General features: G+C 68.4%; 224 protein-coding genes, 1 other RNA gene and 1 pseudogene (2 of these 226 only partly in view). 80 read left to right on the top strand and 146 right to left on the bottom strand.

Annotated features, from left to right (window positions below; genetic code table 11):
- Positions 1–1267, top strand: partial view of an acyl-CoA synthetase gene (locus ACO06I_RS02435; RefSeq protein ID WP_421931038.1) — the 3' portion only. The gene continues 272 nt to the left of window position 1, outside the view; only the last 1267 of its 1539 coding nucleotides appear in the window; its start codon lies off the left edge, out of view; its stop codon occupies positions 1265–1267.
- Positions 1268–1279: 12 nt separating this feature from the next.
- On the opposite strand, the gene ACO06I_RS02430 is transcribed toward ACO06I_RS02435, so the two are convergent.
- A complete protein-coding gene (locus ACO06I_RS02430) occupies positions 1280–1846 on the bottom strand; it encodes a hypothetical protein (RefSeq protein ID WP_421931037.1) in 567 nt (188 codons plus the stop codon).
- A 32-nt stretch (positions 1847–1878) separates the two neighbouring features.
- Positions 1879–2103 carry a hypothetical protein gene (locus ACO06I_RS02425; RefSeq protein WP_421931036.1) on the bottom strand — a complete coding sequence of 75 codons (225 nt, stop codon included), beginning with the start codon at positions 2101–2103 and terminating at the stop codon, positions 1879–1881.
- Positions 2104–2275: 172 nt separating this feature from the next.
- Here ACO06I_RS02425 and ACO06I_RS02420 point away from each other — a divergent pair, with 172 nt between their 5' ends.
- The 6 genes from ACO06I_RS02420 to ACO06I_RS02395 all read left to right on the top strand — a co-directional run bounded on the left by ACO06I_RS02420 (position 2276) and on the right by ACO06I_RS02395 (position 8339).
- Complete coding sequence (locus ACO06I_RS02420) at positions 2276–2920, top strand: S24 family peptidase (RefSeq protein WP_421931035.1); 645 nt, start codon at positions 2276–2278, stop codon at positions 2918–2920.
- An 81-nt stretch (positions 2921–3001) separates the two neighbouring features.
- Positions 3002–3439 (top strand): hypothetical protein, encoded by a 438-nt coding sequence (locus tag ACO06I_RS02415; RefSeq protein WP_421931034.1) that lies wholly within the window; start codon positions 3002–3004, stop codon positions 3437–3439.
- A gap of 54 nt (positions 3440–3493) precedes the next feature.
- Positions 3494–3934, top strand: a complete 441-nt coding sequence (locus ACO06I_RS02410; RefSeq protein ID WP_421931033.1) for a MarR family winged helix-turn-helix transcriptional regulator — start codon at positions 3494–3496, stop codon at positions 3932–3934.
- Entirely contained in the window at positions 3931–5367 is a 1437-nt protein-coding gene (locus ACO06I_RS02405; protein ID WP_421931032.1) for an MFS transporter, read from the top strand. Before ACO06I_RS02410 ends, ACO06I_RS02405 begins: the two co-directional genes overlap by 4 nt.
- Positions 5368–5430: 63 nt before the next feature.
- A complete protein-coding gene (locus ACO06I_RS02400) occupies positions 5431–6447 on the top strand; it encodes an NADP-dependent oxidoreductase (protein WP_421931031.1) in 1017 nt (338 codons plus the stop codon).
- Positions 6448–6530: 83 nt separating this feature from the next.
- Positions 6531–8339 (top strand): flavin-containing monooxygenase, encoded by a 1809-nt coding sequence (locus ACO06I_RS02395; protein WP_421931030.1) that lies wholly within the window; start codon positions 6531–6533, stop codon positions 8337–8339.
- On the opposite strand, the gene ACO06I_RS02390 is transcribed toward ACO06I_RS02395, so the two are convergent.
- The 3 genes from ACO06I_RS02390 to ACO06I_RS02380 form a co-directional block, all read right to left on the bottom strand.
- Positions 8336–8548 (bottom strand): alkylphosphonate utilization protein, encoded by a 213-nt coding sequence (locus ACO06I_RS02390; RefSeq protein WP_421931029.1) that lies wholly within the window; start codon positions 8546–8548, stop codon positions 8336–8338. The two genes, ACO06I_RS02395 and ACO06I_RS02390, sit on opposite strands and share 4 nt — an antisense overlap.
- Before the next feature lie 65 nt (positions 8549–8613).
- Positions 8614–9525: an oxygenase MpaB family protein gene (locus ACO06I_RS02385; protein ID WP_421931028.1), complete on the bottom strand. Its 912-nt coding sequence runs from the start codon at positions 9523–9525 to the stop codon at positions 8614–8616.
- Between the two features lie 5 nt (positions 9526–9530).
- Positions 9531–10040, bottom strand: coding sequence for a DUF1993 domain-containing protein (locus tag ACO06I_RS02380; protein ID WP_421931027.1), 510 nt, complete (start codon positions 10038–10040; stop codon positions 9531–9533).
- A 96-nt stretch (positions 10041–10136) separates the two neighbouring features.
- Between ACO06I_RS02380 and ACO06I_RS02375 the strand changes: the two genes are divergently transcribed.
- The 3 genes from ACO06I_RS02375 (at position 10137) to ACO06I_RS02365 (ending at position 12066) form a co-directional block, all read left to right on the top strand.
- Positions 10137–10490 (top strand): DUF4180 domain-containing protein, encoded by a 354-nt coding sequence (locus ACO06I_RS02375; RefSeq protein ID WP_421931026.1) that lies wholly within the window; start codon positions 10137–10139, stop codon positions 10488–10490.
- 79 nt (positions 10491–10569) lie between these two features.
- Positions 10570–11805 (top strand): acyl-CoA dehydrogenase family protein, encoded by a 1236-nt coding sequence (locus ACO06I_RS02370; RefSeq protein WP_421931025.1) that lies wholly within the window; start codon positions 10570–10572, stop codon positions 11803–11805.
- Positions 11806–11883: 78 nt separating this feature from the next.
- Complete coding sequence (locus ACO06I_RS02365) at positions 11884–12066, top strand: hypothetical protein (protein WP_421931024.1); 183 nt, start codon at positions 11884–11886, stop codon at positions 12064–12066.
- Positions 12067–12175: 109 nt separating this feature from the next.
- On the opposite strand, the gene ACO06I_RS02360 is transcribed toward ACO06I_RS02365, so the two are convergent.
- The gene (locus ACO06I_RS02360) at positions 12176–12385 is read right to left on the bottom strand and encodes a cold-shock protein (RefSeq protein WP_304698645.1); all 210 of its coding nucleotides are present in this window, start codon (positions 12383–12385) and stop codon (positions 12176–12178) included.
- Positions 12386–12487: 102 nt separating this feature from the next.
- Positions 12488–12775: a hypothetical protein gene (locus tag ACO06I_RS02355; protein ID WP_421931023.1), complete on the bottom strand. Its 288-nt coding sequence runs from the start codon at positions 12773–12775 to the stop codon at positions 12488–12490.
- A 126-nt stretch (positions 12776–12901) separates the two neighbouring features.
- Here ACO06I_RS02355 and ACO06I_RS02350 point away from each other — a divergent pair, with 126 nt between their 5' ends.
- The 5 genes from ACO06I_RS02350 to mazF all read left to right on the top strand — a co-directional run bounded on the left by ACO06I_RS02350 (position 12902) and on the right by mazF (position 16190).
- Positions 12902–13894 (top strand): ABC transporter ATP-binding protein, encoded by a 993-nt coding sequence (locus ACO06I_RS02350; RefSeq protein WP_421931022.1) that lies wholly within the window; start codon positions 12902–12904, stop codon positions 13892–13894.
- Between the two features lie 3 nt (positions 13895–13897).
- Positions 13898–14731, top strand: a complete 834-nt coding sequence (locus tag ACO06I_RS02345) for an ABC transporter permease (protein ID WP_421931021.1) — start codon at positions 13898–13900, stop codon at positions 14729–14731.
- Positions 14732–14735: 4 nt separating this feature from the next.
- Positions 14736–15539 carry an ABC transporter permease gene (locus ACO06I_RS02340; RefSeq protein WP_421931020.1) on the top strand — a complete coding sequence of 268 codons (804 nt, stop codon included), beginning with the start codon at positions 14736–14738 and terminating at the stop codon, positions 15537–15539.
- A gap of 76 nt (positions 15540–15615) precedes the next feature.
- Positions 15616–15858, top strand: coding sequence for an AbrB/MazE/SpoVT family DNA-binding domain-containing protein (locus ACO06I_RS02335; protein ID WP_421931019.1), 243 nt, complete (start codon positions 15616–15618; stop codon positions 15856–15858).
- A complete protein-coding gene (gene mazF / locus ACO06I_RS02330) occupies positions 15858–16190 on the top strand; it encodes an endoribonuclease MazF (RefSeq protein ID WP_421931018.1) in 333 nt (110 codons plus the stop codon). Before ACO06I_RS02335 ends, mazF begins: the two co-directional genes overlap by 1 nt.
- Positions 16191–16192: 2 nt before the next feature.
- Here the strand turns inward: mazF and ACO06I_RS02325 are convergent, their stop codons facing one another.
- Positions 16193–17197, bottom strand: a complete 1005-nt coding sequence (locus ACO06I_RS02325; RefSeq protein WP_421931017.1) for an NAD(P)H-dependent flavin oxidoreductase — start codon at positions 17195–17197, stop codon at positions 16193–16195.
- A gap of 131 nt (positions 17198–17328) precedes the next feature.
- Between ACO06I_RS02325 and ACO06I_RS02320 the strand changes: the two genes are divergently transcribed.
- The 3 genes from ACO06I_RS02320 to ACO06I_RS02310 all read left to right on the top strand — a co-directional run bounded on the left by ACO06I_RS02320 (position 17329) and on the right by ACO06I_RS02310 (position 21733).
- Entirely contained in the window at positions 17329–18759 is a 1431-nt protein-coding gene (locus tag ACO06I_RS02320; RefSeq protein WP_421931016.1) for a methylmalonyl-CoA mutase family protein, read from the top strand.
- Entirely contained in the window at positions 18756–20912 is a 2157-nt protein-coding gene (scpA, locus tag ACO06I_RS02315) for a methylmalonyl-CoA mutase (protein WP_421931015.1), read from the top strand. The genes ACO06I_RS02320 and scpA overlap by 4 nt, the downstream gene beginning before the upstream one ends.
- A gap of 89 nt (positions 20913–21001) precedes the next feature.
- Positions 21002–21733, top strand: a complete 732-nt coding sequence (locus tag ACO06I_RS02310; RefSeq protein ID WP_421931014.1) for a M23 family metallopeptidase — start codon at positions 21002–21004, stop codon at positions 21731–21733.
- On the opposite strand, the gene ACO06I_RS02305 is transcribed toward ACO06I_RS02310, so the two are convergent.
- Positions 21714–23000 (bottom strand): SulP family inorganic anion transporter, encoded by a 1287-nt coding sequence (locus ACO06I_RS02305; RefSeq protein ID WP_421931013.1) that lies wholly within the window; start codon positions 22998–23000, stop codon positions 21714–21716. The genes ACO06I_RS02310 and ACO06I_RS02305 overlap by 20 nt on opposite strands.
- A gap of 133 nt (positions 23001–23133) precedes the next feature.
- Between ACO06I_RS02305 and ACO06I_RS02300 the strand changes: the two genes are divergently transcribed.
- Genes ACO06I_RS02300 through ACO06I_RS02290 form a run of 3 tightly spaced genes read left to right on the top strand, consistent with a single transcriptional unit; the run spans position 23134 to position 24603 of the window.
- Entirely contained in the window at positions 23134–23460 is a 327-nt protein-coding gene (locus ACO06I_RS02300; protein WP_421931012.1) for an ArsR/SmtB family transcription factor, read from the top strand.
- A complete protein-coding gene (locus ACO06I_RS02295) occupies positions 23457–23927 on the top strand; it encodes an SRPBCC family protein (protein WP_421931011.1) in 471 nt (156 codons plus the stop codon). The genes ACO06I_RS02300 and ACO06I_RS02295 overlap by 4 nt, the downstream gene beginning before the upstream one ends.
- Positions 23928–23952: 25 nt before the next feature.
- Positions 23953–24603 carry a glutathione S-transferase family protein gene (locus tag ACO06I_RS02290; RefSeq protein WP_421931010.1) on the top strand — a complete coding sequence of 217 codons (651 nt, stop codon included), beginning with the start codon at positions 23953–23955 and terminating at the stop codon, positions 24601–24603.
- 18 nt (positions 24604–24621) lie between these two features.
- On the opposite strand, the gene ACO06I_RS02285 is transcribed toward ACO06I_RS02290, so the two are convergent.
- Entirely contained in the window at positions 24622–25044 is a 423-nt protein-coding gene (locus ACO06I_RS02285; RefSeq protein WP_421931009.1) for a DUF4112 domain-containing protein, read from the bottom strand.
- A gap of 58 nt (positions 25045–25102) precedes the next feature.
- Complete coding sequence (locus ACO06I_RS02280) at positions 25103–25564, bottom strand: DUF4112 domain-containing protein (RefSeq protein ID WP_421931008.1); 462 nt, start codon at positions 25562–25564, stop codon at positions 25103–25105.
- A 184-nt stretch (positions 25565–25748) separates the two neighbouring features.
- Here ACO06I_RS02280 and ACO06I_RS02275 point away from each other — a divergent pair, with 184 nt between their 5' ends.
- Positions 25749–26066: a heavy metal-binding domain-containing protein gene (locus ACO06I_RS02275; RefSeq protein ID WP_421933591.1), complete on the top strand. Its 318-nt coding sequence runs from the start codon at positions 25749–25751 to the stop codon at positions 26064–26066.
- On the opposite strand, the gene ACO06I_RS02270 is transcribed toward ACO06I_RS02275, so the two are convergent.
- From ACO06I_RS02270 to ACO06I_RS02250, 5 genes are all read right to left on the bottom strand, one after another.
- A complete protein-coding gene (locus ACO06I_RS02270) occupies positions 26067–28697 on the bottom strand; it encodes a polar localization protein TipN (RefSeq protein WP_421931007.1) in 2631 nt (876 codons plus the stop codon).
- Between the two features lie 177 nt (positions 28698–28874).
- Positions 28875–29102: a hypothetical protein gene (locus ACO06I_RS02265; RefSeq protein WP_421931006.1), complete on the bottom strand. Its 228-nt coding sequence runs from the start codon at positions 29100–29102 to the stop codon at positions 28875–28877.
- Positions 29103–29232: 130 nt separating this feature from the next.
- A complete protein-coding gene (locus ACO06I_RS02260) occupies positions 29233–29865 on the bottom strand; it encodes a beta/gamma crystallin-related protein (protein ID WP_421931005.1) in 633 nt (210 codons plus the stop codon).
- Between the two features lie 63 nt (positions 29866–29928).
- Positions 29929–30468, bottom strand: coding sequence for a methylated-DNA--[protein]-cysteine S-methyltransferase (locus tag ACO06I_RS02255; RefSeq protein ID WP_421931004.1), 540 nt, complete (start codon positions 30466–30468; stop codon positions 29929–29931).
- Positions 30449–31960: an AlkA N-terminal domain-containing protein gene (locus tag ACO06I_RS02250; protein WP_421931003.1), complete on the bottom strand. Its 1512-nt coding sequence runs from the start codon at positions 31958–31960 to the stop codon at positions 30449–30451. Before ACO06I_RS02250 ends, ACO06I_RS02255 begins: the two co-directional genes overlap by 20 nt.
- 202 nt (positions 31961–32162) lie before the next feature.
- Between ACO06I_RS02250 and cysD the strand changes: the two genes are divergently transcribed.
- Together cysD and cysN are read left to right on the top strand one after the other, a co-directional pair.
- A complete protein-coding gene (cysD, locus tag ACO06I_RS02245; protein ID WP_421933590.1) occupies positions 32163–33101 on the top strand; it encodes a sulfate adenylyltransferase subunit CysD in 939 nt (312 codons plus the stop codon).
- Positions 33101–35032, top strand: coding sequence for a sulfate adenylyltransferase subunit CysN (gene cysN / locus ACO06I_RS02240; protein WP_421931002.1), 1932 nt, complete (start codon positions 33101–33103; stop codon positions 35030–35032). The genes cysD and cysN overlap by 1 nt, the downstream gene beginning before the upstream one ends.
- A 6-nt stretch (positions 35033–35038) precedes the next feature.
- Here the strand turns inward: cysN and ACO06I_RS02235 are convergent, their stop codons facing one another.
- The 4 genes from ACO06I_RS02235 to ACO06I_RS02220 all read right to left on the bottom strand — a co-directional run bounded on the left by ACO06I_RS02235 (position 35039) and on the right by ACO06I_RS02220 (position 38365).
- A complete protein-coding gene (locus ACO06I_RS02235; RefSeq protein WP_421931001.1) occupies positions 35039–36040 on the bottom strand; it encodes a PhoH family protein in 1002 nt (333 codons plus the stop codon).
- A 129-nt stretch (positions 36041–36169) separates the two neighbouring features.
- Positions 36170–36814, bottom strand: coding sequence for a carboxymuconolactone decarboxylase family protein (locus ACO06I_RS02230; RefSeq protein WP_421931000.1), 645 nt, complete (start codon positions 36812–36814; stop codon positions 36170–36172).
- Complete coding sequence (locus tag ACO06I_RS02225) at positions 36814–37338, bottom strand: VOC family protein (RefSeq protein ID WP_421930999.1); 525 nt, start codon at positions 37336–37338, stop codon at positions 36814–36816. The genes ACO06I_RS02230 and ACO06I_RS02225 overlap by 1 nt, the downstream gene beginning before the upstream one ends.
- A gap of 10 nt (positions 37339–37348) precedes the next feature.
- Positions 37349–38365 (bottom strand): zinc-dependent alcohol dehydrogenase family protein, encoded by a 1017-nt coding sequence (locus ACO06I_RS02220; RefSeq protein WP_421930998.1) that lies wholly within the window; start codon positions 38363–38365, stop codon positions 37349–37351.
- Positions 38366–38481: 116 nt separating this feature from the next.
- Between ACO06I_RS02220 and ACO06I_RS02215 the strand changes: the two genes are divergently transcribed.
- Positions 38482–39114 (top strand): hypothetical protein, encoded by a 633-nt coding sequence (locus ACO06I_RS02215; RefSeq protein ID WP_421930997.1) that lies wholly within the window; start codon positions 38482–38484, stop codon positions 39112–39114.
- Here ACO06I_RS02215 and ACO06I_RS02210 read toward each other — a convergent pair.
- Entirely contained in the window at positions 39080–40240 is a 1161-nt protein-coding gene (locus ACO06I_RS02210; protein WP_421930996.1) for an MFS transporter, read from the bottom strand. The genes ACO06I_RS02215 and ACO06I_RS02210 overlap by 35 nt on opposite strands.
- 117 nt (positions 40241–40357) lie before the next feature.
- Between ACO06I_RS02210 and ACO06I_RS02205 the strand changes: the two genes are divergently transcribed.
- The gene (locus ACO06I_RS02205; protein WP_421930995.1) at positions 40358–40981 is read left to right on the top strand and encodes an exopolysaccharide biosynthesis protein; all 624 of its coding nucleotides are present in this window, start codon (positions 40358–40360) and stop codon (positions 40979–40981) included.
- A 4-nt stretch (positions 40982–40985) separates the two neighbouring features.
- Here the strand turns inward: ACO06I_RS02205 and ACO06I_RS02200 are convergent, their stop codons facing one another.
- On the bottom strand, positions 40986–41987 hold the full coding sequence (locus tag ACO06I_RS02200) for a DUF1176 domain-containing protein (protein ID WP_421930994.1): 1002 nt from the start codon (positions 41985–41987) through the stop codon (positions 40986–40988).
- Between the two features lie 80 nt (positions 41988–42067).
- Here ACO06I_RS02200 and ACO06I_RS02195 point away from each other — a divergent pair, with 80 nt between their 5' ends.
- Genes ACO06I_RS02195 through ACO06I_RS02185 form a run of 3 tightly spaced genes read left to right on the top strand, consistent with a single transcriptional unit; the run spans position 42068 to position 45136 of the window.
- The gene (locus ACO06I_RS02195; protein WP_421930993.1) at positions 42068–43348 is read left to right on the top strand and encodes an aminotransferase class III-fold pyridoxal phosphate-dependent enzyme; all 1281 of its coding nucleotides are present in this window, start codon (positions 42068–42070) and stop codon (positions 43346–43348) included.
- Between the two features lie 4 nt (positions 43349–43352).
- On the top strand, positions 43353–44783 hold the full coding sequence (locus tag ACO06I_RS02190) for an amidase (RefSeq protein WP_421930992.1): 1431 nt from the start codon (positions 43353–43355) through the stop codon (positions 44781–44783).
- Positions 44784–44788: 5 nt separating this feature from the next.
- Positions 44789–45136: a DUF423 domain-containing protein gene (locus ACO06I_RS02185; RefSeq protein ID WP_421930991.1), complete on the top strand. Its 348-nt coding sequence runs from the start codon at positions 44789–44791 to the stop codon at positions 45134–45136.
- On the opposite strand, the gene ACO06I_RS02180 is transcribed toward ACO06I_RS02185, so the two are convergent.
- A complete protein-coding gene (locus tag ACO06I_RS02180) occupies positions 45123–46334 on the bottom strand; it encodes a multidrug effflux MFS transporter (protein WP_421930990.1) in 1212 nt (403 codons plus the stop codon). The two genes, ACO06I_RS02185 and ACO06I_RS02180, sit on opposite strands and share 14 nt — an antisense overlap.
- A 101-nt stretch (positions 46335–46435) precedes the next feature.
- Between ACO06I_RS02180 and ACO06I_RS02175 the strand changes: the two genes are divergently transcribed.
- The gene (locus ACO06I_RS02175; RefSeq protein WP_421930989.1) at positions 46436–47446 is read left to right on the top strand and encodes an alpha/beta fold hydrolase; all 1011 of its coding nucleotides are present in this window, start codon (positions 46436–46438) and stop codon (positions 47444–47446) included.
- A gap of 10 nt (positions 47447–47456) precedes the next feature.
- Positions 47457–48449, top strand: a complete 993-nt coding sequence (pip, locus tag ACO06I_RS02170; RefSeq protein WP_421930988.1) for a prolyl aminopeptidase — start codon at positions 47457–47459, stop codon at positions 48447–48449.
- Between the two features lie 8 nt (positions 48450–48457).
- On the opposite strand, the gene ACO06I_RS02165 is transcribed toward pip, so the two are convergent.
- From ACO06I_RS02165 to ACO06I_RS02135, 7 genes are all read right to left on the bottom strand, one after another.
- Positions 48458–49648 carry a redoxin domain-containing protein gene (locus tag ACO06I_RS02165; RefSeq protein ID WP_421930987.1) on the bottom strand — a complete coding sequence of 397 codons (1191 nt, stop codon included), beginning with the start codon at positions 49646–49648 and terminating at the stop codon, positions 48458–48460.
- A gap of 49 nt (positions 49649–49697) precedes the next feature.
- Entirely contained in the window at positions 49698–50855 is a 1158-nt protein-coding gene (gene rodA, locus ACO06I_RS02160; RefSeq protein WP_421930986.1) for a rod shape-determining protein RodA, read from the bottom strand.
- Entirely contained in the window at positions 50852–52840 is a 1989-nt protein-coding gene (mrdA, locus tag ACO06I_RS02155; protein WP_421930985.1) for a penicillin-binding protein 2, read from the bottom strand. The genes rodA and mrdA overlap by 4 nt, the downstream gene beginning before the upstream one ends.
- Before the next feature lie 12 nt (positions 52841–52852).
- Complete coding sequence (locus ACO06I_RS02150) at positions 52853–53368, bottom strand: hypothetical protein (protein WP_421930984.1); 516 nt, start codon at positions 53366–53368, stop codon at positions 52853–52855.
- On the bottom strand, positions 53365–54495 hold the full coding sequence (gene mreC, locus ACO06I_RS02145; RefSeq protein ID WP_421930983.1) for a rod shape-determining protein MreC: 1131 nt from the start codon (positions 54493–54495) through the stop codon (positions 53365–53367). Before mreC ends, ACO06I_RS02150 begins: the two co-directional genes overlap by 4 nt.
- A gap of 59 nt (positions 54496–54554) precedes the next feature.
- Positions 54555–55598, bottom strand: coding sequence for a rod shape-determining protein (locus ACO06I_RS02140; protein ID WP_215341221.1), 1044 nt, complete (start codon positions 55596–55598; stop codon positions 54555–54557).
- Positions 55599–55811: 213 nt separating this feature from the next.
- A complete protein-coding gene (locus tag ACO06I_RS02135) occupies positions 55812–57230 on the bottom strand; it encodes a sensor histidine kinase (RefSeq protein ID WP_421930982.1) in 1419 nt (472 codons plus the stop codon).
- A gap of 211 nt (positions 57231–57441) precedes the next feature.
- On the opposite strand from ACO06I_RS02135, the gene ACO06I_RS02130 reads away from it, so the two are divergent.
- A complete protein-coding gene (locus ACO06I_RS02130) occupies positions 57442–58965 on the top strand; it encodes an ABC-F family ATP-binding cassette domain-containing protein (protein ID WP_421930981.1) in 1524 nt (507 codons plus the stop codon).
- 162 nt (positions 58966–59127) lie between these two features.
- Here ACO06I_RS02130 and modA read toward each other — a convergent pair whose 3' ends face one another.
- The 9 genes from modA to ACO06I_RS02085 form a co-directional block, all read right to left on the bottom strand.
- On the bottom strand, positions 59128–59892 hold the full coding sequence (gene modA, locus ACO06I_RS02125) for a molybdate ABC transporter substrate-binding protein (RefSeq protein ID WP_421930980.1): 765 nt from the start codon (positions 59890–59892) through the stop codon (positions 59128–59130).
- A gap of 5 nt (positions 59893–59897) precedes the next feature.
- Positions 59898–60698 (bottom strand): TOBE domain-containing protein, encoded by an 801-nt coding sequence (locus ACO06I_RS02120; protein WP_421930979.1) that lies wholly within the window; start codon positions 60696–60698, stop codon positions 59898–59900.
- Positions 60699–60742: 44 nt separating this feature from the next.
- Positions 60743–61588 carry a protein phosphatase 2C domain-containing protein gene (locus ACO06I_RS02115; RefSeq protein ID WP_421930978.1) on the bottom strand — a complete coding sequence of 282 codons (846 nt, stop codon included), beginning with the start codon at positions 61586–61588 and terminating at the stop codon, positions 60743–60745.
- Between the two features lie 35 nt (positions 61589–61623).
- A complete protein-coding gene (locus ACO06I_RS02110) occupies positions 61624–62442 on the bottom strand; it encodes a phytanoyl-CoA dioxygenase family protein (protein ID WP_421930977.1) in 819 nt (272 codons plus the stop codon).
- Positions 62443–62491: 49 nt separating this feature from the next.
- Positions 62492–63376, bottom strand: a complete 885-nt coding sequence (locus ACO06I_RS02105; RefSeq protein WP_421930976.1) for a DMT family transporter — start codon at positions 63374–63376, stop codon at positions 62492–62494.
- A 156-nt stretch (positions 63377–63532) separates the two neighbouring features.
- The gene (locus tag ACO06I_RS02100) at positions 63533–65128 is read right to left on the bottom strand and encodes a 2-isopropylmalate synthase (RefSeq protein WP_421930975.1); all 1596 of its coding nucleotides are present in this window, start codon (positions 65126–65128) and stop codon (positions 63533–63535) included.
- Positions 65129–65343: 215 nt separating this feature from the next.
- Entirely contained in the window at positions 65344–65964 is a 621-nt protein-coding gene (locus tag ACO06I_RS02095) for a glutathione S-transferase family protein (RefSeq protein WP_421930974.1), read from the bottom strand.
- Positions 65961–66686: a TVP38/TMEM64 family protein gene (locus ACO06I_RS02090; RefSeq protein WP_421930973.1), complete on the bottom strand. Its 726-nt coding sequence runs from the start codon at positions 66684–66686 to the stop codon at positions 65961–65963. The genes ACO06I_RS02095 and ACO06I_RS02090 overlap by 4 nt, the downstream gene beginning before the upstream one ends.
- Positions 66687–66727: 41 nt before the next feature.
- Complete coding sequence (locus ACO06I_RS02085; protein ID WP_421930972.1) at positions 66728–67141, bottom strand: hypothetical protein; 414 nt, start codon at positions 67139–67141, stop codon at positions 66728–66730.
- 135 nt (positions 67142–67276) lie between these two features.
- On the opposite strand from ACO06I_RS02085, the gene ACO06I_RS02080 reads away from it, so the two are divergent.
- Both ACO06I_RS02080 and pyrE read left to right on the top strand, forming a co-directional pair.
- Positions 67277–68479, top strand: coding sequence for a pyridoxal phosphate-dependent aminotransferase (locus tag ACO06I_RS02080; RefSeq protein ID WP_421930971.1), 1203 nt, complete (start codon positions 67277–67279; stop codon positions 68477–68479).
- A gap of 2 nt (positions 68480–68481) precedes the next feature.
- Complete coding sequence (gene pyrE, locus ACO06I_RS02075) at positions 68482–69006, top strand: orotate phosphoribosyltransferase (RefSeq protein ID WP_421930970.1); 525 nt, start codon at positions 68482–68484, stop codon at positions 69004–69006.
- Here pyrE and ACO06I_RS02070 read toward each other — a convergent pair.
- The gene (locus ACO06I_RS02070) at positions 69003–69239 is read right to left on the bottom strand and encodes a DUF2171 domain-containing protein (protein WP_421930969.1); all 237 of its coding nucleotides are present in this window, start codon (positions 69237–69239) and stop codon (positions 69003–69005) included. The genes pyrE and ACO06I_RS02070 overlap by 4 nt on opposite strands.
- 127 nt (positions 69240–69366) lie before the next feature.
- Here ACO06I_RS02070 and ACO06I_RS02065 point away from each other — a divergent pair, with 127 nt between their 5' ends.
- Positions 69367–70254, top strand: coding sequence for a DUF6807 family protein (locus ACO06I_RS02065; RefSeq protein WP_421930968.1), 888 nt, complete (start codon positions 69367–69369; stop codon positions 70252–70254).
- Positions 70251–70430, top strand: coding sequence for a DUF4169 family protein (locus ACO06I_RS02060; RefSeq protein ID WP_421930967.1), 180 nt, complete (start codon positions 70251–70253; stop codon positions 70428–70430). The genes ACO06I_RS02065 and ACO06I_RS02060 overlap by 4 nt, the downstream gene beginning before the upstream one ends.
- Here the strand turns inward: ACO06I_RS02060 and ACO06I_RS02055 are convergent.
- The gene (locus ACO06I_RS02055) at positions 70427–71188 is read right to left on the bottom strand and encodes a Coq4 family protein (RefSeq protein WP_421930966.1); all 762 of its coding nucleotides are present in this window, start codon (positions 71186–71188) and stop codon (positions 70427–70429) included. The genes ACO06I_RS02060 and ACO06I_RS02055 overlap by 4 nt on opposite strands.
- Before the next feature lie 135 nt (positions 71189–71323).
- Here ACO06I_RS02055 and ACO06I_RS02050 point away from each other — a divergent pair, with 135 nt between their 5' ends.
- Entirely contained in the window at positions 71324–71533 is a 210-nt protein-coding gene (locus tag ACO06I_RS02050) for a ribbon-helix-helix domain-containing protein (protein ID WP_421930965.1), read from the top strand.
- Between the two features lie 186 nt (positions 71534–71719).
- Here the strand turns inward: ACO06I_RS02050 and ACO06I_RS02045 are convergent, their stop codons facing one another.
- Both ACO06I_RS02045 and ACO06I_RS02040 read right to left on the bottom strand, forming a co-directional pair.
- Positions 71720–71935: a hypothetical protein gene (locus ACO06I_RS02045; RefSeq protein ID WP_421930964.1), complete on the bottom strand. Its 216-nt coding sequence runs from the start codon at positions 71933–71935 to the stop codon at positions 71720–71722.
- Positions 71936–71937: 2 nt separating this feature from the next.
- Positions 71938–72120 carry a hypothetical protein gene (locus tag ACO06I_RS02040; RefSeq protein ID WP_421930963.1) on the bottom strand — a complete coding sequence of 61 codons (183 nt, stop codon included), beginning with the start codon at positions 72118–72120 and terminating at the stop codon, positions 71938–71940.
- Positions 72121–72240: 120 nt separating this feature from the next.
- Here ACO06I_RS02040 and ACO06I_RS02035 point away from each other — a divergent pair, with 120 nt between their 5' ends.
- A complete protein-coding gene (locus ACO06I_RS02035) occupies positions 72241–74577 on the top strand; it encodes a DUF3553 domain-containing protein (RefSeq protein WP_421930962.1) in 2337 nt (778 codons plus the stop codon).
- Between the two features lie 12 nt (positions 74578–74589).
- Here the strand turns inward: ACO06I_RS02035 and ACO06I_RS02030 are convergent, their stop codons facing one another.
- Entirely contained in the window at positions 74590–76449 is a 1860-nt protein-coding gene (locus ACO06I_RS02030) for a hypothetical protein (protein ID WP_421930961.1), read from the bottom strand.
- Between the two features lie 223 nt (positions 76450–76672).
- Here ACO06I_RS02030 and ACO06I_RS02025 point away from each other — a divergent pair, with 223 nt between their 5' ends.
- Entirely contained in the window at positions 76673–77575 is a 903-nt protein-coding gene (locus tag ACO06I_RS02025; RefSeq protein ID WP_421930960.1) for an alpha/beta fold hydrolase, read from the top strand.
- A 5-nt stretch (positions 77576–77580) separates the two neighbouring features.
- Here ACO06I_RS02025 and ACO06I_RS02020 read toward each other — a convergent pair whose 3' ends face one another.
- Positions 77581–77811 carry a hypothetical protein gene (locus tag ACO06I_RS02020; protein ID WP_421930959.1) on the bottom strand — a complete coding sequence of 77 codons (231 nt, stop codon included), beginning with the start codon at positions 77809–77811 and terminating at the stop codon, positions 77581–77583.
- 242 nt (positions 77812–78053) lie between these two features.
- Between ACO06I_RS02020 and ACO06I_RS02015 the strand changes: the two genes are divergently transcribed.
- The 3 genes from ACO06I_RS02015 (at position 78054) to ACO06I_RS02005 (ending at position 79929) form a co-directional block, all read left to right on the top strand.
- On the top strand, positions 78054–78512 hold the full coding sequence (locus tag ACO06I_RS02015) for a hypothetical protein (RefSeq protein WP_421930958.1): 459 nt from the start codon (positions 78054–78056) through the stop codon (positions 78510–78512).
- 40 nt (positions 78513–78552) lie between these two features.
- Complete coding sequence (locus ACO06I_RS02010) at positions 78553–79419, top strand: 50S ribosomal protein L11 methyltransferase (RefSeq protein ID WP_421930957.1); 867 nt, start codon at positions 78553–78555, stop codon at positions 79417–79419.
- A 69-nt stretch (positions 79420–79488) separates the two neighbouring features.
- Positions 79489–79929 (top strand): hypothetical protein, encoded by a 441-nt coding sequence (locus ACO06I_RS02005; RefSeq protein WP_421930956.1) that lies wholly within the window; start codon positions 79489–79491, stop codon positions 79927–79929.
- Positions 79930–79943: 14 nt separating this feature from the next.
- Here the strand turns inward: ACO06I_RS02005 and ACO06I_RS02000 are convergent, their stop codons facing one another.
- From ACO06I_RS02000 to ACO06I_RS01990, 3 genes are all read right to left on the bottom strand, one after another.
- Positions 79944–80429, bottom strand: a complete 486-nt coding sequence (locus ACO06I_RS02000) for a carbonic anhydrase (protein ID WP_421930955.1) — start codon at positions 80427–80429, stop codon at positions 79944–79946.
- 122 nt (positions 80430–80551) lie between these two features.
- A complete protein-coding gene (locus ACO06I_RS01995; RefSeq protein WP_421930954.1) occupies positions 80552–80893 on the bottom strand; it encodes a GIY-YIG nuclease family protein in 342 nt (113 codons plus the stop codon).
- A 68-nt stretch (positions 80894–80961) separates the two neighbouring features.
- The gene (locus ACO06I_RS01990; protein ID WP_421930953.1) at positions 80962–81525 is read right to left on the bottom strand and encodes a GNAT family N-acetyltransferase; all 564 of its coding nucleotides are present in this window, start codon (positions 81523–81525) and stop codon (positions 80962–80964) included.
- 248 nt (positions 81526–81773) lie between these two features.
- On the opposite strand from ACO06I_RS01990, the gene ACO06I_RS01985 reads away from it, so the two are divergent.
- Positions 81774–83588, top strand: a complete 1815-nt coding sequence (locus tag ACO06I_RS01985; RefSeq protein WP_421933589.1) for an aminopeptidase P family protein — start codon at positions 81774–81776, stop codon at positions 83586–83588.
- A 9-nt stretch (positions 83589–83597) separates the two neighbouring features.
- Entirely contained in the window at positions 83598–84449 is an 852-nt protein-coding gene (locus ACO06I_RS01980; protein ID WP_421930952.1) for a class I SAM-dependent methyltransferase, read from the top strand.
- Positions 84450–84493: 44 nt separating this feature from the next.
- On the opposite strand, the gene ACO06I_RS01975 is transcribed toward ACO06I_RS01980, so the two are convergent.
- The 4 genes from ACO06I_RS01975 to ACO06I_RS01960 are packed head-to-tail and all read right to left on the bottom strand — an operon-like array spanning position 84494 to position 90677.
- Positions 84494–85693 carry a class I SAM-dependent methyltransferase gene (locus ACO06I_RS01975; protein ID WP_421930951.1) on the bottom strand — a complete coding sequence of 400 codons (1200 nt, stop codon included), beginning with the start codon at positions 85691–85693 and terminating at the stop codon, positions 84494–84496.
- A complete protein-coding gene (ligA, locus tag ACO06I_RS01970; RefSeq protein WP_421930950.1) occupies positions 85693–88041 on the bottom strand; it encodes an NAD-dependent DNA ligase LigA in 2349 nt (782 codons plus the stop codon). The genes ACO06I_RS01975 and ligA overlap by 1 nt, the downstream gene beginning before the upstream one ends.
- Positions 88034–89731: a DNA repair protein RecN gene (gene recN / locus ACO06I_RS01965; RefSeq protein WP_421930949.1), complete on the bottom strand. Its 1698-nt coding sequence runs from the start codon at positions 89729–89731 to the stop codon at positions 88034–88036. Before recN ends, ligA begins: the two co-directional genes overlap by 8 nt.
- Before the next feature lie 40 nt (positions 89732–89771).
- Complete coding sequence (locus ACO06I_RS01960; RefSeq protein WP_421930948.1) at positions 89772–90677, bottom strand: outer membrane protein assembly factor BamD; 906 nt, start codon at positions 90675–90677, stop codon at positions 89772–89774.
- 235 nt (positions 90678–90912) lie between these two features.
- Between ACO06I_RS01960 and ACO06I_RS01955 the strand changes: the two genes are divergently transcribed.
- Entirely contained in the window at positions 90913–92070 is a 1158-nt protein-coding gene (locus tag ACO06I_RS01955; protein ID WP_421930947.1) for a hypothetical protein, read from the top strand.
- Between the two features lie 9 nt (positions 92071–92079).
- Here the strand turns inward: ACO06I_RS01955 and lpxC are convergent, their stop codons facing one another.
- The 7 genes from lpxC to ACO06I_RS01920 all read right to left on the bottom strand — a co-directional run bounded on the left by lpxC (position 92080) and on the right by ACO06I_RS01920 (position 100980).
- A complete protein-coding gene (gene lpxC, locus ACO06I_RS01950; protein WP_421930946.1) occupies positions 92080–92973 on the bottom strand; it encodes a UDP-3-O-acyl-N-acetylglucosamine deacetylase in 894 nt (297 codons plus the stop codon).
- 248 nt (positions 92974–93221) lie between these two features.
- The gene (gene ftsZ, locus ACO06I_RS01945) at positions 93222–94823 is read right to left on the bottom strand and encodes a cell division protein FtsZ (RefSeq protein ID WP_421930945.1); all 1602 of its coding nucleotides are present in this window, start codon (positions 94821–94823) and stop codon (positions 93222–93224) included.
- Between the two features lie 331 nt (positions 94824–95154).
- A complete protein-coding gene (locus ACO06I_RS01940; RefSeq protein WP_421930944.1) occupies positions 95155–96273 on the bottom strand; it encodes an acyltransferase family protein in 1119 nt (372 codons plus the stop codon).
- A 160-nt stretch (positions 96274–96433) separates the two neighbouring features.
- Positions 96434–97645: a cell division protein FtsA gene (ftsA, locus tag ACO06I_RS01935; RefSeq protein WP_421933588.1), complete on the bottom strand. Its 1212-nt coding sequence runs from the start codon at positions 97643–97645 to the stop codon at positions 96434–96436.
- 134 nt (positions 97646–97779) lie between these two features.
- Positions 97780–98691 (bottom strand): cell division protein FtsQ/DivIB, encoded by a 912-nt coding sequence (locus ACO06I_RS01930; protein WP_421930943.1) that lies wholly within the window; start codon positions 98689–98691, stop codon positions 97780–97782.
- Positions 98639–99604 carry a D-alanine--D-alanine ligase gene (locus tag ACO06I_RS01925; protein WP_421930942.1) on the bottom strand — a complete coding sequence of 322 codons (966 nt, stop codon included), beginning with the start codon at positions 99602–99604 and terminating at the stop codon, positions 98639–98641. Before ACO06I_RS01925 ends, ACO06I_RS01930 begins: the two co-directional genes overlap by 53 nt.
- Positions 99601–100980, bottom strand: a complete 1380-nt coding sequence (locus ACO06I_RS01920; protein WP_421930941.1) for a M20/M25/M40 family metallo-hydrolase — start codon at positions 100978–100980, stop codon at positions 99601–99603. Before ACO06I_RS01920 ends, ACO06I_RS01925 begins: the two co-directional genes overlap by 4 nt.
- Before the next feature lie 166 nt (positions 100981–101146).
- Here ACO06I_RS01920 and ACO06I_RS01915 point away from each other — a divergent pair, with 166 nt between their 5' ends.
- The gene (locus ACO06I_RS01915) at positions 101147–101464 is read left to right on the top strand and encodes a hypothetical protein (protein WP_421930940.1); all 318 of its coding nucleotides are present in this window, start codon (positions 101147–101149) and stop codon (positions 101462–101464) included.
- Between the two features lie 18 nt (positions 101465–101482).
- Here ACO06I_RS01915 and ACO06I_RS01910 read toward each other — a convergent pair whose 3' ends face one another.
- From ACO06I_RS01910 to ACO06I_RS01775, 28 genes are all read right to left on the bottom strand, one after another.
- A complete protein-coding gene (locus ACO06I_RS01910; RefSeq protein WP_421930939.1) occupies positions 101483–101797 on the bottom strand; it encodes a hypothetical protein in 315 nt (104 codons plus the stop codon).
- 44 nt (positions 101798–101841) lie between these two features.
- Entirely contained in the window at positions 101842–102615 is a 774-nt protein-coding gene (locus ACO06I_RS01905; RefSeq protein ID WP_421930938.1) for an SDR family NAD(P)-dependent oxidoreductase, read from the bottom strand.
- A 50-nt stretch (positions 102616–102665) separates the two neighbouring features.
- Positions 102666–103448 carry an SDR family NAD(P)-dependent oxidoreductase gene (locus ACO06I_RS01900; protein ID WP_421930937.1) on the bottom strand — a complete coding sequence of 261 codons (783 nt, stop codon included), beginning with the start codon at positions 103446–103448 and terminating at the stop codon, positions 102666–102668.
- Positions 103449–103635: 187 nt separating this feature from the next.
- Positions 103636–105441: an acyclic terpene utilization AtuA family protein gene (locus ACO06I_RS01895; protein WP_421930936.1), complete on the bottom strand. Its 1806-nt coding sequence runs from the start codon at positions 105439–105441 to the stop codon at positions 103636–103638.
- A gap of 85 nt (positions 105442–105526) precedes the next feature.
- The gene (locus tag ACO06I_RS01890) at positions 105527–106090 is read right to left on the bottom strand and encodes a histidine phosphatase family protein (RefSeq protein ID WP_421930935.1); all 564 of its coding nucleotides are present in this window, start codon (positions 106088–106090) and stop codon (positions 105527–105529) included.
- Complete coding sequence (murB, locus tag ACO06I_RS01885) at positions 106060–106965, bottom strand: UDP-N-acetylmuramate dehydrogenase (RefSeq protein WP_421930934.1); 906 nt, start codon at positions 106963–106965, stop codon at positions 106060–106062. Before murB ends, ACO06I_RS01890 begins: the two co-directional genes overlap by 31 nt.
- Positions 106962–108377 carry a UDP-N-acetylmuramate--L-alanine ligase gene (gene murC / locus ACO06I_RS01880; RefSeq protein WP_421930933.1) on the bottom strand — a complete coding sequence of 472 codons (1416 nt, stop codon included), beginning with the start codon at positions 108375–108377 and terminating at the stop codon, positions 106962–106964. Before murC ends, murB begins: the two co-directional genes overlap by 4 nt.
- 9 nt (positions 108378–108386) lie before the next feature.
- Entirely contained in the window at positions 108387–109484 is a 1098-nt protein-coding gene (murG, locus tag ACO06I_RS01875) for an undecaprenyldiphospho-muramoylpentapeptide beta-N-acetylglucosaminyltransferase (RefSeq protein ID WP_421930932.1), read from the bottom strand.
- A 9-nt stretch (positions 109485–109493) separates the two neighbouring features.
- Positions 109494–110666: a putative lipid II flippase FtsW gene (gene ftsW, locus ACO06I_RS01870; protein ID WP_421930931.1), complete on the bottom strand. Its 1173-nt coding sequence runs from the start codon at positions 110664–110666 to the stop codon at positions 109494–109496.
- Positions 110663–112078, bottom strand: a complete 1416-nt coding sequence (gene murD / locus ACO06I_RS01865) for a UDP-N-acetylmuramoyl-L-alanine--D-glutamate ligase (RefSeq protein WP_421930930.1) — start codon at positions 112076–112078, stop codon at positions 110663–110665. Before murD ends, ftsW begins: the two co-directional genes overlap by 4 nt.
- 18 nt (positions 112079–112096) lie before the next feature.
- Entirely contained in the window at positions 112097–113206 is a 1110-nt protein-coding gene (gene mraY, locus ACO06I_RS01860; protein WP_421930929.1) for a phospho-N-acetylmuramoyl-pentapeptide-transferase, read from the bottom strand.
- Positions 113206–114594 (bottom strand): UDP-N-acetylmuramoyl-tripeptide--D-alanyl-D-alanine ligase, encoded by a 1389-nt coding sequence (locus ACO06I_RS01855; RefSeq protein WP_421930928.1) that lies wholly within the window; start codon positions 114592–114594, stop codon positions 113206–113208. Before ACO06I_RS01855 ends, mraY begins: the two co-directional genes overlap by 1 nt.
- Complete coding sequence (locus ACO06I_RS01850; protein ID WP_421930927.1) at positions 114591–116045, bottom strand: UDP-N-acetylmuramoyl-L-alanyl-D-glutamate--2,6-diaminopimelate ligase; 1455 nt, start codon at positions 116043–116045, stop codon at positions 114591–114593. The genes ACO06I_RS01855 and ACO06I_RS01850 overlap by 4 nt, the downstream gene beginning before the upstream one ends.
- Positions 116045–117787 (bottom strand): peptidoglycan D,D-transpeptidase FtsI family protein, encoded by a 1743-nt coding sequence (locus tag ACO06I_RS01845; RefSeq protein ID WP_421930926.1) that lies wholly within the window; start codon positions 117785–117787, stop codon positions 116045–116047. Before ACO06I_RS01845 ends, ACO06I_RS01850 begins: the two co-directional genes overlap by 1 nt.
- Positions 117784–118107: a cell division protein FtsL gene (gene ftsL, locus ACO06I_RS01840; RefSeq protein ID WP_421930925.1), complete on the bottom strand. Its 324-nt coding sequence runs from the start codon at positions 118105–118107 to the stop codon at positions 117784–117786. The genes ACO06I_RS01845 and ftsL overlap by 4 nt, the downstream gene beginning before the upstream one ends.
- On the bottom strand, positions 118104–119033 hold the full coding sequence (gene rsmH / locus ACO06I_RS01835; RefSeq protein WP_421930924.1) for a 16S rRNA (cytosine(1402)-N(4))-methyltransferase RsmH: 930 nt from the start codon (positions 119031–119033) through the stop codon (positions 118104–118106). Before rsmH ends, ftsL begins: the two co-directional genes overlap by 4 nt.
- Entirely contained in the window at positions 119030–119497 is a 468-nt protein-coding gene (locus tag ACO06I_RS01830; RefSeq protein ID WP_421930923.1) for a division/cell wall cluster transcriptional repressor MraZ, read from the bottom strand. Before ACO06I_RS01830 ends, rsmH begins: the two co-directional genes overlap by 4 nt.
- A 323-nt stretch (positions 119498–119820) precedes the next feature.
- An RNA gene (gene rnpB, locus ACO06I_RS01825) (RNase P RNA component class A) lies at positions 119821–120240 on the bottom strand.
- 34 nt (positions 120241–120274) lie between these two features.
- On the bottom strand, positions 120275–120820 hold the full coding sequence (locus tag ACO06I_RS01820; protein WP_421930922.1) for a GNAT family N-acetyltransferase: 546 nt from the start codon (positions 120818–120820) through the stop codon (positions 120275–120277).
- 25 nt (positions 120821–120845) lie between these two features.
- Positions 120846–121565 carry an N-acetylmuramoyl-L-alanine amidase gene (locus tag ACO06I_RS01815; RefSeq protein WP_421930921.1) on the bottom strand — a complete coding sequence of 240 codons (720 nt, stop codon included), beginning with the start codon at positions 121563–121565 and terminating at the stop codon, positions 120846–120848.
- A gap of 10 nt (positions 121566–121575) precedes the next feature.
- Positions 121576–122469: a DMT family transporter gene (locus ACO06I_RS01810; protein WP_421930920.1), complete on the bottom strand. Its 894-nt coding sequence runs from the start codon at positions 122467–122469 to the stop codon at positions 121576–121578.
- Positions 122470–122517: 48 nt separating this feature from the next.
- Positions 122518–123144, bottom strand: coding sequence for a glutathione S-transferase family protein (locus tag ACO06I_RS01805; RefSeq protein ID WP_421930919.1), 627 nt, complete (start codon positions 123142–123144; stop codon positions 122518–122520).
- A 2-nt stretch (positions 123145–123146) separates the two neighbouring features.
- Positions 123147–123737 (bottom strand): DUF3052 domain-containing protein, encoded by a 591-nt coding sequence (locus ACO06I_RS01800; protein ID WP_421930918.1) that lies wholly within the window; start codon positions 123735–123737, stop codon positions 123147–123149.
- A 55-nt stretch (positions 123738–123792) separates the two neighbouring features.
- Positions 123793–123921, bottom strand: a complete 129-nt coding sequence (locus ACO06I_RS01795; RefSeq protein WP_421930917.1) for a hypothetical protein — start codon at positions 123919–123921, stop codon at positions 123793–123795.
- 377 nt (positions 123922–124298) lie between these two features.
- Complete coding sequence (locus ACO06I_RS01790) at positions 124299–125444, bottom strand: acyl-CoA dehydrogenase family protein (protein WP_421930916.1); 1146 nt, start codon at positions 125442–125444, stop codon at positions 124299–124301.
- A gap of 70 nt (positions 125445–125514) precedes the next feature.
- Complete coding sequence (locus ACO06I_RS01785; protein ID WP_421930915.1) at positions 125515–126717, bottom strand: acyl-CoA dehydrogenase family protein; 1203 nt, start codon at positions 126715–126717, stop codon at positions 125515–125517.
- Between the two features lie 119 nt (positions 126718–126836).
- Positions 126837–127850: an adenosine deaminase gene (locus ACO06I_RS01780; RefSeq protein ID WP_421930914.1), complete on the bottom strand. Its 1014-nt coding sequence runs from the start codon at positions 127848–127850 to the stop codon at positions 126837–126839.
- Between the two features lie 32 nt (positions 127851–127882).
- Complete coding sequence (locus ACO06I_RS01775; RefSeq protein ID WP_421930913.1) at positions 127883–128137, bottom strand: hypothetical protein; 255 nt, start codon at positions 128135–128137, stop codon at positions 127883–127885.
- A gap of 101 nt (positions 128138–128238) precedes the next feature.
- Between ACO06I_RS01775 and ACO06I_RS01770 the strand changes: the two genes are divergently transcribed.
- Positions 128239–128997 (top strand): endonuclease/exonuclease/phosphatase family protein, encoded by a 759-nt coding sequence (locus tag ACO06I_RS01770; protein ID WP_421930912.1) that lies wholly within the window; start codon positions 128239–128241, stop codon positions 128995–128997.
- Here ACO06I_RS01770 and ACO06I_RS01765 read toward each other — a convergent pair.
- Positions 128948–130450, bottom strand: a complete 1503-nt coding sequence (locus tag ACO06I_RS01765; RefSeq protein WP_421930911.1) for a phospholipase D-like domain-containing protein — start codon at positions 130448–130450, stop codon at positions 128948–128950. The genes ACO06I_RS01770 and ACO06I_RS01765 overlap by 50 nt on opposite strands.
- 167 nt (positions 130451–130617) lie before the next feature.
- A complete protein-coding gene (locus ACO06I_RS01760) occupies positions 130618–130932 on the bottom strand; it encodes a hypothetical protein (protein WP_421930910.1) in 315 nt (104 codons plus the stop codon).
- Positions 130933–131107: 175 nt separating this feature from the next.
- Between ACO06I_RS01760 and ACO06I_RS01755 the strand changes: the two genes are divergently transcribed.
- The 3 genes from ACO06I_RS01755 (at position 131108) to ACO06I_RS01745 (ending at position 132390) form a co-directional block, all read left to right on the top strand.
- The gene (locus tag ACO06I_RS01755; RefSeq protein WP_421930909.1) at positions 131108–131536 is read left to right on the top strand and encodes a PaaI family thioesterase; all 429 of its coding nucleotides are present in this window, start codon (positions 131108–131110) and stop codon (positions 131534–131536) included.
- Positions 131533–131754 (top strand): DUF1289 domain-containing protein, encoded by a 222-nt coding sequence (locus ACO06I_RS01750; protein WP_421930908.1) that lies wholly within the window; start codon positions 131533–131535, stop codon positions 131752–131754. The genes ACO06I_RS01755 and ACO06I_RS01750 overlap by 4 nt, the downstream gene beginning before the upstream one ends.
- A gap of 114 nt (positions 131755–131868) precedes the next feature.
- Entirely contained in the window at positions 131869–132390 is a 522-nt protein-coding gene (locus tag ACO06I_RS01745) for a TIGR02281 family clan AA aspartic protease (RefSeq protein WP_421930907.1), read from the top strand.
- Here ACO06I_RS01745 and dusA read toward each other — a convergent pair.
- A complete protein-coding gene (dusA, locus tag ACO06I_RS01740) occupies positions 132334–133362 on the bottom strand; it encodes a tRNA dihydrouridine(20/20a) synthase DusA (protein ID WP_421930906.1) in 1029 nt (342 codons plus the stop codon). The two genes, ACO06I_RS01745 and dusA, sit on opposite strands and share 57 nt — an antisense overlap.
- Positions 133363–133466: 104 nt before the next feature.
- Here dusA and ACO06I_RS01735 point away from each other — a divergent pair, with 104 nt between their 5' ends.
- Positions 133467–134531 carry an integrase gene (locus tag ACO06I_RS01735; RefSeq protein WP_421930905.1) on the top strand — a complete coding sequence of 355 codons (1065 nt, stop codon included), beginning with the start codon at positions 133467–133469 and terminating at the stop codon, positions 134529–134531.
- Between the two features lie 33 nt (positions 134532–134564).
- On the opposite strand, the gene ACO06I_RS01730 is transcribed toward ACO06I_RS01735, so the two are convergent.
- Positions 134565–134906, bottom strand: a complete 342-nt coding sequence (locus ACO06I_RS01730; RefSeq protein WP_421930904.1) for a YnfA family protein — start codon at positions 134904–134906, stop codon at positions 134565–134567.
- A 181-nt stretch (positions 134907–135087) separates the two neighbouring features.
- On the opposite strand from ACO06I_RS01730, the gene ACO06I_RS01725 reads away from it, so the two are divergent.
- Entirely contained in the window at positions 135088–135753 is a 666-nt protein-coding gene (locus ACO06I_RS01725; protein WP_421930903.1) for an AAA family ATPase, read from the top strand.
- Entirely contained in the window at positions 135750–136019 is a 270-nt protein-coding gene (locus ACO06I_RS01720) for a ribbon-helix-helix domain-containing protein (protein ID WP_421930902.1), read from the top strand. Before ACO06I_RS01725 ends, ACO06I_RS01720 begins: the two co-directional genes overlap by 4 nt.
- 4 nt (positions 136020–136023) lie before the next feature.
- Here ACO06I_RS01720 and ACO06I_RS01715 read toward each other — a convergent pair whose 3' ends face one another.
- The 5 genes from ACO06I_RS01715 to ACO06I_RS01695 all read right to left on the bottom strand — a co-directional run bounded on the left by ACO06I_RS01715 (position 136024) and on the right by ACO06I_RS01695 (position 139118).
- Positions 136024–136284: a helix-turn-helix transcriptional regulator gene (locus ACO06I_RS01715; RefSeq protein ID WP_421930901.1), complete on the bottom strand. Its 261-nt coding sequence runs from the start codon at positions 136282–136284 to the stop codon at positions 136024–136026.
- 129 nt (positions 136285–136413) lie between these two features.
- Positions 136414–137007: a mobile mystery protein B gene (locus ACO06I_RS01710; protein WP_421930900.1), complete on the bottom strand. Its 594-nt coding sequence runs from the start codon at positions 137005–137007 to the stop codon at positions 136414–136416.
- Positions 137004–137465, bottom strand: coding sequence for a mobile mystery protein A (locus tag ACO06I_RS01705; protein ID WP_421930899.1), 462 nt, complete (start codon positions 137463–137465; stop codon positions 137004–137006). Before ACO06I_RS01705 ends, ACO06I_RS01710 begins: the two co-directional genes overlap by 4 nt.
- Before the next feature lie 112 nt (positions 137466–137577).
- Positions 137578–138606 (bottom strand): relaxase/mobilization nuclease domain-containing protein, encoded by a 1029-nt coding sequence (locus ACO06I_RS01700; RefSeq protein ID WP_421930898.1) that lies wholly within the window; start codon positions 138604–138606, stop codon positions 137578–137580.
- The gene (locus tag ACO06I_RS01695) at positions 138603–139118 is read right to left on the bottom strand and encodes a MobC family plasmid mobilization relaxosome protein (RefSeq protein ID WP_421930897.1); all 516 of its coding nucleotides are present in this window, start codon (positions 139116–139118) and stop codon (positions 138603–138605) included. The genes ACO06I_RS01700 and ACO06I_RS01695 overlap by 4 nt, the downstream gene beginning before the upstream one ends.
- A 313-nt stretch (positions 139119–139431) precedes the next feature.
- Between ACO06I_RS01695 and ACO06I_RS01690 the strand changes: the two genes are divergently transcribed.
- Both ACO06I_RS01690 and ACO06I_RS01685 read left to right on the top strand, forming a co-directional pair.
- Positions 139432–140289 (top strand): tyrosine-type recombinase/integrase, encoded by an 858-nt coding sequence (locus ACO06I_RS01690; protein WP_421930896.1) that lies wholly within the window; start codon positions 139432–139434, stop codon positions 140287–140289.
- Positions 140290–140299: 10 nt separating this feature from the next.
- On the top strand, positions 140300–141520 hold the full coding sequence (locus tag ACO06I_RS01685) for an IS91 family transposase (RefSeq protein ID WP_421930895.1): 1221 nt from the start codon (positions 140300–140302) through the stop codon (positions 141518–141520).
- A gap of 387 nt (positions 141521–141907) precedes the next feature.
- Here the strand turns inward: ACO06I_RS01685 and ACO06I_RS01680 are convergent, their stop codons facing one another.
- Both ACO06I_RS01680 and copM read right to left on the bottom strand, forming a co-directional pair.
- Positions 141908–143338 (bottom strand): beta-propeller fold lactonase family protein, encoded by a 1431-nt coding sequence (locus tag ACO06I_RS01680; RefSeq protein ID WP_421930894.1) that lies wholly within the window; start codon positions 143336–143338, stop codon positions 141908–141910.
- Positions 143335–143715: a CopM family metallochaperone gene (gene copM / locus ACO06I_RS01675; RefSeq protein WP_062099748.1), complete on the bottom strand. Its 381-nt coding sequence runs from the start codon at positions 143713–143715 to the stop codon at positions 143335–143337. Before copM ends, ACO06I_RS01680 begins: the two co-directional genes overlap by 4 nt.
- Positions 143716–143846: 131 nt before the next feature.
- Between copM and ACO06I_RS01670 the strand changes: the two genes are divergently transcribed.
- The 5 genes from ACO06I_RS01670 (at position 143847) to ACO06I_RS01650 (ending at position 148310) form a co-directional block, all read left to right on the top strand.
- Positions 143847–144725, top strand: a complete 879-nt coding sequence (locus tag ACO06I_RS01670; protein ID WP_062099747.1) for a LysR family transcriptional regulator — start codon at positions 143847–143849, stop codon at positions 144723–144725.
- A 129-nt stretch (positions 144726–144854) separates the two neighbouring features.
- The gene (locus tag ACO06I_RS01665) at positions 144855–145208 is read left to right on the top strand and encodes a hypothetical protein (protein WP_137803521.1); all 354 of its coding nucleotides are present in this window, start codon (positions 144855–144857) and stop codon (positions 145206–145208) included.
- A gap of 188 nt (positions 145209–145396) precedes the next feature.
- The gene (locus tag ACO06I_RS01660; protein WP_062095938.1) at positions 145397–146554 is read left to right on the top strand and encodes a TDT family transporter; all 1158 of its coding nucleotides are present in this window, start codon (positions 145397–145399) and stop codon (positions 146552–146554) included.
- A gap of 35 nt (positions 146555–146589) precedes the next feature.
- Complete coding sequence (locus ACO06I_RS01655) at positions 146590–147822, top strand: molybdopterin-dependent oxidoreductase (protein ID WP_062095969.1); 1233 nt, start codon at positions 146590–146592, stop codon at positions 147820–147822.
- Entirely contained in the window at positions 147819–148310 is a 492-nt protein-coding gene (locus ACO06I_RS01650; RefSeq protein WP_062095940.1) for a hypothetical protein, read from the top strand. The genes ACO06I_RS01655 and ACO06I_RS01650 overlap by 4 nt, the downstream gene beginning before the upstream one ends.
- Before the next feature lie 12 nt (positions 148311–148322).
- Here ACO06I_RS01650 and ACO06I_RS01645 read toward each other — a convergent pair whose 3' ends face one another.
- The 6 genes from ACO06I_RS01645 to ACO06I_RS01620 form a co-directional block, all read right to left on the bottom strand.
- The gene (locus tag ACO06I_RS01645; RefSeq protein WP_421930893.1) at positions 148323–148634 is read right to left on the bottom strand and encodes a hypothetical protein; all 312 of its coding nucleotides are present in this window, start codon (positions 148632–148634) and stop codon (positions 148323–148325) included.
- A 67-nt stretch (positions 148635–148701) separates the two neighbouring features.
- On the bottom strand, positions 148702–149610 hold the full coding sequence (locus ACO06I_RS01640; protein ID WP_421930892.1) for an ArdC family protein: 909 nt from the start codon (positions 149608–149610) through the stop codon (positions 148702–148704).
- Between the two features lie 74 nt (positions 149611–149684).
- Positions 149685–149996 carry a DUF736 domain-containing protein gene (locus ACO06I_RS01635; RefSeq protein WP_374344913.1) on the bottom strand — a complete coding sequence of 104 codons (312 nt, stop codon included), beginning with the start codon at positions 149994–149996 and terminating at the stop codon, positions 149685–149687.
- A gap of 397 nt (positions 149997–150393) precedes the next feature.
- Entirely contained in the window at positions 150394–152379 is a 1986-nt protein-coding gene (locus tag ACO06I_RS01630; RefSeq protein ID WP_421930891.1) for a ParB/RepB/Spo0J family partition protein, read from the bottom strand.
- Between the two features lie 472 nt (positions 152380–152851).
- Positions 152852–153691: a hypothetical protein gene (locus ACO06I_RS01625; protein ID WP_421930890.1), complete on the bottom strand. Its 840-nt coding sequence runs from the start codon at positions 153689–153691 to the stop codon at positions 152852–152854.
- A 12-nt stretch (positions 153692–153703) separates the two neighbouring features.
- Positions 153704–156004 carry a hypothetical protein gene (locus ACO06I_RS01620; protein WP_421930889.1) on the bottom strand — a complete coding sequence of 767 codons (2301 nt, stop codon included), beginning with the start codon at positions 156002–156004 and terminating at the stop codon, positions 153704–153706.
- Positions 156005–156232: 228 nt separating this feature from the next.
- Between ACO06I_RS01620 and ACO06I_RS01615 the strand changes: the two genes are divergently transcribed.
- Both ACO06I_RS01615 and ACO06I_RS01610 read left to right on the top strand, forming a co-directional pair.
- On the top strand, positions 156233–157438 hold the full coding sequence (locus ACO06I_RS01615) for an AAA family ATPase (protein WP_421930888.1): 1206 nt from the start codon (positions 156233–156235) through the stop codon (positions 157436–157438).
- Positions 157431–159938 (top strand): S8 family peptidase, encoded by a 2508-nt coding sequence (locus ACO06I_RS01610; RefSeq protein ID WP_421930887.1) that lies wholly within the window; start codon positions 157431–157433, stop codon positions 159936–159938. The genes ACO06I_RS01615 and ACO06I_RS01610 overlap by 8 nt, the downstream gene beginning before the upstream one ends.
- Positions 159939–160319: 381 nt before the next feature.
- Here ACO06I_RS01610 and ACO06I_RS01605 read toward each other — a convergent pair whose 3' ends face one another.
- The 17 genes from ACO06I_RS01605 to ACO06I_RS01525 form a co-directional block, all read right to left on the bottom strand.
- Positions 160320–160532: a hypothetical protein gene (locus ACO06I_RS01605; RefSeq protein WP_421930886.1), complete on the bottom strand. Its 213-nt coding sequence runs from the start codon at positions 160530–160532 to the stop codon at positions 160320–160322.
- A 21-nt stretch (positions 160533–160553) separates the two neighbouring features.
- A complete protein-coding gene (locus ACO06I_RS01600) occupies positions 160554–160817 on the bottom strand; it encodes a helix-turn-helix domain-containing protein (RefSeq protein ID WP_421930885.1) in 264 nt (87 codons plus the stop codon).
- A gap of 123 nt (positions 160818–160940) precedes the next feature.
- Complete coding sequence (locus ACO06I_RS01595) at positions 160941–161609, bottom strand: LPD7 domain-containing protein (protein ID WP_421930884.1); 669 nt, start codon at positions 161607–161609, stop codon at positions 160941–160943.
- Positions 161599–163464 (bottom strand): type IV secretory system conjugative DNA transfer family protein, encoded by a 1866-nt coding sequence (locus ACO06I_RS01590; RefSeq protein ID WP_421930883.1) that lies wholly within the window; start codon positions 163462–163464, stop codon positions 161599–161601. The genes ACO06I_RS01595 and ACO06I_RS01590 overlap by 11 nt, the downstream gene beginning before the upstream one ends.
- A complete protein-coding gene (gene virB11, locus ACO06I_RS01585) occupies positions 163430–164431 on the bottom strand; it encodes a P-type DNA transfer ATPase VirB11 (protein WP_421930882.1) in 1002 nt (333 codons plus the stop codon). The genes ACO06I_RS01590 and virB11 overlap by 35 nt, the downstream gene beginning before the upstream one ends.
- A 4-nt stretch (positions 164432–164435) precedes the next feature.
- Positions 164436–165563 carry a type IV secretion system protein VirB10 gene (virB10, locus tag ACO06I_RS01580; RefSeq protein ID WP_421930881.1) on the bottom strand — a complete coding sequence of 376 codons (1128 nt, stop codon included), beginning with the start codon at positions 165561–165563 and terminating at the stop codon, positions 164436–164438.
- On the bottom strand, positions 165560–166411 hold the full coding sequence (virB9, locus tag ACO06I_RS01575; RefSeq protein ID WP_421930880.1) for a P-type conjugative transfer protein VirB9: 852 nt from the start codon (positions 166409–166411) through the stop codon (positions 165560–165562). Before virB9 ends, virB10 begins: the two co-directional genes overlap by 4 nt.
- Positions 166408–167082, bottom strand: coding sequence for a virB8 family protein (locus ACO06I_RS01570; protein WP_421930879.1), 675 nt, complete (start codon positions 167080–167082; stop codon positions 166408–166410). Before ACO06I_RS01570 ends, virB9 begins: the two co-directional genes overlap by 4 nt.
- Positions 167079–167321, bottom strand: coding sequence for a hypothetical protein (locus ACO06I_RS01565; RefSeq protein WP_421930878.1), 243 nt, complete (start codon positions 167319–167321; stop codon positions 167079–167081). Before ACO06I_RS01565 ends, ACO06I_RS01570 begins: the two co-directional genes overlap by 4 nt.
- Entirely contained in the window at positions 167321–168256 is a 936-nt protein-coding gene (locus ACO06I_RS01560; protein WP_421930877.1) for a type IV secretion system protein, read from the bottom strand. Before ACO06I_RS01560 ends, ACO06I_RS01565 begins: the two co-directional genes overlap by 1 nt.
- A gap of 8 nt (positions 168257–168264) precedes the next feature.
- A complete protein-coding gene (locus ACO06I_RS01555; RefSeq protein WP_421930876.1) occupies positions 168265–168489 on the bottom strand; it encodes an EexN family lipoprotein in 225 nt (74 codons plus the stop codon).
- Complete coding sequence (locus ACO06I_RS01550; protein ID WP_421930875.1) at positions 168486–169193, bottom strand: type IV secretion system protein; 708 nt, start codon at positions 169191–169193, stop codon at positions 168486–168488. Before ACO06I_RS01550 ends, ACO06I_RS01555 begins: the two co-directional genes overlap by 4 nt.
- Entirely contained in the window at positions 169190–171568 is a 2379-nt protein-coding gene (locus ACO06I_RS01545) for a VirB4 family type IV secretion/conjugal transfer ATPase (protein ID WP_421930874.1), read from the bottom strand. Before ACO06I_RS01545 ends, ACO06I_RS01550 begins: the two co-directional genes overlap by 4 nt.
- Positions 171561–171905, bottom strand: coding sequence for a type IV secretion system protein VirB3 (locus ACO06I_RS01540; RefSeq protein WP_421930873.1), 345 nt, complete (start codon positions 171903–171905; stop codon positions 171561–171563). Before ACO06I_RS01540 ends, ACO06I_RS01545 begins: the two co-directional genes overlap by 8 nt.
- A 4-nt stretch (positions 171906–171909) precedes the next feature.
- The gene (locus ACO06I_RS01535) at positions 171910–172221 is read right to left on the bottom strand and encodes a TrbC/VirB2 family protein (RefSeq protein ID WP_421930872.1); all 312 of its coding nucleotides are present in this window, start codon (positions 172219–172221) and stop codon (positions 171910–171912) included.
- Between the two features lie 2 nt (positions 172222–172223).
- Positions 172224–172856 carry a lytic transglycosylase domain-containing protein gene (locus ACO06I_RS01530; protein WP_421930871.1) on the bottom strand — a complete coding sequence of 211 codons (633 nt, stop codon included), beginning with the start codon at positions 172854–172856 and terminating at the stop codon, positions 172224–172226.
- A gap of 99 nt (positions 172857–172955) precedes the next feature.
- Positions 172956–173270, bottom strand: a complete 315-nt coding sequence (locus ACO06I_RS01525; protein WP_421930870.1) for a response regulator transcription factor — start codon at positions 173268–173270, stop codon at positions 172956–172958.
- 421 nt (positions 173271–173691) lie between these two features.
- On the opposite strand from ACO06I_RS01525, the gene ACO06I_RS01520 reads away from it, so the two are divergent.
- The 5 genes and pseudogenes from ACO06I_RS01520 to ACO06I_RS01500 all read left to right on the top strand — a co-directional run bounded on the left by ACO06I_RS01520 (position 173692) and on the right by ACO06I_RS01500 (position 177248).
- A complete protein-coding gene (locus ACO06I_RS01520; protein ID WP_421930869.1) occupies positions 173692–174156 on the top strand; it encodes a helix-turn-helix domain-containing protein in 465 nt (154 codons plus the stop codon).
- 230 nt (positions 174157–174386) lie between these two features.
- Positions 174387–174692, top strand: a pseudogene (locus ACO06I_RS01515) (integrase core domain-containing protein); the annotation flags it as partial.
- 148 nt (positions 174693–174840) lie between these two features.
- Positions 174841–175155, top strand: a complete 315-nt coding sequence (locus ACO06I_RS01510; RefSeq protein WP_421930868.1) for a PepSY domain-containing protein — start codon at positions 174841–174843, stop codon at positions 175153–175155.
- 65 nt (positions 175156–175220) lie between these two features.
- Entirely contained in the window at positions 175221–175898 is a 678-nt protein-coding gene (locus ACO06I_RS01505; protein WP_421930867.1) for a response regulator, read from the top strand.
- The gene (locus ACO06I_RS01500; protein ID WP_421930866.1) at positions 175899–177248 is read left to right on the top strand and encodes a sensor histidine kinase; all 1350 of its coding nucleotides are present in this window, start codon (positions 175899–175901) and stop codon (positions 177246–177248) included. It begins immediately after the preceding gene.
- A 140-nt stretch (positions 177249–177388) separates the two neighbouring features.
- On the opposite strand, the gene ACO06I_RS01495 is transcribed toward ACO06I_RS01500, so the two are convergent.
- Positions 177389–177979, bottom strand: a complete 591-nt coding sequence (locus tag ACO06I_RS01495) for a hypothetical protein (protein WP_421930865.1) — start codon at positions 177977–177979, stop codon at positions 177389–177391.
- A gap of 477 nt (positions 177980–178456) precedes the next feature.
- On the opposite strand from ACO06I_RS01495, the gene ACO06I_RS01490 reads away from it, so the two are divergent.
- Positions 178457–179458: a hypothetical protein gene (locus ACO06I_RS01490; protein ID WP_421930864.1), complete on the top strand. Its 1002-nt coding sequence runs from the start codon at positions 178457–178459 to the stop codon at positions 179456–179458.
- A 116-nt stretch (positions 179459–179574) separates the two neighbouring features.
- Here the strand turns inward: ACO06I_RS01490 and ACO06I_RS01485 are convergent, their stop codons facing one another.
- The 3 genes from ACO06I_RS01485 to ACO06I_RS01475 are packed head-to-tail and all read right to left on the bottom strand — an operon-like array spanning position 179575 to position 185050.
- Positions 179575–182646, bottom strand: coding sequence for an efflux RND transporter permease subunit (locus tag ACO06I_RS01485; protein ID WP_421930863.1), 3072 nt, complete (start codon positions 182644–182646; stop codon positions 179575–179577).
- Positions 182643–183695, bottom strand: coding sequence for an efflux RND transporter periplasmic adaptor subunit (locus ACO06I_RS01480; RefSeq protein ID WP_421930862.1), 1053 nt, complete (start codon positions 183693–183695; stop codon positions 182643–182645). The genes ACO06I_RS01485 and ACO06I_RS01480 overlap by 4 nt, the downstream gene beginning before the upstream one ends.
- Entirely contained in the window at positions 183692–185050 is a 1359-nt protein-coding gene (locus ACO06I_RS01475) for a TolC family protein (protein WP_421930861.1), read from the bottom strand. The genes ACO06I_RS01480 and ACO06I_RS01475 overlap by 4 nt, the downstream gene beginning before the upstream one ends.
- A 272-nt stretch (positions 185051–185322) precedes the next feature.
- Here ACO06I_RS01475 and ACO06I_RS01470 point away from each other — a divergent pair, with 272 nt between their 5' ends.
- Both ACO06I_RS01470 and ACO06I_RS01465 read left to right on the top strand, forming a co-directional pair.
- The gene (locus ACO06I_RS01470; RefSeq protein WP_421930860.1) at positions 185323–186099 is read left to right on the top strand and encodes a transporter; all 777 of its coding nucleotides are present in this window, start codon (positions 185323–185325) and stop codon (positions 186097–186099) included.
- Positions 186100–186128: 29 nt separating this feature from the next.
- Entirely contained in the window at positions 186129–187667 is a 1539-nt protein-coding gene (locus ACO06I_RS01465) for an ArnT family glycosyltransferase (protein ID WP_421930859.1), read from the top strand.
- A gap of 16 nt (positions 187668–187683) precedes the next feature.
- On the opposite strand, the gene ACO06I_RS01460 is transcribed toward ACO06I_RS01465, so the two are convergent.
- From ACO06I_RS01460 to ACO06I_RS01385, 16 genes are all read right to left on the bottom strand, one after another.
- A complete protein-coding gene (locus tag ACO06I_RS01460; protein WP_421930858.1) occupies positions 187684–188451 on the bottom strand; it encodes an ABC transporter ATP-binding protein in 768 nt (255 codons plus the stop codon).
- Positions 188448–189254: an MlaE family ABC transporter permease gene (locus ACO06I_RS01455; RefSeq protein ID WP_421933587.1), complete on the bottom strand. Its 807-nt coding sequence runs from the start codon at positions 189252–189254 to the stop codon at positions 188448–188450. Before ACO06I_RS01455 ends, ACO06I_RS01460 begins: the two co-directional genes overlap by 4 nt.
- Before the next feature lies 1 nt (position 189255).
- The gene (mlaD, locus tag ACO06I_RS01450) at positions 189256–189729 is read right to left on the bottom strand and encodes an outer membrane lipid asymmetry maintenance protein MlaD (protein WP_421930857.1); all 474 of its coding nucleotides are present in this window, start codon (positions 189727–189729) and stop codon (positions 189256–189258) included.
- Between the two features lie 101 nt (positions 189730–189830).
- Positions 189831–190505: an MlaC/ttg2D family ABC transporter substrate-binding protein gene (locus ACO06I_RS01445; protein WP_421930856.1), complete on the bottom strand. Its 675-nt coding sequence runs from the start codon at positions 190503–190505 to the stop codon at positions 189831–189833.
- Positions 190502–191353 (bottom strand): MlaA family lipoprotein, encoded by an 852-nt coding sequence (locus tag ACO06I_RS01440; protein ID WP_421930855.1) that lies wholly within the window; start codon positions 191351–191353, stop codon positions 190502–190504. Before ACO06I_RS01440 ends, ACO06I_RS01445 begins: the two co-directional genes overlap by 4 nt.
- A gap of 316 nt (positions 191354–191669) precedes the next feature.
- Positions 191670–192359, bottom strand: a complete 690-nt coding sequence (locus ACO06I_RS01435) for an ABC transporter ATP-binding protein (protein WP_421930854.1) — start codon at positions 192357–192359, stop codon at positions 191670–191672.
- A 2-nt stretch (positions 192360–192361) separates the two neighbouring features.
- A complete protein-coding gene (locus ACO06I_RS01430; protein WP_421933586.1) occupies positions 192362–193645 on the bottom strand; it encodes a TolC family protein in 1284 nt (427 codons plus the stop codon).
- A gap of 44 nt (positions 193646–193689) precedes the next feature.
- Positions 193690–194568, bottom strand: coding sequence for an efflux RND transporter periplasmic adaptor subunit (locus ACO06I_RS01425; protein ID WP_421930853.1), 879 nt, complete (start codon positions 194566–194568; stop codon positions 193690–193692).
- An 11-nt stretch (positions 194569–194579) separates the two neighbouring features.
- Positions 194580–195707 (bottom strand): ABC transporter permease, encoded by a 1128-nt coding sequence (locus ACO06I_RS01420; protein WP_421933585.1) that lies wholly within the window; start codon positions 195705–195707, stop codon positions 194580–194582.
- Positions 195707–196111, bottom strand: a complete 405-nt coding sequence (locus ACO06I_RS01415) for a hypothetical protein (protein WP_421930852.1) — start codon at positions 196109–196111, stop codon at positions 195707–195709. Before ACO06I_RS01415 ends, ACO06I_RS01420 begins: the two co-directional genes overlap by 1 nt.
- The gene (locus tag ACO06I_RS01410) at positions 196108–197217 is read right to left on the bottom strand and encodes a GNAT family N-acetyltransferase (protein ID WP_421930851.1); all 1110 of its coding nucleotides are present in this window, start codon (positions 197215–197217) and stop codon (positions 196108–196110) included. Before ACO06I_RS01410 ends, ACO06I_RS01415 begins: the two co-directional genes overlap by 4 nt.
- Entirely contained in the window at positions 197210–198043 is an 834-nt protein-coding gene (locus ACO06I_RS01405; protein ID WP_421930850.1) for an alpha/beta hydrolase, read from the bottom strand. The genes ACO06I_RS01410 and ACO06I_RS01405 overlap by 8 nt, the downstream gene beginning before the upstream one ends.
- A 103-nt stretch (positions 198044–198146) precedes the next feature.
- Positions 198147–198521 (bottom strand): EamA family transporter, encoded by a 375-nt coding sequence (locus ACO06I_RS01400; RefSeq protein ID WP_421930849.1) that lies wholly within the window; start codon positions 198519–198521, stop codon positions 198147–198149.
- Entirely contained in the window at positions 198518–199429 is a 912-nt protein-coding gene (locus ACO06I_RS01395; RefSeq protein ID WP_421930848.1) for an arginase family protein, read from the bottom strand. The genes ACO06I_RS01400 and ACO06I_RS01395 overlap by 4 nt, the downstream gene beginning before the upstream one ends.
- A 15-nt stretch (positions 199430–199444) precedes the next feature.
- Positions 199445–200815, bottom strand: a complete 1371-nt coding sequence (locus ACO06I_RS01390; protein WP_421930847.1) for an aspartate aminotransferase family protein — start codon at positions 200813–200815, stop codon at positions 199445–199447.
- Positions 200816–200853: 38 nt separating this feature from the next.
- Positions 200854–201525, bottom strand: coding sequence for an MtnX-like HAD-IB family phosphatase (locus ACO06I_RS01385; protein WP_421930846.1), 672 nt, complete (start codon positions 201523–201525; stop codon positions 200854–200856).
- Positions 201526–201685: 160 nt separating this feature from the next.
- Between ACO06I_RS01385 and ACO06I_RS01380 the strand changes: the two genes are divergently transcribed.
- From ACO06I_RS01380 to ACO06I_RS01350, 7 genes are all read left to right on the top strand, one after another.
- Complete coding sequence (locus ACO06I_RS01380; protein ID WP_421930845.1) at positions 201686–202210, top strand: RNA polymerase sigma factor; 525 nt, start codon at positions 201686–201688, stop codon at positions 202208–202210.
- A 70-nt stretch (positions 202211–202280) separates the two neighbouring features.
- Complete coding sequence (locus ACO06I_RS01375; protein WP_421930844.1) at positions 202281–203255, top strand: FecR family protein; 975 nt, start codon at positions 202281–202283, stop codon at positions 203253–203255.
- Between the two features lie 43 nt (positions 203256–203298).
- Positions 203299–205692 carry a TonB-dependent receptor gene (locus ACO06I_RS01370; RefSeq protein WP_421930843.1) on the top strand — a complete coding sequence of 798 codons (2394 nt, stop codon included), beginning with the start codon at positions 203299–203301 and terminating at the stop codon, positions 205690–205692.
- Between the two features lie 245 nt (positions 205693–205937).
- Complete coding sequence (locus ACO06I_RS01365) at positions 205938–207104, top strand: class I SAM-dependent methyltransferase (protein WP_421930842.1); 1167 nt, start codon at positions 205938–205940, stop codon at positions 207102–207104.
- A gap of 371 nt (positions 207105–207475) precedes the next feature.
- A complete protein-coding gene (locus ACO06I_RS01360; RefSeq protein ID WP_421930841.1) occupies positions 207476–208132 on the top strand; it encodes a phosphatase PAP2 family protein in 657 nt (218 codons plus the stop codon).
- A gap of 2 nt (positions 208133–208134) precedes the next feature.
- Positions 208135–208731, top strand: coding sequence for an ABC transporter ATP-binding protein (locus ACO06I_RS01355; protein ID WP_421930840.1), 597 nt, complete (start codon positions 208135–208137; stop codon positions 208729–208731).
- Positions 208728–209519, top strand: coding sequence for an ABC transporter permease (locus tag ACO06I_RS01350; protein ID WP_421930839.1), 792 nt, complete (start codon positions 208728–208730; stop codon positions 209517–209519). The genes ACO06I_RS01355 and ACO06I_RS01350 overlap by 4 nt, the downstream gene beginning before the upstream one ends.
- Positions 209520–209680: 161 nt before the next feature.
- On the opposite strand, the gene ACO06I_RS01345 is transcribed toward ACO06I_RS01350, so the two are convergent.
- A complete protein-coding gene (locus tag ACO06I_RS01345; RefSeq protein ID WP_421930838.1) occupies positions 209681–210145 on the bottom strand; it encodes a DUF3617 domain-containing protein in 465 nt (154 codons plus the stop codon).
- A gap of 139 nt (positions 210146–210284) precedes the next feature.
- Between ACO06I_RS01345 and ACO06I_RS01340 the strand changes: the two genes are divergently transcribed.
- From ACO06I_RS01340 to ACO06I_RS01330, 3 genes are read left to right on the top strand one after another with little or no spacing between them, the layout of a single operon-like run.
- A complete protein-coding gene (locus tag ACO06I_RS01340) occupies positions 210285–211436 on the top strand; it encodes a glycosyltransferase family 2 protein (RefSeq protein ID WP_421930837.1) in 1152 nt (383 codons plus the stop codon).
- 23 nt (positions 211437–211459) lie between these two features.
- On the top strand, positions 211460–212950 hold the full coding sequence (locus tag ACO06I_RS01335) for an ArnT family glycosyltransferase (protein ID WP_421930836.1): 1491 nt from the start codon (positions 211460–211462) through the stop codon (positions 212948–212950).
- A 41-nt stretch (positions 212951–212991) separates the two neighbouring features.
- Positions 212992–213369, top strand: a complete 378-nt coding sequence (locus tag ACO06I_RS01330) for an ATP-binding protein (RefSeq protein ID WP_421930835.1) — start codon at positions 212992–212994, stop codon at positions 213367–213369.
- Here ACO06I_RS01330 and ACO06I_RS01325 read toward each other — a convergent pair.
- The 4 genes in view from ACO06I_RS01325 to ACO06I_RS01310 are tightly spaced (each overlapping or abutting the next) and all read right to left on the bottom strand, a layout consistent with a single transcriptional unit that may run on beyond the window.
- Positions 213366–214595, bottom strand: a complete 1230-nt coding sequence (locus ACO06I_RS01325) for an MFS transporter (RefSeq protein WP_421930834.1) — start codon at positions 214593–214595, stop codon at positions 213366–213368. The two genes, ACO06I_RS01330 and ACO06I_RS01325, sit on opposite strands and share 4 nt — an antisense overlap.
- Positions 214585–216033 (bottom strand): sensor histidine kinase, encoded by a 1449-nt coding sequence (locus tag ACO06I_RS01320; protein WP_421930833.1) that lies wholly within the window; start codon positions 216031–216033, stop codon positions 214585–214587. Before ACO06I_RS01320 ends, ACO06I_RS01325 begins: the two co-directional genes overlap by 11 nt.
- Positions 216014–216685 carry a response regulator gene (locus tag ACO06I_RS01315; protein ID WP_421930832.1) on the bottom strand — a complete coding sequence of 224 codons (672 nt, stop codon included), beginning with the start codon at positions 216683–216685 and terminating at the stop codon, positions 216014–216016. Before ACO06I_RS01315 ends, ACO06I_RS01320 begins: the two co-directional genes overlap by 20 nt.
- A protein-coding gene (locus ACO06I_RS01310; protein WP_421930831.1) for an efflux RND transporter permease subunit crosses the window boundary here: on the bottom strand, positions 216660–218572 show its 3' portion. 1201 nt of this gene lie beyond the right edge of the window; the window shows 1913 of its 3114 coding nt (coding positions 1202–3114); the start codon falls outside the window, past its right edge; it ends in the stop codon at positions 216660–216662. Before ACO06I_RS01310 ends, ACO06I_RS01315 begins: the two co-directional genes overlap by 26 nt.

Below are 218572 nucleotides of genomic sequence, written 5' to 3'. Positions count from 1 at the left end.
CCTGATCGAGGGCGTCCGCGCCGCCCTGCCCCCCGGCGTGCCGGTCCTGGTGGTCCCCACCCCGCCGGAGATCGCCCAGGCCTATGGGATCGACCCCGCGCCGACGCCCCTCGGCATGATCGACTGGACCCGCTGGCTGGAAGGCTTCGCCCCCTTCGACCAGCCGGTGGCCGATGGGCCGGGCACGATCATCTACACCTCGGGCACCACCGGCCATCCCAAGGGGGTGCGCCGCAATCCGCCGACCCCGGAACAGGCCGCCGTCTCGGCCGGCATGCTGGCCTACGCCTTCGGCTTCGCCGACTGGATGGACCGGCCCGAGCAGATCGTCACCGTGATCACCGGGCCCATGTACCACTCGGCTCCCAACGCCTACGGCGTCTTCAGCGCCCGCCTGGGCGCCAAGGTGATCCTGGAGGCCCGCTTCGATCCGGAGGAGCTGCTGGCCCTGATCGCCCGCGAGCGGGTCACCCACCTGCACATGGTGCCGATCATGTTCACCCGCCTGCTGCGCCTGCCGCCGGAGGTGCGGGCGAGGTACGACGTCTCCAGCCTGAAATTCGTGGTCCACGCGGCCGCCCCCTGCCCGGCGCCGGTGAAGCGGGCGATGATCGAGTGGTGGGGACCGGTGATCAACGAGTACTACGGCTCCACCGAGACCGGCGCGGTGGTCTTCTGCACCTCCGAGCAGTGGCTCTCCCATCCGGGCACGGTGGGCAAGGCCATGCCCGGCGCCGATGTCCGGGTGATCGACGCCGAGGGAAACAGCCTGCCCGCCGGCGAGATCGGCGAGGTCGTGGCGCGCACCCCGGCCATCGCCGACTTCACCTATCACGGCGACGACGCCAAGCGGGCCGCCTCGGAGAAGGTCGGCCTGATCGCGCCGGGGGACATCGGCTATCTGGACGCTGACGGCTTCCTCTATCTGTGCGACCGCGCCAAGGACATGATCATCTCCGGCGGGGCCAACATCTATCCCGCCGAGATCGAGGCCGAGCTGCACAAGATGCCCGGGGTCGCCGACTGCGCGGTGTTCGGCATCCCCGACGAGGAGTTCGGCGAGGCGGTCTGCGCCGTGGTCCAGCCCCTGCCCGGCGTCGCGCTGACCGAGGCCGAGGTGCGGACCTATCTGCGCGGCCAGATGGCCGGCTACAAGGTGCCCAAGCGCGTCGATTTCCACGCCGACCTGCCCCGCGAGGACTCCGGCAAGATCTTCAAGCGCAAGCTCCGCGAGCCCTTCTGGGAAGGCCTGGACCGGCGGATCTGAACGCCGGCCGCGTCAGCCGCCGTCTGCGGCCAGCAGGTCCAGCGCCACCGCCAGCACCGCCTCCAGCCGCCCGGCCTCCCGGTCGGTGCGGGCCGCCTCGCGGGGCGTCAGCTCCTCGCCGCAGACCAGGTCGCAGGCCGCCAGCAGGGTCGGGTGTTGGTGCAGCCGGCGGCGAAAGGCGGCCAGCTTGGCCGCCGCCGCCACCCGCGCCTCGGCCTGGGCCAGGACCTCGGTGAGGCTGGTCCCCTGCGGATTGTCGCCGTGCTTGATGTCCAGGCTCGACCCGATCCCCGCCCCGCCCCGGGCGCGACGGTAATAGGTCCCGTAGCGTTCGCCGGCCGTCTTCTGCAGGTCGTTCAGCCGCCCCTGCCGCACCAGCCAGTCGAGCCCCGCCTGGCGCCGGTGCGGCCTGCGGGGCGAGGCCGGCGCCTCGATGGACGCGCCCCGGGCCTCCGACAGAGCCACGGTCTCGGCGATGCCGGCGGCGGTGGCCAGGGCCTCGGCGCGGGCCCTGCCGCGCTGTTCCAGGGTCAGCAGACGCGCGCGCTCCAGGCGCGCCAGATGGGCCGTGCGGCTCATGCGCGGAAACTCCCCTAATCTGTTGAAAAGACTCAGGCCTTGGGCGGGGCGATCATCGGCAGGCAGACCGCCGCCCCGTCCTTGCCGACCCGCCGTTCGGAGAAGGCCCAGAAGCCGCCGGCCGCGAGGACCGCGGCCACGTGGGCCTCGTGCCGCGCGAATTTCGGCAACTGCCGGTCGCCGGCCCCGCGCGCGGCGCGCTTGCGGAAGAGCGCCTCGAACCGCCGCGCCGGATCGGTCTCGAGCCCCAGCAGCAACCGCGTTCGCGCAGGCGACGTCCCCGTTTGACGTAGGGCCGCGTAATCCTGGCCGTCGACCGGCCGTGGCTTGGTGTTTTCCCGTTCCATGGGAGAACTGTAGGGAACATACAGGGAACGGACAACAAATTTCTGTATTTTCTCTACACAAATTCCCCTATAGGTTTAGGCCATGGACGACCGCCGCCAACGCCTGCGCCTGGCCCGCACCGAGAAGGGCTTCGACACCGCCGCCGCCGCCGCCGAGGCCTTCGGCTGGAACCGCAACACCTACGCCTCCAATGAGAACGGCAACGCCCCCTTCTCCTACCGCAAGGCCAAGGAGTACGCCGCCGCCTTCGGGGTCCGCCCCGAATGGCTCTACGACGCCTCGGGCCCCGTCCGCCCCGCGGCCCAGGCCGGCCTGGTCAAGGTGATCGGCATGGTGGGCGCCAACCCGGAGGGAGCCATCCTCTACGCCACCGGCCAGGAGGCTGATGACCTGGCCCCGATCCCGCCCGGCGGCACGGAAAACGCCGTCGCCGTCCAGGTCTCCGGACACTCCATGCGCGGCCTCGCCGACGACGGCGCGCTCATCTATTTTGAAGACCAAAGGACGCCGCCGACTCCCGACATGCTGGGCCACGTGGTGGTGGTGGAGACCGACACCGACGAGGTGCTGGTCAAGCGCCTGCTGCGCGGCAGCGAGCCGGGCCGCTACGACCTGGAGAGCCTGGCCGGCCCGACCCGCCACGACGCCAGGCTGCGCTGGGCGGCCCACATCACCGCGATCATCCCGCCCCATCAGGCCCGCCGGATCATCATCCGCGGACTGTGACGCTCACCCCCAGGTGGATCGCCCGATCAGAAATCTAACATAAGATTTGGCCGGATTGTGTATCTTTTATACATTATCCGAATGCCGCCTTTCGCAGACTCCGACCTCGCCGACGCCCTGACCACCGAACGCGCGGTCGACGCCGCCAGGGTCGCCTGGAGCGCCCGCGAAGGCCGGCGGGCCGCCGGCGTCGCCTGGTCGGGCATGTCCGGCCCAGTCTTGGCCCCGGCCGAACCGGCCGACCTGCTGGCCGCCGCCCGCGCCCGCCTCGCCGCCCGCCGGATCTGGGCCGAGAGCCGCCGTGGCCGCTTCGTCACCGCCGTCGTCCAGGCCCAGGTCGCCGCCCGAGCGGCCCACGCGGCTGGCGAACAGGCCCGGGCGGCCGCGTCCCGCGACTTCGAGGCCGAGCGCCAGGGCTGCGCCCAGGCCGCCCGGGAGCTGCGCGCCGCCGCCCTGGCCCTGCTCCGGAGCGCCCGCGCCGCGCGGGGGGCGCTGGACCGCGACGATCCGGCCGCTTGACCCCCGCCATCCTGGAAACTAGGTAGTTCGACAACCTAACTACCTTGAGTCCGAATGCCCGCCCTCAGCAATGATCCCTCCGCCCTGGCCGAGTCCCTGCGCCCGGCCCTGCTGCGCGTCTCCCGCCGGCTGCGCCAGGAGGCTCAGAAGGCCGGGGTCTCGGCCCTGGACGCCCTCCTACTCAACCAGATCAGCCGCAATCCAGGGGTGGGGGTCTGCGACCTGGCCGACGGCGAGCAACTTTCCCGCCCCACCATGAGCGGCCACATCAAGCGCCTGGAGGCCGCCGGCTGGGTGGTCCGCGCCGACCACGCCCAGGACGGCCGCCGGTCCGGCCTGGCGATCACCCCGGCGGGTCAGGCCCGCCTGGAGGCGATCCGCCAGCACCGCAACGACTGGCTCGCCGCCCGCCTCGCCAAGCTGCCCGAGGAGGCCCGCCAGCAACTGCAGGCCGCCTCCGGCCCCCTCCTCCAGCTGCTGAGCCTCGAGGCATGAGCGAGATCGAAGCCCCCATCGACGCCCCGGTCGCCGGAACCTCCACCACCCGAGGCTGGATGATCCCGGCCATCATCGGCTCGGCCCTGCTGATGCAGACCCTCAACGCCACGGTGATCTCCAACGCCCTGCCCACCATGGCCAAGGCCCTGCACGAGGACCCCCTGCGGCTGAACCTGGCCATCACCATGTTCCTGCTGGCCTCGGCGGTCTTCCTGCCGATTTCCGGCTGGGTCGCCGACAAGTTCGGCGCCAAGCGGATCTTCATGGCCTCGATGGTGCTGTTCGCCCTGTCCTCGGCCGCCTGCGGCTTCGCCCAGGACCTCAACCAGCTGGTGGCCGCCCGCATGTTCCAGGGCATGGCCGGCGCCATGATGGGTCCGGTCGGACGCCTGGTCCTGCTGCGCACCACCCCCAAGAGCGAGCTGGTGGGCGCCATGTCGGTCCTCACCATGCCCGCCCTCCTGGGGCCGGTCATCGGCCCTGTCGTCGGGGGCGCCATCGTCACCTTCGCCGACTGGCGCTGGATCTTCTTCATGAACCTGCCGGTGGCCATCGCCGGCGTCGCCCTGGTCCGGGCCTATGTGCCCAACGTCAAGGAACAGGCGGTCTCCCCCATGGACTGGATCGGCATCCTGCTCACGGGCCTCGGCCTGGCGGGCATGATCTTCGGCTTCGAGAACGTCGGCCGCGGGTCCCTGCCCCCCGGCGTGGTGGGCGGCCTGTTCCTGGGCAGCGCCACGGCCCTGACCCTCTACTGGTTCCACGCCCGCAACAATCCGCACGCCATCATCGACCTGTCGATCTTCAGCCTGGTGACCTTCCGCGCCTCGGTGATCGGCGGCGCCTTCATGCGCGTGGCCATGGGGGCGACCCCCTTCCTGCTGGCCATGCTGCTGCAGATCGGCTTTGGCCTCTCGGCCTTCCAGGCGGGGATGATGACCTTCATCAGCGCCGCCGGCGCCCTGGTGATGAAGACCACCGCCCCGCCCATCCTGCGCCGCTACGGCTTCCGCACCGTCCTGCTGGTCAACGCCGTCATCGTCGGGGTCAGCTTCATGGCCTACGGCCTGTTCAAGCCCTCGACCCCGCACTGGATCATGCTGATGGTCCTGGCGATCGGCGGCTTCTTCCGCTCCCTGCAATTCACCAGCCTCAACGGCATGGCCTATGCCGAGATCGAGCAGCACCAGATGAGCCGGGCGTCCACCACCTCCTCCATGGCCCAGCAGCTGGTGCAGTCCATCGGCATCGGCCTGGCCGCCCTGCTGCTGCACAGCCTGATGGTGGCCCAGGGCCAGACGCACATGACGGCGGCCACCATCGCGCCCGCCTTCGTGATCATCGGCGCCATCACCTTCATCTCGATCCTGTTCTTCCTGCCCCTGCCCAAGGACGCCGGCGACGAGATGAACGGCCGCAATCGTCCCTAAACCCTCGACTTCCCCGGCGTGCGGTCGGCATCGTCTCCCAAACGATCAAGGGAGACCCGCCTCATGCCGACCAATCGCCAATGGATCCTGCGCCGCCGTCCGACCGGCGAGATCGGCCCCGAGGATCTGGAACTCGTCACCGTCCAGACGCCCGAGCTGAAGGACGGCGAGGTCCTGGTCCGCACGATCTACCTGTCCCTCGACCCCACCAACCGCATCTGGATGAGCGACCAGGACCAGTACCTGCCTCCCGTCGAGATCGGCGACGTCATGCGCGGCGGCGTCATCGGGGTCGTGGAGGCCTCCAAGAGCCCCGAGCTCCAGGTCGGCCAGATCGTCAATCCCGGCCTTGGCGGCTGGCAGGATTACACCGTGCTCCCGGCCGCCATGGCCCGCCCGAGCCTGCAGATCCCCGGCGTCCCGCTGACGGCCTATATGAGCGTGCTGGGCGCCACCGGCCTGACGGCCTGGTTCGGCCTCATGGACATCGGCAAGCCGCAGCCCGGTGAGACCGTCGTGGTCTCGGCCGCCGCCGGCGCGGTGGGCTCCATCGTCGGCCAGCTGGCCAAGCTCAAGGGCTGCCGGGTCATCGGCATCGCCGGGGGGCCCGAGAAGTGCCGCTGGCTCACCGAGGAGCTCGGCTTCGACGGCGCCATCGACTACCGCAACGAGGAGGTGGGCAAGGCTCTCGACCGCCTGGCCCCCAACGGCATCGACGTGGACTTCGAGAACGTCGGCGGCGAGATCATGGACGCCGTCCTGGCCCGCATGAACAATTTCGGCCGCGTGGCCCTCTGCGGCATGATCTCCACCTACAATATCGATGGCCCCATCCCGGGCCCCAAGGACTTCGCCCGGGTCCTGATGCGCCGCCTGCTGATCAAGGGCTTCATCATCATCGACTACCTGCCCCGCGCCGCCGAGGCGATGGCCGAGCTGATCCCCCTGGTGGCCTCGGGCCAGATCAAGTGGAAGGCCCACGTGGTGGACGGCCTGGAGAACGCCTCCGAGGCCGTGAAGCTGCTGTTCACCGGCGCCCACGACGGCAAGCTGCTGGTCCGCGTGTCGCCCGAGCCCTGACCTGCGGGACGACCGCTTGCCTTACGTAGGGCGAGCGGTCGTCCAATCTCCCCACAAGGCCGCAGAGCCTGGGGAGAAACGTCATGTCGGACACCATGGACCGCGACCTGGGCTTCGATCCCGAAGCCCTGCGCGCCAAGTACCGCGCCGAGCGCGACAAGCGCCTGCGCGAGGACGCCAATGCACAGTATGTCGAGATCAAGGGCGACTACGCCCACTATCTCGACGACCCCTATGTGCCGCCGGGCTTTTCCCGCGAGCCCCTGACCGACGAGGTCGAGGTGGTGGTGATCGGCGGCGGCTTCGGCGGCCTGCTGGCCGGCGCCCGCCTGCGCGAGGCCGGGGTCCAGGACATCCGGCTCATCGAGAAGGGCGGCGACTTCGGCGGCACCTGGTACTGGAACCGCTATCCGGGCGCGGCCTGCGACATCGAGAGCTACATCTACCTCCCCCTGCTGGAGGAGGTCGGCTTCATGCCGCGGGAGAAGTACACCCGCGCGCCCGAGATCCTCGCCCACAGCCGCGCCATCGGCGAGAAGTACGGCCTCTACGACAACGCCTGCTTCCAGACCGAGGTCACCGACATGACCTGGGACGAGGCCGCGTCGCGCTGGATCATCCGCACCAACCGCGGCGACGCCATACGAGCCCGCTTCGTGGCCATGGCCAACGGCCCGCTGCACCGGCCCAAGCTGCCGGGCATTCCGGGCGTCGATAGCTTCAAGGGCCACAGCTTCCACACCAGCCGCTGGGACTACGACTACACCGGCGGCGACTCCTTCGGCGGCCTGAGCGGCCTGAGGGGCAAGCGGGTGGGCATCATCGGCACCGGCGCCACGGCCGTGCAGTGCGTGCCGCACCTGGGCGAAGGCGCGGGCGAGCTGTTCGTCTTCCAGCGCACGCCGTCCTCCATCGATGTCCGCAACAACACCCCCACCGATCCGGCCTGGGCCGCCAGCCTTGAGCCCGGCTGGCAGCAGCAGCGGATGGACAATTTCAACATCCTGCTCTCCGGCGGCTGGCAGGAGCAGGACCTGGTCAACGACGGCTGGACCGACATCATCCGCAATCTCGGCCTCATGGCCCGTCAGCGGGCCGAGACCGCCGGCGGCGCGGTCGATCCCGCCGAGCTGATGCAGCTGGCCGACTTCAAGAAGATGGAGCAGATCCGCGCCCGGGTGGACGCCGTGGTGGCCGACCCGTCAACCGCCGAGGCCCTCAAGCCGTTCTACAACCAATTCTGCAAGCGTCCCTGCTTCCACGACGACTACCTGGCCGCCTTCAACCGGCCCAACGTCCGCCTGATCGACACCAACGGCCTGGGCGTGGAGCGGATCGACGAGACCGGGGTCTGGGCCAATGGCCGGCACTACGAGCTGGACTGCCTGATCTACGCCACCGGCTTCGAGGTCGGCACCGACTATACCCGCCGCGCCGGCTACGAGCTGCACGGCAAGGGCGGCCTGACCCTGACCGAGAAGTGGAAGGACGGGCTGTCCACCCTGCACGGGATGCACGCCCGCGGCTTCCCCAACTGCTTCATCTTCTCCAATGCGCAGTCCGGCTTCACCGCCAACTTCCCGCACATGATGAACGAGCAGTCCAAGCACTTCGCCTACATCGTCAAGCACGCCCTGGACCACCAGGTCCGCACCGTCGAGGCCTCGGAACAGGCCGAGGCCGACTGGGTGGCCACCATCGAGTCCCTGGCCATCATGCGCCAGCGGTTCCTCGAGGAATGCACGCCCGGCTACTACAACAACGAGGGCAAGCCCTCGGCGCTGGCCGCCCGCAACGGCTCCTACGGCGCCGGGCCCATCGCCTTCGTGAAGGTGCTGGAGGACTGGCGGGCGGAGGGTAGGCTCCAGGGGCTGGAGCTAAGCCGGGATTAGGCCTTCTTCACGAACTCGGTCTTCAGCACCAGGTCCTTCACCTTCTCGGCGCGGCACTCGATCTCGTCCTCGTTGTCGGTGAGGCGGATGTTGCGCATCAGGGTGCCGCGCTTGAGGGTCACCGAGGTGCCCTTGACCTTGAGATCCTTGATCAGGGTGACGGAGTCGCCCTCGACCAGGAGGGCGCCATTGGCGTCGCGAACATTCATGGCGGACATCCCGGACCGGTTTCGAGGAGCTGTGCTGTAGAACCCGGACGGGCCCTCGACAAGCCTCAGGGCCGATAGAGGTGGTTGGCCGGCAGGCCCAGCCGGCGGCAGGCCACGGCCGGCGGGCCGTCCTCGATGACGACGCGGTCGGCCAGGCCGCCCAGGGTGCGGACCAGGGCCCGCTCCCAGGGCTTCAGGTCCCAGCGGCGGTCGAGGCCGAGGATGTCGCGCACCTGCGCCGGGACGATCTCCACCGCCGCCCGCACCAGCAGGCCCTGGAGGGGCCGCAGGGGGGCCGGCAGCAGGTCGGCCGTCCGCATGATGTCGAGGAACTCGAAGACGATCGGCGAAGCCTCCATCCGTGGCCGCATGGCGGCGAACAGGGCGCTCATCCCGGCCACGTCCGTCGGCGCTCCCACGGCCCCGTAGAGCCGCGCCGCCGGCGCCCCCTCGGCATAGAGCCGCGACAGCGCCTCGGCGCTCAGCGGCCAGGCATAGGCGCTGTAGGCCTGGGCGAAGCCGAACCCCGCCGTGGCCTGCACCCAGTCCAGCAGCAGCGGGTCGTTGGCGCGATAGGCCGCCCCGCCGGGGGTCTGGCCCTCCACCGTGTCGTGGCGGCGCCGGACGCCCGCGATCATCGCCTCGGCCCGGCTGCGCGCGGCGTAGACGGTGATCATCGCCGCCAGGCCGGTGCGCCGCAGGCGGCCGCCGGGATCGCGGCGGAAGCTGGAATGGTCCCAGACCCCGGAGCGGACCCCGGGCTCGGCGAACTCCAGGATCACGGCGGCCACCCCGCCGATGAACAGGCTCAGCGGGTTCTTGAACACCCGCCAGGACACCGAGTCCGGCCCGGCCAGGGCCGGCTCGCCGAGCGGGCTGGAGAACACCTCCCCGCCCCCCGGCAGCAACTCCGCCGCCGCCGCGCTCAGCCGCCGGCGCAACGGCGCAGGCAGGATGATCTCGGAGGCGGCGGGCATGAAGGCTAGGCGATCGACCCGAGGTAGTCGCGTTTGCCCACCTCGACGCCCTTGTGGCGCAGGATGTCGTGGGCCGTGACCACGTGGAAATAGAAGTTCGGCAGAGCGAAGGCGAACAGGTAGTCCGGGCCGCTGAAGGACGGCTTCACGGGGCCGAAGTTGAGGGTGATGGTACGCCCCTCGCCCGCGTCGACGTCGGCGGCCGGCAGGCCTTCCAGATAGGCGATGGTCTTGGCGATGCGCTCCTGCAGCTGCGGGAAGGTGGTTTCGTCATCCGCCATCTTCGGGGCCTCGATGCCGCTGAGCCGTTCGCCGGACAGCTTGGCGGTGTCGCTGGTGCGCTGCACCTGAGCGGCCAGGGCCAGCATGTCGGGGGCCAGCCGCGCCTCGATCAGTTCGGAGGGATCGATCCCCTTTTCTGCGGCGTGCGCCGCGCCCTTTTCCAACAAGTGCGCGAGGTTCTTGAGGCCGCGCACGAAGAGCGGGATCGAGGCTTGGTGGAGAGAAATCGACATGCAGGCGTCCTTGGAAGAGGTGGCCCACCGTGGGCCGTCGCCGCTCATATGGGGTATGAGGGCACCAAGCGCGACTGTTCACAGGCGGTGACGAAGATGACCCTCCAGATCCTCAACGGCGCCCGCGTCTGGCTGTGCGACGCCGAGGGCCCGCGCCTGTCCACAGGCCGGGACGCCACCGACATCATCGGCGACGCCTATGGCGCCGACGTCGCGGTCATCGCCCTCCCCGCCTCACGCCTGGCGGACGAAGTCTTCGACCTGAGCACCCGCCTGGCCGGGGAGTTCGTCCAGAAGTTCGTCAACTACGGCGTGCCGCTCGCCATCGTCGGCGACGTCTCGGCCCATCTCGCCGCCAGCACCGCCCTGCGCGACTTCGCCCGCGAGTCCAACCGCGGCCGCCACCTGTGGTTCGTCGAGGACCTGGACGCGCTCGCCGCCCGCCTTTGACGCCAAGGCAGGCTTGCGCCCCGCCGATGATGGGCCGACCCTCCCGCCCAATCAGAAAACCACAGGGCGGAGAGCGACCATGTCCATCGACTTCGAGATTCCGGCGGAGGCCAAGGCCATCCGCGCCAGGGTGCGCCAGTGGGTGCACGACGAGTGCATCCCCGCTGAGAAGCGCCTGGTGGACAAGGAGTCCTTCAAGACCGTCCTGGCCGAACTGCGCGCCAAGGCCCGCGCCGCCGGTCTCTGGCTCCCCTTCATCCCCAAGGAATATGGCGGCATGGGCCTTGGCCCGCTGGCCAACGCCCTGGTGCAGATGGAGCTGGGGGAGAGCCACCTCGGCGCGCTCTCGATGAACAGCCAGGGCCCCGACGACGCCACCATGCTGACCCTGCTGGCCCACGGCACCGAGTTCCAGAAGGAGAAGTACCTCAAGCCGCTGCTGAACGGCGACAAGCGGGTCTGCTACTCGATGACCGAGAAGGCCGCCGGCGCCGACGCCACCGGCATGCAGACCCGGGCGGTGAAGGACGGCAACGAGAACTACATCCTCAACGGCGAGAAGTGGTTCTCCTCGGCGGCCAGCGCCGCCGACCTGGCGGTGGTCATGGCCATGACCGACCCCGACGCGCCGCGCCACCAGCGCTATTCCACCTTCATCGTCGAGCTGCCGAACCCCGGCTACGTCATCAAGCGCGACATCGGCACCATGGCCGTCCACGGCCCGCTCAGCGAGATCATGGGCGGCGGCCACGCCGAGATCGAGATCAAGGACCTGAAGATCCCGGCCGAGAACCTGCTCGGGGGCGAGGGCCAGGGCTTCAACATGGGCCAGCACCGCCTGGCCTACGGCCGCCTGCGCCACGGCATGCACAATGTGGCCATGGCCCAGCGGGCCCTGGACATGGCCGCCGCCCACGTCACCCAGCGCGAGACCTTCGGCAAGAAGCTGTCGGAGCGCCAGGGGGTGCAGTGGATGCTCGCCGACTGCGCCAGCGAGCTCTACATGGCCCGGCTGATGCTGCTGCACATCGCCTACAAGGCCGAGCGCGGCATGGACCTGCGGCAGGAAAACTCCATCGCCAAGGTGTTCCTGGCCCACATGGTCCACAAGGTGGTGGACACCGCCATCCAGCTGCACGGGGCCCTGGGCTATTCCACCGACACGCCCCTGGCCGCCTGGTACACCCACATCCGCTCGCAGCGGCTGGTGGACGGGCCCGACGAGGTGCACCGCTGGACGGTGGGCCGCAACGTCATCAAGGCCTATGAGCGCGACGGCACCACCGCGGCCGCGGCCGGCGGCGACCTGCTCTAGGCGCTGGGGAGGGCGGCGCGCCGGAACCCACCCCGCGCGCGCCGGGTTCCTCTGGTCAGAACCAGAGGAGGACAGCCCATGGGCAAGATTCAAGGCGAAGGCGACTATGACGCCGCGCGGCGCTTCCGCGAGGCGGAGGAGAAGGTCGTGAAGACGGGGCCCGTCGAGGAGAAGGCCCAGGAGGCCAAGGACGCGCTCGACGGTCCCGAGGGGCCGGAGCTGGAAAAGGCTCGCCGCGACACCGCCAAGGGCGCGCCGTAGTAGGCGATACGGAGACGCCAAAAAACACCGGCGCCAAGGCCCGGTGGATCAGATCGGAAAAGATCAAGAGGCGGGGCGCGCCGGAAGCCGGCGGCCCCGCCGTCCAGAACTAGAGGATTTGCAGCTGAGCCGCGGAATCCTTGCCGCTCTTGCGGTCACGCTCGACTTCGAAGCTGACCTTGTCACCTTCGTTCAGTCCGCCGAGGCCCGCGCGTTCAACCGCGGAGATGTGGACGAAAACGTCGCCGCCACCGCCCTCAGGAGCGATGAAGCCATAACCCTTGGTCGCGTTGAACCACTTCACAGTACCAGTCGCCATTGTCGTCCCTATCTCAAGTGAGTGAATCCGCAGTGGCAGAGGACGGACGCCGACGCAAGCGTGCAAAATTTCGCGCGGTCTGGGAACCGGCGGTCCGAGGGCTCAAATCGGGCTGTCGGGACGGTACTCGAACCCCACCAGATAGACCTTCTCCCCCGCCCCGTGCTTGGCGGTCTTCAGCAGGTCGACCACGCCCTGGAAGCCTGAGCTTCGGGCCAATTGTGGAGTAATATCCGCAAGTTCGATCTGGCGCAGGGAGGTCACCTCCACCGCGCCGTCCCCCAGCCGGTAACGACCGCCGACCTTCACGCGCGGGCTCCGCCAGATGCGCACGCTGCAGGTGATCTCGCCGCGCATGATCGGCTCCCTTAGCTTCTTGGTGAACACCATATCGGGCCTCCTCGCGGCGACCGGCATCCTGACGCCGGCGCCTGAAAACCGGAAGCGACGCCATTGACGTGGTCAGGACAGGCCCATAGCGTCCCGCCTCTTCTTTGACATCGCAGGCGGCCCCCCATGCCCCAGATCCTGGTTCAGGACCTGGCGAAGACCTATCGCGTGGCCGAACGCGACCCCGGGATGTTCGGGGCCGTGCGCGGACTTGTGCGCCGCCGCTGGCGCACGGTCGAAGCCCTGAAGGACGTCAGCTTTTCCCTGGAGCGCGGCGAGTTGCTGGGCTTCATCGGCCCCAACGGGGCGGGCAAGTCCACCACCATCAAGATCCTCTCGGGCATCCTGCGCCCCGACTCCGGCCGCGTGGAGATCGAAGGCCTGGTCCCCTACGCCGACCGCATCAGGCACGTCGCCCGGATCGGGGTGGTGTTCGGTCAGCGCACCCAGCTCTGGTGGGACCTGCCGGTGATCGACGGCTTCGACCTGCTGCGCGACATCTATCGGGTCGATCCCCGGCGCTACAAGGCGACCCGCGACGAACTGGTGGCCCTGCTGCGGCTGGAGAAGCTGCTGGACCAGCCGGTGCGCCAGTTGTCCCTGGGCCAGCGCATGCGCGCCGAGATCGGCGCGGCCCTGCTGCACGAACCCTCGATCCTGTTCCTGGACGAGCCCACCATCGGCCTGGACGCGCCGTCCAAGCTGGCGGTCCGCGAGTTCGTCAAGAAGCTCAACCAGGAGCGCGGCGTCACCGTCCTGCTCACCACCCACGACATGCACGACATCGAGGCCCTGGCGCAGCGGGTGATCGTCATCGGCCACGGCCGGGTCCTGGCCGACAGCCCTTTCGAGACCCTGCGCGCCAATGTCCTGGCCGAGCGGCGGCTGTTCGTGGACTTCGCCGATGACGCCCCTGCCCTCGACCTGCCGGGCGTCGAGGTCCGCAAGCGCGACGGCCGGTCCCTGGAGCTGGCCTTCAACCCCAGCCTCACCAGCGCGCCGGCCCTGATCGCCGCCATCACCGCCCGCCACGCGGTGGAGGACATCCATGTGGAGCAGCCGGCGATCGAGGAAGTGATCGCCAGGTTCTACGACCTGCACGGCGCCAACGAGGCATGAGCCGTGGACCTGCTTCGTCCCTATATCGCCGCGTTCAATTCGCGCTTCCTGCTGATGATGCAGTACCGGGCCGCCGCCCTGGCCGGGTTCTTCACCCAGTGCTGGTTCGGGGCGGTCCACGTCATGGTCCTGGCCGCCTTCTATCTCGGCGCGCCTGAGGCGGCCGCCGCCAGCCCCATCAGCCTCACCCAGGCCGTCACCTACACCTGGCTGGCCCAGGGGCTGCTGGCCGTCATGCCCTGGGTGGGAGACCCCGAGATCGCCGACGGGGTCCGCAGCGGGGCCATCAGCTATGACCGCCTGCGCCCGGTGGACGCCTACGCCCTCTGGTACGTCCGCGCCGCCGGGTGGATGACCGCCCGGGTCGTGCCCCGTGTCCTGCTGATGATCCTGGCCGCCGGGATCGTCCTGCCCCTCATCGGGCAGGGCCAATGGGCCTGGCAGCCCCCGGCCAGCCTGTCGGCCGCCCTGCTCTTCCTGCTGTCGGAGACCCTGGCGGTGGCGCTCGCCTGCGCCATCATCATGCTGATCAACATTGTCGTGGTGGCCACCATGAACGCCCGGGGCGTCAACATCCTGATGCAGCCGATCGTGATCATCTTCACCGGCAACCTCCTGCCCCTCGCCCTCTATCCCGACGCCGTCCGCACCGTCCTCTTCGTCCAGCCCTTCGCCGGGACCCTGGACATCCCCAACCGCATCTATTTCGGCGCCCTCACCGGTCCGCTGGCCTGGGCCGGCATCGGCCTGCAGCTTTTCTGGACAGGTCTCTTCATCGCCGCAGGGCGCTGGTGGCTGGGGCGGGTGATGGCGCGCCTCGAAGTGCAGGGAGGCTAGATCGATGAACGGCCTTTCCCTGCTCGGTCGCTACTTCAGCGCCTCCATGCGCGGACAGATGCAGTATCCGGCCTCGGCGATCATGCTGACCCTGGGCCAACTCGCCTCGACGGCCATTGAGATCGTCTCGATCTGGGCCCTGTTCGACCGCTTCGGCGCGGTGAAGGGCTGGGCCTTCGGCGAGGTGATGTTCTTCTACGCCCTGATCGGCATCAGCTTCGCCTTCGCCGACTTCCTGACCCGAGGCTTCGACGTGTTCGGCAGCGACTTCGTGCGCACCGGCGCCTTCGACCGCCTGCTGCTGCGGCCCCGGTCGGCGGCCCTGCAGCTGATGGGTCATGACTTCCGCATCAGCCGGTTCGGGCGGTTCTTCCAGGCGGCCATCATCCTGGCCATCGCCACGACCAGCCTGCACTTCGTCTGGACGCCCCAAGCCGTCCTGATGGCGCTCTGGACCATCCTTGGCGGGGTCGCCTTCTTCGCCGCCCTCTTCGTGCTGCAGGCGGTCATGGCCTTCTGGACCGTCGAAAGCCTGGAGGCGGTCAACGCCCTCACCTATGGCGGGGTCTATGCGGGCCAGTTCCCCATGGCCCTCTACGCCCGCTGGTTCCGGACCTTCCTGACCTTCATCGTGCCCCTGGCCTGCGTCGCCTACTATCCCGTCCTGGCGATCCTGGGGCGCAGCGATCCCCTGGGCGCGCCCGACTGGTTCCTGCCGGTCGCGCCCCTGGCGGGCTTCATCTTCCTGGGCCTGTCGCTCCTGGCCTGGCGCTTCGGAGTCTCGAAGTACACCTCGACCGGAAGCTAGGCGGACATTGTCGATACAAAGTTGACACCTCGGCCGATCCGGTGGAGTGTCGACATTGTCTATACGCGAGGATGCCATGCGGGTTCAGATCAAGAAGTGGGGCAACAGCGCCTCCGTGCGAATTCCGGCCTCCGTCATGGCTGCAGCGTCGCTATCCCTGGATCAGGCGGTTGATGTGCGCGAGGAGGACGGGCGGGTGGTGATCGAGCCTGTTCAGGCGTCGAAATACGACCTCGATCAGCTTCTCAACGGCATGGCCGAGGACACCTTCCCAGACGACATCGATTTCGGCCGCCCAGCTGGCGGCGAGGCCTGGTAGTGACGAGCTATGTGCCGGAGGCCGGCGATGTCGTCTCGTTGGAGTTCGATCCGCAGGCGGGCCACGAACAGGCTGGCCACCGCCCGGCCCTTGTCCTTTCGCCGGCGCGCTACAACGGCATGCGCGGCATGATGATCTGCTGCCCCATGACCTCGCGGATCAAGGGCTATCCTTTTGAAGTCGTGGCAACCCAGGACCCGCCCAGCGTCATCCTCGCCGATCAGGTCAAGAGCCTGGATTGGCGAGCCCGCCGCGCCAAGCGGCACGGCGCTGTCGCGCCGGCCGTCCTGGCGGACGTCAGGGCGAAGATCGCCGCCCTGCTCCAGATCTAGCCTTACTCCGCGGCCATCAGCACCCGGCCGGTGGTCAGCGCGGTCTTGGCGGCCAGCTCGGCCTTGGCCTGCTCGTATTCGGCCGCCAGGCGGTCCACCAGTTCGGCGACGGTGGGGATCGACTTCACCGCCCCGATGCCCTGGCCGCAACCCCAGATGTCCTTCCAGGCCTTGGCTTCCTGGTTGCCGCCCGAGCCGAAGTTCATCTTCGACGGATCGGCCTGGGGCAGGTTGTCGGGGTCGAGGCCGGCGCGCTCGATGGAGGGCCGCAGATAGTTGCCGTGCACCCCGGTGAACAGGTTCGAATAGACGATGTCCTCGCCGGTGCTCTCGACGATCATGTCCTTGTAGCCCTGGACGGCGCGGGCCTCCTGGGTCGCGATGAAGGCCGAGCCGATATAGGCGAGGTCCGCGCCCATGGCCTGGGCGCCGAGGATGGCGCGGCCGTTGGCGATGGCGCCCGACAGCGCGATGGGGCCGTCGAACCACTCGCGCAGTTCCTGGATAAGGGCGAAGGGCGACAGGCCGCCGGCATGGCCGCCGGCTCCGGCCGCCACCGGGATCAGGCCGTCGGCGCCCTTCTCCACGGCCTTGCGGGCGAACTTGTCGTTGATGACGTCGTGCAGGACGATGCCGCCATAGGAGTGGATGGCGTCGTTGACCGCCTGCTGGGCCCCCAGCGAGGTGATGGTGATCGGCACGCGGTACTTCACCGCCAGCTCCACGTCCTCCTCCAGCCGGTTGTTGGTCTTGTGGACGATCTGGTTGACGGCGAAGGGCGCCGAGAGGCGGTCGGGGTTCTTGCGGTCCCAGTCGGCCAGTTCCTCGGTGATCTGGGCCAGCCACTCGTCCAGCTGGCTCACCGGGCGTGCGTTCAGCGCCGGGAAGGACCCCACCACGCCGGCCTTGCACTGGGCGATCACCAGCTCCGGGCCTGAAATGATGAACAGCGGCGAGGCGATCACCGGAATACGCAGACGCTCGGCGAGAATGGGCGGCAGGGCCATGGGCAAGGTTTCCTCTGGTAATGCGTTTTGGATCTTATTTTTACAACGTATATACAAGACGCGGGAACGTGCAAGCGGCTGACCCGGCGTGAACTTGACGGGGGCCATGCGGGCGGCACATCTGGGGCCCGATGACTGACCTGACCGCCCTCGCCGCCGCCTTCCCCGCCGTCACCGCCGCCGACTGGCGCGCCCTGGTGGAGAAGACCCTGAAGGACGCTCCCTTCGACAGCCTGATGCGGACCACCGCCGAGGGCCTGCCGATCGCGCCGCTCTATGAGGGGGCCGACCGGTCGCCGGCCTTCCCCCTGCGTCCCTTCGACGCCGAGCGGCCCTGGGACATCCGCGGCCGCATCACCCATCCCGACCCGGTCCGCGCCAACGCCGACCTGATGACCGACCTGGAGGGCGGCGCGGCCTCGGCCCTGATCCGCCTGGACCCCACCGGGGCGAGCGGCGTCGCCGTCGGCTCCGCCGAGGATCTGGCCCGGGTGCTGGACGGCGTCATGCTGGAGCTGGCGCCGGTGGCCCTCGACGCCGGCTTCCTGGGCCCCAAGGCCGCCGACTGGCTGGCCGCCGCGGCCAAGGGCTCGCCGGCCGCGAAGCTGTTCTTCCACCTTGATCCCCTCAGCGCCTTCGCCGAAGCCGGCGAGAGCCCCGGCCCCATCGAGAGCCACCTGGTCTCGGCCGCCACCGTCGCCCGGCGGCTGGCCGAGTCCTATCCGGACGCCGGCCTGTTCCTGGCCTCGGGCCGGGTGGTCCACGAGGCCGGGGGCGGCGAGGCCGGCGAACTGGCCTTCGCCATGGCCGCCGCCGTCGCCTACGCCAAGGCCCTGGTCCGCGCCGGCCTGCCGATGCAGGACGCCTTCGCGCGAACCGTTCTTGGCCTCTCCGCAGACGCCGACTATTTCGCCACCCTGGCCAAGTTGCGCGCCGCCCGGCGCCTCTGGGCCCGGATCACCGCGGCCTGCGGCGTCACCGCCGCCCCGCGCATCGAGGCGCGCTCTTCCCACCGCATGCTGGCCGCCCACGATCCCTGGACCAACATGCTGCGCCTCACCGCCGCCGCCGTCGGCGCCTCCATCGGCGGGGCCGACAGCATCGTCCTGGGGAGCTTCACCGACGCGCTCGGCCTGCCCACCGCCTTCGCGCGCCGCCAGAGCCGCAACGCCCAGCTGGTCCTGATGGAAGAGGCCCACCTGGGCCGCGTCGCCGACCCCGGCGCGGGCTCGGGTTATGTCGAGGCTCTCACCGACGAGATCGCCCGGGCCGCCTGGGCCGCCCTCCAGGCCATCGAGGCCAGGGGCGGCCTGATCGCGGCCCTGGCCGACGGCCACATCGCCGCCGAGACCGCCAGGGTTCGCGAAGCCCGCGTGGCCGGCGGGCCCCTGAAGATCGTCGGGGTCACCGCCTTCCCCCAGCCCGGCCAGGCGCCGGTGGAGGTGGAGCGCGCGACCCCCAGGGCCGCCGAGGCCCCCTCGCCCCGCCTGCCCGGCCCCGACGGCCGTTGCCCGGCGCTCAAACCCATCCGTCTCGCCGAACCCTATGAGGTGGCCGCGTGAGCACCTTCCCCGACTTCGCCACCCTGCCCTTCGACGGCGAGACCGCGCCGGCCGCCTCGCCCAGCGCGCCGGCCTGGGAGACCCCCGAGGGCATCGCCGTGAAGCCCGCCTATGGCGCCGCCGACATCACGGGCCTCGACGACCTGGCCGGCTATCCGGGCCTGGCCCCCTTCGTGCGCGGCCCCTACCCGACCATGTACCTCACCAACCCGTGGACCATCCGCCAGTATGCGGGCTTCTCCACGGCCGAGGATTCCAACGCCTTCTATCGCCGCAACCTGGCGGCCGGTCAGATGGGTCTCTCCATCGCCTTCGACCTGGCCACCCACCGCGGCTATGACTCTGACCACCCGCGGGTGAAGGGCGATGTCGGCATGGCCGGCGTCGCCATCGACTCCATCTACGACATGCGGACCCTGTTTGACGGAATCCCGCTCGACAAGATGAGCGTGTCGATGACCATGAACGGCGCGGTCCTGCCGGTCCTGGCCCTTTATATCGTGGCGGCCGAGGAACAGGGGGTCAGCCACGACAAGCTGTCAGGCACCATCCAGAACGACATCCTCAAGGAGTTCCTGGTCCGGAACACCTACATCTATCCGCCCGGCCCCTCGATGCGGATCATTTCGGACATCTTTTCATACACTTCGCGGGAAATGCCGAAGTTCAACTCGATCTCGATCAGCGGCTATCACATCCAGGAAGCCGGGGCGACGCTGGACCTGGAGCTGGCCTACACCCTGGCCGACGGCATCGAATATGTCCGGGCCGGCGTCGCCGCCGGCATGACCGTCGACCAGTTCGCGCCGCGCCTGTCCTTCTTCTGGAACGCCGGCATGAACGCCTTCATGGAGATCGCCAAGCAGCGGGCCGGACGCCTGCTCTGGGCCAAGCTGATGAAGGACGAGTTCGACCCCAAGGACAGCCGCTCGCTGTCCCTGCGCGCCCACACCCAGACCAGCGGCTGGAGCCTGGCGGCCTCCGACGTCTACAACAACGTGCCCCGCACCCTGGTGGAGGCGATGGCGGCGGTGGGCGGCCAGACCCAGAGCCTGCACACCAACTCCCTCGACGAAGCCCTTGCCCTGCCGACGGATTTCTCGGCCCGCATCGCCCGCAACACCCAGCTCTTCCTTCAGCTCGAGAGCGGCCAGACCCGGGTCGTCGACCCCTGGGGCGGCTCCTTCTATGTCGAGCGCCTGACCGCCGACCTGGCGGCCCGCGCCCTGGAGCACATCGCCGAGGTGGAGGCCCTGGGGGGCATGGCCAAGGCCATCGAGGACGGCCTGCCCAAGCGCCGCATCGAGGAGGCCAGCGCCCGCACCCAGGCGCGCATCGACTCCGGCCGCCAGAGCGTGGTGGGCGTGAACCGCTACCGCTCGGACATCGCCGAAGTGATCCCGATGCTCAAGGTGGACAACTCCGCCGTCCGCGAGCGCCAGCTGGAAAAGCTCACCCGCCTGAAGGCCGAGCGCGACCCCACCGCCGTGGAGGCCGCCCTGACCGCCCTGACCGAGGGCGCGCGCGGGACCGCCAACCTGCTGGAGCTGTCGGTCAACGCCGCCCGCGCCAAGGCCACGGTGGGCGAGATCAGCCTGGCCCTGGAGCACGCCTTCCGCCGCCACTCCGCCGAGGCCTTCGCGGTCACCGGGGTCTATCTGCGCGAGGCCGGCCCCACCCCGGCCAGCGACAAGGCCAAGGCGATGACGGAGGCCTTCACCCAGGCCGACGGCCGCAAACCCCGCATCCTGGTGGCCAAGATGGGCCAGGACGGCCACGACCGCGGCCAGAAGGTGATCGCCTCGGGCTTCGCCGACCTCGGCTTCGACGTCGACATCGGCAACCTGTTCCAGACCCCCGCCGAGGCGGCCGCCAAGGCCGTGGCCGACGGCGCGCACGTCGTCGGCGCCAGCTCGCTCGCCGCCGGCCACCTGACCCTGGTGCCGGAACTGAAGGACGAGCTGGCCAAGCTGGGCCGCGCCGACATCCTGGTGGTGGTGGGCGGGGTCATTCCGCCGGAGGACTTCCAGGCCCTGCGCGACGCCGGGGTGGCGGCGATCTTCACCCCCGGCACGGTGGTCCCCGAGGCGGCCATCGAGGTGTTGGACCGGCTCAACGAACAGCTCGGCTACGCCCAGCTCGACAAGGCCTAGCCAAGGGCTCGGGGCGGCCTTCCGCCGCAGGTGGGTTGCCTCCGATCCCCATTCCGGTGATTGTCGGGGCGATTGTCGGAGGGGACCGCATGATCCGGAAGAGACTTGCCTTCGCCCTGGCGCAGCTTGGCTTGGTGGCCGGCGCGCTCTGCCTGACCCAGGTGGCCAGCGCCACCGCGCCGGTTCGCGAACGCACCCTGGCCGCCCCGATCCCGCTCGCCGCCCCCGTGCCCATGGCGTCGAGCACCGTCGCCCACCGCTACTGGCCGGTGGTCACCAGCCTGGCCCAGGCCACCGTCGCCCCGGCCCACCTGTTCGACGGCAAGGTCCAGGGCGCGCCGCTGCGCAGCTTCGACACCCGCCGTCCCGCCGACCCCTCCAAACCCCAGACCCGCCGCCACGTCGGCGTCGACCTGACCGCCGCCGAGGGCGACACGGTGGTGGCGATGGAGGATGGCCAGATCGTCAACTTCTACCCCTTCCTGGCCCGCGCGGCCTCGGTGGGGGGCGAGAACACCTACGCCATCCTGATCCAGCACAAGGACTATGTGGCCCTCTACGGTGAGGTCCGCGCCAGCAGCCTGTCGGCCAGGGGCCTGAAGGTGGGCGATCGCGTCGCCGCCGGCCAGCCGATCGGCGTGGTCAGCGGCACCGCCCAGCTCCACACCGAGACCTACGCCTCCGGCGTCACGCGCAACATCAAGTGGCCGGTGGGGGCGCCGCCGCCGAAGGAGATGCGCAATCCGACCCAGCTCCTGCTGGACACGGCGCTCACCGGCGAGCGCCTCTATCCGAAGACCCTCAGGCTCGCCGGCGCCTGAACCAGGCCTCGGCGGCGAACAGGGTCGCCAGCAGGCAGCCGGCCGTGATGCCGGTGATCAGGTCCCGCGCCAGGGTCAGGCCGAAGGTCGCCAGCAGCACCGCGGCGGTCCGCCAGGAGACCCGGACGAGCCGGGCGAACTCCGCCTTCTCGGCCATGTTCCAGCCCACCACCACCAGCATGCCGGCCAGGGCCGCCAGGGGCACATAGGCCGCGAGCGGCGCGGCCAGCATCATGAAGCCCAGCAGGAACAGGCTGTGCAGCATGCCGGCCACCGGGCCCCTGGCGCCGGCCCGGACATTGGTGGCGGTGCGGGCGATGGTGCCGGTGACGCAGATGCCGCCGAACAGGGCCGCGCCCATGTTGCCGGCGCCCTGGGCCACCAGTTCGATATTGGAGCGGTGCTGACGGCCGCTCATGCCGTCGGCCACCGTGGCCGAGAGCAGGCTCTCGATGCCTCCCAGCAGGGTGAAGGCCGCCGCCGCCGGCAGGACCGCCAGCAGCTTCTCCATCGTCACCGCCGGGAGATGGGGCATGGGCAGGCCGCTGGGGATGCCGCCGAAGCGGCTGCCGATGGTCTCCACGTCCAGGTGCAGCAGGGCGGCCGCGAGGGTGGCGATCACCACCCCGATCAGCAGGGCCGGCCAGGTGGGCCGCCAGCGGCGGACGGCGAAGGCGATGACGATGCAGGCCGCCCCCACCGCCAGGGCCTGGGCGTTGGTGCTGGGCAGGGCGCGGGTCAGGGCCATGATCTTGGGCCCGAACTCCCCCGGCTCCCCGCCGGCGAGCCGCAGGCCGAACAGATCCTTGAGCTGGCTGGCGGTGATGATGGTGGCGATGGCGGCGGTGAAGCCCACGGTCACGGCGTGGGGCACGTAGCGGATCAGGGCGCCCAGGCGCAGGAGCCCGCCCAGGGTCAGCATGAGGCCCGACAGGAAGGTCGCCAGCACCAGGCCGTCGATCCCCTGCTTGGCCACCGTGGCCGCCACCAGGACGATGAAGGCGCCGGCCGGACCGCCGATCTGGAACCGGCTGCCCCCCAGGGCCGAGACCAGGAAGCCGCCGACGATGGCGCTGTAGAGGCCACGGTCGGGGGACACCCCCGAGGCGATGGCGATGCCCATGGAGAGCGGCAGGGCGACGATGGCCACGGTCAAGCCCGCGATCGCGTCGGCGCGCAAATCCTTCAGGCCATAGCCCTCGGCGAAGATGGTCGCGAGCTTCGGCGTGAAGACGCCCGTGAACCGCGGCGGCAGGGTCTCGGTCATGCAAGGGTTCCAAAACGCAGGCCCTCACGATGCGCCGCGCTGGTTGATGATCCTTCAATCGTCCCATCCTGGCATTGCGCCAGATCAAGGTCATGCGCTTGACTATTCCGTAATCTACGGCTTACGGTTAGTGATGACTTACCACTCTGCCACCTTCGCCGCTCTGGCCGACCCCACCCGACAGAAGGTGTTCGAGCGCCTGTCGCGCGGTCCGGCCGCGGTGGGGGAGATCGCGCGGGGGCTCCCGGTCAGCCGGCCGGCGGTGTCCCAGCACCTGAAAGTCCTGAAGGACGCGGGCCTGGTGACGGACCATCCGGAGGGAACGCGGCGCATCTACCAGATCGACCCGCGGGGACTGGGCGCCATGCGCGCCTGGCTGGATCAGTTCTGGGGCGTGGCCCTGGACGCCTTCGCCGCCGAGGTCGACCAATCCACCGACACCGACGAGACGGCGAGATGAACCAACAGATCCGCCCCGCCCCGGTTCGCAAGACCGTGCTGGTCAAGGCTTCGCCGCAGAAGGCCTTCGAGGTCTTCACCTCCGGCATCCATCGCTGGTGGCCCGCCAGCCACCACATCGGCGCCTCGCCCCTGAAACGGCCGGTGATCGAGCCCATGGTCGGCGGCCGCTGGTACACGGTCTGCGAGGACGACAGCGAGGTCGAGGTGGGCAGGGTGGCGGCCTGGGAGCCGCCGGCCCGCGTGGTCCTGGTGTGGCAGATCAACGCCCAGTGGCGGTACGACCCCAGCATCGAGACGATCCTCGAGGTGACCTTCACCCCCGAAGGCGACGGGACCCGGGTCGATCTCGAACACCGCCAGCTGGAGCAGCTCGGCGCAGGCGCCGTCGAAGGCCGCGCTCGGCTCGACGCGCCCAGCGGCTGGGGCGCCCTGCTCGCCCTCTATGCGCAACAGGCCAACCTCTAACCCCAAGCTCAGAAGGAGTCCGTCCATGCCAGAGTTCATCGTCTACGGCATTCCCGGCAGCCCGTTCATGCGGGCGGTGCTCGCCGCCCTTGAAGAGAAGTCGGCCCCCTATCGGATGCAGCCGGTCGCGCCGGGCGAACATCGGGGCGAGGCCTACCGCGCCATGAATCCCTTCTGCCGAATCCCGGTGGTGAAGCACGGCGACTTCGTCCTCTACGAGACCCAGGCGATCCTTCGCTACATCGACGCCGCCCTCCCCGGCCCGGCCCTGCAGCCCACGGACCCGAAGGTCGCGGCGCGGATGAACCAGATCATGGGGATCAACGACTGGTACTTCTTCCCGCAAGTGGGATCGACGGTGGTCTTCCAGCGGATCGTCGGACCCGTGATCACCGGCTCTGCGGCCAACGAGGAGATCTGCGCCGCGGCGCTGCCTCAGGCGAAGGTCTGCATGGAAGCACTGGAAGGCCTGCTGGACGCCAACACCTACCTGGTGGGCGACGCCGTCACCCTGGCCGACCTGCTGCTGTATCCGCAACTGGCCTACCTCTCCCAGACACCGGAGGGTCGGACGCTGCTGAAAGGCAAGCGCCTGGCCGGCTGGTTGGATCGGATGTCCGTGCGGCCCAGCATGCTCGCGACCCTGCCGCCGGACCCCTTGCGCGCGGCGGTGTAGCCCAAGCAGGTCGGCGTTCTAGCGCGGGGTGATGTCGCGCAGCTTGCCGCGCTTCTTCTTGCCGCCCCAGCCGTGGGGCATCTCGGCGGGGCCGTGGCGGGCCTCGATGTCCTTCTGCAGGGCCTTGGCGGCCATCAGGTGGGCGGGGAAGACGGTGTCGATGGCCCAGCCGACGATGGGGACCTCGGAGGTCGCGGAGTCGGCCGCCAGATAGACCGCCATCCGCAGCAGGGTCCCAGCCGAGGCGCCGGCCGCCAGGCCCTCGACGATCAGCAGTCCGCCGGCCCCCAGGCTGTAGATCAGGTTGGCGCCCGGCACCCAGGCCAGGATGCCGTCGAGCCCCAGGCCGAAGGGCCCGAAGCCCACCAGCCGGTCGGACAGGCGCTTGACCCGCTCGGCCGTGCGCCAGGATTGGTGCGCTCTATCTCTGGATACCGCCATCCGGCCTCAACGCGCCCCTTCCCCGAAAGCTCCACCGGAGCGCCGAAAGCTCCCGCCGCTACCCCAGGAAGACGACCCGGCGCTTTTCCTTGCCCGCCCGGATGCGGGAGAGAACATCCTTGTATTCCGGGCTGTTGACGGCGTCTTTTCGCGTGCCCTCGAAATAGATGGTGTCCTCCATGTGCTTGAGCAGCATGTCGGCCGACCACTTGTGGCCGGTGAACAGCATGTCGGCCAGCTTGCCGGCCACGGGCACTTCACCCACCAGGGTGTCGATGGCGATGATGGCGCCCATCTGCAGCAGGATCATCGGCGCGGCCCGCGCGCGGACCCCGTCGAACAGCAGGATGCAGCCGGCGCCGAGGCTGTAGATCGCGCCCGCCCCGGGGATCCAGGTCAGCAGGCCGTCCAGGCCGATGCCCAGCGGACCGATCCCCACCACGTTGTCGGACAGCTTCTTCGTCCGCTCGATACTGTTGCGGATGTTGTGCAGGTCGATATGCGACTGCGCGACTAGCATTCACCGCTCCCAGGCCCCAGGCGGGGGCACTCTGCCGCAAGCGCGCGCCGGGTCAAAGCCCGCCCCACGCATTTTCGCGCCTCAGGGGAAACCCGGGCGCGGCTTTGCCCATATGACGGGAGGGCGCCTCGCGAAGGGACCGGATTCACCCTATGTTTGCGCCATGGCCAAGAACGACCCGCCCCTGCTGATCGTCACCACCCACTTCATCGAGGGCCGCCCCGTGCGTCAGCACCTGGGCATGGTGTCGTCCCAGGCGATCCTGGGGGCCAATGTGGTGCTGGACCTGATGAACGCCATCCGCGACTTCATCGGCGGCCGGTCCAAGGGCTATGAGCGGGTCCTGGCCCAGGCCCGGGCCGACGCCCTCAAGGGCCTGGAGGCCGAGGCCCGCGCGCTCGGCGCCAACGCCATCGTCGGCGTCGACCTCGACTACAACACCGTGGGCCCCAACGGCTCGATGCTGATGGTCTCGGTCAACGGCTCGGCGGTGATCCTCTAGCTAGACCAAGTCCCCCGCCGCCGCGTCGAACAGCAGATAGGTGCGGCCCGACTCGCTGGCCAGCAGCTGGCCGACCTCGAAACCTTGCGGATCGCGGGCCGCGGCGTCGTCCAGCAGGTCCTGGAAGCCGTTGAGATAGGTCACCACCTGCCGGCGCAGAGTCTGGTCGGTGAACAGCCGCCGCGACAGGCGACGGGTCGCGGCCGGCGCCAGCTTGCGCACCACCTCGCGGGCGCCGTCGACGTCCTCGGTCTGGATGGCCGCGGCGATCTCGTCGATGCGGCCGCGGGGCAGCAGGGCCGCCGGGTCGATGCCCATTGCGGCCACCTCGGCGGCCAGCACCGCCTCCAGGCCGGGCTTGCCGGCCTGGGCCGGGCCGCCCTCGTCGATGGAGGACAGCAGGTCCTTCCAGGTCCATTCGTCCGCCGGTTCGGCGGCGGCGGGCTCCCGCGGCGGCGAGCGGCCGGCGGCCTGCTCGAAGACGTTGGAGAACTCCTCGTCGGTGGCCGTCGGCGTCAGGCGCAGGCGGCGGCGCGTGGGCTCAGGCTCCAGGGGCTCCGGGGCGGCGACGCGCGGCCGGCGAACGGGCGCAGGCGGCGGCGGCGGCTCGACGGGCTGGGTCAGCTCCAGCGCCTCGTCGTCCTCTTCCTCCAGCTCCTGATATTCGGGTTCCGGCTCGGGCTCCGGCTCGCGGCGGCTGCGGGGCCGCGGCGGCGGGGCGACGATCCGCTCGCGCATCTGGGCCGGCTGCGGCGGTTCCAGGCTGGCGGCGCCGCCGGCCACGGTGCCCATCAGGCGCACGGCCTCGCTGAGCATCTCGTAGTTGCGGCGGACACGCTCCTGGAAGGCCGCGTCGATAGCCTGGGTCTCGTCGGAGGTGCGGCGGGCGTGATCCATCAGGTCGTCGATGCTGTCGGCCACGGCCTGGCGCACCTCCTCGGCCTGACCGCGGGCCGCGGCCGGCAAGCGGGTGGCGCGGGCCTCGATGTCGGCCATCATGCCGGCCAGCTCGTCCAGGGTGGCGCGGGCGGCGACGGCCCCCTCCTCCAGCTTGCGGGCGGTGGCGGCGCCGGCCTGCTCCACCATCTGGGCGGAGCGCTCGATCAGGTCGCGGGCCTCGGCCAGGCGCTGCTCGAACACCTGGTTGGCCTTCTGGCCGGCGCTGAAGGCGGCCTCCGACAGCTGGTCCACCTGTTCGCGGGCCGTGATGGCATGAGCCTCGGCGGCCTTGCGGGTCTCCTCGGCGGCCTGGCCCAGGCCCTGGATGGCCGCGCGGGTCTGCTCCTCCAGCTTGCGGCGCTCCTCGGCGGCGGCCTGGGAGACCGCCTCCATGGAATGCAGGGTCGACTGGCCGAACTCGTCGCGCTCGGCCTTGGCCGACTCCGCCAGTTCGCGGAACTGCTCGGCGGCCTCGGCGATCAGCTCGCGCAGGGCCTCGCCGCCCTTGACGGCGCGGTCGCCCATCTCGGCGGTGGAGAGCCGGGCCTGGGTGATGAACTCCGACAGTTGGGCGGCGTGGGTCTCCGACTGGGCGCCGAAGGCCTCCTGGTCGGCGCGCAGGGCGTGGGCCACGGTCACCAGGCCGGCCCGCTGCTCGGTCAGGCCCTGCTCGACGCCGCGGATCTGGTCGGTGACGCCGATGCCGGCGGTCTCCAGGCGGGCGATGTGGCGGGTGAGATCCTCGCCGGCGGTGCGGGCGGCGTCGCTGGCCTCCCCGGCCGCGGCGGCCAGGTCGGCGGCCCGGGCGGCGAGCGCGGCCTCGGCCTCGCGAAGCTGGGTCTCGGCCAGGTCGGAGGCCTCGGCCACCATGCGGGCCTGCTGGGTGATGGCGTCGGCGACGGCGGAGGCCTGGGCGTCCAAGGTGTGGGTCAGGCCGGCCATCTCGGTGCGTTCGCGGCCGAGCACGCCCGTGAGTTCGGCGGCGCTGCGGGCGCTGGTGCTGGCGGCCTCGATCAGGCGCTCGCTCTCCGAGGCCAGGGCCTGGCGCAGGGCCAGCAGGGTCTCGCGGGCCTCGTCGGCGGCGTTTCCGGCCCGCACGATCTCCTCGCGCACCGCCTGGACCACGTCGCTGGCCTGGGCGCCGGCGGCCATGGCCGGGGTGACCATCTCGTCGGCGAGCTGCTTGGCCCGGCGGGCCTCGGCCCCGAGCATCTGCCCCTGGCGGATCATGTAGGCGGCGATCCAGACGAAGGCCGCCGGCCCGATCGCCATGGCGGCCAGGACGGTGATCGCGAAGGGGTCGAAATCGAAGGGCGACACCGCCCGACGATAGCCGAAAGCGAAGGCGATGGGCGCCAGGGCCCAGAGCACCGAGACCACCAGGGCGGCGAGATAGATCGGCCAGGCCGAGGGCAGTTCCGAGGTCTTGGCGGCCTTGGCGGGCGCCGGCGGCTGCGGCCGCGGCGCGGGGGTCTGGACCGGGGCCGGGGTCAGGTCGGCGGCGGGCGGGATGGGCGACAGCGGCGCGGCGGCCTGGGGCTCGGCCAGGGGCGCACTGACGGGGGGCGGTTCGGCGGCGGCGAGGTCGAGATCGGGCTGGGCCTCCGGCGCGGCGGCGCTAAGGCGCGACGTGGCGTCCTCGTCGGTCAGGCTTTGGAAATCCACCGGCGGATGCCGCTTCTTGATCTTCATTCGCGGCCTGTCTCAAGCGCCTTCAACCCTGCGACCGGGATAGGCGCCAATACGCGCGCCGACCCGAATTCGCGCCCCAACTGAAACGATTACCGGCGAACCGACCCGGCGGAAAGCATCATTGGACGGAATCATGCCCGGCGGAGACCGAATGTCGCGGAGTCCCGCAATGGGACGTCAGGTTTTGAAGACCTGGGCCTTCTGGGTCGGGCAGTCGGCGGTCTTCTGCGCGCGATCGATGATCTTGACGGCGGGCTTGGGAACCGCGGTGCGGGCCACGGTGCGCTCGCTGTGGCTGGGGTGCTCGACCGGGCGCGGGGCTTCCAGCGCGACGCCGAAATGCGAGTAGGCGAAGGCGGAGGAATGCACCACCACGGCCGCGACGATCTCGGTCAATGTCTGCATTGGAACACCTCCCCGAGTCCGCAGCGATTCCGTGAACCGCGGTTATATGACAAGCGCGGCCTTACGGCGACGTCATGTAACGTGAAATTTTCGTCATGTAACCTGGGCGCGGGCCAATCGACCCGCGAACTCAGCGCTTACGACAAAATACGTCCCGGATCACCGGACTGTCGGCGACGTAACGCCCCTCGCCGTCCAGGGCCAGGCGCGCCCGTTGGCTGGAGTCGTAATAGGCCGAATAGCCGAGCTGCACCGAGCGGCAGAAGGCGTTGGCCCCGGAGCTGTTGGGCGAGATGTCCAGGCCCATGATGTTGGGATAGGGGAACAGCACCCCGGTCGCGCCCTCGTAGGGCCCGGGCTGTCCGGGCCGGCCCCAGCCGCCGCCGCGCGACCAGGCGCCCTCGAAATAGGCCTGCAGCGAGGAAATCTTCAGGCCCAGTCCCTGGGTGTTCAGGTCGGGGATGTCGCCGCTGATGTCGCGGCACTTGCCGCGATAGCCGGAGTCCTCGCAGACCCGCCAGCGGCCCTGCAGCCGCGCGCTCTGGGCCAGGTCGTTGAAGCCCATGGGCGCCATGTTCTCGGCGGTGGCCGTCACCGTGATCTGGCGGCCCTGGAAGTTGGGCAGTTCATAGAGGGTGGCCCTCGGCGCATTGCCGGGGCCCGGACCGTTGAAACCCGCGCCGCCGCCCCAGGATTGAGCCGCCGCGACGCCCGCCGCCAGGCCGACCGCCCCGAGCGCCGCAGCGCCGATCCAGAGTTTCATGATCGCCTCCCGAGATGGCCGCTCCGCAAGCTTAGCCGGTGGCGGCCGTCCCTGGAACGCGCTTCAGGCGGCGAGCGAGTCCTTGAACGCGGCGCCTTCGTGGGCCAGCAGCCAGCGCTTGCGCGGCAGGCCGCCGCCGTAGCCGGTCAGCCCGCCATTGGCGCCGATCACCCGGTGGCAGGGCACCACCACGGCGACGGGGTTGGAGCCGTTGGCCAGGCCCACGGCGCGCATGGCGCTGGGCTTGCCGATGCGCTCGGCCAGGCCCTTGTAGCTGAGGGTCTCGCCCGCCGGGATCGTGCAGAGCGCGTCCCAGACCTTGCGCTGGAAGGCCGTGCCATTGGTGGCCCAGGCGATCGCGGCCAGGGCGTCGAGGTCGCCGCCGAAATAGCGGCCCACGGCCTCACGCAGCGCGTCCGGCGCCTGGCCCGGCGTCAGCGCCATGCCGGGATAGTGACGCCCCATCAGGGTGCGCATGCGCGGCTCGTAGTCGGCGAAGTCGAAGGCGCGCAGCACGCCGGCTTCGTCCACCACCAGCAGGGCCTCCCCCACCGGGGTGGCGACGCGGTCGAGGATCAGGGTTTCAGGCAGCGACTTGGTCATGGGTCTTGTCCTTGGTGATCTTGGGATCGAGCGCCGCGTCGGACGCCCACAGGTGGGAGGCGGCGTAGGCCCGCCAGGGCCGCCACCGCTCGGCCCGCGCCAGCAGCTCGGCCGGCGTCGGGCGAAGGCCGTTCTCGTCCTCCAGGGCCCGCAGCAGGCCGAGGTCGGCGTGGGGGAAGGCGTCGGGCTCCCGCAGGGCCCGCATGGCGATGTATTGCGCCGTCCACTCCCCGATCCCCGGCAGGGCGCGGAGCTGGGCGACGGCCTCCTCCAGGCTGCGCTTCATCCCGAACAGGTCCGGATCGGCGGCGGCGACCTCTGCGAGGGAGACGAGCGCCCGGCCCCGGGCGCGGGGCATGCCGAGGGTCTCGACATCGGCCTGGGCCAGTTGTTGCGGCGTCGGGAACAGGTGGGTGAGGCCCAGCGCGTTGGCCGCCTCGTCCTGCACGGCCGAGCCAAGGGCCGCGGTGATCTTGCCCGCCAGGTTGCGGGCGGCGACCACGGTGATCTGCTGGCCCAGCACCGCTCGGACCGCCAGCTCGAAGCCGTCCCAGGCGCCGGGCGCCCTCAGGCCCGGCCGCTTGGCCACCAGGGCCGCCAGCTCCGGATCCTCGGAGAGATGCCCACCGATCAGGGCGGGATCGGCGGCCAGGTCGAAGACGCGGCGCAGCTTGGCGATGACCGCCGGCCAGGCCTGGACCTTCGGGAAGCGCAGGGTGACGTCCAGCCAGTCCCCCTCCCCCTGGGCCACGATCACCAGGCCGTGGGCCTCGCCCACCTGCAGCAGGCGGGCGTAGCGGCGGCCGGTCACCGTCTCGACCCCGGGAATGGCCCGCAGGGTCCAGAAGGCCAGCATGGCGTCCCAGTCATAGGGGGCGCGATAGGGCAGCCGGATCGTGGTTCCCGCCCCATCGCTGGCGGCGACATCGGCCCCGCCGGAGCGCCGCAGGGCGCCGGGCGGCCGATCGAACAGTTGCTGGAAGGTCTCGTTGAAACGCCGGACGCTGCCGAAGCCCGAGGCCATGGCCACCTCGGCCATGGGCAGGTGGGTCTGATGGATCAGCTGCTTGGCCAGCAACACCCGCCGGGTCTGGGCCACCGCCACCGGCGAGGCGCCCAGGTGCTGACGGAACAGCCGCCGGAGTTGGCGCTCGCCGACCCCGAGCCGTTCGGCCAGGCCGTCGACGTCGCCCTCGTCCAGCGCCCCCTGCTCGATCAGGGACAGCGCCCTGGAGACGGTGTTGGAGGTGCCCTTCCAGGAGCCCAGGTCCGGCGAGGTCTCCGGCCGGCAGCGCAGGCAGGGCCGGAAGCCGGCCTCCTGCGCCGCGGCGGCCGAGGGGTAGAAGGCGATGTTCTCGCGCTTGGGGGTGCGGGCGGGGCAGACCGGACGGCAGTAGATGCCGGTGGTCTTCACGGCGCCGAAGATGCGACCGTCGAAACGGGCGTCTCGCATCGAGAAGGCGCGGTAGCAGGCGTCGTCGTTCATATCCATGAGCTGATAGTCTGCCGCTCAAGGGATGAAGTCTCGCGGTTTTCGGACATCGCCACCACATAGGTGGCGGCTTTCGGACACCAAAGGCGGTGGCCCTTTCCTCGACACGCTGTCAGGAATTCTCTGTCGTAACCCGGGCGGGCCTCTCGTAAGTCACCCGCCTGGCCGAGGTATGGCTGATGTCGAACTGCAAGGTTTCCTGATGGCGGTCCCCGCTCTCGCATCCAAGCCGGAGATTTCGCCGGCCACGCTCACCCACCTCCAGCGCCTGGAGGCTGAGAGCATCCACATCTTCCGGGAGGTGGTGGCCGAGTGCGAGAACCCGGTCATGCTCTATTCGGTGGGCAAGGACAGCGCGGTGATGCTGCGCCTGGCCCAGAAGGCCTTCTTCCCGAGCAAGCTGCCCTTCCCCCTGCTGCACGTCGACACCACCTGGAAGTTCCAGGCGATGTACGAGATGCGCGCGCGGATGGCCGCCGAGCTGGGGGCCGACCTGCTGGTCTACAAGAACCCCGAGGCTGTGGAGCGGGGCATCAACCCCTTCGACCACGGCAGCCTGCACACCGACATGTGGAAGACCGAGGGCCTGAAGCAGGCGCTCGACAAGTACGGCTTCGACGCGGCCTTCGGCGGCGGCCGGCGCGATGAGGAAAAGAGCCGCGCCAAGGAGCGGGTGCTGTCCTTCCGCTCAGCCCAGCACCGCTGGGACCCCAAGAACCAGCGCCCCGAGCTCTGGCATCTCTACAATACGCGCAAGGCTGCCGGAGAGAACTTCCGCGCCTTCCCGATCTCCAACTGGACCGAGCTGGACATCTGGCAATACATCCACCTGGAGAACATCCCCATCGTGCCGCTCTACTTCTCGGCCGAGCGGCCGGTGGTGGAGCGCGACGGCATGCTGATCATGGTCGACGACGACCGCATGCCGCTCAAGCCCGGCGAAGTTCCGATGATGAAGTCGGTGCGGTTCCGCACGCTCGGCTGCTACCCGCTCACCGGCGCGGTGGAGAGCACCGCCGCCACGCTCCCGGAAATCATCCAGGAGATGCTGCTCACCACCACATCGGAGCGCCAGGGCCGGGCCATCGACCACGACCAGGCCGCCTCCATGGAGAAGAAGAAGCAGGAAGGGTACTTCTGATGACCGCCCAAGCCAGTTCCCAGGCCGGGGCCCACCAGTCGTCCCTGATCGCCGAGGACATCGACGCCTATCTCCACGCCCACGAGCACAAGAGCCTGCTGCGCTTCATCACCTGCGGCTCGGTGGACGACGGCAAGTCGACCTTGATCGGGCGATTGCTCTATGATTCCAAGATGATCCTGGACGACCAGATGGCCGCCCTGGAGGCCGACTCCAAGCGAGTCGGCACCCAGGGGGGCGACATCGACTTCGCCCTGCTGGTGGATGGCCTGGCCGCCGAGCGCGAGCAGGGCATCACCATCGACGTCGCCTACCGCTTCTTCTCCACCGACAAGCGCAAGTTCATCGTCGCCGACACCCCGGGCCACGAGCAGTACACCCGCAACATGGTCACCGGCGCCTCGACCGCCGACGCCGCTGTGATCCTGATCGACGCCCGCCGGGGCGTGCTGACCCAAACCCGCCGGCACTCCTATCTCGTCAGCCTGCTGGGCATCCGCCACGTGATCCTGGCCATCAACAAGATGGACCTGGTGGGCTGGAGCCAGGAGACCTACGACACCATCCTGGCCGAGTACCGCGCCTTCGCCGCCCAGATCGGCATCACCGACTTCACCGCCATCCCGATGTCGGCGCTGAAGGGCGACAACATCACCGAACACAGCGACGCCGCCCCCTGGTACGACGGCCCGCCTCTGATGGCCCTGCTGGAGAGCCTGCCGGTGGAGGACGACCTGCAGAGCCGCCCGTTCCGCATGCCGGTCCAGTGGGTCAACCGCCCGAACCTCGACTTCCGGGGCTTCTCGGGCCTGATCTCCACCGGCGTCATCAAGCCCGGCGACAGGATCAAGGCCCTGCCCTCGGGCCGCGAGAGCACCATCGAGCGCATCGTCACCTTCAACGGCGACCTCGATCAGGCCGTGGCCGGCCAGTCGGTGACCCTGACCCTGACCACCGAGATCGACATCAGCCGCGGCGACGTCATCTCCGTCGCCGCCAGCCCGCCGCCGGTGGCCGACCAGTTCGAGGCCACGATCGTCTGGATGGACGACGAGGCCATGCTGCCGGGCCGCCCCTATCTGCTGAAGATCGGGACCCGCACCGTCGGCGCCTCGATCACCGAGCCCAAGTACAAGGTCAACGTCAACACCATGGAGCACCTGGCCGCCAAGCGGCTGGAGCTCAACGAGATCGGGGTCTGCAATCTCAGCCTCGACGCCCCCATCGCCTTCGACCCCTACAAGGACAACCGCGACCTCGGCGGCTTCATCCTCATCGACCGGATCTCCAACCGCACCGTCGCCGCCGGCATGATCCACTTCGCCCTGCGCCGCAGCCAGAACGTCCACTGGCAGGCCCTCGACGTCGACAAGGCCGCCCGCGCCGCCCTGAAGGGCCAGCGCGGCCGGGTCGTCTGGCTCACCGGCCTGTCGGGCTCGGGCAAGTCCACCATCGCCAACCTGGTGGAGAAGAAGCTGCACGCCAACGGCCGCCACACCTACCTGCTGGACGGCGACAATGTCCGCCACGGCCTCAACAAGGACCTGGGCTTCACCGACGAGGACCGGGTGGAGAACATCCGCCGCGTCGCCGAGGTGGCCAAGCTGATGGTGGACGCCGGCCTCATCGTGCTGGTGAGCTTCATCTCGCCCTTCCGGGCCGAGCGCCGCCTGGCCCGCGACCTGCAGGCCAAGGGCGACTTCGTGGAGGTCTTCATCGACACCCCCCTGGCCGTCGCCGAGGCCCGCGACGTCAAGGGCCTCTACAAGAAGGCCCGCGCCGGGGAGCTGAAGAACTTCACCGGCATCGACAGCCCCTATGAGGAACCCGAGGCCCCCGAGATCCGCATCGACACCACCAAGACCTCCCCCACCGAGGCCGCCGAGCAGATCACCGCCTGGCTCGAGGGCGAGCTGGACTACTCGATCTAGCCGGCCTCAGGCGGCGGCCCGCATCTCCGCGGCGCCGCCGGCCTGGGAATAGAGGGCCTCCAGCCGCGCCACCACCGGGTTTCGGATGATCTGATAGGTCTCGAAGCGGTGCACGGCGGCCAGGTCGGTCCCCGCCACCAGCTTGAGCAGGTGGCTCATGCCCGACACCTCGTCGCCGCCCGCCAGGTCCACCTGGGCGGGATCACCGGTCACCACCAGCCGCCCGTTGCGGCCGATGCGGGTGGCGGCCATCCGCATCTTGCCCACCGTCATGTTCTGGGCCTCATCCACCAGCAGCAGGCTGTCGTTGAAGGTCCGCCCGCGCATTCGGCCAAGCGGCAGGACCTCGATCATCCCGCGTTCGGTGAGTTGGTGGATCTCGTCGTGGCCGATGAGTTGGCGCAGTTCGTCCTCGATGGGGGTGAGCTGTTCGTCATAGGCGGTCTCGGCCCGCAGGGCCGCCGTCATGGTCTCGCCCTCCAGCATCACCCGGGGCCGGGTCATCACCAGGTGCTTGATCCGCCCCTCGGCCAGCAGGCTCAGGCCCGCGGCTATGGCCAGGTGGGTCTTGCCGGTGCCGGTGGGCCCGACCCCGAAGATCAGGGACCGGTCGGAGAACAGCAGGGTGTTCATGAACCCCACCTGGCTCAGCGACATCGGCCGGACGGCCTGGCTGATCCCCTTGAGCCGGTAGGCCAGGTCGAACTTCAGGGCGTGGCCGATGGCGGCGCCGATCGCCTCCTCCACCAGGCCTTCGTGGCTTGCCTCGGTGCGCAGCAGTTCGGCGATCTTCTCGAGGATGGCCGCCGCCAGGGTCACGGCGATCTCGTCGCCGGCCAGGGCCAGGGCGTCCGGACGCGGCGAGGCCTGCACATGATAGGGCCGCAGGGCCTGCTCGATGCGCCGGATCGGGGTCCCCTGCCCGGCGACCAGGCGCTCGATAAGCTGCGGCGCCAGGCTGACGACCTTGGATGCCGTCGCCTGGGTGGGGTCGTGATGCAACTCCAAGTCAATCTCCGGGCGCCGCTACAACGGATCAGCGTCAGCAACCTAGCCTCGAAGACTCAAGATAGACTTAAATCCTCACGACGAATCCGGGCTCGAAGACCTGCGAATACCATCTATAACGTGTAAAGCTCAATCAGAGCGGCGCCCCGTGTCGAGGAAGTCCCGCGCGCTGAAGTCCTTCGGCGGCGCAACCTCCACGATCGGATCGTCCCGGTCGTCGAACTCCAGGCGCAGGGCCCGGCTCATCACCGCGTGCATGTCGTAGAGACAGGTGATGTAGGTCAGCTCCAGGATCCGCTCGTCGTCCAGGAAGGTCCTCAGGGCCGCGAACACCGGCTCGGGCGTGCGGCCGCCCTGCAGCACCAGGCAATCGGCATAGGCCAGGACCGCGCGTTCCTCCGGCGTGTAGCAGTCGGCCACCTGCCAGTGCGGCACCGCGTCGATCCGGTCCTCCGACACCTTCAGGCCGCGCAGCGATTTGCAGTGCTGGGAGAAGACGAACTGGCTGCCCCGCGCCCAGCCCGCCCGGGTCTGGGCCAGCTCCCGCAGCACCGGATCGAGCTTGCGGTCGGGCGTGCGGTAGAGGGCGAAGCCCTGGTTGGCGTGCCTCAGGATGTCGGGGCTGTTGGCGAACACCGTCCACCAGTCGCCGGCCGTGCCCGTCGCCGTCCCCGGCTCGGCCACCGGGTCGCGGTCGCCGAACAGCAGGTCGTAGGTCTTGGTGACCACCTCGGAGGTGGCCTCGGCGCGGGAGATCTGCCTCAGGCGGGGCATCAGACTTCCACCGCCGCGCCGGCCGGTTCGTGGGCCACGTCCTCGGGGCCGAAGCCCTTCGTCCAGGCCGCGAACTCCAGCATGATCCCGTTGGGATCGGTGAAATAGACCGAGCGGACGAAGACCCCCGGATGCAGCTCGGCGGCGACGCCGGCGGGGCTGTCGTCGTGGTTCACCACCATGGGCAGGACCTCGACGCCGGCCGCCTGCAACCGCTTGATGCTGTCCTGCAGGTCGTCGGAGTCCATGTCGAAGGCCACATGGTTCATGGAGCCCACCGCCGACTTCGGGCTCTGCGGGAACTTGGCCACCGAGGCGATCCCCGGCGCCGCGGCCGGGGTCTCCGGCCACCAGAAGAAGGCCACGCTGGCCCCGCCCCCGCAGTCGAAGAAGAAGTGCTGGCCGCCGTCCGGCAGGGCGATGGTCTTGGTGAGCGGCATGCCCAGCACGTCGCGGTAGAACCTGACGGTCTCGCCCATGTCGCGGCAGACGAGCGCCAGGTGATTGATGCCTTTGGTACGCATGCACGCCTCCTCAGAAGGTGAGAACGATTTTTCCGAAATGCTCGCCGGCGGCCATGGCGGCGAAGGCCGCCGCGGCCTCCGTGAAGGGGAACACCTTGTCCACCACCGGCGAGATGCGATGCAGCTCAAGGGCCCGGCACATGGCCTCGAACATCTCCCGTGACCCCACCGACAGGCCCTGAAGGCGCGCGGAGTTGCTGATCAGGGCGCCGGGATTGACCCCCTCGCCCGCCCCGGCCACCACCCCGATGATGGCGATGTGGCCGTTGATGCGGATGGCCCTCAGGCTCTGGTGGATGGTGCCCGCGCCGCCGACCTCCATGATGAAGTCGGCCCCCACCCCGCCGGTGGTCGCGCGCACGGCCTTGGCCCACTCGGGATCGGTCCGGTAGTTGTGAAGGTGGTCGGCCCCGAGCGCCTTGGCCCGGGCCAGCTTCTCGTCGGAGGACGAGGTGATGAAGGTGCGGTAGCCCGCCGCGTGGGCGAACTGCAGGCCGAAGATCGACACCCCGCCGGTGCCCTGCAGGACCACGGTGTCGCCCGGTTCGAGGCGGGCGTCCTCGAACAGGCCGCGCCAGGCGGTCAGCGCCGCGCAGGGCAAGGTCGCCACCTGCTGGTCCGTCAGATAGGCCGGGACCTTCGAGACCCCTTCCTGGCTGAACAGCTGCAGCTCCGCGCCGGCGCCGGGGATCGGGAAGCCCAGGGACGAGGACAGCTTCTCCAGGGTCGGGCGGCCCGATTGCCAATTCTGGAAGAACAGGGTGGCGATGCGGTCGCCCACGGCCACCCGGGTCACACCCGGCCCCACGGCCTCCACCACGCCACAGCCGTCGGAGAAGGGGGTGATGGTCCCGGCCTGGCCGGAGCCGCGGCTGTACATGCCGTTGATCATCAGCAGGTCACGATAGTTCAGCGACACCGCCTTCATGCGCACCAGGACCTGGCCGTGGCCGGGGGTCGGGTCGTCGCGCTCCACCACCGCGATCTGCTCGGCGCCCCAGGGTGCGGTCACTTCCAGCGCGTGCATCGGCGGTCCTCCCGTCCGTGTTTTGAGCCCATAGTCGCCCCATCCGCGCGGGCTGCAAGACTGTCGTGGCGTCACCCGCCATCCCATCGCCACATCGCCGGGCCAGTGTCGTGTTCATGACTCATCCCCGCCTGCTGGTCTGCGGCTTCGGATCCTTTCCGGCCGCTCCTCGCAACCCCGCCGCCGCCGTGGTCGAGGCCCTTGCGCAGGACGCCTGGGCGCCGCAGGGCGTCGTGCTGGACTGCCTATGTCTGCCGGTGGCCTGGACCGGATCGGTGGAGACGGTCCAGGCGGCCCTGGGCGCCCGGCCGGCCGACGCGGTGCTGGTGGTGGGGGTCGCCACCGACGCGGACGCCTTCCGGGTGGAGACCGTGGCCCGCAACCGCGCCGCCCGCGCCAAGCCCGACCATGCGGGGGCGACCTGGGAGGGCTCGGTCATCCGGTCCGACGGGCCTGGGGCCCTGGCCTCGACCGCCCCGACCGAGGACATGCTGGGCGCCCTGATCGGCGCCAATCTCGCCGCGCGCCTGTCCGACGACGCCGGCGACTATCTCTGCAACTTCACCCTCTACCGGCTGCTGGCGGAGGCCGCGGCGCCGTCGGTGGGCTTCCTGCACGTGCCCCAGGCCCGCGAGTTCTCCGACCAGGCCACCACCTCCCTGGCCGAGATCGACCAGGCGGTGCGGGCCAGCATCCGGGCCATGGCCGACGCCCTCAGTCGTCCAGCCGCCGAACGCCGTAGAGCCTGAGCGCCCCGGCCAGGCCCGCCAGGGACATGGCCGCCATGACGAAATAGCCCTTGGCTCCTATGCTGTCGAAGAGCGCGCCGGAGACGATGGTGGCCACCCCGCTCAGCACCCCGCCCGACAGGGCCGAGTTGATGGTCTGGGCCGCCGAGGCGTTGGCGGGCCGCGACAGCCGGTCAACCAGTTGCAGGGATCCCATGAAGGTCGCCGCATAGGTCAGGGTGTGCAGGGCCTGGATCGGGAAGACGAGCCAGAGCGGCGGCGACATCGCCAGGGCGCCCCAGCGGACCACCGCGGCCACCCCGCCCAGGACCAGCAGGTTGCGCGCCCCGAACCGCCGCCGCCAAGGCTCCATGAACCACAGGAAGGCCACCTCGACCCCGACGCCCACGCCCCAGAGCACGCCGGTCATCTGCTCGGGAATTCCCTGGTTGCGCCAGGCCAGGGTGGAGAAGGAATAGTAGAAGGCGTGCGCAGACTGGATCAGGCCCGCGGAGATCACCACCAGCATGAAGTCCTTGTCGCGGAACAGCTCGCCGAGCCCGGCCATGCGCTCCGAAAGGGCCGCGACCCCGCCCCCGGCGCGCACCGGATCGGGGGGCAGCAGGTATCGCGCGCCGATGGCCACGGCGAGGGCCGCCAGGGTGATCCAGACCAGCACCAGCTCCGGCGAGCCGCGGGCCAGGATCAGGCCCATGCCGACATTGGCGATGATGAAGGCCACCGACCCCATGCCCCGCGGCCAGCCATAGTTGAAGCCGTCCCTCTGCGACCGGGCCAGGACCACGACATCGGTCAGGGGCCCCACGGTGGCGTACATGGTCGAGGCGATGAACCAGAGCCCGAACCACCAGGCGAAACCGAAGGGCGCGGCCAGCAGGCCGTAGCCGATCGCCATCGCCACCCCCATCAGGATCAGGGGGGTCCGGCGCAGGGAGAAGCTGTCGGCCCACATGGCCAGCAGGGGCGCGGTGAAGGTCCGCGCCAGCAGCGGCGCCGACAGGATCAGGCCGATCTGCGCCCCGCTCAGGCCGCGGTGGTCGAACCAGACCGGAATGTAGGGCGAGGCCGCGCCGCCCCCGATGAAGATGGCTCCGTAGAACAGACCAAGGCGCACCGTCTGGGACATGGCCCAGCCACGCCTAGCGCGAGTCGGGTCGGCTTTTCCCCATTGCGCAATCGGTAGCGCGAAGTGATCGCATCAGCCCTTCCGCACCGACGCGCAAGCGTGTAGCCGCAGGGGACGATGACCGAGAAACTCCGCGCCGCCAGCGTCTCCGAACTGCTCGAGCTGATCGGCCAGGGCAAGTCGCGCAAGGTGTCGGTGGCCGACATCCTGGAGACCTTCGGCGACCGCGCCTTCGGGGCCCTGATCTTCGTCTTCGCCGCCCCCCTGGTCCTGCCCATGCCCCCCGGGATCTCGGCCATCCTCGGGGCGCCGCTGGCCTTCATCACGGCCCAGTGGATGCTCGGCCGCCGAACCCTGTGGTTGCCCAAGGCCCTGCTGGCCCGAACCATGAGCATGAGCGATTTCCGCAGTCTCTGCGCCAAGCTCACGCCGCACCTGGAGAAGATCGAGCGGCGGCTGAAGCCCCGGCTGACCTTCATGTACAATCGCTTCGGCGACCGGCTGATGGGGGCCATCTGCTTCTCGCTGTCGATCGTGGTCTTCCTGCCGATCCCCTTCGGCAACATGCTGCCCTCCTTCGCCATTGCCGCCTTCGCCATCGGCGCCGCCGAACGGGACGGCTATGCGGCGATCATCGGCTGGGTGATGGCCGCGGTGAGCATCATCGTGCTGGGGGTGTTGTCCAAGGCGATCATCGCCGCCGTCGTGGCCTTCTTCGCCACCCTGCTGGGGATGTTCTGACCGCCTATTTCTGGCGCGAGCGGAACAGAACCGGCCACTCCTCCCCCTGCACACCCCGGCACTCCGGCATTTCGATCTGCTCGGCGATGCGGAAGGCCCGTCCGTCCCAGACCCAGGAATTCATGCCGCCACAGTCGGCGAGCCCGCGCCCCTTCTCGAAATTGCTCAGGGTCTGGCTATCCAGATCGAAATCGACGTTCATCAGCAGGTGGGTGGTCGAACCGTCCAGGTTGGGGATCGCCGCGCGACGCGCATGACCGCCCTTCTCGTCGGCCAGCAGGAAGCCGTAGATCTCGTTATAGGCGCCCCGGTAGCAGAGCTCTCCATACAGGACGACCCCGGGGGAGAGGCGGGCGATGATGGGGGCGTAGTCCTCCGAGAGCAGGCCTTGGTCGCAATCCTCCCCGAGCAGGGCGCGCATGCCGGGCAGAAGCGCGTCGGGCAGCCCGTCCTGTGACACCGCGGGGGCCGGCCGAACCAGGGGCGGCGCAGGCGGTGGCGGCACGGCCGAGGCGGGCCTAGGCCCAGCCGCCACCAGGGCGGTGACGGTGCCCGCCCGCCGCTGCTGCTCGTCCATCCAGCGCAGGGCGGCCGCACTGCCGCTCAGCAGCACCTCACCTCGCCCCGGCGCCAGGCTCAGGCGGGCCCCGTTGCGGATGGCCGCCAGCAGGGCGCGCGCCTGGGGCGCCGTCAGCACGACCTCGGCGTTGCCCTTCGCCCGGGGGGTGAGACCGGGAACGGGCTTGCCGTCGACCCGGACGGCCCAGACCGCGCCAGGTCCGTTCTCTCCGACCATGACCAGCTTGATCCTGGGCGCCGCCGCCCCGGCGGCCGGCCGCTCAAGCCGCAGGAAGGGCGTTTCCTCCGAGTCCTCCTCCGAGAAGCCGAAGGCCGTGCAGTTGCGGGTGTTGTCGCAGACCACCGTCCAGTCCTGGAAGCTCTTGCTCGCCCCCTGGGCTGTCGTCGCCACCAATGCGCCCAACAGGGCCCCGATCACCGCCTTCATCGTCCGCTCCCGGTTGCCGAGTTCCGCGCGGAGCGTAAGGTCTGCCCAAGCCATGGCAATTGGCGAACTGAGGGACACCGATGAGCCGACCCAACATCCGAGACCGCGCCCTGCGCGAGCGCGCCGCCGCGGTGATCCCGGGCGGCATGTATGGCCACCAGGCGGTGGGTCTGCTCCCCGACGACTATCCGCAGTTCTTCGCCCGCGGCGAGGGCGCCCACCTCTGGGACGTGGACGGGAACCGATATCTCGACTTCATGTGCGCCTATGGCCCCAACCTGTTCGGCTACGCCAACCCGGAGATCGACGCGGCCTATGTCCGCCAGCTCGGCCTGGGCGACACCCTGACCGGCCCCACAGAGCTGATGGTCCGCCTGGCCGAGGAGATGGTCGCCCTGGTGAGCCACGCCGACTGGGCGATCTTCTGCAAGAACGGCACGGACGCCACCTCGATGGCGCTCTCCACCGCCCGCCAGCACACCCGGCGCAAGACCATCATCCGGGCCAAGGGCGCCTATCACGGGGCGGCGACCTGGTGCGTCAACCGGCCCGCGGGCACGGTGCCCAGCGACCAGGCCCACCAGATCTTCTGCGACTATAACGACGTGGCCAGCCTTGAGGCGGCCGCGGCCCAGGCCGGCGACGACCTGGCCGCGATCTTCGCCGCCCCCTTCAAGCACGACGCCTTCATCGACCAGGCCGAGCCGGACCTGGCCTATGCGCAGCGGGCCCGCGAGATCTGCGATCGCACCGGCGCCCTGCTGATCGTCGACGAGGTCCGCGCGGGCCTGCGGCTGGCCCGCGACCTGTCCTGGTCGCGGATCGGCGTGCAGCCGGACCTGTCGACCTGGGGCAAGTGCCTGGCCAACGGCCACCCAATCTCGATGATGCTCGGCGCCGAAAAGGCCAGGAAGGCCGCGACCCAGATCTATGTCACCGGCTCCTTCTGGTTCCAGGCCGCCCCCATGGCCGCGGCCCTGGAGACCCTGCGCCTGGTGCGCGACACCGACTATCTGGAGCGCCTGCAAAGCCTGGGCGATCGGCTGGCGGACGGCCTGCGAGAGCGGGCCCAGGCGGCGGGCTTCGGCTTCCGGGTCTCGGGCCCGGTGCAGATGCCGCTCTTCCTGTTCGACGACGACCCCGACCTCAGGAAAGGCTTCTGCTGGTCCAGCGAGATGCTGAACCGCGGGGTCTACGTCCACCCCTGGCACAACATGTTCATGTGCGCGGCGATGACGGAGGCCGACATCGACGCCGCTCTCGACGCCGCCGAGGAAGCCTTCGCGGTGCTGAAGCGCCAGGCCCCCAGCCTCGAACCCGTCGCCAAGATGAGCTTCCTCATGCCCGCAGGCCAAAGGTAGGACCATGGCGTTTCCCGAATATTCCGACTTCGACGGACTGGGCCTGGCCGCCCTGGTGGCCAAGGGCGAGGTGAGCCCCCTGGAGCTGGTGGACGCCGCCATCGAGCGGATCGAGCGCCACAATGGCGCGCTCAACGCGGTGGTCCACACCGCCTATGACGAGGCCCGCGCGCGGGCCAAGGGCCCCCTGCCCGACGGTCCCTTCAAGGGCGTGCCCTTCCTGATCAAGGACCTGGCCATGCCCGTGGCCGGATGGCCCCGGACCTCGGGCAGCCGCTTCGCCGCCGACATCGTCGACGCCGAGGACGGCGGCCTGACCCGGCGCTATCGTGAGACGGGCGTCATCCCGCTCGGCAAGACCAACACCCCGGAGTACGGCATCACCGGGACGACGGAGTCGGCCCTGCTGGGCCCCTGCCGCAATCCCTGGAATCCCCATCACATCTCCGGCGGCTCCTCGGGCGGCTCGGCCTCGGCGGTGGCCGCCGGCATGGTTCCCATGGCCCACGCCAGCGACGGCCTGGGGTCGATCCGCATCCCCGCGGCCTGCTGCGGCCTGGTGGGCCTGAAGGTCACCCGCGACCGCAATCCGAACCTGCCCGACGGCTTCGACTATGCGGCCGGCTTCGTGGTGGACCATGTGGTGACCCGCACCGTGCGCGACTCCGCGGCCATGCTGGACGCCACCGGCCGGCCGGAGCCGGGCGCCCCCTACCCGGCCCCGCCCAAGGCCCGGCCCTATATGGAGGAGGTCGAGACCCACCCCGGCCGGCTGCGGATCGCCTGGTCCTCGGAGACCGCCTCGGGCCGGCCCATCGATCCGGAGATCCAGGCGGCCCTCGAACGCACCGCCGCGCAGCTCAAGGCCCTGGGGCACGACGTCTTCCCGCGCGGGCTCGGCATCGACTACCGCGCCCTCTACGCCGCGCGCGGACCGGTGAGCGGCGCCAACTTCGCCGCCGGCATGGCCCGGCTGATCGACGAGATCGGCCGTGAGCCCGAGCCGCACGAACTGGAGCCCCTGACCTGGGCGTCGCTGAAGGGCGGCCGCAAGGTGACCGGCGCCGACGCCTTCCGCGCCCTGCAGGAGCTGCGGATGCTCAATCGCAGGACCCTGGCGGCCTTCGAGGACATCGACGTCTATCTCTGCCCGGTGATGGGGACCCCGGTTCCGGAGATCGGCTTCATCGACCCGGTGAATCTGGAGCCCAAGGAGGTGAACCGCCGCCAGGGGGCGGCCTTCCCCTTCACCCCGCCGATGAACTTCTCCGGCCAGCCCTCCATCTCCCTGCCGCTGGAGACGTCGGAGAACGGCCTGCCCATCGGCATGATGTTCAGCTCCCGCTACGCCGACGAAGCCACCCTCTTCCGCCTGGCCGCGCAACTTGAGAAGGAAGTCCCCTGGAAGGGCCGCCGTCCGCGGCTCTGGGGATAGATCATATGGGTCGCTGGTTTCGTCTGGCCGCCATCGGCGGCTTCCTCTGCGTGGGCTTCGGCGCCTTCGCCGCCCACGGCGTCACCGATCCCAAGGCCCAGGAGTGGCTGAGGACCGGCGCCGTCTATGGCTTTGTCCACATGCTCGCGCTGTTCGCCGCCGGCCAGCGATCCGGCCGGGGCGCGGCCCTGGCGCCGCCGCTGTTCCTGGCAGGCCTGGCGCTGTTCTCGGGCTCGCTGTGGGCCATGGGCCTGGGCGCGCCGCACTGGCTGGGGGCGATCACCCCCCTCGGCGGCCTGGCCTTCATGGCCGGCTGGGCGGCGCTGGCGTGGAGCCGACCTAGGGCCGCCTAGGCAGGGCCAGCAGACGCAGGGCGAGCGCCGAGCCGATCAGGGCCACGAGCATGGTCAGCGCCATGGGCCGGGGCGTGCCGTCGTGCAGGATGCCGGTGAGGCCCGAGGCCAGGGCGCCGACGCCGAAGGAGGCGCCGCCCATCAGGGCCGAGACCGAGCCCGCGCGGCGGGTGTCGACGTTCAAGGCCCCGGCCATGGTGTTGCCCTGCATGAAGCCATAGGTGCCCAGGAGCAGGAACAGCAGCGGCAGGACCGTCCAGCCGCCGCCGACCCCGGTCACCGCGGCCAGGGACAGCAGGGCCGCGGCCGCCACCGAGGCGAGGCTGGCGGTGGCCAGCACCTCGTCCGGCGTCCAGCGCCGCAGCAGGAAGCGGTTGATCTGGCTGGACCCGATGATCGCCGCGGCGTTCACCCCGAACAGGATCGGGAACACGGTCGGCGAGGCGCCATAGGTCCCCATCAGCAGGTCCGGAGCGCTGGAGATGTAGGTGAACAGGGTCGCGCCGTTCAGGGCGCCGGCCAGGGCGTAACCCACCAGGCGCGGCTGGCGGACCAGGGCGAGATAGGCGCCGAAGGGACTCTCCGAACGGGCCTGGGCCAGGGTCTCGGCCGAGCGGGACTCGGTCATCCGCCACAGGGCGAAGCCGCCTACGGTCAGGCCGAACAGCGCCAGGAACCAGAAGTTCAGCCGCCAGCCTCCCAGCACCAGCAGGGCCGCGCCCAGCATGGGCGCCAGGATCGGCGCCAGGCCCATGATCAGGGTCATCAGGGACAGCATCCGCGCCGTCTCGGTGTGGTTGAAGCGGTCACGGATCACCGCCCGGGCCACCACCCCGCCGGCGCAACCGCCGAGGGCCTGGACGAACCGCGCCCCGATCAGCATCTCCGGCGTGAAGGCCAGGGCGCAGGCGATGGAGGCCAGAACATAGATCGCCACACCGGCCACGATGGGTGGGCGGCGGCCGAAACGGTCGGAGGCCGGGCCATAGATGAACTGCCCCACCGCCATGCCGGCGAAGAAGGCCGCCAGGGTCCCCTGGGTCTGGGCGGGGCTGGCGTGCAGATCGAGGCCGATCGCCGGCAGACTTGAAAGGTACATGTCGATGGACATCGGCGCGAAGCCGGTCAGCGACCCCAGCAGGATCACCAGCCCCCAGGGGGTCTTCTCTGGCGCGCGCCGGGCGGTGGGATCGCTCATGGCCTCTTCTAACCCGGTTCGGCCAACTGAGAACCGGCAAGGCTTGCCTTACGCGGAAGGAAGGCCCGCATGATGGACGAAACGCTCAAGGAAACGCCGCCATGTCCGCCCTCGCCCGCCAGATGCCGCCCGTGCAGCACGCCCAGGTCAACGGAATCGACATGGCCTATTACGAGGTGGGACCGCGGGGCCAGGGGACGCCGATCGTCTTCTGCCACGGCTTCCCGGAACTGGCCTTCTCCTGGCGCCATCAGCTCGCCGCCTGCGAGGCCGCCGGTCGCTGGGCCATCGCCCCGGACCAGCGCGGCTATGGGCTGACCTCCCGGCCCGAGGCGATCACCGACTATGATCTGGAGCACCTCACCGGCGACCTCGTCGGCCTGCTCGACCACCTGGGGGTGAAGAAGGCGGTATTCTGCGGCCACGACTGGGGCGGCATCGTCACCTGGCAGATGCCCCTGATGCATCCCGACCGCTGCGCCGGGATCATCGGCCTCAACACCCCCTTCATGCCGCGCGGGCCCTTCGACCCCATCGCGGCGATGCGCATGGCCTTCGGCGAGGACATGTACATCGTCTGGTTCCAGAAGCCCGGCGAGGCCGACGCGGTGCTGGGCGCCGACGTCGACAAGACCATCCGCTTCTTCATGCGCACGCCCGCGGCGCTCGGCGACGTCGAGGCCGGCGCGGGCCTGGACATGTCGACCCCGGCCGCCGAGGGCCAGTCCACCTTCGCCTTCGGGGACGCCATCGCCGCCTGGGACAAGTCCGACACCGCCAACCAGCTGCTGACCGCCGACGAGCTGGCCGCCTTCGTGGAGAGCTTCGAGGCCACCGGCTTCACCGGCGGCATCAACTGGTACCGCAACTTCACCCGCAACTGGGAGCGCTCGGCCGACCTGCCGACCCGCGTGGACGACATCCCCTGCCTGATGATCATGGCCGAGAAGGACGTGGTGCTCTCGCCCGCCATGGCCGAGGGGATGGAGGCCTATATCGGCGACCTGGAGAAGGCCCTGGTGAAGGATTCCGGGCACTGGACGCAGCAAGAAAAGCCTAAAGAGGTCAATGACCTCATCCTCGGCTGGATGGACCGGCGCTTCCCGCGCTAGATTGGGGGCGATGGAACGCAACACCCCGCCGCCCGCCCTTTCCTCCTCGGCCAACCGCAGAGGTCTCTTCCCGGAGAGCGAGCCGCACGCCTATGGCTGGCTGCCCACCGGCGGGGAGCACGAGATCTTCTACGAGGCCTGCGGCAATCCGCAGGGCAAGCCCTGCGTCATCCTGCACGGCGGACCGGGTGGGGCGATCAACCCCACCATGCGCAGGTTCTTCAACCCCGCGAAGTGGAACATGGTCCTGTTCGACCAGCGGGGCTGCGGCAAGTCGCGGCCCAACGCCAGCCTGGAGGACAACACCACCTGGTCGCTGATCGACGACATCGAGCGGCTGCGCATCCACCTGGGGATCGAGAAGTGGACGGTGTTCGGCGGCTCCTGGGGGTCGACCCTGGCGCTCGCCTACGCCATCACCCATCCGCAGCGGGTCGAGGCGCTGGTGCTGCGCGGGGTCTTCCTGCTGACCCAGAGGGAGCTGCGCTGGTTCTACCAGGACGGCGCCTCCTTCCTGTTCCCCGACGCCTGGCAGAAGTTCCTGGCCCCGATCCCGGAGGCGGAGCGCGGCGACATGGTCAGCGCCTATCACCGCCGCCTGACCCACAAGGACCGCCGCGTCCAGGCCGAGGCCGCCGCGGCCTGGAGCCAATGGGAGGGCGACACCATCTCCATCCGTGGCCCGGAGGCCCGCCCCTCGAAGTTCAACGAGATCGACTTCGCCATCGCCTTCGCCCGCATCGAGTGCCACTTCTTCGCCAATCGCGGCTTCTTCAACGAGGACAACTGGATCCTGAAGAACATCGGCAAGATCCGCGGCATCCCCGGCTGGATCGTCCAGGGCCGCTTCGACGTGGTCACCCCGATGGAAAGCGCCTGGAACCTGAAGACCGCGTGGCCCGAGGCCCGCTTCGAGGTGGTCTGGGACGCCGGCCACGCCTCCACCGAGCCCGGCATCGTCGACGGCCTGGTGCGGGCGACGGACCAGGCCTTCTCGGTCTAGGCACAGGTTCAGCGCAGGGCGAGCGCCTTAAAGGGCACTGTGATCCGAACCCGTTGATCGCCGTGAGCGGCCCCATCAGCGACCGGCGCGGCGGTGATCCAGCCATCCTCCGCCATCCTGAGCGCCGCGACCCCGAAATCGTAGAGTTGAGGCGACTCCGAAATCCGGACGCAATCAGTCAGGCGTCCGTCGCTGGCCGCGGCCATGCATTCGAGCGTCGCCTCCCCGCCGACGCCGGCCCGATCAGCCGCCTCCGGATAGTAGGGTCCCGGCCCGCCCAGACGCCGATAGGCCGGCGGCGTGGGGGAGAACCTGATGTCGCGCGCCAGGGGCACCGGGGTCGGAACGCCGCCCGCCGGAGCGGTGAACCGAAGCGCGACATCGAACGTCCCGCCCACGGCGGACGCGCCGTCCAGCAGGGTGGTCTGCATCCGGAACCGCGAGGCCAGGCCCAGGGCCGCGTCGCCGAAGCCTTCGCCAACCGGTTCCTCCGAGACGACCTTGCAGTCGGCCAGGGCGCCGTCGGCGGTCGCCTTGCAGCGGATTTGCGCCCGACCGCCTTGGCCGGCCGCCATGGCCTTGGTCGGATAGGCTGCCGCCATCTGTTCGGCGTCGGGAACTTCGACCCATACGGGCTTGCGAGGCTTCGGCGCAGCGGCGCTGGCGACCTGCGGCCCCTCGGAGGGCGGCGGCCGGCGCGGCGGCGGCTCGGCTAGCAAGGGGCCTACCACCTTCTCGAAGCTCGCCGCGCTGAAGGAGCCTGCCTGGGCGTAGCGGACCACCCCGGCGCGATCGATGACGTAGCTCGTGGGCACCGCCCCCCGCACGGTTCCATAGCCGCCGCCGGTAAGCCGCGCGATCAGCGGGAAGGTCAGCTGAGCCGCCAGGGGCTTGAGTTTGGTCGGCGACACGGTGTTGTCGACCGTGATCGCGAAGATCTTCAGGTCGCGGCGGGGATGGCGGCGGAAATAGTCATTCAGGACCGGCAGTTCGACCCGGCACGGGCCGCACCAAGTGGCCCAGTAGTTGAGCACCACGACCTGACCCCGCAGATCGTCCAGAGACACCTGATCGCCCCCGAAGGTGACCACCGTGAACGGAGGCGCCGGCTGACCCACCTTGGCCCGAGCGGCCACGGCGGGCGCCGCGCTCAAGATCAGAACCAGCGCCCCTAGCGCCGCGCCAAAGATGCGAAACATTGACCACCCCCATGGCCAAGCTGTTGCGCCCCAGGGTTGTTGTCAACAGCTAGAGGAAGGTCCCCTTCCCGCTCGTCACCTCGGAATAGCGGTGGACGCGGACGGCCTGGACCAGGCCAAAGCCGATCATCACCGTGGCCATGACGGTGCCGCCGTAGGAGAGCATGGGCATGGGCACCCCGACCACCGGCGCCAGGCCCATCACCATGCCGCCATTGATCATCACATAGAGGGAGAAGGTCGCCGTCACCCCGGCCGCCGACAGCCGCCCGAAGTGGGAGTGGGCCAGGGAGGCGGTGCGCAGGGCCATGAAGATCACCGCGGCGTAGAGGAACAGCACCGAGAAGCAGCCCACGAAGCCGAACTCTTCGGCCAGGGTCGCGAAGATGAAGTCGGTCTGCTTCTCGGGCAGGAAGTTGAGCTGACTCTGGGAGCCCAGGCCGTAGCCCTTGCCGAGGAAGCCGCCGGAGCCGAGCGCGATCTTGGACTGCAGGATGTGGTAGCCGGAGCCCGACGGGTCGCTCTCCGGGTCCAGGAAGGTGAAGATGCGTTTGCGCTGGTAGTCGTGCAGCACGAACATGATCACCGGCGGCACGGCCAGGGCGAAGGCGCCGATGCCCGCGGCGATCACCCGCCAGTCGAGACCGGCCAGAACCACGATGGCCACGCCGGTCATGGCGATCAGCATGGCGGTCCCCAGGTCCGGCTGCAGGGCCACCAGGCCCACCGGCGCGCCGATCATCACGATGGGCACCAGCAGCCACCAGGAGAAGCGGGCGTCCTCGGCGGAGATGGAATGGTAGAAGCGGGCCAGGGCCAGCACGATCCCCAGCTTCATCACCTCCGACGGCTGGAAGCTGCCCAGCGGCCCGAGATCGAGCCAGCGCTGGGCGCCCATGCGCACGTCGCCGATCGCCTCCACCAGCACCAGCAGCACCAGGCCCGCGCCATAGAGCGGATAGGCGATGGCGAACCAGACCCGCAGGTCGACCATGGCCAGGATCACCATCACCACGAACAGGATGCCGAAGCGCAGCAGGTGCGGCCCCGCCCAGGGCTCCCAGGAGGAGCCGGCGATGGAGAACATCATCAGGGCCCCAGCCCCGGCGATCAGGCAAAGCGCCAGCGAGAACAGCCAGTCGATCTCGCTGAACTTGACCACCAGGCGGTCGCGTTCGCCGGGCCGGGTGAGCGCGCTGACGGTCATATGTGGCCTCCGGGCGGCGGGAGGTTGGGCGGCGCGCCGGCGACGGGCGCCTCGGGCGCTGCGCCCTCGGCCAGGCCGTCAGGGGTGAGCTCCGGCATGGGCAGGGGCTTCTCGATGCGGGCGCGGATCTCGGGGTCCTTCAGCAGGGCCACGCGCATCACCTCGCGGGCCCGCGGCGCGCCGGCGGTGGCGCCGCCGAGGCCGCCGTGCTCGACGATCACCGACAGGGCGTAGCGCGGCGCGTCATACGGCGCGAAGGCGACGAAGAGGTTGTGGTCCTTGAGCTTCCACTGGACGCTGGCGCTGTTGCGGTTGGCGACATTGTCATAGCTGCGGACCTGGGCGGTGCCGGTCTTGCCGGCCATCATCACGTCCCCCAGGCCAAGCTGGCTCTGCCGATAGGCGGTGCCGGTGACGTCGTTGGCCACGGCGATCATGCCGCCGCGCACATAGTCGATGTTCTCCTGCTTGAACGGCAGGTCGGGCACCGCGGCGCCGCTGGGCAGCTCCTTGCCGCCGATGGAGCGGACCAGGCGCGGGTTGAGCGCCTTGCGCCCATTGGCCAGACGCGCGGTCATCACCGCCAACTGCAGGGCGTTGACGTTGATATAGCCCTGGCCGATCCCGTAGCTGACCGAGTCCCCCGGTTGCCAGACCGGCTCGCGCTTGACGGCCTTCCGCTTCCACTCCCGCGACCCGACGATGCCCTTCTTCTGGCCCGGAATCCCCAGGTCGAAGACCTGGCCGAAGCCCAGCGCGTGGGCCGCCCGGGCGATGGGGTCGGGGCCGACCCGCAGGGCGGTCTGGTAGAAGTAGATGTCGCAGGAGTTCTTGATGGCGTCGTGCATGTTCTGCGAGCCGTGCCCGCCATGCTTCCAGCAGCGCCAGGTGCGGCCACCATAGTACCAGCCGCCGGAACAGTTGACCCTCTGCTCGGGATCGACGCCCGCCTCCAGGGCGGCGAGGGCCACGGTGGGCTTGAAGGTCGAGCCCGGCGGGTAGAGGCCCGACATCGCCTTGTCCAGCAGCGGCTTGCGCTCGTAATTGGCCAGGGCCCGGTACTCGGCGCCGGTCATGCCGCGCACGAAGCGGTTGGCGTCGAAGCTGGGCGCCGAGGCCATGCAGAGCACGTCGCCGGTCCGGCAGTCGAGCATGACCACCGCCCCGCTCTCGTCCCCCATCACCTCCAGGGCGCGGGTCTGGATGTCGGCGTCCAGGGAGAGCTGGATCTCCTTGCCCGGGGTGGCCGGGATGTCGCCGCCGGAATCCTGGCGGACCTCGCGGCCGTTGGCGTCGACCTCGACCTTCTGGGCGCCGGGCCTGCCGCGCAGCGGCAGGTCGAAGGCCTTCTCCACCCCCTGCCGCCCGATCCGGAAGCCCGGGTGCAGCATGATGGCCTCGGAATTGGGGCCCGTGGGCGCCAGGTCCTCCTTGTTGACCTTGGCCACGTAACCGATGACGTGGGCGAAGGCCCCGCCGTGCGGATAGACCCGCACCTCCCCCATGTCGGCGGTGACGCCGGGCAGTTCGGGGGCGCGGACATTGATGGCCGAGAACTGCTCCCAGCTCATGTCCTCCATCACCGAGACCGGCGAGCGCTTGGGGGCGCGGATCAGGTCCTTGGTCAGGCGGGCCTGACGCTCGGCGTCCAGGGGCACGAAATTGGCCAGGGTCTTGAGGGTCTCGGCGGGATCGAGCTTGCCGTCCTTGGAGACCAGCAGCCGGAAGTTGGGGCGGTTGGAGGCCAGGATCACGCCGTTGCGGTCGACGATCAGGCCGCGCGGCGGCGGCACCAGCCGGAAATTGAACTGGTTGGAGGCCGACATCTTCTCATAGCGCTGGGCCTCCACGAGCTGGAGATGAGCCAAGCGGCCAGTCAGGGCCAGTAGGCCCAGGCCCGAGAGCCCGCCCATGAGGAAGGCGCGGCGGTGGAAGACCCCCTGCCGTTCATTGACCTCGGTGAAGAAGATGGACGGTTCGCTCATGCGCCCGACATCCTAACGGAACCGCACATCGGCGTCCTCGAACCTGTCGATCAGCCGGTGGGCGAAGGGGTAGAGCAGGATTGTGGCCAGGAATTGCCAGAACACCGCGATCAGGCTCGGAGATGCGCGCGCGTCCAGGCGGGTGAACAGGAAGCCCGCCAGGCTGGCGATGCCGCAGGCCGCGGCGAACCAGGCCCACATCATCGGCCGGCTCTGACCCACCATCCAATTGCGGCAGAGCAGGACGACGCCATAGGCGGTCAGCAGGGACAGGGCCCACAGCCCAAGCGGCGATCCCCAGAAGATGTCGAGGATCAGCCCCATCAGCAGGACCCCGAAGGGCGCGATGATCGAGGGGCGGATCACCGCCCAGGCGAAGGCCGGGACCATGCAGAACACCGGCTCAGGCAGTTGCAGGGTGAAGACCCGCAGCGGGATGCCGAACAGCAGGGTCCAACCCAGGCACTGGAGCATCGGAAAGCCTAGCCAGCGCCACGGATCCAGAGGACGGGCGGCCGAAAGGCTCAAAACGGCACCTCCGGCGCGGCGGCCTGGGGCGGTGGCGGCGTCGCGGCGGGCGCGGCCGTGGTCGGCTTGGGCGCCGCCGGCTTGGCGGCGGGCTTGGGGGTCGCTGGCTTGGGCGTCGCCGGCTTCGCCGCGGCGGGCTTCGGCGCGGCCGGAGTCGTCACAGTCGCGGTGATGGTGGTGGGGGGCTTGGCGGCGGGTGCGCCGGGCGTCGCGAGACCGGCCACCGGCGAGGCCGGCGGCGGCACCGGCATCTTGTCCAGTTCCTCTTGCTGCGCCTTGGCCAGCTGGGAGAAGTCCTGGAACAGCAGGATGCGGACGAAATCGATGGGGGCGGCGTCGGAGGCCAGGATCACCCGCCAGCGGCCGTCGAGACCCTTGACCGCCACGCCCACCGGCAGGCCGCGGGGCAGCACGCCCCCGTCGCCCGAGGTCAGCACACGATCACCCTGCTTCACCGGGTCCTTGCCCCGCAGGTAGTCGAGCTTGGGATTGGGCCCGCCGTCGCCGGTCAGGATGGCGCGCGCATTGGTGCGGTCGATCATCACCGGGGTGCGCGAGGCGATGTCGGTGAGCAGCAGGATGCGGCTGGCGCCCCGGGTCACCCCGATGACGCGGCCCACCAGGCCGCTCTCGCTCATCACTGGGTTGCCGGGCTGGATGTTCTTCTCAATCCCGGCGTTGGCCAGGCGGGTGTTGGCGAAGGGGCCGCGGCTGTCGCTCACCGTGCGGGCGGCGACCATGGGGATCGGCGGCTCGGTCTTCAGGCCCAGCAGGGACTTGTAGCGGTCATTGGTGTCGCGCAGGGCGATGGCGACATCGCGCCACTGGCGGGTTTCCTTCAGCTCGGCCTTGAGCCGGCGGTTCTCGGAGACCGCGAACAGATAGTCCCGCAGGGTCTCCATCCCCAGTCCCGTCCAGCGGCCGGGGGCGGCCAGCGCCCCGCTCACCGGGGCGGCGATGCTGTCGCCCACCTGGCGGGTGACGCCATAGGCCTCGGACTGGAAGGTCTCGCGCCGGTCGGAGAGCAGCAGGGCGACGGCCACGACGACGGCCACGATCAGGGCCACCGCGGCGGTCCACGCCAACGGCACCTTCAGTTCGCCAAACGGACTTTCTCGAAAAGCCACCTAGCCGCCCGTCTTCAGGAGATCGAGAAGCCTCGCTCCCCCACGCCGATTTGCAAGTATTACGCCAGCGTCGATTCGAGCACGCCCTTCATCCACTTGGGATGTTCGAGCACTTTGCCGCAGCCGAGCGCCACGCAGGACAGCGGGTCGTCGGCCACCGTCACCGGCAGGCCGGTGTGGTCGCGGATCTCGGCGTCCAGGCCGCGCAGCAGGGCCCCGCCGCCGGTCAGCATGATGCCCTTGTCGGCGATGTCCGAAGCCAGCTCCGGCGGCGTGGCCTCCAGGGCCATCTTCACCGCCTCGACGATCTGGCCCACGGGCTCGGCCAGCGAGTCCGAGGCCTGCTTCTCGCTGATGCGCACCTCGCGCGGCACGCCCTGCATCAGGTCGCGGCCCTTGACCTCGATGGAGAGGCCCTCGCCGTCGGCCGGAGCCCGGGCGGTGCCGATCTCCTTCTTGATGCGCTCGGCGGTGGTCTCGCCGATCAGCAGGTTATGATTGCGGCGCATGTAGCTGATGATCGCCTCGTCCATCTTGTCGCCGCCGACGCGGACCGAGCGCGAATAGACGATGCCCGACAGGGACAGCACGGCCACCTCGGTGGTGCCGCCGCCGATGTCGACGACCATGGAGCCGGTGGGCTCGTGGATCGGCAGGCCGGCGCCGATGGCCGCGGCCATGGGTTCGTCGATCAGGCCCACGCGACGGCCGCCGGCGTTCAGGCAGCTGTCATTGATGGCGCGACGCTCCACCGCCGTGGCGCCGGACGGCACGCAGACGATGACCTTGGGGTTCACGAAGCCCTTGCGGTTGTGAACCTTGCGGATGAAGTACTTGATCATCTCCTCGGCGACTTCGAAGTCGGCGATGACCCCATCGCGCATGGGGCGGATGGCCTCCATGTGGCCCGGGGTGCGGCCCAGCATCTGCTTGGCCTCTATGCCCACGGCGTGGACGATCTTGCGGCCGCCCACATTGCGCAGCGCCACCACCGATGGCTCGTTCAGCACGATGCCTTTGCCCTTCATATAGATGAGCGTGTTGGCGGTGCCGAGGTCGATGGCGATGTCGTTGGAGATGGCGCCGAAGAGGGACGAGATCATGCAGAGCCCTGGAGGGTGGGGAACGGTGACTGCGGGTCTGCGAAGCCTGGACCACCACCACTGGCGGCTCGTCGAATCAAGCCGCCCAGCACTCCAGTCTTCGCTTGCAGGACCCCATGCGTGTGCCCTGCCAATGGGTTGATTTCAAGGCTTAATGACAAACGCCGCTCATCCGCGTGGCTATGACGCGAATACTACCTGGCGTAGAGCGGCTCAATCGGACACGGCGCGGCGGAAGGAGATGGTGCAACACAGGCCGTCCGGGGCGAATTCGAACCTCGCCTCGCCGCCCATTTCGCGGGTCAGGGCCCCCTCGATGAAGCGTACGCCGAACCCCCGGCGGGAGGGCGAATTCACGGCCGGCCCGCCCGACTCCCGCCAGACAAGCTTCACCGCGCCCTCGGGACCGGCCTCCCAGCGGACCGAGAGCCGGCCGTCGGGCTGCGAGAGCGCCCCGTACTTCACCGCGTTGGTGGCCAGCTCGTGCAGCACCATGGCCAGGGTGACGGCCGCCGGCGCCGACAGGTGGGTCGAGGGGCCTTGGGGATCCAGGCGACCATCGGCGTCGTGGTAGGGGGCCAGGACCGCCTCGGCGATCTGGGCCAGGTCGGCGGCCTCCCAGTTGCGGGCGGCCAGTTGATTGTGCGCGTGGCTCAGCGCCATCAGCCGGGCCTCGAAGGACCGCCGCATCTCATCGGCGTCGCGGTCCTCGCGGAAGCTGTGGGCGGCCAGGGACTGGACGGTGGCCAGCGTGTTCTTCACCCGGTGGTTCAGCTCGTCCAGCAACGACTTCTGCAGGTCCTCGGCGGCCTTGCGACCGCTGATGTCCACCAGCATGTTCATGGCCCCGGCCACCTTGCCGTCGCTCCCCACCAGGGGGGTCGGATAGGCCAGGAAGGCGCCGCGGCTGCCGTCCGGCCGCTCGAAGATCGCCTCGGCGCCCTCCACCGGCTGGCCGCTGCGGATCGCCTGGGCCATGGGGCATTCGCCCAGGGGCATGGGGGAGCCGTCTGGATGATAGAGGGCGTGGCTGCCGCACCAGCGATCCTCGCCGATCACCGGCTCCCGGCCCCAGAGCTCGGCCGCGGCGGAGTTGAAGCTCATCAGGCGGCCGTCGCCATCGGTGGTGTAGATGGCGATGGGGGAATGCTCGACGATCCGGCGGCCCCAGCCCGCCCGCTCCCGCAGCTGGTCGCGGGCCATGCGCAGCTCGGTGATGTTCTGGACGCAGTTCACCGCCCCCACCAGATCGCCGGTCTCGTCGAAGAGCGGCTCGGCGTTGGACAGCAGGGTCAGGCGCGCGCCGTCCGGCTGCTCGATGATGATCTCGCAATCGCGCACCGGCTCGCCCGTGCGCAGCACGCGGGCGATGGGGGAGTCTTCGAGACGGAGTGGTTCGCCCTTGGCGTCGAAGGCGCGCAGGGCGCCGCAGTAGCGGGTAAGGCCGTCGGCGCTGACGATGCCCCGGCCCCAGAGTTCGCCGGCCCGGCGGTTGTGATTGATCAGCAGGCCCTGGCGATCGCAGACATAGACGCCGATCGGCAGCCGCTCCAGCAACGCCGACCAGGAACGAAACGCACTCTGCAAGCCCGAGGACGACGTGGCGTCCGCCAGCTCGCGCAAATCATGCATGAACATCCCCCGTCGGCGTCCGCATGAAGCTCTGAGTCCCCCGCGGCACATGCCTCAAATCGGCGGGACCGCCGAAAGTTCCGCCGAGTCGGGGAAATTTTCGAGGCTTTCGGACGAAAGCCGCGAACTTGTTTCCTCCCGGGCACAGCATTCCGGACCGTTTCACCCTATGAACCGCCTCAACTGAAGCTTGCGGCCGGAGGGCGCTCACATGTCCGGTCAGGCGGTCCTCGGCGTCGAGAAGGCCCGGTTCTACTACGGGGCCAGCCGCGTGTTCGAGGGCGTGTCCCTGCAGCTCGACGCCGCGCGCACCGCCCTGGTGGGCGAAAACGGGGCCGGAAAGTCCACGCTTCTCAAGTGCCTGCTGGGCGAGCTTGAGCTGGACGAGGGCCAGATCATCAAGTCGCGGGGCTTGAAGATCGGCTACGTCCCCCAGGACGTGCCGCCGGGCCTCTCCGGCAAGACCGTGCGCGAGGTGCTGGAGAGCGCCCTGCCCCTCACCGACGGCAGCGAGGACTGGAAGGTCGACGTCCTGCTGGACGAGATCGGGGTCAGCTACGAGACCGCCCAGCAGACCTTCGGGTCGCTCAGCGGCGGCTGGCAGCGGCTGATGCTGATCGCCGCGGCCGCCAAGCTGGCCGAGCCCGACCTGCTGATCCTCGACGAGCCCACCAACCACCTGGACCTCTCCAACATCAACACCCTGGAGAGCTGGCTGGCCGACGACGACCGCCTGCCCATGCTGATCGTCAGCCACGACCGGGAGTTCCTGGAGCGGACCACGACGCGGACCATCTTCCTGCGCTCCGACGGGGCGCATTCCTTCAGCGTGCCCTTCAGCCGGGCTCGCGAGCAGCTGCTGCACCGCGACGCCGCCGACGCCGTGCGCCGGCAGCTGGAGGGCAAGGAGATCGAGCGGCTGGAGAAGATGGCCACCCGCTATCGGATCTGGGGCGTGAAGAACGACAAGTTCCACAAGCGCGCCAAGGCCACCGAGAAGCGCATCGACCGCATCGAGACCGAACGCACCGAGAGCTATGTCGCCCGCGAACGGCGCCTGGAGCTGCACGACGGCGAGATCGACGCCAAGGTGGCCCTGCGAGTCCACGGCTTCACCGTCACCGTGCCGGACGGCAGCCGCAAGCTGTTCACCATCGACCGCCTGAACGTGGCGGCCGGCGACCGCATCGCCATCCTCGGGGTCAACGGGGCCGGCAAGTCGATGCTGCTGAACGCCATCGCCCGGGCCTACGACCCCGACCAGGAGCACTATGACGGCCAGGCGCCGGTGCGCTTCAATCCCCAGGCCCGCCTGGTCTATTTCGATCAGAAGATGGCCGAACTGCCCCTGAAGACCAGCCTGCTGGACTATTTGACCGCCGTGGACGGGGCCACCAGCAAGGACGCCAACGCCCTGCTGGCCAAGGCGGGCTTCCCCTATCACCGCATCAAGGGCCCGATCGCCGACCTCAGCCACGGGGAGCGGGCGCGCCTGACCTTCCTGAAGATGCGGCTGGCCAAGCCCAACCTCTACCTGCTGGACGAACCCACCAACCACCTGGACATCGAGGGCCAGGAGGACCTGGAGGCCCAGCTGGAGGGCTCCGACGTCGCCTGCCTGTTCGTCTCCCACGACCGCTACTTCACCCGCGCGGCGGCCAATCGCTTCGTCGAGATCCGGCGCGGCAAGCTGATCGAGGTCGAGGGGCCCGACGACTTCTTCGAGGCGCAGTGAGCACTCTAATTCCTCCCCCAGGCCGCAGGCCGTCGCGGGGGAGGTGGATCGGGGCCGCAGGCCGCGAGACGGAGGGGGCTAGGCCCCTGCCATCTGCACCGCCCCATCCCCCTCCACCGCTGCGCGGTCCCCCTCCCCCGGTGGGGGAGGAATTGTGGCGACCTACTTCCGCGGCAGCACCGAGAACCCGTACTTCCGGAACACCGCTCGGGCCTCCGGGCCGCTGAGGAAGCTCAGGAAGGCGCCCGCCTGGGGGTTCTTGGTCCCCGCCACCAGGGCGGCGGGATAGACGATGCGCGGATGGCTGGCGTCGGGGAACAGGCCGACGATCCTCACCTTGGGCTCCACCTTGGCGTCGGTGTCGTAGACGATCCCCAGCGGGCTCTCGCCGCGCGCCACGTACTGCAGGGCCGAGCGGACGTTCTCGGCCTGGGCCAGCTTGCCCGAGACGCCGTCCCAGACGCCGAGGCTGGCGAGGGAGGCCCTGGCGTACCTGCCCGCCGGCACGTCGGGGCCCGCGACCGCCAGCCGGCCCGCGCCGAGCGCCCTGGCCAGGGGCATGCCCCGGGCGATCTTCAGCCTCACCTTGGAATCGGCCGGCGCGACCAGGGCCAGGTGGTTGCTGAGCAGGTCCCGACGGCTGGCGGCCACGATCAGCTTCTTGCCGGCCAGATAGTCCATCCAGGCGCTGTCGGCGGAGATGTAGACATCCGCCGGCGCCCCCTGCTCGATTTGCCGGGCGATGGCCGAGGAGCCGGCATAGGCGAACCGCGCCTCCCCGCCTGTCCTGGCGGCGTAGACGTCGCCCACCTCGTCCAGGGCGTTCTTCAGGGAGGCCGCGGCGAAGACCGTCACCGGCCTGTCAGCGGCGAGCGCCGGCGGGGCGGCCAGCATCCAGGCGGCGAGAAGGAGGGCGAGGAGACGCATGAACCCTACTCCACCGCCAGGATCACGTGCGGCGCCTTGACCAGGGCGGTGACCGCGTCCCCCGGCTTCAGGTCCAGCGCCTGTGCGCTCTCGCGGGTGATGGTGGCCGTCAGGCTCTTGCCGTCGGCCAGGCTCATGGTGACCTCGGTGTTCACCGCCCCGTCCTCCCGCACCAGGACCTGGCCGCGAAGCTGGTTGCGGGCCGAGGTGCGCAGGCCCTCCCCCACCGCCAGGGTGACGAAGCTGGACTTGATCAGGGCGATGGCCGGCTTTCCGACGCTGAGACCCAGCTCGACGACGCTGCGCCGGGTGACCACGGCGACGATCTCCAGGCCCTCGGCGATCCTCAGCGACACCTCGGAGCTGACCGCCCCGTCGCTGACGTGGCTGACCACGCCCCGCAGGGCGTTGCGGGCGCTTGTCTTCATGCCGAGACTCCAGAACAGGGCGCCGAGATCGTCCTCGGGGGCGTCGGCCAGGCCGGCCTCCAGCCGCGCCAGGGCCGCGCCCAGCTCGGCCTCGACCCGGTGGAAGGCGGCGATCACCGCCCGCCCGCGCGGGGTCAGGAAGGCGACCCCGCCCGCCTTGCCCCCAGCCTGGGTGGACACCAGCGGCGCCTCGAACAGGTTGTTCAGGGCCTGCACCGCGTCCCAGGCGCCCTTGTAGGAGAGGCCAAGCTGCTGGGCCGCCTTGCTGATCGAGCCCAGCGCTCCGATCGCCTCCAGCAGGGCGATGCGTTCGCCCCCGACCCGCGCGCCGTCGCGGCGCAGGGACAGGGCGGCGGTCAGGGCGTGCAGGGCGGCCAAGGGTGGGGGCTCACGTTATGTAGTTCGACTACATAACGCCTTGTTCAGGCGAACCGCAACAGCACCGCCGTGGCGTCGTCGCGCGTCTTGTTGCGGGCGAAGGTCCGGCACTCGGGGTCGCTGGCCTCGATGGCGCGGAGTTCTGCATAGAGGGGCGCGAGGCCACGGTTCAGGACGGCGGCGAGCAGCGAGTCATAGTCGTAGCGGCCGAAGACATCCACCAGCCGGGAATAGCCGTCGCTCATCAGCAGGATGTCCATCGGCTCGCCGGCCTGCAGGACCTCCAACTGAAGGTGGGGCACGCCTGCTCCGCTCATATCCAGGATCCAGTAGCCTCCAGGGATGTTGATCAGCTTGCGGTGCTCGCGGGCCAGCGCCTTGGCGGCGGCCCCGACCTCTTCCGGCGTCAGGCCCCGCGCCAGGTTATCCGCGACCAGCCGCTCCATTCGGGCGTCCAGTTCGGTGACCCCCGAGGTCCCGAAGGTCGCCACCGGTCCCTGCCCCATGCGCCAGGCCAGGCGGCAGTCTCCAAGGTTGGCGAACTCCAGCGTGGTCTCGCCGACAGCCCGCGCCAAGGTGAAGCTGGCGCAGGGCAGTTCGAAGTTCGGCAGAGTGTCGAGGTCACAGAGAGACGCCGCCGCGTGCCGGACCGCGTCGACGGCGCGGTTCAGGGCCGCGCCGATATCCCCTGCCCCCGCCAAGGCCTCAACCAGTTCGGTGTTCATCCGACCCGCGAACCAGGCCGCATCCGTCGGGCCTGAGAGATGTGGCCGATCAACGATGCCCGTTGCCCCGTCCAGCACCCAGACGGCCTGACCAGAGCGGCCCCAGGCATCCTCGTTGTGGACCGCAGACGGCTCGCACAGCGCCTCGATAACGCTCAGTCGCATATGCCCCCCCTTCGCGCCGTACGGCGCTCCCGTCCCTAGCTCTCGACCACCCGGTTCACCAGCACCGGCGGCACGTATCCCTCCTCCAGGGTCTTGATCGGGTGCGACGCCGTCACGTGGCCCATGAAGGGCGGCCAGATGTCGTAGCCCAGCAGGCGCTGCAGCCGCGGCGACATGGTCTTCACCAGCTCGCGGGGCACGCCGAGGAAGAAGTTCTCCTGGGTCCGGCCCCAGGGCTCGCAATACTGGTTGGTGAAGGCCTGGCGCGGCGCCTGGCTGCGGTTGGCGCCGCCCCGGTGCAGCAGGGTCGCCTGGAAGACGATGGCCGCCCCGGCCGGCATGACCATGGGCTTGAGCAGGGCCGGCAGGTCGGAAGGCTCCAACGCCGCCACCTCCTCGTCGCTCCACAGGTGGCTGCCGGGGATCACCTCGGTGCAGCCGTTCTCCCGCGTGAACTCATCCACCGCCGCGATCACGCTCATCGAGGCCGGCGGCCGGGGGCGCTTCTGCCGGTAGAAGCCGTCGTCGGTGTGGACCGCCTGCGCCGTCTCGCCCGGATAGATGCAGATCGCCTGGCTGGCCGACAGCAGGTAGCCGGGCTGCAGGAAGCGGTCGAGCAGGGCCAGGACGCGCGGATCCTCCGTCACCTGCTCGAACACCTTGCCCCGCGCCACCAGGGTGTAGACCCGCTCGGTCTCGAACCCCTCGAAGTCGTTGCGGCCCCGATGCGTGCTCATGTGCGGCGCCAGGCCCCGGCGGATGGCGGCCAGCGTGTCGGCGTCGCAAAGGTCCTCGATCACCGTGTAGCCGTCGCGGCGCAGCCGTTCGGTGTGGGCGTCGACGTCAAAGACCATGGCCTGTCTCCTCCCCGCTCTGCCGGCGGAGGTTGCAGCATAACCCGCCCTACCCCAGGGCTGTCATCACCACGCCGATGGCCGTGGCCGTACCGCCGGCGATCTGGGCCAGGCTCAGCCTCTCCTTGAACAGCCGGCGTCCCGCCGCCGCCGCGATCGGCCCCTCGATCACCCCGATGGCCCGGACCTGCCCGGCCGGGGCCAGGGCCAGGGCCGAGAACCAGAAGGCCGAGGCCGCCGTGCCGAAGAAGCCCGCCCCCAGGGACTGCTTCCAGGTTCCCGCCACCGAGCGCAGGGCCTGGGGCCGGGTGACCGCCAGGATGGCGCTCAATACGACGGACTGGAGGGTCTGGGCGACGCACAGCGCCGCCGTCGCCGAATAGATCGGGTGCAGGGGCTCCAGCGCCATGCCGGCCTGCCGATAGCCATTGAGCGCCACGGCGAAGGCCACCCCCGAGGCTAGGCCGAACAGCGAACCGTTCAGGGCCCCGGCCACCGCCGCCTCGCCCTTGGGCCAGGACAGCACCAGCAGGCCGAGCGTGGTGGCCGCCAGCCCCGCCCACTGGACGGCGCTCATGTGATCGCCGAACAGGGCGTAGCCCATGATGGCGGCGATCGGCAGGGAGGCCTGCTGCATGAAGGTGGCCACTGCGAAGCCGGAGTGGCGCATGGCCATCAGCAGGGCGGCCGTGGCGCTGACCTGGGCGATGGCCCCGGCGGTCACGGCGATGACGAACCGGGCCGACAGGTGCGGATCGGCCTGCGGCGTGGAGAGCGCCACCACCGCGAAGATCGCCAGCGAGAACGGCAGGCCGAACAGGAACCGCACCAGGGTCGCGCCCCAGGGGCCCGCGTCCCCCACCAGGCCGCGCTGCAGCGCGTTGCGCGCCACCTGCAGCGGCGCGGCCGCCGCGGTCAGAATGATCCAGAGCATCGGAAGTCCTCAGCCGGACGCACCCCGAGTGTCATCCCGGAAAGCCGCGCACGCGGCTTGTCCGGGACCCAGACGCGCGGGGTCATCAGGCAAGATCAGTGAGTATGGGTCCCGGTCTTCCGCTCCGCGGAAACCGGGATGACAACGGTGGCGGGCCTAGAAACCTGACGCGATGGCGTCCGGCGCGCTCTTTTCCTTGCGGGCAAAGAGGTTGTTGAGCGCGTTGACATAGGCCTTGGCCGAGGCGGTCAGGGTGTCGGTGTCGGCGGCCTGGCCAGTGGCGATGCGGCCATCCTCCTCCAGACGCACCGAGACCTGGGCCTGGGCGTCGGTCCCTTCCGTCACCGCATGCACCTGGAACAGGCGCAGGATGGCGGCGTGCGGCACCACCTCGTGGATGGCGTTGAACACCGCGTCCACGGGGCCGTCGCCGGTGGCCGCGCCCGAGCGTTCCTCGCCGTCCACCGTGACGGTCAGCTCGGCCTGCTGGGGGCCCTCGGTCCCGGCGATCACCCGCAGGGACTTCACCTGGATGCGGTCGGCGCCGCTGGCCAGGGCGTCGTCCACCAGGGCCACGATGTCGTCGTCGAAGACGTGCTTCTTCTTGTCGGCCAGGTCCTTGAAGCGCTGGAAGGCCTCGTTCAGGGCGTTCTGGCCCAGTTCGTAGCCCAGGGTGCGCAGCTTCTCGCGGAAGCCGGCGCGGCCGGCGTGCTTGCCCATCACCAGGTTCGAGGCGCCCTGCCCCACCGTTTCCGGGCTCATGATCTCGTAGGTGCCGCGGTCCTTCAGCATGCCGTCCTGGTGGATGCCGCTCTCGTGGGCGAAGGCGTTCTTGCCGACGATCGCCTTGTTGAACTGCACCGGGAAACCGGTGATGGCCGAGACGTAGCGGCTGGCGCGGGTGATGTGCTGCGGATCGACGCCGGTGAAATAGGGCAGACGGTCGCCACGCACCTTCAGGGCCATGACGACCTCTTCGAGGGCCGCGTTGCCGGCTCGCTCGCCAATGCCGTTGATGGCCACCTCGACCTGGCGCGCCCCGCCCTGCACCCCGGCCAGGCTGTTGGCGACGGCCAGGCCCAGGTCATTGTGGCAGTGGGTCGACAGGATGATGCGGTCGGCGCCGTCGACGTTCTCCAGGATGTCCCGGAAGATGTCGGCGTATTCGCTGGGATAGGAATAGCCCACGGTGTCGGGAAGGTTCACTGTGCCGGCCCCGGCCTTGATGGCGGCGTCGACGCAGCGGCGCAGGAAGTCCTGCTCGGTGCGGGTGGCGTCCTGGGCCGACCACTCCACGTCGTCGCACAGGTTACGGGCGTGACCGACCGACTTGGTGATCATCTCCAGGATCTCTTCCTGGCTGGCGCGCAGGATGTGGTCCCGGTGGCTGGGGCTGGTGGACAGGAAGGTGTGGATGCGGCCGCGCTTGGCCGGGCGGATCGCCTCGGCGCAGCGCTCGATGTCGGCCATGCCGGCCCGGGCCAGGCCGCAGACCGTGCTCTCGGTGACGATCTCGGAAATCTTGCGGACCGCTTCGAAGTCGCCGTTGGAGGCGATGGGGAAGCCGGCCTCGATCACATCGACCCGCATCTCCTCCAGGATCTTGGCGAGCTCCAGCTTCTCGTCCAGCGACATCGAGGCGCCGGGCGACTGCTCGCCGTCGCGCATGGTGGTGTCGAAGACGATGACCCGGTCGCTGTCCTTGCGGGTCGAATCGTTGGCGGTGGCCTGGTCGGCGGGGGATACGGTCATGGGATCACTTCATTCTTCGCGGGGGTGTTTTAGAAGGCTCGGACGTCGGGGTCATCCCCTGAAGCGCCCGGCCGCGAAGAAGCGCAGCCTAAAGAGGCGCCCAGGGGCGGCTAAGCCCCAGCATAAGAAGAAGCTGGCTGTGCAGATGCGATCGCATGGGTAGATGATCTATCGAATTCGCGGCTTCGCCGCAAGAGTCTTGCGCCTGAGGCCCCTCAGACCGCCAGTTGAGCAAGAACCTTCCTCACGGCCGGCCGCTCGCCCATGCGCGCGAAGTGCTCGGCGATCCTCGGGAACCGGGCCATGTCGATCCCGTCGCGCGGCAGCCAGCCGGCCACAGTGAAGAGATAGGGGTCGCAGATCGAATAGGCCTCGCCCATCACCCAGGGGCCGCGCAGGTATTCGGCCTCAATCACCGCCATGCCGTCGGCGAACACCTCGGGGGCCTTGCGGCGCATGTCGGCGATGGCCGCGGGATCGTCGGCCCAGCGATAGCCGCGGTGCCGGTGCGCCGCGGCCGGATGCACCCACGAGCAGAGATAGGTGTTGAAGGCCTGGACCTGCGCCATGGCGAAGGGGTCGTCCAGGGGCGCGAGGTTCGCCTCGGGGAAGGTCTGCGCCACGTAGGTCAGCAGGGCCGGCGCCTCGGTCAGCACCCCGCGCTCGGTGGCCAGGGCCGGCACCCGGCTCTTGGGATTGATGGCGAGGAATTCAGGCGAGCGCTGCGCATTGGTCATGAAGTCGACCTTCACCAGCTCATACGCGGCGCCGGCCTCCTCCAGGGCGATGTGAACCGCCAGGCTGACGGTGCCAGGGAAGGAATAGAGCTTGATCATGGTTCGAGGTTCTCCTTCTCCACGGCGTCTTCCCGCGTTTTCAGCCACAGCCGGGCGAACCAGCCGATGCCGATCCACAGGGCGGCGACGGCCACCAGCCAGGCCACGTGCTTGAGGCTGCCGCCCTTCAGGGCCTGGACGATGGAGTTGCCGGCGAAGGCGGTGAGCCCGATCTTGGGGATGATGCCCAAAGCCGTCCCGGCGGCGAAGGACACCACTCGCATGGGCGTCACCCCGGCGGCCATGTTGACGACGATGAAGGGCGCCGAGGGCACCAGGCGCACGATCAGGCTGGCCAGGAAGCCGTTGCGCCCCACCAGGCCCATGAACCGCTGCGTGCTTTCCCCCGAAAGGGTTTGCAGCGCCTTGGCCCCGGCGAACCGGCCCAGATAGAAGCCCACCAGGGACGACACCATGGTGCCGATCCAGCTGTAGGCGAAGCCGGTCCAGGGCCCGAAGGCCACCACCGCGGCGGCGATCAGCATGAACTGGGGCACGCCGATGAAGGCCAGCAGGGCGAAGGCCGCCACCGCCGTCGGCAGGGCCCAGGGGCCGCTGGCGGCGCCCAGCCACTGCTCCACCGTGGCCTCGCCATTGAAGCCCAGCACCTGGGCGCCGAACAGGAAGACGATCCCCACCCCGCCGAACAGGACGAAGGAGACCCCCACGGTCCGCCAGGCCTGGGCGTCCATCTCGGTCACGAAGCGGAAGAGGCGGCGCATGGCCTGCCCTCGCCTATCGCCGCCGAACGGTCAAGCGGGGTTCAGCCCGCGCAGAGCCTCAGGGTGACCGGCGCGCCCCAGGGCCCGCCGGCGACGGTCATGGCCGGCGGATTGGCGGACGGGAACGTCAGGGTGAATGTCTTGGCCTCCGGCGGCCCCTCGGCCGAGCACATCGCGTCGATGGAATAGCCCGTGGCCGTGGGGCTCACCGACTTGAAGGCGCAGCTCACCTCTCCGGCGGTGGAGACCTTGTCGGCCTCGAACAGCCAGGCGCCCTTGGCGCAGAGGTCGGCGCTGGCGGCCCAGCGGCCGATATAGGAGGCCGGAACCGGGGCGGGCTTCGGCGGCGCGGGCGGTGGCGCCCCGATGGGCGGCGGCGGCGGCGGACCCTCGGCCTTGCGCCCGCAGGCGGCGAGCGACAGCAGGGCGAGCACGGCGAGCAGAGCGGGTTTCATGGCGGCTCCTGTGACCTTTGGGCAAACGGGGGTCAGGAATGGACGTTCCAGGCGGTTCGCGGCTTTGCCTTCGCAGCCCCTTCGGCTACACCCCGCCCCGTTCCTCTTAAACCTTCGACCGGGAGTTGACCCGCCATGTCGCTCGAATCCGCCGCGCTGTCTCGCGTTAAGCCCTCCGCCACCCTGGCGGCGGACGCGAAAGCCCGCGAACTCAAGGCGCAGGGCCGGAACGTGATTTCGCTCGCCGCCGGCGAGCCCGACTTCGACACGCCCGACAACATCAAGGAAGCCGCCATCAAGGCGATCCGCGACGGCAAGACCAAGTACACCAATGTCGACGGCATCGTGGAGCTGAAGGAAGCCATCGTCGGCAAGTTCCAGCGCGAGAACGGCCTGACCTACAAGACCAGCCAGGTGAACGTCTCCCCCGGCGGCAAGCCGGTGATCTGGAACGCCATGATCTCCACCCTGTCGCCCGGCGACGAGGTGATCATCCCCACGCCCTACTGGGTCAGCTACTGGGACATCGTCCTGCTGGCCGGGGGCGAGCCCAAGGCCGTGCCCACCAGCGCGGCCACCGGCTTCAAGCTGCAGCCCGCCGATCTGGAGGCCGCCATCACGCCCAGGACCCGCTGGGTCTTCCTGAACTCGCCCTCCAACCCCTCGGGCGCGGCCTATACCAAGGCCGAGCTCAAGGCGATCGCCGACGTCCTGATGCGCCACCCGCACGTCTGGATCCTCACCGACGACATGTACGAGCACCTGGTGTTCGGCGACTTCCAGTTCTGGACCATCGCCCAGGTGGAGCCCGGCCTCTACGACCGCACCCTGACCATGAACGGGGTCTCCAAGGCCTACGCCATGACCGGCTGGCGGATTGGCTACGCCGCCGGCCCCGAGGAACTGATCAAGCTGATGGCCAAGGTCATGAGCCAGACCACCTCCAACCCGTCCTCCATCTCGCAGTGGGCGGCGGTGGAGGCCCTGAACGGTCCGCAGGACTTCATCAAGCCCAACGCCAAGCTGTTCGAACAGCGCCGCGACCTGGTGGTCTCCATGCTCAACCAGGCCAGCGGCCTGCACTGCCCCACCCCGGAAGGCGCCTTCTACGTCTATCCGTCGGTGGAGAAGCTGATCGGCAAGACCGCCCCCAGCGGCAAGGTGATCACCAGCGACGCCGACTTCGCCGTCGAGCTGCTGGAGCAGGAGGGCGTCTCGGTGGTGTTCGGGGCGGCCTTCGGCCTCTCGCCCTTCTTCCGCATCAGCTACGCCACGGCCAACAGCGTGCTGGAGGACGCCTGCGGGCGCATCCAGCGCTTCTGCGCCTCGCTGAAATAGGTATGGACGCCGCGGCCAAGCAGGCCCTGGCGGCCGACATCGACGCCGTCGCCCGGCTGCAGGGATTCTTCGTCCTGCGGTCGGGAACGGTGGCGACGGAATATTTCGACAAGTACCGCTTCGAAGCCGACCCCGCCCTGCTGCGGCGGGTCGCCGAGGCGATGGTCCCGTTGCTGCCGGCGGACACCGAGGTGTTGGCGGGCGTGGAACTGGGCGGCGTGCCCATCGCCACCGCCATGTCGCTGCTGAGCGGCCTGCCCGCCTGTTTCGTGCGCAAGCAGGCCAAGACCTACGGGACGTGCCTGGCGGTGGAGGGATCGGAGGTTCGAGGCCGCCGCGTGGTGATGATTGAGGACGTGATCTCCACCGGCGGGGCGGTGCGCGACGCCGCCGCGCATCTGGCCCACGCCGGCGCGGTGCTCACCGCCGTGGTCTGCACCCTCTGGCGCGGCGACGGCGAGCCCCGCATCGAGGGCCTCGCGGCGCCGCTATACGCGGCCTTCCGGAAGGAAGACCTCGGGGGTTAGTGCTTCTCGCGCCAGGCCGCCTTGGCGGCGTCCTTGGTCAGGTTGAGCTGCACCTTGTCGTCGGCGATCTGCTCCACCCAGGTCAGGGGGATCATGTGGTGCCTGAGGCCCGAGCCGAGGTCGAACTTGGCCAGCTCGATCTCGTCGCCCATGACGTGGTCGACCTTGCCGACATGGCCGCCGTCGGAGCCCACCACGTCCATGTGCTCGCGGATCTGTGACGCCTGGATCATCTTCGTCTCCTCTGGTTGGGATGAGCATCCAACAAACAGGCCTCCGGCCAAGTTTCATGGCCGGGATTTAATCCCCGACGGCCACAGAGCGGATGCGGAGGCGCGCGCGCGAAGCTAGGCTGAACCCATGATCAAGCTCGCCGCCGCCTTCGCCGCCCTGCTGATGCTGTCGACCGCCGGGACCGCCCAGGCGGCCATCGACGCCAGGCTCGCCCCCGACAGCGTCACCCTCACCGACAATGGCCGCACGGTGCTGGTCTATCGCACCCGGACCAACGACCCGGCCGAGCCCGGTCGCCTGAACTATGTCCATCCGCTCTACGCCCCCGACGGCACGGTGCTCACGCAGGACCGCCCCGCCGACCACCTGCATCAGCGGGGCCTGTTCTGGAGCTGGCACCAGGTCCGCCTCGGGGACGAGGTGGTGGCCGACGGCTGGTTCATGAAGGGCCTGACCTTCTTCGTGCGCGGCACGAAGTTCCAGGGCCAGCCCGACGGGTCCGGCGTGCTGACCCTCGACGTCGACTGGATCGTCAACTCCAGGCCCGAGCTGATCTATGTCGCCCGCGAGCAGACCAAGGTCACCGTCCGCCCCGCCACCACGGCCGGCCAGCGAATCGAGTTCGACACCACCCTCACCGCCCGGGTCGACGGCCTGTCCCTGGGGGGCAGCGACGACGAGAAGGGCTATGGCGGCTTCTCCATGCGCCTGGTCCAACCCGACCGCCTGAGCTTCGCCTCCCGCGGCGAGGCGGTGACCCCGGCGGTGGGCGCGGTGGCGGCGGGCCCCGCCATGGGCTTCGCCTGGCCGGTGGGCGCGGCCTATCCGCCCTGGGCCGTGGGCCTGGCCTGCAAGGCGCAGGGCGAGCCCCTCACCCGCTGGATCCTGCGGCGCGAACTCTCCATGCAGAACTGCGTCTTCCCGGGCCGCGCGCCCTACGCCGTGCCGGTGGGCCGGCCGCTGCACCTGGAATCCACCGTGGTGATCCAGCCGCGGGAGAGCGCGGCGCGATGAACGACATCGTCAATTTCAACAAGGCCCGGAAGGCCAGGGCGCGCGAGGCCGACAAGGCCCAGGCCGCCGCCAACCGCGTGAAGTTCGGTCGCACCAAGGGCCAGAAGGCGCTCGTCAAGGCCGAGACCGACAAGGTCGTCCGCCGGCTGGACGGCGCCAGGCGCGATGACGACTAGGCGGCCATCGCCAGGGACGTGGACCAGTCCCGCGCCGCCACCGGGATAGCGTTGTATAGGGTCGCCGGGGTGATGTTCAGCCGCCGGCGGGCGGCCTCCAGGGGCTCGTTGAGCAGGCGCTCATAGTCCTCCCCCAGCAGCCAAGCCGCAGCCTTGCCACGCTGGTAGCCCTGCCAGATGGCCCGGGCGTACGGCTGGTCGCCCTTGCGGGTGCGGAAGGCCGCGCCGACCCCGATCAGGGCCCAGCCCAGGCCGCCGGTCTGGGCGTAGGAAAAGGCCACCAGGCAGGCCTCTCCCAGGCCGTCGCGGTGATAGCCCGACAGGATGTGCCAGATGTCGTGGACGTCGCGGGTGCGGCGGCCGAACCAGGCATAGGGATGCTGCAGGTCGATCCCCGTCTCCCCCATGCGGCTGACCTCGGCCAGGCCCTCGGCGGAAAGCTGTTCGCTGCGCACGAAGTCGCGGTAGGAGGCGCCGACCGTACCCGGCGCGAAGCTGTCGAGCCAGGCGTCGTCCATCAGCCGGGCGGCCAGCTCCTGACGCTCATAGGCGATACGGCCCCCCTGCACCGTGGTCAGCAGGCGATTGTAGCCGTCCCGGGTGGTGGCGCCGTTCAGGGCCCGCATGATCTCGAACACCTGGCCGGTGTCCTCCTTGTCGTTCAGCAGCCGCCGCAGGGCGCGCAGGGCCGCGCCCCACTGCAGGCGGGGCTTTTCCAGGGGCTGGGCGGGCTTCAGATCGACGACGACGGCGGTCATGGACGAGACCTTTGGAACGGGGTTCGGATTAAAGATGACGCCAGCGTCATTTTTTGGCAAGTCCCCATTTTTGCCGGCGCCGACCTGTCAGAAGACGGTTGCATCGCGGCCGCGAGACCCGAAACTAGGATGCAGATGCCCAGATTGCGTAAACGCTCGATCCTGCTCGCCGGCCACGCCACCTCCATGGCGCTGGAACCCGAGTTCTGGGCGGTGCTGGAGGAGATGGCGCGTGATCAGGCCCTCAGCCTGGCCGGCCTGATCGCCCGCCTGGACGAGACCCGCGGCGACCGCCCGCTGGCCTCGGCCTGCCGGGTCGCGGCCCTGAGCTTCGTGCGGGGCTGAGGCGACGAAAGCCACGAGCCAGACGAACAGGTGTCATCCCGGAAACGCGCAGCGTTGTCCGGGACCCAGACGCCCGGGGCGTGCAGGAGAGATCGGTTTCTATAGGTCCCGCGCTTCCGCGGCTTCGCCGCTACATGCGGGATGACATCCTTGGTCGGTCCCTACGTCCTGCGCGGTCGATGGCCGCTACTTCGGAACCGGAATCGGCACGTCGGGCAGCTTGGGGCCCTCCGGCATCGGCGGCGCCTTGGGCAGGCTCACATGCACGTCGACGCTCCGGGCGAGGTCGGGCGCCGCCTGCCGGCCGGCATAGAAGAAGTAGGCGATGATGGCGACGGCCACGATCAGCCCGCCCACCAGGAAGGCCAGCCACGGGCCGTTGCCGTTGGAGCTTTGGGCCATGCCTAGCCCGCCGGTTTGGCCGGCATGGAGATGTCAGGCGCCTTGATGTTCACATCCACGCTCTTGGATTGTCCGAAGCCGCCGCCAGAATACATCATGAAGGCGATCACCGCGACCACGACCAGCAGGCCGCCCACGATGAAGGCCAGGACGGGGGTCGAACCATTGCCAGAATTCTCAGCCACGAAAGCCTCCCTAGATTTTATGTCGGGAGCACAACGAACCCGGCTCGGGCCGGTTCCGTGGGCGGAGATTGCGGCGCCACGGCCCTTAAGTCGGCGTCGCCCTGTGCTACATATGTTCCAATGTCGTCCTATGACTCGTTCGAAGACCTCCCCGCCCCGCGCGTCAGCGATCTCGCCCGCGTGCGCGGTCCCGACTACCTGGAGGGGCTGAACCCAGAGCAGCGCGCCGCCGTCGAGGCCACCGAGGGCCCGGTCCTGGTCCTGGCCGGCGCCGGCACCGGCAAGACCCGGGTGCTGACCACGCGGCTGGCCCACATCCTGGCCACCGGCCGGGCCAAGCCCTGGGAACTGCTGGTGGTGACCTTCACCAACAAGGCCGCCCGCGAGATGCGCGAGCGGATCACCGCCATCATCGGCCCCCAGGCCGAGGGCCTGCGCTGGCTGGGCACCTTCCACTCGGTCGCCGCCCAGGTGCTGCGCCGCCACGCCGAGTTGGTGGGGCTGAAGTCCAACTTCACCATCCTCGACACCGACGACCAGGAGCGCCTGATCAAGCAGGTGCTGGAGGCCGAGAACGTCGACGCCAAGCGCTGGACGCCCAAGACGCTCGCCGGCCTCATCGACCACTGGAAGAACCGCGGCTGGACCCCGGACCGCCTGCCCGCCAACGAGGGTCGCGAGTTCGCGGTGGGCAAGGGCCCGGCCCTCTACCGCCTTTACCAGGAGCGCCTGCGGGTGCTGAACGCCTGCGACTTCGGCGACCTGCTGCTGCACAACCTGACCATCTTCATGAGCCAGCCGGAGGTGCTCGCCGAGTTCCACCGGCGGTTCCGCTACATCCTGGTGGACGAGTACCAGGACACCAATGTCGCCCAGTACCTGTGGCTGCGCCTGCTGGGCCAGGCCAGCCAGAACGTCTGCTGCGTCGGCGACGACGACCAGTCCATCTATGGCTGGCGCGGCGCCGAGGTGGACAACATCCTGCGCTTCGAGCGCGACTTCCCGGGCGCGACGGTGGTCCGCCTCGAGCGCAACTACCGCTCCACCAGCCACATCCTGGCGGCCGCCTCCGGCCTGATCAGCGCCAACAAGGGCCGGCTCGGTAAGACCCTGTGGACCGAGCAGAACGGCGGCGAGAAGGTCATCGTCCGCGGGGTCTGGGACGGCGAGGCCGAGAGCCGGCTGATCGCCGACGAGATCGAGCGCGCCCACAAGGGGACCACCGACAAGGATCCGCGCAAGTACCGCGACATGGCCATCCTGGTGCGCGCCTCCTTCCAGATGCGCGCCTTCGAGGAGCGCTTCGTCCTGCTCTCCATCCCCTACACGGTGGTGGGCGGGCCCCGGTTCTTCGAGCGGGCCGAGATCCGCGACGCCCACGCCTATCTGCGGCTGATCCAGTCGCCGGACGACGACCTGGCCTTCGAGCGCATCGTCAATGTCCCCAAGCGCGGCATCGGCGACACCACGGTCCAGAAGCTGCTGCAGATCGCCCGCCTGAACGGGGTGCCGGTGATGACGGCGGCCCGCGAGGTGGTGCTGACCGACGAGCTCGCGGCCCGCACCCGCACGGCCCTGGCCAACTTCCTGCGCGACCTCGACCGCTGGCGCGCCCAGGCCCAGACCCTGCACCACGCCCGGCTCACCGAGCAGATCCTGGAGGAGAGCGGCTATACCGACGCCCTGCGCCTGGACAAGACCCCCACGGCCCAGACTCGGCTGGAGAACCTGAAAGAGCTCATCCAGTCGATGGGCAACTTCGACGATCTCCAATCCTATCTGGAACACGTCTCCCTGGTGATGGACATGGACCGCGGCCCCCAAGCCGACGCGGTGCAGATCATGACCCTGCACGCCGCCAAGGGCCTGGAATTCCCCCTGGTCTTCCTGCCGGGCTGGGAGGAAGGCGTCTTCCCCTCCCAGCGCAGCATGGACGAGAGCGGCGAGAAGGGCCTCGAGGAGGAACGACGCCTCGGCTATGTCGGCATCACCCGCGCCCGCGAGGAGGCGCGGATCTCCTTCGTCGCCAACCGCATGGTCTATGGCCGCTGGACCAGCCAGCTCCCCAGCCGCTTCGTCGACGAACTGCCCCTGGCCAATGTCGAGGCCTCCTCGGAGACCGGCTATTACGGCGGCGGCCCCGGCATGCAGCAGCAGCACGGCAGCACCTGGGACGCGACGCCCGCCTTTGGCTCCGGCTACTCCTCCCCCGGCTGGCAACGCGCCCAGGCCCGCGGCTACCAGGGCAGCCATCCGGGCCGCCAGCAGGTCATCGAGGGCGAGGGCCGCTTGGTGGCCGAGAGCTCGGCGGCCAGCGACTACAAGCGCGGCGACCGCGTCTTCCACCAGAAGTTCGGCTACGGCCAGGTGAAGGGGGTCGACGGCAACAAGCTCACCGTCGCCTTCGAAAAGGCCGGCGAGAAGAAGGTGATCGACTCGTTCGTCGAGAAGGGATGAGCGGAGTGGGGCCTAGGCGGGCACCGCCTCCACCGCCGCCTCGGGCTCAACCACCGTCCCCGGGACCGGGTCGATCACCGGCGCGTCGCCGCCGTCCTTGAAGGCCACGTGGATGTGCTTGTCCCCCAGCTCCTTGCCGAGGAACTCCAGGCCGCTCTCCAGGATGCGGGCGTAGGAATCGATGTCCTTCTGCTCGATCACCACGCTCTGGCCATAGAGGGTGTCGGTGAGTTTGATCACCGGCGGCAGGTGCTCCATCTTCAGGAAGGTCGAGAAACCCTTGGCCGTCAGGATGCCGAGCTGGCGCCACTTGCCGGGCTTGGGGTCGACCCCGTTCCAGTTCAGCCCGATCGAGGTCGAGGAGATGTGGTCCACCTCGATGTCGGTGATGCCGATCAGGTTCTCCTTCTTCCACTGCTGGAAGAACCAGGTGTCGACGCTGCCGGCCGAGCAGAAGGCCTCGGAGACGATGTTGGGCCAGGTGTCGCGGATGGCCGTGGCCCGTACGTTGAACAGCTGGAAGTAGCCGTTGGGCTCCAGATTGACCTTGTCCGACTGGCCCTCCACCGGGGCGGAGTCGCGCCGCGCGGTGAAATAGAGGCAGCCCGGGTTCCAGGAGTGGGCGAAGAAGACGTCGCGCAGGTCCTTGTTCACGATGATGTCGGCATCGGTGAAGATCACCCAGTCGGCTTCCTTCAGCACCGCCAGGCCGTCGTTCAGCATCCGGCCCTTGTTGAAGGCATGGTCGTCGTCGAAGCAGCGGTCGGAGATGACCAGGGTCGCCCCGTGTTCCTTGGCGACCTCCTGGCTGCGCAGGTCGTCGCTGGTGGTGACCACCACCAGCTCGTCGAAGTGGTCGATGTTCCTGGGTAGGGTCTCGGCAAGAGCCTCGCCGTAGCCCACCGAGACCAGCACGCCCGAGAGCCTCTTGGGCTTGGTGGAGTTGTGGCCGATGCCGACGCGGCGGCCGGCGCCGGCCTCCCCCACATAGTTGTCGCGGGATTCGACCTCGCGCTTCTGCTTGTGCAGCTCGCGGTCGAAGATCTCGTAGTTGTGCTTCTTGATGGCCGGGCTGCCCAGCTTGCGCAGGATGTCCCGGTGCTGCGGGCTGATGATGTCCCGCTCCAGGATGTCCAGCTGCGACGGGCCGGGCTGGGCCAGCGCGCAGTAGTTGCACAGCTCGATCTGGTCGCCGAAGTCGCCGGGCTGGCGCTGCCACCAGCCGTGCTCCACCGGCCAGGCGTGCTTGCCGTTGAAATAGAGCCGGTCGATGGCGCCGGCCACCTCGCAGAAATAGGCGCCCTTGTCGTTGATGGTCGCCGACCACAGCTTCTGGACCCAGCAGTTGTCGCGGTTCTGCTCCCACTGCAGCTCGGAGATCCCGGTGGCGGCGATGTAGTCGGCGCGGGTGATCAGCAGGGCCTGATGCTGGCCGGCGGACTCGTGGGTGTTGGTGTTGAAGTGGCTGTAGACCGACATGATGGTCTCGTAGTTGCGGTAGAAGCCCGCCCCGAGACTGGTCCACAGGCCCCGCCCGTTGGAGCGGTCGAACAGGCGCTCCGTGGCGAAGTCGTTGAAATCCTTGATGGGGAACTTGCCGTTATTGGTGTTCTCCCCGCCCCACAGCTCCGAGAACCGCAGGGAGATTTGCTCGAAATTGGCGTGCAGGGTCGGCTCGCCGGCGATGATGCCAATCAGCTTGTTGGGGGCGTTCCAGCCCTCCATGCTCTTCACGGCCCGCTCGAAGGTCTCCAGCTCCATGTCGGCGCGCTGGGTCTGGTGCGGGATCAGCCGGGTGCAGTTGGAGCACTTCAGGTGGCACTTGGTGCTGATGTCGATCTGGACGATGTCCATGTCGGCTGGCGATCTCATCGCTCTCGTCTCCCAGTCTCGCGGCCTCCGAAGTCGGGGCGCGACGGCGCGACGTCCCGCGGAACGCCGATCATCGGTTCATTGACCTTCGATTGAGTCGTCGGGAAAGTTAAACCCTTAGGGAGACCGTGCGGCAAAGGGATGCAGCATGTCGCGCCCTTGCCCGGCGGGCGGTTCGCGGCCACGGTGAACGCCCATCACTTGAGACGCTCGGGAGGGCGAAATGCCCCAGATCATCGCCAACGGCATCCCCCTCGAATACGCTGTCTACGGGCCGCAAAAGGGCGAGGTGATCCTGCTGATCATGGGCTTCGGGGCCCAGATGACCCGCTGGTCGCCGCAGTTCATCCGCGAGCTCACCGACCGCGGCTACCGCGTCATCGTGCACGACAACCGCGACGTCGGCCTCTCCCACCGCTTCCACGACCATGGCGAGCCGGACATGACCGCCGTCTACACCGCCCTGATGAGCGGCAAGACCCCAGAAGTCCCCTACCTGCTGAACGACATGGCCGCCGACAGCGCCGGCCTGCTCGACGCCCTGGGGATCGAGCGCGCCCACATCGTCGGCGCCTCCATGGGCGGCATGATCGCCCAGATGGTGGCCGCCAACCACGGCGAGAAGGTGCTGTCCCTGGTCTCGGTGATGTCCACCACCGGCAATCCCGCCCTGCCCCCGGCCAAGCCCGAGGCCATGGCCGCCCTCACCAAGCCCGGCGTCGATCCCGCCGAGAACCTCGATAAGCACATCTGGAACGGCATCGAGAGCCAGAAGGTGATCGGCAGCCCGGACTATCCGACGCCGGACGCGATCCTGGCCGAGCGCATCCGAGCCGACGCCAGGCGCGCCTACTATCCCGTCGGCCGCAGCCGTCAGATGGCGGCCATCGTGGCCAGCGGCGACCGCCGCGCGGCCCTGGCCACCATCAGCGTCCCCACCGTGGTGATCCACGGCGGCGCCGATCCCCTGGTTCCGGTGGAGGGCGGCCACGACACCGCCGCGGTGATCCCCGGCGCGGAGCTGCACGTCATCCCGGGCATGGGCCATGATCTCCCCGTCCAGCTCATTCCGCGCATCGCCGACCTGATCGAGCGGGCCACGACCCGGGCCCGCGAAAGCGCCTGAGGGCCTTAGGCCGCCTGGAGAATGTCGCGCAGATAGGGCGTCGAGGCCGCCGCCAGCCTCGGAAGGTGTTCGGGCGCGACGACGATGGTCACGGGCGCCGGGCGGCGCAGCAGATCGGCCAGGGCCAGGGCCGGCCAGAATACGATCATCAGCACCAGGCCCACGGCGTTGAGCGTCTGGACAGCCAGGCGGGCGACCCAGGAGATCTGGTCGGTCTCGGGAACACGAGGGGTCATGGCGGTCTCCAGTCGGTCGGCGCGCGCAATCGCGCCGGAGGCTCAGCGCAAGAGGCAGGCCAGCCGATCGCCGCCCCACATGCCCAGGGGGTTGAACCCCGCCTGCCGCCGCGCCCCTGTCAGGCGAATTCCGTCCCACCGCGCCGGGCCAACAGGCTTGGCCGCGCCGAATTGAGACAGCCCCTCCAAAGGCTGAACCAGACGCCACTTCGCGCGCTATAGTGAGCAGCGAGGGAGTCGAGATGCGGGACCTGCGGCACGTCTTTCTGGGCATGGCCATCGCCACCGTCACCGGTCTGGCGATCGGCGGCGCCTTCAAGCCGACCCTGCGGGAACTCACCGACCTGGACGGGCCCCAGATGCTGGTGGGCGTGTCCGGGGTCCGCAGCCCACCGGGCCTGCAGCAGAACGCCAGCTGGACCAGCTATGCCGGCCATATCCCGGACTATGTGATCGGCACCGACTGGACCCAGCCCGAATATCCCACCGAGATGGCGCCGGCCGAGCCGGAACCCGCCCCCGCCAAGGTCGTCCACGAAGACGCCCCCGTCCGCCTGGCGGTCGCCCCGGTGAAATACGAGGCCGAGCCGGCCCCGCCGCCCACCTATCCCTCCATGGGCGGCGACATCCTGGCGGGCCTTTCCGACGGCTATCCCCCGACCCCACCGGAGGACGCCCCCGCCGAGCCGCCCCCCGCCTAAGTTCTCGCCTTTCCGCGCCTGCGCCTCTAGACGGATGCGCATGACGACAGACGCTGTTCAGATCATCGCCCGTGGCCCCCGCGCCGTGGCCGAAGCCGCCGCCGAGGCCATCGACGCCGATCCCATGCTGGAGGGCGTCACCTACTCCATCCTGGAGGAGGACGAGGACCGCGACGTCTGGCGCATCGACGCCTTCCCAACCTCGGAAGACGAGTCCCGCGACTTCGCCGCCGCGCTCTCCGGCTATCCCAAGCTCAAGGTGCTGGTGGAGAAGCTGGCCGACGCCGACTGGCTGGCCATGGCGCTGTCGGGTCTGCCCCCCGTGCGGGCCGGCCGCTTCTTCGTCTATGGCGCCCACGACAAGGGCCGCGCCCCGGTCAACGCCGTCAACCTGCGCATCGAAGCCGGCGCCGCCTTCGGGACCGGCCACCACGGCACCACGGTCGGCTGTCTCCAGGCCTATCACGACCTGCTCAAGGCGCACCGCTACGACCGCGTGCTGGACGTCGGCGCCGGCACCGGGGTGCTGGCCATCGCCGCGGCCCGCACCGGCACGCCCATCGCGGTGGGCACCGACATCGACGCCCCCTCGGTCCGCATCGCCAACGAGAACGCGGTGCTGAACAAGGCCAAGGTGCGGTTCCTCCACGCCTCAGGCCTGGGCCACGCCTCCGTCAGGCGGAAGGCGCCCTACGACCTGGTGTTCGCCAACATCCTGGCCCCGCCCCTGGTGGCCCTGTCCCACGACATCAAGCTGGCCCTGAAGCCGGGCGGGATCGCCATCCTGTCGGGCCTGCTGCGCACCCAGGAGCGCCGGGTCCTGGCCGCCTACCGCTCCAAGGGCTTCACTCTGGTCCGCCGTATCCACCGCGACGCCTGGGCCACCCTGGTGCTGCGGCGGAGCTAGGAACCGGGGGATAGCCGCGGCGTTCTCGCCTCGACGGTGGTCTTCACCGCCGAACCTGAGGACACACCCATGAGCAATCCCAACGACCCCTATGTCGAGAAGACCGTGATCGAGCAGCCGGCGACGGTGCGCACGGAATACAGCGCCCCGGCCTCCGGCGGCTCCAGCAACGCCGGTTGGTGGATCGCCGCCATCGTCGCGGTGGTGGCCATCGTCGGCCTGATCTTCGTGTTCAACAACAACTCCACCACCCAGAGCGACCTGCAGGCCGCCACCGACGCCGGTCGCAGCCAGGCGATGATGGAGACCGCCACGACCCAGGCCCAGACGGCCGCCCAGGCCGCCACCGAGGCCTCGGCCAACGCCGCCTCCAGCATGGCCGGCGCCACCCAGGCCGCCGCTGACAGCGCCCGCGCCGCCGCCGACCGCACGGCCGAGGCGACCCGCGACGCCGCCGCCAGCGCCCAGGACGCCGCTCAGGACGCCACCACGGCGCCGCCGCAGCAGTAACCGGATCGGGGCGGTCAGACGATCTGGGTGACCGCCCCGTCCAACCCCATCAGCCCAAGCTCCACCTCCATGTGCGGATGCTTGGTCGTGACCTGCGAGCGCAGGGCGTAGAGCTGCTTCACGTGGCTCTTGAATTCCGTCTCGGCGTCCTTCACGGCCGCCTCCCCCAGCACCAGCTTGTAGGCGCCGCAGTCGCGGTGATCGATGACGATCAGGCGATGGACCTCGTGCAGCTGCACCGCCAGGTCCAGGTGGGTCCAGAACACGTCGTTCCAGACGGCGTACTTGTCGTTCAGCGCCCCCAGGGAGGCGCCGGCCAGGATCATGTGGTCGTACTTGTCGCGCATACCGCGCGCGGTCATGTAGGCCTCGACCTCGTTGACCAGCCGATAGTCCATGCAGGTCAGCAACAGGGCCTCGGCATGACCAGCCGCCCGCGCCACTCCGGGCGCAAGGCCGTTTAGCAGGGCCACGCCGCCGCCCAGGGCGATGGCGCCCATCAGGCTTCGCCGCGAAAGCTGCGGCCAGGTCGAATGTTGTGGGCAGCAGGTCATGGGGCGCTCCGATCCAATGAGCGGTGAAGGCTGTGGCGCTTCGCTTACCAAACACCTACCGGCCGGCGTCAGGCCACCATAGGACGCCCTTCCAGGGCCGCGATCCAGTGCCGCAGCCGTTCCTTGAGCCAGGTTTCCTGGCCGATGGGGCTGAGGTCCTCCGCCAAGGTCTCCACCACCGCATAGGCGAAGGCCGCCTCGCCGTGGGCCTTCCACGCCGCCTGCATGGCGGGATTGCGGTTCGACCCCATCCGCAGGCTGAACAGCGCCGAATTGGCCGCCCCCTCCAGGTTGCGGCTCATGCCCACCCAGGTCTCCCCGGTCGGCTGGCAGCTCAGGCGGAAGATCCCCATCGGGACTTTCCGTTCCTTGTAGGCCTGGGCGATATCCTTGCGGCGCTGTTTGTCCACGGTCTGATCCTTGGCTGGAGGCGGGCCTTGTAGCCCGACGGCCCGCCTCCGTCAATTATACCCGGATATTAATGTCCATTGGCCGCCCGCCACTCCTCGGCCAGCAGGGCGTAGACATGGCTGTCGCGCCAGCCGTCATGGGCCCGGGTGTCCTGCAGCAGATGGCCCTCCCGCCGCATCCCCACCTTCTCCATGATCGCGTAGGAGCCGTGGTTGCGGGCGTCGCAGGTGGCCCAGATGCGGTGGTGACCCAGGCGCGTGAAGGCCACCTCCGCCAGGGCCCGCGCCGCCTCGGTCCCATAGCCTTTCCCCCAATGGTCGCGGTTGTAGCAATAGCCGAAGGCGCTGTTGTCGGTGTTGGCGTCGTGCAGGGAGATGACGCCGATCATCGCGCCGGTCGCCTTGACCTCGACGGCGAGGCTCAGCTCATCGCGCGGCCAAGTCTCCTGTCGTTTCAGGTTGCGGTCCAGGACCTCGCGGGTGACTTCCGGGGTGTTGGGGCCCCAGGTCATGTAGCGCACGACCTCCGGGTCGGTGGCGTAGGTGTGGATGGCGTCGAAGTCCGCCTCGTGGAAGTCGCGCAGCAGCAGCCGCTCGGTCTCGATGGGAAGCCAGGGTGGGGTGGTGGTCATGGGAACGCTCCGATGTGGGAAGATCGGACGGGTTCTTTAGTCTTTCAGACCCCGGCCGATGGTGGCGGGGTCTGGTTCGAAGTCGCTCAGCTCAAGGCATGCGCGTTCGAACGACCCCGATGGGACCGTTGGAATTGCTGCAAGCCAGGGCGTGGGCGCGAACCATGGGTCGTTTCTAGCTTGGCTTTCGCCCAAAGAGCAAGCTTCGGCCCTTTGCGGCCCCACGCCGAACGGCTTACATGCCTGCCATGCGCCAGACCTTCGAAGAAACCACCGACCGCTCCTTCGGGCCCCGCCACGTCCCCCTGATCCGCAAGGCCATGGCCGACCAGGGCCTGGACGGCTTCCTCGTGCCGCACGAGGACGAGCATCAGAACGAGTACCTGCCCGAGGCCAACGACCGCCTGGCCTGGGCCACCGGCTTCACCGGCTCGGCCGGCGCCGCGGTGATCCTCAAGGACAAGGCGGCGGTCTTCGTCGACGGCCGCTACACCCTGCAGGTCCGCGACCAGGTGGACGAAGCCACCTTCGAAATCCGCGATCTCGTCGACGGCGGCGTGCCCGCCTATCTGGAGACCGCCACGGCCGCCGGCCAGGTGGTGGGCTACGACCCCCGCCTGCACAGCCCCGACGCCCTGGACCGCCTGAAGGCCGCCGCCGCCAAGGCCGGCGCCGAGCTAAAGGCCGTGGCCGCCAATCCCCTCGACCAGGCCTGGGGCGCCCAGCGCCCCGCCCAGCCGACCGCCCCCGTCGTGCCCCAACCGCTGGAACACTCCGGCGAGGACTCCGCCGACAAGCGCCTGCGCATCGGCAAGGCGCTGGCCGCCAGGAACGCCGACGCCACCGTGCTCACCGCGCCCTCCTCCATCGCCTGGCTGTTCAACATCCGTGGCGGCGACGTGATCCGCTCCCCCCTGCCGCTCTCCCAGGCCATCCTGAACAAGGACGGCACGGCCCGCCTGTTCCTCGATCCCGCCAAGGTGACTCCCGACCTGCCGGCCTGGCTCGGCAACCAGGTCACCCTGGAAACCCCCGACGACCTGCCCGCCGCCTTGGCCGACCTGAAGGGCCGCCGCGTCCTGGTGGACCCGGGCCTCTCCTCGGCCTGGTATTTCGAGGCCCTGGCCAAGGCCGGGGCCGAGGTGGTGCGCGGCGATGATCCCTGCGCCCTGCCGCGGGCCACCAAGAACAGGACCGAGATCGCCGGGACCACCGAAGCCCACGCCCGTGACGGCGTGGCCTTGGCCCGCTTCCTCCACTGGCTGGCCACCGAGGCCCAGACCAGCCTCCCCGACGAGGTGGAGGTGGTCACCAAGCTGGAGGGCTTCCGTGAGGCCACCGGAGCCCTGAAGGACCTCTCCTTCGACACTATCGCCGGCGCCGCCTCCAACGGCGCCATCGTCCACTACCGGCCCATCACCCGGCTGAACAAGAAGACGGTCTCAGGCTCCCTGCTGCTGGTGGACTCCGGCGCCCAGTACCTGGACGGCACCACCGACGTCACCCGCACCGTGGCCATCGGCGAGCCCAGCCCGGAGATGCGCGAGCGCTTCACCCTGGTGCTCAAGGGCCACCTGGCCCTGGCCGCCGTCCGCTTTCCCGCCGGCACCACCGGCTCGGCCCTGGACGCACTGGCCCGCATGCACCTCTGGGCCCGCGGCCTCGACTACGACCACGGCACCGGCCACGGGGTCGGGTCCTATCTCGGCGTCCACGAAGGCCCGCAGCGGATCGCCAAGCTGCCCAACTTCGTGGCCCTGCAGCCCGGCATGATCGTCTCCAACGAGCCCGGCTACTACAAGGAGGGCGCCTACGGCATCCGCATCGAGAACCTGCAGTACGTCACCGAGCCCGCCCCCATTCCCGGCGGCGAGCGGCCGATGCTGGGCTTCGAGACCCTGACCCTCGCCCCTATCGACCGCCGCTTGATCGAGGTCGCCCTGCTCTCCCCCGATGAGCGCGCCCAGATGGACGCCTATCACGCCCGCGTGCTGGCCGTGGTCGGGCCGCGTCTCCCCGCCGATGTCCGCGCCTGGCTGGAAACCGCCTGCGCGCCACTCTGAGGTCAGACCATGAGCAACCCCACCCCCAACGCCGATCAGGCCACCTACTGGAACGCCGGCGCCGGCGACACCTGGGCCAGCCTGCAGGACCGCCTCGACCACCAGCTTGAACCGCTCGGCCTGCGCGCCATGGCCGCCCTCGCCCCAAAACCCGGCGAGCGGGTGCTGGATATCGGCTGCGGCGCGGGACAGACCAGCCTGGCCCTGGCCGCCGTCGTCGCCCCCGGCGGGTCGGTCCTGGGTGTCGACATCTCCCATCCGCTCCTGGAGGTGGCCCGCCGCCGGGGCGAGGGCCTCGCGGGCCTGGCCTTCCAGGAGGCCGACGCCCAGACCGCCGCCTTCGAGGCCGCAAGCTTCGACGCCGCCTTCTCGCGCTTCGGGGTGATGTTCTTCTCCGATCCGCCCGCCGCGTTCGCCAATATCCGCCGGGCGCTGAAGCCCGGCGGCCGCCTGGCCTTCGTCTGCTGGCGCCGCCCGGACGAGAACCCCTTCATGTCCCTGCCCATGGCCGCCGCCATGGCCCACCTGCCGGCCCCGGCGGTGCCGCCTCCGGCGCCCGATCCCCACGCGCCGGGTCCCTTCGCCTTCGCTGATCCCGAGCGGGTTCGCGGCATCCTGGCGGCGGCCGGCTTCACCGATGTCGATCTGGCTCCCCATGATCAGAAGATCGGCAGCGGCGACCTCGACCAGACCCTCACCGTATCCCTGAAGGTCGGCCCCCTCGGCGCCATGCTTCGCGAACATCCCGATCGCCGCGACGCCGTGGTCGCCGCCGTGCGCGAGGCCCTGGCCGCCCACGACGGCCCGCAGGGCGTCAAGCTGCCCTCGGCCACCTGGATCGTCACGGCGCGCTCGGCCTGACCACGACAGTCCGCAAGGAAGCCCCCGCGCCAGGGGGCGGCCGGTCAGGTCTTGGTGAGCCAGAACGAGGCGCCGTAGAGATCCAGCTCGTTCAGCGGGCCCTTGCACAGCAGGGCCTTGGCCTTGGCCGACAGGGCCGGGTCCTGGCCCACGAACCAGCAGGGAAACAGGATCTCGAAGCCTTCGCCCCCGAACAATAGGGCGGTGGCCAGCAGGTACTGCTCGTTCCACATCCGGTAGACGTGACCGCTGATATAGTCGTCGGGCAGGTAGATGTCGTGGATGTGCACGATCACCCCGGGCTTCAGGCGCGGCAGGATCTCGAGGAAGAAGACCGTGACGTCGGAGTTCTGAAACGCGCGGTGCGAGGAATCCAGGAACAGGATGTCGCCGGCCTCCAGGGTCTGAAACATCGCGGCGTCGCAGGTTTCCAGCGGCCGGCGGATGACCTCGTCGCACAGACGGTCGATGGTGGCGCGCGGTTCAGGATCGATGGACAGCAGGGTCGTCGAAAGCCCGTAGGTCTCCACCGCGCGCCGGGCGAACTTGGTGGACATGCCTGAGCCGATTTCCAGGAACCGCGCGGGCGCGTGGCGGCGCAACATCTGCGTGAGGGCCATGCCGTCCAGGGCGGGGAACCAACTGTTCAGCCAGAACGGCTTGGAGTCCGCATAGGAGCCGCCCAGCGGGATATCGGCCAGTTGGGGCTGGATGTCCCCAAGCTCGTCGATGAACGCCGCATAGCGATCTCGTCCCCGGCCGATCAGGTCGGACAACTCGGGATGAGGCGGGCGGCCCGCGCCATAGCGGATGGCCATCTCGTAGGGATAGTCGACGACGGTCACCTTGCGGATGGTGCGATCATCCGAGTGGGTGAGAGCCGCCAGAGGCGGCAGGACTATCGCCGCCGGATCGCGACCGACCAGGCCGTTGGCGCGGGCCAGGGCCTCGGCCGCCGAGGCCTCTTGGCCCACGTCGCGCAGGACCACGGCCAGGTCCCACCAACTGAACTGAACCTCCGGCGCCAGCTCCGTGGCGGCGCGCAGATGGGTTATCGCCGCATCGCTGCGGCCGAGCTTGTGGAGCGTGACCCCCAGCAGACGCAGCGCCGTGAGGTTCTCCGGCGCCTTGGACAGGACCCGCCGGAAGATCAGTTCGGCGAGGTTGAGCATATGGCCGCGCAGCCGCCCCTGCCCGATCCGCAGTTCCTCCTCAAGGGCCGCCTCAGGCGTCAGGCTCGGCATCAGCCCGCCACCAGGGCCAGCCACTCGTCCTCGGAGATCACCTCGATCCCAAGGTCGGTGGCGGCCTTCAGCTTGGAGCCCGCGCCGGGTCCGGCCACCACCAGGTCGGTCTTCTTCGACACCGAGCCGGAGACCTTGGCGCCCAGGGCCTCGGCCTGGGCCTTGGCCTCGTCGCGGGTCATCTTCTCCAGGGCGCCGGTGAAGACGATGGTCTTGCCGGCCACGGCGGTGTCGGTCTTCGGCTTGGCGACGGCCTGCACCTCGCGCAGTTCGGCCGCCAGCTTGGCCACCATGTCGCGATTGTGCGGCTCGCCGAAGAACTCGGCGATCATCCGGGCGGCCACGACACCGACGGCGTCCACCGTGGCCAGTTCCAGGAAGTCCTCGCCGGGCCCCTGGCGCGCGGCCTGGGTCACGGCGGCCTCGAAGGTCGCCCAGTCGCCGAACAGATCCGTCAGCGCCTGCCGCGCCCGGCTGTTGATCTTCGGGATGGAGAGCCGCAGCCGCTCGTCCATTGAGGCCTGGGCGGGGATCAGAACCTCCGGCCGCGTCAGCGCCCAGGTGATGATCGCCTCCAGGGCCGTGGGGCCGACGCCGTCCAGGGTCGAGAGCGCCAGGTAATCGGGCCCCGGCCGCTGTTCCGCGGCCGCCTGACCCGCGCGGATGAAGGCCTCGACGGTCTCGTAGTGGCGCGCGAGCGCCAGGGACGTCGTCTCGCCGATGTGGCGGATGCCCAGGCCGAAGATGAACCGGTCCAGGGGGATCTGCCGGCGCGCGTCGATCCCGGCCACCAGGTTGGCGATGCTGGTCTCGCCGTAGCCTTCGGTCCCACGCAGCTCGGTCAGACGCTCCTCGTCCCGGGCCAGCCGGAAGATGTCGGCCGGTTCGCGCATCCAGCCGCGCTCGTAGAAGGCGGTGAGCTGTTTCTCCCCCAGGCCCTCGATGTCGAAGGCGCGGCGGGACACGAAGTGGCGCAGGTGCTCGATGCGCTGGAACGGACAGGCGAACTCGCCGGTGCAACGGCGCACCACAGTCTCGGCCCCTGAGGCGGTGGTCTCCCGGGCGAGCGGCGTATGCAGCGGACAGGGGCAGTGGGTCGGGTATTCGAAGGGGACGGCGTCGGCGGGCCGTTCGGCCAGCACCGCCTCCACCACCTGCGGGATGACGTCGCCGGCCCGTTGAATGATGACGGTGTCCCCGACCCTCAGGTCCTTGCGGGCGATTTCGTCGGCGTTGTGCAGGGTGGCGTTCTCCACCACCACGCCCCCCACGGTCACGGGCCTCAGCCGCGCCACCGGCGTCACCGCCCCGGTGCGCCCCACCTGCAGGTCGATGGCCTCAAGCACCGTCCGCGCCCGTTCGGCGGGGAACTTCCGCGCGATGGCCCAGCGCGGCGTACGGGTGATGAAGCCCAGCCTCTGTTGCCAGTCCAGCCGGTCGACCTTGTAGACCACCCCGTCGATGTCGAAGGCGAGCTTGGGCCGCGCCGCCTCCATGTCGCCATAGGCAGCCAACAGGCCCTGCGCGCCCACCACCCGCCGCGACTGGGGCGTGGTCTGGAAGCCCCAGGCCTTCAGCTTGGCGAGCGCCTCCCACTGGGTGTCGGCGAAGGGTCCGCTGATCAGACCCCAGGCATAGGCGAAGAACCGCAGGGGCCGGGTCGCGGTGATCCTCGGATCGATCTGGCGCAGGGAGCCGGCGGCGGCGTTGCGCGGATTGGCATAGGTCTTCTGGCCCGCGGCCTCGGCGGCGGCGTTGAGGGCCGCGAAGCCGTCATGGCCGAGGTAGACCTCGCCCCGCACCTCGATGACGTCCGGCCAGCCCGAGCCTTTCAGACGATGGGGAATGTCGACGACGGTCTTCAGGTTCTGGGTGACGTCCTCTCCCACCCGGCCGTCGCCGCGGGTCGCCCCCTGGACGAGGACACCCTTCTCATAGCGCAGGGAGGCCGACAGCCCGTCGATCTTCGGTTCGGCCGTATAGGCGATGGGCTCGCTTCCGGCCTTCAGGAAGCGCCGCACCCGGGCGTCGAACTCCACGGCCTCCTCGTCGGAGAAGGCGTTGTCGAGGCTGAGCATGGGCACGCCGTGCTCGACCGGCGAGAACTGCTCGGCCCGGGCCGCCCCCACCCGTAGCGAGGGCGAATTCTCCCGCACCAGCTCGGGAAACCGCGCCTCGATCTCCGCGTTGCGGCGCTTCAGGGCGTCATATTCCGCGTCCGAGATCCTCGGCGCATCTTCTTGATAATAGGCGATATCGTAGCGCGCGATCTCGTCGGCGAGGGAGGTCAGCTCCTCGACGGCCTCGCCCGCCTCGAGCTCGGCGACCGGTTTGGCGGACTCAGGCATGCATCAGCGCCCGGGCGGCGGCGCGGGCCGCGTCGGTGATCTGGGCGCCGGCCAGCATGCGGGCGATCTCCTCTTCTCGATCGGCGGGCGACAGGGTCTCCACCGCCGTGCGCAGGCGGTCTCCGTCCCCGGCCTTGGCGATCCGCCAGTGGGCGTCGGCGCGGGCGGCCACCTGGGGCGAGTGTGTCACCACCAGCACCTGGGCGTCGGCGGCCAACCTCCGCAGGCGCAGACCCACGGCGTCGGCCACGGCGCCGCCAACCCCCTGGTCCACCTCGTCGAAGATCATCAGCGGCTGCACGCCCTCGGCGCGGCCGGCGAGCGCCGCCTTGAGGGCCAGGGCGAAGCGCGCCAGTTCCCCGCCCGAGGCGATGGCCCCCAGGTCGCCGAAGGGCGCGCCCGGATTGGTGGCGATCTCAAAGGCCACCCGGTCGGTCCCGGTCGGTCCGGCGCGGTCCTCGGCCAGGGTCTCGACGGCGACCCGGAAACGGGCCTTGTCCAGCTTCAGCGGCGGCAGTTCGGTCATCACCGCGGCGGCCAGGCGGTCGCCGGCGGCGCGGCGGGCGGCCGACAGCTTCTCGGCGTCGGCCAGATAGGCGGCGCGGGCCTGGGCCACGGCGGCGTCGGCGGCCTTCAGGTCGTCCTCGCTGGACTCCATGGCCCGCAACCGCTCGGCGAAGCGGACGCGCAGGGTTGGCAGTTCCTCCACCGAGACCTGCAGCTTGCGGGCCATGCCGCGCAGTTCGAAGAGGCGCTCCTCAGCCTTTTCCAGGCGGTCGGGGCGGAAGTCGAAGGCCTCGGCGGCGGCGTCCACGGCGGCCTCGGCCTCCTGGGCCTCGCCGAACACCCGGTCGATGGCGGCGCTGGCGGCGGTGAGACGGCTGACGGCGGCCCCGTCCTCGGCGGCGCCGGCCTGGACGGCGCGGGCCCGGGCATGCTCCACGGCGCGCACCGCGGCGGCCAGCTTGCCGGTCAGGCCCTCGAAGGCGGTGCGGGCGTCATTGATGTCGGTGATGGCCTTCTCCGCCGCCCCAAGGATGGCGCGCTCCTCGGCCAGGGCGGTCTCCTCCCCCTCATGGGGATCGAGGCGGTCCAGTTCGGAGAGCCGCAGGGTCAGTTCCTCGGCGTCGGCGGCGGCGCGCTCCACGGCCTCCCGCAGCGCATCGGCCCGGGCGCGGGCCTCACGCCAGGCGGTCCAGCGAGACCCCACGGCCTTGGCCAGGGGCGCCAGGGCGCCATAGGCGTCCAGCAGGGGCCGGTGGGTGCGGGCGTCCAGCAGGCCGACGGTCTCGTGCTGGCCGTGCACCTCCAGCAGGTGCTGGCCGAGCTCCTTCAGGACGCCCACGCTGGTGGCCTGATCGTTGACGAAGGCGCGGCTGCGGCCGTCGACGGAGAGGGTCCGGCGCAGCACCAGGTCCTCGTCACGGGCATAGGCCAGGCCTTTCTCCTCCAGCACCTCCCAGACCGGATGGTCCGGCGGCGGGGCGAAGACGGCCGACGCCATGGCCTGGCTGGCGCCCTGGCGCACGAGGCCCGCGTCGGCGCGCGCGCCCGTGGCCAGGCCAAGCGCGTCGAGGATGATCGACTTGCCCGCCCCGGTCTCGCCGGTAAGCGCCGTCAGGCCCGGCCCGATGGACAGGTCCAGGGCCTCGATAAGCACGACGTCGCGGATCCAAAGTCCGATCAGCATGTCGGGGAAGATCGCCCGGAATCAGACGCGCTGGAAGCGATCAGTTCGCCTTAGGTTCCTCAATCGGAGTCGACGGCGGCTTGAGGGTCGCGGTCTTGTCCTTGCGGAACGGCAGATGCGACAGCATCCCCCGCTTCTTGGCCGCCGGCTCGACCGCGGGACGCAGGCCCTTGTCGGTGAGCAGCTTGTAGGCGTCGGCGTACCAGGGATCGCCCGGATAGTTGAAGCCGAGCACCGCGCCGTTGCGCTTGGCCTCCTCGGTGAGGCCCAGGGTCAGGTAGGCCTCCACCAGGCGGTAGAGGGCCTCCGGCGCATGGGTGGTGGTCTGATAGCGGTCGATCACGGTGCGGAAGCGGCCCAGGGCGGCGATGGTGTCGCCCTGGCGCAGGTACCAGCGGCCGATGGTCATTTCCTTGCCGGCCAGCTGGTCATTGACCATGTCGATCTTCAGGCGGGCGTCGGCGGCGTATTCGGTGCGGGGATAGCGCTGCACGACCTCGCGCAGGTTCTCCAGCGCCTGGCCCGTGGCGGCCTGGTCGCGGCCCACGTCCACGATCTGCTCGAAATAACAGATGGCCTTCAGATAGTGGGCGTAGGTGGCGGCCGGATTGCCCGGATAGAGCGAGATGAAGCGGTCGGCGTCGCCGATGGCCTCGGCGTAGTTGTTGGCCTGGTAGTGGGCGTAGGCGGTCATCAGAATCGCCCGGCGCGACCACTCCGAATAGGGGTGCTGGCGCTCCACCTCTTGGAAGTAGTCGACGGCCTGGTTCCAGAGGCCACGGTCCATCCGGTCGGCGCCGGTGGCGTAGAGCAGCTCCACGGGGCGCTCTTCATAGGCCAGCTTGGGCCGCTTGGCTTTGCCGGCGCACCCGGCGAGGGCAAGGGCGACCATGCAGGCGACAAGCGCCGGGCGACCCCAGGAATTGCGAAGCAAGGACACCGTCACCTCAAAAAGACCAAATGCGCGCCCCCGCGCCGCGTGACCTTGCTTCTACACCACGCTTGGCGGGGCGCAAACGGAAGGCGGGGCGCCGGACCATTCATGACAGGGCCGCGAGCCCCGGAGATTCAACCGCCGGGGAAGCCTAGCCCGGCCAGGGCTCCGTAGGCGGCGCCCGATCGCTGTAAACCTTCGGTTTAAAGCTACACCTTATCCTGGCGTCGGAATGTGATCACGCACCATGAGCAATGCTTCGTACGGGTTCCCGACACCCTCCTCCTACGGCGTCAGGAATCTCGGAAATCTTGAGGCGACCGCCTCCACCGCCCGGGTCCTGAACCTGGTGTCGGTCGCGCGCGACTGGTCCGACACGCCCGAGTATTCGGCCCAGCCCTTCTTCCGGTCCCGGATCCTCAACACCGCCCTGTTCGTGAAGCACCGGCTGCGGCGCGACGAGGCCTATGTCCTGACCTGCGAAAACCAGATCACCACCAAGATCATCCTGCCCCTGCACCGGGAACAACTGGAGCTGGGCGGCCAGTCCGTCATGCTGGACCACCCCGGGTGGCGCGAGACCCTGGCCGAGGTCTGTGGCGAGGGCTCGGACCTGAAGCACGACGTCAACACGCTGCGCATCATGAACAAGCTGCCGTCCTTCGATCCCTTCCTGCTGCGGGAGCATCTGAGCCGGCACAAGGTGGAGGTGGCCGCCTGCTATTTCGCGATCTCCCCCGCCGACGTCGAGCGCATGCGCGCCTTCGTGGGCGCCGAGGTCACCGAGCTGATCACCCTGGCCTTCGGGGACGTGGGCGCCAGCGATCCGGAGCAGACCACCAGGCTGGTGAGCGCCCTGCTCTCGACCCGGATCGATTCGAAGCTCGAGCCGCTGCGCCTCACCTTCGGCATGACCCCCTCGGCCTTCAGCGAGGGCGTCTTCAGCTGGAAGGGCTTCCTCTATTACAAGTGGTCGATGGAGGACCTGCGGCCGCGCATTCGCGACACCCTGGTGGAACTGGGGGAGTTGAAGCTGCACAGGCCGTGCGAGCCGGACTCAGTCACCTATGTCAACGAGGCCCGCGTCCGGATCCGCCGCGCCGTCGGGCGCGCCTATTCGGCGGTCAACCGGGCCATGGGGGTCTATGACGACGCCTTCCGCGACCTGACGGTCAACGGCAATCCCAAGGCGTTTCGCGAATTCCTGATCAGCGCCCCGGACATGTTCCTCGCCCTGGGCGAGACCATGGGCGCCCTGTCGCACATCGCCAGCTTCTGGCGGTTCCGGTTCCCGGAGGGCGCGAGGATCGAGGCGTCGGGGGAAGAGGCGCACGAAATCCTGCGCGACTTCGAAATCGGACTGGGCGAGCGGGGCGGACCCGCGGCGGGCAGTTTCGCCGCCTAGCCTAGCGGCTCAGACGGCCTGGGCCAGGTTGTCCACCAGGCTGCGATAGCGCCAAGCGTTGGGGCGGGCCACCAGGGCGCGGACGACGGCGTTGTTGATCCCGTGGCCAGCCAACACACCCTCGAAGCGGCCGAGCACCGGGGCGCCGAGCACGAAGAGATCGCCGATGGCGTCCAGGGCCTTGTGGCGCACGAACTCGTCCGGACGGCGCAGGCCCTCCGGATTGAGGATGCGGTCGCCCTCGATGACGACGGCGTTCTCCATCGAGCCGCCGCGGGCCAGGCCCATGGCGCGCAGGGCCTCGACCTCGTGCAGGAAGCCGAAGGTGCGGCAGTTGGCCAGTTCGCTGCGGAAGGCCCGCTCGTCCATCGGCAGGTCCACCCGCTGACGGCCGATGGCCTTGGAGTCGAAGGCGATCTCGAAGGCCACCTCGAACCGGTCGGCCGGGCTGAGGGTCGCGCGCTTGTCGCCCTCCGCCACCTCGACGGTCTCCAGGATCTCGATATAGCGGCGCGGGGCGTCCTGGCCCCGGCGGCCGGCGCGGTCGAGGATCTCGATGAAGGGCTGCGACGAGCCGTCCATGATCGGCATCTCGGGCCCGTCCAGCTCGACGACGGCGTTGTCGATGTTCAGCATCACCAGGGCGGCCATCAGGTGCTCGATGGTGGCCACGGTGACGTCGGCGGCGTTGGTGATCACGGTGCCCAGCTGGGTCTTGCAGACCGCCTCGGCCGTCACCGGCACCCGGTTGTCGCGATCGGTCACGTCGGTGCGGACGAAGACGACGCCGGTATTGGCGGCCGCCGGACGAACCGCGACCCGGGTGTGGGCGCCGGTGTGCACGCCGACGCCGGCGAAGATCGCCGGGCCCTGCAGGGTGTGTTGAAACGCAGATGCGGCCAAGACCGGAACCCTTCGTGCTTCGCAGGCGGCCAAGACGGCCACGATACGCCAGAGATGCCCGATTAAGGGCTATGCTGCAGCGCCGCAAGACACGTCCTGTTTCCGAATGTTTCGAATCGGGGCGTCGAGAATTGTCAGTCGATTCAAATGGTAAGCGCCCTCGCCTGAGGCGCGAAACCGGGACCTGAAACGCAACATGGCCGGGCGTGAGCCCGGCCATGCGCCAGTTCTGAAGCTTGAGCCTGAGCCTAGTTGGCGAGGCGACGGAGGAAGGACGGGATTTCCAGGTCTTCCTGGCTGTCGGCCTGCTCCTGCGGGGCCGGCGCCTCGGCGGGCTGGGCGCCGCCGCGCGCCGCGGGACGGGCCGCCGGCGCGGGCGCCGGGGCGTCGTAGCGGGGACGGCTGCCGAACAGGCTCAGAAAGCCGCCGCTGCGTTGCGGACGACGGTCCTCGAAGGCCGCGTCGGTGAACAGGGGCTCGTCCTCCTCGTCGGCCACCGACGGATCGACGATCCGGGTCATGGGCGGCGGGGTGGCGGGCTGGGGCGCCGCGGCCTGGATGATCTGGGGCTCGACGCGGGGGGCCGGAGCCGGGGCCGGGGCGGCGTACAGATCGCCCTGGGCCTCGGCCTCCTCGTCCAGATAGGCGGCGGGCGCGGGGGTCGGGGCGGGCGCCGGCGCCGTGGCGGCCGGAGCGCGATAGGCCGGAGCCTCCTGGCGCGGGGCCTCGTAACGCGGCGCGGGCGCCTGGGCGGCCGGGGTGGCGTAGATCGACCGCACCGGTTCGACCGGGGCCGGCTGCGGCGCGTAGGACTGCTCGGTGGCGCGCAGCGGGGGCGCGGTCAGCGGGCGGCGTTCCATCTTCGGCTCGATCGCCGCGATGGAGGCTCCGTCCATACCCGTGGCCACGACGGACACGCGGATCATGCCCTCCAGGCTCGGGTCGAAGGCCGCGCCGAAGATGATGTTGCCCTCGGGGTCGACCTGCTCGGAGATGGCGTTGGCCGCCTCGTCGACTTCCAGCAGGGTCATGTCCAGGCCGCCGGTCACGTTGACCAGCACGGCCTTGGCGCCCTTCAGCGAGACCTCGTCCAGCAGCGGGTTCTGGATCGCGTTCTGGGCGGCCATCAGGGCGCGGTCCTCGCCGGACGCCTCCCCGGTGCCCATCATCGCCTTGCCCATCTCGGTCATGACCGTGCGGACGTCGGCGAAGTCGAGGTTGATCAGGCCGGGCAACACCATCAGGTCGGTGATGGAGCGCACGCCGGAGTGCAGGACCTGGTCGGCCATGCCGAAGGCCTCGGCGAAGGTGGTCCGCTCGTTGGCGACCCGGAACAGGTTCTGGTTCGGAATGACGATCAGGGTGTCGACATAGCGCTGCAGTTCGCTGATGCCGGCGTCGGCCAGCCGCATGCGGTGACGGCCCTCGAAGTGGAAGGGCTTGGTGACCACACCGACGGTCAGGATGCCGCGCTCACGGGCGCACTTGGCGATGATCGGGGCGGCGCCGGTGCCGGTGCCCCCGCCCATGCCGGCGGTAATGAAGACCATGTGGGCGCCGTCGAGGTGCTCACCGATCTCCGGAATGGATTCCTCGGCGGCGCTCATGCCGACTTCCGGGTGCGCCCCGGCCCCGAGGCCCTGGGTCACCTGCACGCCGAGCTGAATGCGACGGTCGGTCTTGGAGAACGAGAGTTGCTGGGCGTCGGTGTTGGCGACCACGAACTCGACGCCCTCGAGGCCCGCCTCGATCATGTTGTTGACGGCGTTGCCGCCTGCCCCACCGATGCCGAACACAACGATGCGCGGCTTCAATTCAGTCGCGCGCGGCGCGGAAAGTGCAATAGCCATTGGGACCTCTACGTCCTCCGTCAGTCATTCGTGGGAGACGAGGCGACCCGCCCGCCAGGCTCCCGCGACGGATGGCGTTAAGGAAACGCCTACCATCGTTAATTGGCGGTTAACTGCATAAGGCGAGTCGGAGGTCCGTCGAGGCGCCAACCGTGCAAAATTTGTTGGCGCATAAGGCTTAGGTGAGATTCACGACCGCCAACTGCGACACCCTGACTCACAGATTTCGTCAAGCCGCTGAACATATTCAAGGAACAGGTTGGCGACTCAACTGAGTCGATTGTGAGTCGACGGGCGCCGACTCAGTCGATCCGCGTCACCTGCCCCCGCGTCATGCCGAGGGCAGGCCGGCCGGCCCAAGTTTCGGCCCCGCGGGCTTGAGCCGATTCTTCAGCACCCGGGCCACGCCGCGCTGCATCGGCTGGTCCACCCAGCGGTCGAAAAGGGTGGCGACCACCAGGGCGGCCGGGAGGGCGCAGGCCCAGAAGGCCCACTGCTCCCAGGCCGGCGGATGCAGTCGGCCCACCAGGGCGCGCTCGGCGTTGAACCACAGGATGCCCACCAGGATGTGGGTGATGTAGAGGGCGAAGGAGATCCGGGCGGCCCGGGCGGCGAGGTCGGCGCCCCAGGTCATCCGCATCTGCCCGCAGGCGGCGATGGTCAGCCCCAGCAGGGCCACGCTCAGCAGGTCGAAGCGACCCAGCGCCTGCAGCAGGGCGGCCGCGGTCCCGGCGGCCAGGGTCAGGCCGGCCGCCCACTCGGCTCGCGGCCAGCCGCACTCGGCGGCGCGGGCCACGCACATCCCGAACACGAACATCGGCAAGGCGCGGATGACGCCCAGGTTGAAGTGCAGGTCGTAGATCGTCTGGCCATAGGCGCGGCGGACGGCCAGATCGGCGAGCCAGATCAGGCCCATGCCCCCCAGGAACAGAAACAGGCCGTCCCCGACCCCGCGCAGGCGGCGCCAGACGGTGGGAAAGGCCGCGTAGCAGATCACTAGGGCCGAGAGGGTCCAGGTTGGCAGGTTCCAGCCGCCGCCGTGGCCCGACCAGGCATGGATCAGGAGGGCCTGAGCGGGAAGCTCGCCCCACTGGAAGGCCTCCGGCTGAGCGGGCGGGCGGCCGGCCAGGCCGGCGGCGAAGATCACCGCGGCGAAGGCGGTCAGCATCGCCAGGTGGGCCGGCCAGATCCGCAGCACCCGGCGCAGCAGGAAGTGCTCGTCGCTGATGGCGCTGGCGGCGACCTGCCGGCCATAGGCCCGACCCAGGACATAGCCCGACAGGATCAGGAACAGGTCGGTGACCAGATAGCCCCGCAGGAAGATCGGGCTGAGCTGAGACAGGGGAAAGGGTCCCTCGCTCTGGTAGTGGTAGAGCACCACCAGGCCGGCGGCCGCGAACCGCAGGAAATCCAGGGCGACGCTGCGGCCTGTCTCATTTTTGACAGGCATCGTGCCAGAAGGAGAGGGTTCTGGGTTGAGTGACAAGGTCGACGCCGCCTCTGTGTTGCAATCGCCGTCAGCGTCGCAAGAAGCGCTCCATCCTGCGGCGCCGCGGGATGGGATCGATCAGGTCAAAGGCGGCGCGCCAGGGCGCCGCCAGGCGTTGCGGTCAGAGGTTCTCGCGCAGCCAGGCGGCGGCCTTGGCCACGGGGTTGGCCCCCGGGTCCAGGGGCTCGCGCCGCAGCTTGGCCGAGGCCAGGGCCTTGGCCGAGACCGCCTCGCGGGGGCCGAAGGCGTGACGGTGCAGAACGCCGGCCGCCGCGCAGAAGGCGGGACCGGAGGCGGCGTCGGCCAGGTGCGGCACGCGACGCGGCCGGCCCAGCCGCACCGGGCGGTCGAACACACGAACGGCCACTTCGCGGACGCCGGCCAGCTGGCTGGCGCCGCCGGTCAGGACCAGGCCCGCGCCGGGCTCGACGGGGGCCCCCGAGGCCTTCAGGCGGTCGCGCAGCAGTTCCAGGGTCTCTTCAACGCGCGGGGCGATGATGCCCTTGAGCAGGGAGCGCGGGGCGATGACGGGGCCTGCGCCGGGATCGTCGCCGCGCGGCGGCGCCTCGATCATCTCGCGGTCCTCGTTGGCCGAAGCGATGGCCGAGCCGTGCAGGGTCTTGATCCGCTCGGCGCCGGCGATGGAGGTCGACAGGCCCCGCGCGATATCGGCGGTCACGTGGCTGCCGCCCACCGGCAGGGTCTCGACGTGGACCAGGCTGCCGCCGGAGAACACCGCCGCCGAGGTCGAGCCGCCGCCCATGTCGATGCAGACCGCCCCCAGGTCCATCTCGTCCTCCTCCAGGGCGGCGAGGGCCGAGACGAAGGGGGCGGCGACCACGCCGTCGAATTGCAGGTGCGCCCGCTCCACGCAGGCGCCCAGGGTCTGGAAGACGGCCTCGGACACCGAGACCACCAGCAGCTCCACGCCGAGCGCGCGGCCGAACATGGCGCGCGGATCGCGGATGCCGGACTGACCGTCCACGCTCCAGGCGACCGGCAGGATGTGGGCCGCGCGGCGGCCGGGCAGCTTGATCTGGGCCAGGGCGGCCTGGATGGCGCGCACCAGGTCGTTGTCGGAGATGGCGCGGGCCCCGAGCGACACGCGACCGGAGATGCGATGGCTGGTGAGCTGGCCGCCGCCGGTGGCGACGGTGACGCCCTGGACCTGGACGCCGGCCACGTTCTCGGCCCGCTCCACGGCCTGGGCGATGGCGTCGGACGCCTCGTCCAGATTGACGATCGCCCCGCCGCGCACGCCGCGCGACTGGACATAGCCGACACCGGCCGCCGTCAGGGTGCGGTCGGACCGGCGCACGCCGTCATGCTTCATGATGAAGCAGCTCACCTTGGACGCGCCAAGGTCCACCGCGGCGATCACCGGCTGGCGGCCAAGCGCGGCCTTCAGCCCCTCGCGGCTCTCCTTGCGGTCCTCAACACGGGTCGCCAACTGGTCTGCCCTCTTCCTCAAACGCCGTTCGCGACGAGTTGCCCGGGAAGGGCCCCGTCGCGCGGCCGCACCGCCACCACGCTCGGATCACGCAGATCGATCCGCTCGAAACCCAGTTCCAGGATGCGCTGGCTCTGATCCAGCTGCTCCAGTTTTATCAGGGCGCCGTCCTCGTCCACCGCCGGCAATTGCACCAGCGATCCGTCCTTCAGCCGCAGGTCCCAGCGGCGGTTGTCCACCCGCACCAGGGCCTCGATCCGCTCCATCAGCCGCGGTCGCGCGGCCACCTCGGGCAGGATCTCGGCGGCGTATTCATTGGCCCCCTCGCCGACGATCAGCGGCAGGCTGGGGAACTTGTCGGACCGGGCCTCGGGGATGATCTTCCCGTGGTCGTCGATCACGTGGCTCTGGCCGTTGTGCTGCCAGACGGCGAGCTGCTTGCGCTCCACCACCGCCAGGACCAGCGTGTCGGGCAGCAGGCGGATGACGCGGGCTTCCTTGACCCAGCCCACGGCCTCGATGCGCTGGCGCAGCTGCTCGAGGTCCAGGCCCAGCATCGGCTGGTCCTTGTAGACCCCGGCGGCGGCCAGGATGTCGGCGGTGGCCATGGGCGAGGCGCCCTGGACGTGCACGGCGTTGAGGCGGAAGCCGAGATGGGCGAACTGGCCGCCCACCGCGCCGTTGATGGCCTGGGACAGCTTGTGGGCGCGGTCGCCGGTGGCCAGGGTCGCGATCAGGGCGATGGCCAGGACGCCGCCGGCGCCGATCAGCGCGTGTTGCGGCGAGAGGCCGACGCCGCGGGCGGCGCCCAGCTTCGCGGGGGCGTACCCCGCAGGCGCCTTGGCCTGGGAGCGAGACTTGGAGCCAGCGGGCTTTCTAGCCCGGGGTTTCGCCGAAACTCGCGATCCCCCCCGCAGCGCCGCGGGCATAAGCGTCCTCCGTGATCCAAAGCACCAGGTTGTCAAAGTCCACGCCCTTCAGCGCCGCTTGCTCGGGGACGAGCGAAGTCGGCGTCATGCCGGGCTGGGTGTTGACCTCTAGAAGGACCAGAATGTCGTTAATGTCGTCATAACGAAGGTCGGATCGGGTAACCCCGCGACAACCAAGCGCAGCATGGGCGCGCTCGGCCAGGGCCATGGCTTTTTCCAAGACAGGCAAGGGAATTTGCGCCGGCAGGATGTGCTCGGAGCCCCCCTCCCCGTACTTGGCCTCGTAGTCATAAAAACCCGATCTGGGGACAATGTCGGTGACGGTCAGGGCCTTGCCGTCCATCACCGCCACGGCGAGCTCCTTGCCGCGGATATAGGGCTCGATCATCACCTCTTCGCCGAAGGTCCATTCCGGCGCGACGATCTCCTGCGGCGGCCGATTGGCGCCGTCCAGGACGATATAGACTCCCACGGAGGACCCCTCAGCGTTGGGTTTCACCACATAGGGTGGCGCCATCACGTGGCCGGCGGCGGCCTCGAAGCGGTTGAACAGCCCCCCGCCCGGCACCGTAACTCCGGCGGCGGCCAGCACCGCCTTGGACTTGGCCTTGTCCATGGCCAGGGCCGAAGCCAAGACGCCCGAGTGGGTGTAGGGCAGGTCCAGGGTCTCCAGCACCCCCTGGACGCAGCCGTCCTCCCCCCACTCACCGTGCAGGGCGTTGAAGCAGACGTCGGGCTTCAGCTTGGCCAGCACCTGGGCCAGGTCGCGGCCGGCGTCGACGCGGGTGACCTTGGCGCCGAGCCGTTCCAAGGCGTCGCCGCACTCGCGACCGGAGACCAGGCTGACATCGCGTTCGGAGGACAGGCCGCCCAGCAGCAGGGCGACATGGTGGCCGGAAAGGGGTTGGCTCACTTGGCCTCCGAGGCGAGCTTGCGGAAATCGATGTCGCTGTCGGCGACGGTGTAGAGGAAGGCGGTCCAGACCGCGACGTTCTGGGCCAGCTCCTGGGGATCGACCTTGTCCAGGGTGTCGTCGGCCGAGTGGTGCAGGTCGAAATAGCGGCTGGCGTCCTGGTGCAGGTCCACCACCGGCGCCCCCAATCGGACCATGGGGCCGACGTCAGAGCCGCCGAAGCGGCTGGGGTCGCCGGTGACGATCACCTTCAGGGGCGCGACCGCCTTGGCGAAGGCCTTCATCTCGGGCGCGGCGGCGCTTCCCTTGGGCAGGTCCGCCTGCCAGACCGGGCCCGCCCCCTCGTCGCTCTCGCCCACCAGCACGATCTTGCCGATCTCGTCCTTGTGGGCCGCGGCATAGGCCGTGCCGCTGCCGCCCTGCTCCTCGGAGCCGAACATCACCACGCGGATGGTGCGGCGCGGGCCCTTGGGCAGGCTGGCGATGACCTTGGCGGCGCCGGTCATGATGGCCACACCGGCGCCGTCGTCGACGGCCCCCGTGCCCGGGTCCCAGCTGTCCAGGTGGCCGCCGATCACCAGCACCTCGTCGGGCTTCTCGCGGCCGAGGATCTCGCCGGAGATGTTCCAGGCCGTGGCCTTGGGATCGAAGCTGGAGGCCATGTCCAGGCGGATGCGGATCGGCCGGCCGCGGGCGGCCATGTGGTCCAGGAGCTCGGCGTCGACGGTGGACAGGGCCGCGGCCGGGATGCCCGCCGGCGACGCCCCGCCGGTGTGCGGCAGGCGGGTGTCGTCGGTGGAGAGCGAGCGGGTCAGGTAGGCCACCGCCCCGCGCTTGGCGGCCTCGACGGGGCCGGAGGTGCGCTGGGCGTTGATGGCGCCGTAGCCCGAGCCGTCCTGGGTGCGGGTCATCTTCTGGGTGACCACGGCGATCTTGCCGTTCAGGGCGCCGGGGGGCTGGGCCAACAGGTCGGCATAGGTGGAGAAGACCACGATCTCGGCCTCCAGCCCGCCCGCCGGGGTGGGCGAGGAGCCCCCGAGACCCAGGATGTGCAGGGGCTGCGGATAGGGCGAGACGACCGAGGCGCTCTCGGCCCCGCGGGACCAGGCGCCAGTCTGGAAGGTCTCCACCTTCACGTTGGAGAAGCCCAGGCGCTGGAAGGTGGCGACGCTCCAGTCCTTGGCCCGGGCCATGGCCGGCGAGCCGACCGGGCGGCCGCCGACCTCGGTGGTCAGGCTCTCCAGGACGTCCCAGGCGGTGGGGTCGGACAGGGCCTTGTCGCGCAGGCTCGCGGCGGTGGCGGCGAGGTCGGCGGCCTGGGCCGGGAGGGCCGTGAGCAGGGCGGCGCAGGCGGCCGCGGTCAGCAGGGTTTTCATGTCTCGGCGGTGCGACAGGTGGGGCGGAGAGTCAAGCCGGGCGCCGCGTTTCACCTGTCGGTCGTCGCGGATGGAGGACAAGGCCCTTCACAGGCCCCGCACGCGCCGCGAGGTGTTGCGGCGCAAGGTGTCGGGGACTTCGCGGGCGGCCGACGGGGGCCGACATGTGACCGTCGAGGTCTCGCGGGGTCAGCAGTCGGAGCCGACCCAGCAGAAGGAATTCTCCGGCCCGCGCAGCCAGCCGCCGGGACCCCTGGCAGGCGCCAGCCGCACCCAATGGACGAAATGGCGGGCGGTCGGTGGGATCGCCCTCCCAGTCGATGACAGGCGCGCCGTCGCCGTCGAGCCGCACCCACAGCTTCTGGCCCCGGCGCCAGAGGGCGACGAGGTTCTGCTCCGGGTCGGCCTCGGCTGCGGCCGGCCGCAGCGGGTCGCCGCCCACATCGGGGCCGTAGAACAGGTAGACGACATCCCCGGGCGATAGGCCCCCGCCCCCCGGCGCTCACCAGGCCGCGGTGGGGACGTAGGTGGTCTGGCGGGCGATGATGTCGGCCGGCTCCCCCGCCCGCACCCGGCCCACCATCGGCGCGGAGTCGTCGGGACGGGCCCGCAGATCGTGAGGCGCCGCCGCGGTGGCGCGCAGGTGGACGGGAAAGACTTCACAGTCGTCCCCATCCTCGCCGCCACACAGGGGGCCGGTCACCACCCGCGGCGGCGGCGGCGCGTCGGGCGACATCTGAGGGCGAACGGGCCCGGCGGCGGCGGCCGAGGTCGCCAGGCAGCCAGTGAGCGCCAGCGCCTTGAGCGGGAATTTCATCCCTCAAGGGTGCGGCGGCGGTCCGCCAGGGTCAAGCTCGCCCCCTACCGCGTCTGGCCGCCGTCCACGGGCACCACGGCGCCGGTGACGAAGCTGGCGAGCGGGCTCATCAGGAAGGCGGCGACGGCGCCGATCTCGGCGGGCGTGCCGAAGCGCTGCAGGGGGACCTCGCGGTCGATCCAGCGCTTCCAGGCCGCGGCGCGGGGGCCGTTGGCGCGGTTCTCCCAGTCGCCGCCCGGGAAGACGATATTGCCCGGCGCGATGGCGTTGACCCGCACGCCGCTGGCGCCGGCGATGCGGGCCAGCTCCTTGGTGAGGTGGTTCATGGCGGCCTTCGACGTGCCGTAGGTGAGCGGGGTTCCCAGCGCGCCGAGGCCGGCGATGGAGCTGATCAGCAGCACCGAGCCCTCCCCGCGCGGCGTCATCCGCCGCAGGGCGGCCCGCGACAGGCGCCAGGCGGAGTCCAGGTTCTGGCTGAATCCTGCGTCCCAGGTCTCGTCGTCCACCTCGAAGCCGGGGGGACAGGGGTGCAGGCCGACATTGGCCACGGCGCCGAAGATGGGACCGAACTCGTCCTCGGCCCGGGCCACGGCGGCCTCGATGACCGCGGTGTCGCGCATGTCGCCGGCGATGGCGATCAGGCGGTCCTGGCCGTGGATCGCCGCCAGGCGGGCGCGGGTGGCCTCCAACTCGTCGGCCCCGCGGGCGGTGATCACCAGCCGGGCGCCGTCGGCCAGGCAGGCCTCGACGATGCCCAGGCCGATGCCGCGGCTGCCGCCGGCGATGAAGATGACCTTGCCGTCCAGTCCGAGATTCATGTCGCGGGGTTCCTTGTTGTTCGCCGGTCCGACGGGGTCTTAGCGCGGTTTCAGCGTGGGGCCATGCGGATGGCGCCGTCGAGGCGGACGTCCTCGCCGTTGAAATAGCCGTTGACGATCATGGTCTCGGCGAGCTGGGCGTATTCCTCGGGCTGTCCCAGGCGCTTGGGGAACGGGACCTGGGCGGCGAGGCCCGCCTTCACCGCCTCGCTGGCCCGCTGCAGCAGCGGGGTGTCGAAGATGCCGGGCAGGATGGTGTTGACCCGAATGGCCTCGCTGGAGAGGTCGCGGGCGATGGTCAGCGTCATGCCGACGATGCCGGCCTTCGACGCGGTATAGGCCGCCTGGCCGATCTGGCCGTCCTCGGCCGCCACCGAGGCGGTGTTGACGATGGCGCCGCGGTCGCCGTCGGGCAGGACGTCGAGGGTCAGCATGCCGGCCGCCGACTTGGTGATGCAGCGGAAGGTTCCGATCAGGTTGATCTGGACGATGCGCTCGAAGTTCTCCAGCGGGTACTCCTTGATCGCCCCGGTCTCGCGGTCGCGGGACACTGTCTTCACCGAGCCGCCGACCCCGGCGCAGTTCACCAGGATGCGCTCCTGGCCGATGGCCGCGCGCGCCTTGGCGAAGGCTAGGTCCACCTCCTCGCTGGAGGTGACATTGACCTTGCAGAAGACGCCGCCGAGTTCCTTGGCCAGGGCCTCGCCCAGTTCCTCATTGAGGTCGAAGAGGGCCACCTTGACCCCGTGGGCGGCCAGGCGCCGCGCGGTGGCCGCGCCGAGACCGGAGGCGCCGCCGGTGATGACGGCCGAGATGCTGGAGTCGAGTTTCATGGGGTGGGCCTTTCGTAAGCGGTGACTTGGGAACGCCAGGGGGTCGGGGCGCGAACCCCCAACACGTCATCCCGGGCGACCCGCAGGGGAGACCCGGGACCCAGGGGGATTGATCACGGCCCCTGGGTCCCGGCTCTCCGCTTCGCTGCGGCCGGGATGACGCGGGAGGATGTCGTGGTCTGCAACATCACCGCGCCAGCAGGCGGGCGGGGATGTCGATGGGCATGTCGAGGAGCTGCTGGGCCTTGCCCTTGGCGAGCGGGTCGAGGCGGAGGCTGGAGAACTGGCCGCCGCCGAGGGCCTGGATGCAGTGCAGGTTCAGGGCCTGGAGGCCCGGCAGGTCGTAGGCGATCACCTCGGGCGCCTTGGCCCCCTCGAACTCGTGGGCGAAGAAGGCCTTCACCGCCTGGGGGGTCAGGGCCTTGCGGATCCAGGGCAGGTAGTCGGGCCGGCGCGCGATGACCCCGATATTGAAGGCGTCGCCCTTGTCCCCGGACCTCGCCCACGCGACCTCGATCAGGGGAACCTGGACGACCGCCTCGTCGGCGGGGGCGGCGGGCGCCTGCGGGCGCACCACCATGGCGGGGTCGAAGGGCCTGGCCGGTGGCGCCGCCTCGACGGTGAAGGTTCGATCGCCCACCGACACCGTGGCCGGCACCTCGGTGCGGGGCAGCAGGACGGAATAGACCCGCGCCACCGGGGTGATGGTCGGCGCGCCGCCGAACCAGCCGGTGGAACCGACGCTCATGGAGGTGGTGGGCGAGGCGAACTCGCGGGCCAGCAGGCCCAGGGCCTGCGCGCTCTCGTGCTCGGCGCCGACCCGGGCGACCACCTCGCGGACGGCCAGGGCCTCGGGGCGGGCCTGGGCGCCGTAGGAGGACTCCGCCCCCAAGAGTTCGATGCGGCTGTCGCGCAGGGGCGGCAGGTTGCGGTCGCGCAGCATGTCGCCGAGCCGTTCCAGCAGGGCCTCGGCCTGGCGTTGAGCCTTGCGGCCGGCGTCGCGGCCCACCACCGGCATGGCGCCGATGAACCGGTAGCCGTCCTCGAAGGTGATGCAGACCTTGTAGGCCCCGCTGGCGGGATAGCCCTTGGCGCCGGTGACGCGGACGCGGTCGGGGCCGAGGGCCTCCACCTGCACCTGGGTGAAGTCGCAGACCACGTCGGGCAGGGCGTAGCCCTGGGGATCGCCCACCTCATAGAGGATCTGCTCGGCCACGGCGGCGGGCGAGACCAGGCCGCCGGTGCCGGGGGGCTTGGTGACCACGAAGCTTCCGTCGGCCTGGCACTCGATCACCGGATAGCCGATGTGGGCCCAGTCGGGGACCTCCTCCCAGTCGGTGAACAGGCCGCCTGTGGCCTGGGCACCGCACTCGATGACGTGGCCGGCCAGGGAGCCGGCCGAGAGCCGGTCGTGGTCGTCGTCGCTCCAGCCGAACTCGTGCATCAGGGGGCCGAGCGCGAGGGCTGAGTCCACCACCCGCCCGGTGATCACCATGTCGGCCCCGGCGGCCAGCGCCTCCGCGATCGGCCGGCCGCCGAAATAGGCGTTGGCGGTGAAGACGTGGCCGGGATCGGGGAAGGCCGCGCCGGTGAACATCTCCGTCAGGCCGCGGGCCGCAAGGTCGCCCAGGCGGTCCATCAGGTCGTCGCCCTCGACCACGGCGATCTTGAAGGACAGGCCGGCGGCGGCGGCCAGCTCCTCCATGCGCGCGCGGCAGGCCTGGGGATTGAGGCCGCCGGCGTTGGTGACGATCCTCACCCCCTGGGCCTTGAGCTCCTGGAGGTTGTCCTTCCAGACCCATTCGGTGAAGTCGCGGGCGAAGCCCTGGTCGGGGCGGGCGGCCTTGAGCTGGCCCAGGGCCGACATGGTGGCCTCGGCCAGGTAGTCGAGGATCATGTAGTCGAGCTTGCCGCCCTTCAGCAGCTGCGGCGCGGCCACCGAGGAATCCCCCAGGAAGCCGCCGGCCCCGCCGATTCTGACCACCTTGCCCATGACCGGCGCCTCCCAACGCGGATGTCGGGCGAGAGCTAGTCCCCTGCCGTAGGGGGCGCCAAGGGGCGATCGGCGGCGGGGCGGGTCAGACGCCGATCCGCGCGATCAGCCGGTTCTCGGCGTCCAGCACCAGGGCCTCGGGCAGGCGCAGGCTCTTCCACAGGTCGGCGTCCCAGCGGCCGCTCTCCAGGGCGAGATAGGCCGCCAGGATCGTCCCGTGGCTACCGACCATCAGGGGCCGGGCGGCGTGGCGCAGCAGGCCCTGCGTGAACCGGGCGGCGGCCTCCCCAGCGGGCTCGGCGCCCTCGATGCTCTCGTGGGGCGTCGACAGCACCTGGGCCACCCGGGCCTCGAAGGTCGCGGTGTCGCTGAAGGGCCATTTGGGACGGTGTAGTTCGGCGAAGCAGGGGTCGGTCTCGACCTCCAGGCCCAGGCCCTCGGTGAGGATGGCGACCGTCTCCAGGGCCTTGATCTCGGGACTGGAGACCACGGCGGCGGGTCTCAGATGAGTGAGCTTGCCCGCCAGCGCCCGGGCGGCGTCGCGGCCCGCCTCCGACAGCGACCACTGGGGCGGGGGAACGTTGGGGTCCTGGGCGGGCGCCGCGTGGCGCACCAGGATCAGGGCCGGCCGATGCGCTTGATTTCCCATTCCAGTTCGATCCCGGTCTTGGCCTTCACGTCGGCGCGGACGGCTTCGCCCAGGCCCTCCAGGTCGGCCGCGGTGGCCTCGCCGGTGTTGATCAGGAAGTTCGAATGCAGGGGCGAGAACATGGCGCCGCCGAAGGGCTTGCCGCGCCAGCCGGCCTCGTCCACCAGCTTCCAGGAGGAGTGGCCCGGCGGGTTCTTGAAGGTGGAGCCCCCGGTCTTCTCGCGGATCGGCTGGGTGGTCTCGCGGCGCGCGGTGATCTCGGCCATGCGGGCCTCGACGGCGGCGGGGTCGTCGGGGGTCCCCTCGAAGAGGGCGCCGGTGAAGATCAGCCCCCCCTCGGCGGCCTTGGCGGACCTGCGATAGGAAAAGCCCATCTCGGCGTTGGAGAGGGTCACCCGCCCGCCGCTCCGGGTCACGGCATAGGCCTCCACCAGGACGTCCTTGGTCTCGGCGCCGTAGCAGCCGGCGTTCATCATCGCCGCCCCGCCGATGGAGCCCGGCACGCCGCGATAGAACTCCAGGCCGGCGATCCCGGCCTTGGCCGCCTCGCGGGCCACCAGGGCGTCCAGGGCCGCGGCCCCGGCATAGATGCGGTTGTTCCCGCGCGGCTCGATCCGACCGAAGGCGCGGCCGGCCAGGCGGATCACCACGCCCTCGACCCCGCCGTCGCGCACCAGGGTGTTGGAGCCGACGCCGAGGACCGTCACCGGCACGGACGGGTCCAGGCCCTTCAGGAAGTCGGCGAGATCCTCCTCGTCCTGCGGCAGGAACAGGACGTCGGCCGGGCCGCCGACCCGGAACCAGGTGAAGGGGGCCAGGGGCTCGTCGCGGAGCAGCTTGCCGCGGACCTTGGGGAGGTTGTCGAGCCCGCTCAACTTGCCGCCAGGGCCTCGAGCTGGGCCGGCAGGGCGTAGGCCCAGCTGGTGATGTCGCCGGCGCCGAGGCAGACCACCAGGTCGCCGGGCCGGGCCTCGTCGGCGATGACGCGGGCGAGCGCCGCCGGGCTCTCCAGGGCCACGGCGCGGCGGTGGCCGAAGCGGCGCAGGCCGTCCACGAGGCCGTCGCGGTTGGCGCCCTCGATGGGGCTCTCGCCGGCGGTGTAGACGTCGGAGACGATCACCACGTCGGCGTCGTTGAAGCAGCCGCAGAACTCACTGAACAGGTCGTGCAGGCGCGAATAGCGGTGCGGCTGCACCACGGCGATCACCCGGCCGCCGGTGACCGCGCGGGCGGCCTTCAGCACCGCGGAGATCTCCACCGGGTGGTGGCCGTAGTCGTCGATGATGCGGATCCCGTTCGCAACGCCGACCGTGGTGAAGCGGCGGCCCACCCCGCCGAAGGTGGTCAGCCCCTTGCGGATGTCGGCCTCAGACACCCCCAGCTCGCGGGCGATGGCGATGGCGCCCAGGGCGTTCATGACGTTGTGGTGGCCGGCCATGGGCAGGTGCAGGTCCTCCCAGCGCAGAGGTGCGCTGTCGCGGGGCGCGATGACCGCGTCGAAGCGGGAGCCGTCGGGGCCCATGGTGATCTTTTCGGCGCGAACCTCGGCCTGCGGATTGGTCCCGTAGGCGATCAGCCGGCGATTGACGACCTTGGCGGCCATGGCCTGGACGTCGGGATGGTCGGTGCAGACGGCGGCGAAGCCGTAGAAGGGCACGTTCTCCACGAAGTCCTGGAAGGCCTTCTTCACCGCGTCGAAGTCGCCGTAATAGTCCAGGTGCTCGGGATCGATATTGGTGACGATGGCGCAGGTGGACTTCAGCTTAAGGAAGGTGCCGTCGCTCTCGTCGGCCTCCACCACGATCCACTCGCCCTCCCCCACCTTGGCGTTGGTTCCGTAGGCGTTGATGATGCCGCCATTGACCACGGTGGGGTCCATGCCGCCGGCGTCCAGCAGGGCGGCCACCAGCGAGGTGGTGGTGGTCTTGCCATGGGTGCCGCCCACCGCCACCGAGAACTGCAGCCGCGTGAGCTCGGCCAGCATCTCGCCGCGATGGACGAGCGGCAGCCGCCGTTCGCGGGCGGCCAGCATCTCGGGATTGTCGGCCTTGATGGCGGTGGAATAGACGATGGCCGAGGCGCCCTCGATATTGGCCGCCCCCTGGCCGATGAAGACCTTGATCCCCAGCTTCTCCAGCCGCTCGGTGTTGGCGCCGGCCTTGGCGTCGGAGCCCTGCACCGAATAGCCGATGCGCAGCATGATCTCGGCGATGCCGCTCATGCCGATCCCGCCGATGCCGATGAAGTGCACGGGGCCGACGGGGAACGGGACAGGACGGCGGTTCATGGGATCGGCCTACTGTCGGGCTGCGGTCTTTTCGACCAGGTCGGCCAGGCGCTCGGCGGCGTCGGGCTTGGCGATGGAGCGGGCGCCGGCGGCCATGCGGGCCAGGCGGTCGGGATTGGTCAGCAGCTTTTCGAGCGCCGTGGCCATGGTGTCGACGGTAAGCTGGTGCTCGCGGGCCACCTGGGCCCCGCCGGCGTCGGCCATGACCTTGGCGTTCTGACCCTGGTCGTCATCCAGAGCGATGGCGAGCGGGATCAGGATGGCGGGTTTTCCGGCGATGGCGAACTCGCAGACCGTGCCGGCGCCCGAGCGGCCGATCACCAGGTGGGCGTCCTTCAGGCGGCCGGCCATGTCGCGGAAGAAGGGGGCGATCTCGGCCTCCACCATGGCGTCGGCATAGATCTTCCGGGCGTTGTCCATGCTCTCGGCGCGGGTCTGCTGCTGCACCTTCAGGCGGGCGCGCAGGGCCTCGGGCAGCATGCGGATGGCCTCGGGCATCAGCTCGGACAGCAGGCGGGCGCCCTGGCTGCCGCCGGTGATGAGGATGCGGATCGGCCCGTCGGCGGTGGGCGGCTCATAGGGCAGGTCGAAAAGGGCGCGGATCTCCGGGCGCACCGGATTGCCCACCACCACGGCGCTGTCGGCGACCTTGGGCGGGGCCTTCTGCAGCATGGGGAAGGCGCAGGCGACGGCCTTCACATGGCTCACCAGGCGGCGGTTGGCCCGGCCCATGACCGCGTTCTGCTCGTGCATCACGGTGGGCAGGTTGAGCGTGATCCCGGCCAGCAGGCCCGGCACGGAGGGATAGCCGCCGAACCCCACCACCACGTCGGGCTGGATGCGCCGGAAGGCGGCGCGGGCCTGCATGACGCCGCGCAGGATGGAGAGGCCGGCGAGCGCCATGCCGACGGGGTCGCGGGGCTTGTAGGTGCGGGCCGAGAGCCCGATGCGCTCCTCGGCCGGGAAGCTCTCGGCGAAGGCGGCCACCCGCTCGTCGCTGGCCAGCACGATGCGCCAGCCGCGGGCGATCAGGGCCTCGGAAAGGGCCTGGGCGGGGAAGAGGTGCCCACCGGTGCCTCCGGCGGCGACGACGGCGATCTTGCGCATGGGTGCGCTTTAGGCGAAGGCCGCGGACTTGGCGAGGCCCTCGCCCTGGGAATAGGCCCCGGGACGACGCCGGGTGAGGGCGAGCGCCAGGCCGAGCGTCAGGCAGATGGCCAGCATGGAGGAGCCCCCGTAGGAGATGAACGGCAGGGTCATGCCCTTGGTGGGGATCATGTTGAGGTTCACCGCGACATTGATGAAGACCTGCTCGCCCACCAGGACGAAGAGGCCGGCCGCCGCCACCTGCTGGAAGGGATCGCTCAGCTTCATGGCCTTGTAGAGGCCGCGGATCACCACGAAGGCGAACAGCGAGATCAGCATCAGGGAGAAGATCAGGCCGTATTCCTCCGCCGCCACCGAATAGATGAAGTCGGTGTGCAGGTCGGGGACGTGGCGCTTCATGACCCCCTCCCCCGGACCGCGGCCGAAGAAGCCGCCCGCCGCGATGGCCTCGGCGGCCCGGTCCACTTGGTGGGTGTCGGCCCGGTCGGGGCTGAGGAAGCGGTCCACGCGGCTGGCCACGTGGGGGAACAGGAAATAGGTCGAGGACAGGCCCGCCAGCGCGGTTCCGCCCAGCAGCATCACCCAGGAAAGCGGCACGCCCGCCATCCAGAAGGCCGCGCCGAAGGCCACGGTGATCAGCACCGTCTGGCCGACGTCGGGCTGGATCAGCAGCAGGCCCACCGACAGCAGGTAGAGTCCAAAGGCGATGGTGACGCCGGGCACGCCCTGGCCCTTCTGCCCCTCGGCGAACATCCAGGAGACCAGGATGATCAGGGCCGGCTTCATGAACTCCGACGGCTGCAGGGTGAAGCCGGCGAATTCCAGCCAGCGGGTCGCCCCCTTGGCGTTGTGGCCGATGAAGGGCAGCACCGCCATGATGGCGATGGCGGCGATGTAGATGAAGAAGGCCGCCCGCCGCACGCCCTTGGTGTCGAGCATCGAGGTGGAGATCAGGATCACCGAGCCGACGGCGGCGAACAGGCACTGGCGCACGGCGAAGTGGAAGGGGTCGCCGACATTCATCCGCGCCGCGGCCGAGGGGCTGGCGGCGAAGGACATCATCACCCCCAGGATGATCAGCACGCCCACGGCGCCCAGCATCCAGCGGTCGATGGTCCACCACCAGACGCCGACCGGGGTGCGGTCGCTGCGCGCGAAGGCGTGGGCCTGGGTGGGGTTCATGCGCGGGCTCCCTTGGCCGCGGGCGCGGTCAGGGCCTGGACGGCGGCGCGGAACGCCTCGCCCCGGGCCTCGAAGTCGGCGAACTGGTCGAAGGAGGCGCAGGCCGGCGAGAGCAGGACGACGGCGTCCTGGCCCTTGGCGGCGGCGTCGGCATAGGCCTTGGCCACGGCGACCTCCATCGTCCCGCAGGCGACGGTCGGGGCCTTGCCCTTCAGGGTCTCCTCGAAGGCCTCGGAGGCCTCGCCGATCAGGTAGGCGGTCTCGATCTTCGGGAACAGGTCGGCCAGGGCGTCGATACCGCCGGTCTTCGGCTGGCCGCCGGCGATCCAGTAGAATTTGGGGTAGCTCGACATGGCCTGGCGGGCGGCGTCGGTGTTGGTGGCCTTGCTGTCGTTGACGAAGCGCACGCGGCCGAGCTGGCCGACGGTCTCCATGCGGTGGGCCAGGCCCGGGAAGCTCATAAGGCCCTCGGCGGCGTCCTCGGCGGAGATGCCCAGGCCGCGGGCGGCGGAATAGGCGGCGGCGGCGTTCTGCCAGTTGTGGCGGCCCGGCAGGGAGCGGGCCCGCAGCAGGTCGGCCACCTCGACGGCGCGCTCGCCGGTGGCGTCGTAGAGCAGGCCCTGGAGTGCGTAGACGCCGCGGCCCATGGCCTTGGAGGCCGAGATCGGCACGATGGTGCGGCGGTTGGCGGCGGTGATCTCGGTGCAGATCCGCTGGCCCCAGGGATCGTCCACCCCGATGACGGCGGTGTCGCCCTTGCCCTGGTTGAGCAGGATGCGGCGCTTGGCGGCGACATAGCCCTCCATGCCGCCATGGCGCTCCAGGTGGTCGGGGGAGACGTTCAGCAGGATGGCGACGTCGGGCTTCAGGCTGGAGGTCAGGTCGAGCTGGTAGGAGCTCATCTCCAGGACGTAGACGGCCCCGCCGTGCATGTCCTCCAGGCCCAGCACCCCCACGCCGATATTGCCGCCCACGCGGGTGTCGCGACCGGCCGAGGCGCAGATGTGGCCGATCAGGGCGGTGGTGGTGGACTTGCCGTTCGTGCCGGTGATGGCGACGATCTTCGGGCGCTTGTGCTCGGGCGCGGCGTTCACGGTGCGGGCGAACAGCTCCATGTCGCCGACGATCTCGACCCCGGTCTCCTGGGCCTTGGTGACCGTCCAGTGCGGCTCGGGATGGGTGAGCGGCACGCCCGGCGACAGCATCAGGGCGGCGAACTGGCTCCAGTCGGCGGTGGACAGGTCCACCAGGGGCAGGCCCTCGGCCTCCGCGGCGGCGCGGCCTTCCGGCCGCTCGTCCCACAGCGCCACCTGGGCGCCGCCGGCCACCAGCGCGCGCGCGGCGGCCAGACCCGTGCGGGCCAGGCCGAACACGGCGACCGTCCTGCCTTCGAAGCCGCGGACCGGGATCATGACCTGCTCACGCCCTCCCTACCGCAGTTTCAGGGTGGCGAGGCCCAGGATGGCCAGGACCACGGCGATGATCCAGAAGCGGATCACCACGGTGGATTCCGACCAGCCGAGCTTCTCGAAATGGTGGTGGATCGGGGCCATGCGGAACACCCGCTTGCCCGTCAGCTTGAACGACGCGACCTGGATCATCACCGACAGGGTCTCCAGCACGAAGAGACCGCCGATGATCCCCAGCACGATCTCGTGCTTGGTGGCCACGGCCACGGTGCCGATGGCGCCGCCGAGCGCCAGGGAGCCGGTGTCGCCCATGAAGATCTTGGCCGGGGGCGCATTGTACCAGAGGAAGCCCAGGCCAGCCCCGATCATGGCCCCGCAGAACACGCCGACCTCGCCCACGCCGGGGACGAAGTGGAGCTGCAGGTAGCGGGCGAAGACATAGTTGCCCACCAGGTAGGTGATCAGGCCGAAGGCGGCGGCGGCGATCATCACCGGCACGGTGGCCAGGCCGTCCAGGCCGTCGGTGAAATTCACCGCGTTGGCCGCGCCGACGATGATGAAGGCGCCGAAGGCCAGGTAGAACCAACCCATGTTCAGCAGCAGGCCCTTGAAGATCGGGAAGGCCACCGAGGTGGCCAGCTCCGGCGCTTCCGGCGGGCGGCCGCCATAGATGACGATGAGGGCGACGGCGGCGAGCGCGATGATCGCCTCCAGCAGCAGCCGGACCTTGCCCGACACACCCTCGGTGGTCTGCTTGGTGACCTTGGCGTAGTCGTCGGTGAAGCCGAGGATTCCGTAGCCCACGGTCACCAGGATCACCGCCCAGACATAGACGTTGGACAGGTCGCTCCACAGCAGGGTGCCCACCAGAAGGCCGGCCAGGATCATGACGCCGCCCATGGTGGGGGTGCCGGCCTTCTCCACCACGTGACGGGCGATGCCGTCGGCGCGGATCGGCTGGCCCTTGCCCTGCTTGGCCTGCATCCAGCGGATGAAGCGCGAGCCCATCAGAACCACCACGATCTGGGCGGTGAACAGGGCCATGCCGGTGCGGAAGGTCAGGTATTTCAGAAGGTTGAGGACCGGCACGTGGCCGCCCGCCGACATCTGCTCATACAGCCAATAGAGCATCAGCCCGCCTCCCCGGAACGGCCATCGAGGGCGACCAGCGCGGCTGTCACCGCGCCCGCCTTCGAGCCGTTGGACCCCTTCACCATCACCAGGTCGCCAGGCTCTACGGCCCGGGTGACCTGCGGCGCCAGCTCTGCCGCAGACTCGGCGTACCCGCCCCGCCGAGTCGGCGGAAGGGCGTCCCAGAGGGATTTCATCAGGGGACCGGCGCAGAACACCAGGTCGATGGCCGCCTTTTCCAGCGGCTCGGCCAGCCCGGCATGGAAGGCGGGGCCGCCCTCCCCCAGTTCCAGCATGTCGGTCAGCGCGACGATCCGCCGCCCCGAGGCCTTGCGGGCGCCCAGGGTCGCGAAGGCCGCGGTCATGGAGATCGGGTTGGCGTTGTAGCTCTCGTCGATCAGGGTGAAGGCCCCGCCGGCCAGGCGGATGGTCTTCTCGGCGCCGCGGCCCTCCAGGGGCTCGAAGGATCCCAGGGCCGCGAGGCTGTCGCCGAGGGAGACGTCGAGGGCCTCCAGCATCAGCAGCACCGCCATGCTGTTGGGGCCCCAGTGGAAGCCGGTCTGCAGGATCGGGAAGTCCAGGGCCTTGCCGTGCAGCCGGGCCTGGACCACGGCGTGGCCGGCCTGGGGCTGGAAGTCGATCAGGCGGGCGTCGCAGGCCTCTCCGGCCCCGAAGCTCAGCACCTTGCCGCCGGCGGCGCGGGCCGCCGCGCTCAGCAGGTCGAACCACTTGTTGTCGGCGTTGAGGATGGCCACCCCGCCCGGCTCCAGGCCGTCGAAGATCTCGGCCTTGGCGCGGGCCACCCCGATCTCGCCGTCCGGGAAGTTCTCCACATGGACCGGGCCCACGGTGGTGATGGCCACGGCATGGGGCCGCACGAAGCGGGTCAGGGGGGTGATCTCATCGGCGTGGTTCATGCCGATCTCGAACACGGCGCGCTCGGTGTCGCGGGGCATGCGGGCCAGCGTCAGGGGCACGCCGATGTGGTTGTTGTAGCTCTTCACCGAGGAATGGGCCTTGCCCGCCAGCATCAGGCCAGCGCGCACGGCCTGGGTCACGCTGGTCTTGCCGACCGAGCCGGTGACCGCGCCGCGGCGCACCTGAGGCGCACGAACACGGGCGGCTTCTCCCAGCCTTTCCAAGGCCTTGAAGGTGTCTTCCACCAGGACGTGGGGGCCGTCCACCGCCTGGCTGACCAGGGACCCGGCCGCGCCCTTGGCCAGGGCCGGGGCGACAAACTCGTGACCGTCGCGGACCCCGGCCAGGGCCACGAACAGGTCGCCGGTCTCGATGGAGCGGGTGTCGATGGAGACGCCGTCGACGGCGAAGTCGCCGACCACCTGGCCGCCGGTCGCCTCGGCGATCTCGTCCGCGGTCCATAGGCTCATGGCCGGCCTCGCAGGGCCTGCTCGGTTTCGACCACGTCGTCGAACGGATGGTTGACGCCGGCAATGGTCTGCCAGTTCTCATGGCCCTTGCCGGCCACCACCAGGATGTCGCCGGCCTCCAGCAGGGCGACGCCGGCGCGGATCGCCGCGCGGCGGTCGCCGATGTTCTGCAGGCCGGTGGTCCCGGCCATGACTTCGGCGCGGATGGCGGCGGGGTCCTCGCTGCGGGGATTGTCGTCGGTGACGATGCCGAGGTCGGCGTACTGAGCGCCGATCGACCCCATCAGCGGCCGCTTGGTGCGGTCGCGGTCGCCGCCCGCCCCGAACACCACGATCAGCTTGCCCTCGACATGGGGCCGCAGGGCCTGCAGCACCGTCTCCAGGCCGTCCGGCGTATGGGCGTAGTCCACATAGGCGACGCCGCCCTTCGGGCTCGTCCCGACCAGCTGCAGCCGGCCAGGAGCGCCTTCGAGCGTTTCCAGCGCCCGCATGACGCCCGCCACGGGCTCACCCGCCGCGATGCAGAGGCCCGCCGCCACCAGGGCGTTTGAGGCTTGGTAGCCCCCCACCAGAGGCAGGTTGACCTCATAGGTCCGGCCTTGGGCGGCGATGGTCAGGCGCTGCCCCTCGGGGGTCGGGGTGCGGGAGAGCAGGGTCAGGCCCTGCCCCGCCGCGCCCACCGACATCAACGTCTGGCCGTGGGTGACGGCGGCGGCGGCGAAGGCGTCACAGGCGTCGGAATCGGCGTTGAGCACCGCGGTCCCGCCGCGGGGCAGCAGGGTCGTGAACAGCCGCAGCTTGGCGTCGCGATAGGCCTCCATCGTGACGTGATAGTCGAGGTGGTCCTGAGTGAGGTTCAGGAAGCCGGCGGCGGAAATTCGCGCGCCGTCCAGGCGGCGTTGTTCCACTCCGTGGGAAGAGGCCTCCAGGGCCAGGTGGGTGACCCCCAGATCCACCAGCTTGCTCATCAGCTCGGCGACGTCGGCGGCGTCCGGCGTGGTGAGGCCGGGCGGCGTGAGCTGCGCCTCGAAGCCGTTCGGGCCGGTGGCGTAGACCCCCAGCGTGCCCATGCTGGCGGCGCGATGGCCGCCGGCGTTGAATATCTGGCGGCAGAAGGCGGCCACCGAGGTCTTGCCGTTGGTGCCGGTCACCGCCACCACCGTGGCCGGCTGGACCTTCCAGAAGGCGGCGGCAGCCAGGGCGTAGGCGCGGCGCGGGTCTGGGGTCACGACGAAGGGCACGTCCAGGCCGGGCGCCTCGGCTGTCGCGATCACGGCGGCGGCGCCGGCCGAGACAGCGCTCGGCACGAAGGCCAGGCCGTCGGCCTTCGTCCCCGGCAGGGCGGCGAACAGGAAGCCCGGCTTCACCTTGCGGCTGTCGGCGGTCACGCCCTCGATCATCGGATCGACGGCGAGGTCGCGGGCCACCAGCTCTGACAGCCGCACGCCCATCAGTGTTCGCTCTCGATGGGGACGACGGCCTCGGTGGGCGTCGCGGCCACCAGGTCGGGACGGCGGGCCACGCCCAGGAAGGGGGCGACGCGGTCGATCACCCGGCCGGCGGCCGGTGCGGCGGTCCAGCCGCCGGTGGCGAAGCCGAAGGTCTCGGGGGTGCCCTTGGGCTCGTCCATCAGGATCAGCACGAAATAGCGGTCGGCCTCCAGGGGCCCGTCAGTGGGGAAGACCGCGGCGAAGGACGAGACCAGGACGTTGGTGGAGTAGCGGCCGCCGATCACCTTGTTGGCCGAGCCGGTCTTGCCGCCCACCCGCAGGCCCGGCGCATTGGCCTTGCCGCCGGTGCCGCGCACGACATTGACCCGCATCAGGTCCAGCATGGCCCGGGAGGTTTCCTCGGAGACCGCGCGGGTCCCCTCGGGCCGGGTCCCCGGCTTCATCGGCCGGATGGTCAGGGGCACATAGGTCCCGCCGTTGAGGATCGCGCCCATGCCGGCGGCGACCGCCAGGGGCGAGACGGAGATGGCGTGCCCGAAGGAGGTGGAGGCGACGTCGTTCTCGTTCCAGTGGCGCGGCACGATCGGCTTGGCGCTCTCCGACAGCTCCACCGGGGCCGCTCGGGTCAGGCCAAAGGCCTTGAAGTACTTCTGCACGGTGGCCGAGCCGGCCTGCAGGGCCAGCTTGGTGGTGCCGATGTTCGACGAGTGGATGAAGATGTCGGCCACCGACATGATCTTGTTCTCGGCGTGGTAGTCGTGGATCGTCTGGCCGCCGATCTTCACCGGCTGGCGGGCGTCGAAGGTGGAGGCGAGCGTCGCGGTGCCGGAGTCCAGCCCCATGGCCACCGTGAAGACCTTGAAGGTCGAGCCCATCTCATAGACCGAGGCCGCGGCGTGGTTGATCAGCTGCTCGGGCGTGGCCTTGCCGGCCAGGTTGGGGTCGAAGGTCGGATAGGAGGCGATGCCAAGGATCTCGCCGGTGTGGACATTGGTGATGATCCCCACCGCGCCCTTGGCCTGGTGCGCGGCGGCGGCCTTGTAGAGTTCGTCCTCCAGGGCGGCCTGCACCCGCAGGTCGATGGAGAGCGGCGTGGCCTGGTGGCTGGGGGCGCCGCCGCGGATGGCGTCGTTGAGGGCCAGCTCGGCGCCCGAAAGCCCCTCCCCGCCGGTGTCGGCGAAGCCGATCAGGTGGGCCGCCGTCGTGCCCAGGGGATAGAGCCGGCGCTGTTCGGGCTCGAAGGTGACGCCGGGCAGGCCCAGCTCATGGATGCGGCCGCGGATCTCGGGGGTCAGGCCGCCCACCAGGAAGCTGCGGCGCTCGCCGCGCAGGGCGCGTTCCAGCCGCGCCGGGGACAGGCCCGGCAGGGCGGCGTGCAGGGCGCGGCGGGTTTCGGCGGTGTCCCAGATCTCGCGTGGATCGACATAGAGGCCGTAGTGCAGCAGGTCGGCGGCCAGCATGGCGCCGTTGCGGTCGGTGAGATCGGCGCGGGCGGCGCCCACGGGGCCGGCCAGGCCATTGCCGCGGCCGGCGTCGGAGAACAGGGCCATGCGGGTGGCGCCGACCCCGAGGGTGACGAACCCGGCGGCGAACATGGCGGCCACGAAGAAGATGCGGATGCGGGTGTCGTCTTCGGCCTTGCCGGCCGCCTTGGCGCGCTCGAAGGCGTGCTCCAGGCCCCAGAGCCGCGCCTTCAGCCAGCCCCAGCCGGGGGCCTGGAAATTGGGGTGGGCCAGGCTCACGACGCCGGCTCCTTGCGCGCGATCTCGGCCAGGGCGTCGGGGGTGACCTCGCGCTTGGCGGAGATGGGCGCCAGGCCCAGATAGCCGGTGGAGAGCTGCTCGATGCGCGAGGGCTGCTCCAGATGACTGACCTCGGCCTTCAGCAGGCGGATGCGGTCGTGCTCGGCGGCGATCTGGCGCTCCACCAGGGCGATCTCGGAGCGCTCGCGGCCGGCGATGGTCTTGGCCAGATAGACCGACATCACCAGGGCCATCAGCAGGGCCAGGGCCACGACGTCGACGAGGCGGAAGCCCCGGACCCGGCGATCCAGCAGGCTCATGCGGCCTCCTTCCAGACCGGCGCGGCGGTGCGAACCGCGGCGCGGAGCTTGGCCGAACGGGCGCGGGGATTGGCCGCGATCTCGGCCTCGGACGGGGCGTGGGCCCCCTTGAAGATCAGCTCGAAGCTGGGGGCGGCGCCGGCCTGGGCCGGCGGCAGGTGACGCGAGCCGGCCGGGGTCTGGCCGGCGCGGGGGATGAAGAAGGACTTCACGATGCGGTCCTCCAGCGAGTGGAAGGTCACCACCGCCAGGCGGCCGCCGGGCTTCAGGACGCGTTCGGCGGCCACCAGGCCCGCCTCCAGCTCGCCCAATTCGTCGTTCACGGCGATGCGCAGGCCCTGGAAGGTGCGGGTGGCGGGATGGACCTTGGCGCCGCGGCGGCCGCCCAGGACCCGCTCGACGAAGTCGGCGAACTCCAGGGTGCGCTCGAAGGGCTGCTCCTCGCGGCGGCGGGCGATGGCGCCGGCGATGCGGCGGGCCTTCTTCTCCTCGCCATAGACCCAGAAGATCCGCGACAGTTCGGCGGGATCGGCGGTGTTGATCAGGTCGGCGGCGGTGGGGCCCTGCGCGCCCATGCGCATGTCCAGGGGCCCGTCGCGCATGAAGGAGAAGCCGCGGTCGGCCTCGTCGAGCTGCATGGAGGAGACCCCCAGGTCCAGGGCGACGCCGTCGACGGAGCCCTCCCCCAGCCGGTCGTCCATCTCGGAGAAGCAGGCCTCGATGAGCTGGAAGCGGTCCCCCAGGCCCTCCGCGAAGCGGCGGGCGGTGGGGTCGCGGTCGAAGGCGATGACCTCCGCCCCGGTGGCCAGCAGGGCCCGTGAATAGCCCCCGGCCCCGAAGGTGCCGTCGACGATGCGCTGGCCGGGACCCGGTTTGAGGGCCTCGATCACCTCGGCCATCAGGACGGGGACGTGGGGGGCGCTCATGAACCGGCCCCGGCGCGGGCGGCGCGCTGGGCGCCGCGCAGCTGGGCCAGGCCCTCGCGGGCGATCTCGCGCTGGGCGGCGCGGTGGGCCTGGAACGCCTCGCGCTCCCAGATCTGGAACCGGTCGCCGAGGCCGACGACCACCACCCAGTCGCTGAGGCCGAACATGTCGCAGAGCCCCTCGGGCAGGGTCACCCGGCCGGCGGTGTCGAAGCTCATCTTGGCCAGGCCGCCCAGGATCGAGGTCTCCAGGGCCGAACGCAGGGGGTCGCCGAAATCCATCTCGTCGATCACGCCTAGGTAACGGTCCAACAGGGCTTTGCCGCCACCTTCGATGCAGTCGGCCTCGATGGAAGGGAAGCAGATGATTCCGTCGAAGGGGCCAGAGGCGAGAGCGCGGAATTCCTGCGGCACAACGATGCGCCGCTTTGCGTCCAGCTGCTTCTCGAACGTCGAGACGAACATCCCGCCGCGCCCCAGTTTCTCGCCCCCGATCGGGCCGCCCTCACTCCGCCTAGAGGACCCAAACCGACGCGGCCCCAGCACTTAGCGAACAAGAATTGGGTTAACACGGGCTCAACTGGGCGACAATGCCTCCAAATGACTATTTGGCGCGGATTCAAAGATGTCGCAGACAAGTATGGTTAACGCCGGTAAACACTCCACAGAACATACAGAGAACTCGTTAAATATAGCGGCGGAACGTCGCATAGGTTGTGGATAATTAGAGTCGCGCGCAAAGGCTGAGCCCGCGCCCTTGCTCTATGCGTCTCGCCGGCGGGAAATGATGGACCAGACGGCCTGTAAGCCGGGTTCTGTGCCGCCCGCCGAGGCGGGCATTGGCGATCATTCCTCTGGACCGCCCATCGCTGGACGGTTCTCGCGACCTACCCGGGTGCCTCGGGCCTACGACAGCCCTACCGGCGAACCGGCGCGACACCCCTATTCGGTCTTGCTCCTGGCGGGGCTTGCCATGCCGTCCCCATTGCTGGGTCCGCGGTGCGCTCTTACCGCACCCTTTCACCCTTCCCCTCCTGCGCTGAAGCTTCGGAGGGCAAGCCCTGCAAAGCCTTGGCGGAGCAGGGAGGTCTGCTCTCTGTGGCGCTATCCCTAGGGTCACCCCCGGTGGGCGTTACCCACCGCCATGTCGTCGTGGAGCCCGGACTTTCCTCGCCTGCCGAAGCAGGCGCGACCGCCCAGCCATCTGGTCCGCGCGTTAGATGGGCGCAGACGCCGCGCGGGTCAATCGGACAACCGGCCGTAGACCAGCTGGTCCCAGTAGCGCCCCTTCCAGTGGGCGTGGTCGCGCAGGGTGCCCTCGAGGGAAAAGCCGTGCCGTTCCAGCAGGGCGCAGGACCGGGCGTTGCCGAGGGTGACCATGGCCTCGATGCGCCGCAGGGAAAGCTCGTGGAAGCCGAAGGCCAGGACGTGGGGCAGGATCTGGCTCATCACGCCCCGCCCCCAGTCGGCGCGGCGCAGGTCGTAGGCCACCTCGCCGCGGCGGGCGCGGTCGAAGACCAGGTTGTTGAAGCCCACCGTGCCGATCAGGGCCGGGTCGCCGGGGCGCCGGATCGTCCAGCGCACCCCGCCGTCTCCGGCCGCCAGCTCCGTCCCCCAGTCGATGATCTCGTGGGCCTGGGCCAGGGTGGTGAGGGGGGCGATGTCCATGTACTCGGCCACCAAAGGGTCACCGAACAACTCAAACAGCCCCGCCGCGTCGTCGCGTTGCAGGGGGGCGAGCCGGTAGTCGCCGACGATCAGGGCGCAGCTGGCCAGCCCGAGGCTCACGGACGCCGCGTCCGACGGCCGGCCATCAGGCGCCGATCCGCAGCAGGGCGATCAGCCGGGCCCGGGTCTCCCCGTCCGCGATCCCGTCCACCCTGTCCGGCCGCCAGTGGCGCTGGAAGGCGGTGACCACGGCGGTGGTGTGGGGGTCGAACGTGCCCGAGGGCGCGCAGTCATAGCCCAGCCGGGTGAAGCCGGCCTGGAGGGCGAAGACCGCGGCCCCCTCCTCCCCCTCGGCGAGCGGCAGGCCCGGGGCGGCGGCGGGTTCGGCCCACAGGCCGTGGCCGGCCTCGGCGAGCCGCTTCCAGGGGAACAGCTCGCCCGGGTCCTGCTTGCGGTCGGGGGCGACGTCGGAATGGCCGACGATGGCGCCGTCCTCGATGGTCCAGCGGGTGCGGATCTCGCTCACCAGCTCGATCACCGCGGCGATCTGCGCCTCCGGGAAGGGCCGATAGCCGAACTCGTGGCCGGGATTGACGATCTCGATCCCCACCGAGCGGCCGTTGATGTCGCGCTCGCCCTTCCAGGAGGAGACCCCGGCGTGCCAGGCCCGCCGCTCCTCGGCCACCAGGGTGAAGACCCGGCCGTCCTCCTCCACCACGTAGTGGGCCGAGACCTTGGCCTCCGGATCGCGCAGGCGCGCGATGGCCCCCTCCCCGGTCTGCATGCCGGTGTAGTGCAGGACGATCATGTCCGGCGGGGTCTTGCGAACGTCGAAATTGGGCGAGGGCGCCGGGATCGGAGTCATGCGGCGAAGGTTATTGCGAGCGGTTGCGCAAGGCCACCAGCAAAGCCACGGCCTGGCTGGGCCGTAGCGCGATCACCAGCACGCCGGCCAGGGCGATGGCCGTGCCGAAGGCCATCCGCAGGTCGAAGACGTCGTGGGTGAAGACCACCCCCATGCCGATGGTGGCCAGCGGCGTCATCAGGGTCAGAGGCGAGATCAGGTTGGCCTCATACTTCTGGATCAGGCTGTAATAGAGGGTGTGGGCCAGGACCGAGACTACCAGGCCCGAGAACAGGGCTGAGGCCACGAAGGGCCAGCCGGCGGCGATGCCGGCCTGCACCTGGCCGGGCTCCAGGGCCGCGCTCAGGGCCACCATGGGCACGAGGGACGACAGGCCCACCCAGGCCTGCAGGCGCAGGGGCTTCACCCCTTCCATCTGCTTCATCATCACCGCTCCCAGGCCGCCCAGGAACGAGGCCGCGACGATGAACAGCAGGCCGCCGGAGATCTTGAAGCCGTGCGGGTCCCACATCACCGCCAGAACGCCGGTGAGCGTCAGCAGCATGCCGACGATCCGCCGCCCGGTGAGCCGTTCGCGCAGGATCAGGAAGGACAGCAGGGTGGTGATCGGCACCCCCACCTGGCTGACGATGGCCACGGCCGAGGGGCTGGCGGTCTTCAGGCCGATGAAGACAAGGGCGAAGGTGCCCGCCCCCATCAGCACGCCTACCACCAGCATCCGCCAGCGCGGCCGCGGCATGGGCAGCAGCCAGGGGAAGACCGCGATCAGCACCACGGCGAAGCGCACGGCGGCGTAGAACATCGGCGGCACGCCCAGATGGGCGACCACGAACTTCGACACGATATTGTTGGCCGCCCAGACGACGCAGACGAAGGCCAGCAGGGCGAAATCCCGAAGCGACATGATCCGGGCTTAGAGCGTGTTTGCGACAGGGCGCCAATGTTTGTCGGCTCAAGCCGGTGGAAACAGATCCGGCGGCCAATTCAGGGCGCCGGCCCTCTGGTTGGCGGGCCGCGCCTCCAGACGCTGAACATAGGCGTCCAGCACGGGATCGGCGGGGATTTCCCCGGTGTGTCGCCCCATGGCGAGGGTCGCGCCGACCATGATGTCGGCGGCCGTGAAGGTCTCGCCCAGGAGGTAGGGGCCGTGCGCCAAGGCTTCGGCTAGAATGCGCATCGCCTCGAGAAGAGGCCGCCAGCCGGCGCCCCAGCCTCCAGGCTTCAGCGGCAGGGTGACCCCGGCCGTCGCCCGCGCGGGGTCCAGGGCCGCCGTCGACCACACCATCCAGCTCAGATAGTCGCCCCGGCGCGGATCCTCGATCCTGGGCGCTAGGGTCCCGTAGCCGTGGCGATCGCCGAGATAGAGGCAGATGGCGGGTGTCTCTCGGACGACCGCCTCGCCGTCTGTCAGGGTCGGGACCTCGCCAGTGGGATTGAGCCTCAGATAGGGTTCGGGGCGGGCCGCACCGGGCCGCCGGTCGATGAGTTCGGTGCGGTAGGCGACACCCAGTTCCTCGAGCATCCACAAGGCCGTGAAGGACCGTGTGGCGACGCCGCGATAGAGGACCAGATCGGACACGACTACCGACGCCGCGTGAACTTCAGGGCCGTGAGGGTGTCGGAGAAGCCGACGACCTTGGAGTCCGTCAGGCCGTGGGCCTTGGCCGCCGCCATGACCTCGACATCCTTGAGGCTCGCGGCCTTGCCCTTGCGCGAGACGATCCAAAGGGCGCCCCTCTCGGCCAGGGCCGGGATCAGCGCGGGGACGCGGTCCAGCTCGGGGGCGCTGTCGGCGGCGTAGAACAGGAGGTCGAGATCGGCGAGATCGCTGACGGGCGCGGCGTCTCGTTGCGCCAGTTCGCCGGCCAGGGCGTCGTCGGCGACGTTCAGCACGCCGACCCTCATGCCGGGCTTCACCCCCAGCTTGTCCAGCCGGCCCTTGGGATTGAGGATGGCGTCGGCCCAGTTCGCCGCGGCCTTCTCCCCCAGGGCGAACCGCGAGCCGTCGGCCAGGACCAGGTCGCCGGCCTCGGCGCGGACGCCCTTGAGGTCATCGCCCTGGAACACACGGCGGGAGGTTCCGCGAAACAGCAGCTTCGGCGCTTCGTATTGCAGGCGTCCGGCGTCCTCGCCCTCGGCGAACCTCGCGCGGACCTGAGCGTCCTTGCCCATGGGCGTCCTCCCCCGTCCGCGCCAAGCTTGGCCAAGGCGACGGAGCGGCGCAAGTCTAGCGCTTGGGCGTCTTGGCATCCCGCGGCGCGGGCGGGGGCTTGCCGTGGTTGCGCCGGGCGGGCGCCGAGAGATTGCCCAGGAAGGCGAAGGACAGCAGGGCGTGGTCCATCTTCGTCACGGTCATTTGGCGTCTCCTTGACCAGCTGGTCGAGCCAGAAAGAGACGCGAAGCGGCTTCCAGGGGCTTGCACCCTCCTAGTCGTCAGCGCGTCGGAGACAGAGGATGCGCCGGCGCCGGAAACTTGCAAGAAAAACATCCGTCTACGGATAAAATCAGCCCACGGAATACGTGCTAACCATTTGATTCTGCACAGACTGACGCCGACATATGGCATCAGATCGCGACGAGGTGTCGCGTTCGAGACACACCGTCAAAGGCCCTGCTTTGACGCGGAATCGCGCCCGGCGGGCTCTGATTTCGATAATTCGTATACGGCCTATATTCGCGCCGCGGCGCGAGCGGCTCCTCCCCCCGTGGAAAGGGAGAAGGAGCGCTTGGGTCCTAGGCGGCCTTGCCCAGGGACAGGGTCTCGTAGCGGGCCAGGTGATGGTCGGTGGAGCCGAAGGCGCTCTCGATCATGGTGGCGCGCTTGAAATAGTGGCCGATGGCCATCTCGTCGGTCATGCCCATGCCGCCGTGGATCTGGATGGCGTTCTGGCCGACGAACTTGCAGGCCTTGCCGATCTGCACCTTGGCGCCCGACACGCCCTTGGCGCGCTCGACGGCCGGTTCGCTGAGCCTGATGTCGGCCATGTAGGTCATGGAGATCGACTGCTCGAGCTGGATGAACATGTCCACCATGCGGTGCTGCAGCACCTGGAAGCTGGAGATCGGCTGGCCGAACTGCTTGCGCTGGCGGGCGTATTCCACCGTGCCCTCGTGCAGCTGGCGCAGGACACCGCAGGCCTCGGCGCAGGTGGCGGCGATGGCCTCGTCGATCACCTGCTCCACCAGGGGCAGGGCCTGGCCCTCGGGACCGACGATGGCGTCGGCGCCCACGGCCACATTCTCGAAATAGACCTCCGAGGCGCGGAAGCCGTCCACGGTGGGATAATCCCGCGTGGTGACGCCCTTGGCGTCCTTGGGCACGATGAAGACGGAGACGCCCTGGGCCTCGCGCTGGCCGCCGCCGGTGCGGGCGGTGACGATCAGGTGGGTGGCGTAGGGCGCGCCGATCACCACGGCCTTGTGGCCGTTGATGACATAGCCCGCGCCGTCCTTCTTGGCCGTGGTCTTCAGGTCGCTCCAGGTGTAGCGGCCCTGGGGCTCGGCATAGGCGAAGGCGAAGATGGCGTCGCCCGAGATGATCTTGCCGATCAGCTCGTCGGCGCCGGCCGGCTTGCCGTGCTTGAGGAAGCCGCCGCCGATCACCACGGTGGGCAGGTAGGGCTCCACCACCAGGGCCTTACCCAGCTCCTCCATGATGACCATGTTGTCGGTGGTCCCGCCGCCCAGGCCGCCCTGGTCCTCGGAGAACGAGGCGCCCAGGATGCCGAGTTCGTCGGCGAAGGCCTTCCAGACCTGCGGCCGCCAGCCGGCCTCGGTCTTCAGCGCCGCGCGGCGCTGGTCGAAGCTGTAGTTGTCGGCCAGGTAGCTGGCGACGGTGTCGCGCAGCATCGACTGTTCTTCGGTGAAGCTGAAGTCCATCGTTCGTCCCCAAGGATAGGGGGCCGCCGGTGTCCTCCCTGGCGGCCCGTCAGTGTTCTTACGTCGGTGGTTAGAGGCCCAGCACCATCTTGGCGATGATGTTGCGCTGGATCTCGTTGGAGCCGCCATAGATCGAGGTCTTGCGACCGTTGAAGTAGTCGCCGGCGGTGTCGATGGAATGCAGCGGGCCGACGCCGGAGTTGTGGCCGCCCTCCCCCAGGAACGGCGCGCCGTAGTGCCCCGCGGCCTCCAGGGCCAGCTCCTGCAGGCGCTGCTGGATTTCGGTGCCCTTGATCTTGAGGATCGAGCTTTCCGTGCCCGGGCCCTTGCCGCTGCTCTCGCCGGCCAGGGTGCGCAGTTCGGTGAACTCCAGCGCCGTCAGGTCGATCTCGAGCTCGGCCACCTTGCGCTTGAAGAAGGGGTCGGCGATCAGGGCGCCGCCGGCGTCCGACAGTTCGGTCGAGGCCATCTCGCGGACCCGCTCCAGGCCGCGCTTGGAGCGCGCCACCCCGGCGATGCCGGAGCGTTCGTGGGCCAGCAGCGCCTTGGCGCAGGTCCAGCCCTGGTTCTCGTGGAAGACGCGGTTCTCCACCGGCACCTTCACATTATCCAGGAAGACGTCGTTGACCTCGTGGCCGCCCTCCAGGGTGATGATCGGACGCACGGTGATGCCCGGGGTCTTCATGTCGATCAGCAGGAAGCTGATGCCGGCCTGGGGCTTGGCGTCGGGATCGGTGCGGACCAGGAAGAAGCCCCAGTCGGCGTGCTGGCCGAGCGTCGTCCACGTCTTCTGGCCGTTGACCAGATAGTATTCCTTGCCGTCGTCGCCCGTGATCCGCTCGGCGCGGGTCTTCAGGGAGGCGAGGTCGGAGCCGGCGCCGGGCTCGGAATAGCCCTGGCACCACCAGATCTTGCCGTCGCGGATGTCGGGCAGGAACTTCGCCTTCTGCTCCGGCGTGCCGAAGGTGTAGAGCACCGGCGCCAGCATGGCGACGCCGAAGGGCAGGATGCCGATGGTGTCGGCGCGGGCCTGTTCCTCGGACCAGATGTACTTCTGGGTGGGCGTCCAGTCGGTGCCGCCGAGCTCCTTGGGCCAGGACGGCGTCGACCAGCCCTTCTTGGCCAGGATGCGGTGCCAGGAGAGGTAGTCCTCACGGCCCAGGGTCTCACCCCGGTCCTGCTTTTCGCGCAGCGCCTTGGGATAGTTGTCGGCGATGAAGGCGCGAGCCTCCTCACGGAACGCGTTGTCTTCGGGCGAGAAATCGAGGTTCATCACTAGGCTCCCTGGCGCTTCCGCTTACAGCGTATTGCGTGCGGCCGGACCATACGCAAACGCCCCCGCCTTGGGAAGATGACGTTGACGTCAGCGTCAATGAAAACCCTAGGACGACATCAGTTCGCGGCCACGTAGGCGTCCACTTCCGCCACCCTGGCCGCGATTTCGGCCGGCGCAAGGAACGACCCCGTGAAGCTGTTGCGGGCCAGCGTCGCCAGCTCGTCGCGGGTGAGCCCCAGGGCCTCGGTCGTGTCGATCCAGTTCTGGGCCAGATAGCCACCGAAATAGGCTGGGTCGTCGGAATTGATGGTCGCCTTCAGCCCCAGGTCCAGCATGCGCTTCAGGGGGTGGTTCCTCAGGTCGTCGACGACGCAGAGTTTCAGGTTCGACAGCGGGCAGACGGTGAGCGTCATGCCGTCGGCCACCAGGCGCTTGACCAGGACCGGATCCTCCAGGGAGCGGTTGCCATGGTCGATGCGGTCGACGGCCAGGCCCTCCAGCGCCTCCCAGACATATTCCGGCGGCCCCTCCTCGCCCGCGTGGGCCGACAGCTTCAGCCCCCGCTCGCGGGAGGCCTTGAAGACCTTGGCGAACTTGCTGGGCGGATGCCCCAGCTCCGAGGAATCCAGCCCCACCCCCACCATGCGGTCCAGATAGGGCTCGGCCTGTTTCAGGGTCTCGAAGGCGGCCTCCTCCGACAGGTGCCGCAGGTAGCTGAGGATCAGCTTGGAGGTGACTCCCAGCTCAGCCTGGGCCTGGGCCATGCCCGCCAGCAGCCCCTCGGCGGCCACGGCGAAGGGGATACCCCGGTCGGTATGGGTCTGGGGATCGAAGAAGATCTCGGCATGGACCCCGCCATCGGCGGCCAGCCGGCGGAAATAGGCCAGCGCCAGGTCGCGGAAGTCCTCCTCGGTCTGAAGCACCCCGGCCCCCTGGTAATAGATGTCCAGGAAGTCCTGCAGGTTGGAGAAGGCGTAGGCGGCCCGGACCGCCTCGACGCTCTTGAACGGCAGGTCGATTCGATTGCGGCGGGCGAACTCGAACATCTGCTCGGGCTCGAGGCTGCCCTCGATGTGCAGGTGAAGCTCGGCCTTGGGCAGGCCACGGATGAAGTCGGCGGTGGGTTGCATGGGTCCAATCTCCGGGCGCAGGCCGCCCCGCGTCAAGGCAGCTTGAACTTCATCTGGATGACGATGGCGCCGTTCTTCACCCGGCGGTCGTGGGGCTGGACGTGATAGGCCTTCACCAGCTTGAGGGCGAAGGCGCCGACATTGGCGCCGGCGGGGGTTTCGGAGACCACCACGCAGGCGCGCAGGGCGCCGGTCGCGCTCACCTGACAGCGCACCACCGCCAGGCCCTGGCGCTCGGCCACGCCGGGGGAAGCGCTCAGGGCGACGGCCAGGGCGATCCAGATCATCGGCGGTCTCCGGGCGATTGGCGGTCCGCGACGAGAACCATCGCCGCGCCCCAACCGTTGCTCATCTTGCCTCGGCCGCGCGAGGCGCGCATCCCTGGGCCATGCCGCGAATCCTCACCTACAACGTCCACCGCTGCGTCGGCGCCGACCGCCGACTCGATGTGGGCCGGATCGCCGACGTCATCGCCAGCCTGAAGCCCGACATCGTGGCCCTGCAAGAACTCGACGTCGGCCGCCTGCGCACCAACAATGTGGACCAGGCCCACGAGATCGCCCAGCGCCTGGACATGGCCTTCCACTTCCACGCCGCCATGCAGGTGGAGGAGGAGCTCTACGGCGACGCCATCCTCACCACCTATCCCGAGCATCTGGTCCAGGTCGGGCCCCTGCCCGGTTATGGCCGCATCCCGCAGCTGGAGCCCCGCGGCGCCCTGTGGATCCAGGTGGAGATCGACGGCGCCCCGGTGCAGATCATTAACACCCACCTGGGCCTGGTGCCCCGGGAACAGCAGCTCCAGGCCACCTGCATCGCCGGACCCGCCTGGCTGAGCCACCCCCTCTGCAAGGGACCTGTGGTCCTGCTGGGGGACTTCAACGCCACCGCGACCTCGGTGGTCTATCGCACCCTGACGGCCAAGCTCGCCCCGGTGCGCCCGCTGTCGCCGCGCAAGTCGCCGACGGCGACCTTCCCCTCGGCCCTGCCGGTGCTGCGGATCGACCATCTGTTCGTCAGCCCGCAGATCCGGGTGACCGACGTCTTCGCCCCGTTCAACCCCCTGACCCGGGCGGCGTCCGATCACCTGCCCCTGGTCATGGACTTCGAGGTTTCGCCGGCGGCGGAGGCTGCCCCCCCGCGGTGAACAGGCCCCGCTGCCCGAGCGACCGGGCCTCGGCGTAGAGGCGCTCGCGCCGCCGTCCCGGCCGCCAGGAGTCGCTGACATTGACCGGGTCGCCCAGGTGATAGGCGGCGATGAACTCGCCGAACTTGGTCATCTTCATGGGCAGGATCGGCGACAGCCGCCCCTCGCGGTTCAGGGCGTCGATGGCGGAGATAAAGCCGCCGCGCTCCTGGCGCGCCTTGCCCACCGCGTCTCCCGTATAGCCCAGGAAGTGGCCGATGGCGCGGTCGCGGAAGGCCGCGATGTTCAGCCGGGCCCGGTCGGTGGTGGCCTCGATGGCCAGCTCCAGCTCGGTGTCGAACCCCCCGGAGCGGTTGTTCAGGTTGGCCGAGCCGACCCGGGCCAGGGTGTCGTCGATCACCGTGGTCTTGGAGTGGACGATGATCTTGGTCCCGGCCGGGGTCACCGGATAATAGGCCCGGAAGCGGCCGAACACGTCGGCCGACCGCAGGCGCCACAGCATGTTGGACCGGGCGCGGTCCATGGTCAGTTGGTCGAACCAGCTGGGGCTCGCCCCGGTGGAGACCAGCACGATCTCCGGCCCGTCCGGCTCGGCCAGGCGCGCGGCCAGGGCCTCGGCGATCAGGGGCGAGGTGAAGTACTGGTTCTCCAGGTAGATGATGTCCCGCGCCGAGGCGATGGAGACCTGGGTCAGGTGGCGGATCTCCTCCACCGGCGGGGCGTGACGCCAGTTGGGCAGGGTCCGCGCGATACCGACCTCCATGTCCAGGATGTGGGCCGGGACGTGGGCGGGCCAGGGATCGCCCTCCACCTCGGCCGGCGGCGACAGGGCCTGCTTGGTGGCCCGCAGCCAGCGTTCCCGCGCCAGGTCCCCCAGGTCCCGGGCCACCGGCCCGTCCACCATCAGCATCACCTCGTGACGCGGCGCGTGGCACTCCTGGTCGGGCATGATCCGGCGAGGTTCGTGATCGCGGTGGCCCGGCGTGTCCCAGCGGTCGACGCAGATGTCGCCGCTGGCGCAGATCGCCAGCTTGTCGTCCACCACCAGCAGCTTCTGGTGATGGCAGGCGCCAAGCGGGACGGAGTCGTCCAGGCGGAAATGCACCCCGGTGCCCTCGAACCACTTGCGGGCCTTGTGGGGGAAGAACTCCTGGCTGGCGGCGATCGGCAGGGCCGACTTCCAGATCAGCAGGCGGATGTCGAGATCGGGACGGGCGCGCGACAGCTCCACCAGGATGCGGCCGGCCTCGTCGGGGTCGTCGGGGGTCTCCTGGCCGTCGGGGAACAGCCGGGTGCGCGGATCGAAGCCCCAGCCCAGCAGCAGGACCGAGCGCTTGGCCTTGCGCAACGCCTCGAACACCGCGGCGTAGTAGGCCTCAGTATCCACCAGGAAGGCCGCGCGGTTGGCGCGCGCGACGCGCCACACCGTGTCGTCGGGGATCAGTACGCTCATCGCCCGTTCGAAACCCCACTACGCGGCACGCTGCAAGAAAGCCTGCGCCTTGGTCGGGTTCCCGTCGAGTCCGCGCAAGGCCCACCGCGCGCGGGCCGCAAAAAAGAAAGCGCGCCCGGACTGGGGGGCCGGACGCGCTCCAACATCAAGGACCGGTGGGGTCGGGATTAGCCCTTGAAGGCTTGGCAGGGGCCGCTCAGCTCGGCGGCCAGGCGGGCCTTGCGTTCGGGGTTGGTGGTCTTGGCCTCGCGGCGGGCGGCGTCCTGGGTGTTGGCGCCCTTGGCCAGGACCGAGGAGTCGCGGGTCTTGCTGGCGGCCTTCAGCCAGGCGTCGAGGTCGGTGGTGTCGGGCGCGGTGACGCCGGCGATGCCGCGGCAGCGGCTGGCCTTCAGATAGTCGACATCGGTCACCGAACCGGCGGCCAGGGCGGAGCCGGCGGTCATCAGGGTGACGGCGGCGAGCGTGAGAGTGGCGAGACGCATGGTGTTTTTCCCTCGAACTAAGATGGTGGGAAACTGCTCTCGGGGCGGTGACGCTTCAAATGAATTCGCAGCAACATTGAGTATTGATAGATTACGGATTCTTAATCGACGAACGTCGTTACTTATGTAACATAAATATCTTGTAATGTTACGCGGCCTTCGGCAGAACATGGATATGGCCCAGCCCGACCTCAAGCTCGACGTCGCCGGCGTGAACGCCCTGATGGCGCGCGCCTTTCCCGAGGCCTCGCCCCAGGCCCTGCCCCAGGTGACCGATCTGGCGCCCGGCCGCGCCCACATCGTACGGCCCTACGGCCCCGGCATGCTGCGCCCCGGCGGGGTGATCGCCGGGCCCAACCTGATGAGCTTGGCCGACACCGCCGCCTACGCCCTGATCCTCGCCCATATCGGCGACCAGCTGATGGCGGTGACCAGTTCGCTGCTGATGAACTTCCTGCGCGGCGCGGTCCCCGGCGACCTGCACGCCGAGGCCAGCTTCCTGCGGCTTGGCCGCCGCATCGCCGTCTGCGACGTGCGCCTATGGACCGAGAGCGAAGAGCGGCTGGCGGCCCAGGCCACGGTGACCTACGCTATCCCCTCATGAGCGACACGCCCCTCCGCCCCCCCGCCCCGATCAAGACCCCCTGCATCAAGGTCTGCGTCATCGACGGCGAGACCGGCCTGTGCATGGGCTGCTACCGCGAGCTGACCGAGGTCGCCGCCTGGCAGAAGCTCAGCGACGAGGACCGCGCGCGGATCATGGCCGAATTGCCGACGCGACGGTCACGAATCCGCCCCGAGAAGCTGGCCATCTTCAGCTAGCCCAAGGCGGAATTAAGCGTCCGGATTCACCGGTTGCAAACACCCGCCCTTGTAACCTGCCCGTTCAACAGGGCCGGGAACGGTCGCGAACGCCGGGTGGCGAGGGTGTCTGGTATGATCAAGTTGGCCGCCATGGCCCTGATCGGCGCGGTGTCGGCCGTGGGCGCGGCCCAGGCGGTGGTCAGTCTCGACCCCACGACCCGTTCCGACGGCCTGCGCGCCGCGGTCGCTTCGTTCAATCCACAACCGCAACCGGCGCCCGCCGTGGGCGGCGCGGCCTCCATCGCCAAGGCCAGCGACGGCCACTACTGGGCCCAGGCCGACGTCAACGGCTCCAGCGTCCGCTTCCTGGTGGACACCGGCGCCAGCGCCGTGGCGCTCACCCCCGCCGACGCCCAGCGCCTGGGTTTCGACCCCGACAAGCTGAACTACGCCTACAAGGTGATGACCGCCAACGGCGAGGCCAAGGCCGCCGCCGTCAAGCTGGCCTCGGTCTCGGTGGCCGGCGCCAAGCTGGCCGATGTCGATGCGCTGGTCCTGGACAAGGGGCTCGACGCCTCCCTGCTTGGCATGACCTATCTAGGCCGCCTCTCCAGCTTCCAGGCGACCCGCACCGCGCTGATCCTTCAGCCCTGATACGGCCGCCAGGGCCGCATCGACCACACTGAGGTCCGCGCCTGGCTTCACGCTTTCCACGGTCAGGATCCGCCGCCAGGTCCGCGCCCCCGGCGCGCCGTGGAACAGCCCCAGCATGTGCCGGGTGATCGCCGCTAGGTGGACGCCGCGGGCCAGCTGGCCGGCGATATAGGGCTTGTAGAGCTCGACCGCCTCGAAGGGGTCGACGTCCGCCGCCGCCCCGAAGATCCTCCGGTCGGCCTGCCCCAGGATGCCGGGCGTGTGATAGGCCGCCCGGCCCAGCATCACCCCGTCGGTATGGGCCAATTGCGCCTCGGCCTCGTCCAGGGAGCCGATCCCGCCGTTGATCTCGATGGTCAGGTCCGGCCGCTCCCGCTTGAGCCGGTGGACCAGGCCGTAGTCCAGGGGCGGCACGTCGCGGTTCTCCTTGGGCGACAGGCCCTTCAGCCAGGCCTTGCGGGCGTGGACGATGAAGGTGGTCACACCGGCCTGGGCGCAGAGGTCCACCAGGGTGAAGAGGCTCTCCTCCGGGTCCTGGTCGTCCACCCCGATGCGGCACTTCACGGTGGCGGGGATCGAGACCGCCGCGCCGATGGCCGCCATGCCCTGCGCCACCAGTTCCGGCTCGCGCATCAGGCAGGCGCCGAACCGGCCGCTCTGCACGCGGTCCGAGGGGCAGCCGACATTGAGATTGATCTCGTCATAGCCGAGGTCGGCGCCGATGCGCGCCGCCGCCGCCAGGTCGGCGGGCTCCGAGCCCCCCAGCTGCAGGGCGACGGGATGCTCGACGTCATCGAACCCCAGCAGCCGCTCGCGGTCGCCATGCAGCACCGCCCCGGTGGTCACCATCTCGGTATAGAGCAAGGCTTCCCGCGTCAGCACCCGGTGGAACGCCCGGCAGTGCCGGTCGGTCCAGTCCATCATGGGTGCAATGGACAATCTATGTGCTTGAAATTGCGTCACTTTTCCCATACAAATCAAGTCGTTCGGCGCTGACCGGCGTCCGCCTTCCTACGCTATTTTTCGACCCTTTTCGCCACGTTTCGACATCTCACTGCACCGGATTTGCACCCCAAATGGCATCGATCCGAAAACAAGAATCTGGAACCTGGCGGGTCCAGGTCCGCCGCAAGGGACGAACCGTCAGCGAGACGTTCGTCCGCTACGACGACGCCAAGAAATGGGGCCTCGACGCAGAGCGGCAAATCGACCGCGGCGAAACCCCGACGCTTTCCAAGGTCGGCAAGCTACAGTCGTTCGGTGACCTGATCGATCTGCACATCGCCGACATGACGGACGTCGGCAAACCGCCCGGGCGTTCGAAGGACGCCACGCTCGCGATGTTGAAGCGCCGGCTCGGCTCCCGGAACATGGTGGAACTGGATCGCGAACGGCTCCTGAGCTTCGGCCTCGAACGGGCGGCCGAGGGAGCCGGGCCGATGACCCTCAGCATCGATATCGGCATGATCAAGCTGATCCTCTCCCACGCGGCGGCCGTCCACGGCCTTCCCGTGCGCGTCGAGCCGGTCGATCTGGCCCGGATCGCCCTCAAGCGCCTAGGCCTGGTCGGCAAAGGCAAGGAGCGTGATCGGCGCCCCACGGACGAGGAACTCGAAAAGCTCTGCGCTCACTTCGACGGCAATCCCCGTCAGATCATCCCCATGAGCCGCATCATCAAGTTCGCGGTCGCCACGGCGATGCGCCAGGAGGAGATTTGCCGGGTCACCTGGAGCGACCTCAACGAGCGCACCAAGATGCTGACGATCCGCGACCGCAAGGACCCACGCGAGAAGAAGGGCAACGATCAGCGCATTCCTCTCCTCTCGGTGTCCGGATTCGATGCGCTGGCCCTGATCGAGGAGCAGCGAGCGATCCGCGGCAACGAGGATGACCGCATCTTTCCGTATGCCCACAAGTCGGCAGGCACGGCGTTCACGCGCGCCTGCCAGGACCTTAAGATCGAGGACCTTCATTTCCACGATCTGCGCCATGAGGGCACGAGCAGGCTCTTCGAGGCGGGATTCGAAATCCAGCAGGTCGCGCTGGTCACCGGTCACAAGGATTGGAAGATGCTGCGGCGGTACACGCACCTTCGTCCGGAAGCGCTGCATGCAATCGCGGACAAGAAGGCCGCCGCTTGATCCGCGTCAGCGGCCGCCAGCGCGGGCGTTGTTTCAAGTCCCAGACACGGCGCCTCGCGGGCCGAAAAGGATAACTGCGGCCCCAAGCAGGCAGACTGCCGCGCCAATCAAGTCCCATCGATCAGGCCGAACACCTTCGGCGAGCCAAAGCCAAGCTATGGCGGCAGCAATGTAAATGCCGCCGTAGGTAGCGTAGCTGCGTCCCGCATTTTCAGCGTCGATGAGCGTGAGCAGGTAGGCGAACAGGGCCAGCGAGAGCATGCCGGGAATGAGCCAGAGAGGCGACTTGCCCAGTTTCAACCACGCCCAGAAGGAGTAGCAGCCCGCTATTTCGGCGATCGCCGCCCCAACAAACGCCAGCAACCAGGGCTTCATCCCATTCTCCCTCCCACAACAGCTATGCTCTAAGCCAAGCTGTGGAGTTCCCCTCACGCCAGTGCCGGACGCACCGAACGTCCCTTTTGTAGCCGGATCTACGACATCCTACGACGTCGCGTCGCCAGCCCTGGCGCCAGCCTGATCGCCTGTTCACATGCCCTCCTGTCAGGAGGTCCACATGCGGACAATCGCGATCATCAGCCAGAAGGGCGGCGCCGGGAAAACCACCCTCGCCATCCATCTGGCCGCAGCGGCGGCCGGCGAGATCGTCACCCTCGTCGTGGACACCGACCCGCAGGCGACCGCCAGCCGGTGGAGCGAATGGCGCGGCGGGATTGACCCGGAGATCATCGATTGCGGGGCGCCTTCGCTGCTGGCCGGCAAGCTGAGCAAGGCGGCTGAGTTGGGCGCGGAGTTGGCGGTGATCGACACCCCGCCACATGCCGACGCCATGGCGCGGCAGGCCGCACGTCTCGCCGACCTGATCCTGATCCCCTGCCGGCCCAAGGCGTTCGACCTCGCCGCGATCGAGGCGACCGCCGAGTTGGTGAAGGCCAGCGGTAAGCCTGCCTTCGTGGTGTTGATGGCTGGGCCGCCCAAAGCCCCGCTGATCTACAAGGAGGCCGCTGAGGTGATCGAAGGCTCCTTCGGCCTCCAGCTCGCCCCGGTCATGTTGCCGGAGCGCGCCGCCTTCCACCACAGCACGGCACAGGGCCGAACCGCCGAAGACTTCGATCAGGGCGGCAAGGCAGCCGGCGAGATCAGGGCGCTTTGGAGCTGGACACGCGGACAGCTGAGCATGTCCGCACGTGAACCTGTTCACACGCTGGCGCCTGCCGGATGAGCCGGTTCGCTGCCATCAAGTCAGAGAAAGCCAAACCAGCGCAGGCCGCGGCGCCGTCTCCCGGCGCCTCAGACGCGCCGCCGGCGTCGGCCAAGGCGCCGGCCAGGATCGGGAAGAAGGCGGTGAGCGGCTACTTCAGTCCGGAGATGAGCCGCGGATTGCACCTGCTGGCACTTGAGCAGGGAACGAGCCTGCAGGCCCTGATGGGTGAGGCCTTTGACGACCTGATGCGCAAATACGGCAAACACCCCTTCGGCGAGCGGTGAGCAATCATCCGAAGGCGCGCGACTCCTGAGGACGGGCCGGTAGGACGCGGCCCTGGCCAGGATCCGAAGTTGAGTTCTTGGCCCCCCGATCCGCCCAGCTCTGCAGATCGTCGATGGCGTAGACCACCCGCCCGCCAATCTTCCGGTAGGTCGGGCCAGTCCCATAAGTTCGATGCTTCTCGAGCGTGCGGCCCGACAGGCCGAGGAAACGCCCTGCTTCTGAGGTCCGGAGCAGTCGGGGCGGCATGGGAGCGCCTTCAAACATCGCAAATCCTCCTAGCTGTCCGATCAGGTTCCGCAACCGCGCGAAGCGAGGACGGCATGCGACTCACCTATCCAGGCGTAGGCGTGGCGGGAAGGGCGTAAGTCTACCCGTCGTCGAGGGCGGGAGGCGCTAGCTGCGGGCGAACGCCAGGAGGGGCGCGATGTCGTGAGCGTCGGCGGCCTGCAACGCCCGGACATAGTCCCTACGGGTCTGGGCGGCTTCCACCAGATTCGCCCGACCCCAGCTGAACCGCTGCCCGCCGAGTTGCTTGATCACCAGGTCGGCGGCCAGGCGTGCGTGGCGCCCGTTGCCGTTCGGGAAGGGATGAATGGAGACGAGGCGGTGGTGGAAGCGCACCGCGATTTCGTCAGGCGCGAAGGTCTGATGGTCGATCCAGTAGCGGACGTCACCCACAAGAGTGTGGAGATCGACCGCGATGCGGTGCGACGGAACGCCGATGTTGAGCTCGGTGGTCCGCTGGGCGCCGGCCCATCGCCAGACCTGCCGCAGCATGCGGCGATGCAGGGCCATCAGGAAATCGACATCGACCACGTCGCCGCGCTTGCGGGAAAACGCCCACCGATCGGCCTCGGCGATATTCTCCTGCTCGGCCTCGTTCAGCTCGGCTCGCGTGGTGATGTAGGTCGGGATCAGACCCTGCCGTCCCTCCGGCGTAAGCGGCGTGTTGGCCTCGTCGTCTGCTTCGAACAGCGGGTCGGTCACGCGGGCTCGTCCCAAAGGCGGCTGAGGTTCCCGCGCAGCAATTGGTCGATCAGCACTTCGCGCTGTCGCCGCTGGTCGCCAGCCGTGAGGGCTTGGTTCTCCAGGCGCATGGTGTGGCCAACGCCCTCAAGTTGCTCGTCCGCCTTGGCCTCCGCCCGCTCCCGAAGTAGGTCGACGAGCGGGCGGTTGGGCACCATGACGTAGACCAACTGGCAATCCAGCGCCTCGGCGGCGCGGCGCAAGCTCGCGAGGGTGACGGTCTCATCCACCTCGCCCTTTTCCAGGGCCACCACTCGCGGCTGGCTGACGCCTAGGCGCTTGGCGAACTGTTTTGTCGTCAGGCCAAGCGCATCGCGAATGGCGCGTAGCCAGCCGCGAGGCGGCCTTGCGACCGACCAGTTCCGCACCAGCGTGAGCCGCATATCAAGCGCGCGGGCCGCTCTATCCGTGGCAGGCATAATAACCTCTGCATTATCAAATGCGAGAATATTTATAATCTATAGATGATCAAAATCCAAACGCTCCATAATCTATAGGTTATTTTTATCCGCGCCTTCAATCACCCATAGATTATCGCAAACGCTCCTTACCGTCGCCAAGATGGCGACGGCGCATCGCTTCGTTCGCCGCTCGAAGTTCCCGCGCCAGGGCCAAGCGCTGGGTATCGGGCTGGGGCATGCTCCGAACGAATGCTTCCACTTTCGCCCCCAGGGTGCGATCCGCCGGATCGGTTGATCGGCCGAGCAGTTGGGCCTGCGTGAGGTAGAGGTCGCGGACGGCCTGTTGTCGGACGACAATCCCTTGCTCCCAGGCCGTCCGCTCGGTCTGCCCCTGAAAGGCCGCCCCCGCCGCCTCGCGATAGGCCGTCCGGCGGACCCGCCCCATCGGCCCCTGCCCGGCCTCCTCCCGATCACGGATCTTCCGCAGCGGCGTTCGCTCCGCCTTGCGGGTCACGCCCCGCGCTCGCCTCGGCGTCGCTTCAGCCTCTACGCCCCGATCACGCAGCGCCTGGGCGAACGTCTGGCGCCAGAGTTCCAGGTCGGCCTTCTTGGGATTCAGCCGCTCACCCGTGTGGCCACGCGAACATACGGACAGGTGAACATGTGGACGTGGCGTGTCGGTATGCAGCGTGAACACATAGTCATGCCGCCCTGCGAACATGTCCGCCGCAAAAGAGCGGGCGGCGTCCCGCACCGCGATCTCGTTCGTACCAGCCGGCATCGATAGGATGACCGAATGGCTGAGCGGCGAGTCTTTGCGGCGGGACGGGTCAGCCCGGGCGGCGGCGCTCCAATCGTCGGCGAGGTCCGCTAGGTCGCCACGGCACGCGATCAGCGCACCGTCGGCGCCTTCCAACTCCAGCTGGCCGTTGCGCGAGATGTATTCGAGGTGCGCACGAAGATGCGCGCCGTCCCGCGTGCGTCCGGTCACCTTGACCATCACTTCAGGCGCGCGGGCGGCGATCCGCTCCAGACGCGCACGTGCGCCACCGCCGGAGCCTGGCGAGGGCCGCAATACGGTGCGGGGCCGCACGATCCGCTGCCGCACTGGTGGACGCCAGACGTCCTCGAAACCCTGGACCATTTGAAAGTCGGTCACGGCTCGACGGCCCAGTAGGCGAGATTGCCCTCGAACGCCTCGCGCAGTGTGAATATGTGCGCACGTAATTCTGTGCGCAGGGCGTCGAGATAGGCGATCTCCAAGTCCAGAACCTTGCCCTCCATGATGGCGGTGTTCAGGGCCCGAGCGATCTGGTTCACGTTCACGCCGATCCGCCGGACCTCGCCCTGGATGGCGAGCAGGGCAACGGTCTCGTCGCGCCCAAAGGTCGGCTTGCCGTGAAGGCGGTGGCGGATGAGCGCGGCCACCCACGCGTTCGGGGTCAGGCCCATGCCGGAAGCCTCCCGCGCCAGACCGTCGCCGTCGTGAGCGGTAAGGCGGACCGTCAGCTTGAGGGGGCGCGCTGGAAGCCTTTCGCCTACCGCCGGAGGCCCGGCCGCGGCCTGATCCATTAGGCGGCGCAAGGTCGGCGCACGACCGCCCTGCCCTCCGGCGGCGGCATCGAACCGGGCCAGCAAATCGTCGGGCACCCGAAGACTGAGATTGGCCACTGGGCCGCTCCACGTAGTGATCCGCCGCCGCGAAGGCTATCCTGCCCTAGACAGCGACAAACTCAGACTGGCCCCTCCCCTCGGCGCGCGCGATGCGTAAGCCTACGCCCCGCGCACGCTCGCCCGCCGGACCTGCGGTCCGCCCCAAGCGGGCCCGACTCGGTAAGAGGTGAGAGTCGGCTCTGCGCCACTGGACTAAGCCGCTAGCGCGGCATGGGTGAACGGCGGTGGCGCCGTGGATGAGCCTGAGGTGGCGGCGCCTCGCCCGTCCTGTCTGAAGATCAGGGGTCAACCCTGCAGACAGGAGATCCCCATGAGCTCTGCACCCCCCACCCCGCTGCGTCAGCGGATGATCGAAGACATGTCCATCCGCCAGTTCGGCGACAAGACCCAGCACGGCTACGTGGCCGTGGTCGCCGACTTCGCCCAGTTCCTGGGCCGCTCGCCTGACCAGGCCGAGCCGGAGGACCTGCGACGATACCAGCTGCACCTGGCCACCCAAGGCGCCTCGCCGGCCAAGATGAACGCTGCGGTCTCGGCCCTGCGGTTCTTCTTCAAGGTCACCCTGGCTCGTCAGGGCTACGGTGAACGCCTGGCCACAGTGCGCAAGGAAGACCGGCTGCCCGAGGTGCTCAGCCCCGAGGAGGTGGCGCTGCTGCTGCACTGCGCCCCCAGCCTCAAGCACAAGGCCGCTCTCAGCGTCGCCTATGGCTGCGGCCTACGGGTCTCGGAGATCACCCACCTGAAGGTCGGCGACATCGACAGCGCCCGCATGCTGATCCGCGTCGAACAGGGCAAGGGCCGCAAGGACCGCTACGTGATGCTGGCCCCCGACCTGCTGGAGCTGCTGCGCCGCTGGTGGCGCTCGGCCCGGCCGATGGGCTGGCTGTTTCCCGGCCGTGATCCTGGCCAGCCGGTCACCGCCCGCCAGCTCGACCGGGTTTGCAAGGCCGCAGCCAAGGCGGCGGGCCTGGACAAGCGGGTGTCGATGCACACCCTGCGCCATTCGTTCGCCACCCATCTGCTGGAGCGTAAGACCGACGTGCGGGTGATCCAGGCGCTGCTGGGCCACAAGAAGCTGGATACGACGGCCCGCTACACCCGCGTGGCGATCAAGACCCTGGGCGCGGTGAGGAGTCCGCTGTCGCTGCTGCGGCCGCCCACGGCCTGAGCCGCGCGACATGTCCCGGCCACCTCTGGAGGTGGCCGACATCTTCCGCGCCCACGGCCCGGCCTATCGCCGCGCCCAGGCCGGACATCTGAGCCTTGGTCAGCTCAAGGCCATGTCGGCCATCGAGGCCTGTCGCACCGCCGAGTTGGGCGGCCACGTCGGGCGCTGCGACGACTGCCAGCGCCTGGCGGTGAGCTACAACTCCTGCCGCAACCGCCACTGCCCCAAGTGCCAGGGCTCGGCGGCCAAGGTCTGGCTAGCCGAACGCCAGGCTGACCTGTTGCCCGCGCCCTACTTCCATGTCGTCTTCACCCTGCCCGCCCAGATTGCCGCCATCGCCTTCCACAACAAGGCCGTGGTCTATGACCTGCTGTTCAAGACCGCCGCCCAGACCCTGCAGACCATCGCCGCCGACCCCAAGCGCCTAGGCGCGCGGCTGGGCGTGATCGCCGTGCTGCACACTTGGGGCTCGGCCCTGACCCATCATCCCCACGTCCACTGCATCGTGCCCGGCGGAGGGCTGTCGCCAGATGGCCAGCGCTGGATCGCCTGTCGCAAGGGCTTCTTCCTGCCGGTGCGAGTGCTGTCGCGGTTGTTCCGGCGGTTGTTCCTGGACAAGCTCATCGCCCTCCGCGCCCGGGGGTGTCTGCGTTTCTTCGGGGCCCTTGCGCCTCTGGCCGCGCCCCCGGCTTTCGCCGCTTACCTGGCGCCGCTGCGGCGCGCCGAGTGGGTGGTCTACGCCAAGCCGCCGTTCGGCGGACCGGCTGCGGTGCTGGCCTATCTGGCGCGCTACACCCATCGCGTCGCCATCTCCAGCAGCCGCCTGGTCAGCCTTGACGACCAGGCCGTCCGCTTCCGCTGGAAGGACTATCGCCGCGCCGACCCTGCCACCGGCGCGGTAAAGATGGCGACCATGGCCCTGGCGCCGGCCGAGTTCATCCGGCGATTCCTGCTGCACGTGCTGCCGTCCGGCTTCCACCGCATCCGCCACTACGGTCTGCTGGCCAAGGGCCCCAACAGCCTGCCCCTGGACGCGCTGCGCGCGCTGATCCTGGAGCGAACACCGCAACCGGCCGCCGTGCACGCGGCCGCTCCCGAACCCACAGAGCCCAAGGTCCCAGCCATCCTGACCTGCCCATGCGGCGGTGTCGTGCGCATCATCGAGGTCATCGGCAAGGACGGCGCTTGGCGCGCCCGCCCGCTCGCGCCACGGTGGTGTGACAGCTCATGAGCCCGGCCGCGACCATTGTCCCGCCCATGTCCGCCATCGCCCCCTGGCCTCGGCGCAGGACCCGCTGCGCCCGGCGTCCAGCCTCGCCCCAAACGCTATCCAGCCGCCGCCGACTTTGCCGTCTCACCCCGCTTCGAGGCCGACATGTTGGACGTTTGATGTTGTCCGTCGCCACCGCCGAGGCCTTCTCGGCGACCGTCAGCACCGCAGCATCAACCGCTATCGCCATAGCCTGACGCACCTGGGGCGCTGACCGCGGCTTCCTCCCCTGAAGGCTTTCGGAAGCCCGCCCTCAACGCCGGCCGCAGACCTCGTGCAAGGGCCGGCATCCGAAACCCTCAACATAAGCGGAAGTTGGCTTAGCTCTGAAATGCAGACATTCGGGGGCTAGCGCTGCGTCTGAACCACTGTCCCCATGTCGTCCGTCCGGCCTTCGGCAATCACGAGGTAACGGCGCGGCGCCGGCGTGTCGGCGCTGACCACATTGCGCAACGGACCCACCGCGTTGACGACGGCCGACCCCGATGGGCTGGTCATGAAGCCAGCGAGCGGCTGCAGCTTACCCTCGCCCTCGGGATTGTCGGCGATCGCCAGCACATAGGCCGTCTTCGGCGTGAGGCCGACAGCCGCCGCCTGCAGGATCTGCACTTGGCCCTGGTCGAACAGGGTCACTTGGGTAGGCGGTCCGCCCGCGGCGCCCGCGAGTCTCAGGCTGTCCGACTTGGCGGCCATGCCGAGCGGCTGCAGGTTCGCCGTGCCCGGACCGGTCGGGACAGCGTTCGGGACATAGGCCACGCCCTGAGGCGCCTGGCCGATCGGGATGGTGGCGATCACAGTATGGGTGGCCGTATCGATGGCCGCGACCGCGTCGGCATTCTCCAGGCCGACATAAACGCGTGATCCGTCGCCGGATGGCCAGAGGCCATGCGGCAGCGCGCCGACCTTGATCTCGGCCACCTGGGCGAAGCTGTCCGTCCGGAACACTTTCACCGCGTTCTGCGTGCCAACGGTGACATAGGCAAACTGGCCGGCGCCATTGCGTACGATGTTGACGTGGTTGGTGATCGGGCCGGTGTCGAGCGTCTTCAGAACCGCGAACGGCGGCTTGGCGTCGAACACCATCACCTTGCCGATGTCCTTTAGCGTCAACCAGACCTGCTTGCCGTCCGGCGTGGCGGCGATGTCCGGGCAGAACGGGCTTTCCTGCTTCACGCGGCCGACGATCGCCTTGGTCTTGGTGTCGATCACCACGGTTTCGGGGCTGAAGCTGGAGCAGACATAGGCGTACCGGCCATCGGGGGCGAAGATGGTCATGCCCGGGCCGTTGGGCACCTTGATCCGTCCGGTCTCCCTGTAGGTCGCGCCGTCGAGCACCTGCAGATAGTCCTCGCCGCGCACCGCGACCCAGACTTCCTTGCCGTCGGCGGTGAAGAAGGCCTCGTGCGGCGAGCGGCCGACATAGGCTGTGTGCTTCACCGCGTTGGTCGCCGTGTCGATGAAGGTGACGGAGTTGGAGCCGATGGAGATCACCGCCAGCGTCTTGTGGTCCGGCGAGAAGCCCATCCCGTGGACTAGCAACTGGCCCTTGTAGAGCGGGCTCAAATTCATGGGCGTCTGGTCGCCCAGCTTGATGACGCCGAGCAGCTTGTTGGTCGCCGGGTCGATCACCGAGACGGTGTTGGAGAACTGGTCCGACGTATAGAAACGGTCGCGACTGCTCACCGCGATGTCGGGCGCACTCGCGGGCCCAGGCGCTTGCCCGGCCAGGGCCGGCGCGGCGCTGGCGAGCAAAAGGATGAGGGCGAGACTGCGGGTCATTGCGGGTGTCCTTGCGGATGAGTGGCGGGGGTCTCGTCCAGAATCTGCTGCATCACGGCGATCTCCTGGGCCTGTTCGACGATGATGCCTTGGGCCAGGCGACGCAGGCGCGGGTCCTTGCCGTGCTGGAGCTCGACCTTGGCCATGTCGATGGCCCCTTGGTGGTGCGGGATCATCATGCGGGCGAAATCGCGGTCCGGATCGCCGGTCGGCGGCAGCATCATCGCGTGATGCATCCGCGTCATCGCCTCGGTCATCTGCGCGTCGAACCCGTCGACAGCGGCCGTGGCGCTGGAGGTCACGGCAACGGCGGTCAAGGCGGCCAACGCGATCCAGGCAGGGCGTCTGCGACGGACCGGCAATTGAGTCGATGGCATGGTTTGATCCTCAGAGGGCGATCGCACCTTCTACGCGGCAACTCACGCCGTCTAACGGGATCACGGACTAGGAACGTTCGACCAGACCGAACGATCCTAGCGTTACGATCAATAGTGGCTAGGTTCAGCTCGTGACCCTCGAACAGCTCCGCATCTTCCTCGCCGTCGCCGAGCGCCAGCATGTCACCCGGGCGGCTGAAGCCTTGAACCTGACCCAGTCGGCGGTCAGTAGCGCCATCACCACCCTCGAGGGCCGCCACGGCGTCGCGCTGTTCGACCGGGTCGGCCGCAGCATCGTGCTCAATCGCGCCGGTGAGGTGTTTCTGGCCGAGGCCCGCAAGGTCCTGGCCCAAGCGCAGGCCGCCGAGGCGGCCCTGGCCGACCTCAGTGGGCTGGAACGCGGACGCCTGTCTATCCACGCCAGCCAGACCATCGCCAGCTACTGGCTACCGCCGCGGCTAACGCTCTTTCACACTGCACATCCCGGCATCGAGATCGACGTGGCTATCGGCAACACCGCCCAGGTCGCCCGAGCGGTCGCGGAGGGAGACGCTGAGATTGGCTTGGTCGAAGGCGAGGTGGACGATCCGGTTTTGAGCCGTTCGGTGATCGATGAAGAGCAACTGAGCCTTGTCGTCGCCCCATCTCATCCCTGGGCCGCTGCCCACACGGGCGCCGACCTTGATCTGACCAAGACGGCTTGGGTCTTACGGGAACCCGGCTCCGGCACCCGTGCAGCGTTCGAGCACATGCTGGCCGCTCGCCACCTGTCTCTATCCGACCTGAAGATCGCCATGGTCCTGCCGGGCAATGAGGCTGTCCGCTCGGCCGTCGAAGCGGGCGCGGGCGCGGGCGTGATGTCTCAGACCGTCGCGCGACTGGGCGTCGCGCGCAAAGCCCTGGTTGAGATCGCGTTCGATCTGCCGCCTCGGCAGTTCTACCTGCTGCGGCACAAGCAGCGCTATCGCAGCCGCGCGGGGGACGCCTTCCTGGAGATGGCGAAGCCGTAGGGCCCGTTCGTTCGATAATATCGAACGAAGATACAGAAACTTCTCGTTGGATAAGAATGGTCTGACGGCCGAGGGTGATGGTCAAGGAGCGCGCCGCCAAGCGGCCTCCACTCCAACGGAGTGACCCTGATGACCACCTTTACCGCCTTGGCCCCCTACGCCGTGTTCCGCGACACCACGCGCGCCAGCATCCGACCCACCGCAACGGTCGCACGCGCTGACCGTGAGTTCGAAGACCTCCGCCGCGATGCGCCGGACCTTGGGGTCAATGGCGTCCATCCAACGGCCGTCAAAGCCCTGATCGGCGTCTATGCCGCGCTTCTGTTGACCTTCTGGGCCTTCTTCGGCGGGCCGGAGACTGCACTTACCCTGGGCATCATCACCGTTCTGGGCGTCATGTTCTTCGGTCTGCTTGGAGGTGGCATTCTGCTCTCCGACAGCATTCCCAAAGGCGAGCGCGGCCGCGATTTGGGGAATTCCTGAACGGCCAAGTCTCCATCGCCACGGGTTGGATCTCGGGGCGTGAGGCGTTCACCCAGATCATCGTCCTGCCCGTGGCGCTGCTGGCCGGCGCCGTTGTCTTCGGCTCGATCTGGCGCCTCACCGCCGGCTGACGCAACGCCCGGCCTTCCCACGCCTTTCTCTACTGCTCCGCTTCGAAAGCTCGCCCCATGACCGACATCGCCCATATCCGAGCCGTCGCCTTCGGCCTCAAGCCCCTGGCGACCCTGGCCAGTCCCCGTGAGGTTGTCCGCCAGTTCACCCCCAACTGGTTCGCCGCGACCATGGGCACCGGCATCCTGGCGCTGGCCCTCGCCCAGTTTCCGGCCCGCATCCCCGGCCTGCACGCCGTTGCGGAGGGGCTGTGGTGGTTCAATATCGGGCTCTTCAGCCTGTTCACCCTGCTCTACGCCGCGCGCTGGATCTTCTATTTCGATGGCGCGCGCCAGATCTTCGGCCATTCGGTCGTGTCGATGTTCTTCGGCTGCATCCCGATGGGCCTGGCCACCATCATTAATGGCTTCCTGGCGTTTGGCGTCCCCCACTGGGGCGAGACCGCGGTGCAGATCGCCCAGGTCCTGTGGTGGGCCGATGCGGCCATGGCGCTGGCCTGCGGCATCGCCATTCCCTTCATGATGTTCACCCGGCAGACCCACACCATCGATCAGATGACGGCGGTCTGGCTGCTGCCCGTGGTGGCCGCCGAGGTGGCCGCGGTCAGTGGCGGCCTTCTGGCGCCGCACCTGGCCGATACACACCATCAGCTGACCGTGCTGATCACCAGCTACGCGCTCTGGGCCTGCTCTGTCCCCCTGGCGATGAGCATCCTGGTGATCCTGGTCTTGCGCATGGCGGTCCACAAGCTGCCGCATGCGAGCATGGCCGCGTCCAGCTGGTTGGCGCTTGGCCCCATCGGCACCGGCGCGCTTGGCCTGCTGGTCATGGGCGGCGCGGCGCCAGCGATCTTCGCCGCCAACGGACTGGGCGACTATGGCGCGGCGGCCCGCGGCATCGGCCTGATCGGCGGCGTGCTGCTCTGGGGCTATGGCTTCTGGTGGGCGGCGATGGCGGCCCTGATCACCGTGCGCTACCTGCGGGAAGGCCTGCCCTTCAATCTCGGCTGGTGGGGCTACACCTTCCCCATCGGCGTCTATGCGGTTGCTACTCTCAAGCTCTCCACCCTCCTGCCGCTGGCCGCCTTTGCCATCATCGGCGGTGGGCTTGTAATCCTGCTGGCGATCATGTGGCTGGTGGTCGGCGCCCGCACGGTGCGCGGCGCCTGGCGCGGCGACCTCTTCGTCGCCCCTTGCCTCAAGAGCGGCCAATGACCTCGCCTGTCACCCCTCTCAACGCGGAGGCCTTGATGGCCCAGACCCTCAGCGACTCAGTAACCCATCGCCGCCGGTTCCTGGCCGGCGCTGGCCTACTGGCGGCCACGGCCTTCGCGCCCCGGAGTTGGGCCCAGGCGGGCGCTGATCTGCGCTTACCCGGCGGCCCATCGGACCGGCCGCTCACCGACGCCTTCCCCGGCAAGCGCGGCATGATTCTGCAGCGTACCCGGCCTCCGCTGCTGGAGACCCCGATGAGCGTCTTCGACCAGGGCGTGTTCACCCCTAACGACCAGTTCTTCGTACGCTGGCACTGGGCGAACGTGCCAACCGAGGTCGACGCCACAGCGTTCAAGCTGAACGTTCATGGTCGGGTCGGGCGCCCCCTGTCGCTTTCCCTCGCCGACATCCTGGCCATGCCGCGCGTGCAGATGGCCGCGGTCAACCAGTGCTCAGGCAATTCCCGCGGCCTGTTCCAGCCCCGGGTTCCCGGTGCCCAGTGGGCGCACGGCGCCATGGGCAACGCCAAGTGGCTGGGCGTAAGCCTGCGGCATGTCCTCGACATGGTCGGCGTTCAGCCCGGCGCGGTCGCGGTGCGCTTCAACGGCCTTGACCAGCCGGTCGTCGATGGCGCCCCGGACTTCTCGAAATCGCTCGCGGTGGACCATGCCCGCGATGGCGAGGTGATGATCGCCTTCGCCATGAACGGCGAGCAGTTGCCGCTGCTTAACGGCTTCCCGATCCGGCTGATCGTCCCGGGGTGGTTCTCGACCTATTGGGTCAAGATGCTCAGCGACATCGAGGTGCTCGGGGCCCCGGACGACAGTTACTGGATGGCCAAGGCCTACAAGATTCCGGACACGCCACTGGCCAATGTGGCGCCGGGCGCCAAGGACTTCCCGACCGTGCCGATCAACCGGATGGTCCCGCGGTCCTGGATCACCAGCCTGGCTGACGGCTCCAAGGTCGCCTTCCAATCCCAGCTCCCGGTCGGCGGCATCGCCATGGGCGGCGACGCTGGGGTCGCCAAGGTCGACCTTTCAAGTGACGGCGGCAGCTCCTGGACGCCGGCGCGCCTGGGCCCCGACGAGGGCAAGTACAGCTTCCGCCGCTTCGACGGGATGGTCGCCGTCGCCGGAAAGGGTCCCGTCGCCCTGATGGCCCGGTGCACGAATACAGCCGGCGTCAGCCAAGCCATGACGCCGAATTGGAACCCAGGAGGCTTCATGCGCGCCTGTGTCGAGACGACCCACGTGGTGCTGTCATGAGCGACCGGCAGAAGACGCCGTCCTACGGCCGTGCGCTCCTGCAACTTGGCGCCATGGCGGGAGGCTTCGTCATCGCGATCTCTCTTGGCCGCCATGCCTTTGTGGAAAGCCTGAAGCCGCCGCCCGCACCGCCGGCCCCAGCCGCGGCGCCGCCATCCGCAGTGTCAGGGGGCGGTTTCACGCTGACCTCGACAAGCATCGCCTTGCCCGACGACGATCCGCCCTACCCCGCCGGGCCGGGCGCCGACCTGATGAACGGCAACTGCACCGCATGTCATTCGGCCAGCATGGCCCTGACCCAGCCCGCGCTATCGAAAGCGCAATGGACCTCGACCGTCGAGAAGATGCGCGACACGTACAAGGCGACGATCGCTGAAAAGGATATTCCCGCCATCGTCGACTACCTGACCGGCGTCAGCGCCAAGCTAGGAAGCGAGACGAAGCCAGGTCGGCCGGTGAGCGCTGACGCAGGCGGCGCCACGGGCTGACGTAGTGCGCGCTTAGCGTTGGAATATCTGCCGAACGGCTGCGGCCTCTGGCTGATTGATTTTCAGGGTCCGTTCGGCGGCGTCATAGCCCAACGGCAGCATGCACCCATCCACATCCCCTTGGCCTGGGAAGCGGCGATCTTGTCCCGGATCCGCTCGCGTGCCCTCACGCTCGAACTGAGCGAAGAACAGCAGCACATTGAGGGTTAGCCTGCCCATGCTGGTGGTGGCGTTGAAGGCCTGGGTCACCGAGACGAACGAGACGCTTCCGCGCCGCAAACGTGCCATTGGCCAGCGTCGAAGTTCCAGCCCGAAACCGGACATTCCCAACGGCGACTAAGAGTCAGAAGCAGCCTCGCGGCGAGCGCCGTAGCGCCCGCCGCATTACCGCTCAGGCGGCAATCACCTGCGCTTGACGCTGGTGGAGGAAGTCGGCTGCACGCTGGGCGTGGGCGGCGGCGGTGAAAATGAACCGCCGGTCGTCCTTCAGCACCTGCAGCCAGTTGGCGATATAGTTGGCGTGGTCGGGTCGGGGCTCAAGCTCCAGACCCAGATCGGCGCAGAGAAACGCCGCGCCTAGTTCGGCGACCAGTTCTTCGCGGGCATAGCCATCATCACCCCAGCGCTTGCGACCGAAATCGCGGTCGAGCCGGGTCGGGTGCCGGGTCCAGTGGGTGCATTCGTGGGCCAGGGTTGCATAGTAGCCCTCCGGTTCCTCGAAGCATTCGAAGGGCGGCATCTGCACATGGTCGGGCTGCAGAGCGTAGTAGGCCTGGCTGCCGCCGTGGCGGATGTCGGCGCCGGTCGCCGCGAAGAAGGCGTCGGCGTGGTCGATCCGCCGGGCGGCGGCGAGCTTGGGCTCAGGCACGGCATGGAAGTGCGCGGGCAGGCCCTCGACCTGATCAACATTGAAGACGGTGTAGGCCTTCAGGAACGGGATCTGGCGTTCGAAGTCCTGGCCGTCGTCACCGGACTCGGTGCGAGTAATCCGATTGGCGTAGACCACCGTGGAGCCGTGCTCGCCTTTGCGGACGTGGCCCCCGAGCGCCAGCGCTTGGCGGAAGGTAATCCAGATCGGCGCCGTGAAGCCCCGGGCGACCGCTTCGGCCCATAGCAGGATGACGTTTATGCCGCTGTAGGGCTCGCCGGTAGAACGAAGCGGCCGGCTGATCTTTCCGGCCAGATGCTCGGCGGACCAGGGCTTGGTCCAGGGGCGGACACCATTTTCGAGATCGGCGATGATGGCGTTGGTGACCCGGCTGTATAGGTCCGGGCGTGAGCTCTCGTGAGGGCGCGACATGGCGGCCTCCTGTGGTTTGAGTTGTTGGGGGAAGCGGCGCCCCGCCGGGGTGCGGCGGGGCGCTCTGCGGGAGGTCAGTCGGCCTGGCGGCTGCGCGACCAGATCAGGCTGTAGCCCTCGTCGGCGTCGACCAGGCTGGCGTAGATCGGAGCCGGGAAGCTCGGGTCGTCCAGCTTGACCGAGAGGTAGGCCCGGTCCTCCTTGGAGGTCTTCTTCCAGGCGGCGCCGAACTCGGTGGCGCCGGAGAAGATGCGGAAGTCCGGGGCGTTGTCGTTGGCCTTCTCGGCCTTGCGCAGGACCGCCGACTTGACGTTGAGGGTCAGGGTCTTGATCGCGCCGTTGTAGTTGCCGGCGTCGTCCTTGGTGAAGGTGCCGATGGTCGCCATGGTGAAGTCTCCTTGTTCCTCGGACCGCGCCCATCGCGGCCTCGATGGCGATTTCCAGGACGAGGGGCGCTGAGCGCCGCAGCCGTAGGCCCGCAGCGCAGCGGAGGACGCCGGCGACGACTTGTTTGCCGCGCGAGGAATTCGGCGAAGCCGAAGGGGAAAGAAGTCGAGGAGCCGGCGTTGCGGCGATCAGCGGGGCCGGTACGGCCCGAAACCCCTCGGCCCTATCAGGCCAGAGAGGCGGCATGGGTCGGTTGCGAAGGTGAGGAGATCGGCCCGGCGACGGGACCACACCACCGGCGACGCCGGTGTCTTCACGCTAGAAGAAGGGGCCGCGCACCTCTTCGGCGCACGGCCCTAAGTCAGAGAGATAAAGGCCGCAGGCTGCGGCCCGCTCCTAAGCGGCTTCTTCGGTCAGCTCCGACGCCCCGGATTGAACCTCGGGCTCCACCGGGACCGGCCCTCGAAGCAAGCTGGGCAGCCAACCCTTCCCGGCCAGCAACGCCTCAGCCTCCGACGCCATATCGGGCTTCTTCATGCCGCCGATCCGCTCAGCCGCCTCGTCCGACATGGCCTCCCGCACGGCCTCGCCGATCCGCGCCTTGGTGACGCGGCCCAGGTAGCTCGCCACGGTGGCCGACCAATAGCCCGTCATGTCGAGACCCACCGCCTCGGCCAACCGGTCGGCATGCGCCCACGCCCCCGGCTTGCGGTCGACCGGCGTCCGCACCGCATTGACCGTCAGACTCGCGCAATGCGCCAACAGGTCCAAAAGGTCCGTCGCCGCCAGCCCCAGCACGAAAGGCCAGAGGTCAGGCGTCTCCTTTGGCAGACGCACCGCCCACCGCTCATGGCGCTCGGCGATACTGCGTCCAGCGCGGCTCTCATCGATGCCCGGCGCGTGGCCGTCGAGGTAGGTGGACACGCCCTTGATCTCCAAGCAGGAAGCGCGGTCGTAGGGAGGGTAGAAGGCGAACAGCGCCAAGCTGTGGACCACCGCCGACAGCGCGACCGTGGGGCTGGCGCCCAAGGCGTCCCGCAGCGCCAAGGTCCGATGGGCCGTGAGGTCCAGAACCAGACGCTCCGACAAAGGGGCGCCCGAATCCTCCTCGGCCTCATCGACTGCGTCTGCCCCGCCCTCCTCGCGGCCTTCCGTACCGCCCTCCCCCTCGCCGTCAGGCTCCGCTTCGGGATCAGCCTCGGGCTCCGGAATGTCTTCGGGCCTGATCAGCCCCCGCTCGACGCGGGCTACACCGTCCTGTCCGAGGATGACGAACACCCCGCCCCGCGCGATCTCCACAGGTTCGAAGGCATTCCCATCGCCGAAGGCTTCAAGCGCCGCATCAATCTCGGCGAACCGGGCCTCGATCTCGGGCGGAAGCTGCTCGACCGCATCCCACTCGCTGACCAGAGCGTCGTATTCCTCCGAAAGCGCGGACATACGGGCCGCATCCTCGTCAGGGCGCTCCACCGGGTGCGGATAGACGCGGGCGAGGCCGAGCGCGCGCGGGAAGTCGATATGGGCCTCCGCCCATTTCCAACCTTCCTCGTCCCGCACGGTCTGCGCGATACCGGCCAGCTTCTCGGCAACCAGTCGGTCCAGCAGGCCTGCGTCTTCGAACCAGCCGCCGCCGTCCTCGGTGAAGAGGTCGCGCAGGATGGTCCCGCCCGCCTCGCCGTAGGCCTCGGCGCCGACGAAGACCGCCCGCCGATCCGTGGCTGTGACCTTGGCCTCCGTCATGGTGCGGCGGATCAGATAGGGCGGACGATCCGGCCCCAGCTGGTCAAACACCTGTTCCTGCCGGGCGTGATCCTCGCTGACGGCATAGGCCATCATCTGGTCGAGGGTCAGGTCGCCCGCGCGATAGCGCGCCATCAACACCGGACTGACCGCGCCCAACCGGAGACGATGGCGCACGACCTGAGCCGATACGCCGAACCGGGCACCGATCTCCTCGGCGCCTAGGCCGCGCCGCTCGGCCTGCTCGCGGAACGCCTCGAATTCATCCGCCGGGTGCATGCGGAAGCGGGTGACGTTCTCGTCCAGGCTGATCTCGTGGGGATCGTTGTTCAGGTCCACCACACAGCGCACCGGCTCGACCTTCTTGATGGCCTTGCGCTTGGCGAGCAGAGCGAGCGCCAAGCGGCGGCCCTCGCCTATGGTCACCAGATAGAAGCCGGTCGCCGCCCCGGCCTCGTCCGTCTCGGGCTCCACCACGGGCGCCTGCAAGACACCCTTCGTCGCGATGCTGGCGGCCAGGGCCTCGATGTCGGCCTCGGCGTGAGGGGTCCGCCGCGCGTTGCGCGGCGACTTCTTGAGCTTGTTCAGCGGCACGTCGATGACGTCGCCGTCCTGATGAACGATGTGGACTTGTTGGGTCATGGCTAAGCTCCTTGGGGCTTGGGTGCAGGCGCAAGGCGCGCCTGCAGCCCTGCCCGTCGGCGAGACCGGGGGTGCAAACGGAGGGGCGGCTTCGCGGGGAACCGGCTGCAGGGCTGTCGCTGCCCTGCCCTATGCCGGTCCGTCCCAGCCCGAAGCTGGGCGGAAGCCGCTCCGAAGTGCGCCAGGGGCGGAGCCCCAAGCCACGGTCGCGCGCCAGCGCGGCGCCAAGGAGAAGGCTGCAAGGAGCCTGCGCGACCCGACAACGAGAGGGGCGCTGCATGGCGGGAAGCGCCGTCGAGCGGCCGGCGGCGCCGCAGGCGCCCGAAGGGGCGGACCCGTAGGAGCCGCGGCACGCGGCGGGACCGAGCACGCCCGCCGGCCGCTCTCCATCTCCAGGGGGCGTTGCGGGGCCCTCCCCGCTCGAAGGGGTCGGTCGAGATGGAAAGCTCGACCGCAGGGGAAAGCCTTCCCCCTAGTGGCCTAGAATCGTCTGTAACCGCCCTTGCAACGCGGCGGTGAGCGCAACGCGTCCTTCGCCATTGTTCAGATAGCGAATGTAGCGCAGGTGCCGAAGATCGAAGGGAATGTCCTGTTCGGCCTGGGTGACCAAGATGACCTCCCGCCCCAGCGTGTGAGCGATGCCGGCCTCGTAGAAGACATTGGGATTTCGGCCTGTGCAGTCGCAGACCACGACGCGCGCCCGATCGATAAGCGAGACGACGTCCTGGATGATGGCCGGGTTTTCCCAGATGTCGTCGGCCCGGCGCGACCGCAGCCCGACATTGGCGGCGGCCTGCTGGATCGCTTCATAGATCGGGGTGAATCCGGCGTCGAAGGGCATCATCACTGACACCAGCGCCGGCTCGATCTCCTCGTGCTCCTCGATCCGGAAGACTGTCGGCCGCTGGCGCCGAGGCCGGACATTGCGCAGCAAGAAGCGATAGAGATCGACGTCCTTCACCGCCCAGTGATTGCGCGAAAACTCGAAATCATGCGGCATGTCGAGCGCGAGACGCCCAGCGTAGATCGTTTGGTTCCGCAGCGGCGGAACATCGGGATCGAGCGTGTAATCGAACCGCACCTCACGGTTCACAACGCGGGCGCGGGTGACCTGGCCGACGCGGCACACCTCGTCGCCGACGCCCTCGTTCATAAAGAGGCACGGCAGCCGCAGAAGGCGGTCGAGGGCCGGGGCCCCGTCCACCCTGAACTGCGCGATCAGCGGCTCTTCTGTGTATTCGAACACCCGCTCCAGCGGCAGTGATCCCTCCTGCTGGTCCCACTCGAACCAGCGCATGATCAGATTGAACATCGGGCGGGCGTCCTAGTTGTCGAGGTCCGAGAATACGTCTGCGATCGGGTCCGCCCCCCGGCTCGGTGAGTTCCAGGTCGGCCGCGATGCGGGACTCGCCGTCCGGCCCGTGGCACCCGCCTGTTGGGCATAGTAGTGCTCCTCCTCGCGCCGGTTCCAATCCTCGCGCTCGGCCTCTTCCTCCAGTGCTTCGATCCGGGCTCCGATGCGGCCCTTCATGATCTCGAGAACCTCGGCCGCCTCGTCCGGGTCGATCCACATTTCGAGTTGTTCAACGAATTCCAGCAGCCCGCGGAAAGAGTCGCTGGGCGAGTCCTCGGAGTCGTGCCGCGGCTCCCAGTAGTCCATGTAGCTGGACCCGCCATGGCGTAGGTCGTCGACCACCGATACCAGAAGGTCGTCAAACGGCCCCTTGCCGACGACCTCCCGGGCCCAACGGCTGAGACAGCTCGGGATGCCCCATTCCAGCAACCCGCGTCGCACGCGGGACTGCATGAAGGCGAGGTAGTCGGCGGCCACCAGGCCCTCGGGCGCCAGCAGCGCAATGAGGGCTAAGGTCTGATGCTCCAGCCTGCGGCCGTCGCCGAGCAAGGGATGGTTTGCCGTGAGCGGCGTCGTGAAGTAGCGCCGCCGGAACTCGGGCGTCGACCGCATCAGCAGGAAGGCGCGCGGCAGCCGATCCAAGCGGCCGAAATAATGGCTCTTCATGCGCTCGATCAGGCGGTCATAGTGCCCGCGCCCGATCTCAACGATCGCGCCCTTCACCTCAACCCCAGCGCAGACCGCTTCCTCCAAGATGCGTTCGGGCGGCGCGCCCCTAAGGTAGACATCCAACAGCATTGGTGACCGCGCGGCCACCGACGCGAAGGCCTCGCCGATCGACGGATGCCGGTAGCGCCAGACCGGCTCTTCGTCCTCGACCTGGCGGCTGCAAAGTGAGCCCTCAAACGCCGCCAATTCCCTGGAGATTTGTCCCGCCGACACCTCGAAGGCGTCGGTGACCGCCTCCAGGGCTTCGTCCTTGGGCAAGGCGACGGGCAGTTCGCCGCCTTGCATGAAGAGCAGCGCCAGGGCGGCCTGGCCGCCGACGGACAGCCCCCCGATCAGCTCCTCGAGATAGGCCCCCGGATTTGCCACATAGGCGGCGACCTTGTGCGGGACCAGCTCAAGCTGGCCCGTGAACACCTCAAGACCGAGCCGCCGCGCCACTTCGGGGGTGAATCGGGGATGCCGGGCGACTTCCGGGGCCAAGGGCTTGAACTTGGTTCGCCACGCGCGACTGTGGTCTCCGAGCCGAACGTGATTGGCCAGGATTAGCGCCCTGTCGCGGTCGCTGAAATCCTCGACCTTGACCTCAACGATGCCCTTAGAGAACCGCGGAACCGAGGAGAGCTTCAGCTTCGGCTCAACCGCCCGCCAGATGTAGGTGCGCGAGGTGAAGACGAACCGGTTGCCCGCGTCCAAGGCGGCCGCCAGGGTCGGCATCAACCTGTTGAAGGTGTCGGCCGCGAAAAAGTCCGCCTGGGTCGGGCCGAACACGTCGTCGACCCAGAACAGTCGGGCCGGGTCGCCGGGATGCCAATGGCCGGTCAGCTCGTCGAGGCGATGCAGGACGTAGGGCGTAGCGTCAAAACGGTCGTGCGAGGCCACCGACAGCACCCGCGCGATGGTGGATTTGCCAGCGGCGGGCTCTCCGAGAAGGACGACCACGCCGTCCTTGTCCAGCGCCCGAACGGCGGCCCGGTAGGGCTCGGTCGCCACGAACCGGTCGAGATCGGACCGGGACGCCTCCAGAAGGGCGGCGGTCTGTTCCGCCCGCCGCCCGTCCAGGATCAACGACAGGTCGCCGATACCGTAGACGCGCGGCGCCAGGACCCGAAGACGCGCCGAGCGACGGATCTGGCGCACCAGCATGTCGCGCCCGTGGACGTGGCAGGACGCGAATCCGGCTGCCAAGACTTTAGCGCGGATAGCCTTCATGGCGTGGCGCGACACGCTGAAGTTGGTGATGAGCAGATAGGAGTTGAAGCCCTCGGCTAGAAGCGCCGGTAGCTTGCCGAAATCGGCTTTCAGATCTGCCTCGCTCAGCGAGTCCGAGCGTCCCGTGTGCTTAGCCTGGATCGCCCAGGCGCCTCCGGGGATGGCGCTCCCCAGCACGAGCACGCCGTGTTCGCCGTCCACCCCGCCGTCCCAGGTCTTCGCGTAGGTCGTCACCGGCCCGGAGAAGAGATCCTCGGCATAGGCCATCGCCAGGTCCTGGAACGAGGCCCAGCCCAGATCTTCAAGCGCGAGGGGCGACGAGGACGGCAGCATGCGACGAGCCTAGCACCGGGCGAACAGACCGAGAACCGAAACTCGACAGCTCCCCTCCCCCGGGCGAGGCTCGCCTTGAGAGCGTCGACGGCACGTGCCGCGCAACAAGTGAAGGGGCAAGCACATCGATTACACGAATTATGCCACGCACGGCGGTTGCTCTGCAACGATACCGGGGCTATACACACCAAATCGGCGCACCAGTGCAACGCGCCGCAGGAATCGCTTATGGAACACTTCTCCATCGTCCAAGCTCTTTGCCGCGCGGCGATGGCCGATGCGTCACCCGCCCTGCGCAAGCAGATCGAGCGCCTGCGTGACGCCCTCACCAAGGATGGGGATTCGAAGCAGTCCGCCGCCTTGACCAGCATCCTGACGACTGCGGATCGGACGAAGGAACTTTCACCCAGCCGCATCGAGCGTTCCAAGGCGCAGATTTCCGGCGAGGTTCTGACGCGCAACACGCCGGTGCCTGTCGATCGCGAAACGGCGGCGGCGCTGGCGGACATTATCTTTCCGGCGGACATTCAACCGACTGCGCCGCTGTTCAACGCGACCGTCAGCCAAGCCATTGAAACCATCATCGAAGAATGGGCGAATTTCGAAGCCCTGTCGGAGATCGACATCCGGCCGTCGAAAACCTGCCTCATCTACGGGGCGCCCGGAACGGGCAAGACCCGCCTGGCGCTCTGGATCGCACAGCAGCTCGAACTACCTGTCGTGCTGGTGAAGCTGGACGGTCTCGTGTCGTCCTTCCTGGGCACCACCGCGCGCAACATCGGCAATCTGTTCACGTTCGCGAACCGCCATCGCTGCATTCTTCTGCTCGACGAGTTTGACGCCATCGCGAAGGTCCGAGACGACCCGCAGGAGGTCGGAGAGATCAAGCGCGTGGTGAATGCGCTCCTGCAGAACCTCGATGTTCGCCGCGATATCGGCTTCACGATCGGAATCACCAATCACCCGAAGCTCTTGGACACTGCCGTCTGGCGGCGCTTTGAGGTTCAGCTTGAGATTCCGAAGCCGGACTTTGAGATGCGCAAGGCGATCGCCGCGCATTTCATGCCGCCCGTAAAGGCCCCGGACATCCATCTGCGGCTGATCGCATGGTTTACGGAGGGCTCGACCGGCGCCGAGATCGAGTCTCTCGTGCGCACCTATAAGAAGGCCACCACTGTTCGCGAGGAAGACAAGCGCGGGCTGCTCGATACGCTCCGCCAGTTCGCCACGCTAAACGCAGCTCGGGTCCAGAGCGAACGCCGCGCGCTGCTGTTCGACGATTCGAGCAATCTGTTTCGGGCCATGCGGGATGATCCTATCCTTGCCTTCTCGATGGCCGACATCGGCGAGATCGCGGGCAAGGACAAATCGACGGTCAGCCGTCAGCTCGGCCGAGCCGCCAAGTCCGGCGAAGGTGAGGCGCTGAATGGCTAGCCCTATCCAGATCGTCCTCAACCCGGAAAACTATGAGGAAGCCCGCGAGGCGGGCGGCGGCGGCGGCCGAAAGGACTTCTTCGCACATAGGGACGCCGAGTTCGTAGCCCATCGCATGGCCCTCATGGGCCAGATCGATACCATCTCCGGCGTCCTCAGCGCGCAGTCGCAAGGCGACGTCGGCTTTGTGAAGGTCATTCTGCGCCGTGAAGCTTGGGCAAAAAGTCACCGGCCGGTTGGGAGCCTGTTTCGCAACGATCGCACCCCAGTCGTCGGCGGCGGCGATCTCGGCGTCATGATTATCGAAGCCCGCCCGGGCACGCTCCGCCAGGTGGCGGCCGAGATCGCCAAGGCCGAGACGCATACGGTGATGCGCTTCAACGAACAGAAGCAGAAGGATGAGCCTCACCCCTCCGCCCGAAAGAGCGAAACTGGCGCCATTGACCGGATCGAACTCTACGGCCCTGCCGACCGCCGCGACTTCTCTGTGGAAGAAGCCGTCGCATGGCTTTCAAACCCGATGACGGGCAGCAGCTACCAAGTCGAGTTGTTCGATAGCCCGCCGCCCCGTTCGGAATGGGATCTCCTCGATGCAGGCCATCGTCGCCTCGCCGAGAGTTTCATCGCGGGCTTCAATGCTCTCGATCATGGGCTTGCGGTCGAGCGGCTGCCAAATCACCGCCACAAACAGCCGATCCTCTCCGTCCGGCTCGACCAATCCAGCGATCAGCCCGTCTTGCGGCTGAATGAAGCCTCGCTCAGCGAGCGCCGTCGCGAATTGGCGGTGTTCAATCCCGACGTCAAACGCCACGCTCGCCTGCTTGCCTTCCTCGACAGCCATCCGCTTGTGCGGCGGATCGAACTGCCCGGTATCGTCGTCCGGGCTACAGGTGCGGCCACGCCCGCGCCGCGCACGCGGCCGACGAACGTCACCATTCCTATCCGCGACAGCCGCCGGACCCATCCACGGCTCGGCATCATTGACGGCGGCATCAGCGAAGCGCTCTCGGACTGGGTGATTGATCGGTGGGACATTCTCGCCGACGAAGATGCCGACCTCGCGCATGGCACCTTTATCGGCGGCCTGGCCGCGGTCGGCGGCGCTTTGAACGGCGCGGAAACCTGCCCTGAGCCGGATGGTGCGGAGCTGGTCGACGTCGCCGTTTTCCCCAACGAGCGCAAGGCCGGTGCCTTTGCCTCATACTATCCCGAGGGCTTGCCGCAGTTCTTCGACGAGATGGAAACGGCCGTTTCGGATGCGCGCGCCCGGCACGGGGTGCGGGTGTTCAACATGAGCCTCAACATCCTGCAACCGGCGGCGCCAGATCGGTACAGCCCGCACGCAGCACGGCTCGATCAGATTGCTGAAACCAACAATGCGGTGGTGTTCATTTCGGCGGGTAATATCCAGCCTCAGGATCTCCGCGCCGAATGGCCCGCCGACGCGACCGCTGCGCTCGGCAATCTCGTGAACGCTCGCAACGACGGCTTGCTCACGCCGGCCGAAAGCGCCCGCAATGTCGCTGTCGCCGCGCTTAATCCGCCGGGGCATGACGGGTGCCTACCCTTCGCACCTACGCGGTACAGTCGCCGTGGTCCTGGCTTGCGCGCCGGGGTTAAGCCGGATTTGGCGCATATCGGGGGTGCGGGCTCCCAGCATCCCATCCTCGGACATGGGCTGTTCTCGATCCTGCCCGATGGAACGATCGTCGATGGCTGCGGCACGAGCTACGCCTCGCCCCTTGCGGCGAAAACCGCCGCCGTTCTGGACCACGCCATTGAGGGGGAAGTGTCGCGCGAGACCCTTATCGGCTTGCTGGTCCATCACGCCGAAATGCCGGCGCCCTTGCAATCCAAGGCGCTCGCGCCGATCGCGCGACATATGGTCGGCTTCGGCATGCCGCCGTCCGCCGACCGGATCCTTGAAACCGGCGACCACGCCATCACGCTCGTCTTTGCTTCGCGTATCCGCCGCGATCAGCAGATCAACTTCCGCTTTGCGTGGCCGGCGTCGCTGGTGGGACCAGGCGGCAGGTGTCGGGGCCGAGCGAAGATCACCCTTGTCTCCACGCCGCCCCTGGATGCCCGGTTCGGTTCGGAGTTCGTGCGGGTGAACATCAACGCCACTCTGCAGCAGGAGCAGGCAAACGGCGGTTGGAAAGGTCAGCTCGACCCGCTTTATCTGCCGTCAAAGCGGCAATCTCCAGCGATCGAGGCGGAGCGGATCGAGCACGATCTGAAGTGGAGCCCCGTCAAGGTTCTGGCCAAGACCTTCCCGCTGGGTGTCGGTCCGTCCTCAAACTGGCGGCTGTTCGTCGATTATTTGACCCGTGCCGGCGAGGTCATGCCCGAGGAGGGCGTGCCGTTCACCGCAATTGTCACCATCAGCGACCCAGACTCCGAACAGCCGGTGTTCACCGATATGCGTCAAAACCTCCAGGCGCTCGGCACGCAGATTGCCGACATCCGGACCGCTGCACGCATTACGCCGCGCGTTTGATCCTATTTCGCGGAACACACAGCTCGGGGACAGCAAGCCCTCATAGAGGTTCGACATGGCAAGGTCAGTCTCACTCAAAACCGGACGCGTTTTCGGGACGGTCACGGCCGCCAGGACGCATTTCGCTTTGATGCTCAACAGGCAAGAGCTGAAGCAGGCATTCTCCGGTGAGGAGTTGGCTGACATCAGCGCCATGTACGAGGACTATTGCGGCAAGACTGGCTGGGAATTGCCATCACCGCCGGCATCATTCTATCCCACCCACGATCGCGGACCCGGCTACACCACCCGATGCTATGGGGTGACTTTCCAAGACGGTAGGACTGAGACCTTCTCGCTAGATAAGGCACTGCGAGCTATCGCAGCCTAGCATCGCCATCGTCAGTTGAGCGGTTTGGCGGGGAGCAGGGCCGCCACGGTATCGGCCCACAGCGCCAAAATCTCCGCCTGCTCCGCATCCGCTTCGCCCACCGTGTCGGCGAACACCTTCAGCAGCCGGGCGAACTCATCCGTGGTGGTCACGCCGGAGGCCTGCAGCACGCTGGCGACCATCGCCACCATCTTGCCATGCGCACAGACCAGGGCCCGATCCATCGGCCCTACCCCGCTACGCGATCAGTCGCGAGGGCGTCGGCCGCTGCGCAGGGGCTGCGGCTTGTCCGCGTCGGGGTCTGGTTTGGCGAACAGCGCCGCGATCGGCACGTCCAGCGCCTCCGCCAGGCGGTCGAGCAGATCGACGGAAGTGTTGCCCTGCTCTCGTTCAAGTTCGCTTACCCAGGCTCGATCGACGCCAGCGTCGATCGCCAGCCGCTCCTGCGAGAGCGACTTGGCGGTGCGTAACGCCCGCAGATTCCAAGCCAGAAGCGCCCGTCCCTTCATGAGAGAAGCGGGATACTTCTGTGGCCGATGAAACCACGGTCTCCAGACTACATATTACGAACTGCAGGCAACGACTCAAGCCCGGGTCAATACTCTCCTGCCGCCAACAGTCACTCCGGTCGGCTACCGACTCCGCTGCCGGTCTCGCGAGCGGTGGGACTCCTGGACGGCCTGAGCCTTAGCGACATCTAGGGGACGAACCCGAACGCCCTGCTCCAACAAAGACGCCAGCCGCTCACGAGCCGCCGATAGGATTCGATCCTGGGCCGGCCGGTCGCCGACCCGCGCCCGAACCACGGCCTCGACGATGCGCATATTGGTCCGCCCCGCCGCCGCGTTCGCCTTGCCTTCACGATCTCCGCGCTCTGGCCGCTCGTCGGCGGCGCGTGCGGTCTTGCGCGCCAGGGCCGCCTGCCGACGCTCCAATTCCTGGCGGTCCCGCTCGGTCGGCTGATAGCCGCGCACCTCCAAGCCAAGGGCGCTGGCCGTAAGCCAGGCCTCCCGCCGGAAGTCGGCCTCGCCATGGACCAAGACGACGGTCCAGCCCCGATGCTGGGCGACCGCGGCCATGTCGCGGATCGCATTGGGATCGGACCTCGGCGTCACCAGTCGGGCCCCCAGGTCGCGGAACGTGGCGGTCTTGATCCGGGCGTCTGCGTAAAAGCCGAGCCCCGGGCCGCCGCGTGAGTCGAGATAGTACCGCCGCAGCAAGGGGTCTGGCACATCGCCCTTGTTGGTGGAGCGCCCCCGGCCCTCGCTGTCGATCTGATTGCGATCTATCTCACCGGCCATGGTCGACCTCCTCTCGGATCACGGACGCATCAATGAAGCGCTCCATCCAGGTCTCGACCTCCGCATCGGTCGCACCGTCGGCCGGCAGCGGCTCGAACCCGGCCGCCTCCAGGGCTGGGGCGACCAGGTCGAGGCTGAGAACGTCCGGGCGCGGCGCCGGGCCAGAGGTCGGCGGCGGGCTTGAAGTGCTGGATGCAATGGCAGGATGGGCCGCGACGACCGGCGGCGCGACGACCCGCGCGCTGAACACCCTCTCCCGCCAATATTGGATCTTCCGGCCCCGCACCGGCGGCATGCCCGCCCGCAACAGGATCAACTGGCCAGGGTCCATCTGGATCAGTTCCTGCGGCATCATCAGCGCTCGGCGCTGATCGGACTCGGTGGTGCTGCGCCGGCCCACGGACAGCAGGGTTGGGCGGCTGTGGGAACGGCTTGAATAGGTCCAGAAGCCCAGCCGTTCGGAGAGGTCCTGGGCGACCTTGAGCTCCTTGGGCGCGAACGCGATCTCGAGACCGCAGTTGGCCATGATCTCCTCTGCCAAGTCCGGACCGTACTCGGCCCTCAACTGCGCCGGGCTCTGCAGGACCGGGAGCAGGCGTAGGCCGTAGCCGGCGACATAGGAGAAGCCGTGGGCGATGACCGCCGCGTGTCCGAGGCGCGCGAACTCGTCCATCACCACGAGCACCTGGACCGTGTGCCGGTCGGCGGACGGCCGCTCGCGGGTGTTCAGATCCACGAGTTGCTGCAGGAGCAAATTATAGAGGGGCGCTACGCGGGCCAGGTTGTCGGGCGAGACGCCGAGATAGAGCGACATGCGGCGCTCGCGGAGGTCTCGGAGATCGAAGTCGCTGGCGTCGGTCGCGGCGCAAACGCGCGGGTTCAGCCAAAGATTCATCCGGGCGGTGATGGTCTGCTTGATCGAGGCGAAGGTGTTTTCCGAGGCCGAGCAGAAGTCGGAGATGGCGCTGACGCAGCCATAGGAGAGTGGCCGGCCGGCAGCGGCGAGCCCTTTCACTTCCTCGGGCAAACGGCTGCGCGGGTCGCCGTGGGTCAGCTCGCGGTAGATGGCGCCCAGGCTGAACGGCAACTCCGCTGTCTCGGCGACATAGGCGCCGACGCCGATCAGCCCAGTCCGCGCCGCCTCCGCCCAGAACGGGTCGCCGTGCTGCGGCGGCGGAAACAGCATGACCGCCAGCTTCTGCAGTTCGTCGAGCACGGCGACCGGGTCGGCGCGGTCGATGTGACCGAGCGGGTTGAAGCGGGCCGTCCGGCCTTCCGGGTCGAGCGGATCGAACAGCACGACCTCCTGGCCATGGGCGCCGCGGAAGCCGGCGCTCGCCTCCCAGTTCTCGCGCTTGACGTCGAGGACCACGACGGAGTCCGGCCAGGTCAGCAAGTTGGGGATGACCACCCCGACGCCCTTGCCGCTGCGGGTCGGCGCATGGAGCATGACGTGCTCGGAGCCGCCGAACACCAGGAGCCGGCCGCCCTTGCGGCCAAGGACGATGCCTTGGCGAGCGCGCAGGCCGGAGCCGACAAGCTCGGCCTCGCTGGCCCAGCGGGCGGCGCCGTGCAGCGGCGGGCGCAGGTTGCGGATGACGCCGACGGTGGCGAGGCCGGCGCCGCCGAAGACCGACAGCACGCCGACGCCGAGCCATCGGCGCACCTGCGGGTCATCGCGGAAGTACCAGAGCCAGGCGGGGACCTGCGCCAGGTCGATGTCGGCCGACAGGCGCTTGAGACCCGCCAGGGCGATGATCACAGCAAGCCCGCCCAGCAGGGCGACGCCGGCGACCGCCAGCGTGCCGACATAGGCGGCCTTAAGCGGCCAGGGCGCGCTTGCGAAGCGGGTCATACCAGACCTCCGTCATGCGAAAGCGGCCCTCGACGCGGCGCAGCTGCACCACCACATCGACCAGCATGTGCAGCAGCGAGCGGATGTCGTCGCGCGCCAGGTCGCGGCCCCCCTCGGACTCCTTCACCAGTAAGGTGAGTTGCTCAAAGGCCAGGGTGGCGCTGTCGGCGTGGATGGTGGTGATCGAGCCGGGATGGCCGGTGTTGACGTTGCGCAGATAGAAGAAGGCCGTCCCGTCGCGCAGTTCCTGCAGCAGGATGCGGTCGGGCCGCATGCGCAGCGCGCTTTCCAGCAGCTGCTTGGCGCCGACCTTGGCGAGCCCCTGCCCGTCCTTGGCGTAGAGCATGTGGACGGCGTTGCGATGCGGGACGGTCAGCTCCCGCGCATCCTCAATGGTCAGCAGCCGCTCGCCGTCCGGGATCAGCCGCACCAGACCCTTGGCGAAGGTGGTCTTGCCCGAGCCCGTGGCGCCGGAGATCAGCACATTGCGCCGGCTGCGCACGGCCAGCCGGAAGAAGGCCGGCCAGTCGCCAGCGTCCCGCAAAGCCAGGAGTCCGGTCTCGTCGGCGGAAAGGTCGTTGGTCGCGACGGCGACGTCATCGAACAGGCCGCCGCGGGCGAAGGCGTCGAGGTCGAAGGTGGTCGCGGATGGCTTGCGCAGCGTCAGCGACAGCCGCTCGGCCGCCGGCGGGATGACGATCTGGCAGCGCTCGCCGCCCGGCAACACCGTCGAGCAGATCGGGGTTTCCGGGGTGACGTCCTGGGCGGTGAAGGCGGCCGCCGCCTTGGCCAGGGTCGAGAGCCAGGTCTCAGTCAGGTCGGGCGCGGCGCGCCATTCCCAGCCGCCCTCCCGTTCAATCCCCAGTTCGCCTGGCCGGTTGACGACCACTTCCGTCACACCGGCCGGCTGCAGGCAGGCCTGAAGCGGCCTCAGATAGTGCTCCAGCACGGCGGTGTCGTGAGCCATGGTCTCACCGGCCCTTGAGGCCGTAGACGCCCGAGAAGTCGAAGTCCTGGGCGACGAAGATCGACACCTCTGAGCCCTGCGGCTTGCGCAGGCTCGGCGGGATGTTGATCGAGTTCTGCACGGCGATGCCGGCGGCGTCCGACGGCAGGCGCGTGATGTTGGACCCATTGTTGGGCCCGGCGACGGCATAGGCCGCGTCATCGACGATGCTGAGCAGGAGCGCGCCGCCAAAGCGGTCCCAGAAATGGGTGTCGATCTCGCCGTCGAAGCCCGCCCGGCCAATCGGGTCGGCGGCGGGCGATCCGAGCGCGATGGCGACACCGGCCGGGGTGACGGCCCGAGTCCAGAGCACGAACAGCCGCCGCTGACCCTGACGCAGGCTCGAGCGGTACTCGCCGAGAACCTTGGTGCCCTTCTCCATCAGCACGACAGCGCCGTTGTCCGACAGCACGTCGCGCGGGATCAGGCAGCTGACATAGCCCGGAGTCGTGGTGTCCATCGCCGTCTGCAGGATGCAGGGGATGTTGGCGCCGGCGACGATCAAGAAGTTGCGGTCCGGCAGGCGCGCCGCCCGGGCCTGTCCGATCGAGGAGCCGCGCCGCAGTTGATCGAGTTCGGTCGCCTCACGCGCTGGCCCGCCCTGGGCCGCCAGGATCGCAGGCAACGCCGGTCCAGCGGCGCCCTCGCCGCCCCGGCTGTAAGCCAGGATCGGTGCGCCGCGGATGGCGCTGACCTCTGCTTGTCGGCGGGTTGCGGCGTCCGCCGCAGTGCCACCAGCCCCGGGCTGGATCGCCGGGACTTGGCCGCCAGCGACGGTCGGCGCGAGGCTGGGCGCATCTGCGCCGGGCGCCGCCAAGGTCGGGGATGGGGTCTTCATCGCCGGCTCAAATGGCACGACCTGCCGTGCCGGCTCGTCGCGCCTAGGTTCGGCCTTGGGTTTCTCATGGCCCCAGGTGGCGGCGACGAACACGCCGCAGCCGGCCACGAGGGCGGCCAGGACGACGCCCTTGCCGGCGATGCCTGATCCGAGCCGTCCGGCGATCGGCGAGATCGATCTCTCGAACGCGGGCGGCGCGCCTCGTTCGTCCCTGGACGAGGGGGCCGTTTCACTGAAATCAGTCGCGTCGGTCATGGCTTGGACGCTCCCTGGTCGGTGCGCTGGACGTCGGGGGCGGCGGTGCCGGTCCCCGGATTGACGCCGTAGGGCTCGAAGGCCTGGTTGTAGATGCAGAGCACGTCGCGCCCTCGGCGCAGGCGCAGTTGGCGGACGACGGCGTGGACCACCACGAACTCGCCGCGCACGTCGAACGGGATCAGGCTCTCGGTGCCGCCGGCTTCCACCTGATAGATCGCGGGGACCTGTTGGTTGGCCGGGAAGCGTAGGACCGTGAAGCGCCCGTTGTCGGAGACCTCCGAGGGCTGCAAGGCGGTCGCGCCTTGGACGCCGTAGTTCAGATTGCGGCGACCTTCCACGACGGCGCGGTCCAGCTTCAGCTCGACAATGCGCCGCTCAAGGGCGGCGGCCTGTCCCGTCAGGGCAGCGGCAGCAGCCGCCTTCTCGTCCTGGGGATAGCGGAAACGCAGGCCGAAGACCGTGTCGGGCGTGGTTCGGGCCGATGAGCCGGCCCGCGTCGACAGCTCGAAGGTATAGTTGCGTGTCTCGGTGCCGCGACTGGTGGTGACGATCAGGTTGGTCGGCGCCCGGGCGGCCTTGGGCTTTACGAAGAGAATGTTCTTCTCGGCCGCCACATCCCACCCGGTCGCGTCGCCGACGGCGACGTGCAAAATGGTCTCGTCCGGGCCCAGCAGGATCTGGGTCGCGGTGCGAAACACCCCCGTGATCTTCACGACGGCCCAAGGATCGTAGTCCACCACCTTGATGCGGGGGTCGGAGGGTCCCGACTTCGGCGTATCGAGCGCAAAGGCGGGCGACGAGACCGCCAAGCTCGCCGCGGCCAGGATGGCGAGGGGCGTTCTCATCGCACCACCTCCGGGTCCGCCCGGTAGCTGGTCACCTGGAAGCCCAGCGGATTGCGCAGCCGATCCGCCTCGCCCATCGGCGCCTTGGTGTAGGCGTAGGCGATGGTCGCGATCCAATCGCTTTCGGTGACCTGCTGGCTCTGGCGCACGACGCGGTGGAAGCGGACGTTGGCGACGCCATCGGACACGAAACTCACCGCCCGGATGTCGATCTGCGCCTCCCCGGCCGGCCCATAGATCACCTGCGGGCTCTGCGGATTGGCGGGCCTGAAGGCGTCCGCCCAGCGCTGCTGCTCGGCGGGCGTCGACATGATCGAGACCTGGCGGAAATTGGCCTCGGCCGCTGGGGCGAGCCAGCCCTCCCGCGAACGGACGTACTGGGCCAAGAAGTGCTTGGTGACCGCCTCGTCATAGGCGAGCGGCTTCTCCGAGCGCAGCGCGGTCATGACATCGACGGCACCGGTGCTACGGTCCACGCGGACCACGAAGGGCTCGACGCTCTTCAACGGCGCCAGGGCGGCCACCGCGCCCACGGCCACGGTTGCAACGACAGACGCGAAAGCCGCCACGCCCCAGGCCAGCCGGCGCGAGCGCTCGGCGCTTCGGAGTTGGTCGGCGTTCCAGCCCTTCGCCTCGGCGAAATAGCCCTTCAGATCGCTCTCGGCCTTCATACGAGACAGCTCCCGAACGACCTCGGTGAGACGTTGGAGGACAGGGTCTTCGGCTGGGCGCTGTCAGGCGCGGCCGGCGGCGCAGGCGGCCCGCCCTCCGTGGGCAGCGCCAACACGGTGCCGTAGGGGTTGGCGGGGCGCAGGTGCTTGCCGTCGCAGACCGCGAGCTTGCCGCCTCCGGTCGAGGCGCAGGCCGTGAGGGCGAGAGCGGCAAAGGTTGTCAGGATGGCGATGCGCATCAGGCGCGACCTCCGGCAGGACGAATGGACCCCCCGCCCCTTGGCGCGCTGCGGCTGGCTTCCTGCGGCCCTTGGGGCGCGCCCGCGCGAGGCACGCCGCTGAGCGAGGCGGCGTTGGCGAAATCGGCCAGGCCCGCGCTGGCGCCGCCGGCGATCCCGGCGGCGATGGCTGGCGTCTGCAGGAAGAAAATCGCACCGAGCAGACAGAGCGCCACGAACAGCAGACCGCCGGCCATCGGATCGGAGCTGTCGATGTTGCCCCACTGTTGGGCGACCAGCGACAGGATCAGCTGGAACACGGTGATGATCAGGGCGAACAGCACCAGGTAGTTCACGGCCTGGCTGAGCCAGCCGAAGAAGAACCGGCGGGTGGCGTCGAAGAGCGCGCAGGCGACGAAGATCGGGCCGAGCGCCACAAGCAAGGCCAAGGCGACCGTGGCGATCAGGACCACCCCGAAACCAATGGCCGCAGCGAGCGCGCCGACGATGTAGACGACCGCACCGAGGATCCATGGCCCGAAGTCGACCGGACTCGCTTGCTTGGTAATCGTCTCGGCGAGATAGGCCGCACGGTTGAAGAAGTTATCGAACGCCGAGCCAACGTCAGGGACACCTCCTCCGCTGATCGCTTGGGTCAAGGTGTCGGGCAGGACATGGAACAGCGGCTGGGTGACGTAGGTCGAATAGGCCACCGTGGTGGCCAGCATGTAGACGAAGGCGAGCTTGAGGCTGCGCACCACGAAATCCATGAACGGTTCCTGGATCGTACCGCGCAAAATGGCGAAGCCGTAGAGCAGGACGTAGAGCACCAGGGCGGCGCGTAGGGGGCCGGAAACCTGGGCCATGACCGAGCTGGCGCGCTCGTTCAGGAAGACGTCGAGCTTGCTGTCGACGAAGGCATAGGCCGGCTGGAATATTTGCAGGGGCTCGGCCATCGCCGCACTCAAAAGCCCTTCTTGTAGGCGTCGATCCGCGCGTCTCGCTTGGCGGCTGCCGAACCGGCCTTCGCGCTAACGCACTCGTCCCCGCGGTGAGCGCCAGTCGCACAGTCGGCGATGACCTTTTCGGCCTCGTCGGGATGTGCAGTGAAGTAGTCGGCGCTCCGTGGTTGAGGCGAACACGCAGCAAGCAGAGCTACGGCAGAGAGGGCATATAGAGTCCGGGTCATTGGAAACCGCTCCGATACAGCGCGATCCGCGCGTCGCGCGCTGCCATCATGCGCTCTTGTTGCCGCTGCCTTTCAAGTCGATCCTCAGCCGCCTGAGCCATGGCGATACCCTGCAGGCGCATCTGATCATTGGCGATCATGGCCTGTTCGGTCGTGGCGCGCGCCTGCAGGTCCATCACGGCCCGGGCGTTCGGCGCGGTGTCGATGGCCGCTTGGAGGTCTTTCAGGCCTTCAAGCCGTTGGGCGCCCGCGTCAGTCACACTCTGACCCAGGGCCAGGTCGCGGGCCGCGCGTTGGCCTGCGGCTTCAAGATCGGCCCCGAGCGGATCATCGGCCGCAGCGGTATAGAGGCGATTGGCGGATCGGATCGCGTCGGCCTTCGCCCCGATGGCGCCAAGGGCCGTGAAATCACCCTTCGCGGCCGCGCTAAAGGCCGATGTATCCGGAAGGAAGGACCGCAAGGGCGGGACGCCGAGCGCGCTGGCGATCTTGCTCACGCCCGAGGCGTCGTTGAGGCTGGAGAACAACTGCTGACCCTGGCTGACCTGGGTCTTCAGCTCGTTCAGCTGGTTTACAGCCGTCGTGGCCTGCTGGATCAGCTTAGCGTAGCTGGCCGCGTCATAGACCGCGAGCTGCGCGTGAGCCGCTGAGCCGCCGAGGGTGATCGCCCCTGCAAGCGCGATGGTGACCAACGGGCGCTTCATGAGATCATCCTCCGTTCGCGGTGAAAGGGTTCGAGCCAGTCCTTGGGGTTGTCGCCGACGCGGGCTCGGATGCGGTCGAGCAGATCGACCGTCTCGGTGCGCCCGGACAGCACGGCTAGCTGGTCGTCGAGCCCGTCGAGGCGAAGTTCGGCGACCACAGAGTTGAGGCCTTGCTTGATCAGGAACTGCCGCGACTCCGGCGCCAGCTCCTCGCGGACCAGGGCGAACTCGCGCCGGGTGAGGCCGAACCCCTCAATGTAGTCGCGCTCGGCGGCATGGGCATTGGGTAGGAAGATCTTGGTCGCGCACTGCTCCAGGATGGTGTGGGCGATGGGCGAGCGCAGGACGTCGGCCGGCGACTGGGTGCCGAACACCATGAAGGCGTTCTGCTTGCGATAGGTCTTCAGCCCATCCTGAGCGAGACCGCGGAAGGCTTCGTCGCCGAGCGCCTTCCAGAATTCGTCGATGTCGATGACCAGGCGACGGCCGTCCACGAGGGCGGCAAGCCGATGAAAGAGGTACATCATCATCGGGGTGCGGACTTCGGCATTGTCCAGCATGTGGGTCATGTCGAAGCCGAGGAACCGCGCGTCTAAGCCCAACGCGTCCGCTTCGTTGTCAAGGACCCAGCCCAGGGCTCCGCCTCGGCACCACTTCTCCAACCGGGAGCCGACGCCGCCCGCGTCGCGCTGGCCCAGCAGCGCGCGGAGCGCTGACAAAGAACGCTGGGCTGCTGGCAGCGGACCCAGGGCGGCGACCGCGGCGTCGATCGCCTGCTCTTCCTGGACCGACAAAGGCCGGTCGCTCGCGCCCACCAGCTGCCGGATCAACTGGCCAAGGAACGCCGCGTTTCCCGACGTGAAATCCAGGGCCTTGAGCGGCGCAAACCCGGTCGGTTCGCCGTTGCGCAGCGTCAAATAGGTCCCCCCGCAGGCCCGGACAAAAACCTCCGCCCCGCGGTCCTTGTCGATGAACACCTGCTGGGCGCCGAACTTCTCCAGGGCGGCCAGCATGAAGTTCTGGACGACCGTCTTGCCTGAGCCGGACGGCCCGCAGATGAAGGTGTGGCCAAGGTCGCCGACGTGGAAGTTGAAGTGGAAGGGCGAGCCGGCGGACGTGCGCAGCAAGGCCACGGACGGCCCCCAATGGCTGCCCTCCGCCCGCCCCGCGGGATGGGTGTGGAAAGGCGCCAGGGCGGCGAAGTTGCGAGAGGTGATCGCCGCGGGCCGAACGCGTCGGCTGAAGTTTCCCGGGAACTGGGCCCAGAAGGCCGCCTCCAGCCCGAGATCTTCGCGGGCCGTGACCAGGCCGGAGTCGGCGAGCAGCGCGCGGGCGGTCGAAAGGTTGTCGGCGAGTTGGTGTGGGTCGTCGCCGTACACGAGCACAGACGCCTGGTGATCGCCCATCGCGAAGCGATTGGACATCAGATCGTCCAGCGCCTCCCCCAGCCCCGCGATCTGCGAGGCGGCCCGGTCCCGGGCCGAAAGCATCTGGTTCTGCTTCCGCTCCATCACCGCGCGGGCGGCCGTCTTGGAGAGGAAGGTGAAGGACTGGCTGGCGACGAAGGCGAAGCGGGCCGAAAGCAAGCCATTCCACAGACCGGGCCGGGTCACGGCGGGATATTCCTTCACCCCGAACATGCCGGCGAAGTGGGCCTCGGCGGCGTCCCGGATTTCCAGGGCTTCGCGGCCAAAAATGACCCTGGCCGAATAGATCGCCGAACCGAGGTGACCGCGGATCAGCGGCACCCGCTCGCGCCGTCCCGTCAGGACGAGCCGCAACACTTCCAAGGGTTCGGAGAACCAGCCGCCGTCTCGCTCATAGAGGCCGAGCGTCCGAACGCCGTAGCGGCTGAGGTATTGCGCCAGGTCGCGGCCCGCATCCTGCAACCGCTTGACCGCCTCGTCCTCATCGGCGTCGGACCGGCGGCGCTTGGCGATCCAGGCGCCCGCACGCTCCGTGGCGTCCCGGCCCGGGTGCAGGACAAGGGTGACGTAGAGTTCGTTGACGAACATCTGGGTCGCACCGAGGCGAGCCCGATATCGAGCGTCGAGATCGGCCGCGAAGTCGGACCGGAAGGTGCCTGCGGGGTAGCCCTCATGACGGCGCCGCACCAGATGGTGCCAGACCGCCAGATGGTCGTTGGCCAGGTTGCGCCAGGCGCCGTTGAGCTTGGCGTGCCAATCGTTGAGATCGCGCACATCGGCGGTCTCGAAACTGGCCCCGTCGAGTTGGAAGGTCATCATCAGCGCCTGGGTGTCTAGGCCAATGATCTCTCCGGTCAGGTGGCGCGCATACGGCAGCGCCCCGCGTGGATCGAGGTCACGTCCCAGCGACGACGGGGCCGCCCGCGGCTGAAGCACCAGGCTAGCCACGGACCACCTCGGAGGCGACGTATCGGCGCTTGAGTGGAAGCGGTGTCGACGAACTGCCGCCCCAGGTCGCGCCGTTGCGGGCGCGCCCCTTGGTATCCACGAACATCCACAGGACCCGAAAGGCGTTGTGGTCGTGTTTGCAGATCGCCCGGAAGACGAGGTGGACGGCTGGCGCGATCAACAGGTAGGCCGGCGAGTGCGCGGCCAAGAAGACCGTGGCCGTAACCATCAGGTTGAGGCCCATGGCTTCCATCGGCACGCCGGCGACCATCGCCGGCCGGGTGCAGGCCAGGAAGAGGGTATCTTCGGTCAGGCGCTCGTCGGCCTCGGCGGACATCGGATCAGGCTCCGCCGCCGCCGCCGGTGATCAGGTCGACGATCCCAGCGGCGCTGAAGATGACGATGATGCCGACGACCACCGTCCCGGCCCGGCGCATGTCCAAGTGGCCGAACATCCAGGCGATGCCGGTGATGATGATCGCGATCACCGCCAGGCCGCGAATGACGTTGCTGTTGAGCAGGTTGATGATGTTCTGGATGAAGGCGCCGATGTTGCCGCCGACGCCGGCCGACTGGGCGAAGGCCGGACTGGCGCTGGCCAGGGCGATGATCCCGACCAGGGCCATGCGGCCGATGAAAAGCTTCTTGCGCACGCTCACTGGAGTCCTCCGGGCGCTGTGATGGAAACGGTGGTCACGAAGCTGCCGCGACCGCGATGGACCTCGCCAAACACATCCCAGGCCGGCGACTGGATTTCGGGCGACAATGCGGGCGCGGGCGCGGGCACTTTGGCCGCAAGCGCCCCACCGAGCGCCGGCACAATGCGTTCGGCGGCGCTGGTGACCTTGCCGACGTAGCCATTGCTGACGCCTCGGACAGGATGGCCGGTGTTGTAGTAGGAGAGCGCCGTCTTCAGAGCGGCCTGCTCGCCGACGCGGACCGCGTCGCCGCGGGCATAGCCCTCCTGCAGAATACGCGCGGCGGCCCTCAAGTTCGTGCAGGGCTCGAACACGTCCGCCAAGCTGAGCCCGAGCCACGACAGGTTCCTGCTATTGATCTGCGCCAGGCCAAGATCGATGCTCCGCCCCCCGGCGATAAGAGCCCCTGCCCTGGCGACCGCCTCGTTGATCGAATTTGCTGAGACCGCGATGGGTGGCGCGCCGTTCACGCCGATGGCCAGGGGCTCGAACCGGCTTTCCACCTCGACGACCGACAGGAGGGTTTCCGGTGCGACGGTAGGGGCACAATGCGCGGCGAGGGCAAGAGCGGCGGCGAGGCTAAGAGCCATGAGATACACCTGATGGTGAAGCGCGAGCACCGAGGACCTGTCATGGCCTCGACGACGATTTTGGCCGCACGGCCGCATCCTCGCGAGGCGCAAGCCTACCTATTCGGAGGGGGTAGGCTTACGGCGCGGGCCCGAAATGAGGCCGCGCTCCCGAGCCAGCACGACGGCCTGGACCCGCGTCTTCACGCCCAGGTGTCCGCAAAGTTTGATGAGATGCTTTTCGACCGTGCGCCCCGAGAGGCCCAGGATGGCGCCGATATCGCTCGCGCTTTTGCCCTCCTGAACCCAGGACAGGCATTCCAGCTGACGATCTGTAATCCGGCTGATGGTGGTCACAAGCGGCAATGGGTAGACAGTGTCCGAGCCAGCGAACGGCCGTTGAAGGGGCAAGCTGCCGTCAGAATGATGGGTCACCGCAAATCTCTCCACATGGCTGGTTGCTGCGGCTTGCCGCAGGGTCCTTCGGGCGCGCTCGCCCCCGTCATGTGATAGCCAAGCCATTTGCGAAGCGCGCAGCGAGCGTGGCTGGAGCCGATTCTTGTTCCGCCGCAAAACTCCGCGCCTCGCACGCCGAAACCTGCGTGTTCTCCGTCAGTTTCTGCCGTAACGCCGCCGGATTTCGCCGGGCCGCCGCCAAAACCGCGCGAACCTCACTTTGCGAGACCTAGTCGGCGCATCCCTTGCGGGTAGAGAGCGTTGGCAAATACAACTTTTGCGGCCTATAGGTGTAAGGTCAGCTGTGGGCGCTTAGGAAGGGAATGACGGCTTGAGTCCGCCCCGCCGACCAAGCAGCCTGGATTCGACACCCGAGCCTGACCCGCGAGGACAGGCCGAGATGCTGTCGGAAATCCTGCGGGCCATCCGCCTGGAGCGCCGGCTGCGAACAGGTGATGTCGCCCGCGCCATGGGGATGCCCCTGCGATCGTATGAGCATTTCGAGGCCGGACGCGGCCGACTTGATCTTCAGCGGCTGCAGACCTTCGCCGACGCTACGGACAGCGATCCTTTCGCCATTGTCGCCGCGTTGATCCTTAAGCGTCCGGAATTCGCCCTGCGGGTGGCCGACAGCAAGTTGATGGTCGTGATGATGCTGTCACTGGACGACTTCAACGAGGACCTGGGCGAGGACATTCGTCTCATTGAGGTTCGTGTGCTGGTGGGCGCTTTCCGGCGGGTGTTTCAAGACCTGACCGACCACGTCCGCAAACGTGACCTCACCGCCGAGCGCTGGCTTGACGAGCGGTCGAGACGAATGGGGCTGCCATCTCACTTCACCAAGGGGCGGTCGCGAAGGGCCTGACGCAAGGCGGTCGTCGCGATGTTTACCGCAAATTATCGCCCACCGATCACCGTTCTTCGAATTGGGACGGAGGTGGTCATTGGACAGAGCTGACAATCGACGGCGGCACGCCCGCGGCTCGACGGCGCTGGCCGTTCGGATATTTCCGTCGGGATATTCTTGCCAGATTCTCGACATCTCGCCGCGCGGCATGCGCCTGCGGCTCGAGACCCCGATGCCGATGGCCGACACGGCCATCGCTGGGGCTTATCCACGACTCCGACCGCGGCATCCAGTACGCCGCCGAGGCCTATCGCTCAGCTCCTGCCCGACAGGGGATCACGCCGAGGATGAGCCGCAAGGGTGACTGCTGGGACAACGCCCCTATGGAGAGCTTCTTCCACACGCTGAAGACCGAGCGGGTGCACCACCGGGTCTCACCACCCGCGACCAGGCCCGGCGCGATCTGTTCCAGTACATCGAGAGCATCTACAATCCCGCCGCCTTCACTCGGCCCTGGGCTCAGTCCAGCCGACGCCGAACGCAGAGCGGCTTAACCCCGCCCACTAATTCGGGGGAAGATCATGGCTTTCAGGTATGAGATCGCCGAACATTGGCGAAAAGTATGGCCGGAGCCATCTCTATGGTAGGGGCAGAGGGCGAGGGTGAAGACATCTGGCGGGGCAACTACCGGAGACAAACACCATGAAGCGCCTTCTGATCTTCCCGGCCATCGCCGTCGCTCTCGGAGGTTCGGCCGCCCTCGCCGCTTCGCCGAAGCCCTATGTTGGCCATGAGTTGGCCTCGACCGCCCACATCACGCTCGTCCAGGCCCAAGCCACGGCGCTGAAGGCCAGGCCCGGCCAGGTGACCGACAAGGAGCTGGAGAAGGAAGCCGGCGGCAGCGGCATGCGGTATTCGTTCGACATCAAATCGCATGGCAAGACCTACGAGGTCGGGATCGACGCCCAGTCCGGCAAAATCCTGGAAAACCAGGCGGAAGGCCCGAATCCCGACTAGGCTCGAAGGTCCGGCGGGCCACCGCCGGACCCTCCCCTCACCGCCGGATCGGAGCTGGCTCCAGCATGAAGCTGCTCATCGTCGAAGACGACAAGGAAGCCGCCGCCTATCTCAAGCGTGCGCTGTCCGAAGCTGGTCACACGGTCGATCTCGCAGATCGTGGCCGCGATGGCTTGATGCTGGCGGCGGCGGAGCCCTACGACGTCATTGTGCTTGACCGGATGCTGCCTGAAATCGACGGTGTGGCGATCCTTCGCACGATCCGCGCTTCTGGAGTCAAAACTCCAGTCCTGCTGCTGACCGCCTTGGGCGGTATCGACGACCGCGTCGAAGGGCTTGAGGCGGGCGCCGATGACTATCTCGTCAAGCCTTTCGCATTCGCCGAGCTGTTGGCCCGGGTCAACGCCCTGGCGCGCCGGCCGCCCCCCCAGGAAGTGCGCACCGAACTCGTCGTCGCGGACCTGAAGCTCGACCTGCTGAAGCGGACGGTCACCCGGGCTGGGCAGCGGGTGGAGCTGCAGCCGCGCGAATTTCAATTGTTGGAGTATTTGATGCGGCATGCGGGGCGGGTGGTAACCCGCACCATGCTGCTTGAAAATGTTTGGGATTTTCATTTCGACCCCAAGACCAATATCGTGGAGACCCACGTCAGTCGCTTGCGAGGCAAGGTGGATCGCGGCCACGCGTGCGAGTTGATCCAGACGGTGCGTGGCTCCGGCTACATCCTGCGTGAACCCGACTAGATGTTCCGCTCCACAAGCTTGCGCCTAGCGGCGGTCTATACCCTGATGTTTTCCATCGCGGTTGTCGTGCTGGGCGCTTTGACCCTGTTCACCACGCGACAGGCGCTCTCCGCAGACGTCGATGCCCGGATCCGCGCGGAATCGGCCGCGCTGGTGCAGGAATTTCGAACTGAAGGCCTACCCGGTGTGCTTGGCGCGGTGCGCGAACGGGACCGGACGCCCGGCGCCCTGAACTATGGCCTGGAAGGCCCTGGCACCCGGGCGATGGCGGGCCGTCTGGCCGGAGCCAAGGCGCCCCTGGGCTGGTCGGTTCTGCGGATCGCCCAGCCAGGCGGGGAGCTCGAACCCATTCGGGTCTATACGAGCCGCCTTCCCGGGGATCTGAGGCTGGTTGTCGGTGACGATCTCGACCGTATCGAGACCCTGGACGGTGCGGTCATCCGCGGTTTTGGCTGGGCCTTCGTCGGAGTGGTGCTTCTGGGCGTCGGCGGCGGCTACGCCTTCAGTCGTGACATACACCGGAGGTTGGCGGCGATCTCCGCCACAGCCGAAGCCATCATTGATGGCGACCTCGGAAGTCGGGTGCCGCTGAGGGGTTCGGACGATGACCTTGACCGCTTGGCGGCGACCTTCAATCGCATGCTCGACCGGATCGCCGCTCTGATGGAGACCCTGAAGCAGGTTTCCAACGACATCGCCCACGACATGCGCACCCCCCTAACCCGCCTGCGGCAGAAGCTGGAAACGGGCCTGGCCCAGCCGGGGGAACGCGGCCAGGCGCTGGAGAGCGCGCTGACGGACCTGGACGCCATCCTCGAGACCTTTGCCGCCCTGCTGCGGATCGCCCAGATCCAGAGCGGGGCCCGACGCGCCGCGTTCCGACCGACCGACCTTTCCGCCGTGGCGCAAACCGTCGTTGAGGCCTTCTCCCCTTCCGCCGAAGACGCCCGGCAGACGCTTACCCTGGAGGCGACCGGACCGGTGTTGATTGAAGGCGATCCCGAACTATTGACCCAGATGCTCGTGAACCTCGTGGAGAACGCCCTACGTCATGCCGGGGCCGGCTCACGAATTCGAGTTCGCGCCTCCAGCAATGGGAGCGGCGCGCAGCTGACCGTGATCGACAACGGGCCGGGAGTTCCCGCCGCGGAGCGTGAGCGGCTGTTCGATCGCTTCTACCGCCTGGAGCGAAGCCGTTCCACGCCGGGGAGCGGTCTGGGCCTGGCTCTGGTGTCGGCCGTGGCCGAACTGCATGGAGCCGAGGTCAAGCTGGCCGGCGCAAATCCAGGCCTGGAAGCCTGCGTGACCTTCGCACGACCGCCCCCTCGCGCAACCGATTCACGGCGATAGGAGAGATTTGGCCCAGCGGGCTGGTCCTCAGCACGCCATGACGACAGACGGCCCGCTCACCCGCCCTCGGCGACAGGTCCATTGCGTCCCAATGTCAGCTGGCTATCGCGGCGCAGGCAGGAGCGCGACAATCGCGGCGGCTAGGGGGCGTTGAAGAATTTCTCAAGATCATCGACCAAAGCAAGTTCTCGCTGCGCGGCCGCCGCCGCCGCCGGCACGTCCCGACGCTTCGCGGCGCCTTCCATCTCTGTGAGAGATGTGTCCATTTGCCCGCGCAAGGCTGAGTCTGTCACGCGCGAAGCAATTGAGGCCCATTGCTCGCGGGCGAACGCCATCGCCTGCATCATGTCCGCCCATCGGGCCGGCTTGGCTTTGAGGTTCGCATCATAGCGGAAGCCGGCATAATCGAGCAGGTTCACCGCCGTGGGGACCTTGGCGGCGGCTGACACCGCGCTCACGAGCACGCGGTAGCCCTCGACGGCCGCGATTGCGAGATCTGCGCGCCTGTCTGCCCCGCGTGCCGATGCGATCGCGGCGAGCCGTTCATCGAGCAGCCCTACGGCGCTGGCGCTCAATGCGCTCCGAACGCCCGCAGCGGCGGTCCGGACCTCTCCAATGGTGAGATCAAGCTCCGCAGGTGTTGCGGAGAATGCGGTTTCTGTCAGTTTCTCGAAGGGCTCTGCGGCTGCAAGCAGCGCGGCGTCTGCGCTGGATGCCGCGGGAACAGCCACCGAAGCGACGCTTGTGGTGGGGCTCGGAGGCGCGACGTCGCTGGAGGCTCCGGATCGCCCGCATGCCGCAAGGGCTAGCGCCAGCACCGCCGTCGCCGACAAGTTGATTGCACAACGTGACATGTAGCGTTCCTCCGCCTAGGCGCCTGTGCGTCACCCGAGATGAAATTCGGCGCGTATTGAGGGCCAATTCCCTGAGATATCTTCAGGTCGCCTAAGAAAACGATAGATCATCTTCAAACAGAATGAAAGATCTCGCGGAGATTTGCATAACCGAAAACTGATTGTCGGGGGCGATTTTATACGGAAGCGCCAAACCCTCTCAAATGTAGGCGTCCACGCAATTCATGACATGGCAGCCCTGATGGCCTTCGCTCGGCGAACCCGTCGTGGAATCGAAACGACGCTACCGGATGGTTCGCCCCTGGTCGCGGCTGGCGGTCCGATCTAGCATCAGGGTGTCAGGATGCATGCCACATGAACACCGCCCGACTCGTCGCCCTTTGCATCGCCGTTTCTGCGAGCCCGCTCACCGCCCTGGCCGGGCCTTCCGGCTACCATGTCATCGACCGCATTGGCGGTCCGGACGGCGGTTGGGACTATGCCAGCTTCGACGCCGGCCGCGATCGGGTGCTAGTGGCCCGCTCCACCGCGGTCAACGCCTTTGACCTCAAGTCCCGCACCGTGACCGGGGCCTTCGCGCCGGCGGCCTGGGGCCACGCCGCCTTCCCGATCAATGGCGGCGCGGAGGTTCTGATCACCAACGGCGCCAAGGCGATGGTGACCTTTGTGGATGCCAAGACTGGATCTCCCCTGGCGACCCTTCCCACAGGACTTGCGCCGGATGACGCGATCATCGACCCGAAATCTGGGCTGCTCCTGGTGATGAACCATGTGGGGGGCGACATCACCCTGATCGACCCCAGGGCGCACAAGGTCGTGGCGACCATCCCCGTGGGCGGACGCCTTGAGGCTGCGGCCGTCGATGGACAGGGTCGCGCGTTCGTCAATGTGGAAGACAGGAACGAGATCGCGGTGGTCGACATCGCCGCTCGCCAGGTGACGGCGCGCTATCCCCTGGCCGGTTGCGACGGCCCGACCGGCATCGCCTATGCCCCGGCCGACCGGCTGTTGATCTCCTCCTGCGAGGGGCTGGCCGAGGTGGTTGACGCCGACAGCGGCAAGGTGGTCCGTCAAGTCAGGATCGGCGATGGAGCCGATGGGGTCGCCTTCGATACGCGCCGCAAACTCGCCTTCGTCTCGGCCGGGAAGTCGGGGACCTTGTCGGTCATCTCGGTGGTGCGAGGCGACGCCAGGCTGGTTGACACCGTTCCCACCCAGAAGGGCGCCCGCACCCTCACCCTCGACCCCGCGAGCGGACGCGTGTTTCTTCCTACCGCCCAGTATGTGGCCGGAGTCGGGGGCGGCCGGCCGACCGTGGCGCCGGGAACCTTTGAACTGCTCATCGTCGGGCGCTAGAGCGCGATGCGATCAGACGAAGTCGTCTGATCGTTGAATCTCGCTCAAATATAAGAGCTTAGAGCCGGATTCAGGCTTCGGGAGAAGCCATCCAGCCCTTAGAACGTGTCGCAAAGTCAACCGGACTGCCCCGGCTCGCTCACCCGCTCGCCCGCGCGCCCGCCACCCAGAAGCCGATATAGGGCCGGCATGCCCAGCAGGACCAACGGGCCCTGGGCGATCAGGCCCGAGATGATGGCGATGGCCAGGGGCCGTTCCATCGACGAGCCGCCACCAAGGGCAAGGGCCAGCGGCGCCAGGGCTAGGATCGCGGCCAATGTGGTCATGGCGATGGGTCGCAACCGGTTCACCCCCGCCTGGATCAGCGCAAGTTCGGGATCGACGCCCTCCGCGAGCAAGGCCTCATACTCGGTGAAATAGAAGATCGCGACCTCCGTGGCGATCCCCAGGATCATGGTTGCGCCCATCAGGGCCATGATGTTGAGCTCGACATGGGTCAGCCACAGTCCGATGGCGACCGCCGAGGCGGCCGCCAGGGGCATGACAAGGATGGCGAACGCGGTCCGGAAGCTTTCATAGATCACCAGCAGAAGCACGAACACGGCGGCCACCGCGGCGGCGAACACCAGGGCCATGCCGCGGAACGCAGCCTGCTGCTCGGCGAACAGCCCCCCCATTTCGAAGCTCACCCCAGCCGGCAGGACACCGGAGCGGCTCACCGCCGCCTGCACGTCCTTCGCGGCCGAACCCGTGTCGCGCCCGGTCACCCGCGCGGTCACGGCGTCCATGCGACGCAGGTTCTCCCGCGCGATTTCCGCCTGCCCGGTCACGATGCGGATCGACGCGATCCGGGCGACCGGAAAGAGGTGGCCGTCGGCCGGAGACTTGAGCATCAGCCCGCCGAGCTGGGCCGCACGGGATCGACCGGCGGCGGGGGTCCAGACCCGGACGTCGGCCAGATTGGCGCCCGACTGGATCTGGGTCGCGACGATGCCGGACAACAGCCCCTCCAATTGCTGGCTTGCCTCGGCGCTGTCGATGCCTTCCAGCTCCGCGCGCGCCGGATCGACCCGGATTTCCAGACCATCGCCGGCGATGACGATGCCGGACTTGACCTCGGTGACGCCGCCCACCTTGCCGATCACCTCGGCGACCTTGGGGGCGGTGGCATGCAGCAGGTTGACATCGTCGCTATAGAGCTTGACCTCAATCGGTTGGGGCACGGCGGTGAGGTCGCCGATCAGGTCTTCCATCAACTGGGCGGTCTCGACCTCGACGCCCGGCACCTGCGCCTGGACCTTGGCGCGGACCTCGTCCATGACCGTTTCGATTGGGCGGCGCCCCTTGGCCTTGAGCCGGATGAAATAGTCGCCCTGATTGGGCTCCGTCAGCCCACCGCCAAGCTGCAGGCCGGTGCGGCGGGAATAGGTCTCGACGTCCGGCGTCGCGCGGATGATCTCCTCTACCTGGCGCATCAATCGGTCGGTCTCGGTCAGCGACATGCCGGGCGGCGCCACATAGTCGAAGATGAAGCCGCCTTCATCAATCTTGGGAATGAAGCCGGTTCCGACGCTGCGGAGGGCCAGGAGACCCACCGCGGCCAGGACCACGATGCCGATGACGGTCAGGCGCGGCCTGGCCACGGCGCCCTGGAGGGCGGTGCGGTACCGCCGCATGATCCTGCCGTTCGGATCGAGTTCGGCCACGTGCCCGCGGGTCTTGATCAGTTGCTCGACAAGCACCGGAACCAGCCACCAGGCCACCAGGAATGAGATGACCAGGGCGACCGCCATGGTGATTGACAGCGCCTTGAAAAATGCGCCGGTGACGCCGGTCAGGAACGCCAGGGGGATGAAGATGACGATGGTCGCCGCGGACGAGGCCAGCAGGGGCCTGAGGAACTCCGACACGGCTCGTTCAATCGTGGCTCGGCCCTTTCCGCCCCCCTGGGCGAGACGTCTTTCGATATGCTCGATCATCACGATCGCGTCGTCGATAATCAGGCCGATGGCGGCGGCCATGCCCCCCAGGGTCATGATGTTGAAACTCTGGCCGGTGATTTTCAGGACCAGGCTGGTGGCCGCCAGCACCGCCGGAACAGCCACCACCGCGGCCAGGGTGATCTTCCAGTCACGCAGGAAGACCAACAGGACCAGCGCCGCGAGGCCCACACCGATGACGATGGCGTTGCGCAGCGACGACGCGGAATCCAGGATCAACTCGCTTTGATCGTACCAGGCCTTGACCTGCATGTCGGCTGGGCCCCGACCGGTCAGTCGATGGAAGGCGGCCTGGACGTCCCGGGCGATCTGAACTGTGTTGCTGCCCGGCTGCTGATAGACCTGAACCAGCACGGCGTCGCGGCCATCCGCCGTGACCCGAATCCATTGCGGCGACGGCGCGGCCCTCACCTGAGCGACATCACGGACACGCACGACGGCGCCCCCGCCCGACTTGACCACCACGTCCTCGATCTGGCGCGGGTCCGTCAGACGCGAGTCCGTCAGGGCCAGCAGCAGCTTGCCCTGGTCCTCGATCCGTCCGGAGGCGGCCAGGACATTGGCGCCGGTGATTGCTGCGGCGACATCACCCAGCGACAGGCCGTACGCCCAAAGCTTGGCGGGATCCGCCTCGATCCGGTACTCGCCGGCCGCCCCGCCCTGGGACGTCACCCGGGCCACCCCGTTGATGGTGGAAAGCGAAGGTGACAGCGTGCGGTCGGCGAAGCGTCGCAACTCCACCGGCGTCGCGCTCTTGGAGGTCAGGCTGTAGGCGGCCACAGGAAAGACCGTGGGGTCCATGCGCCTGACATCGAAGGCCACCCCCGGGGGAAGCCCCGCCTGGGCGCGGGTCACCGCAGCCTCGACCCGCTGCAAGGCCAGGTCCATGTCCGAGCCCCAGGCGAAATTGACCGAAAGCTCCGCCGAGCCGCGGCTGGTCGTGGATCGAAGGTTCCGGACCCCAGGGATGGCGCGCACCGCCTGCTCGATGGGTCGGGTGATGACAGCTTCCATCTGACCCGGCGGTCGGTCTCCGGCCTCGACGGTGACCGCGATACGCGGGAAGAGCACGGTCGGAAACAGGCTGACCGGCATGATCAGCGCCCCGGCCACGCCCGCCGCCACCAGCATGGCCAGCAAGGTCAGGAGCGAGCGCCGCCGCCGCGAGACGATTTGGGCGATGCTCACTTGCCGCGCACCTTCACAGCCATGCCGTCCTGCAACTCGTAGGCGCCTTCGACCGCCACCTGGTCGCCCGGCGCGACCTGGCCCTTGACCTCGATCTGATCGCCCTGGTCAAGGCCAACGCCGACAAACACCCGGCGCGCCTTCCCCCGCGACACCACAAAGATGTGCGGACCGGTCTCGTCAAACACCACAGCCGCGCGGGGCGCCAAAAATCCGCTGTGGGTCGCGGTCGTCACCTCGCCTCGCACAGCGCTGCCGATCGGCAGGTTCGCCCCATTCAGTGGAACGATCGCATCGAGGGTCTTACTCACCGGGTCCGCGGCGCGGCCGACCATGGTGATTCTGGAAGCGATCAGCGGCGCGCCAAACACCGGATAGATCATCGCCTTCTGACCCACCGCGACTCGCCCCCCCGGCTCCAGGCCCAGCTTGACCACCGCTCCATCGAGGTGGGCCAGGACCAGCATCGGCGCATCCTGCGCGACATGGTCCCCGGCGGCCACGGACAGCGAGGTGACCACGCCCGCCTTCGCGGCGACCATGACCTGAAGGGCGCGGCCCGCCCCCTGCTTTTGCTGCGCCGCAAGGGCCGCCTGCGCATCGGCGTCGGCCTTGCGGGCGGCAAGCAACTGGTCGTTCGCCGCCAACTGGGCCTCATGGAGCCGCTGAACCCTGGCCAGATCGGCCTGTGCGAACCGGGCCGCGCTCTCGGCTTGATTGAAGGCCATTTGCGCGCCCGGCGCGTTCGCGAGCTCGACCAGCGGCTGCCCCGCGGCGACACTTTCCCCGGCGCGCACCAGGACGCGCGATACGATCGCGGCTTTCGGCGAAGCGATGGTCTGGGCTCCCAAGGCGTCCGCCTGCACAACGCCGTAGGCCGAGATCACCTCCGGCAGCTCGACCCGACGGATTGTCGCCAGGGTCACCGTGGCGGTGGTCGCCGGAGCGGCCTGCGCTTCGTCCGGCCGGCCGCGCAGCAGTGCCCATGCCAACACGGCCGCCAGGGTCAGGAAGATAGCGCCGCCCAGCATCAGTCGTCTGCGGGTCATTTCGAAGCCTTCGCGTCAACCGGCGGCATGAACAGAGCGGATTCCAGGCTGATCTGCGCGAGACGCGCGGCGAGCTCGAGATTGTCGAGGTCGGCGCGGCGCGAGAGGGCGGCCTGGGAGAGGGTCAGGTAGGTCTGACTGTCGATATCGCCGCGATCATAGGCGGCGACAGCGGGACGGACGCGGGCCTCTAGACGCGGAACCTCGGCCCGCAACGCCTGGGTCTGGCGGCGGGCGTTCGCCAGTTCAATCTGGGCGGACGTCACCTCGGCGGCGGCCTGGTCCAGCCGGGCGAGGTATTCCGCTCGCAGCTGCGCACGGGTGGCGTCCTGAACCCGCACCTCGCCCCGCCCGCCATTGAAGATTGGCAGGGCGAAGGCCCCCGACAGCCCCCGGGTGACCACGCCGGCTGTGTCGGTCGCGAACGCGACGCCGAGACTGGTGAGCGGAAACTGCATCAGGACGGCCTTGCGCAGATTGGCGTCCTGGGCGGCATAGCCCGCCTTCAGCGCCAGGAGGTCCGGGCGTCGCGACGGCAAGCTGTCCAGCGCGGCGCGGATCGTGGCCTCGTCATAGGGCGTTGCATCGGGGCCCGCGACCAGCGGCAGCATGACGCCCGGCTCCAGATTCAGGAGCAGGTTTAGGTCTCGCCGCGCCTTGCCTGCATCCTGCTGCGCGGTGGCGACCTGGACCTGGACGTCCAGTTGGACCGCGAGGTCCGCGGCGGCGGTCTGCAAGGTCGCGTCGCGATTTCGCAGGGCCTGATCGGAGCGCTCAGAGCGGTTGGTGGCGAGGCGAAGCAGGTCGCGCAGACTGGCCGCCCGCCTCTCGTTGGCCATCGCCGTCTCGGCGAGCTGGCGGGCCTGCTGGGCGACACCCCATTCCGCCCATAGGACTGAGAGGTCCGCCTGCTTGGCGTTCCATTTTGCCGCCCGCCGGATCTGAGGGCGCGCCAGCAGCGCGCCGAGATCCATCGCCGCGCCGAGACTGTGCGCGGTGTGGGTGTCCGGCCCTGATATGGGCTTGTCCACGGACGCTGACAGTTGCGGATCGGGCAACAGGCCGGCGGCGAACACCTGGGCGTCGGCCACCTTCGCGGCCGCCCGCTTCGCCGCAAGGTCCGGACTGTTCAGCACAGCCAGCACCGCCAGCTCGGTCGGCTCCAGCCCGTCTGCCGGATCAATGGGAATGGATCTCAGTGGCGTCGGTCGCGGTTGCACGGAGTCGACCGTCAATCCGCTCACCATGCCCGAGAACTGCGGCCGCTCGGGCAATGGCAAAGGGCGGTAGGCGGCGCAGCCGGCCAGTGATTGTGAGAGGGCCGCCAGGCCGCAGACCAACACCAGCCGGGCCATCGAGACGCGTCGAGCCGCGGCAGACGGTGGCGTGGATGTGGCCCGTTGGCCGCCCAATGTCATGCGTCGCCCTTCAACAGTCCGGTCCGCCAATCAACCTTGCTCGCTTTTGCGCGCCCCGTCGTCACCGGACCATGGCTCCGAGATTACCAAAGGCCAATCTCGGCCCCTCCGGCGCCGAGGGCGGACGCAGCAGAACATTTTGAGGACCCAGCAGCACAGCTTCGTCGGCCAACGAGAGCCCATTCTCTGCCGACAAATCGAGTGTACCCATGACACCCCACCCCACGTCTGCCTTGGCCCTGTCGTTGCTGTCCGCGCTCGTTGCCGCCCCGGCGATTGCCGGCCAGCCCTTGGAGACTGAAACCGCGCGACTTCCGGCTCAAGGACACGGGAATCTGCAGGTAGTCTATGAGCATCAGTCGACTTCCAACGGCCAGGAAGATGCCCTTCCTCTGGCCTTTGAGTACGGGCTCACCGATCGCCTGGAGTTCGCTGTCGAGCCCGTGATCTATACCTCAATTCGCCCCAAAGCCGGGCGCTCGGCGAAGGGTTTTGGTGACACGGAGGCGACGCTCACCTACCTCGTGGCGCCGGAGACGAATAGCCTGCCGGCCTTCGCGGTTGCGGGCGAAGTTAAGTTCGCAACGACGCACAATGCGCTCATTGGCACCGGTGGAACGGATTACAGAATCGCCGGGATCGTAAGCAAGCGATACGGCCCCTTCGACCTTCATGCCAATCTTGGATATACTTTCCTCGGCAAGGCGACCGGTGGGGCGAAGCTCGACAATATTATCGATTTCGCGGCCGCCGCAGAGTATACGCTAAATCCCAAGTGGACCCTGGTTTCGGAGGTCCTTGCCAATAGTTCAGCCGGCGGGAATGAGACAGCGGTAGGCGGAGCCCAGGAAGCGTCAGCCTCGACTGTGACCGGGCTTGTCGGAGCCGTCTACCATCCGGGGGACCGCTATGAGCTGTCGGTCGGGGCAACCTACGACAGCGAGAGCGCGGCCCTGCTGCGCACCGGCTTGACCTTCAGATTTTGAGCTGACGCGGGGAGAGCCGGGCCAGCGCATTGCCCTGTGAAACTCGAGCGACCAGGCGGGCCCTGACCTGGATCGCTGCGTTTCTGGGGCTTCGTCTGATATCCGCCGGTTGGCTCGGTCTGGGAGTCGATGAATCCTACTCCCTCGCGATCGCGAGGCATCTCCAGCTTTCGTACTTCGATCACCCTCCGCTGCACCAATGGATCATTCACCTGTTCGGTGGTGTCCTTGGATATGGCCGCGCGGCCCGCGCGCCGTTCGTCCTTCTGTTCGCGGGCTCGTCTTGGCTGCTTTTCACCCTCACCCGCCGGCTCTTTGGCTCCGCGGCGGCGCTGTGGTCGGTCATCGCGATCAACCTCGCGGGCTTTTTCTCCGTCGCCGCCGGGGGATGGATCCTGCCCGATGGGCCGCTGATCTTTTGCCTCCTTGCCGCCGCCAATTGTCTTGCCCCCTTACTTACCCTTCCCGACACCCGGACCGCAGGTCCGCCTGCTCTCCATAACATCGCCTGGCCACTGGCCGGCGTGTGGATCGGGTTTGCCGGCCTCTCAAAATATCAGGCGGTCGTGTTCGCCTTCGGGGTCCTACTGCTCCTGCTGATCACCCCGCAGGGTCGCTCCCAACTCCGACAGCCTGGTCCTTACGTCGCAGCGGTGCTGGCGATAGCCATCGTCTCACCCGTGATCGTTTGGAACGCCAAGCACGGCTGGGTTTCCTTCCTCTTTCAAGGCGGCCGCGCCACACCTGCCCACGACCTTCGACCCACGGCGATCCTGACCGCGGCGCTGGGACAGATGGCGCTTCTCCTGCCGTGGATCTATGCGCCTGCCGTGGCGGCCATGTGGCCCCAAACCGCGCGTGACTGGAGGGATACAAGGCGCGCGTTCTGTCTGGCGCTGAGCCTGCCCGGCATTTTGCTGTTCACCGTCACGCCACTTTGGGGACAGAACGCGCTGCCCCATTGGTCCATGCCGGCCTGGCTTTTTGTCATGCCGCTACTTGGCGACCGGCTTGCGCGGTCCGACGTCATACGCCGGTGGCCGCGGCGATGGGCGTTGCTGGCCTGCGGCGCGCTCCTGTCGCTATGGGGACTGCTCTTGATTGAGGCCTCGACGGGTGCGATCGGCCGCCTGTGGCCAACCGCCTTCCCCAAGGGTGATCCTTCGGTGGAGTTGGTGGAATGGACGCCAATCGTCAAAGCGCTGCAGGCGCTTCCTGAATACCAAGATCCGAGCGTGTTCATCGTTTCGCCGAAATGGATGGAAGCCGGAAAGATCGGCCAAGCCACGGCCGGCGAGCACGTCATCGTCGTGGCCTCAGCCGATCCACGTGGCTTCGCTTACGGACGAGATCTCAACATACTCGTCGGCCGCAATGGGTTGATCATCTTGAAAGACCGAGATCTCGAAGCAGGCTTGTCCAAACTTCGGCCGTGCTTTGCAGACCTGACGTATCTGAAAGCCGTACAATTTGGGCGATTGGACTACCCCGAGCAGCACCTTACCATCATATCCGCCCAGAACCTGCGGCGTTCATGCTCCATCATCCTGGGCCCTGTGGCGCGATAGGTCGCCGACATGGTTGTCACACGTCAGACGTGATCGGCCCCGAGACCAAGCCGCCGACGAATTGCTCCACATAGGGATCCTCGGACCGGTCAAGATCGGATACGGGTCCTTGCCATCGAACCTTCCCGTCATGGAGCAGGGCCACCTCGTCGGCGATCGCGCGCGCTGACGCAAGGTCATGGGTAATGGTGACGGCCGTGCAGCCCAGCCCTTTGACCTGTTGGGTAATGAGCTGGTTGATCGCACCGGCGGTGATGGGGTCCAGGCCGGTGGTTGGCTCGTCAAAGAACATGATCTCGGGCTCCGCCACGATGGCCCTCGCGAGGGCGACGCGCTTCTGCATGCCTCCAGAGAGCTCCGCTGGATTGAGGTCCGCGACGCGGGGGCCCAGCCGTACTTTGCTGAGCGCCGCCAGGGCCCGGCGCCTGGCTTCATGACGGGCGATTCCGTCTGCGTTGATGAGCCGAAAGGCGATGTTTTCCCAGACACTCAGACTATCGAACAGGGCCGCGCCTTGGAACAACATGCCCAGGCGTGAAAACCGCTGCTGCGCCGTCCGTCCGGTCAGCCGCGCGACGTCCTCGCCGTCGATTAGGATTTGGCCGCCATCTGGCCGCATGAGGCCAAGAGCGGTCTTGAGCATTACCGATTTGCCTTGGCCCGACCCTCCGATGACCACAAGGGACCGGCCGGGAAGAACCGAAAGCTGCAAACGATCAAGGACCAAGCGGTCGCCAAAGCGTTTCGTGACACCGCGCCACTCGATTTTTGGGAGCGCGCTCACGGCTTGTGCGTGAACAGCGTCGTCAGCAGATAGTCTGACGCGAAGATAAGAACGGCGGCGGAAACGACCGCGTCGGTGGTCGCCCGACCGACCCCGTGCGCGCCTCCCGAGGCCTTGAAGCCATGGAAGCAGCCCATCGTGGCGATGATCAATCCGAAGACCGCGGCCTTGACGAGTCCCGATCCGATGTCCCACGCCTGAAGGAAATCCATGGTCGCGCGGATATAGACGTCTGGGTTGAAACTAAGGGTCTGACTTGCCACCAGCCACCCCCCACCCACGCCAATGGCGTCGGCCACGAGGGTCAGGAGCGGAAGCACCAAGATGGCGGCCGCCAGGCGGGGCGCGATGAGGTACTGAAACGGATCGGTCGAGAGGGTGCGCAACGCGTCGATCTGCTCGGTCGACCGCATTGCGCCAATCTCGGCGGCGATCCCGGCGGAAACCCGGCCAGCCAGCATGAGCGCCGCGAGGACTGGGCCGAGTTCGCGCGTGATGCCCAGCCCGACAATCTGCGGCATGATCTGTTCGGCGTTAAAGCGCCCTCCGCCGGTATAGATGTTGAGGGCCAAGGCCGCGCCGGTGAAGATCGCCGTCAGGCCGACGACAGGCAGTGAATTGTAACCAATCACCCAAACCTGCCGGGCCATCTGGCCCAAGAACCAGGGACGCCTGCCCATAGCCGCAAAGGCTTGACCGGCGAACAGGGTCACGGCTCCGGCGTCCCGACAGGCGGCGAGTCCGCCTTGTCCGACGACGCGAACAAACCGCGTGACGTTGAAGATCCTGGAAGTCGCAGGCATCTTATTTGGCAGCCGCAGACGCAGGCGCATCGACCGCCTGCGGACGCAGTCCCTGACCAATCATCCCCAGGAGATCAATCGCGCCCTGCGTATTCTGGAATTCGCCGCCGCGCGCCAAGACCTCCGGCGATCCGCCCGGCTCTATGGCGATATGCGCGCCGCCGAACAGGCCGTCGGTGGCGATCCTCGCCGACGAGTCGCTGGGAATCTTGATCGCAGGGTCGAGACCCAGGCGAACCACCGCCAGAAAGGATCTGGGGTCGAGGGATACGCTCTCAACCGACCCAATCTTCACCCCGGCCAGGCGGACCGCTGATCCTGGCGCCAGCGAGCCCACCTGGCCGAAGCGGGCGACCGCCTCATATCCCTCGGGCCGCAGTCGGTCGCCCGCGCTCAAGGCGTAGAAGATGAAGCCAATAGCGACGGCGAGCACCGCGGCGCCCACAGCGGTTTCGGCAAGGTCGGTTCGTTGCATCGAAATCTCCAGTCAGGTCGTGCGCCGGCAGCCATCAAGGGAGGCCGGCGGTGGCGCATTCTCAGCAATGTTGAGCACCGTGGCGGCCGAGGTGCGTCGCCTCAGCTCTTGTGAGCCAGCCGCCTGGCTTGAGCGTGAGGGTCACGGAGAAGCTGAGTTATGAGCAGCTCAATATCGCCGTGGGCATTGTCGAGCGTTGAGACAAAGTCCTGCTGCTGGGTGATCGAGAGCCACACGCCTTTGACCTGGACATCGACAATCTTCCAGGTCGATCCACTGGAGATCACCCGCCATGCCACGGGAAGATCCTGTTTCAGGCCTCCCCCTCTCACGACACTGCTGACCACGACATCCTTCGGCCCCCTAATCGTGGAGCCAAGGATGGAAATCCGTTCCCCGCCGTAGTCGCCCAGACGCGCCTCATAGGCGCTCTGGTAATATTTGCGAAAGGCGGCTGCGAACCGAGACCGCTGGTCGCTCGTGATCGTGCGGGCGTACTTGCCCAGGACAAAGTTCGTGATCCTCGGAACGTCGACGACCTGGTCGATCAGCTCTCCGAAGTCGTCGTCCTTGGATTTCAAGCCACGGCGGGGGTCGGCCAGAATGGAGAGCGCTCGTTGCGCCTGCTGCGCGACGAAAATCTCGGCGGAAGCGTCCCGGCGCGCCGAGATCGCCGATGCGGCAAGACTTGACGGAGGCTCTAGGCCCCACGCCATCGCACCGGATAGGAGGCCGCAGCACAGGCCAAGTGCGGTCGTGGCTTTCCGTCGGGTCATTTGACGTCCGCGATAGGCGTGGGCCCGCGCATCGACGCGGATTCAAGCGAGAGCAGATGAGCCGGCGTCGGATCTGGCGACACGGTCAAGGGCGCCTCAGGGGGAGGATCGAAGTCAGGCAAGTCGGGCTCGTCCCCCCTTGCCTGGCCGACCAAATAGGCGCGGCGCTGCCCGTAGGCCGAGCGCACCGTTGCATAGGGGTCTGTGGCGTCCTGACCCAACGCCTTGATCTGGGCGTCGGCGTCCGCGCGGTAGTCCAGGGCGGAAGCCGCCAACCGTGATGCGCCGAACGGTGTCGTCCAGCCGCCAGCGACGAGCGACAGGGGGTCGGTCACGGCATCAACGAGCCGTCCCAGACCATCCCGCAGGTCTAATGGGCCCAACACCGGCGCGAAGACATAATTTCCTGGCCCGACACCATAGCGTCCCAGGGTCTGGCCGAAGTCGGCGCGATGGACCGGAAGTCCTGAGGCAGAGGCCACATCGAAAAGGCCAAACACCCCTAGGGTGGAATTGATGAGAAACCGGCCCGTGGACTGCGCCGCCAGCCCAGGATGCGCCTGAAGCAGATCATTCATTGTCGTGCGCGGCTCTCGCATGTTGTCGATCGCCGCGCCGAACGCCTTGCGCAGGGGCGGCGGAGCCGCCGACATGTAGGCGTGGGTGATCGGGGCGAAGATGCTGTCGTCCAGCCGCTCGTTGACGACATACATGCGCCGGTTGAAGGCCTGCCACGGGTCCGCCGGCGCCGCCGAGACAGCGGCCATGGGCACGGCTGGCGCGGCAGGCTGCGCAGAAACCGGCGCCGCCATGAGTTGGACCATCACCACGCCGACCCCAAGGCTCATCGCGCTCAGGTGGGGCCGACGGTTTGGAACAAGCGCACCGCGCGCCGGCAGGCGATTTTCCGCGCATCGTCCGGAAGGACAGTGCGCCTCGCCCGCACGAACAGCCGGCGCGTGAAGGCGATGGGAGTCATCCCCGGCCTGGCGTTGAAGGGTTCGGGATACGCTTGGTCTGGAGGACATACTTAGTTGACGCCGAGGCCGTCGGACCTCCTCAAAATTCGATCCCCACCCCGCCGCGCTTGAGATGCGGAAGGCCTCCTGGCGCGTTGCGGCGGGGCACCGAAGGTCCCGGCAGTGCTCGTCGAGCCAATGCGGCCTACGCGTCAGGCGTCGCTGCGGCCCGTAGCCGGCCGTCTTCCATCTGGACCAAGCGGGTGGCGCGGGTCATCAATCTGGCGTCATGGGTGACGCAGACAACCGTTGCGCCCTGGCGCAGGGCGGCGGCCCTTAGTTGGTCGGCGACAAGGCCGCCATTGACGGAATCCAACGCGGACGTGGGCTCGTCGGCGAAAATGATCTGCGGTCGCTTCGCGAGCGCGCGCGCGATCGCGACCCTCTGCTTCTCACCGCCCGACAATGCCTCCGGCAGGCTATGCAGCCTGTGACCTAGGCCGACCCCTTCCAGGGCCTCAAGAGCCCGTGTTCGCGCGGCGGCTTTCGACAATCCCTGGCGCTCAGGCAGCATGGCCACCTGCTCCAGCGAGGTGAGAAACGGTAGGAGGTGAAAGCCTTGAAAGATGAAACCAAACTGATGCAGTCGCAGATGATCGAGATCTTTCTCAGTCGAGGCGCTGAGATTGCGCCCCATAACCTCGACATGGCCCCGGCTCGGCTGCAGCAGGCCCGATAGTATCGCCAGGAGGGTCGACTTTCCGGAACCGGAGGGACCCGTGACCATCAGGAACTCCCCGGCGGTCACCACTATATCCATGCTTGCCAGGGCCGCGATCTGCGCGACCCCCTCGCCATAGGTTTTTTCCACGCCGACTGCGGAGATCATCGGCATGGTCAGGCTCCCGGCGCGGCAAGGGCGAGACCAATCCTGGCCGAGGTCGCCCTAAGTCTCGCTGCGTTGACGCGGATCTCCGCGGTTGCGATCCCATCTTGAGCGCCCAGAATGTCCAGGGCGTCGGCCGCTCCGGCCTCATGTCGACGGCGGACGATCGCAACTTGTTCGTTTGCGGCAAGGCGGCGCGCATCGGCCCTCGCCAGGTCCGCATCTGCCGCCGTCACCTGAGCCAGGGCGCGGCGCGCATCCGCCCAAGCCTGGACGACCGCCTTGCGGTAGGCCAGATCGGCAAGGTCGACCTCGGCCGAGGCCGACCCAATCCGAGCCTTTCGAGCCCCGCCATCGGCGATGGATTGCGACACCTCCGCCGCCACCGCCCAGACGAGCGACTTCGCATCCAGCAGATTGATGACGCTCGGGTCCGCGGCGCCTAGAGAGGCGCTGAGAACGAAGCGGGGTCGCGACGCGGCGACGGCTTCGGCCCGACGACTGTCGGCCGCCTTCAATCGGGCATAGGCCGCGGCGACGTCCGGCCTGGCCGTCACCGTCTCCGACGAAAACGGCGCATTAGAGGGGAACGCCCAAGGGGATGAGCTGGCCCTTGGAATGATGGGATTTGTCGTCTTGCCCAGCAAGGCGCCGAGACGTAGCGTCTCGATCCGTGCTTCTAACCGCGCCGCTGTGAGTTCGGCCTCGAGGTCCGCGACGGCCTGCGTGCGCGATGACACCTCATCTCGGCTGGCGCGGCCCGCAGCGTAACGGGCTCGTGTCAAGTCCACCAGCCGTTGGGCGTCGCGACGGCGAGAGTCCAAGATATCGGTCAGGGACTGCGCGGCGCGCAGGGTGAAGTACGCCTGTGCGGCCTCCGCCCCGACCAGACGCCGGGCGACAACGACCTCCGAGTCCACCGCGCGCCGCTCATGCTCTAGGGCGTCACGGGCTCTGGCCACTCGCCCCCAAATGTCCAGCTCGTAGGTCGCAGTCAGAGAGGGTGAACCCGCCGCCGCCTGCTCGGATAGACTGTGTCCGCCAACCGCCCCGTTCACGCCGATCTCGACCTGCGGGCGGCTCAGCGCTCTAGCCGCCGCAACTTCAGCGTCGGCGCGGTCGAGGCGCGCCATGGCGATTTTAATGTCGAGCGAACCGAGATCTATTTGGCGAAGGAGGTCTCTTAGAGCCAGATCCCCGAAATCTAGACGCCAAGGCGACGGACCTACGGGAACGAGCCTGTCTGTGACGGCCTTCGCCCCGGGCGATGGGACGGGGGTCGCACACCCCTGCATCCCCAGCATCGCTGCGATCGTGACTCCGGTGACAAACCGCTGTTTCATTTGGTGAACCGCACCAGGACTCGTTGACCAAGCCTGAACGCCGGGCGACCGTCCAGCGCCAGGATGACATTGAGCACCCGACTATCAGATTGGGCTGCCGGATCATCATTGAGCAATGCGCCCGAGAAGGACTCTGAGACGCGCAAGACGTGCGCGCGCTGCGGTGCGCCTTCGTCAAACTCCCGGGAGACCATTGCGGCCATCCCCGGCTGAACTCGGTCCGATAGGGACTCGTCCAGCTCCGCCCGAACGACGCGCCCGCCGTCAGGCGCGATGACAAAGAGTGTTGACGCCGCGGTGGCGGATCCGCCTGCCACAGCCATACGCCGCAGCACCAGGCCGGCCGCAGGCGCGCGGATGGTATGCGAGGCGATCTCGGCCTGGGACAACCGTGCACGGGCCATCGCCACTCGGGCAGCCTGCACCGCCTCCTCCGCTTCGCCGGCGGCGACGTGCTCTGCGGTGATCGCCTGATCAACCTCCTGAGTCGTCGCAGCCTCCAGGCGAATAAGCCGGCGGACCCGCTCTAGGTCCCGTCTCGCCCCTGAGAGCTTGGCCTCCGCCGTCCCCACCCGCGCATTTTGCCCAGCCAGCTCGGCTTGATCGATCGCGAAGTGCAATTGAGACTGGCGGTCATCCAAGATCGCCAGGACTTGCCCGGCGGCGACCGGATCCCCCTCTTCAACGTCAACCTGCGTGACCAAGCCTTCGCGGGCGGCGCCGACCTTGATCAGGCCGGCGCCACTCTCCACCACACCGCGCGCCGCCGCGGCCGGCGGGGGCGCGGCCAGGGCCTGGACGCGATCATCCCGGGCGGGCGCGCAGGCCGTCGTCAGCAAAATTGCGCACGCGAGGGCGCCAACAGGCTTGAACATGGAGGTTCCACTCATAGTAGGAGCGCCGCCGGATCGGCCTGGGCGACACGACGCAGGGCCAGCACCCCAGACAGAAGCGCGACCAGCAGAATGATCAGGCTGCCGAAGCCCATCACCTCCGCCGACAGGATGATTGGAACGTTCTGGGCCCTGGCGACGACCGCCAATATGGCTGTTAGGACCGCCGCGATGGTCATGCCGCAGGCGCCGACCCAGAAGCTTTGCGCCAACACGATCGTCCGCAGGGCGGACATTGAAAACCCCAGCGCACGCAAGGCGGCATACTCCTTGATGGAGCCAGACACGGCCGCCAGCAGCGTCTGGCTGGTGATCACCACGGCCACCAATACCGCGACGATGCTTCCGAAAATGAAGGCGACGCCCGCGCCAGACTCCGACAGCCAGTAGAGGGTCGTCCGGTCGGCGAACCCGCCGGCCGTGAGGGCTTCAAAACCTCGCCGCGCGCCAATTATGTTCAGGCGCGCGGCGACGGCCTTGGCGGCTGCGGGGCTCGCCACGCGGGCGAGAAAATAGGCGACGTCGCCTTCTGGTCCCGACGACGGGTCCAGCCTCCGAGTTGTGGCGAGCGAACTGATGACATTTACCCCCCCCAATCCCCGCAGTCCGTAGGTTAGACCCGCGACGCGCACCCGGCGGCCGTTGATCTCAGCGGTACCGCCAACCCTGACTTCAAGCTTGCGCCGGTCAGCTGCGTCGATCACCACGCTATCGGGCGTCTCTAGGGCGGCTCGGAGGTCCTGATCGAGCGCGTTCGAAAGCGCCATGGCGCCAGGCTGCGTATCCACCCCGACGAGGTAGACGTTGACCACCCCATGGTTGGCGGTTTTCCATTCTCCAGACCCCCAAAGGAAGGGCTCGATGCGGCCAACACCAGACTGAGTTCGCATGAAGAATTCGGCCTGCCCCGAAATCGGCCGGCCAAGATCCAAACTTTGCACGCCCGGGAACCCAACCCACAGGTCCGCTGTCGACCGCGTCACATAGATGCTGGAAAGGGAGAATATCCCCAGTATCACCGCAGCCTGCAGCAGAACCAGCAGCCCTGAGAAGCCAACAGCGAACACAGCAGGGGCGAAGCGCCGCCAGCCGTGGCGCAGGCTCCGCAACGCCAAGGTCATCAGCACGGCGCGCCTTCCCCCCGGCCAATTAGCCAGACTCCAACCAGGATCGCGCCAGCGCCGATGATCTGCGACGGCCCCGCCGGCTCGCCGAACACGGTCCAACTAACCGCGATCACGAGCACGTAGCCCACCGCCGAAATGGTGAAAGCCTCGCTAAGCTGGAACTCGGCCAGCACAATGATCCAGGCGACAAAGCTGACCACATCAATGATGACCAGCGCCTGGAACCAGGGCAGGCTGGCGGCGAACCGCAACCAATTTAGGTCAAGTGGCCTGTCCGACAGAGCGCGGGCGGCCTCCTCCGCGGCGATCTGATATCCCACAGCGAGCAGGGGCATGGCGGCCCAAAGCAACCAGAATGCCCAGCGCCTTTGCCGCGAGGACGGTGAGGACTTCGTCATGCGGCCGCCTCCCCACCGAGGTCCGCCGAAAGCAGCGGCGCAACGAGGCGCAGGACGCCGTTCAGCACCGGATTGCGGTGTCGAAAGTACATCGAGGTTCGCAGCAGCGTACTTCCAAGCCGCAGCTTGTTTCCGTAGGCCGCCTGACCGCTTTGGTAACCGCTCAGTCCCTCTTGCAGGCAAAGTTCGAGATTTTGAAACCAACTCAGGAAGTAGAGACTATATGCGCGCCCTGCCTCAGCATCCATCATGAAGAATTTGTCAAGCAACAGGTCGTTATTTTTCAACAATAGATTCGCCGCAAGCAACTTGTCATCGGCATAGTAGAGCACGCATATTGCGTTCCCGCCGAGCCGTTCGAGGGCCCCCGTGAAATAGGCCGGAGTCAGCTCTTCGAACGCCATTTCGCCGCGACTGCGCGTCTGCCCATAGAGCGACATCACCCGATCAATCACGCCCTCAAGATCGTGACGAACCTCGACCCTCACCGCCTGCCGCGCTCTCAGTTTTCGGCGCATGTCGCGCCGGGTGCCGGCCGAGAGGCGGCCCAGATAGGTTTCGACGGAATCGAAATCGATCGCCAATTGCGCGACAGGCAAGCCGGGAACTGGTCTATAGCGAGCGGTGAGCGCCGCCGCCCACAGGTCGCGGGCGTTTTCCGGTACATCCTTCACCGCCAGTAGGCCGCAGCCGTCCGCCTTGGCGGCGCGTTCAAACTCCCCCAACAGGCGGCGAAGCAATACGAGCCGCCTGTCGAAGTCCGCGCCAGGGTCGAAACCCAGCAGCGCCGTGTCGGTACAGGGCGAACCCAGGCATGCGAGATGCAGTGTGAGCGCATCGGGAAAGATGTGGCGGATGGCGGCGGCGACGCGATGGCCGGTTCGATTCAGCGTGGTCTCGAGAGGATATTCGGTGAAGAAGGCTGGCGCCGCGGCCACCAGGCGCCCGCCTTCCTCCACGAGGGCGTAGCGCCACCGGAAGCCCGCCAAGTCCGCCTGTTCGACGGCAAGCAGATAGTCGAAGGACTCGATTTCACCCGGAAAGATTCGGCTCCAGGCGTCCCGACCAACGGCCGTGATGGACTCGACGATCCGTGCCTCAGGCATGACTTGCTCCGCGCGGTTGCGGCGGCGCAAGCTCCGCGGCGCCGAAGAACACGCCGGTCAGCGCCGCAACGCGGTCACGCTCCTGGTCGACATGGATCATGTGATAGCTGTCATCGAGCAGCTTGAGGGTGGTCGGTCCGCCCAGGCAGTCGCGCAACCGTTCGGAATTGCGCGGATGGCTCATGTCATCGTGTCGCGCGTGAAGGATCAAAGTTGGGACCTTGATCGCGCGCCCCGTACGCAGGACCCGGCGGCCTAGCCGGTACATCTGGAAAAGCGCGCCGAGCGGCAGGCGATCCAGGGCGCCATCGGTGAACTCCGCGGGCATGCGCATCATGCGATCGCGCAGGCGATGATCCTTGATCCCGTAGGGGAACGGTTCCTCGAAGCTGATCTTCCGTAGCAGGGGCAGGTTGGCGACCACCTGGATGAGTCCAGCCGCCCCGCACCACCGGCGCATATTCCAGCCGTCATATTCAAAGGTCATGGAGTAGACGGCGCAGGCCTTGATGTCGGGTCGTTCGTTTGCCAGCAGCAGGCCCAAGGCGCCTCCCACGCAAACACCGGCCACATAGATTTCATCGACCTCGGACCGGTAGACGTCGTAGGACTCGCACACGGATTGAAGCCAATCGCGCCAGGTCGTGGCGAGCAAGGCGCGAACGTCGCCGCCATGCCCCGCCAGCTGAGGCGCGTAGACGTCGAATCCCTGCCGATGAAGCCGGCGGGCCAGAAACTTCATTTCGCTGGGTGCGCCGGTCAGGCCATGGAGCAGCAGCACTCCCGTGCGGCGTGTGCCCTTAAGGCGGAAACTCTGATCAGTCATTTCGCCCCACCCTTGTGCACGACAAGTGTCGGCCGGGCTGATGCGTGCGCGCCGGGGCGTTGACCCCCGCTGGGCATGACGCGGCTGGGATCAGGCGTCGGGTTCATGCCTGGAGATCCGAAAGGCTGACGCAGCCAACGCCCAACACAACAAACCCGACGCCGATCAGTTGGCTTCGACTGAGCCGTTCACCCAGAAACAAGGCGCCAGCGGCCGGAATACTGGCATAGACCAGCATCATCGCGGGAAAGGCGACGCTCAGGGGCACGTGTTGAAGCACAACCAGCCACGCGATGGTTTCGAGAAGCCACAGGAGTATCCCAATCCAGATCAAGGGCTCCTGTGCCAAGGCCAGCGCCAGGTTCTTGCTATCCCCCGCCCTGTCCGTCGCATGCTTGAACGCCAGTTCTCTAGCCACCTCAGCGGCGATGCAGAATGCCACCAGGCTGACGCTGCGCCCTAACCCCATCGAGATCATGGACAGACCTCCGCGAAGAGCTCCAAGAGGCGCAGATTGATGGCTTCATTCACCTGCATCGCGTAGACGGGATTGGGCTGCGACCACGGCTGGTCGAGCAAAGCCTCCCCGCGCTTGAGCAAGGCGTCCGCCACGCCGCCGCCATACCGTGGCCGCGACCAGTCACCGACCACGTCGGCGCCGATCAGGCGATGCTGTGATCCAATCTTCTCAATCAGCGCCCTCAAGAGACCAAAGCTGGTCTGACCCTGGTCCCAGTTGGTGACGGCGTCGGAGGCCCGCAGAACATCCTTGTCGATGGTGAGATAGACAGCCCGGGTTTGAATTCTCCTGGCCAGGAAGTCGGCGAACCCATCCTCGCCGATCGAGAGGATAGTCGGCCATTTGCGGCCGCCCAGGTGGACGAACGCCCCGCCTCTCGGCGAACGATACGGATATAGCTCCACCCGATCGTCCTGGATAAGTCCCAGGTCGGCGCCCTTGGTTTCGCTACGATCAATATCGTTGCTGCAGACCCCCACGGTGATCAGGCGCGCCGTCTTCGGATGCCTGGCGGCCTGCCCCACCCAGGACCCGCAATGCAGGCCGTTGGGAAAGCGGACCCAGTCTGGGTGGTTGTCAAAATGCACCACGGTCACCTGATCGACGCCCGAGGCCTCGATCGCGCGCGCCAACAGGAGCGGTGTGACGTGGTGAAAGTCGCCCGAGCCGGCGAAGATGATCTCTGGGGCGCACGCGGGCGCAGCGCCCCAGAGTCTGGTTTCGAGGTACTTGAGCGCCAGGGGCCGGCTCCATAGGCGCAAGGATGGGCCCAGATCCTGGGCCGCGATCCTTCGCCCTCCCGCGGCGCATCCACGGTCAATCAACGTGACCTGACCGTCTAGGGCGTCGTCCAAGTGCAGGAACAAGGGCCGCACCGACCTCTAGTCCACGCAACGGCGCAGGAGGGCGTCCAGCAGTCTCAAGGCCAAGTCGATCTCGGGGAGGCTGATCTCCAGGGACGGGGCGAAGGTGATGACGTTCTTGTAGTAGCCGCCCACGTCGAGGATCAGACCCAGGCGTTCGCCATCGACCTCGACATCGCCCCTAAGGCCCTCCTCCGCGATCCGGTCCAGAAGCGCTTTGTTGGGGGTGAAGCCGTCAGCCTGGCAGATCTCGGCGCGCAGCGCGAGGCCCAGGCCGTCCACATCGCCGATCTGCGGCCAGCGGGTCTGTAACTCCCTGAGCCCTTCCAGGAAGTAGGCGCCCTTCGCCATAACCATGGTTTCGTAGTCCGTCTCGGCCATCATCTTCATGGCTTCGAGCGCGATGGCGGTCCCCATGGGATTGGCGTTGAAGGTGGAGTGCGTGGAGCCCGGCGGGAAGACGGTGGGATTGATCAGGGCTTCTTTAGCCCAGAGTCCGGACAGCGGATTTAGCCCGTTGGTCAGCGCCTTGCCGAACACCAATATGTCGGGCTCAACGCCAAAATGCTCGATCGACCAAAGCTTGCCGGTACGGAAGAAGCCCATCTGGACCTCATCGACCACCAGCAGGATGTTGTGGCGGTCGAGCACCTTCTTCAGCTCGATGAAGAAGTTGGGCGGGGGAATCACATAGCCGCCCGTGCCTTGGATCGGCTCCACATAGAAGGCTGCAAACTCGGCCTGGCCGGTCTTGGGATCAAGGACGCCGTTATATTCGGTTTCGAACAGCCGCTCGAACTTCTTCACGCATTCGAGCCCGTACTCTTCCTTGCTCATGCCCTTCGGACCGCGGAAATGATACGGGAATTCGATGAATTGAGCCCGGTCGCCGAAGTGGCCGAAGCGGCGGCGATAGCGGTAGGAGGATGTGATCGCAGAGGCGCCCAGAGTCCGCCCATGATAGCCGCCCTCAAAAGCGAACATCAGGCTCTTCCCACCGGACGCATTGCGCACCAGTTTGAGCGAATCCTCGACGGCCTGTGCGCCGCCGACATTGAAATGCACCCGCCCCTTGGCGCCGAATTTCCGCTCCGCGTCGCGGGCGATCATGGCGGCGAGTTCGACCTTCTCCCGGTGCAGGTACTGGGAGGCCACCTGGGGCAGCTGATCCAGCTGCCGGTGGGCGGCGGCGTTTAGGCGGGGGTTTCGGTAGCCGAAGTTGACGGCGGAGTACCACATCTGCAGATCCAGGAACCGACAGCCTTCGGCGTCGAACATGAATGAGCCGTCGCAACCTTCGAAATATTTGGGCTCCGGCATGTAGTGGACGGTGTCGCCCCAGGAGCAGTACTCGGCCTCCATGGCCCGCAATTGGTCGTGATTGGCCACCGGGGCCTCAGCAGTGTCGTACATGGTGTTTCCTGAATTCAGAGGCTGAGAGCGCGGACTTGGGGCGGCGCCGACGACGGCGCCATCGACCGCGCTAGGGCGCGCGTCACGTCGTCAAAGGATGTGAAGGCATGGAAGGCCCTGCCTCTGCCGGCCGCGTAGCGGGCGAGACTGTCCTTGGCGAAGAGGATATCGGCGCGCGACGACACACAGAAGTCCGAGCGGCCGTCGCCGATGAAGACGATGGGTCCGCTGGAAGGCTGCGTCGCCACGGCGCATTTGCAGACCCCGGACCCTGCGGCGCAGCCCGGCTTCATGTGCGGTTGCTTCAGGCGCCACCGATCGGAGCGGCCCGCCAGCCGATTGGCGACCACCGGCACATGGCCCAAGGCGTGCCGCCGAAGGATATGGCCAATGAACCGATCCACCCCGTCGCTGACGATTGTCAGCGGCAGGCCGTGGTTTTCGCACCAGGCGACAAATCGGGAAAAGGTGGGGTCGATCTCCACGGAATCGAGAACGGCGTCGAGGGCCTCGTCGGACCCTTGGATGAGGCTGATCTGGCGGCGCATGCACTCGGCGGCGCTGATCTGCCCCCTCACCCAGGCCACTTCCAACTTTTCCCAGGCCGGCGAAGCCAGGGTGCCAAGGACAAGATCTGTGGTGTCCCGACGGGTGACCGTCCCGTCAAAATCGCAATAGATGCGCATGGATTCCCTTGCACCGTTGGTCGGCCCGGACGATCGAGCCCTCGCCACCCAATGAAGGGACGATGCGTGGAGGCCTGCGCCTCAAAAATATCCGGAACGGGTGCGCCTAGGGCGCGAGCCTGCTAACCAACTGGCGCGGCAAGACCGGGGTCAACGCGACGTGGACAACAAGACGCCAACGCCTCTGATGACGGCCTATTTCGAACGGCGACTGGGACTGAGACGGTTCTTCCTGGCCCGCCTTCATTCCATGACGGAAGCCGAAGATCTCGTTCAGGACCTCTATCTCAAGGTCACCATGACGCAGTCGGATGAAGCAATCCGCAATCCGGGCGCCTATCTCTATCGCCTTGCGGCCAATCTTATGCTCGATCGCCTGCGCCAACAGCACCGCGCCGCCGCCCGAGACGATGCTTGGCGCACGACGCACCATGTCCTCTCCGCAGCCGAGGACATTGCCGACATCCCCGACGCGGAAGCCGCTGTCGCCGCGCGGCAGCAGCTTCAGGGGGTCATAACCGCCCTTGAAGCCCTGCCCGAACGAACCCAGAGGGTCTTCCGTTTGCATAAATTCGAGGGCCTGGGGCATGCCGAGATCGCATCTCGGCTTGGAATGTCGCGAAGCGCCGTCGAAAAGCACATGATCGACGCCTTGCGCCACCTGGTTGCCAAGGTGAGGCGATGACTGTGACTAAATTGTCGCCAGGGAACCAGTTTCTGAAAGACGTTGTGTCCATGGCGACGTCAGGGATTCGATGACCAGAATTCACACCGATCCGGGCGAGCAGGCTTTGGCGTGGTTTGTGCGCCTGCAGGACGACGACGCGACCGAGGCCGACTGGCTGGCCTATCGCGAGTGGCTAGAGGCCTCACCAGCCAACAGCGCCGCCTATGGGGAGATCGAGACAGCCTGGATCGAAATCGAGGGCTTGACCGAGATAGCGCCATTTCAAGCGTCGACTGGCGTCGTGGTCCCCTTCCGGCCCCAGACGTCGCGGCGGATTTCAGCCGGATGGCTACAAGCGCTTGGCGCCGCGGCGGCCATTGCTGCTGCGGCCCTGCTCTTCATCGTCCCGGGGCTGCGGGATCATCCCCAGATCTACCGGACTGGCGCGGGTCAGCTCCAGACTGTGTCCCTCGACGATGGATCACGCATCGTGCTGAATGGGGAGTCCGAAATCGCGGTGCGCATGCAACGTGATCAGAGAAAGGTTTCCCTTATCGAGGGTGAGGCCGCCTTCGACGTGGCGCATGACGCCAGGCGACCCTTTGTCGTGAGCGTCGGAGATCGCGCGGTGACGGTTCTGGGGACGGAGTTCAACATCCTGCGTCACGCCGGCCAGCTCATGGTGACCGTCAAGCGTGGAATCGTCGCTGTTAGCCAGGCCGGTCGCGCGCCCGAAGCAAAACTGGTCGCCGGCCAGCAGTTGAGCCACAAGGAGGGTGCGACGGGCAGCCGAGTTGAAAAGGTCGATCCCGAGGACGCTTTCGCCTGGCGTCGACGGCTCCTGATCTACCACAATCGCCCCCTGACAGAGGTCTCAAGGGATCTCTCGCGCTACTTCGGCAAGCCCGTCGTCGTCGACCCAAGCGCATTGCATCTACGCTTTACGGGATCCCTGCGAATTGACCGCGAGGAGCCCATGCTGCATTCGCTGGAAACCTTCCTTCCGGTGAAAGCCGTCATCAAGCCTGACGAAACACACCTGATGGCCCGCGAGTCGCGGTAAGGTCTCGCGCGTGAAACGCGGGCGATGGACCTATGGCGGACTCATGGGCCTCGCGGTCTATGGTTTGGCGCTGACGCCGACCTCGGCAGCCTGGGGGGCGCCGCGTCAGGCCCCCAAAGTCTATCGATTTCACATACCGGCCCAGCCGGTCTCAGATGCACTGCTCGAACTCGCCCTCCAGGCGGAAGTATCTCTCGGCGGCGACCTTGGCGCCTGTCGAGGTTCAAGCCCCAAGCTGTCGGGCCGCTACGAACTGGCCGATGCTCTGGCCCGCCTCATGGACGCCTCGGGCTGCACAGCCGTGATTCCCGAAACGCGAACGATCCTGATCCGTCGCCGCCCCTCCAAGGCCCACCTGTCGACGTTGCCGCCGCCAGCCCCAGCGTCAATTGTCGAGCTGGGGGAACTGGTCGTCACGTCGGGTCGGCGAACGGATCTGCCCGGTCGCACCCCATACTCCATCACCGCTGTCGCCGGCCGCGAGCTCGAGGCCAGAGGTGTTGGAGACCTGACGGCGCTGGCCGATCAGGTCGCCGGCATGACCGTGACCAATCTAGGCCCCGGGCGCGACAAGATCTTCCTGAGGGGGATGTCGGACGGCGCGTTCACCGGACAGACCCAGTCGACAGTGGGGCTTTATGTCGACCATGTGCCTATCACCTATAATGCCCCAGACCCCGACCTAAAACTTGTCGATATCGATCAGGTGGAGGTCATGCGCGGTCCGCAGGGCACCCTTTATGGTGCTGGCTCCATCGGCGGCATCGTCCGCATCGTGACCCGAAAGCCCGATTTGGACGCTTGGTCCGCAGACGTCTCGGTCAGCGGGTCCGCGACCCAATCCGGCGGCCTCAACCACGACATCTCCGCAACCCTAAACAGCCCGGTCGTGGCTGGCCGATTGGCGTTTCGGGGGTCCGTCTATCGCGAAGCCGCCAGCGGCTATGTCGATGACGTCAATCTGGCGGTCCGGCGGATCAATCACTTCGAGCGCGACGGATGGAGGGCCGCCCTCAAGGCCGCGATCAATGACGACTGGTCCCTTACCGGCGGCTTAATCCATCAATCGATCCTCACCGCCGACACCCAATACGCTACGACGGTCAGCGGGCGCCTTAGCCGCGGCAACGCCGTGCGGGAACCTCACGACAATGATTTTGACGAGCGTTACCTGACACTTGAGGGGCAAGGCCCCTGGGGGCGCCTCGTGGCGTCGAGCGCGAGCTTGAGCCACCATTTCACGAGCCGCTATGACGCCTCACTTGCCTTGCCCGCATTCGGCGTTGCTCAGGGGGTCGCGGCACTGGACGACTCGCAGGACATCGACCTGCAAGTCAATGAGATAGTCTTCACCTCCCCGCAGGCCCACCCTTGGCGATGGCTGGCGGGGGGATTTCTATCGTCGGGCAATTCTACGCAGGAGACACGGCTTAACCAGAGGGCGCCCTCCCGCAGTCAGCGCTATGGCGAGCGTCGGGTGGACGAACTGAGCGAATTCGCGGTCTATGGTGAGGCCTCTTACGACCTGACCGAGCAACTTACCCTGGTCGCGGGCGTGCGATGGTTCAGGTTCGATTTCGACGTGAAGTCGACGGTGGTTCAAGGCGTGTCACGTCGCGACTTCTCCGCGACCGGGCACGCCGCTGGCCTCTCGCCAAAGTTCGCCGTCAGGTTTCAACCCCGTGATCACGTCGTGTTCTATGGGCAGGTTTCGGAAGGCTATCGGGCCGGAGGCGTTAATACCGCCGGACCGATCGACCAGGTTTTCGACGGCGAGGCCGGTCACCCCGAACACGAATTCGACCCCGATGAGTTCTGGAACTACGAAGTCGGAACCAAACTCTCCCTGCTCGACGGTCAGCTTCATCTGCGGGCTGCGGCCTTCTTCGCCGATTGGCGCAATATCCAGACTGATCAGTTCCTCCCCTCCGGATTGTCCTATGCGGTCAACGTCGGTGACGGCGCAAATCGGGGCGTCGAGCTTGAGGCGACCTGGCGCGCCAGCGAACACTGGGACCTGCGCGCAGCCGGTCTGCTCAACGATCCCCAGATCACCAAACCTAACCCCGCCTTCCGGTCTCAGAGCGATGCCGGCTTACCTGGTGTCGCCGCGGTGACGGCAAGTCTCGGCGTCAGCTATCATCGCCCTCTGCAATCTGGACTTGAGCTGAAACTGGACGCCGCGATGGGTTACACCGGAGCTTCGCACCTCACGTTTGACGCGCAGTCCAGTTACCGGATGGGCGACTATTTTTCCGGACGTCTGCAGGCGGCCCTGGAATCGGAGCGCTGGACAGGCGCCTTGTTTCTCGACAACCCAGCCGATGGGCGGGCCAACACCTTCGCCTTTGGCAATCCCTTCCGGTTCGGACATGAGGCCGTCATCACGCCCCAGCGGCCGCGCACCATCGGCGTCAGGCTCCGCTACAGGTACTAGGTCGGAGGATGTGGCCCGACGGTGACGTCATTCCCTTAGGCGACCCTGCGAAGTCCTTTCGTCAGGGCGCCTTTGAGGCCCCCCGTCATGGACCCAGTCCTACCCTACCGGTTCGTGCACGGTCGGCCCGCAGCGAAGGCTCAACCCCGCCGCACACCCTGGGATCAGCACCGGCGCGCGCGATGACGCTGGCGTCGCGTCTCCTTCGCCGCGCCCTGGGACCCCAGGTCCGTGCGGGGACTTTGGTGATCATCGCGCCCGATGGCGAGCGCCTGTGCTTCGGTGACGGGACGGGCGACGCCGTGGTCGCCCGATTCACCGACCCCGCCGCCATCTGGGCCGTCCTTATCGATCCAGATCTCAAGACCGGGGAGATGTTCACCCTGGGCCGTCTCGTCCTCGATCAGGGATCGATTTATGACTTCCTGGTCTTGATCCTGCAGGACGCTGCGGAGGACGAGACGCCCTGGACAGCGCGGTGGATCGACCGGTTTCGCGCGCTGGCCCGAGGCTTCAGCCGCAATGACCCGGAGTCATCGCGGCGGAATGTAAGTCATCACTACGATCTGGACGATCGCCTGTACGAACTCTTCCTGGATCCATACTGGCAATATTCCTGCGCCTACTTCGAGCACCCTGAGCAGACGCTCGCCCAGGCGCAGGTGGCGAAGATGCGCCACGTCGCGGCGAAACTCGCGCTTCGTCCGGGCGACCGCGTGCTGGATATAGGTTGCGGCTGGGGTGGACTGTCCTGCTTTCTGGCCGAGGCGGCGAATGCGAGCCGCGTGCTCGGGGTGACGCTATCAGCAGAACAGCTCGCCAAGGCCCGTCAGCGCGCAGCTGACCAACAGGTTTCCGACCAGGTCAGCTTTGCGCTGCAGGACTATCGGGCCGTTGAGGGCCGCTTTGAACGGATCGTCTCCGTGGGCATGTTCGAACATGTGGGATTGCCCCACTACGCCGAATTCTTCGAGGCCTGCAAAAGCCGCCTCACCGATGACGGCGTCATGCTGCTGCACACCATCGGTTCATCGGACATCCCGAGCCTGACCAACCCGTGGCTTACCAAGCACATCTTCCCAGGAGGCCACATTCCTTCCTTGTCGGAGATTCTACCGGTCATCGAGCGAGCTGGACTGGTGGTGACCGACGTCGAGGTGCTTCGCCTCCACTATGCCCAAACCCTTCGCGCATGGCGCAATTCATTTCTGGCGCGGCGGCCTGAGGCGGTGGCGCTGTTCGGCGAGGTGTTTTGCCGCCTATGGGAGTACTACTTGTCGATGGCGGAGGCGGCGTTCCGGTTCGAGGACATCGTCGTATTCCAACTGCAGATCGCCCGACGCCAGACTGCTGCGCCCCTCACCCGTGACTATATCGCCGAAGCGAAGGCCACTTTCAGATCGCCAGAATGAGGCGCCCCGCTTCCGGGAAGGCGTCTGCTGGTGACTTTGACCAAACTGTCTGGGCTTTCAGTCTTTTCCGACACATATCCCCATAGGGGCAGCGCCATGACGGTTTCCGGCGCGAAGGATATGGGCGGACAGCGCGGCATTGGAGACCACGGCCGCCTAACTGCTGACCTTGAGGCAAGCGTGGGGTCGAAGGGAGGTCCTGTCGTCTGCAATGGCTTATCGGCTAAGGGGCATCCATGATGGTTCAACATCCTCCGCGAACTCATCGGAAATCCTCCGCGAGCCTCTTGTCCCCAGCCGCGAGACCTAACGCCGTTCGTCATTTTGTCCGCCGCACGGAAGTGCGTCTCCTCATTGGCTGTCTCGCGCTGATGGTGGGGGTCTGGGCGTTTCTGGCCCTGACGGGAGAGGTCCGCGAGCAGGAGACGACGCCCTTTGATCGCGCGGTCCTGCTCTCGTTTCGGACGCCCGCTGATCTCGCAACGCCGCTCGGACCGAGGTGGCTGCAGGAGTCGGCGCGCGATGTCACGGCCTTGGGCGGGTTCACGGCCCTCGCGCTGATCTCCGGCCTGGCGATCGTCCTGCTGATCCTGCACAGACGGAGGACCCAAGCCTTGATCTTCGGCGGTACGGTGATTTTCGCCCAAGTCGCAGCCGAGGCGATCAAGCACCTTATCAACCGACCCCGACCAAATCTGGTCGCCCAGCACGATCTCGTCTATTCGGCGAGCTTCCCGAGCGGTCACGCCGTCATGGCCCCGGTCGTCTACCTGACCCTTGCGGCCCTTCTCGCGGCAGGTAATCCGCGCGCCTCGGTGAAACGTGTCTTACTGGTCAGCGCGGCGCTGCTGGTTGTCGCCATCGGCGTCAGCCGGGTCTATCTGGGCGTCCATTGGCCGACCGACGTGCTGGCCGGCTGGACAATGGGAGCCGGTATCGCGCTTGCCGCGGTCATGGCCCTCCAGGCCAGCGGCCCGCGGCGGGACGCCACGTCCGCGGTCGCGCCGGACCGAACTGAGGCGAGGTGAGCATGTTCCAGGTTCGTGGCCTGTCGAGTCGCCTCGCCGGTCCGTTCGACTTCGAGATCGCCCCAGGTTCTTGTGTGTCGATCACGGGCTCGTCCGGATCCGGCAAATCCCTGCTGCTGCGCATGATCGCCGACCTAGACGAAAACGACGGCGAGGTTGTGCTGGGGGAGGTCGCTCGAAGCCAATGCTCCGCGCCATCGTGGCGTCGCCAGGTCGTCTATGTGGCCGCCGAAGCCGGCTGGTGGGCGGACCGGGTCGCCGAACATTTCGCGCCATCTCAGTTGAACGCCGCGCGGACCCTGGCCGAAGGCCTGGGGCTGAAGGCCGAACTTTTTGAGGGCCTGGTATCGCGCCTTTCGACCGGCGAGAAGCAACGCTTGGCGCTGATCCGTGCCCTCATGCTCGAGCCCTCGGTGCTTTTGCTCGATGAGCCAACCAGCTCGCTGGATCGCGACAGCATCCTTCGCACTGAGGCGGTGCTGCGGGCCCGCCTTGAGGCGGGCTTGATCCTCGTCCTGGTCACTCACGATCCGGCTCAGGCGCAGAGGCTTGGGAATCGGCATTACGAAATGCGCCAGGGACGCCTTGCCCTCCTGTGACCCCCATCCTGCTTTCATCCGAGGACTTGGCGATCTCCGCGTCGCTGATTGTCCTCGACGCCGTGATCTCGATCGCCCTTCGCCTTGGCATGCACCGACAGATCGCCATCGCTGCGGTGCGCATGGTCATCCAACTGGTGGCGGTCGGTTATCTGCTGCGCTTCATCTTCGCGCTCAACAATCCCGCCGCCACGGTCCTGATCGTCGTGGTCATGGTCCTGGTGGCGGGTCGCGAAGTCGCAACGCGGTCGGAGCGGCGTTTCAAGGGGCAGGCGAACTACTTGATCGGCGCAGGCAGTGTCGCGGTGGCCACCGCCTTAACCGCAATTCTGGCCCTCACCACGGCGATCCGGCCAGACCCATGGTTTGATCCGCACTATGCCATACCCTTGGCCGGCATCATCCTGGGCAACGTCCTCAATGCCGCGAGCATCGCCCTCGACAGCATGTTGGGCGGCGTGAGCCGGGAGAAGTCCGCCATCGAAGCGCAGCTCGCGCTGGGGGAAACCTACGCCAGGGCGATGGCGCCCCTGGTCCGGACCGCGATCCGCCGCGGGCTCCTGCCAATCATCAACCAGATGTCGGCGGCCGGGATCGTGACCTTGCCGGGCATAATGACCGGACAGATCCTGGCCGGCCTCGACCCGCTGGAGGCGGTGAAATACCAGATCCTGCTCATGTTCCTGCTGTCAGGCGGAAGCGGCCTGTCTGCAGTCGCCGTCGCCTATCTGTCGGCGGCGCACCTGACCGACAAGCGCGAGCGCCTGCGTCTAGATCGCCTGCGTTAGAGGGGCGCCCGGCCGCCGATCTGCGCTGTAACAGTCGCTTGGAAATCGGCTCGAATACGCGGCGTCGTGCGGGCGCAGCCGTGATAAACGCTTCCCAAAGTAGATCCTCCTCCTGACGCCTCAGGTTCGATGATGCACCTTCAGAATCTGGAACTACACATCTAGGACGGCGCGTTGCCAGGACAGGTATCGCCAATCCGACGGGCGGTGGTGGTGGCGGTCGCCGCAAGCGGCGCCCCCGCGATCTTGGTTCGAAGTCGCGCCGTCAGACGGAAGTGTTCGGCCGAGTAGTCGCCCCGCGCGCTGATCAAGGCGACCTGTCCGCGCTTGGTCACGCAACGACCCTGCAACAGGATGTGGCCATCGCCCACGACGCGGGTGGGATAGGTGCAGGTGTAGTGGCGATTGCTCGGCCCTTGCAGGAACTTGGAAATGTCTCCGTCGGTGAAGCACTTTTGCTCCACAGTCTTGGAGCTGATGATCAGGGTGGCGATGCTGGTGATCTCCCAATAGCCGGGGATCGGAACGACGTCTGCGGACCATCCGACGCTTGGCATCGTCAGCGCCGAAATCGCCCCCAGTGCGGCCCATCGCACCCCGGTGCGCCATCGATCAGCCGGCTTCATGCGCACCCCGCAGTCCAGTCATAGAATCAAGACGCCGCCGACGTCGATCTGCCTCCAAAGAAAATGATGAGGCGCTTCGGCGACCGCGTCGTCGTTCAAAAGACATCACCAGCCCCGGCATCGGGGGGGAGGGTATTCCTTGCTCGACACCTTGGCCGCTGAGCCCGCAGACTCGTCCTCCGACGAAACCCCGTGCTCGCGCGCGTCGGCGGCGGCTCGCGGGCTGGAACTCACCATCGTCGTCCCGACGTTCAATGAGCGGGGAAATGTAGGCCAACTGGTCGCGCGACTGGATGCGGTCCTCGTCGACGTCGTGTGGCAGGTCATCTTCGTCGACGACAACTCACCCGATGGCACAGCCAGCGCCGTGAAGCAGATCGCCGCCCTGGATGGGCGGGTTCAATGCCTGCACAGGATGAACCGGCGCGGACTGGCCGGCGCGGTGATCGAAGGCGCTCTAGCCAGCGCCGCGCCCTATGTCGCGGTCATGGACGGCGATCTGCAACACGACGAATCCCTGTTGCCCACCATGCTGGCGGCCCTGCGGGCTGACGAGGCCGACCTTGTCATCGGCAGCCGCTTCCTGGCCGGGCTCGGCCCCGACGCCTCCGCGTTAGGCCACCGCCGACGCCTGGGCAGCCGTTTCGCCAACTGGCTCGGACGTCGGGCCCTGTCGGCCGAGCTGACCGATCCGGTCAGCGGCTTCTTCATGATCCGCCGCCCGCTGATCGACGCCGTCGCGCCGCGGCTCAACAATCAGGGCTTCAAGGTGCTGTTCGACATCCTGGCTTCGCAGCCGAGTCCGCCGCGCTGCCTCGAACTGCCCTACGCGTTCCGCCCCCGCACCTCCGGCGACAGCAAGCTCGATGGCGGGGTGGTGGCGCATTACCTGGGCCTGCTGGCCTCCAAGCTCAGCCATGACGTCCTGTCGCCGCGCCTGCTGCTGTTCGGCCTCGTCGGCGCCGGCGGCGTGGCGATTCACCTGACGGTCCTGCGCGGCATGTTGCGGGTGGGATTCGCGGAAGCCCAGCTTGTCGCGGCCCTCACCGCGATGACCTCCAACTATCTGATCAACAACCTGGTGACCTATCGGGATCGCCGGAAGCGGGGCCTGGCCCTGCTCACGGGATACCTGCGGTTCTGCTTGCTCTGCAGTGTCGGTCTGGCCGCCAATGTCGCGGTGGCCGCCATGCTGCACGAGCATGTTCCGATCTGGTGGCTCGCGGGCCTTGCCGGCGCCGGCGTGGGCGCGGCCTGGAACTTTGTCACGACGTCTCTCGCCGTATGGTGAGACCCAGCCGTCTCCAGCTACAGGTGGCTGGGCTCGCGATCTGCCTGACGGCGCTGCGTCTGCTCGCGGCTCGCTGGATCCATCTCACCGAGGACGAGGCCTACTACCGCCTTTGGGCCCAACACCTGCAGTTCGGCTACTACGATCACCCGCCGATGATCGCGTGGTGGATCCGCCTCGGCGTCACCCTCATCGGCGACAATCCCTTGGGTGTGCGCCTGGCGTCGATTCTCTCGACTGGGCTCGCGACCTGTTTCGTGGCGGCCCTCGCCAGCACGCTCGGCGCCCGGCCCGCCACCGCCTTTCGTTCGGCGCTCTGGTACAATGCGACGACCACCATCGGTCTGGGCGGAATCCTGGCGACGCCGGACTCGCCGGCGACGCTCTTCTGGGTCGTCACGATCTGGTGCCTGGCCAAGGTCTGGTCCGGCGGTTCCCAGGGGTGGTGGCCAGCGGCGGGCCTCGCCGCCGGCCTGGCGGTCCTCTCGAAGTACTCGGCCCTGTTCCTCGCCCCCGGCGTGCTGCTCTGGCTGGCGTTGCTGCCAGAGGGACGGCGGATGCTGAGATCGCCCTGGCCTTGGTCCGCCGCCCTCGCCGCCGTCGCGATCTTCAGCGCCAATGTGGTCTGGAACGCCGATCACCAGTGGATCACCTTCGCCAAGCAGTTCGGACGGGCGGCGCCCTCCGGCTTCTCGCCGGCCCACCTAGCCGACCTTCTGATCAGCCAGGTCTTCCTTCTCAACCCGATGATCGCGATCTATGCCAATCGCGGCGCCCGGACCGGGTGGGCCGAGCGCTCCGACCCCAGCGCGGTCCACCTCCTGTTGCCGATCGCCACCAGTGCGCCGTTCGTCGCCTACCTGCTGCTGCACAGCTTGCACGACCGTGTGCAGGGCCACTGGCCGGTCCCGGTGTTCGCGTCCCTGGTCATTTGCGCAGCCGTCGCGGCCGACCGCGGATCCCAGGTCCTGGCGGCGCGTGTCTGGCGAGGGGTCGCCATCGCCGTGGGCTTCAGCCTCTCGGCCCTGGCGCTCATCTATATGGCCGCGCCGCAATCACGCGCCTTCGGCACCTTCGATCCGATCCTTCCGCTCCGCGGCTGGAGGGAATTCTCGATCGCGGTCGACCGGCGGAGAGTTGAGGTAGACGCCGCCTGGGTCGGCACGGTCAGCTACGGGGCCCTCGCACAGCTCTCGGCCGAGCGCTTGATCGACGCCCCCATAATCCAGATCACCGAACGCGCGCGTTACGACGGCGCGCCCGACGTCCGTCCGGACCTCAGCCAACCGGGGTTGATCGTGGATCTGGCGCGCCGCCTCGAACCCCGCGACCTCCTGCGCTGCTTCGCACGCGTCACACCTGCTGGCGACATTGATCGGGGCGCGCGTGGCGCCGGACCCGCCGCCCGCTACCGCGCCTATCTCGTCTCCGCTCCTAGGGTGAACGTCCTGAGGGATGGGTGCCCTGATGATCCTGCCGATCGCAAGAAACGAGGGCGTCACCTGTTCTCGTAGGTGGCGAGGGCTGCGTCAGGCCATCGTCAGACCTAGATGAGTTGTCGGACTGGCTATGGCCTGACGCAGCCCTCGCCAATCTCCTCGATAACGCCCTTCGGCACGCCGGTGACAGGGCTCACATTACCATGAGCCTGGCCCAGGTTGACGGCGCTGTAAGCGCGGTCGTGGCGGACGACGGGCCCGGTGTTCCCGCTTCCGAGCGGCAGCAGGTACTACGGCGTTTCTATCGGCTGGACGCCAGCCGCAGCACTCCAGGCTCTGGCCTTGGACTCGCATTGATCGCGGCTATCGCTGAGCTTCATGATGCTGAGTTGAGCCTGTCGGACAACAGCCCCGGCCTGGCCGTGGGGGTCCGCTTCGCGGGCCCGTTAGCCGATCATGGTCGCGGGCATGTCCAGCGCGCGGCATTTTTCTAAATGGGGCGAGGATCAGATTTCGTGCGTAGGATGAACAAGATCAAACCGAGAAGCGCGAGCCCGGCAAATAGTCCACCGCTCAAAAACGTCGCCCGATACCCGTAAGCTGACCAAAGGGCCCCGGCCAATGTGCTCGCCGCGAGCATTGTCACGCCGCTCGCGAGGTTGAAGAGACCGAACGCGGTTCCCCTGAGATGCGCCGGCGCCGTGTCGACGACGAGCGCCGCCAGCAGGCCTTGGGTGAGGCCCATGTGCAGCCCCCACAGAGCCACCCCAATGAGAACGCTGGCGACACCGTCACCAAGCGCCAAGAACAGATCTGCGAGGACCAGACAAGCCAGGCCGGCGACCAGGACCAGTCGCCGGTCGATCCGATCCGACAGGCTTCCCGCCGGCGCGGCCGCGAGCGAGTAGACCACATTCATCACCACCATGACGACGGGGATGAGCGCGATAGGCAAACCGGCGTCTTGAGCGCGCAGGACCAGGAAGGCCTCACTGAAGCGAGCCATGGTGAAAACGACGCCCAGGGCGACGACACCCCAGAAAGCCGGCCCAATTCCCCTCACCTCGGCCCATCGAATGGGTGGCCGCGCCGCGCCATGGGCGTCTGAGTGGGATCTCGGCTCCTGAACGCCAAACACCAGCAGCAGGACCGCCACGATGGCCGGGACGACGGCCCACGCAAAGACCGCGCGGATATTTCCGGCGAACACCAGCATCAGCGCGATCGCCACCAGCGGGCCCGTGAAAGCGCCGATGGTGTCGAGGGATTGGCGGACGCCAAAGGCGGCCCCGCGAATAGAAGGGGGCGACAGATCGGCGACCAGCGCGTCTCGCGGCGCGCCGCGCACGCCCTTGCCGATCCGGTCGGCGAAACGGGCGCCGAACACCTCGAGCGGGGTCACCGCCAAGGGAAATATAGGCTTGCTCAGAGCTCCGAGACCGTAGCCCAGGACGGCCAGCAGTTTCCGCTTGCCAAGCCGGTCGCTCAGCCACCCGGAGAAGATTTTGGTGATCGAAGCCGTGGCCTCGGCGACGCCTTCAATGACCCCGACCAGCGCGACGCTGGCGCCCAAAGTTCCGACCAGGAACACCGGCAGCAGGCTGTGGATCATCTCCGAAGAGATATCCATGAACATCGACACCAGGCCGAGCGCCCAGACCGCTCTTGGAACAGCCGCGATGCCGGAGTGCCAGGATGCCTTGGTCTTGTCAGTTTCCATCGGCGCCTCGAACGGGTGGGAGGTCAGGACGGCCACGGTCGCAAGAGGCGTCATTCTTGGAAAGCATGGGTCCCTGAGTGGGGGCCAGCAGCATGGTCACTCTCAAGCCGGGCCGTGCGTCTTCAAGAAGCAGCCGTCCGCCGTGCAGGCGGGCCACGCCCGCGCTGATCGCCATTCCCAGACCAGTACCCGGAGCCGCGCGAGCAGGTTCCAGCCGGGAGAACGGGCGGACCGCCACCTCGAACATCTCTGGCGGGATACCGGGTCCGTCATCCTCGACGCTGAGCCTGATCCCCTCCGGCTCCTCGACAAGGCGCACCCGCACCGCGGCCGCCGCGCGGGAATGTTTCAGGACGTTCTCCAGCAGATTGGCGAGCGCCTGGGTCAGGAGGTCGGCGTCGCCCTCGACGACCGAGGATCCAGCGACCTGGACGCGTAGAGTCCGTCCCGACGCCTCCAACTCCGCCCGGTAGGCGTCCGCGACCCGATCGGTCAGATCCGTCAGGTCGACGGTCGCGAAACGCGCCCGCGCCGCTCCAGCGTCGATCTCCGCCAGGCGAAGCATCGCGTCGAACATCCGCAGGGCCTTATCGATGCCGTCGTTGGCCGACTGAAGGGCGGCGTTTCGGAGTTCCGGCGTCGCGGCCGTCGCGGCCGCGTCGAGCCGCTGGCGGACATGCGACAAGGGGGTCCGAAGATCATGTGCCACCTCGGCGGAAACCCGGCGCACGGCGGCCACAAGGACGTCAATGCGATCCAGCATCTGATTGACGCCCGCAGCCAGCTGGCCAATGTCGTCGCCTTCCGGTCTGGCGTCGGATGCACGGGCCGCAAGGTCGCCCTCGGCGACGGCGCGCACAGTGCGAACCAGAGCGTTCATGCGTTGGAGCGCCCGGTGTGTCAGGTAGAGGCCTGCCGCCAACCCCAGAGCCAAGGCCAGACCGCTCCAGAACAGCAGGGTCCGAAACAGCGTGTTGCGCAGCGCTTCGGCTCTTCCAAGGTCCTCTCCGACTGTGAGCCGTGCCCCATCCGGCAGGCGCTGGGTCAGGATAAGGAGGCGGTCCTTGCCCTCCAGTCCGGGCGCGGTTCCATCAAAGTCGAGGCTCCTCCACCCCGCCTTGGGCCCCAGGTCGGTCAGGTCGCCCGCGACATGGCGGCCGGTGGAATCAACCAGACGGTATTCCAGCGCGCCGGGTCGTTCCGCGCGCGCCATCACCGCGTCGCCTGCGGCCTTCAGACCCTCGGCCTGGATCTCAAGCGTGACGGCGTGGACCTCAAGGGCGATGCGATCATGGGCTTCGCGCTCTGCCGCGCCGCGGGTCGCGACCCAGCCGCCCGTTCCTGCGCCCACGATCGCAGCCGCCAGTAGCGCGGCGTGGATGATCGAAATCCGAAAGCTGGTCGAGCGCCAGAGCGGGCTAAGGCGTACGAGCGGCATAGCCTTCTCCTCGCACGGTGTGGATCAGCATCGGACTCCCCGCGCGATCAATCTTGGCGCGAAGGCGGCTGACGTGGCTTTCCACCAGGCTGGTGCCCGGATCGAAGCGAATTTTCCAAACGCCTTCCAGCAGCATGGTGCGGGTGACCACATTGGGCGTCTGCAGCATCAAGGCTTCGAGCAGCTGGAACTCACGATGCTGCAGATCGACCAGTTCGCCGCCCCGTCGGACCTGGCGCGTTAGACGATCAAGCGTCAAATCGGCGATGGCCAGCCGGGTGGGCGCAGCCGATGCGCCTCGTCGGCCAAGGGCATCGACGCGGGCTACCAGTTCTGACATCGAGAACGGCTTAACCAGATAGTCGTCAGCGCCCCCCACCAGGCCGGCGACCCGATCCTCGACAGAGCCGAGCGCCGTCAGGATCAAAATGGGCTTTTCACGCCCGGCATCGCGCAGGGCCCTGGCGACCGACAGCCCGTCCAGGCTGGGAAGCATCCGGTCGATGATCATCACGTCAAAGCCGCCGGCCATCGCCCAGGTCAGTCCGGCCTGGCCATCCGTCACGGTCTCGACCGCATGACCGCGCAGGCTGAGGCCCTCGACGACGAAGGCCGCGGTCTCAGCATCATCCTCGATCAGCAGCAGGCGCATCGCGTGATCTCTCGTGGGTGTGTCCCCGCGGATAACGATAGGCGAGAACGAGCGCCGGGAGCAGCAGCAGGCTCATCAAGGTCGAGGTGATCAAGCCGCCGAGGATGACCGCGGCCATCGGACCCTGCACCTCGCGTCCGGATTGGCCCGCCTCGAGCGCGAGCGGCGCCAGGCCCAGCCCCGTGACCAGGGCGGTCATCAGGATTGGCGTCACCCGTTCCTGGGTCGCGCGCAGCACCGTCGCCAGTCCCCAGGGCTGGCCCTCATCGCTGACCAGGTGATCGACGTGGGAGATCAGGAGAATGGCGTTGCGGGCGGCGATTCCGAACAGCGTGACGAAACCGACCAGGGCGCCCAGCGACAGCACCCCGCCGGTTAAGGCCACCGCCGCGACGCCGCCGGCCAGCGCAAACGGGGTTCCCGCCAGGATCAATCCGGCGGGACGGCCCCCTCCGAAAGCCAACACCAGGAGGGCGACGATGCCGATCGAGGCGGCGGCGACATTGACAAGGATCTGGCGAGCCGCAGCGGCCTGACCCTGGGCTACGCCGGTATACTCAAGGAACACACCCGGCGGCAGTGAAACGGTGCTTGCGATCTTAGCGCGGGCGTCGCGCACGAAACCGGAGACGTCCGCCCCCGTGGGATTGGCGGTGACCACCTGCCGACGTTGACCGCCGTCGTGATTGATGACGGTGCGTCCCTCGCCCAGCCGAATGGTGGCGATGTCCGACAAAGGCGTCGTCGCACCATCCGCTGTGCGCACGAGCAGGGCTCCGACGCCTTCTGGATCACGCTGCATCTCAGGCGGTAAGGAGATGGCCACGTCGGTTATGCGATCGGCGCCGGTGACCTGCGCCACGGTGCGGCCCTGGAAGGCCGTTTCGATGGCGTCATAGGCGTCGGTAGGGGCGACGCCGCGAAGCGCCATGCGGTCTGAGTCCAGGGCGATCTTCAGGGTCGGAGCGCCGGGCTGTGCCTTCACCTGCACGTCGGCCGCGCCGGGGACCGACTGCAGGGCGCGCGCCACATCGGCCGCGACGCGGTCGAGAACGTCGAGGTCGGGTCCGTAGACATTCACTGCAACTTTCGCCGTCTCCCCCGACAAGGATTCGCTGATGCGGTCTCCGAGGAAGGTCAGGGCCTCGCTCTGGACGCCGGGATATTGCGCGAGAACCTCTCGGATGCGCGCGAGAACCCGGTCCTCGCCGGCCCCGCCCACGGGGCGCAACTCGACGTGGAATTCGCTGCGATGCGGGGGAAAGGTGTCCTCTCCGGCCTCGGCGCGCCCGATCTGCTGCTCGACCGTCGCGACCTCGGGTATCGCCACCAGATCCTTGGTGATGCGAACGCCAAGATCGCGCATCCACCCCATCGAGGCGCCGGCGGGCCCGTTGACCTGCAGCACGTAGTGGCGCTCGCGAAACGCGGGCAGCAGTTCCGAGCCAAAGACGAAGAAGGCCCCTAGCGCCAACACACCGACCAGCGCGGCGCCCGCCACGACTACGCCGGGCCGCGCGCATATCGGCTCCAAGACCCGGATGTGAAGGCTCTTCAGTTTTCGAAGATAGCTCGGCTCGTCATGTAGCCGGACCCGACGCAGGAGCAGCAGCGACAGCGCGGGCGTTACGGTGATGGCGACCGCGAGGGAGGCCAGTGTCGCCAGCAGGAACGCAAAGGCGAGTGGGCCGAAGAATGCGCCCTGCAGGCCGGTCAGGAAGAGAATGGGCGCGATGGTCAAGGCCAGCACGTAGGTCGCGTAGACGACCGGCGCGCGCACCTCCACCGACGCCGCCTCGATGATCCCCACCCTATCGGGTCCGGACCGATCCTCGCGAAGGCGGCGCACGATATTCTCCACCCCGACGATGGCGTCGTCGATGACCA

This window comes from Phenylobacterium sp. (assembly GCF_965229015.1).
Lineage (GTDB): Bacteria > Pseudomonadota > Alphaproteobacteria > Caulobacterales > Caulobacteraceae > Phenylobacterium.
The sequence above is the reverse complement of the archived record's forward strand: the minus strand, read 5'-3'. Positions and strand labels throughout refer to the sequence as shown.

Bases quoted from the DNA above. Each gene is read 5' to 3' on its own strand.
- ACO06I_RS01385 (WP_421930846.1), bottom strand. From the start codon at position 201,525: ATGCGCATCTATTGCGATTTTGACGGGACGGTCACCCGTCGGGACACC.
- ACO06I_RS01510 (WP_421930868.1), top strand. From the start codon at position 174,841: ATGAAGCGCCTTCTGATCTTCCCGGCCATCGCCGTCGCTCTCGGAGGT.
- ACO06I_RS01480 (WP_421930862.1), bottom strand. From the start codon at position 183,695: ATGACCCGCAGACGACTGATGCTGGGCGGCGCTATCTTCCTGACCCTG.
- ACO06I_RS02300 (WP_421931012.1), top strand. From the start codon at position 23,134: ATGACTTACCACTCTGCCACCTTCGCCGCTCTGGCCGACCCCACCCGA.
- ACO06I_RS01705 (WP_421930899.1), bottom strand. From the start codon at position 137,465: ATGCCTGCCACGGATAGAGCGGCCCGCGCGCTTGATATGCGGCTCACG.
- ACO06I_RS01750 (WP_421930908.1), top strand. From the start codon at position 131,533: ATGAGCGACACGCCCCTCCGCCCCCCCGCCCCGATCAAGACCCCCTGC.
- ACO06I_RS01775 (WP_421930913.1), bottom strand. From the start codon at position 128,137: ATGATCTGGATCGCCCTGGCCGTCGCCCTGAGCGCTTCCCCCGGCGTG.
- ACO06I_RS02410 (WP_421931033.1), top strand. From the start codon at position 3,494: ATGCCCGCCCTCAGCAATGATCCCTCCGCCCTGGCCGAGTCCCTGCGC.
- ACO06I_RS01795 (WP_421930917.1), bottom strand. From the start codon at position 123,921: ATGACCGTGACGAAGATGGACCACGCCCTGCTGTCCTTCGCCTTCCTG.
- ACO06I_RS01725 (WP_421930903.1), top strand. From the start codon at position 135,088: ATGCGGACAATCGCGATCATCAGCCAGAAGGGCGGCGCCGGGAAAACC.
- ACO06I_RS01500 (WP_421930866.1), top strand. From the start codon at position 175,899: ATGTTCCGCTCCACAAGCTTGCGCCTAGCGGCGGTCTATACCCTGATG.
- ACO06I_RS01605 (WP_421930886.1), bottom strand. From the start codon at position 160,532: ATGGATCGGGCCCTGGTCTGTGCGCATGGCAAGATGGTGGCGATGGTC.
- ACO06I_RS02180 (WP_421930990.1), bottom strand. From the start codon at position 46,334: ATGAGCGATCCCACCGCCCGGCGCGCGCCAGAGAAGACCCCCTGGGGG.
- ACO06I_RS02310 (WP_421931014.1), top strand. From the start codon at position 21,002: ATGATCCGGAAGAGACTTGCCTTCGCCCTGGCGCAGCTTGGCTTGGTG.
- ACO06I_RS01755 (WP_421930909.1), top strand. From the start codon at position 131,108: ATGGCCCAGCCCGACCTCAAGCTCGACGTCGCCGGCGTGAACGCCCTG.
- ACO06I_RS02195 (WP_421930993.1), top strand. From the start codon at position 42,068: ATGAGCCGACCCAACATCCGAGACCGCGCCCTGCGCGAGCGCGCCGCC.
- ACO06I_RS01905 (WP_421930938.1), bottom strand. From the start codon at position 102,615: ATGAATCTCGGACTGGACGGCAAGGTCATCTTCATCGCCGGCGGCAGC.
- ACO06I_RS01475 (WP_421930861.1), bottom strand. From the start codon at position 185,050: ATGGCCCGGCTGGTGTTGGTCTGCGGCCTGGCGGCCCTCTCACAATCA.
- ACO06I_RS01620 (WP_421930889.1), bottom strand. From the start codon at position 156,004: ATGCTGCCGTCCTCGTCGCCCCTCGCGCTTGAAGATCTGGGCTGGGCC.
- ACO06I_RS01815 (WP_421930921.1), bottom strand. From the start codon at position 121,565: ATGACTCCGATCCCGGCGCCCTCGCCCAATTTCGACGTTCGCAAGACC.
- ACO06I_RS01320 (WP_421930833.1), bottom strand. From the start codon at position 216,033: ATGCCGCTCGTACGCCTTAGCCCGCTCTGGCGCTCGACCAGCTTTCGG.
- ACO06I_RS01655 (WP_062095969.1), top strand. From the start codon at position 146,590: ATGGCCCAGACCCTCAGCGACTCAGTAACCCATCGCCGCCGGTTCCTG.
- ACO06I_RS01610 (WP_421930887.1), top strand. From the start codon at position 157,431: ATGGCTAGCCCTATCCAGATCGTCCTCAACCCGGAAAACTATGAGGAA.
- ACO06I_RS01900 (WP_421930937.1), bottom strand. From the start codon at position 103,448: ATGAAACTCGACTCCAGCATCTCGGCCGTCATCACCGGCGGCGCCTCC.
- ACO06I_RS01560 (WP_421930877.1), bottom strand. From the start codon at position 168,256: ATGGCCGAGCCCCTGCAAATATTCCAGCCGGCCTATGCCTTCGTCGAC.
- ACO06I_RS01445 (WP_421930856.1), bottom strand. From the start codon at position 190,505: ATGACCCGACGGAAAGCCACGACCGCACTTGGCCTGTGCTGCGGCCTC.
- ACO06I_RS01635 (WP_374344913.1), bottom strand. From the start codon at position 149,996: ATGGCGACCATCGGCACCTTCACCAAGGACGACGCCGGCAACTACAAC.
- ACO06I_RS01800 (WP_421930918.1), bottom strand. From the start codon at position 123,737: ATGGGCAAGGACGCTCAGGTCCGCGCGAGGTTCGCCGAGGGCGAGGAC.
- ACO06I_RS01505 (WP_421930867.1), top strand. From the start codon at position 175,221: ATGAAGCTGCTCATCGTCGAAGACGACAAGGAAGCCGCCGCCTATCTC.
- ftsW (WP_421930931.1), bottom strand. From the start codon at position 110,666: ATGAACCCCACCCAGGCCCACGCCTTCGCGCGCAGCGACCGCACCCCG.
- ACO06I_RS02205 (WP_421930995.1), top strand. From the start codon at position 40,358: ATGACCGAGAAACTCCGCGCCGCCAGCGTCTCCGAACTGCTCGAGCTG.
- ACO06I_RS02220 (WP_421930998.1), bottom strand. From the start codon at position 38,365: ATGCACGCGCTGGAAGTGACCGCACCCTGGGGCGCCGAGCAGATCGCG.
- ACO06I_RS02190 (WP_421930992.1), top strand. From the start codon at position 43,353: ATGGCGTTTCCCGAATATTCCGACTTCGACGGACTGGGCCTGGCCGCC.
- ACO06I_RS02025 (WP_421930960.1), top strand. From the start codon at position 76,673: ATGCCCCAGATCATCGCCAACGGCATCCCCCTCGAATACGCTGTCTAC.
- virB9 (WP_421930880.1), bottom strand. From the start codon at position 166,411: ATGAGAACGCCCCTCGCCATCCTGGCCGCGGCGAGCTTGGCGGTCTCG.
- ACO06I_RS02080 (WP_421930971.1), top strand. From the start codon at position 67,277: ATGTCGCTCGAATCCGCCGCGCTGTCTCGCGTTAAGCCCTCCGCCACC.
- ACO06I_RS02130 (WP_421930981.1), top strand. From the start codon at position 57,442: ATGTCCGGTCAGGCGGTCCTCGGCGTCGAGAAGGCCCGGTTCTACTAC.
- ACO06I_RS01720 (WP_421930902.1), top strand. From the start codon at position 135,750: ATGAGCCGGTTCGCTGCCATCAAGTCAGAGAAAGCCAAACCAGCGCAG.
- ACO06I_RS01715 (WP_421930901.1), bottom strand. From the start codon at position 136,284: ATGTTTGAAGGCGCTCCCATGCCGCCCCGACTGCTCCGGACCTCAGAA.
- ACO06I_RS01665 (WP_137803521.1), top strand. From the start codon at position 144,855: ATGACCACCTTTACCGCCTTGGCCCCCTACGCCGTGTTCCGCGACACC.
- ACO06I_RS01850 (WP_421930927.1), bottom strand. From the start codon at position 116,045: ATGGGCGTGCGGCTGTCAGAGCTGGTGGCCCGCGACCTCGCCGTCGAT.
- ACO06I_RS01590 (WP_421930883.1), bottom strand. From the start codon at position 163,464: ATGACCCGCTTCGCAAGCGCGCCCTGGCCGCTTAAGGCCGCCTATGTC.
- ACO06I_RS01375 (WP_421930844.1), top strand. From the start codon at position 202,281: ATGACCAGAATTCACACCGATCCGGGCGAGCAGGCTTTGGCGTGGTTT.
- ACO06I_RS01490 (WP_421930864.1), top strand. From the start codon at position 178,457: ATGAACACCGCCCGACTCGTCGCCCTTTGCATCGCCGTTTCTGCGAGC.
- ACO06I_RS01355 (WP_421930840.1), top strand. From the start codon at position 208,135: ATGTTCCAGGTTCGTGGCCTGTCGAGTCGCCTCGCCGGTCCGTTCGAC.
- ACO06I_RS02420 (WP_421931035.1), top strand. From the start codon at position 2,276: ATGGACGACCGCCGCCAACGCCTGCGCCTGGCCCGCACCGAGAAGGGC.
- mraY (WP_421930929.1), bottom strand. From the start codon at position 113,206: ATGCTCTATTGGCTGTATGAGCAGATGTCGGCGGGCGGCCACGTGCCG.
- ACO06I_RS02045 (WP_421930964.1), bottom strand. From the start codon at position 71,935: ATGGCCCAAAGCTCCAACGGCAACGGCCCGTGGCTGGCCTTCCTGGTG.
- ACO06I_RS01360 (WP_421930841.1), top strand. From the start codon at position 207,476: ATGGTGGGGGTCTGGGCGTTTCTGGCCCTGACGGGAGAGGTCCGCGAG.
- ACO06I_RS01730 (WP_421930904.1), bottom strand. From the start codon at position 134,906: ATGAAGCCCTGGTTGCTGGCGTTTGTTGGGGCGGCGATCGCCGAAATA.
- ACO06I_RS01735 (WP_421930905.1), top strand. From the start codon at position 133,467: ATGGCATCGATCCGAAAACAAGAATCTGGAACCTGGCGGGTCCAGGTC.
- ACO06I_RS02395 (WP_421931030.1), top strand. From the start codon at position 6,531: ATGTCGGACACCATGGACCGCGACCTGGGCTTCGATCCCGAAGCCCTG.
- ftsA (WP_421933588.1), bottom strand. From the start codon at position 97,645: ATGAAGCATGACGGCGTGCGCCGGTCCGACCGCACCCTGACGGCGGCC.
- ACO06I_RS01920 (WP_421930941.1), bottom strand. From the start codon at position 100,980: ATGAAAACCCTGCTGACCGCGGCCGCCTGCGCCGCCCTGCTCACGGCC.
- copM (WP_062099748.1), bottom strand. From the start codon at position 143,715: ATGCCATCGACTCAATTGCCGGTCCGTCGCAGACGCCCTGCCTGGATC.
- ACO06I_RS02280 (WP_421931008.1), bottom strand. From the start codon at position 25,564: ATGCTAGTCGCGCAGTCGCATATCGACCTGCACAACATCCGCAACAGT.
- ACO06I_RS01470 (WP_421930860.1), top strand. From the start codon at position 185,323: ATGACACCCCACCCCACGTCTGCCTTGGCCCTGTCGTTGCTGTCCGCG.
- ACO06I_RS02375 (WP_421931026.1), top strand. From the start codon at position 10,137: ATGACCCTCCAGATCCTCAACGGCGCCCGCGTCTGGCTGTGCGACGCC.
- ACO06I_RS02105 (WP_421930976.1), bottom strand. From the start codon at position 63,376: ATGCTCTGGATCATTCTGACCGCGGCGGCCGCGCCGCTGCAGGTGGCG.
- ACO06I_RS01640 (WP_421930892.1), bottom strand. From the start codon at position 149,610: ATGTCGCGCCCTCACGAGAGCTCACGCCCGGACCTATACAGCCGGGTC.
- ACO06I_RS02070 (WP_421930969.1), bottom strand. From the start codon at position 69,239: ATGATCCAGGCGTCACAGATCCGCGAGCACATGGACGTGGTGGGCTCC.
- ACO06I_RS02175 (WP_421930989.1), top strand. From the start codon at position 46,436: ATGTCCGCCCTCGCCCGCCAGATGCCGCCCGTGCAGCACGCCCAGGTC.
- ACO06I_RS01975 (WP_421930951.1), bottom strand. From the start codon at position 85,693: ATGCCGAGCCTGACGCCTGAGGCGGCCCTTGAGGAGGAACTGCGGATC.
- ACO06I_RS02320 (WP_421931016.1), top strand. From the start codon at position 17,329: ATGACTGACCTGACCGCCCTCGCCGCCGCCTTCCCCGCCGTCACCGCC.
- ACO06I_RS02260 (WP_421931005.1), bottom strand. From the start codon at position 29,865: ATGAAACTCTGGATCGGCGCTGCGGCGCTCGGGGCGGTCGGCCTGGCG.
- ACO06I_RS02230 (WP_421931000.1), bottom strand. From the start codon at position 36,814: ATGCCCCGCCTGAGGCAGATCTCCCGCGCCGAGGCCACCTCCGAGGTG.
- ACO06I_RS02100 (WP_421930975.1), bottom strand. From the start codon at position 65,128: ATGACCGTATCCCCCGCCGACCAGGCCACCGCCAACGATTCGACCCGC.
- ACO06I_RS01650 (WP_062095940.1), top strand. From the start codon at position 147,819: ATGAGCGACCGGCAGAAGACGCCGTCCTACGGCCGTGCGCTCCTGCAA.
- ACO06I_RS01625 (WP_421930890.1), bottom strand. From the start codon at position 153,691: ATGTTCAATCTGATCATGCGCTGGTTCGAGTGGGACCAGCAGGAGGGA.
- ACO06I_RS01785 (WP_421930915.1), bottom strand. From the start codon at position 126,717: ATGAACCTCGATTTCTCGCCCGAAGACAACGCGTTCCGTGAGGAGGCT.
- ACO06I_RS01595 (WP_421930884.1), bottom strand. From the start codon at position 161,609: ATGGCCGGTGAGATAGATCGCAATCAGATCGACAGCGAGGGCCGGGGG.
- ftsZ (WP_421930945.1), bottom strand. From the start codon at position 94,823: ATGGCTATTGCACTTTCCGCGCCGCGCGCGACTGAATTGAAGCCGCGC.
- pip (WP_421930988.1), top strand. From the start codon at position 47,457: ATGGAACGCAACACCCCGCCGCCCGCCCTTTCCTCCTCGGCCAACCGC.
- ACO06I_RS01855 (WP_421930928.1), bottom strand. From the start codon at position 114,594: ATGAGCCTATGGACCGCGGACGAGATCGCCGAGGCGACCGGCGGCCAG.
- ACO06I_RS02295 (WP_421931011.1), top strand. From the start codon at position 23,457: ATGAACCAACAGATCCGCCCCGCCCCGGTTCGCAAGACCGTGCTGGTC.
- ACO06I_RS02000 (WP_421930955.1), bottom strand. From the start codon at position 80,429: ATGGGCGCCATCGCCCTGGGCGGCGGCGTGGCCCTGCTAAACGGCCTT.
- ACO06I_RS02115 (WP_421930978.1), bottom strand. From the start codon at position 61,588: ATGCGACTGAGCGTTATCGAGGCGCTGTGCGAGCCGTCTGCGGTCCAC.
- ACO06I_RS02110 (WP_421930977.1), bottom strand. From the start codon at position 62,442: ATGGTCTTTGACGTCGACGCCCACACCGAACGGCTGCGCCGCGACGGC.
- ACO06I_RS01440 (WP_421930855.1), bottom strand. From the start codon at position 191,353: ATGAGCCTTGGGGTCGGCGTGGTGATGGTCCAACTCATGGCGGCGCCG.
- ACO06I_RS01415 (WP_421930852.1), bottom strand. From the start codon at position 196,111: ATGACGAAGTCCTCACCGTCCTCGCGGCAAAGGCGCTGGGCATTCTGG.
- ACO06I_RS01680 (WP_421930894.1), bottom strand. From the start codon at position 143,338: ATGACCCGCAGTCTCGCCCTCATCCTTTTGCTCGCCAGCGCCGCGCCG.
- ACO06I_RS01345 (WP_421930838.1), bottom strand. From the start codon at position 210,145: ATGAAGCCGGCTGATCGATGGCGCACCGGGGTGCGATGGGCCGCACTG.
- ACO06I_RS02365 (WP_421931024.1), top strand. From the start codon at position 11,884: ATGGGCAAGATTCAAGGCGAAGGCGACTATGACGCCGCGCGGCGCTTC.
- mrdA (WP_421930985.1), bottom strand. From the start codon at position 52,840: ATGAGCGAACCGTCCATCTTCTTCACCGAGGTCAATGAACGGCAGGGG.
- ACO06I_RS01435 (WP_421930854.1), bottom strand. From the start codon at position 192,359: ATGCCGATGATCTCCGCAGTCGGCGTGGAAAAAACCTATGGCGAGGGG.
- virB10 (WP_421930881.1), bottom strand. From the start codon at position 165,563: ATGACCGACGCGACTGATTTCAGTGAAACGGCCCCCTCGTCCAGGGAC.
- murC (WP_421930933.1), bottom strand. From the start codon at position 108,377: ATGAACCGCCGTCCTGTCCCGTTCCCCGTCGGCCCCGTGCACTTCATC.
- pyrE (WP_421930970.1), top strand. From the start codon at position 68,482: ATGGACGCCGCGGCCAAGCAGGCCCTGGCGGCCGACATCGACGCCGTC.
- ACO06I_RS02015 (WP_421930958.1), top strand. From the start codon at position 78,054: ATGCGGGACCTGCGGCACGTCTTTCTGGGCATGGCCATCGCCACCGTC.
- ACO06I_RS02250 (WP_421931003.1), bottom strand. From the start codon at position 31,960: ATGGATATGAACGACGACGCCTGCTACCGCGCCTTCTCGATGCGAGAC.
- ACO06I_RS01765 (WP_421930911.1), bottom strand. From the start codon at position 130,450: ATGAGCGTACTGATCCCCGACGACACGGTGTGGCGCGTCGCGCGCGCC.
- ACO06I_RS02050 (WP_421930965.1), top strand. From the start codon at position 71,324: ATGCCCAGATTGCGTAAACGCTCGATCCTGCTCGCCGGCCACGCCACC.
- rsmH (WP_421930924.1), bottom strand. From the start codon at position 119,033: ATGAGCGCCCCCCACGTCCCCGTCCTGATGGCCGAGGTGATCGAGGCC.
- ACO06I_RS02415 (WP_421931034.1), top strand. From the start codon at position 3,002: ATGCCGCCTTTCGCAGACTCCGACCTCGCCGACGCCCTGACCACCGAA.
- ACO06I_RS01630 (WP_421930891.1), bottom strand. From the start codon at position 152,379: ATGACCCAACAAGTCCACATCGTTCATCAGGACGGCGACGTCATCGAC.
- ACO06I_RS01910 (WP_421930939.1), bottom strand. From the start codon at position 101,797: ATGAAATTCCCGCTCAAGGCGCTGGCGCTCACTGGCTGCCTGGCGACC.
- murD (WP_421930930.1), bottom strand. From the start codon at position 112,078: ATGATCCCGGTCCGCGGCTTCGAAGGCAGGACGGTCGCCGTGTTCGGC.
- ACO06I_RS02380 (WP_421931027.1), bottom strand. From the start codon at position 10,040: ATGTCGATTTCTCTCCACCAAGCCTCGATCCCGCTCTTCGTGCGCGGC.
- ACO06I_RS02035 (WP_421930962.1), top strand. From the start codon at position 72,241: ATGTCGTCCTATGACTCGTTCGAAGACCTCCCCGCCCCGCGCGTCAGC.
- recN (WP_421930949.1), bottom strand. From the start codon at position 89,731: ATGCTGATCGGACTTTGGATCCGCGACGTCGTGCTTATCGAGGCCCTG.
- ACO06I_RS01325 (WP_421930834.1), bottom strand. From the start codon at position 214,595: ATGGAAACTGACAAGACCAAGGCATCCTGGCACTCCGGCATCGCGGCT.
- ACO06I_RS01760 (WP_421930910.1), bottom strand. From the start codon at position 130,932: ATGCGTCTCGCCACTCTCACGCTCGCCGCCGTCACCCTGATGACCGCC.
- ACO06I_RS02305 (WP_421931013.1), bottom strand. From the start codon at position 23,000: ATGACCGAGACCCTGCCGCCGCGGTTCACGGGCGTCTTCACGCCGAAG.
- ACO06I_RS01895 (WP_421930936.1), bottom strand. From the start codon at position 105,441: ATGGGCAAGGTGGTCAGAATCGGCGGGGCCGGCGGCTTCCTGGGGGAT.
- ACO06I_RS01530 (WP_421930871.1), bottom strand. From the start codon at position 172,856: ATGGCTCTTAGCCTCGCCGCCGCTCTTGCCCTCGCCGCGCATTGTGCC.
- ACO06I_RS01810 (WP_421930920.1), bottom strand. From the start codon at position 122,469: ATGTCGCTTCGGGATTTCGCCCTGCTGGCCTTCGTCTGCGTCGTCTGG.
- ACO06I_RS01555 (WP_421930876.1), bottom strand. From the start codon at position 168,489: ATGACCCGGACTCTATATGCCCTCTCTGCCGTAGCTCTGCTTGCTGCG.
- ACO06I_RS02200 (WP_421930994.1), bottom strand. From the start codon at position 41,987: ATGAAGGCGGTGATCGGGGCCCTGTTGGGCGCATTGGTGGCGACGACA.
- ACO06I_RS02055 (WP_421930966.1), bottom strand. From the start codon at position 71,188: ATGACCGCCGTCGTCGTCGATCTGAAGCCCGCCCAGCCCCTGGAAAAG.
- ACO06I_RS01690 (WP_421930896.1), top strand. From the start codon at position 139,432: ATGAGCTCTGCACCCCCCACCCCGCTGCGTCAGCGGATGATCGAAGAC.
- ACO06I_RS02165 (WP_421930987.1), bottom strand. From the start codon at position 49,648: ATGTTTCGCATCTTTGGCGCGGCGCTAGGGGCGCTGGTTCTGATCTTG.
- ACO06I_RS01980 (WP_421930952.1), top strand. From the start codon at position 83,598: ATGAGCAACCCCACCCCCAACGCCGATCAGGCCACCTACTGGAACGCC.
- ACO06I_RS01315 (WP_421930832.1), bottom strand. From the start codon at position 216,685: ATGCGCCTGCTGCTGATCGAGGATGATGCTGAGACCGCGGCCTTCGTC.
- ACO06I_RS01790 (WP_421930916.1), bottom strand. From the start codon at position 125,444: ATGGACTTCAGCTTCACCGAAGAACAGTCGATGCTGCGCGACACCGTC.
- cysD (WP_421933590.1), top strand. From the start codon at position 32,163: ATGGCGGTCCCCGCTCTCGCATCCAAGCCGGAGATTTCGCCGGCCACG.
- ACO06I_RS02290 (WP_421931010.1), top strand. From the start codon at position 23,953: ATGCCAGAGTTCATCGTCTACGGCATTCCCGGCAGCCCGTTCATGCGG.
- ACO06I_RS01405 (WP_421930850.1), bottom strand. From the start codon at position 198,043: ATGACTGATCAGAGTTTCCGCCTTAAGGGCACACGCCGCACGGGAGTG.
- ACO06I_RS02020 (WP_421930959.1), bottom strand. From the start codon at position 77,811: ATGACCCCTCGTGTTCCCGAGACCGACCAGATCTCCTGGGTCGCCCGC.
- mlaD (WP_421930857.1), bottom strand. From the start codon at position 189,729: ATGCAACGAACCGACCTTGCCGAAACCGCTGTGGGCGCCGCGGTGCTC.
- ftsL (WP_421930925.1), bottom strand. From the start codon at position 118,107: ATGAGCCTGCTGGATCGCCGGGTCCGGGGCTTCCGCCTCGTCGACGTC.
- ACO06I_RS01830 (WP_421930923.1), bottom strand. From the start codon at position 119,497: ATGTTCGTCTCGACGTTCGAGAAGCAGCTGGACGCAAAGCGGCGCATC.
- ACO06I_RS01370 (WP_421930843.1), top strand. From the start codon at position 203,299: ATGGGCCTCGCGGTCTATGGTTTGGCGCTGACGCCGACCTCGGCAGCC.
- ACO06I_RS01540 (WP_421930873.1), bottom strand. From the start codon at position 171,905: ATGTCCGCCGAGGCCGACGAGCGCCTGACCGAAGATACCCTCTTCCTG.
- ACO06I_RS01615 (WP_421930888.1), top strand. From the start codon at position 156,233: ATGGAACACTTCTCCATCGTCCAAGCTCTTTGCCGCGCGGCGATGGCC.
- ACO06I_RS02370 (WP_421931025.1), top strand. From the start codon at position 10,570: ATGTCCATCGACTTCGAGATTCCGGCGGAGGCCAAGGCCATCCGCGCC.
- ACO06I_RS02385 (WP_421931028.1), bottom strand. From the start codon at position 9,525: ATGCCCGCCGCCTCCGAGATCATCCTGCCTGCGCCGTTGCGCCGGCGG.
- ACO06I_RS02405 (WP_421931032.1), top strand. From the start codon at position 3,931: ATGAGCGAGATCGAAGCCCCCATCGACGCCCCGGTCGCCGGAACCTCC.
- ACO06I_RS02225 (WP_421930999.1), bottom strand. From the start codon at position 37,338: ATGCGTACCAAAGGCATCAATCACCTGGCGCTCGTCTGCCGCGACATG.
- ACO06I_RS02095 (WP_421930974.1), bottom strand. From the start codon at position 65,964: ATGATCAAGCTCTATTCCTTCCCTGGCACCGTCAGCCTGGCGGTTCAC.
- ACO06I_RS02135 (WP_421930982.1), bottom strand. From the start codon at position 57,230: ATGCATGATTTGCGCGAGCTGGCGGACGCCACGTCGTCCTCGGGCTTG.
- ACO06I_RS02065 (WP_421930968.1), top strand. From the start codon at position 69,367: ATGATCAAGCTCGCCGCCGCCTTCGCCGCCCTGCTGATGCTGTCGACC.
- ACO06I_RS02285 (WP_421931009.1), bottom strand. From the start codon at position 25,044: ATGGCGGTATCCAGAGATAGAGCGCACCAATCCTGGCGCACGGCCGAG.
- ACO06I_RS01780 (WP_421930914.1), bottom strand. From the start codon at position 127,850: ATGCAACCCACCGCCGACTTCATCCGTGGCCTGCCCAAGGCCGAGCTT.
- ACO06I_RS01600 (WP_421930885.1), bottom strand. From the start codon at position 160,817: ATGAAGGGACGGGCGCTTCTGGCTTGGAATCTGCGGGCGTTACGCACC.
- ACO06I_RS02060 (WP_421930967.1), top strand. From the start codon at position 70,251: ATGAACGACATCGTCAATTTCAACAAGGCCCGGAAGGCCAGGGCGCGC.
- ACO06I_RS02085 (WP_421930972.1), bottom strand. From the start codon at position 67,141: ATGAAACCCGCTCTGCTCGCCGTGCTCGCCCTGCTGTCGCTCGCCGCC.
- virB11 (WP_421930882.1), bottom strand. From the start codon at position 164,431: ATGGCTCACGACACCGCCGTGCTGGAGCACTATCTGAGGCCGCTTCAG.
- modA (WP_421930980.1), bottom strand. From the start codon at position 59,892: ATGCGTCTCCTCGCCCTCCTTCTCGCCGCCTGGATGCTGGCCGCCCCG.
- ligA (WP_421930950.1), bottom strand. From the start codon at position 88,041: ATGCCTGAGTCCGCCAAACCGGTCGCCGAGCTCGAGGCGGGCGAGGCC.
- ACO06I_RS02215 (WP_421930997.1), top strand. From the start codon at position 38,482: ATGACTCATCCCCGCCTGCTGGTCTGCGGCTTCGGATCCTTTCCGGCC.
- rodA (WP_421930986.1), bottom strand. From the start codon at position 50,855: ATGACCGTCAGCGCGCTCACCCGGCCCGGCGAACGCGACCGCCTGGTG.
- ACO06I_RS02185 (WP_421930991.1), top strand. From the start codon at position 44,789: ATGGGTCGCTGGTTTCGTCTGGCCGCCATCGGCGGCTTCCTCTGCGTG.
- ACO06I_RS01420 (WP_421933585.1), bottom strand. From the start codon at position 195,707: ATGACCTTGGCGTTGCGGAGCCTGCGCCACGGCTGGCGGCGCTTCGCC.
- ACO06I_RS01410 (WP_421930851.1), bottom strand. From the start codon at position 197,217: ATGCCTGAGGCACGGATCGTCGAGTCCATCACGGCCGTTGGTCGGGAC.
- ACO06I_RS02400 (WP_421931031.1), top strand. From the start codon at position 5,431: ATGCCGACCAATCGCCAATGGATCCTGCGCCGCCGTCCGACCGGCGAG.
- ACO06I_RS02350 (WP_421931022.1), top strand. From the start codon at position 12,902: ATGCCCCAGATCCTGGTTCAGGACCTGGCGAAGACCTATCGCGTGGCC.
- ACO06I_RS02340 (WP_421931020.1), top strand. From the start codon at position 14,736: ATGAACGGCCTTTCCCTGCTCGGTCGCTACTTCAGCGCCTCCATGCGC.
- murG (WP_421930932.1), bottom strand. From the start codon at position 109,484: ATGCGCAAGATCGCCGTCGTCGCCGCCGGAGGCACCGGTGGGCACCTC.
- ACO06I_RS02355 (WP_421931023.1), bottom strand. From the start codon at position 12,775: ATGGTGTTCACCAAGAAGCTAAGGGAGCCGATCATGCGCGGCGAGATC.
- cysN (WP_421931002.1), top strand. From the start codon at position 33,101: ATGACCGCCCAAGCCAGTTCCCAGGCCGGGGCCCACCAGTCGTCCCTG.
- ACO06I_RS02335 (WP_421931019.1), top strand. From the start codon at position 15,616: ATGCGGGTTCAGATCAAGAAGTGGGGCAACAGCGCCTCCGTGCGAATT.
- ACO06I_RS01520 (WP_421930869.1), top strand. From the start codon at position 173,692: ATGCTGTCGGAAATCCTGCGGGCCATCCGCCTGGAGCGCCGGCTGCGA.
- ACO06I_RS02030 (WP_421930961.1), bottom strand. From the start codon at position 76,449: ATGAGATCGCCAGCCGACATGGACATCGTCCAGATCGACATCAGCACC.
- ACO06I_RS01430 (WP_421933586.1), bottom strand. From the start codon at position 193,645: ATGCAGGGGTGTGCGACCCCCGTCCCATCGCCCGGGGCGAAGGCCGTC.
- ACO06I_RS02430 (WP_421931037.1), bottom strand. From the start codon at position 1,846: ATGAGCCGCACGGCCCATCTGGCGCGCCTGGAGCGCGCGCGTCTGCTG.
- ACO06I_RS02325 (WP_421931017.1), bottom strand. From the start codon at position 17,197: ATGGCCCTGCCGCCCATTCTCGCCGAGCGTCTGCGTATTCCGGTGATC.
- ACO06I_RS01550 (WP_421930875.1), bottom strand. From the start codon at position 169,193: ATGAAGCGCCCGTTGGTCACCATCGCGCTTGCAGGGGCGATCACCCTC.
- ACO06I_RS01940 (WP_421930944.1), bottom strand. From the start codon at position 96,273: ATGCCTGTCAAAAATGAGACAGGCCGCAGCGTCGCCCTGGATTTCCTG.
- ACO06I_RS02140 (WP_215341221.1), bottom strand. From the start codon at position 55,598: ATGATCTCGTCCCTCTTCGGCGCCATCTCCAACGACATCGCCATCGAC.
- ACO06I_RS01745 (WP_421930907.1), top strand. From the start codon at position 131,869: ATGATCAAGTTGGCCGCCATGGCCCTGATCGGCGCGGTGTCGGCCGTG.
- ACO06I_RS01770 (WP_421930912.1), top strand. From the start codon at position 128,239: ATGCCGCGAATCCTCACCTACAACGTCCACCGCTGCGTCGGCGCCGAC.
- ACO06I_RS02010 (WP_421930957.1), top strand. From the start codon at position 78,553: ATGACGACAGACGCTGTTCAGATCATCGCCCGTGGCCCCCGCGCCGTG.
- ACO06I_RS01425 (WP_421930853.1), bottom strand. From the start codon at position 194,568: ATGTTCAAGCCTGTTGGCGCCCTCGCGTGCGCAATTTTGCTGACGACG.
- ACO06I_RS02360 (WP_304698645.1), bottom strand. From the start codon at position 12,385: ATGGCGACTGGTACTGTGAAGTGGTTCAACGCGACCAAGGGTTATGGC.
- ACO06I_RS01890 (WP_421930935.1), bottom strand. From the start codon at position 106,090: ATGGGAAATCAAGCGCATCGGCCGGCCCTGATCCTGGTGCGCCACGCG.
- dusA (WP_421930906.1), bottom strand. From the start codon at position 133,362: ATGGGAAAAGTGACGCAATTTCAAGCACATAGATTGTCCATTGCACCC.
- ACO06I_RS01930 (WP_421930943.1), bottom strand. From the start codon at position 98,691: ATGCCCGCGGCGCTGCGGGGGGGATCGCGAGTTTCGGCGAAACCCCGG.
- ACO06I_RS01660 (WP_062095938.1), top strand. From the start codon at position 145,397: ATGACCGACATCGCCCATATCCGAGCCGTCGCCTTCGGCCTCAAGCCC.
- ACO06I_RS01685 (WP_421930895.1), top strand. From the start codon at position 140,300: ATGTCCCGGCCACCTCTGGAGGTGGCCGACATCTTCCGCGCCCACGGC.
- ACO06I_RS01955 (WP_421930947.1), top strand. From the start codon at position 90,913: ATGAGCAATGCTTCGTACGGGTTCCCGACACCCTCCTCCTACGGCGTC.
- ACO06I_RS01985 (WP_421933589.1), top strand. From the start codon at position 81,774: ATGCGCCAGACCTTCGAAGAAACCACCGACCGCTCCTTCGGGCCCCGC.
- ACO06I_RS02255 (WP_421931004.1), bottom strand. From the start codon at position 30,468: ATGACCAAGTCGCTGCCTGAAACCCTGATCCTCGACCGCGTCGCCACC.
- ACO06I_RS01570 (WP_421930879.1), bottom strand. From the start codon at position 167,082: ATGAAGGCCGAGAGCGATCTGAAGGGCTATTTCGCCGAGGCGAAGGGC.
- ACO06I_RS02090 (WP_421930973.1), bottom strand. From the start codon at position 66,686: ATGCGCCGCCTCTTCCGCTTCGTGACCGAGATGGACGCCCAGGCCTGG.
- ACO06I_RS01990 (WP_421930953.1), bottom strand. From the start codon at position 81,525: ATGACCACCACCCCACCCTGGCTTCCCATCGAGACCGAGCGGCTGCTG.
- ACO06I_RS02270 (WP_421931007.1), bottom strand. From the start codon at position 28,697: ATGAAGATCAAGAAGCGGCATCCGCCGGTGGATTTCCAAAGCCTGACC.
- ACO06I_RS01565 (WP_421930878.1), bottom strand. From the start codon at position 167,321: ATGCGCATCGCCATCCTGACAACCTTTGCCGCTCTCGCCCTCACGGCC.
- ACO06I_RS02005 (WP_421930956.1), top strand. From the start codon at position 79,489: ATGAGCAATCCCAACGACCCCTATGTCGAGAAGACCGTGATCGAGCAG.
- ACO06I_RS01455 (WP_421933587.1), bottom strand. From the start codon at position 189,254: ATGCCTGCGACTTCCAGGATCTTCAACGTCACGCGGTTTGTTCGCGTC.
- ACO06I_RS02390 (WP_421931029.1), bottom strand. From the start codon at position 8,548: ATGAATGTTCGCGACGCCAATGGCGCCCTCCTGGTCGAGGGCGACTCC.
- ACO06I_RS01645 (WP_421930893.1), bottom strand. From the start codon at position 148,634: ATGTCCGGTTTCGGGCTGGAACTTCGACGCTGGCCAATGGCACGTTTG.
- ACO06I_RS02265 (WP_421931006.1), bottom strand. From the start codon at position 29,102: ATGCAGACATTGACCGAGATCGTCGCGGCCGTGGTGGTGCATTCCTCC.
- ACO06I_RS02210 (WP_421930996.1), bottom strand. From the start codon at position 40,240: ATGTCCCAGACGGTGCGCCTTGGTCTGTTCTACGGAGCCATCTTCATC.
- ACO06I_RS01400 (WP_421930849.1), bottom strand. From the start codon at position 198,521: ATGATCTCGATGGGGTTAGGGCGCAGCGTCAGCCTGGTGGCATTCTGC.